General features: G+C 37.5%; 146 protein-coding genes, 1 pseudogene and 1 riboswitch. Of the genes and pseudogenes, 115 read left to right on the forward strand and 32 right to left on the reverse strand.

The window, feature by feature from the left end:
• Positions 1–1,160: ROK family protein (locus ACE025_RS02650; protein ID WP_485937202.1), on the reverse strand; the 1,160-nt coding region annotated here is incomplete at its 3' end.
• Positions 1,161–1,324: 164 nt separating this feature from the next.
• Between ACE025_RS02650 and xylA the strand changes: the two genes are divergently transcribed.
• From xylA to ACE025_RS02720, 14 genes are all read left to right on the forward strand, one after another.
• Complete coding sequence (xylA, locus tag ACE025_RS02655) at positions 1,325–2,635, forward strand: xylose isomerase (protein ID WP_485937204.1); 1,311 nt, start codon at positions 1,325–1,327, stop codon at positions 2,633–2,635.
• Between the two features lie 23 nt (positions 2,636–2,658).
• Positions 2,659–4,149 (forward strand): xylulokinase, encoded by a 1,491-nt coding sequence (gene xylB / locus ACE025_RS02660; protein WP_485937206.1) that lies wholly within the window; start codon positions 2,659–2,661, stop codon positions 4,147–4,149.
• A gap of 268 nt (positions 4,150–4,417) precedes the next feature.
• Positions 4,418–6,700, forward strand: a complete 2,283-nt coding sequence (locus ACE025_RS02665; RefSeq protein WP_485937208.1) for a glycosyl hydrolase family 95 catalytic domain-containing protein — start codon at positions 4,418–4,420, stop codon at positions 6,698–6,700.
• A complete protein-coding gene (locus tag ACE025_RS02670) occupies positions 6,678–8,477 on the forward strand; it encodes a sensor histidine kinase (RefSeq protein ID WP_485937210.1) in 1,800 nt (599 codons plus the stop codon). Before ACE025_RS02665 ends, ACE025_RS02670 begins: the two co-directional genes overlap by 23 nt.
• Positions 8,478–10,004 (forward strand): response regulator, encoded by a 1,527-nt coding sequence (locus ACE025_RS02675; RefSeq protein ID WP_485937213.1) that lies wholly within the window; start codon positions 8,478–8,480, stop codon positions 10,002–10,004.
• Positions 10,001–10,675: a YesL family protein gene (locus ACE025_RS02680; protein ID WP_485937215.1), complete on the forward strand. Its 675-nt coding sequence runs from the start codon at positions 10,001–10,003 to the stop codon at positions 10,673–10,675. Before ACE025_RS02675 ends, ACE025_RS02680 begins: the two co-directional genes overlap by 4 nt.
• 9 nt (positions 10,676–10,684) lie before the next feature.
• Entirely contained in the window at positions 10,685–12,040 is a 1,356-nt protein-coding gene (locus tag ACE025_RS02685; RefSeq protein WP_485937217.1) for a DUF4340 domain-containing protein, read from the forward strand.
• Between the two features lie 139 nt (positions 12,041–12,179).
• A complete protein-coding gene (locus ACE025_RS02690; RefSeq protein ID WP_485937219.1) occupies positions 12,180–13,154 on the forward strand; it encodes an ABC transporter permease in 975 nt (324 codons plus the stop codon).
• Between the two features lie 16 nt (positions 13,155–13,170).
• Positions 13,171–14,121 (forward strand): carbohydrate ABC transporter permease, encoded by a 951-nt coding sequence (locus tag ACE025_RS02695; protein WP_485937221.1) that lies wholly within the window; start codon positions 13,171–13,173, stop codon positions 14,119–14,121.
• Positions 14,122–14,173: 52 nt separating this feature from the next.
• Positions 14,174–15,841, forward strand: coding sequence for an ABC transporter substrate-binding protein (locus ACE025_RS02700; protein ID WP_485937223.1), 1,668 nt, complete (start codon positions 14,174–14,176; stop codon positions 15,839–15,841).
• Positions 15,842–15,999: 158 nt separating this feature from the next.
• Positions 16,000–16,890, forward strand: a complete 891-nt coding sequence (locus ACE025_RS02705; protein ID WP_485937225.1) for an ROK family protein — start codon at positions 16,000–16,002, stop codon at positions 16,888–16,890.
• A gap of 14 nt (positions 16,891–16,904) precedes the next feature.
• Entirely contained in the window at positions 16,905–18,401 is a 1,497-nt protein-coding gene (locus ACE025_RS02710; protein ID WP_485937227.1) for a glycoside hydrolase family 1 protein, read from the forward strand.
• Positions 18,398–20,710 (forward strand): alpha-xylosidase, encoded by a 2,313-nt coding sequence (yicI, locus tag ACE025_RS02715; RefSeq protein WP_485937229.1) that lies wholly within the window; start codon positions 18,398–18,400, stop codon positions 20,708–20,710. Before ACE025_RS02710 ends, yicI begins: the two co-directional genes overlap by 4 nt.
• 46 nt (positions 20,711–20,756) lie before the next feature.
• A complete protein-coding gene (locus ACE025_RS02720) occupies positions 20,757–22,757 on the forward strand; it encodes a beta-galactosidase (RefSeq protein ID WP_485937474.1) in 2,001 nt (666 codons plus the stop codon).
• Positions 22,758–22,812: 55 nt separating this feature from the next.
• Here ACE025_RS02720 and ACE025_RS02725 read toward each other — a convergent pair whose 3' ends face one another.
• The 3 genes from ACE025_RS02725 to ACE025_RS02735 form a co-directional block, all read right to left on the reverse strand.
• On the reverse strand, positions 22,813–24,141 hold the full coding sequence (locus tag ACE025_RS02725) for a PTS sugar transporter subunit IIC (protein ID WP_485937231.1): 1,329 nt from the start codon (positions 24,139–24,141) through the stop codon (positions 22,813–22,815).
• Positions 24,142–24,160: 19 nt separating this feature from the next.
• Positions 24,161–25,540, reverse strand: a complete 1,380-nt coding sequence (locus ACE025_RS02730) for a glycoside hydrolase family 1 protein (RefSeq protein WP_485937233.1) — start codon at positions 25,538–25,540, stop codon at positions 24,161–24,163.
• Between the two features lie 424 nt (positions 25,541–25,964).
• Positions 25,965–26,723, reverse strand: a complete 759-nt coding sequence (locus ACE025_RS02735) for a GNAT family N-acetyltransferase (protein ID WP_485937235.1) — start codon at positions 26,721–26,723, stop codon at positions 25,965–25,967.
• 311 nt (positions 26,724–27,034) lie between these two features.
• On the opposite strand from ACE025_RS02735, the gene ACE025_RS02740 reads away from it, so the two are divergent.
• The 3 genes from ACE025_RS02740 to ACE025_RS02750 all read left to right on the forward strand — a co-directional run bounded on the left by ACE025_RS02740 (position 27,035) and on the right by ACE025_RS02750 (position 30,951).
• Positions 27,035–28,684: an alpha-glucoside-specific PTS transporter subunit IIBC gene (locus tag ACE025_RS02740; protein ID WP_485937237.1), complete on the forward strand. Its 1,650-nt coding sequence runs from the start codon at positions 27,035–27,037 to the stop codon at positions 28,682–28,684.
• Positions 28,685–28,730: 46 nt separating this feature from the next.
• A complete protein-coding gene (locus tag ACE025_RS02745; RefSeq protein ID WP_485937239.1) occupies positions 28,731–30,074 on the forward strand; it encodes a 6-phospho-alpha-glucosidase in 1,344 nt (447 codons plus the stop codon).
• A gap of 103 nt (positions 30,075–30,177) precedes the next feature.
• Positions 30,178–30,951, forward strand: coding sequence for a MurR/RpiR family transcriptional regulator (locus ACE025_RS02750; protein WP_485937241.1), 774 nt, complete (start codon positions 30,178–30,180; stop codon positions 30,949–30,951).
• A 110-nt stretch (positions 30,952–31,061) separates the two neighbouring features.
• Here ACE025_RS02750 and ACE025_RS02755 read toward each other — a convergent pair whose 3' ends face one another.
• Both ACE025_RS02755 and ACE025_RS02760 read right to left on the reverse strand, forming a co-directional pair.
• Complete coding sequence (locus ACE025_RS02755; protein ID WP_485937243.1) at positions 31,062–31,382, reverse strand: hypothetical protein; 321 nt, start codon at positions 31,380–31,382, stop codon at positions 31,062–31,064.
• A gap of 92 nt (positions 31,383–31,474) precedes the next feature.
• Positions 31,475–31,723: a hypothetical protein gene (locus ACE025_RS02760; protein ID WP_485937245.1), complete on the reverse strand. Its 249-nt coding sequence runs from the start codon at positions 31,721–31,723 to the stop codon at positions 31,475–31,477.
• A gap of 173 nt (positions 31,724–31,896) precedes the next feature.
• Here ACE025_RS02760 and ACE025_RS02765 point away from each other — a divergent pair, with 173 nt between their 5' ends.
• Entirely contained in the window at positions 31,897–33,174 is a 1,278-nt protein-coding gene (locus ACE025_RS02765) for an alkaline phosphatase family protein (RefSeq protein WP_485937246.1), read from the forward strand.
• Between the two features lie 80 nt (positions 33,175–33,254).
• Here ACE025_RS02765 and spxA read toward each other — a convergent pair whose 3' ends face one another.
• Positions 33,255–33,662: a transcriptional regulator SpxA gene (gene spxA / locus ACE025_RS02770; protein WP_485937248.1), complete on the reverse strand. Its 408-nt coding sequence runs from the start codon at positions 33,660–33,662 to the stop codon at positions 33,255–33,257.
• 291 nt (positions 33,663–33,953) lie between these two features.
• On the opposite strand from spxA, the gene ACE025_RS02775 reads away from it, so the two are divergent.
• From ACE025_RS02775 to ACE025_RS02790, 4 genes are all read left to right on the forward strand, one after another.
• Positions 33,954–34,256 carry a phasin family protein gene (locus tag ACE025_RS02775; protein ID WP_485937250.1) on the forward strand — a complete coding sequence of 101 codons (303 nt, stop codon included), beginning with the start codon at positions 33,954–33,956 and terminating at the stop codon, positions 34,254–34,256.
• A gap of 10 nt (positions 34,257–34,266) precedes the next feature.
• On the forward strand, positions 34,267–35,862 hold the full coding sequence (locus tag ACE025_RS02780; protein ID WP_485937252.1) for an ABC1 kinase family protein: 1,596 nt from the start codon (positions 34,267–34,269) through the stop codon (positions 35,860–35,862).
• A gap of 117 nt (positions 35,863–35,979) precedes the next feature.
• The gene (locus tag ACE025_RS02785) at positions 35,980–36,891 is read left to right on the forward strand and encodes an RluA family pseudouridine synthase (RefSeq protein WP_485937254.1); all 912 of its coding nucleotides are present in this window, start codon (positions 35,980–35,982) and stop codon (positions 36,889–36,891) included.
• Positions 36,892–36,955: 64 nt separating this feature from the next.
• Positions 36,956–37,933: a DUF1002 domain-containing protein gene (locus tag ACE025_RS02790; RefSeq protein ID WP_485937256.1), complete on the forward strand. Its 978-nt coding sequence runs from the start codon at positions 36,956–36,958 to the stop codon at positions 37,931–37,933.
• A 288-nt stretch (positions 37,934–38,221) separates the two neighbouring features.
• On the opposite strand, the gene ACE025_RS02795 is transcribed toward ACE025_RS02790, so the two are convergent.
• Entirely contained in the window at positions 38,222–38,776 is a 555-nt protein-coding gene (locus tag ACE025_RS02795) for an NADPH-dependent FMN reductase (protein WP_485937258.1), read from the reverse strand.
• Positions 38,777–39,049: 273 nt separating this feature from the next.
• Here ACE025_RS02795 and ACE025_RS02800 point away from each other — a divergent pair, with 273 nt between their 5' ends.
• The 3 genes from ACE025_RS02800 (at position 39,050) to ACE025_RS02810 (ending at position 40,807) form a co-directional block, all read left to right on the forward strand.
• Positions 39,050–39,652, forward strand: a complete 603-nt coding sequence (locus ACE025_RS02800) for a cob(I)yrinic acid a,c-diamide adenosyltransferase (RefSeq protein WP_485937476.1) — start codon at positions 39,050–39,052, stop codon at positions 39,650–39,652.
• Positions 39,634–39,777: riboswitch (adenosylcobalamin (AdoCbl) riboswitch) on the forward strand. (Overlaps the previous gene by 19 nt.)
• A 90-nt stretch (positions 39,778–39,867) precedes the next feature.
• The gene (locus ACE025_RS02805; protein WP_485937260.1) at positions 39,868–40,278 is read left to right on the forward strand and encodes a DUF4430 domain-containing protein; all 411 of its coding nucleotides are present in this window, start codon (positions 39,868–39,870) and stop codon (positions 40,276–40,278) included.
• A complete protein-coding gene (locus tag ACE025_RS02810; protein ID WP_485937262.1) occupies positions 40,268–40,807 on the forward strand; it encodes an ECF transporter S component in 540 nt (179 codons plus the stop codon). The genes ACE025_RS02805 and ACE025_RS02810 overlap by 11 nt, the downstream gene beginning before the upstream one ends.
• 80 nt (positions 40,808–40,887) lie before the next feature.
• Here the strand turns inward: ACE025_RS02810 and ACE025_RS02815 are convergent, their stop codons facing one another.
• Genes ACE025_RS02815 through ACE025_RS02825 form a run of 3 tightly spaced genes read right to left on the reverse strand, consistent with a single transcriptional unit; the run spans position 40,888 to position 43,167 of the window.
• Positions 40,888–41,574 (reverse strand): hypothetical protein, encoded by a 687-nt coding sequence (locus tag ACE025_RS02815; protein ID WP_485937264.1) that lies wholly within the window; start codon positions 41,572–41,574, stop codon positions 40,888–40,890.
• The gene (gene floA / locus ACE025_RS02820) at positions 41,574–42,563 is read right to left on the reverse strand and encodes a flotillin-like protein FloA (protein WP_485937266.1); all 990 of its coding nucleotides are present in this window, start codon (positions 42,561–42,563) and stop codon (positions 41,574–41,576) included. Before floA ends, ACE025_RS02815 begins: the two co-directional genes overlap by 1 nt.
• The gene (locus ACE025_RS02825) at positions 42,556–43,167 is read right to left on the reverse strand and encodes an NfeD family protein (RefSeq protein WP_485937268.1); all 612 of its coding nucleotides are present in this window, start codon (positions 43,165–43,167) and stop codon (positions 42,556–42,558) included. The genes floA and ACE025_RS02825 overlap by 8 nt, the downstream gene beginning before the upstream one ends.
• A 331-nt stretch (positions 43,168–43,498) precedes the next feature.
• Here ACE025_RS02825 and glgB point away from each other — a divergent pair, with 331 nt between their 5' ends.
• From glgB to ACE025_RS02850, 5 genes are all read left to right on the forward strand, one after another.
• The gene (gene glgB / locus ACE025_RS02830) at positions 43,499–45,424 is read left to right on the forward strand and encodes a 1,4-alpha-glucan branching protein GlgB (RefSeq protein WP_485937270.1); all 1,926 of its coding nucleotides are present in this window, start codon (positions 43,499–43,501) and stop codon (positions 45,422–45,424) included.
• Positions 45,425–45,530: 106 nt separating this feature from the next.
• Positions 45,531–46,679: a glucose-1-phosphate adenylyltransferase gene (locus tag ACE025_RS02835; RefSeq protein ID WP_485937272.1), complete on the forward strand. Its 1,149-nt coding sequence runs from the start codon at positions 45,531–45,533 to the stop codon at positions 46,677–46,679.
• Positions 46,666–47,832 carry a glucose-1-phosphate adenylyltransferase subunit GlgD gene (gene glgD, locus ACE025_RS02840; RefSeq protein ID WP_485937274.1) on the forward strand — a complete coding sequence of 389 codons (1,167 nt, stop codon included), beginning with the start codon at positions 46,666–46,668 and terminating at the stop codon, positions 47,830–47,832. Before ACE025_RS02835 ends, glgD begins: the two co-directional genes overlap by 14 nt.
• Positions 47,833–47,834: 2 nt before the next feature.
• Positions 47,835–49,271: a glycogen synthase GlgA gene (gene glgA / locus ACE025_RS02845; RefSeq protein ID WP_485937276.1), complete on the forward strand. Its 1,437-nt coding sequence runs from the start codon at positions 47,835–47,837 to the stop codon at positions 49,269–49,271.
• A 132-nt stretch (positions 49,272–49,403) separates the two neighbouring features.
• Positions 49,404–51,815 (forward strand): glycogen/starch/alpha-glucan phosphorylase, encoded by a 2,412-nt coding sequence (locus ACE025_RS02850; RefSeq protein WP_485937278.1) that lies wholly within the window; start codon positions 49,404–49,406, stop codon positions 51,813–51,815.
• A 62-nt stretch (positions 51,816–51,877) separates the two neighbouring features.
• On the opposite strand, the gene ACE025_RS02855 is transcribed toward ACE025_RS02850, so the two are convergent.
• From ACE025_RS02855 to ACE025_RS02865, 3 genes are all read right to left on the reverse strand, one after another.
• On the reverse strand, positions 51,878–52,507 hold the full coding sequence (locus ACE025_RS02855) for a DsbA family oxidoreductase (RefSeq protein ID WP_485937280.1): 630 nt from the start codon (positions 52,505–52,507) through the stop codon (positions 51,878–51,880).
• Positions 52,508–52,672: 165 nt separating this feature from the next.
• On the reverse strand, positions 52,673–53,377 hold the full coding sequence (locus tag ACE025_RS02860) for a hydrolase (protein WP_485937282.1): 705 nt from the start codon (positions 53,375–53,377) through the stop codon (positions 52,673–52,675).
• An 81-nt stretch (positions 53,378–53,458) separates the two neighbouring features.
• Entirely contained in the window at positions 53,459–53,887 is a 429-nt protein-coding gene (locus ACE025_RS02865; protein WP_485937284.1) for a DUF4828 domain-containing protein, read from the reverse strand.
• Positions 53,888–54,080: 193 nt separating this feature from the next.
• Here ACE025_RS02865 and ACE025_RS02870 point away from each other — a divergent pair, with 193 nt between their 5' ends.
• Positions 54,081–55,430 (forward strand): aspartate kinase, encoded by a 1,350-nt coding sequence (locus ACE025_RS02870; protein WP_485937286.1) that lies wholly within the window; start codon positions 54,081–54,083, stop codon positions 55,428–55,430.
• A gap of 63 nt (positions 55,431–55,493) precedes the next feature.
• On the opposite strand, the gene ACE025_RS02875 is transcribed toward ACE025_RS02870, so the two are convergent.
• The gene (locus tag ACE025_RS02875) at positions 55,494–56,339 is read right to left on the reverse strand and encodes an undecaprenyl-diphosphate phosphatase (protein WP_485937288.1); all 846 of its coding nucleotides are present in this window, start codon (positions 56,337–56,339) and stop codon (positions 55,494–55,496) included.
• Between the two features lie 176 nt (positions 56,340–56,515).
• Here ACE025_RS02875 and ACE025_RS02880 point away from each other — a divergent pair, with 176 nt between their 5' ends.
• Together ACE025_RS02880 and ACE025_RS02885 are read left to right on the forward strand one after the other, a co-directional pair.
• Positions 56,516–57,067, forward strand: coding sequence for a hypothetical protein (locus ACE025_RS02880; protein WP_485937290.1), 552 nt, complete (start codon positions 56,516–56,518; stop codon positions 57,065–57,067).
• 21 nt (positions 57,068–57,088) lie between these two features.
• On the forward strand, positions 57,089–57,604 hold the full coding sequence (locus tag ACE025_RS02885; RefSeq protein WP_485937292.1) for a PTS sugar transporter subunit IIA: 516 nt from the start codon (positions 57,089–57,091) through the stop codon (positions 57,602–57,604).
• Positions 57,605–57,652: 48 nt separating this feature from the next.
• Here ACE025_RS02885 and ACE025_RS02890 read toward each other — a convergent pair whose 3' ends face one another.
• The 5 genes from ACE025_RS02890 to ACE025_RS02910 form a co-directional block, all read right to left on the reverse strand.
• Positions 57,653–58,276, reverse strand: coding sequence for a flavin reductase family protein (locus ACE025_RS02890; protein WP_485937294.1), 624 nt, complete (start codon positions 58,274–58,276; stop codon positions 57,653–57,655).
• 583 nt (positions 58,277–58,859) lie between these two features.
• A complete protein-coding gene (locus ACE025_RS02895; RefSeq protein ID WP_485937296.1) occupies positions 58,860–59,852 on the reverse strand; it encodes a ring-cleaving dioxygenase in 993 nt (330 codons plus the stop codon).
• Position 59,853: 1 nt separating this feature from the next.
• Positions 59,854–60,750, reverse strand: coding sequence for a VOC family protein (locus ACE025_RS02900; protein WP_485937298.1), 897 nt, complete (start codon positions 60,748–60,750; stop codon positions 59,854–59,856).
• Positions 60,751–60,930: 180 nt separating this feature from the next.
• Complete coding sequence (locus tag ACE025_RS02905) at positions 60,931–61,965, reverse strand: lactonase family protein (RefSeq protein WP_485937300.1); 1,035 nt, start codon at positions 61,963–61,965, stop codon at positions 60,931–60,933.
• Between the two features lie 180 nt (positions 61,966–62,145).
• Positions 62,146–64,248, reverse strand: coding sequence for a CDP-glycerol glycerophosphotransferase family protein (locus ACE025_RS02910; protein WP_485937302.1), 2,103 nt, complete (start codon positions 64,246–64,248; stop codon positions 62,146–62,148).
• 203 nt (positions 64,249–64,451) lie between these two features.
• On the opposite strand from ACE025_RS02910, the gene ACE025_RS02915 reads away from it, so the two are divergent.
• From ACE025_RS02915 to ACE025_RS02935, 5 genes are all read left to right on the forward strand, one after another.
• The gene (locus tag ACE025_RS02915; RefSeq protein ID WP_485937304.1) at positions 64,452–64,817 is read left to right on the forward strand and encodes a PTS glucitol/sorbitol transporter subunit IIA; all 366 of its coding nucleotides are present in this window, start codon (positions 64,452–64,454) and stop codon (positions 64,815–64,817) included.
• Between the two features lie 65 nt (positions 64,818–64,882).
• On the forward strand, positions 64,883–66,070 hold the full coding sequence (locus ACE025_RS02920; protein WP_485937478.1) for an AI-2E family transporter: 1,188 nt from the start codon (positions 64,883–64,885) through the stop codon (positions 66,068–66,070).
• Positions 66,071–66,225: 155 nt separating this feature from the next.
• Positions 66,226–66,870, forward strand: a complete 645-nt coding sequence (locus ACE025_RS02925; RefSeq protein ID WP_485937305.1) for a TetR/AcrR family transcriptional regulator — start codon at positions 66,226–66,228, stop codon at positions 66,868–66,870.
• A 1-nt stretch (position 66,871) separates the two neighbouring features.
• The gene (locus tag ACE025_RS02930) at positions 66,872–68,593 is read left to right on the forward strand and encodes an ABC transporter ATP-binding protein (RefSeq protein WP_485937308.1); all 1,722 of its coding nucleotides are present in this window, start codon (positions 66,872–66,874) and stop codon (positions 68,591–68,593) included.
• Entirely contained in the window at positions 68,593–70,449 is a 1,857-nt protein-coding gene (locus tag ACE025_RS02935; RefSeq protein WP_485937310.1) for an ABC transporter ATP-binding protein, read from the forward strand. The genes ACE025_RS02930 and ACE025_RS02935 overlap by 1 nt, the downstream gene beginning before the upstream one ends.
• Positions 70,450–70,541: 92 nt before the next feature.
• Here ACE025_RS02935 and ACE025_RS02940 read toward each other — a convergent pair whose 3' ends face one another.
• The gene (locus ACE025_RS02940; RefSeq protein ID WP_485937312.1) at positions 70,542–71,519 is read right to left on the reverse strand and encodes a tocopherol cyclase family protein; all 978 of its coding nucleotides are present in this window, start codon (positions 71,517–71,519) and stop codon (positions 70,542–70,544) included.
• Positions 71,520–71,788: 269 nt separating this feature from the next.
• Here ACE025_RS02940 and ACE025_RS02945 point away from each other — a divergent pair, with 269 nt between their 5' ends.
• The 25 genes from ACE025_RS02945 to ACE025_RS03065 all read left to right on the forward strand — a co-directional run bounded on the left by ACE025_RS02945 (position 71,789) and on the right by ACE025_RS03065 (position 94,795).
• Positions 71,789–72,982 carry a GNAT family N-acetyltransferase gene (locus tag ACE025_RS02945; protein ID WP_485937314.1) on the forward strand — a complete coding sequence of 398 codons (1,194 nt, stop codon included), beginning with the start codon at positions 71,789–71,791 and terminating at the stop codon, positions 72,980–72,982.
• A gap of 73 nt (positions 72,983–73,055) precedes the next feature.
• Positions 73,056–74,084, forward strand: a complete 1,029-nt coding sequence (locus ACE025_RS02950) for a serine hydrolase domain-containing protein (RefSeq protein ID WP_485937316.1) — start codon at positions 73,056–73,058, stop codon at positions 74,082–74,084.
• 93 nt (positions 74,085–74,177) lie between these two features.
• Entirely contained in the window at positions 74,178–75,137 is a 960-nt protein-coding gene (gene manA, locus ACE025_RS02955) for a mannose-6-phosphate isomerase, class I (RefSeq protein ID WP_485937318.1), read from the forward strand.
• A 197-nt stretch (positions 75,138–75,334) separates the two neighbouring features.
• Positions 75,335–75,925 carry a thymidine kinase gene (locus tag ACE025_RS02960; RefSeq protein WP_485937320.1) on the forward strand — a complete coding sequence of 197 codons (591 nt, stop codon included), beginning with the start codon at positions 75,335–75,337 and terminating at the stop codon, positions 75,923–75,925.
• Between the two features lie 15 nt (positions 75,926–75,940).
• Positions 75,941–77,020 carry a peptide chain release factor 1 gene (gene prfA / locus ACE025_RS02965; protein ID WP_485937322.1) on the forward strand — a complete coding sequence of 360 codons (1,080 nt, stop codon included), beginning with the start codon at positions 75,941–75,943 and terminating at the stop codon, positions 77,018–77,020.
• A complete protein-coding gene (prmC, locus tag ACE025_RS02970) occupies positions 77,010–77,855 on the forward strand; it encodes a peptide chain release factor N(5)-glutamine methyltransferase (protein WP_485937324.1) in 846 nt (281 codons plus the stop codon). Before prfA ends, prmC begins: the two co-directional genes overlap by 11 nt.
• A 68-nt stretch (positions 77,856–77,923) precedes the next feature.
• Positions 77,924–78,967 carry an L-threonylcarbamoyladenylate synthase gene (locus ACE025_RS02975; protein WP_485937480.1) on the forward strand — a complete coding sequence of 348 codons (1,044 nt, stop codon included), beginning with the start codon at positions 77,924–77,926 and terminating at the stop codon, positions 78,965–78,967.
• Between the two features lie 124 nt (positions 78,968–79,091).
• Positions 79,092–80,330 (forward strand): serine hydroxymethyltransferase, encoded by a 1,239-nt coding sequence (gene glyA, locus ACE025_RS02980; RefSeq protein ID WP_485937326.1) that lies wholly within the window; start codon positions 79,092–79,094, stop codon positions 80,328–80,330.
• A gap of 229 nt (positions 80,331–80,559) precedes the next feature.
• Positions 80,560–81,189: a uracil phosphoribosyltransferase gene (gene upp, locus ACE025_RS02985; protein ID WP_485937328.1), complete on the forward strand. Its 630-nt coding sequence runs from the start codon at positions 80,560–80,562 to the stop codon at positions 81,187–81,189.
• Between the two features lie 287 nt (positions 81,190–81,476).
• Positions 81,477–82,226, forward strand: coding sequence for a F0F1 ATP synthase subunit A (atpB, locus tag ACE025_RS02990; RefSeq protein WP_485937330.1), 750 nt, complete (start codon positions 81,477–81,479; stop codon positions 82,224–82,226).
• 51 nt (positions 82,227–82,277) lie between these two features.
• Positions 82,278–82,490 carry a F0F1 ATP synthase subunit C gene (atpE, locus tag ACE025_RS02995; protein ID WP_092479404.1) on the forward strand — a complete coding sequence of 71 codons (213 nt, stop codon included), beginning with the start codon at positions 82,278–82,280 and terminating at the stop codon, positions 82,488–82,490.
• Positions 82,491–82,563: 73 nt separating this feature from the next.
• Complete coding sequence (gene atpF, locus ACE025_RS03000) at positions 82,564–83,085, forward strand: F0F1 ATP synthase subunit B (RefSeq protein WP_485937332.1); 522 nt, start codon at positions 82,564–82,566, stop codon at positions 83,083–83,085.
• Between the two features lie 4 nt (positions 83,086–83,089).
• Positions 83,090–83,611, forward strand: a complete 522-nt coding sequence (gene atpH / locus ACE025_RS03005; RefSeq protein WP_485937334.1) for an ATP synthase F1 subunit delta — start codon at positions 83,090–83,092, stop codon at positions 83,609–83,611.
• A 30-nt stretch (positions 83,612–83,641) separates the two neighbouring features.
• Positions 83,642–85,165 carry a F0F1 ATP synthase subunit alpha gene (gene atpA / locus ACE025_RS03010; protein WP_485937336.1) on the forward strand — a complete coding sequence of 508 codons (1,524 nt, stop codon included), beginning with the start codon at positions 83,642–83,644 and terminating at the stop codon, positions 85,163–85,165.
• 32 nt (positions 85,166–85,197) lie between these two features.
• Positions 85,198–86,121, forward strand: a complete 924-nt coding sequence (locus ACE025_RS03015) for a F0F1 ATP synthase subunit gamma (protein ID WP_485937482.1) — start codon at positions 85,198–85,200, stop codon at positions 86,119–86,121.
• A gap of 36 nt (positions 86,122–86,157) precedes the next feature.
• Complete coding sequence (atpD, locus tag ACE025_RS03020; RefSeq protein WP_485937338.1) at positions 86,158–87,597, forward strand: F0F1 ATP synthase subunit beta; 1,440 nt, start codon at positions 86,158–86,160, stop codon at positions 87,595–87,597.
• A gap of 48 nt (positions 87,598–87,645) precedes the next feature.
• Positions 87,646–88,068, forward strand: coding sequence for a F0F1 ATP synthase subunit epsilon (locus tag ACE025_RS03025; protein WP_485937340.1), 423 nt, complete (start codon positions 87,646–87,648; stop codon positions 88,066–88,068).
• 235 nt (positions 88,069–88,303) lie between these two features.
• Entirely contained in the window at positions 88,304–88,540 is a 237-nt protein-coding gene (locus ACE025_RS03030; protein WP_485937342.1) for a DUF1146 family protein, read from the forward strand.
• 154 nt (positions 88,541–88,694) lie between these two features.
• Positions 88,695–90,005, forward strand: coding sequence for a UDP-N-acetylglucosamine 1-carboxyvinyltransferase (gene murA, locus ACE025_RS03035; protein WP_485937344.1), 1,311 nt, complete (start codon positions 88,695–88,697; stop codon positions 90,003–90,005).
• 298 nt (positions 90,006–90,303) lie between these two features.
• On the forward strand, positions 90,304–91,296 hold the full coding sequence (gene mreB / locus ACE025_RS03040) for a rod shape-determining protein (RefSeq protein ID WP_092479412.1): 993 nt from the start codon (positions 90,304–90,306) through the stop codon (positions 91,294–91,296).
• A 95-nt stretch (positions 91,297–91,391) separates the two neighbouring features.
• Positions 91,392–91,592, forward strand: coding sequence for a DNA-directed RNA polymerase subunit beta (locus ACE025_RS03045; protein ID WP_485937346.1), 201 nt, complete (start codon positions 91,392–91,394; stop codon positions 91,590–91,592).
• 132 nt (positions 91,593–91,724) lie between these two features.
• Entirely contained in the window at positions 91,725–92,105 is a 381-nt protein-coding gene (locus tag ACE025_RS03050; RefSeq protein WP_485937348.1) for a single-stranded DNA-binding protein, read from the forward strand.
• Between the two features lie 210 nt (positions 92,106–92,315).
• Positions 92,316–92,474 carry a hypothetical protein gene (locus ACE025_RS03055; RefSeq protein ID WP_485937350.1) on the forward strand — a complete coding sequence of 53 codons (159 nt, stop codon included), beginning with the start codon at positions 92,316–92,318 and terminating at the stop codon, positions 92,472–92,474.
• 141 nt (positions 92,475–92,615) lie between these two features.
• Positions 92,616–93,332 (forward strand): response regulator, encoded by a 717-nt coding sequence (locus tag ACE025_RS03060; protein WP_485937352.1) that lies wholly within the window; start codon positions 92,616–92,618, stop codon positions 93,330–93,332.
• A 50-nt stretch (positions 93,333–93,382) separates the two neighbouring features.
• Positions 93,383–94,795 carry an ATP-binding protein gene (locus ACE025_RS03065; protein ID WP_485937354.1) on the forward strand — a complete coding sequence of 471 codons (1,413 nt, stop codon included), beginning with the start codon at positions 93,383–93,385 and terminating at the stop codon, positions 94,793–94,795.
• Between the two features lie 92 nt (positions 94,796–94,887).
• Here the strand turns inward: ACE025_RS03065 and ACE025_RS03070 are convergent, their stop codons facing one another.
• Positions 94,888–97,047: an LTA synthase family protein gene (locus ACE025_RS03070; protein WP_485937356.1), complete on the reverse strand. Its 2,160-nt coding sequence runs from the start codon at positions 97,045–97,047 to the stop codon at positions 94,888–94,890.
• Between the two features lie 326 nt (positions 97,048–97,373).
• Here ACE025_RS03070 and ACE025_RS03075 point away from each other — a divergent pair, with 326 nt between their 5' ends.
• The 3 genes from ACE025_RS03075 to ybaK all read left to right on the forward strand — a co-directional run bounded on the left by ACE025_RS03075 (position 97,374) and on the right by ybaK (position 99,810).
• Positions 97,374–98,009, forward strand: coding sequence for a VanZ family protein (locus ACE025_RS03075; RefSeq protein WP_485937358.1), 636 nt, complete (start codon positions 97,374–97,376; stop codon positions 98,007–98,009).
• Between the two features lie 93 nt (positions 98,010–98,102).
• Entirely contained in the window at positions 98,103–99,281 is a 1,179-nt protein-coding gene (locus tag ACE025_RS03080; RefSeq protein WP_485937360.1) for a class I SAM-dependent rRNA methyltransferase, read from the forward strand.
• Between the two features lie 22 nt (positions 99,282–99,303).
• Positions 99,304–99,810: a Cys-tRNA(Pro) deacylase gene (gene ybaK / locus ACE025_RS03085; protein ID WP_485937362.1), complete on the forward strand. Its 507-nt coding sequence runs from the start codon at positions 99,304–99,306 to the stop codon at positions 99,808–99,810.
• 71 nt (positions 99,811–99,881) lie between these two features.
• Here ybaK and ACE025_RS03090 read toward each other — a convergent pair whose 3' ends face one another.
• The 3 genes from ACE025_RS03090 to ACE025_RS03100 all read right to left on the reverse strand — a co-directional run bounded on the left by ACE025_RS03090 (position 99,882) and on the right by ACE025_RS03100 (position 102,668).
• Positions 99,882–100,715, reverse strand: coding sequence for a metallophosphoesterase (locus tag ACE025_RS03090; RefSeq protein WP_485937364.1), 834 nt, complete (start codon positions 100,713–100,715; stop codon positions 99,882–99,884).
• A 65-nt stretch (positions 100,716–100,780) separates the two neighbouring features.
• On the reverse strand, positions 100,781–101,350 hold the full coding sequence (locus ACE025_RS03095) for a 5' nucleotidase, NT5C type (RefSeq protein WP_485937366.1): 570 nt from the start codon (positions 101,348–101,350) through the stop codon (positions 100,781–100,783).
• A gap of 49 nt (positions 101,351–101,399) precedes the next feature.
• Positions 101,400–102,668, reverse strand: coding sequence for a BaiN/RdsA family NAD(P)/FAD-dependent oxidoreductase (locus ACE025_RS03100; RefSeq protein ID WP_485937368.1), 1,269 nt, complete (start codon positions 102,666–102,668; stop codon positions 101,400–101,402).
• A gap of 239 nt (positions 102,669–102,907) precedes the next feature.
• Here ACE025_RS03100 and ACE025_RS03105 point away from each other — a divergent pair, with 239 nt between their 5' ends.
• The 10 genes from ACE025_RS03105 (at position 102,908) to ACE025_RS03150 (ending at position 115,475) form a co-directional block, all read left to right on the forward strand.
• A complete protein-coding gene (locus ACE025_RS03105; protein ID WP_485937369.1) occupies positions 102,908–104,293 on the forward strand; it encodes an APC family permease in 1,386 nt (461 codons plus the stop codon).
• 107 nt (positions 104,294–104,400) lie between these two features.
• The gene (locus ACE025_RS03110; protein WP_188204079.1) at positions 104,401–105,102 is read left to right on the forward strand and encodes an ABC transporter ATP-binding protein; all 702 of its coding nucleotides are present in this window, start codon (positions 104,401–104,403) and stop codon (positions 105,100–105,102) included.
• A gap of 10 nt (positions 105,103–105,112) precedes the next feature.
• The gene (locus tag ACE025_RS03115) at positions 105,113–108,697 is read left to right on the forward strand and encodes an ABC transporter permease (protein ID WP_485937371.1); all 3,585 of its coding nucleotides are present in this window, start codon (positions 105,113–105,115) and stop codon (positions 108,695–108,697) included.
• A gap of 190 nt (positions 108,698–108,887) precedes the next feature.
• A complete protein-coding gene (locus ACE025_RS03120; protein ID WP_485937373.1) occupies positions 108,888–109,856 on the forward strand; it encodes an aromatic acid exporter family protein in 969 nt (322 codons plus the stop codon).
• A 366-nt stretch (positions 109,857–110,222) separates the two neighbouring features.
• Positions 110,223–111,371 (forward strand): ABC transporter substrate-binding protein, encoded by a 1,149-nt coding sequence (locus tag ACE025_RS03125; protein ID WP_485937375.1) that lies wholly within the window; start codon positions 110,223–110,225, stop codon positions 111,369–111,371.
• A 99-nt stretch (positions 111,372–111,470) separates the two neighbouring features.
• On the forward strand, positions 111,471–112,349 hold the full coding sequence (locus ACE025_RS03130; RefSeq protein ID WP_485937377.1) for a branched-chain amino acid ABC transporter permease: 879 nt from the start codon (positions 111,471–111,473) through the stop codon (positions 112,347–112,349).
• A gap of 9 nt (positions 112,350–112,358) precedes the next feature.
• On the forward strand, positions 112,359–113,327 hold the full coding sequence (locus ACE025_RS03135) for a branched-chain amino acid ABC transporter permease (RefSeq protein WP_485937484.1): 969 nt from the start codon (positions 112,359–112,361) through the stop codon (positions 113,325–113,327).
• Positions 113,328–113,329: 2 nt separating this feature from the next.
• Positions 113,330–114,103: an ABC transporter ATP-binding protein gene (locus tag ACE025_RS03140; protein ID WP_485937379.1), complete on the forward strand. Its 774-nt coding sequence runs from the start codon at positions 113,330–113,332 to the stop codon at positions 114,101–114,103.
• Entirely contained in the window at positions 114,104–114,808 is a 705-nt protein-coding gene (locus ACE025_RS03145; RefSeq protein ID WP_485937381.1) for an ABC transporter ATP-binding protein, read from the forward strand. It begins immediately after the preceding gene.
• A 4-nt stretch (positions 114,809–114,812) separates the two neighbouring features.
• The gene (locus ACE025_RS03150) at positions 114,813–115,475 is read left to right on the forward strand and encodes a CBS domain-containing protein (protein WP_485937383.1); all 663 of its coding nucleotides are present in this window, start codon (positions 114,813–114,815) and stop codon (positions 115,473–115,475) included.
• 119 nt (positions 115,476–115,594) lie between these two features.
• On the opposite strand, the gene ACE025_RS03155 is transcribed toward ACE025_RS03150, so the two are convergent.
• The gene (locus ACE025_RS03155) at positions 115,595–116,563 is read right to left on the reverse strand and encodes a Gfo/Idh/MocA family protein (RefSeq protein WP_485937385.1); all 969 of its coding nucleotides are present in this window, start codon (positions 116,561–116,563) and stop codon (positions 115,595–115,597) included.
• A gap of 123 nt (positions 116,564–116,686) precedes the next feature.
• Positions 116,687–117,355 (reverse strand): hypothetical protein, encoded by a 669-nt coding sequence (locus ACE025_RS03160; protein WP_485937387.1) that lies wholly within the window; start codon positions 117,353–117,355, stop codon positions 116,687–116,689.
• A gap of 246 nt (positions 117,356–117,601) precedes the next feature.
• On the opposite strand from ACE025_RS03160, the gene ACE025_RS03165 reads away from it, so the two are divergent.
• The 20 genes from ACE025_RS03165 to ACE025_RS03260 all read left to right on the forward strand — a co-directional run bounded on the left by ACE025_RS03165 (position 117,602) and on the right by ACE025_RS03260 (position 142,486).
• Positions 117,602–118,129: a hypothetical protein gene (locus tag ACE025_RS03165; protein ID WP_485937389.1), complete on the forward strand. Its 528-nt coding sequence runs from the start codon at positions 117,602–117,604 to the stop codon at positions 118,127–118,129.
• Between the two features lie 202 nt (positions 118,130–118,331).
• The gene (locus tag ACE025_RS03170; protein WP_485937391.1) at positions 118,332–119,126 is read left to right on the forward strand and encodes a M15 family metallopeptidase; all 795 of its coding nucleotides are present in this window, start codon (positions 118,332–118,334) and stop codon (positions 119,124–119,126) included.
• A 133-nt stretch (positions 119,127–119,259) separates the two neighbouring features.
• A complete protein-coding gene (locus ACE025_RS03175; RefSeq protein ID WP_485937393.1) occupies positions 119,260–119,808 on the forward strand; it encodes a glycoside hydrolase family 73 protein in 549 nt (182 codons plus the stop codon).
• Between the two features lie 131 nt (positions 119,809–119,939).
• The gene (pbp4, locus tag ACE025_RS03180; protein WP_485937395.1) at positions 119,940–121,979 is read left to right on the forward strand and encodes a penicillin-binding protein PBP4(5); all 2,040 of its coding nucleotides are present in this window, start codon (positions 119,940–119,942) and stop codon (positions 121,977–121,979) included.
• A gap of 132 nt (positions 121,980–122,111) precedes the next feature.
• A complete protein-coding gene (locus ACE025_RS03185) occupies positions 122,112–123,464 on the forward strand; it encodes a hemolysin family protein (protein ID WP_485937397.1) in 1,353 nt (450 codons plus the stop codon).
• Between the two features lie 112 nt (positions 123,465–123,576).
• Complete coding sequence (locus ACE025_RS03190) at positions 123,577–124,158, forward strand: xanthine phosphoribosyltransferase (protein ID WP_485937399.1); 582 nt, start codon at positions 123,577–123,579, stop codon at positions 124,156–124,158.
• 81 nt (positions 124,159–124,239) lie between these two features.
• A complete protein-coding gene (locus tag ACE025_RS03195) occupies positions 124,240–124,818 on the forward strand; it encodes a DUF2179 domain-containing protein (protein WP_485937401.1) in 579 nt (192 codons plus the stop codon).
• A gap of 33 nt (positions 124,819–124,851) precedes the next feature.
• Entirely contained in the window at positions 124,852–125,961 is a 1,110-nt protein-coding gene (locus tag ACE025_RS03200; protein ID WP_485937486.1) for a 5-(carboxyamino)imidazole ribonucleotide synthase, read from the forward strand.
• Positions 125,962–126,128: 167 nt separating this feature from the next.
• The gene (gene purB, locus ACE025_RS03205; RefSeq protein ID WP_485937403.1) at positions 126,129–127,427 is read left to right on the forward strand and encodes an adenylosuccinate lyase; all 1,299 of its coding nucleotides are present in this window, start codon (positions 126,129–126,131) and stop codon (positions 127,425–127,427) included.
• A gap of 126 nt (positions 127,428–127,553) precedes the next feature.
• Positions 127,554–128,438: a DMT family transporter gene (locus ACE025_RS03210; RefSeq protein WP_485937405.1), complete on the forward strand. Its 885-nt coding sequence runs from the start codon at positions 127,554–127,556 to the stop codon at positions 128,436–128,438.
• Positions 128,439–128,793: 355 nt separating this feature from the next.
• A complete protein-coding gene (locus ACE025_RS03215) occupies positions 128,794–129,444 on the forward strand; it encodes a GntR family transcriptional regulator (protein ID WP_485937407.1) in 651 nt (216 codons plus the stop codon).
• Positions 129,445–129,669: 225 nt separating this feature from the next.
• Complete coding sequence (gene pcrA, locus ACE025_RS03220) at positions 129,670–131,904, forward strand: DNA helicase PcrA (RefSeq protein ID WP_485937409.1); 2,235 nt, start codon at positions 129,670–129,672, stop codon at positions 131,902–131,904.
• Positions 131,905–131,970: 66 nt separating this feature from the next.
• Positions 131,971–134,019: an NAD-dependent DNA ligase LigA gene (gene ligA, locus ACE025_RS03225; RefSeq protein WP_485937411.1), complete on the forward strand. Its 2,049-nt coding sequence runs from the start codon at positions 131,971–131,973 to the stop codon at positions 134,017–134,019.
• 4 nt (positions 134,020–134,023) lie between these two features.
• A complete protein-coding gene (locus ACE025_RS03230) occupies positions 134,024–135,214 on the forward strand; it encodes a CamS family sex pheromone protein (protein WP_485937413.1) in 1,191 nt (396 codons plus the stop codon).
• Positions 135,215–135,468: 254 nt separating this feature from the next.
• Positions 135,469–135,774 (forward strand): Asp-tRNA(Asn)/Glu-tRNA(Gln) amidotransferase subunit GatC, encoded by a 306-nt coding sequence (gene gatC, locus ACE025_RS03235; RefSeq protein ID WP_485937415.1) that lies wholly within the window; start codon positions 135,469–135,471, stop codon positions 135,772–135,774.
• 1 nt (position 135,775) lies between these two features.
• A complete protein-coding gene (gatA, locus tag ACE025_RS03240) occupies positions 135,776–137,230 on the forward strand; it encodes an Asp-tRNA(Asn)/Glu-tRNA(Gln) amidotransferase subunit GatA (RefSeq protein ID WP_485937417.1) in 1,455 nt (484 codons plus the stop codon).
• Between the two features lie 15 nt (positions 137,231–137,245).
• Positions 137,246–138,676 carry an Asp-tRNA(Asn)/Glu-tRNA(Gln) amidotransferase subunit GatB gene (gene gatB, locus ACE025_RS03245; protein WP_485937419.1) on the forward strand — a complete coding sequence of 477 codons (1,431 nt, stop codon included), beginning with the start codon at positions 137,246–137,248 and terminating at the stop codon, positions 138,674–138,676.
• Positions 138,677–138,698: 22 nt separating this feature from the next.
• Positions 138,699–139,766, forward strand: a complete 1,068-nt coding sequence (locus ACE025_RS03250; protein WP_485937421.1) for a diacylglycerol kinase — start codon at positions 138,699–138,701, stop codon at positions 139,764–139,766.
• A gap of 89 nt (positions 139,767–139,855) precedes the next feature.
• On the forward strand, positions 139,856–141,232 hold the full coding sequence (rlmD, locus tag ACE025_RS03255) for a 23S rRNA (uracil(1939)-C(5))-methyltransferase RlmD (protein ID WP_485937423.1): 1,377 nt from the start codon (positions 139,856–139,858) through the stop codon (positions 141,230–141,232).
• A 273-nt stretch (positions 141,233–141,505) separates the two neighbouring features.
• Positions 141,506–142,486: a tRNA dihydrouridine synthase gene (locus ACE025_RS03260; protein WP_485937425.1), complete on the forward strand. Its 981-nt coding sequence runs from the start codon at positions 141,506–141,508 to the stop codon at positions 142,484–142,486.
• A 53-nt stretch (positions 142,487–142,539) separates the two neighbouring features.
• Here the strand turns inward: ACE025_RS03260 and ACE025_RS03265 are convergent, their stop codons facing one another.
• A complete protein-coding gene (locus ACE025_RS03265) occupies positions 142,540–143,286 on the reverse strand; it encodes an alpha/beta fold hydrolase (RefSeq protein ID WP_485937427.1) in 747 nt (248 codons plus the stop codon).
• Between the two features lie 187 nt (positions 143,287–143,473).
• On the opposite strand from ACE025_RS03265, the gene ACE025_RS03270 reads away from it, so the two are divergent.
• Together ACE025_RS03270 and ACE025_RS03275 are read left to right on the forward strand one after the other, a co-directional pair.
• Positions 143,474–144,061 (forward strand): acetate uptake transporter, encoded by a 588-nt coding sequence (locus ACE025_RS03270; protein WP_485937429.1) that lies wholly within the window; start codon positions 143,474–143,476, stop codon positions 144,059–144,061.
• A gap of 194 nt (positions 144,062–144,255) precedes the next feature.
• Entirely contained in the window at positions 144,256–144,726 is a 471-nt protein-coding gene (locus tag ACE025_RS03275; protein WP_485937431.1) for a glutathione peroxidase, read from the forward strand.
• 93 nt (positions 144,727–144,819) lie between these two features.
• On the opposite strand, the gene ACE025_RS03280 is transcribed toward ACE025_RS03275, so the two are convergent.
• A complete protein-coding gene (locus ACE025_RS03280; RefSeq protein WP_485937433.1) occupies positions 144,820–145,461 on the reverse strand; it encodes a pentapeptide repeat-containing protein in 642 nt (213 codons plus the stop codon).
• Between the two features lie 250 nt (positions 145,462–145,711).
• Here ACE025_RS03280 and ACE025_RS03285 point away from each other — a divergent pair, with 250 nt between their 5' ends.
• From ACE025_RS03285 to recQ, 6 genes are all read left to right on the forward strand, one after another.
• Positions 145,712–146,659 (forward strand): ABC transporter substrate-binding protein, encoded by a 948-nt coding sequence (locus tag ACE025_RS03285; protein ID WP_485937435.1) that lies wholly within the window; start codon positions 145,712–145,714, stop codon positions 146,657–146,659.
• Positions 146,646–147,632 (forward strand): FecCD family ABC transporter permease, encoded by a 987-nt coding sequence (locus tag ACE025_RS03290; protein WP_485937437.1) that lies wholly within the window; start codon positions 146,646–146,648, stop codon positions 147,630–147,632. The genes ACE025_RS03285 and ACE025_RS03290 overlap by 14 nt, the downstream gene beginning before the upstream one ends.
• A 1-nt stretch (position 147,633) precedes the next feature.
• Positions 147,634–148,641 (forward strand): FecCD family ABC transporter permease, encoded by a 1,008-nt coding sequence (locus ACE025_RS03295; protein WP_485937439.1) that lies wholly within the window; start codon positions 147,634–147,636, stop codon positions 148,639–148,641.
• Positions 148,642–149,499, forward strand: coding sequence for an ABC transporter ATP-binding protein (locus tag ACE025_RS03300; protein WP_485937441.1), 858 nt, complete (start codon positions 148,642–148,644; stop codon positions 149,497–149,499).
• A 252-nt stretch (positions 149,500–149,751) separates the two neighbouring features.
• On the forward strand, positions 149,752–151,437 hold the full coding sequence (locus ACE025_RS03305; protein ID WP_485937443.1) for a methyl-accepting chemotaxis protein: 1,686 nt from the start codon (positions 149,752–149,754) through the stop codon (positions 151,435–151,437).
• Positions 151,438–151,561: 124 nt separating this feature from the next.
• The gene (gene recQ / locus ACE025_RS03310; RefSeq protein ID WP_485937445.1) at positions 151,562–153,730 is read left to right on the forward strand and encodes a DNA helicase RecQ; all 2,169 of its coding nucleotides are present in this window, start codon (positions 151,562–151,564) and stop codon (positions 153,728–153,730) included.
• A gap of 296 nt (positions 153,731–154,026) precedes the next feature.
• On the opposite strand, the gene ACE025_RS03315 is transcribed toward recQ, so the two are convergent.
• Complete coding sequence (locus tag ACE025_RS03315; RefSeq protein WP_485937447.1) at positions 154,027–154,701, reverse strand: hypothetical protein; 675 nt, start codon at positions 154,699–154,701, stop codon at positions 154,027–154,029.
• 182 nt (positions 154,702–154,883) lie between these two features.
• On the opposite strand from ACE025_RS03315, the gene ACE025_RS03320 reads away from it, so the two are divergent.
• The 6 genes from ACE025_RS03320 (at position 154,884) to ACE025_RS03345 (ending at position 162,512) form a co-directional block, all read left to right on the forward strand.
• On the forward strand, positions 154,884–155,564 hold the full coding sequence (locus tag ACE025_RS03320) for a response regulator (protein ID WP_485937449.1): 681 nt from the start codon (positions 154,884–154,886) through the stop codon (positions 155,562–155,564).
• A 1-nt stretch (position 155,565) separates the two neighbouring features.
• A complete protein-coding gene (locus ACE025_RS03325; protein WP_485937451.1) occupies positions 155,566–156,591 on the forward strand; it encodes a sensor histidine kinase in 1,026 nt (341 codons plus the stop codon).
• Positions 156,592–156,707: 116 nt separating this feature from the next.
• Positions 156,708–157,475: an ABC transporter ATP-binding protein gene (locus ACE025_RS03330; RefSeq protein ID WP_485937453.1), complete on the forward strand. Its 768-nt coding sequence runs from the start codon at positions 156,708–156,710 to the stop codon at positions 157,473–157,475.
• Positions 157,468–159,462 carry an ABC transporter permease gene (locus ACE025_RS03335; RefSeq protein ID WP_485937455.1) on the forward strand — a complete coding sequence of 665 codons (1,995 nt, stop codon included), beginning with the start codon at positions 157,468–157,470 and terminating at the stop codon, positions 159,460–159,462. The genes ACE025_RS03330 and ACE025_RS03335 overlap by 8 nt, the downstream gene beginning before the upstream one ends.
• 292 nt (positions 159,463–159,754) lie before the next feature.
• The gene (locus ACE025_RS03340) at positions 159,755–160,522 is read left to right on the forward strand and encodes an ABC transporter ATP-binding protein (RefSeq protein ID WP_485937457.1); all 768 of its coding nucleotides are present in this window, start codon (positions 159,755–159,757) and stop codon (positions 160,520–160,522) included.
• Entirely contained in the window at positions 160,515–162,512 is a 1,998-nt protein-coding gene (locus ACE025_RS03345; RefSeq protein WP_485937459.1) for an FtsX-like permease family protein, read from the forward strand. Before ACE025_RS03340 ends, ACE025_RS03345 begins: the two co-directional genes overlap by 8 nt.
• A 67-nt stretch (positions 162,513–162,579) precedes the next feature.
• On the opposite strand, the pseudogene ACE025_RS03350 reads toward ACE025_RS03345, so the two are convergent.
• Positions 162,580–164,486, reverse strand: a pseudogene (locus ACE025_RS03350) (ABC transporter permease/substrate binding protein).
• A gap of 1 nt (position 164,487) precedes the next feature.
• Positions 164,488–165,678, reverse strand: coding sequence for a quaternary amine ABC transporter ATP-binding protein (locus tag ACE025_RS03355; RefSeq protein WP_485937462.1), 1,191 nt, complete (start codon positions 165,676–165,678; stop codon positions 164,488–164,490).
• Between the two features lie 1,004 nt (positions 165,679–166,682).
• Here ACE025_RS03355 and ACE025_RS03360 point away from each other — a divergent pair.
• The 5 genes from ACE025_RS03360 to ACE025_RS03380 all read left to right on the forward strand — a co-directional run bounded on the left by ACE025_RS03360 (position 166,683) and on the right by ACE025_RS03380 (position 172,715).
• Positions 166,683–167,897, forward strand: a complete 1,215-nt coding sequence (locus ACE025_RS03360) for a PQQ-dependent sugar dehydrogenase (RefSeq protein WP_485937464.1) — start codon at positions 166,683–166,685, stop codon at positions 167,895–167,897.
• Between the two features lie 182 nt (positions 167,898–168,079).
• Positions 168,080–169,258 carry an MFS transporter gene (locus ACE025_RS03365; protein WP_485937466.1) on the forward strand — a complete coding sequence of 393 codons (1,179 nt, stop codon included), beginning with the start codon at positions 168,080–168,082 and terminating at the stop codon, positions 169,256–169,258.
• A 129-nt stretch (positions 169,259–169,387) separates the two neighbouring features.
• Positions 169,388–170,854, forward strand: a complete 1,467-nt coding sequence (locus ACE025_RS03370; protein ID WP_485937468.1) for a phosphate:AMP phosphotransferase — start codon at positions 169,388–169,390, stop codon at positions 170,852–170,854.
• Between the two features lie 41 nt (positions 170,855–170,895).
• The gene (locus ACE025_RS03375; RefSeq protein ID WP_485937470.1) at positions 170,896–172,413 is read left to right on the forward strand and encodes a pyruvate kinase; all 1,518 of its coding nucleotides are present in this window, start codon (positions 170,896–170,898) and stop codon (positions 172,411–172,413) included.
• Between the two features lie 11 nt (positions 172,414–172,424).
• Positions 172,425–172,715, forward strand: coding sequence for a DUF503 domain-containing protein (locus ACE025_RS03380; RefSeq protein WP_485937472.1), 291 nt, complete (start codon positions 172,425–172,427; stop codon positions 172,713–172,715).
• Positions 172,716–172,908 lie beyond the last annotated feature (193 nt).

Raw genomic sequence — 172,908 nt, forward strand, 5'->3', positions numbered from 1 at the left:
ATCATTTTGTTCGGTCCCAAATAGAGGGAAGTCAAATTGAAAAAGCCTTGAATGGCTGAAGCAGCTCCTCCCAATAAAACAGCACTCTCTTGTAAAGAAGAATTTTCTATGGGGACAGAAATACTGAAAGAACTGGCGATATGTTTTTGAATAATTGAAAGCAACTTAGGAATTTCATCTACTAAAGTAGAATGAAGATAAATTTTTTCTGGACCATAGCTGGCAATAACATTGTTGATCCCAATGCTTAAATATAAAGCAAAATTTTGTATCAATTCATTGGCTATGTTATCACCAATAGAATAAGCCGTGATCAAGTCATACAAAGTCAGTTGATCGTCTTTTTTAGCCTCTTGAAATGCAGACAGAAGAGCTTTTTGCGAACTGTATTGTTCCAAACACCCTTGGTTTCCACAAGGGCAATGTTTACCATGAGGATAAAGAATCGTATGCCCGATTTCTCCACTACGTCCATCTCGTCCATGGTACAGTTCATTGTTTATGATGATGCCAGCTCCGACTCCACTGTGAACACTGATGCTGACGAGGTTGGAGACAGTAGTAGAAAAGGTTTTTTCTGCTAAAGCGGAAAGATTTGCCTCATTCTCGATGTGAATGGGAACCGGGATGAGGTCGCTCAAAACACTGTAAAGATCGATCTCATCCAAGTCGTAATAAGGAGTAAAGACAATACGGTTATCAGATACGATTCCATGGACAGCAATAGAAAGACTGGTAATACCATAAGGACTTTCCGCTGCTACTGTACGTTGCTCTTGATAAATATTTTGGATCACTTCTATACAAGAGGATTTATCTACTTGTATAGAGAGAGTCTCTTTCTTCAACACTTCGCCGTTCAGATAAGTCACCAAATAAGACACGTAATCATACCCTAAATCAATCGTCAGAGTTAAAGCAGCAAGTTTGTTGAGTTGCAATAAAATCGGTTTTCTTCCTCCACTAGTGGTACTTTCTCCGCTGCCAACCTCATGGATGAATTGATTTTCGATAAGCTTATTAGCAATATCGGAAACCGAAGCTTTATTTAAGCCGGTCATTTTAGAAATCTGTGCTCTGGAAATAGATTTTTCTTCAATCAAAGTTGCTAATACCAGTTGTTCATTATTCTCGCGTAAAGTATAGCGGTCTGTAATCATTTCATCACCTCATTGTTCTTAAATTAGTATAACAAATAAATCAAATATATTTTTATGAAAGCGTTGACAAAATCGAGAAAGTGCCTTATTCTATGTGTATAGTTAGTTTATCTAACAAACAAACTAAAAACAACTAAAACATTTATCATACAGGAGGCTATATCATGTCATATTTTCCATCAATCGAAAAAATCCAATACGAAGGTCCAACATCAAAGAATCCGTTAGCGTTTCGTCATTACAATCCAGAAGAAGTGATCATGGGAAAAACAATGAAAGAACACATGCGTTTCTCAGTTGCTTACTGGCATACGTTTACACAAGATGGTTCAGATCCATTTGGTAAAGCCGTCAACCAACGCGATTGGCTGGCAGACGATGAAATGGAAACGGCTAAAAACCGTGTGGAAGCAGCTTTTGAGTTCTTCGAAAAACTAGGCGTGGATTACTTCTGTTTCCACGACATGGATGTGGCGCCTTATGGCGACTCCTTAGAAACGTTCTTTAAAAACTTAGATGAAATCGTCGACTTGATCAAAGAAAAAATGGACCAAACCGGCATCAAATTGTTATGGAACACAGCTGACCGTCATTCCAACCCTATTTATGTTCATGGGGCAGCTTCTAGTTCGAATGCCGATGTGTTCGCCGTTTCTGCAGCGCAAGTCAAAAAAGGTATCGATATCAGTAAAAAACTGAACGGAAAAAACTTTGTTTTCTGGGGCGGACGTGAAGGCTACGAAAACTTGATCAACACCGACATGAAATTGGAAGAAGAAAACATCGCGCGCTTATATCATATGGCGATCGATTACTCTAACGAGATCGGACACGAAGATTTGACTTTCTTATTGGAACCTAAACCAAAAGAACCGATGAAACACCAATACGATTTCGATGCAGCGACCAGCATGGCGTTCTTGCAAAAATACGACTTGACTGACCGCTTCAAATTAAACTTGGAGGCCAACCACGCTACATTGGCAGGACATACCTTTGAACATGAAATGAATGTCGCGCGTAACTATGATGCCTTAGGCTCATTAGATGCCAACCAAGGCGATCCTTTATTGGGCTGGGATACAGATGAATTCCCAACGGATTTATACAGTGTGACTTTAGCGATGTATGAAGTCTTAGAAAATGGAGGTATCGAGCCAGGCGGGATCAACTTTGACGCTAAAGTTCGCCGGACTTCATTTGAAATGGACGACTTGTTCATTGCTCATATCGCTGGAATGGATACCTTTGCTCGCGGATTGAAAGCAGCGGCTAGATTGAAAGAAGACGGCTTCTTCGACCAATTGAAAGAGGAACGTTACGCATCTTACAAAGAAGGCATTGGAGCTGAGATCGTGTCTGACAAAGTAGACTTGAAGTCCTTGACCGATTACGCTTTAGGCTTAGAAAAAATTGAGAACACATCTTCTCACATTGAATTCGTCAAAGCACAATTAAACGACTACATTTATTAAGAAACTTACTGGAGGCAAAACGAATGAGTTATGTACTGGGGTTAGATTTAGGAACAGGCTCTTTAAAAGGACTCTTGATGAATCGAGAAGGTTCAATCATTGCGACGAAGACCAGTGAATATGATTTGATCAGCACACAGCCAGGATACAGTGAACAACGGCCGTCAGACTGGATCAAAGCTGCTAAAATAGTCATCAAAGATATCATTACAGAGATTCCTGATGCTGCTGGACAAATCGAAGCGATCAGTTTTTCAGGTCAAATGCACAGTTTAGTACTTTTAGATCAAACAGGAGCTGTATTGAGGAATGCGATTCTGTGGAATGACGTTCGGACAACTGTTCAATGTGCAACCATTATGGATCAAATGGGAGCGCGTTTAATCGAGATCACTAAAAATAAAGCGTTAGAAGGATTTACCTTGCCTAAACTGCTATGGGTAAAAGAACATGAGCCCGAAATATGGGATCAAGTGGCTCGATTCTTATTGCCAAAAGATTATTTAGGCTATTGGCTGACTGGCAATCAGCAAATGGAATATTCAGATGCAGCTGGAACATTGTTATTGGATGTGACCAATAAGATTTGGAGCCCAGATATTTTAGAAGCATTTGATATCCCAGCAACAAGCTGTCCGCCACTGGTTCGTTCAATCGATTGCATCGGAACAGTCAAACAAGAAATAGCAGAAGAATTGGGACTTGAAAATGCTGTGAAAGTTATTGCAGGCGGGGCAGATAATGCTTGTGCTGCGATCGGAGCTGGAATCGTCCATGACAATACAGCTATGTCTAGTATTGGAACATCAGGAGTCTTTTTAGCCTATGAACCGAACGGCACAAAAAACTATGAAGGTCATTTGCATTACTTCAATCATGCAGAACCAGAAAAGTATTACTCAATGGGAGTAACGTTAGCAGCAGGACACAGCTTGAACTGGTTCAAAAAGACGTTTGCCAAAGAATCGTCATATGAGGAATTGTTATCTGGAATCGATGAAATTGCAGCTGGATCAGATGGATTATTTTTCACTCCTTATATAGCAGGAGAGAGAACTCCATATACCGATAGTCAAGTCAGAGGAAGCTTTATTGGAATGGACGTCCACCATACATTGAAGCATTTTGCTAAAGCTGTTTTGGAAGGTATTACTTTTTCTTTAAAAGACTCTCAATTATTGATGGAACAATATACAGGTAAACAATTTGAACAAGTTGTTTCTGTCGGCGGTGGGGCTAATAATAAAGACTGGCTGCAAATGCAAGCAGATATTTTTAATGCGAAAGTCGTCATTTTAGAAACGGAACAAGGACCTGCTCAAGGGGCAACCATGTTAGCTGCAGTTGGAGCTGGCTGGTACGATACGGTAGCCAATTGTGCTAACGATTGGGTGGATTTTAAAGAAACATATGAACCAAATCCCCAAACGGCTGAGCGTTACCGTTTGCTGCATAAGAAATACCAAGACATTTATCCAGCAACAAAATCATTATTCACTCCACTATCTAACTGATCAATATAAAAAACAACGGATGTAGACTATGTCCGTTGTTTTTTATATTGGGTCAAAAGCGTCTTTAGAAAAATATTGGTTTAGGAAGTCACTTTAAAAAAACTGTAACACCAAAAAAACTAGTAAAAAATCACACTTTGACTCTGTATTTTGAAAAAGTGCGAATAATTACCCTAAAAAAGCTAAAAATGACCTCATAACTTTTTGTTAAAACGCTTACACTAAGGTTGAGAGATTTCAAGTGTCTTATTCAAATTGGAGGTTGCTTATGACTAAAAAAAATCGTCCTGAAAGAGGGATATGGAGTAAAAATTATGGAAACATATGGGAAAATGCGTACGTCGCTGGTAATGGAATTGTTGGGGTTATGGTATATGGTGCTCCGTCAGAAACAAAACTGATCGGGAATCATCATGACTTTTTTCTCAAAGGCAATAATATGACAGACCTGCCTCATTTGGGCGAAGAATTTGAAACAGTACGCTCGATCATCAAAGAAAAAGGTTATCAAGAAGGTATTGAGTTTTATGAGCAAGAAGCAGAAAAAAGAGGCTATGAAGGTTTAACCATGAGCGATCCTTTTCATCCTGCTGTTCAAGTCGACATGACTCTGTTGTATGAAGACCAAGAGGTCAAAACAGGTTCCTTTAGCCGGATGATCGATTACGAAAAAGGAATCATTGATGAGGTGCACGAAACAACGACCCACAAACAAATTCAAAAAGAAGTATTTGTTTCTCGTAAGACAAGTATGATCCATGTGAGGTACACAGCCAGTAAACCAATTAGTCTGTTACTTGATGTAGTGGACTTTAAAGAAGAAAAATTGCAGCAAGAAACTCGGTGTATTGATGAACAGTTCGTTCAAACAAATCGTTATGTGGATGGATCAGGTTACCAGACAACGGTCGCTGTTGTAACTGATGGTGTACAGTACAACCAAGATTCTTCGGTAGTGATTGAAAAAATGACTGTTTTGGAAGTAGTGATCGGAATCAATCAATCTTTAGACATTCAGTCATTTGAAGAGCAATTACAGGAACACGTTCAACTACATGCAGAGCTGTTCAATAGAATAGCTTTTGATCTGGCAGCGCCAGAAGAAAGAAAGCGCAGTATAGAAAGCTTATTGGAAGAAATGGAATTGGAGAGCACTGTGCCGTCAGTATTATACGAAAAACTGTACGATGCCAGCCGTTACGTTCTATTATCTTCGACAGGTACTTCCATCCCTAACCTTCAAGGAATCTGGACAGGCAGCTTTACGCCTGCTTGGAGTTCAGATTATACCTTTGATACAAATGTACAACTAGCTATCTCTTCATTAGCAGGATTGGGGCTGTTTTCATCTCTTGAAGGTGTATTCAATAAATTAAAAACGTATTATAAAGACTTTGAAGCTAATGCAATGGCGTATTACGGTTGCAGTGGATATTTTGTACCGCCTCATGCTAGTACGACTGGCAAACATGTGCATTGGAACCACGAATGGCCTTTAGTATTTTGGACAGCTGGAGCTGGTTGGTTGGCACATTACTATCATGAGTATTATGAGTACACTCAAGATAAAATTTTCTTAGAACAAGAAGCTGTACCTTTTTTTGAACAGACGATTTTGTTTTATGAAGATTTTCTAGCAGAAGATTCACAGGGGAAATGGCTTTTCCAACCCTCTTATTCAGCAGAAAATGGTATGGGGAACAACGCTACGATGGATGTAGCTGTTTTGAAAGAAACACTGACAAATCTTATGAAAGCTTACGTTGTTTTAGAAAAAAAGATTCCTGGGAAATACAGCACTATGCTGAAAAAGCTGCCTGATTATCAATTGAATAAAGATGGCATTCTAAAAGAATGGATAGATTCATCGAAAGAAGAAAATTTCAATCATCGCCATTTTTCACAGTTTTATCCAGTATTTGAAAGTCGAGAGATTACTCAATCGAATGATCCAGAGTTGTGGCATGCTGCCCAAAAGACTTACGATAAAAAATTGGAGTCCTGGTTGCTGAATGAAGAACAAGAAAATAGTTCTTCACACGGCAGAATGCATGCAGCCATGATTGCTATCACACTTGAACGTCCAGACGATTTTTCAGCATCGCTGAATGAACTGATCGTAAATCATAGTTTTTATGATTCATTAGTAACATCGCATTATAACAAGCAAGAAGTCTTCAACATTGATTCAAATGGTGCCATTCCAAGGCTGATTCATGATTCGCTTATTTATTGGCAGCAAGATGAAGGTTTAGTACTGTTTAAAGCCGTACCTGAATGGTTGCAAAAAGGTGTATTAAAAGGGATCAAATTGCCGAAAGGAATTACTGTAGATCGATTTGAATGGGATCTGCATGAAGGTTGGGCAAAATTGGACATGACTTGTATCGAAAATACAAACATTGTCCTGAGTTTGGCTGAAACTCGAATGGAATTTAAAAAGAAAACTGTACACCATCCGAAACAAACGGTAAAATTAACAGCAGATACGATAACGCAAGTAACCATTCGGATTGAGGAAGATCAATATGAAAAGGAAACTATTTACTAAACGAAAATCGACAATACAGCTTAAATTACTGAGTATGTATGTTATCGTGCTGCTGATTCCAATCGTTTTAGTAGGGTATTACCTATCGATTGAATTAAGAGAGAATTTGATAGAAACAAAAACAAAAGAAATCGAACAAAATACCGAGAAAATTGAAAGCGATTTATTCGAAGCTATGTCGAATGTGATCTTGATCTCTGATTGGCTGTACCAAGATCAAGAGTTGCGCAGTATTTTAGAAACAGAATATACAAGCGACTATGATATATTCAGAGATTATCAGAACTACGAAATGTTCTCGGATTACTTAAAGTATTATGACGAATTGGCCAATATTCGATTCTTTGTCGAAAATGAAACATTGCGCAGCAGTTTAGGTTTATTTCCGACAACTGAAGAAATAGAGAAAGAAGAGTGGTATCAAATAGCGGTAGAAAAGAAAGGGCGATTTACGTGGGAGTTCATGAAAGATCCGATCACTCAGCAAACGCTTCTTTACTTGACACGTTCTGTCTATGACGGTAATCAGTTTCTTGGCGTTTTGACAGTTGCGATGTCGAAACAAAAAATCAGCAGTATTCTATCGAATTCCACCAGTCCGGTATTTATCACTTTGAACGATGAAACACCTATATTTAATTATCCAAAAACTGAGAATATCATGGTGAGCTATGAGCCATATGAAAGTATCGTTAAATTAAAAAAAGTATCAGATGAAAACAGTATAACGGCCCAAGAAGAAGTCAATAATGGACCCGTCAATTTAAATATTCGGAAAATCGAGATTCCTAAAATTCTTAATTCGCAAATGAAAGTTATTGGTCTGGTGCCGACGAACACGATCTTAGCAGAAGCAAATCAAGTTCTTAGTAACGCCTATCTAGTTGTAGCTATCGTATTTGCGATCACTTTGCTGCTGTTGTATACCTTTATCTGGCGTTTCAATGAACGTATTTTAAGATTGCAAGATGCTATGACAAAAGTGGCTCATGGGGATTTTTCCATTCCAAGTACGATCGAAGGAACAGACGAAATCACAGATGTGTATGAACAATTGTATTTGACAATGGAAAGCTTGCAACAGTTGATTGAAAATAACTATTCGCATCAATTGAGCAAACAAAACTGGGAGATCCAGAAAAAAGAATCAGAATTTAAGTTGCTGGCTAGTCAAATCAATCCCCATTTTTTATACAATACGTTAGAAATGATCCGTATGAAAGCTTTGCGCAACAGTGACAGAGAAGTAGCTGAAATTGTTAAGATCCTCAGCAAATTGATGCGGAAAGCTTTAGAAAGAAACCATGATGAACAAAGCTTGACGGATGAATTGAAGTTCATAGAAATGTATCTTCAAATTCAAAAACTGAGATTTGGCGAACGTATATCTTACACGATCACGAAAGAGTTCGATGAAGATTACTCGATTCTTCCGATGGTTCTGCAGCCGCTGGTGGAGAATTCGTTTGTGCACGGGATTGAGCCTAAAGCTGGAAAAGGAGAGATTCGCATTGCTGCCAGCAAGTCTGATGAAGATTTGATCTTATTGATTCAAGATAATGGAATAGGGATATCTGAAGAAAAGCTGAAGAATCTTCAAGAAATGCTCATAGAAGCAAAAGACAGTGACCGGATAGGACTAAGCAATGTTAATTTAAGAATCAAACAGTATTATGGACCAGATCATGGAGTCAGAATCGACAGTAAAGAAAATGAAGGAACAACCATTACCATCACACTGCCATTAAAAGAAATCAAGGAAAATAAAGGAGAATAAATGTCCATGTATAAAGTGTTGATTGTAGATGATGAACCCATTGTACGTGAAGGATTAGAGTGGATTATCGAATGGGAAAAGTATGGTTATCAAATTGTAGATACAGCAGAAAATGGAAAAGATGGGCTGGAAAAGATTCGTGCGCTGCAGCCGGATTTGGTCGTTACTGATATTCGGATGCCCGAGATCAATGGTATCGAAATGATTCGGCAAGCCAGAAAAGAAGGGTTCGACTGCGAATGTGTGATTCTTTCAGGACATTCGGATTTTACTTATGCCCAAGAAGCGATTGAATTAGGAATGTTATCGTATTTACTGAAACCGATCGATGAAGATGAGCTGATTCGATCTTTATCTAAGATCAGCGAAGAGATCAAAAAGAAAAAACAAATAGAAGAATATCAAGATTACTCGCTTTCTTCGCTGGTCAAAACCTATATCATAAGAGGACAATACAATGACAACTTGGAAGTATTTCTGTCGTATGATTTTTATCAACTTATCGGATGCTTCTTTCACACTTCAGAAATCGATCAAAATCAAATGATAGAAATTATGAAATATAATTTGCCGAAAAACACGTTTATCTTTAGTCATTCGAATGCTTTGTTCGCCTTGATCTGTGATGAGACCGTTATGACTGTTAACAGTTTAGTCTCTGCATTGGAAAAAGAAATAAACCAACGTCACTCAAAAACTGTGTTTGTTCTTAGCGAACGGGCTTCCTCGGTGAAAGATTTGAGGCGTCTATACAATGAAGTCAAGGAGCTGGAAAACAAACAATACTTGTTCCCACAATTGGCTATCTTGTCTTATCAAATACTTGCAGATGAAGCAGAGAAAAAAAACAGTACTTTTGTTTTGGATAAAACTGAATTGAGAGCAAACTTATTGCAAGCTACCATAGCGGGTCAAGCTGCTAAAATAACAACTTATTTAGAGCAGCTGTTTCATTATTATCAAAAAAATACGTGGAACGTCAATATGATAAAAGCTGACTTATCTAATCTGTGCAGTTATTATTTCGAAACGATAGAAGATGAGTTGGACAAGCCTTTAAAAGAAAGTGAAAAAAACAAAGTAGTCTCTGTTATTTGGTCTAATAAATCTTTGTACGACACATTTGATTTTCTCAAAGAAGTCTTTAAAGACATGGGCAGAATGTTTTACGCTAAAAACGAGAAAAAAGATGTGGTAGAGGATATCATCCAAATTACATACAAACAGTATGATGAGGATCTGACTTTACAATATTTAGGCAAAAAATTGAATTACAGTCATTCTTACTTAGGCAAAAAATTCAAAGCTCAAAAACAAAAAAGTTATCGAACTTTCTTAGATGAAGTGAGAATTGAAAAGGCTAAGAAGTTATTGCGGGAAGGTCAATACTTGATTTATGAGATCTCAGATCGTGTAGGCTATACCAATGCAGATTACTTCTACAAGAAGTTTAAAAAATTAGTCGGAATGAGTCCAAAAAGCTATCAAAAACAATACATTGATGTAAAAGAAGGCGATAAAACATGAAAGAAAAAAGTATTCTAGATTCACTTTTATATAAAATACTGAAATACGTATATTATTTTTTAATGACCAATCTGTTGTTTCTTTTATCAAACGCGCTGTTCTTAATGGTCTTATTTCTGTTTCCGCTTAGTCTGTCCAATATTTTAGTGTACAGCATATCGTTGATACCTATGGGGTTCAGCATCAGTGCTATGTGTTATGTGATGAAAAAGTTGTGGCAAGAAAAAGAGTTGCGGCCAGTTGGAGATTATATTTACGGTTATAAATTGAATCTAGGAATCACGTTAAAATTTTGGCTGCTTCAATTGGCTATCGGAACGGTTTTTTTAGTAGACGTCTTGTACTTTATAGAAAGAGGTCAAACGATCATTGCTGTTGCTTTTGGAATTGCTTTACTGATCAATTTAGCAGTCTCGTTAGCAGGATTTCCAATTTTGATTACATTTGAAGTGAAATTGAAAAGCTTGTACATTATTTCTTTTTACACTTGGGGGAAATTTTTCTTAGGACAATGTTTGAACTTGATGACGATTCTTTCGTTTGGGATCATTCTATATGCTTATCCTAGTGAAATGTTTCTTTTTGCTTTTTCAATAAGCTGCTATTTTGTGATGAAACAGAACGATTCGATTTTAAGCTACTTGAACCATCAATTTTCTACAGAAAGTTAGAGGGATGAAATGAAAATGAAAGTATCTTATAAGTATAAAATACGGTTTTTTTTACTGATTGGACTTTTTTTAGCAGGATGTACAGATGATTCTGTAATAGCACCAACAGAAGAATCCACCAGCGCTAGAGCGATCACTTTATTCCAAGAATACACCAATTTGACAGAAGCTGTATTAACAGGTGAAGAAGAAGTTGAATTAAACTACACTTCAAATGGATGGAAATCAAGCAGTGAAGAACCTGTTGATCAAAATGCAACCAATCAATTAATGACCGGGTTGGTGCAACTGACAGGAACAAAAGTCGATCAAACAGAAGCGCAAACACTATTAAAAGAAACGGCTTTTTTTACAGCAGCTTTAGTTAATGGAGACAATGAAGAGAAAACACTCCAGTTTGTAAAAACTGGAAATGAGAAAATTTTTGCGATTGATCAAGAAGATTCAGTTTACCAACTAACGAATTTTCCAATGGAATTAAAACAATTTTCTTCTATCATGGTGCAGGAGCCGATTGAACTAGTAGGAAAAGAGTTGACAGAAATTGGGTATAAAACTAAAGATACTTGGTTTGTATTGAATCAAGAGACCGCTCTTTCAGAAGTAGAGACCGCTCCATTTATCAGCGGCTGGTTTTTCCATTCTGATCTGCAAACAGAGTTTTCGGTGGAGTATAATCAAATGCAGCAGGTATTGGCTTCTTTGACAACATTAAAAGGGAAAAAAGTAGAGACGGTTGACACTGAGGCATTCTCTTCTCCTGTTCGAATCGATTTGACGGGAAAAGAAAAACAAGAAACGATTTTGATTGGAAGTAAGGTAGAATCAACGGAATATACTTATGTCAAAAAAGAAAGCGACCATTCTGTTTATCAAGTCCCAAATGTTTTGATCGAACAGTTGTCTCTGGAGCCAGCGAAATTAGTGGATAATTTTATTTCGTTACTGCCCTTGACTGCCATTGAGTCTGTAGAAATACAAGCTGAGGACGAAAAAACAGTGATTGAAGCTGAACATGAAGTCGTTGATGGGGAAGAGGACGAGTTAGAAATTGCATCAGATATCTTCGTGAACGGAAAACAAGTGAGTACAGATTCCTTTAGAAAAACCTATCAACACTTAGCGATGCTTTCTTACGAAGAGGAACTGCAAGACTATCGTGTTCCTGAGGAAGAAGTAGAGGGAGAAATCAGTATCCTCTATACTTTTAAAGACAATGGAAATGTTTTGACGAATCAGATTCGTTTTATTCCGTATCAAGATGGAGAATTTGCAGTCATTAAAAATGATACAGCTGAATTTACTACATCTGTCGCCCAGTTAGAAACTATGTTGCAGCAAGTAGCGCTTTTGACTGAAAAGTAAAGACAAATACCTGTAAAAATAGCCCCTATTAATTGAAAGCTAATTTTTACAGGTACGATGTCTTTTTTTTAGGGTATTTTTTGAAAGCGGTATCAACTATTATTAAGACATAGGAAATAGCACAATAGGAGGAGATAGAATGGAAAGTTTAAAGGCAGTTGAAGCTGCAAAGGAAGTGAAACAACCTGCATTCAAAAAGACTAAAACAAAAATCACTTGGAAAAAAATCAAAGAGCAAAAAGTATTGATTTTAATGTCCCTGCCGTTTGTAGCTTGGTTAGCAGTTTTTGCATATACGCCATTAGTTGGGTGGGTCATTGCTTTTCAGGATTACAAACCGCAAAATGGATTTTTTGGATCTGAATGGATAGGGTTTAAACATTTTATTGATTTATTCCAACAGCCTCTTTTCTACGCTGCATTAAAAAACACTCTCGGGATGGGAACTTTGGGACTGGTTTTTGGAACAATATCAGCGATTACATTCGCTTTGGCTTTGAACGAGATGCGTTTTACGCGTTTCAAAAAACTAACTCAAACCGTTTCTTATCTTCCTCACTTTGTTTCTTGGGTAGTTGTAGCGAATATCGTTACTCAAACTCTTTCTATCAGCGGAATTGCAAATGAACTTTTAATGAATTTAAATTTGATCGATGCGCCAATCAACTTCTTGGCTAATCCAAACAGCTTCTGGGGAATTATAACAGGAGCAGATGTTTGGAAAGAGACTGGATGGAACGCTATTATTTATCTTGCGGCTATGACAAGCGTAGACCAAGAGATGTACGAAGCAGCTGAAGTTGACGGAGCCAACAGGTGGGAAAAAATCGTCAACATCACCTTGCCGGCGATCAAACCGATTATTGTTGTGCTTATGATTCTGAATATCGGGAACTTGATCAATATTGGTTTTGAAAAGCAAATGTTGTTAGGAAACAATATTGTAGCAGATAAAGCATTAGTAATTGAAAAATATGCGTTAGATTATGGTATTGGAATGTTCCGTTATTCATTTGGTACAGCAATCGGTATATTCAAGTCTATCGTCAGTGTATTTTTAATCGTCACATTCAACAGTATCGCGAAGAAAACTGGTCAAGGTGGATTGATCTAGAAAGGAGAGGAACTTAGTGGAATTAAATGTAACGGAAGTAAAAGCAGAACCAAAATTAATAACGAAAAAAAAGAAGAGAAGAATCAAAAAAGCTACAAAAACAGACTACGTGCTGGCAGCCTTTATGCTGGTTGTTTTAGTGGTAACACTGTATCCGTTCTTAAACGTCTTGGCTATTTCGTTAAATGACGCAACAGATACAGCTAGAGGTGGTTTGTATATCTTTCCTCGAATCTTTACTTTAGCGAATTTCCAAGAAGTTTTTTCCTCTAATGGGAATTTGATCATGGCTTTTCAGAACTCAGTATTGAGAACAATTATCGGAACAATTCTAAGTACATTTTCATGTGCTGTATTGGCTTATGTCATCAGCAGAAAACAATTTGTCTTTAGAAAGCCAATCACTATAATGTTAACGCTCACAATGTACGTCAGCGGTGGTTTGATCCCTTCGTTTTTAGTTATTAAAGAACTAGGGTTGATCAACAACTTTGCTGTCTATATCATACCTAGTTTATTAAGTGCATTTAACGTCATTATCATCCGCTCTTTCATCGATGATCTGCCGGATGCTTTAGAAGAATCAGCGAAAATCGATGGTGCTAGTGATTTTACGATATTCTTAAAAATTATTATGCCGTTGTGTATGCCGGTTTTAGCTACTGTAGCACTGTTTGTTGCAGTTGGCCAATGGAACAGCTGGTTTGACACATATTTGTATGCAAGATCAAACGCAGATTTGACAACATTGCAATATGAGTTGATGAAGATTATGGATAATGCTAGTTCTATGACTTCTAACGATGTTAATGGAATCAACAGCCAACAAATGCTGTCTAGAAAAACGACACCGGAATCAATCAAAATGGCGGTAACAGTTATTGCGACCGTTCCAATCTTATTAGTGTATCCGTTCTTGCAAAAGTATTTCGTATCCGGATTGACACTTGGAGCAGTAAAAAGTTAATTTCCTTTGGTGATAAAAATAAAAAAAAAAAGAAAAATTGGGAGGTTTAGTAATGAAAATGAAGAAAATTGTTGCTTCATTAATGTTAACAGGAGGATTATTATTAGCGGCTTGCGGAAATGGTGAAAGCAATGCTACTGAAGGCGGAGGTGGAGCAGACGGAGAACCGTTAACACTGACGTTCTTTAGTGCAGATTTAACGCAAGATGATCCGTTTACAAACCCTGTAGCAGAAAAAATCACGGAAGAAACAGGTATCAAACTTGAAATCTCACATCCAGTTGGTGGAGATGAACAAGCGGTTCCTTTAATGATTGCTAGTGGTGATTATCCCGATATGATTTTTGCTAAAGGCGATATCAATAAAATGATTGACGCAGGCGCTCTGGTTCCTTTAGATGATATGATCGAAGAACGCGGAGACAATCTTAAAAAATTATATGGAGATCAAATGGATCGTCTAAGAAATAGTCTAGAAGATCCTCAAATCTATCATTTAGGAACCGGCGGAGTAACGAATACTTATAATGTTACAAGCGGAACGAACCAAATTGCTTTGAAAGTTCTTAAACAACAAGGTTATCCAGAAATCAAAACATTGGAAGATTATGAAAAAGCTTTAACTAATTATATAGCTGAAAATCCAACTACTGAAGATGGTAAAGAACATATCGGATTGAGTTTATTAGGAAGTGACTGGCGTTGGTTGATCACTGTAGGAGATCCTGCGATTCAAGCTGCTGGACTACAAAGTAATGGACAATGGGACGTTGATAATGAGACGGGAGAAACTGTATACAAATTCCAATTGCCTGAATTAAAAGAATACTTTAAATGGATGAACCATATGAATGATATCGGTTTATTGGACCCAGAATCTTTTACACAAACCTATGATACTTATATTGCAAAACTATCATCTGGGCAAGTACTGGGATTAGCTGATCAAGACTGGAATTACATGTCTGCTGTAGCTGCTTTAAAACAAGAAGGTAAAGATGAAAGTTTGTGGGCACCGCTTCCTACTACTTTAGGTGAAGAATATGTTTCTCAAAGTACTGCAGATTATGGATTTACAGGAACAACAGGTATTTCAATCACCTCTACTTCAGAACACCAAGAGGAAGCATTTGATTTCTTAGACTGGATGGCTTCAGAAGAAGCTCAAATCTTAGTGAACTGGGGAGTTGAAGGCGTCAACTATGAAATGGTAGATGGCAAACGCGTTCAAACGGAAGAAGATCGCGAAAACTCAAATACAAATGCGAATTACAACGTTGAGTCCGGTATTGGAGCATACATTTGGCCATTCCCATCTTGGGGAACAGGCGCAGTAGATTCTAATGGACAATCAATCACTCGTTCAACTCGTGAAGATGTCGTTGCCAACTATACTGATGCAGATAAAGAAGCTCTGGAAGCTTATGGGGTTGACCTATGGGTAGATACATTCCCTAGTCCAGAAGAATTAGAAACACCTAGACATGGTAAAGCATATGAGTATGTATTGCCTTCAAGCAGTGATGTAGCCATCATCCAAACTGAAGCAGACGACTACACAACTCAGAAAGTAACAGAAGCTATCTTGGCAAGTCCTGAAGACTTTGATGCGATTTGGGAAGAAATGCAACAAGGATTACTGGATATGGGTATTGAGAAAGCGAATGCTGAAATGACTGACTTAACTCATCAACGTCTAGAATTATGGGGCGAAGAATAAAAAAATCATTGAATGATTTAATGTTCAATTATGAATCATTCCTTGTAACCAAGATGTCCATACATTCCTAAGGTTGAGAGAAAACGAATGGAAAGTACTTGCATAGACATTTTATGCGGCTACTTTCCATTTTTAATATGAAATAAGGGGGAAGATGATTGAATTATATTTGTTTTGATATAGGCGGTACTTTTGTGAAACATGCAGTAGTTGAAGAAAATGGAAATATTCTTACACAAGACGTTTTGCCGACTGTGCATGAAAATAAAGAATTGTTCGTATCTTCTTTGCTGCAGATCATTACACGGTACGAGAAATTATATGAAGTAAACGGTATCGGAGTAAGCATGCCGGGGGTTGTTGATCCGACAGTTGGCGTATCGGTCACAGCAGGTGCCATTTACAGTTTATATGGAGAAAATATATTAGAAGCTTTAAGAGAGTCTGTTCCTTACCCAGTTACGATTGAAAATGATGCGAATTGTGCATTGCTTGCTGAAAAATTAAACGGGAAAGCGGTTGAAAATAAAGATGTTATCTTACTGACTATTGGAACAGGAATCGGTGGAGCCATCATGGTAAACGATCAATTGATTCATGGCAGCCAATTTAAATCAGGTGAATTTGGCATGATGCGGATAAATCACTCTGTAAACCCTAACCAAACGTTGCACGAATTGGCTTCTACGACAGCATTAGTTCAAAGTTATCAAGATCACTTTGGAAAAGACGAAACGATCAATGGAAAAGAAATCATGATGCAGATGCGTCAAGATGAAGCTGTTGAACGGGTCGTCAAAAAATGGACAGAAAATATTGCGGTAGCCATTTTCAATATCGCAACCTTTATGAACCCTGAAAAAATTTTAATTGGAGGAGGCATAAGCGCTGATCCTCTGCTGCTTCCAATGATCATGGATGCAGTACAGCAAAATATCCATTGGCAAGATTTTGGAGTTCCGATAGAGATTTGTGCACATAAAAACAATGCTGGTTTACTTGGAGCGTTGTATTGTCTCTTACAAGAACCAGAAACGATAAAAAACTAAGAAAGGGGTAAATTATGCATCACCAACAATTAGACGAATTTCCAAAGCAATTTTTATGGGGAGCAGCTTCAGCAGCTTACCAAATTGAAGGAGCATATGCTGAAGACGGAAAAGGACCTTCGATATGGGATGAATTTTCTAAGATCCCCAATAAAACCGTTCAAGGAACAAACGGAGACGTAGCTGTAGATCATTATCATCGTTATAAAGAAGATGTGCAATTGATGGCAGATATAGGAATGAAAGCTTACCGATTTTCTGTAGCTTGGTCCAGAATCATTCCAGATGGAGAAGGGGAAGTGAATGAAGCAGGGATACAGTTTTATGCAGATTTGATCGATGAGTTGATTCACCACAATATTGAGCCTGTATTGACCCTATACCATTGGGACTTACCTTTAGCGCTGCAAGAAAAATATGGCGGTTGGGAATCCAGAAAATTGGTCGGGTTCTTTAAAAAATACTGTGAAGTATTGTATGACCGATTTGGAGAAAAGGTTAAATATTGGGTGACATTCAACGAACAAAATGTCTTTACTGCGATGGGGTATCGTTGGGAGAGTCATCCGCCAAACACATCAGACGTGAAAAGAATGTTCGAAGCCAACCATGTTATTAATTTAGCTAATGCAGAAGCTATTCGGTCGTTTAAAGAACGGGTTCCAAATGGTCTGATCGGGCCAAGTTTTGGATATGGGCCGATGTATCCTTTAACAGCGAATCCAGCAGATGTTTTAGCTGCTGAAAATGGCGATGACTTCAACAACAGCTGGTGGTTGGACGTTTATTGTAAAGGCAAGTACCCAGTATTCACCTTTAAACAACTGGAAAAATTAGGTGTTGCTCCAACTGTTCTTCCTGAAGATGAAGCATTGTTGCAATCAGCTAAACCAGATTTCCTAGGCATCAACTATTACCATGGGGGAACAGCCAGAGAAAATATGATCGATAACAAAGAAAATGCAGCACATACTGAAAATAAATCTTTTTCTGCAACAGATCCTTACTTGATGCAGCCAAAAGAAGAACAGTCAAAAAGCCCTGAAATCCCAATGTTCCAGTCCGTCAGCAATCCTTATTTGAAAAAGACCGATTGGGGATGGGAAATTGATCCCGTCGGATTCAGAGTTGCTCTTCGTAAAGTCTACGCTCGCTATGACTTGCCGATATTTATTACAGAAAACGGCTTGGGTGCTATAGATGAGTTGACAGAAGAAAGAACGATCGAAGACGATTACCGGATCGATTACTTAAAGGAACACATCCTTGAAATGCAAAAAGCCATAACAGATGGAGTCCCGATAATCGGGTATTGTGCATGGTCCTTTACAGACTTATTAAGCTGGTTGAACGGCTACAAGAAACGGTATGGGTTTGTATATGTCGATCGAGACAATGAAGACGAAAAAGAATTGGAACGTATCCCGAAAAAGAGCTTTTACTGGTACAAAGATTTGATTCAAACAAATGGAAAAAATTTAACTGAAAACTACAGCGAGGTGCAGAAATGAAATTTTTAGATGGTGGATGGTTAGTAAAAGAAGGCTTTGAAGTAAATTATCCGGCTCATGTTTATACAACAAGAGCATCAGAAAACAAGTTAACCCTATACGCTCCATTCCGTTACATTGGAGACAAAGGGGCAACATTAGACGGCGGAATGTTGACGGTAGAATTATCTTCTCCAAGAGAAAACATTATTGGCGTGAAATTGTATCATCATAAAGGTCAAATAAATCACGGACCGAATTTTGAACTGTATCCGAACAACCCAGCAGTTTCGATTGAAAGTGCTGATGGGTCAAGCAGCTTGATCAGCGGGAATCTGGAAGCGATTGTTTCTCACGAAGATCCTTACAAAATCACTTTCAAAAAAGACGGTAAAGTATTGACGACAAGCGAGCCTAGAAGCCAAGCATATATCACGAATAAAGACGAAAACACAGCGTATATCAGTGAACAATTATCTTTAAACGTTGGAGAATTGATCTACGGTCTAGGTGAGCGTTTTACATCTTTTGTAAAAAATGGACAAACAGTTGACATGTGGAATGCTGATGGCGGAACGGGAACAGAACAAGCATATAAAAATATTCCGTTTTATATGAGCAACCGCGGCTATGGTGTATTTGTCAATTCACCGCAAAAAGTGAGTTATGAAGTGGCAAGTGAAAAAGTATCGCGTGTACAATTCAGTGTTCCAGGAGAAACAATGGAATATTTCATCATTGCTGGAGATACAATGAAAGATGTATTGACTAATTACACTGATTTAACTGGAAAACCGGCAATGCCTCCAGCATGGTCATTTGGATTATGGTTGAGCACTTCTTTCTTAACAGATTATGATGAAGAAACAGTAAACAGCTTTGTGGATGGAATGATTGAAAGAGACATCCCTCTAGAAGTTTTCCATTTTGACTGTTTATGGATGGAAGAATTTGAATGGGTCAACTTTACTTGGGATAAACGCATGTTCCCAGAACCTAAAAAAATGCTGCAGCGATTGAAAGAAAAAGGGTTGAAGATCTGTGTTTGGATCAATCCGTATGTTGCGCAAAAATCAGTGATGTTCGATGAAGGAATGGAACATGGCTACTTCTTAAAACGTCCAAACGGAGATGTATGGCAATGGGATAGATGGCAAGCCGGATTAGCGGTTATTGACTTCACAAATCCACAAGCTGTCGAATGGTACCGCGGAAAATTAACAGAACTGATTGACATGGGGGTCGATTCGTTCAAAACAGACTTTGGTGAACGTATCCCAACAGATGCTGTTTACTATGACGGTTCTGATCCAGAACGCATGCACAATTACTATGCTCAAGTATATAACCAAGTTGTGTTTGATTTATTGAAAGAAAAACGCGGTGAAAATGAAGCGGTAGTATTTGCCCGTTCTGCTACAGCCGGTGGTCAGAAATTCCCGGTACACTGGGGCGGAGATTGCACATCAGATTACCCGTCAATGGCAGAATCATTACGTGCAGGATTGTCTTTCGGGATGAGCGGATTTGGTTATTGGAGTCATGATATTGCAGGATTTGAAGAAGGTTCAAACCCTGATTTGTATAAACGCTGGACTCAGTTTGGACTATTGTCTTCACATAGCCGCTATCATGGAAGTAAAGAGTACAAGGTTCCTTGGTTGTATGGAGAAGAAGCTGTAGAAGTGACGCGCAAGTTTACTAAATTAAAATTAAGCTTGATGCCTTACTTATTATCTCAAGCCGTTAAAACGTCATCTGACGGTGTACCAATGATGCGGTCTATGGTTCTGGAATTCCCAGAAGACTTAGCTACTCATACATTAGATAGACAGTACATGCTAGGAGAAAACTTATTAGTTGCGCCAATCTTTAACGACCGCGGAGAAGTTGATTTTTATGTGCCGAACGGTCGCTGGACGAACTATTTGACTAACGAAGTATTGGAAGGCGGAAGATGGTACCATCAAGTTCATGATTACATGTCGCTTCCATTATTAGTAAGACCTAACAGTATCTTGATTGAAGGTTCTACAGACGATAAAGCAGAGTACGACTATGCTGAAAACGTTGCGATCCACGTGTTTGAAATCGAAGACGGAAAATCTGTTTTTGAAAATATTTGCGATACTCAAGGACAAGAAGTGGCCACCATCACAGTGACTAGAAACCAAGATACATTAGAAGTTCAAACAAGTGGACTAAATGAATACCGTATCGTCTTGCACAATGTAGCAAGTGTCTCTGAAGCATCAGGTGGAGAAATCAAAGAGACTACACAAGGAACGATTGTTTCAACCACTCAAAAAACGATCACAATCAAACGATAAACTTTTCTTAGGGGGATAATCAGTGGCAAAAAAATTATTCGACCGCATGTTGTACGGCGGAGATTACAATCCAGAACAATGGCCTAGAGAAATCTGGGATGAAGATATGCGTATCTTCAAAAAGGCATCAATCAATACTGCTACTATCAACGTTTTTTCATGGGCTAATTTGCAACCTTCTGAAAATGAATATGATTTTAGTGAATTAGATGAAATCATTGAGATGCTGACAACAGAAAATTACGATATCGTATTGGGTACATCCACAGCAGCTTTGCCTGCTTGGATGTGCAGAAAATACCCTGATGTGACTCGAGTAGATTTTGAAGGGCAAAAACATCATTTTGGACACCGTCACAATCATTGTCCGAATAGTCCGAACTTTAGACTATTTGCTCAAAAACTAGTCTCCAAGTTAGCTGAACGCTATGGAGATCATCCAAATGTCAAAGTATGGCATATCTCAAACGAATACAGCGGTGAATGTTATTGTGACAACTGCGCTAAAGCGTTTAGAGTATGGGTCAAAGACAAATACAAAACGATCGATACAGTTAATGAAGCTTGGAATATGACGTTCTGGGGACATCGTTTGTATGACTGGGAAGATATTATTCCACCAAATTATTTAGGAGATGGAATCAGCGATACAGCCGCAGCATTTGCCGGTCTATCGATTGATTACCGTCGCTTTAATTCCGATAGTCTATTGGCCAATTTTGTGATGGAAAGAGAAGAGATACGGCACTATGACGAGATAACTCCCGTCACTACGAACTTAATGGGAGCTTATAAACCACTAGATTATTTCAAATGGGCAAAAGAAATGGACATCGTTTCATGGGATAATTACCCAAGCCACAATACGCCATTAAGCCACACAGCTATGAACCATGATTTGATGAGGGGGTTGAAAAACGGACAGTCCTTCATGTTGATGGAACAAACGCCAAGCCAACAAAACTGGCAGCCGTATAACTCTTTAAAACGACCTGGTAAAATGCGTGCACAAAGCTACCAAACGATCGCTCATGGAGCTGATACGATTCAATTTTTCCAAATGCGCCGCTCTAAAGGAGCGACTGAAAAGTTCCATGGAGCTGTAATCGAACATGTTGGTCATGAAGCCACGCGTGTTTTCCGCGAAACAGCTGAGTTAGGAAAAGAACTGGCTCAATTAGGAGATACATTAATTGGTGCTGAAACGAAAGCTAGAGTAGGAATCTTATTTGATTGGGACAACTATTGGGCACTAGAATATACTAGTGGACCTACAGTCGATTTGTATTATGTGGATCAAATCCAACGTTATTATGAAACGCTGTACAAAAACAATGTGGCCGTTGATATGATTCCATTAGACGCAGACTTTGAAAAATATGACGTCGTCTTAGCACCAGTATTGTACATGGTCAAAGAAGGAGTCGCTGAAAAAATTGAGCAGTTCGTAGAAAATGGCGGAACATTCTTAACCACGTATATGAGCGGAATCGTCGATCAAAGCGACAATGTACATCTTGGCGGTTATCCAGGTCCTTTGAGAAAGTTATTAGGAATCTGGGTCGAAGAAGTGGATGCATTAGCACCCGAAAAGAGAAACACCATTGAATGTGTTAAAGGTGAATGGAACAAAAATTCCTACGAATGCCGAATGTTATGTGATTTACTGCATCTAGAAGGTGCAGAAGCAGTAGCGCATTTCTCTAGTGATTTCTATAAAGGGATGCCTGCTATCACGAAAAACAGCTTTGGAAAAGGGGAAGCTTGGTATGTAGCTACTCTTCCAGAACAAGAGATGCTTCAAGAGCTCATTGATCACTTATTAGAATCCAAAGGAATCACTGGATTTGGAGTTCAACCTGAAGGTGTTGAGATCACAAGCCGGATCAAAGAAGAGAAAGAGTACGTTTTCGTTATGAACCATACAGAAGAAGAAAAAACTGTTACTGTTCCATTTGAAGATTATCAAGAATTATTGACTTCTGATGAAGGCAGCGAAGAACTGGTGCTAGAACCTTTTGGAGTTCGAATCTATACTAAAAAGTAAAGCGAAAAGAATAACCCTCACTATCGAAACTTTGATAGTGAGGGTTATTCATTGATTATTTATTGGCTTCTTCCCGTTGTTTTTCGGCAGTGATACGAGCAACACGTTCACTGATTTTCATGAACGGTATATAAATGAAGACACCCATTACAATAATGAGGATTTGAACGATAACAGCTCTCCAATCTCCAGCCGTAGCGAGGTACGCACTGATCAATGGAGGAGTGGTCCATGGAGTGTAAACAACGGTACGATCCATAAATCCTAAGGTGGTAGCAAAGTAGGCAACGACAATGCTGACAGCAGGAACCAAAACAAATGGAATCATCATCGGCAGGTTAAAAACGATTGGATAACCAAAGATGATGGGTTCGTTGATGTTGAAGAGACCTGGAGCAGTAGCTAACTTAGCTAAGTCTCTGGATTGTTTTTGCTTGCTTAAAGCAAAGATGGCAATCAGCAAAGTAATCGTGCTACCAGTACCTCCAATTAAAGAAAAAGTTGACATAAACGAACTATTGATGATATGAGGAATTTCAGTTCCATTAGAATAAGCCAACATATTTTCATTCATATTGGTCAAGAGAAAAGGATCTAGTAATGCACCATTGATAACAGTTTGATGGATCCCTAAAGTGAAGAGGAAATTCCCTGTACTGTAGATCAAAATAGTACCTAATAAACTAGTGTTGACGGCTCTTAGCGGTTCTTGGATCAAGGTTGAAATCAATGTGATCAAATCTGTTTGAAAAAGTACCGTCAGTACAAGACCGATAATACCAAATAATGAAAGGACTAAAATAACAGGAATCATCGTGCTGAAAGATTTTCCAACTTGAGGAGGAACATTCTCCCCTAAATTTAATTGCAATCGTTTAAAGCCAGATAACGCGATAAATAATTCTGTAGCTATTAATCCAATGATAATTCCTGCAAACATGCCAGTTGTTCCTAAGTTTCCATAGGTCAAAATATTAGAAACTTCGATCATTTCCTCTGAACCATTTGGAGCAACAGATACAGAAGTAGGCATCATGATTACTAATGCCGAAATAGCTACAGCAGCAGAAGCGATAGGGTTAGGAAAATCTCTGTTTCTAGATAAATTATAAGCAATCATCGGAGCAATCAATAAACCTGCGATATTCAACGTCCCATTCGTTATCGTATTTCCCCAAGTTTGAGCAACAACAAGTATATCTCCTTCAAAAAACCATGGAAATACAACGTTGTTTACGAGTACGGCGACCCCAGCTAAAATGAACAGCGGCATCAATACAGCAAAAGCATCACGCAAAGAACGAAGATGAAGTTGATTTCCTAATTTAGCAGCAAACATTGCGAATCTATCTAAAAAAGACATTTTTTCAGATGAATCATTCATTGTAATAGCCTCCTAAAAATCAATCTAAGTTTTCACCATTGCTTTCAATAACTTTTTTGAACCAGGCAAAGCTTTTTTTAGGAATTCTGCGCATATCTTTTAAATCGTGGTTTTCACGATTAACGTAAACGACCCCGTAACGTTTTCGCATATCGCCTTGAGAACTTAAAATATCGATCAATCCCCAACCAAGGTAGCCGATACAATCAACACCATCCAAGAACATAGCATCTTTCATAGCTTGCAAGTGATCGCGGTGGTAGTCGATTCGATAATCATCTTGGATCAGTTCATCTTCCGGCAATTCTTCAATTACTCCGATACCATTTTCGATAGGGAAGACGGGTAATTTGTATCGATTGTACATGTCTCTAAGAATACTTCTGAATCCTATAGGATCGATTTGCCATCCCCATTCAGTAGCTTCCAGATTGGGATTCGGCTGACCGCCAATTTCTCGGTATTGATAAATCGGTGTATCTTTGGTGATCTTATCAGCGCTGATGGTAGAACTTGCATAATAGCTGAGTGACAGCCAATCGCTTTTCATTTCTGCTAATGTTTCTTCATCACCTTCTTCGAATTCAGGCATCAAATCATTTTTTGCTAAATAAGCTAACATGAAAGCAGGATACTTTCCGTTTGTAAAAACATCTAAATGGAATTGGTTGGTAAAGTCATCTACGAGTTGAGCAGCCAGGTTATCTTCTGGTTTGGAAGTTGCAGGGTAGACTTTATTGTAGGCCACCATACCGCCGATTTCGCAATTTGGTGCCGTTTTGTGGAGATAATTGGCGATCTCTGAATGAGCAATCAAGGTGTTGTGCTGAAGTTGATACAATTCCTTTTCAGTTCCGTCACCACCTAACAGCCCACCTATTTGAAAACCATGAGGCATAGCAAAAATGTTTTGTTCATTAAAAGTGATCCAATATTTTACTTTGTCTTTATAGCGATCTACAATGAGTTTTCCATAACGAACAAAAGCGTCTACTACATAACGAGATAAAAACCCCCGGTTTTCTTCAGCAAGATGCAAAGGCATATCAAAATGATATAAACAAATCATCGGTTCGATTCCGCGTTCTAATAAATCATCGATAAAGCGGTCGTAAAAGGCTAGACCTTCTTCATTAAGTTCACCATCCCCATTGGGAAATACACGTGACCAAGAAATTTGAAAACGATAGCAGTTCATACCTAATTCTTTCATATAATCAAAATCTTCTTTGTAACGATGATAGCTGTCTGTAGCGACTTTCCAATCAGAAGTATGTTCACTGGCTTCTCTGATATCGTAGACTGATTTTCCTTTCCCTCCTTCGTTCCATGCACCTTCTGTTTGCATGCTGGAAACAGAATTTCCCCATAAAAATCCTTGCGGTAACTGTGATGGCATAACTACAAAACTCCTTTCTATTTTTAAGATAATCGTAAACGTTTACAAATAAGTTGTCAATACAAATTCATCATAAAGCATTGTTCTATTTAAACGATGAATAGGTGTGTTATTCACACAGTTTTTGCTGCAAAATCCAAGAACGTAAAATAAAACTTGTGTAAAAGAAGGATTCGTGCTAATATAATCTACATGCGATGAGTTGACCGGCAATCAGATGATTTATCATTTCGCTTCGGCGACATAGTGATTGCCAAAAATTAGACAGGGCACATGTGCGTAAGCACACTGCAGGATGCAGGTGTTTGGATCCCTCTGTTTTGTGGAATTCATGGAACCTATTTAATGAAAATTGAATACTGTCGAAAAAGCTGCAAATGGTCCTTCTTAGGAAGGTATCATTTGCAGCTTTTTTTAGTTATTTTTATTTGATGGCAGTTAGTTCTTTCAATGCGCCAACTTGGTAACTTAGATAGGTATAATTTTGTTTAAGATACATATCTTTAGGAGTATCTTCTGCATCAGCGACCAGAATGACTGTTTTGGAACCAGCTGTTTCCATGACGAATAGTTGGATTTCTGTACCTACACCTTGTTTTTGGTATTCTTCAAGCACAAAAAAATTGTCGATTTCAATGGTATCTTCTTGTTCAAGCAAATCAACACTGCCCACAGGAATACCATCTAGATAAGCAATCACTTGTTGTATAGCAGGGTCATCAAAATCTTGGTCGTAAAGATTTTGCTTTTGATCTGCAAAAGTTTCACTGATATCAGTATCTTGTACTCGATTAATTTGCTTAAAACTCTTTAACGATTCTTCTGTAACGAATTCGACAGTAACAGCAGGATTTCTTTTGGTAGGAATGAAGTTTTTAGGATCAATAGCGTACAATTCTAAGATCTCAATTCCATAGCCATTTTTCGATAAGTACTCGATGATAGGTTCAGTAAACCCATAGTCTTCCGGCCAATAAAATTTAACATGATTCATGTCCATATCTTCATGAAACTCCAGTAATATTTTTTCAATCAATATAAACTCTTCTAAAGTGGGCTGGTATTTCAATCGCATAAAATTATAGTCGTACATAAACCGAGCCTCGTGATTGTGGTAGAGCTTATAAAATTCATTTTCTTCAATCAACTCTGTTTTTGAAGTGATAGTATCAAACGTAATCATAGTGACCCTCATTTTCATAGTATAGGTAAAACAACTCTCTGCATGGCAGATAAGGTATCTTGATTATACCAGTATAGATAAGGGAATGAAATATCGATATGTGTTGGGAAAATTCCCAGCAAATGAGAAAAATGTTTAAATTGAAAGCGTTTTCCCTAATTGGTATAGCGCTGTTGTGTATAAAAAAACTAAATGATATAGTTTACACAAGAAAGCGATTACATAAAAGGAGGGCATCAAGAAAATTAACAGCTTATAGCAAATCACTTTTAAAAAATCTTTTTAATAGAGAGTAAAGGAGATGTAAGCAAATGATGGAAAAACTGCAACGATTCGGTGGAGCCATGTTTACACCGGTATTACTATTCGCTTTTAACGGTATTATTTTAGCTCTTGCAATTGCAATGCAAAATGACTTGATCATGGGAGGGCTTGCTGCTGATGGCAGTCTTTGGTCAGAAGTCTGGTCCATTATTGAGACCGGCGGATGGACCATTTTCAATAATATGGAATTATTATTTGTGATCGGACTGCCGCTTGGTCTAGCTAAAAAAGCCAGTGGTCGAGCTTCTTTAGAAGCATTCTTGATTTATATGACATGGAACAATTTTATCGCTAAAATGCTTGAACTATGGGGCCCATCTTTTGGGGTCGACTATAGCCAAGAAGTAGGGGGAGTTAGTGGTCTTAAACTGATCGGCGGTGTGAAAACGTTGGATACTAACCTTATAGGAGCTATCGTTATTGCGGGTATCGTTGTTTTTATCCACAATAAATTCTTTGAAAAGAAAATTCCTGATTGGTTAGGCGTTTTTCAAGGGTCTTCACTAGTTGTCATCATCGGATTTATCTTAATGTTCCCGTTAGCGCTTTTGACATCTTGGGGATGGCCGGCAGTTCAAAATGTTATCGCTGCTATGCAAGGATTTTTACAGACTTCAGGAGCATTTGGAGTTTGGATCTATGTATTCTTGGAAAGAATATTGATCCCAACTGGATTGCATCATTTTATTTACCAACCATTTATCTATGGTCCAGCTGTTGTGGAAAATGGAATCACGGCTTTTTGGTTGAACAACTTAGATTACTTTGCAAGTACAGAAGGCTCTTTAAGAGAATTGTTCCCGCAAGGCGGTTTTGCATTACACAACGTGTCTAAATTGTTTGCTCCTCTTGGTATTGGGGCAGCATTAGTAGCAACTGCAAAACCAGAAAAGAGAAAACAAACAATTGCTTTAGTTGTACCTACTGCTATGACAGCTGTTTTAGCAGGGATCACAGAACCTTTTGAATTCACCTTTTTATTCTTAGCTCCGCAATTGTTTGCCGCTCATGCTGTTATCGCAGCGACATTAGGCACAACTGTTTACTTATTAGGAGTAGCAGGGGATGTAGGTAGTGGATTACTAGCGGTTATCTCTCAATTTATTGTACCGATGTCAGCAACTCACTTAGATGCTGTCTTGATTTTATTTGGTACTGGATTAGTCTTTAGCGGTATTTACTTCTTGGTTTTCCGATTTGCCATTTTAAAATGGGACATCAAAACACCTGGCCGTGAAGATGCAGAAGATGTAAAAATGTATCGCAAAGCGGATTATAAAGAGAAGAAAGCACAAGAAAAAAATGGGGCAACAGTTACCGCTTCTCAATCAGATGATCCTTACTCTTTAAGAGCAGCATCATTCCTTGAAGGTTTAGGCGGTTTTGAAAATATCAGCCGTATCAATAATTGTGCGACTCGTTTAAGAGTCAGCGTGCACGATGACTCTCTAGTCAAAGAAGATGGTTTCTTCAAACAAAATGGAGCACATGGTTTAGTGAGAAAGGGCAATGCTTTGCAAGTCATTGTAGGTTTGGATGTTCCTCAAGTCAGAGAAAAGTTTGAAGACATGGTTAACCAAGGCAACTCAGAAACAGATAATGATCTGAATGTTAATCAAGGTACAAACCTGACATAAAATTGTGGAATACAAAAAAATATAGTAAAAGAAGGAGATTTTATTTATGACTTTGAAAGAACAATCAATCGTTGTTGCAGGTGGCGGAAGTACGTTTACTCCAGGGATTATTATGATGTTATTAGAAAACTTAGATAAGTTTCCGATTCGTCAAATCAAATTCTATGACAATGATTTTAATCGTCAAAAACAAATCGCGGATGCTACGGAAATCATTCTGAAAGAAAGAGCACCTCAAATCAAATTCGTTGCTACGACTGATCCAGAGGAAGCTTTTACAGATATTGACTTTGTGATGGCTCACATTCGAGTAGGAAAATATGCGATGCGTGAAAAAGATGAGAAAATACCGTTGAAATACGGAGTCGTTGGTCAAGAAACGTGTGGTCCGGGAGGAATAGCATACGGAATGCGTTCTATCGGCGGAGTTCTGGAATTGGTGGATTATATGGAAAAATACTCCCCAGATGCTTGGATGCTGAATTATTCTAATCCAGCAGCTATCGTAGCCGAAGCAACACGCAAATTACGCCCGAACAGCAAAATTATTAACATATGTGATATGCCTGTAGGAATCGAAGCAAGAATGGCAGAGATTTTAGGGTTAGAGTCTCGTAAAGATATGACGATTCGCTACTATGGATTGAACCACTTTGGCTGGTGGACAGACATTCGGGATAAAGATGGAAATGACTTGATGCCGAAAATAAAAGAGCACGTAGCAGATCATGGATACGTTACACCCGGTGAACTAAACGGTCGTCCAGAAGAAGAAATAGAACCAAGTTGGATGCATACGTTTGGAAAAGCTAAAGAAGTTTATGCATTGGATCCAAAAGTATTGCCGAATACTTATTTGAAATACTATTTCTACCCACAAGACGAAGTAGAACACTCAAATCCTGAGCATACACGGGCTAATGAAGTCATGGAAAACCGCGAGAAAAAAGTCTTTTCTGAGTGCAACCGTATCGCAAACATAAAATCAGCTAAAGACGCAAAATTAGTGACAGATGACCATGCTTCTTATATCGTCGACTTAGCTCGTGCGATCGCCTACAACACAAGAGAAAGAATGTTGTTGATCGTTCCGAATAATGGATCTATCGTAAACTTCGACCCGACAGCTATGGTAGAGATTCCTTGTATTGTAGGGTCACAAGGACCAGAACCGTTGACGATGGGTGAGATTCCTCGTTTCCAAAAAGGTCTGATGGAACAACAAGTTGGAGTCGAAAAATTAGTCGTTGAAGCTTGGGCGGAAGGCTCATACCAAAAACTATGGCAAGCATTGACATTGTCAAGAATCGTGCCAAATGCTAGAATTGCGAAACAAATATTGGATGACTTGATTGAAGCCAATAAAGAATACTGGCCAGAATTAATTTAATTAATTTGACTGCAAGTTAACCCAACTCCTAATACCTCTGTGTTATACTAAGACTAGTTTAAGTGAACAAACAGTCTTAGTATTAACGGAGGTGTTTTTGTTATTGGAGTTAGAAGCCTTGATCAATGACCATTACCACGAACTAAATGAAAACGATTTACATATTTTATCTTTTATCGTGAATCATAAACAGGCAGTCCATCAAATGACGATCACAGAATTAGCCAAATTGACCTTGACCTCTAAGTCAACGATCTTGAGACTGACTAAAAAGTTGGGCTTCTCAGGTTATAGTGAATTCAAATACAGCTTGAGACATGAAAAAGCGAAAGAAGCTCAAGATTTGAATACGGTCAAATTTGTGGATCTGCAACAAAAAGATATTGAAACAACTAAAAAACTTTACAGCCAAACGGATATTAATCCTATTGTAGAAGCTTTGCATCAAGCTGACCGTATTTTTTGCTATGGAACGGGTTGGGGGCAAAGGGATGTGCTATCGAATTTTAGAAGAAGTATGGTTCCAGTCGGCAAGTTTCCGATAGTGTTGTCAGCATTGAAAGAATTAGAAATGGCCAGCACTACTTCTATGACCTCAAAGGACTTAGTGATTTTCGTCTCGCTCAGCGGGGATATTATAGAAGTAGATAAAATCATGAATCTATTGATTTTAAAAGAAATCCCTATATTGTCGATCACTAGTTTTCGCAATAATCAAATGGCATCAAGAGCAACATTCAATCTTTATTTTCAAACCACTCCAGTGCTGGTACAAAATGAAGAAATTTATTCGTTCCTGCCTTTATATGTAACAACCGATCTGCTTCAACGTTCATATATAGATCATGTGTTGTTTTCAAACAACAGAAATAACTAAAAAGAAGAAGCTGGAATTTTCCCAGCTTCTTCTTTTTAATTATTTAACGCATCGTCGATCATTTCTTGAGGTACAGTAATATTGTTCATTTCATTCATGTCTTGATAAGTTTAATGGACTTTCATGACGAGTTCATGACCGTCTTGGATACCAGAAAGCTCATTAAAGACCTCTTTGATGATAAGAGTCTCTTTGTCTATGGATATTTTAGTATTTTGGTTAACTTCATCAGGGGAAAGAAGACCAAAATTTAAAGAGCAGGGAGATTCGAAGGAAGCATATAAATCGGTATTTTTCCCTTGAAAAGTGTAGGTAAAGACTTCTTCATTTTCAGTCAGTTCCCCAATCTTACTGATCGATTCAACAATAGGAACAATATGAGGATAAGTCGTGCCCGTACTTTGGAAAAGTTCATCTTGTTGGCTCGACATATCGATCCTTCCTTGATCCTTGAGATTCATGTAAGCTTTGTCGTCAACTGAATAATATTGTTGTGTTAATGTTTCACCGGCTGCAGGCTCATTTATAGTGCCATAAGATTAAGATTCTGTTCGTTGATGACAATATCTGATTTGCTCGTGCTTTCTTGTATGACTTCACCTGATTCATGATTAGTTACAGAAATGGAAAGATCGATCAACGCGTGGTAGGTTTTGACCAAAGAACCGTTTTCTTTTACATCACTTATAACTGCTTCACTACTTAAAGATTTTTCACAACCAAATGAAAAGAGAAGAATTATTAAAGAAGTTTTAAGTACACTTTTCTTCATTTTTATCCCCAGCTCTGGGCCAGTTACCCATTCTCGATGCTTCGACTTAAAAGTAGTCAGGTTACATGTTTAATGCAATTTTATGTTAACGTCGTTGAAAAAGAACTTCTTTCTAATACCATAAGACTTATGGCATAATAAAAGCAATTGAACACTACAAAAGGAGAATTGAATTGGACAAACAACGCTTATATATGATCTCATTGGATGCATTCGGTTCGCAAGATTTGGCTTATGCCAAAACACTCCCGAATTTCAACTATTTATTGAATAGAAGTGCAGTAATAGAAAAAGTCGAGACCGTTTATCCTTCATTGACTTATATGGCTCATACATCTGTGGTGACTGGAATGTATCCAATTAACCATGGAATCCTGAACAATACATATCTTCAACCAAAAAGAGTTTCTCCTGACTGGCATTGGTACGCGAAAGATATCAAAGTTCCTTCACTATTTGATGCAGCCCATGAAAAAGGATACAAAACAGCTAGTTTTCTGTGGCCAGTAACTGGTCGGAGTCAGGCGATCGATTACAATTTTGCAGAAATCTTCCCTAATCGCCAGTGGCAAAACCAAGTTATGGTGTCGTTATACTCTTCTAGTCCCAAGTTTATTATGGATCTCAATCGAAAATATGGACATCTAAGAAAGGGAATCCAACAACCTGAACTGGATGAATTTTTGACAGCCGGTATACTGGATACGATAGAGACTAAAAACCCTGATTTATTGGCTATCCATTATGTGGAACTAGATAGTATGAGACACAAATATGGAGTCCATTCGCCACAAGCAAAAGAAGCTATTCGCAATATGGATCGCCACTTAGGTCAAATCATTGAAGCTATGAAACAAAAAGGGATTTTTGAAGAAACAGTGATTGCAGTTTTAGGAGACCACTATCAAATCGACACGCATACTGTGATTCATTTGAACAATTATTTTGAAACATTGGGGTGGTTGAAGAAGAACCAAAGAGGACAAGTGAAGAAATGGAAAGTTATTGCAAAAAGTGCAGACGGAGCAACTTATATTTATACTAAACCCAATATGAACTTGCAATTGGTAGCGGAAGAACTTGGGAAACTGGCTGAAGGAATCGAATTTATCTATACGCAGCAGCAAGCAATGGAATTAGGCGCCGACAGTACGTGCAGCTTTTTAGTTGAAGCCAAACGAGGATATTACTTTTCTGATAATGAAGGTCCTTTGTATGAGAAGACAGCAGGTACTGATTACCATAAAGCAACACATGGTTTTTCCCCAACGAAAGAAAATTATGACACAATGATGTTTATTTCAGGTCCTGGCATCAATCAACAAGCGCAGATTGCTTTTGCTCGATTAGTAGATGAAGCACCGACTTTATTATATGCAATGGGATATGAATTCATTCACGAAATAGATGGAGTTATTTTAAAAGACTTGTTTGTAACATCTGAGGAGTAAGAAGGTGTAAAAACTAGTTTTTTTAATAAAAATGAAAACAAAAAGAGCTGGGAATGGAGATCTCAGCTTATTTTTGCTATTCAGTTAGCTTCTAAAGCGAGTTCGTCTTGGATACGCTGGAATTCTAGCTTACGAACGTCTCTTGGTAAGAAGCAGCGAATTTCATCCGCATTGTAACCTACTTGGATTCTTCGTTCATCCGTAAGAATAGGTCTTCTAATGAGCTCAGGATTCTTATGTATCAAATCCAGCAACTTTTCCAGGGACAATTCTTCAATATCGACGGTGAGATTTTGATAAGCATGAGAACGGTAAGAAATAATTTCTTCAGTTCCTTCTTCTGTCAAACGAAGAATACTTTTCAGCTCATCAATAGATAGGGGGGTAGCAATAATGTTTTTTTCAACATACGGCAAGTGGTGTTCGTCTAACCATGCCTTTGCTTTTCTGCAGGATGTACAACTGGGGGTAATATAAAGATTAATCATATTTATCTCTCCTTTACTTATGTAGCAATTAGGGATAAAGCGATTTCAGTCATTATCATATCCCTTTTATTAAAAAAAAGCAAGAAATTTGACTTTTTATATTTGCTCATTCTCATAGTTCTAACATTTAGCTTGAAAAATTTATTAGAAAAACGTCCATTGAAACTAAAAAATAGTTTAAATAAAGTGTATTTTTTTTACTTAAGTACATTTCTCGTTATAATATACTCAACAAATCCTTATCCTGAATTTTCTAATGGCTACCTCAAAAATTAAAAGGAGGAAATAACAATGAATGACTTGAAAAAATTGATCTTAGCAAGTATCGGTGGAGTTTCAATGACGTATGATAAAGTCGAAGAGATGGTTGAAAAATTAGCTTCAAGAGGTCAAATTACTGTAGAACAAGGGAAAAAATTAAGCGAAGAATTGATGCGTAAGGGAAAACAAAAAGATGATAAGGTCGATAAGGATGAAGTACAAGCTATTTTGCTTCAAATGAACGTGGCCCAACGCAAAGATATTGAAGAATTAGAGTTGAAAATTGCAGCTTTAAACGCGCAAATCGATGAGATGGTAGAAAATAACGAGTAGGGGTGATTTTGTGCCTTCAAGTGGAGAAAGATTACGTGAAATCGTGAGAGTTTTGGCAAAATATGGATTTGGTCATATTTACAACACACGTGTCCGCTCACAAAAAAAAGAACAGGATCCTAAAAAATTGCGGCAAGCTTTTGAAGAATTAGGACCTGGATTCATCAAAATAGGGCAGATTCTTTCTACACGAAGAGATATCTTACCCATTGAATACATTACAGAATTATCTAAGCTGCAAGACGAAGCACCTTCTTTCCCATTTGAAGAAGCAAAATCGATTTTTGTAAAAGAATTTGGACAGAAAATAGAAGATGTTTTTGAAAAAATTGACGAAAAACCTTTGGCTAGTGCTTCTGTATCCCAAGTACATCGCGGTAAATTATTTACAGGAGAAGAGGTCATTCTTAAAGTACAACGTCCTAATATGGAAACTACTCTCTTACAAGATATCGATTTGTTTATTCGAATTGTAGATCGTGCACCGAATATTTTTAAAGATTTTTTAGTCAGTCCCAAAGAAGCCTTTGAAGAGATTCGCCAAACATCGAAAAGAGAATTAGACTTCCGAAATGAAGCCAATGCGATACTACGTTTTGGCGAATTAAACAAAGAGATAGCGTGTGTGGATGTGCCAAAAGTTTTCCTATCCTTCAATTCTAAACGAATCATTGTAGAAGAATACATTGAAGGGTATAAGATTTTAGATATTGAAGCACTGAATGAAGCCGGATATATCCGAGAAGATATTGGAGAAAAACTGATGCTGGCTTTTTTATCTCAGGTTTTTAAAGACGGGTTTTTCCATGGCGATCCTCATCCAGGGAATTTAATCATTAAAGAGGGGAAAATCTATTTTATTGATTTTGGTATTATGGGGCAATTATCCAGCGAGAATCGAGACCACTTGAACCAATTGTTAAAAGCAATCGTCATGCAAGATTTAAATCAGCTGATGAATACGTTGTTAAAAATTGGCGTGCAAAAGAAGCGAATTGATCGAGCACGTTTTTACGAAGATTTGAATTACTTGGTAGAAACCTATTTAACCGCAAATTTCAGTTCTATCCAATTTGGAACGTTGATTGCGGATGTTTTGGATGTCACTCGTAAACACAGCATTTCTATGCCAAGCGAATATACCGTTCTAGTTCGAGCGCTAACGATGCTAGAAGGTTTGATTACTGATCTGGCTCCTGATTTAAATGTTGTGCAAGTAGCAAAAGGCTATTTATCTGAGAGTGATAACTTTAAACTGTTCGAGCCTATCAGCAGTGAAAAATTGCTGCTGAATTCTGTTAAATTTGCAAAAGGTATGGTAGAGTTGCCTATGCAGGTCTCTAAACTCTTTGAAAATTTGAATAACGGGCGAACGAAAATCAAATTGGATCTAGTGAATATGGATGATAAATGGACTGGACTAAATAAAATGGTCAATCGTGTTGTTTTTGCTTTGATTGTTTCTGCATTGATACTGTCTTCGGCATTGATTATTTTTGCTGCAGAAAGAACAAGCACCTCATGGTTGGGTATTATATTTTTCCTTGGCGCCGGTTTTTTAGGACTATGGTTGATCATTTCTATTATCCGTTCAGAGAGGCTGTAATGGGCGGATGAACAAATAAATAAGAAAGGGAAAAGAGCTGAAACTCTTTTCTCTTTTTTGATGCCTCGTTATATGATGGAATAGTGTATAATAAATGATGAGAGCGAGGAATTTAAAATGAAAAAGCCTATTAAGAAGACAGCAAAGAAAAAAGAAAGTAATATACATTTGGTCGTAAAAGAAGAGACAGAATTATTAGATTTTCTGCTGAATCAAAAAGTGAAAAGTAGCCGAAACTCTATCAAATCAATATTGAGCAGAGGACAAATAACTGTAGACGGGAAAGTTGTAAAACAATTCAATTATACTTTGACTGCCGGTCAAGTAGTGAAAATAGAAGATAATAAAGCTGCCCAAAAGCAAAGTGAACTGATAGGAATCTCTATTCTGCATGAAGATGAAGACATTATTGTTGTAGATAAAGAGGCTGGTATTTTATCAATAGCTGCAGGTCATCAGAAAGAAATGACGGCTCATAGACAACTCAATATTTACGCAAAACAAGAAAATCCTAACAACCGTATTTTCGTGGTGCATCGTTTGGATAGAGATACTTCAGGTGTGATGCTGTTTGCCAAAAGTGATGCAGTTAAACAAAAAATGCAGCAAAATTGGAAAAATATAGTGAAAGAAAGAATTTACACTGCTTTAGTCGAAGGAGACGTCAAAGATGAGGCCGGAACAATAGAGTCATGGTTGACGGAGAATGCTAAATCTTTCAAAGTTCATTCAAGTCCCAGAGATAATGGAGGACAGCATGCTGTCAGTCATTATAAAAAATTACGTTCAAATGGAATTACCAGCTTGCTGGAAGTCCAATTAGAAACCGGTAGAAAAAATCAGATTCGTGTGCATATGGCAGACATCGGGCATCCAGTAGTAGGGGATAAAAAATACGGATCAACAGTCAATTACATGAAGCGTTTGGGCTTGCACGCTACTACGATCGCTTTTGAACACCCCACTACAGGCGAAGTGGTGCGCTTTACTTCTCCGGTTCCAAAGGTATTTTACACAAAAACGAAATAATCGGACTAAAGTTGGAAGAAAAAACATCCAGAGTTGAGTAAACTATGTTAAGGAGGTAAGACATATGACATACCGTTTTAGAAAATTTGGAATAAAAACACTATTGATCACAGGATTGGTGGGTGGCTTCATCACTAGTCCGCTTACTGCAAATGCAGCTGAAGATGGAATAGACACAACTGTCGTCAATGAAAAATGGGGTAAACCCACATTTGTTTATGGTGGCGGATTATCCGATTCAGAAGTAGATGAAACTGAGGAACTCATTGGGATCGAAAATCCCGATAATGTCGTCAGTGTAAATGTTACCGGGGACGAACTCGTAAAATACTTAGGAACCGGATCTGGAAATACATCCAGCTTGATTTCATCTGTATTAGTAGAAAAAGAAGATGATGGTCATGGAGTTGTCGTGGATATCAAAACGCCAGAAAACATCACGCAGATTACTCAAGAACAATACGCTAATGCTGCCATCACGGCTGGTGTTGCAGATGCTACGATTGAAGTAGCCAGCATCCGTCCAGCAACAGGTGAGAGTGCCTTGACAGGTATTTATAAAGCTTTTGACGTAAACGGGGAAGATTTGGATCAAGACCGAATGGAAGTAGCTCAAGACGAGCTGGAGACAACCAATGATATCGCTCAGGAAAATGCAGATAATGGGGAATTTGATCCTGCTAAATTAGACCAAGCCATTATTGAAATCAAACAATCTTTAGCTGAATTGAAAGAACAGCAAGGAGAGTTGGCAACTAAAGAAGATATTGAACGAATCATCAATGAAGCTTTAGCAAATAACAACTTAGAAAATGTTGTGACTCAAGAACAGATTGATCGTTTGATGAGTTTGTTTGAAAATTACCAACAAACAGCAGCTATCGATTCCGAAGCTGTAAAAGAGCAATTGAACAATTTATCCAAAGTTGTCCAATCGAAATTCGGCGACTTCATCGATAACGCAGAATCTAGCGGTTTCTTTGACAAAGTCGGTAATTTCTTCAAGCAAATCTGGGAAGCTATCACAGGATTATTCAACTAAATCTAATTGCAGAAAGAGACTGACAGTAACTTTTGTCAGTCTCATTTTTTAGTTTGTCGGCTATTAGTCAAGTGACATTAATCGGAATACTCAATTGACTAATAGAGGGTATCTATTAATCGATTGAAGATAGAATAGAACGTCAATTGATTAATAGAGTGCAGTTATTAATCAATTGGGATGAACAAAAATACTCACTTGATTAATAGGAGCAAATATACCTCATTAATAAACAAAAAAGGAAGGGGACAAGAAATGTCCCTTTCCTTTTTTTATATAAGTGAATGGTTATAAATTGATATCGATTTTGATGAAATTTTTGAAACGACCCACTATAGCGTCGATAAATTTAACCGTCAATTCATCTGTCAATGTACCATTTTCATCAAATTTCTCATGTACAGAACCAACAAATACATCATTACCACCAGCTGAAGGCATAACGTAAGCAGCAACACCTAGCGTATCTAAAATATCGCGTAGATGGATTTGGGCCTTAACTGTTCCTAAAGCACCCATTGAAGCGCCCATAATCAAAACTTTTTTGCCTTCCATTTCTCTGCCTGAGCGAGAAACCCAGTCTAAAGCATTTTTTAATACGGCTGGAATAGAAGCGTTGTATTCTGGAGTAGCGATAACTACTGCATCAGCATCTTTTACTAAAGCTTGGAAATCACGCACTTCTTGACCAGGATTTGCTTCGATTTCTTCATTAAAGAATGGCAAATTGCCGATTTCTGCAACTTCAATACCTAATTCTGGGTAAGTTGTTGCTAGATGGTTTACTAATTTTAAGTTGTATGAATCTTTTCTTAAACTACCTACTAAGGCTACTGTTTTCAATAAAACGACCTCTTTCATCAGTTAATGTTTTACAGAAATTATCATACCATTATAGGTTTCCATTTAACAAGGAAAATTACTATCTTAAAGGAAGAAATTTTATAAAAAGTAATTAAAAATCAAAATGCTTAAGCAAACCAGAGTCGCTTAATGAAATTAGAAAACAATAAATATTTTGTGATTTTTTTAACAAAATCTAATTTACAATTTTTTACGGATGCATTATAGTTGAAATAGCACCTCAGTAAAACTGAGAAGGGGATGGAAATCGACATGCAATTGTATACCAAAAGAGGCGATTTCGGGAACACGAATCTCATTGGCGGGCGAACGGTCTCAAAAGACTCGACAATAGTGGAAAGCTACGGAACCATTGATGAATTGAATTCAATAGTAGGCTATATTGTTAGTCAAGTCAGTGAGGAAGATGTAATGATCAAAAATGAACTCATCAAATTACAGCATGATTTATTTGACTGCGGGACTGATTTGTCTACACCTCAAGGGTTGAAGGAGTATAAAGTACAAAAAGACTTATTAGATTGGATCGAAGAGAGAATTGATCAATATGCAGAAGAAGCGCCTGCGATCGAAAAGTTTATTATTCCTGGTGGAGATTCTGTTGCTGGATTGTTACATATAGCTCGAACAGTGACGAGAAGGGCTGAGAGAGTGGTCGTCGCATTGAGCAAAGAAACAAAAGTGAATCCTGTAGTAGCTGTTTTTATCAATCGTTTATCAGATTATTTCTTTGCACTGGCTAGAGTTATTAACTACAGACACGGAGTAGAGGAACCTTTTTACGAACGTGGAGGAGTCGTTTTTCATACAGATTTGAAAAAAGAAGCCTTACCTAGAACTAAATATGACGATTGAAAAATGGAAGTTGGTGTAAATCCAGCACGGTCCCGCCACTGTAAGAAGCTTATCGCTTTAAGTCAGGTCTTTTTTTCAATAATTCCTATAAAGAAGAGGCTTCGAGGCAAAGTGCTCTTTTATTCTTTTGAGTTCTAATAGGCTGTTTTCATCGTGCTATCTTAGAGCTTTTTTATATGTAACAAATCAAAAATTTATTATCAGGAGGAATAGAAATGGTCCATTCAATCAAATTAATTCTTTTAGTGTCGTCAGCTCTTTTAGTAACGGCCTGCGGGAGCAGCAGCCAAGAAGCAGACTCAACATCTACTATCTCTACGGAGTCCAGCGCGATTGAGGCAATGATATCCGTTTCTTTTTCATTTGAAGAAGACGGACAGGGATTCACAGACTTAGCTAAAGACGTTGAAGTTCAAGAAGGACAATCAGTGTTGGAGGCGTTAAAAGAGAACTATGAGGTAGTGGAAGAGGGAGGTCTGGTCAGTTCCATCGAAGGACATGAACAAATTGAAAAAGAAAGTAAGTATTGGTTATACACAGTTAACGATGAACAGCCAACTGTTGGAGCAAACGACTATATTCTTGAAGAGGGTGATGAAGTGAAGTGGTCATTAAATGCCTACTAATCAGTCTTTTAGAATCCGGCGAGTCCATCATATAGCTTTACTGGGAATGCTCACAACATTGTGTTATGTCAGTCGGCTGGTATTTCAATTTTTACCGAATGTCCAACCTGTAACAGTTATTTTATTATTGGTCACGATGTTATTAGGAATGAAAGACGGTTTTATTGTTTCTTTATTAAGCGTAGTGATTTCCAATATCAATTTAGGGTTAGGAGTATGGACTCTTGCTCAAATAACTTCTTTTTCAATCATCATCATTCTGACAGGATTAATCAATCGTTACGTATCACTTGAGCGGTTGCCGTTTTTTTGGATGGTTGTCTATGCCGGTTTAACTGGCTACATTTATGGATTTATCATTTCTGCTGTACAAGCGCCTTTTTTCGGTATTCAAAATTTTTGGGCATATTATTTGTCGGGATTCCCTTTTGACACACTGCATGCACTTGGCAATAGCGGATTTTATCTAATATTAGCGCCTATATTGATTCCTTTGATGAAAAAGCTGATGAAACGTTATTATGCTTAAATCTATTAAATAAAACAAAAAAATCAGGTCCGGGATTCCGGACCTGATTTTTTGTTGGATACAATCTTACAAAACTGCTATTATCTAAAGGGACGTTTGCTTCTAGGTTGATCAAGTATTTCTTTATAAATCACAGCTTGAACAATGTTTCTTTGTAAATTGGTTTTTAAAGCCGGCTGTTTATCAGAGTATGCATCTCTAGAAGGTTTTTTTGATGCAACAGGAGTCTTTTTCATCGAATGACCTTGAGTATGGAACTCAGTGCCTTCATAACTTGCCGTTCCTTCTAAACTGCGAGAACCTTCATAGCCAATTCGGCCTTCGGTGCTTCCAACACCTTCGTAACCGAAACGACCTTCAGAACTGCTGCCGCCTTCGTAACTGCGTTGAGCAGTGTTTCTTTTGGAAGAGGCAGCATTTTTGGATGGAGCGTTTCGTTTTTGAGTGCCTTTTTGTTTAGTGTCAGTGTTTTCCAGCTCATTCATCGCGTCTTTAAATTCAGCCGCCAACTCTCTCCAGCTCTGAGTTTTACCAGAAGCTCTATTAGTGCTGGAAGCTGTTACAGATCTGCTCGTATTTCTTGGAGCAACGGTTCTTCGATCAGCTCGTTGCTGATTTCTATTGCTCGTATTCACTTTTGGAGAAGAGTAAGGATTTCTTTTTTGACCTGAACTCTTAGGCAAGAATGCACGAATGAAAAAGATAAAAATGAAAACACCGCTATATGCCAACAGACCCAGCATAATAATGAAAAATAAAGCGTCCATTATTCATCACTTTCTCTCTTAGAACTTTCTGAAATTGAACTTCTCATATCTGTATCTGCATTGATATTTTTCAGGTTGTAATAATCCATAGCACCAAGATTTCCAGATTTCAGTGCATCTGCTAGAGCTAGTGGAACTTGAGACTCTGCTTCTACAACGCGAGCACGCATTCGTTGAGTCTCAGCTTGCATTTCTTGTTCTTCTGCGATCGCCATTGAACGTCTTTCTTCTGCTTTAGCTTGGGCGATATTCTTGTCTGCTTGTGCTTGTTCAGTTTGTAATTGAGCACCAATGTTACGTCCAACATCAACATCCGCGATATCAATCGACAGAATCTCAAAAGCAGTACCAGAGTCCAAACCTTTATTTAAAATAACTTTAGAAATACCGTCTGGATTTTCTAATACGGCACTATGGTTTATTGAACTACCAACAGTGGTAACAATCCCTTCACCGACACGAGCAATAATAGTGTCTTCTCCCGCACCACCGACTAACCGTTCAATGTTTGCACGAACCGTTACCTTAGCTTTTACACGAACTTCGATCCCGTTTTTAGCAACAGCAGCGATAAAAGGAGTTTCAATAACTTTAGGGTTAACGCTCACTTGTACGGCTTCAAAAACGTTACGACCTGCTAAATCGATAGCAGCTGCTTGTTCAAATTTAAGAGGGATATTTGCTCTCTCAGCGGCAATTAATGCATCAATAACTTGATTGATGTCTCCACCTGCTAAGTAATGAGCTTCTAGATCATTGATATTGATAACCAAACCAGCTTTTGTTGCCTTGATCAAAGGACGTACGATATGAGAAGGAATAACTCTTCTCAAACGCATTCCAACTAGAGTTCCAATACCAATCTTCACTCCTGAGAAATATGCTGTGACCCATAAACCTACGGGTACAAATCTTAAAAATAGACTGATAATCACTAAAACGATAATAGCGATTATTGCTAAACCAATCCAACTACTTGTTTCATTCATCTTCTATCACTCTCCTAACGACTATTTTTGAACCTTCCACTCTAATAACTTCTATTAGTACGTTTTCTTCGATTCGTTCATTTTGACTCAACACATCTAATGAAACTTCATCAAATACCGCTTTTCCAGTGGGTCTTAAAGCAGTAAGTGTTTTGCCTGTTTTTCCAAGCAAGGTTGAATAATCAATATTGCTTGAATATCCTCTGGTAGTAGTTAAATTATTCGTCAATACTAATTTACTGAAATTATCAAAGGAATACCCTTTTTTAGCCAAGATGATCACTAAACCGATGGATAAAAGAAAAGCAATACTTAAATCGCGAACGGCTTGTACCAGATCTCCTACAGTTTGATATAAACCAAAGAGGATCAATAAAACACCAAAAATGCCAGCTATTCCAAAATCAGGGATAAACACTTCAAAAACCAATAAAGAAATACCTAAAATAAAAATGATGATCGTATACCATTCAGTATGCTCATTCAAGAAAAAATAAGCAGAAAAACTGGCTAACGAAACTGCTCCGCCAATTGTTGAACGAGGAGTTAAAGCCGCAATGACCAATCCTAAAAATCCAATCGATAGAAGTACAATATTTAACATGGAAATACCTCCTTTCATAAGAAAATCTTTCTTAATATGGATGGTTCCGATCGAACTATGAGAAAACAGGTTCTTACCTTTATTCTACCATTAAAGTATTCTAATAGACACTATTTAGACAAAAATCGCATACACTGGAACAGAAAAAATCAAAAGTAATCTTGTATTCATCTAAAAGTGTCTTTAAAAGCATTTTCAAAAAGGTAGTGGTATAGTTGAAGAGGCAACAGGATTAAAAAAAGTAGTCATATTATTAAAATAAGGATGTAAAAATAGTGTTTAAATGATAATATGATTAAAATGTAGATGTTATTAAGGAAGAGGTGTCAATATGGAAAATCATACAATAAATCAATTTGACCTTACACGTTTTAAGAAGGAAAGTTATTTATTCAATACGGGCAAGTATTATGATTGCTATTATTCATTAGGATGTCATAAAGAATTAAATGATGGACACGAAGGGTATCGGTTTACGGTCTGGGCACCTCATGCTAAGACAGTCTCCTTAGTGAGTGATTGTACAGATTGGAATATGGGAAAACCGCTGGAAAAAATAGATGACACAGAAATGTGGACTGTTTTTTGTGAAACAGCTAAAGAAGGACAACCTTATAAATATCGTATCGAGCAACAAGATGGTACAGTAAAACTAAAAATTGATCCCCAAGCATTTGAGTTCGAAGTTCGCCCAAAAGAGGCATCAGTTATAAGAGAGTTGCCGCAGAAAAAATGGCGTGATGGACTTTGGATGGCAAACAAGAAACGGTTTCCTGCGCACGAGCGTCCATTGAATATTTATGAAGTACATATGAGCTCTTGGAATAGGCATCCGGATGGAAGCTGGTTCAGCATTCCTGAATTGCAAGCCGAGCTGATTCCATATGTAAAAGAAAATGGCTATACACATATTGAGTTTTTACCTTTGATGGAACATCCGTTAGATGCTTCTTGGGGGTATCAAGCTACTGGATACTTCGCTTTTTCTTCCAAATTTGGGACAATAGAAGAGATGCAAGATTTTGTTGAAGCTGCTCATCTAGCCAATATCGGTGTTTTGATGGATTGGGTGCCTAGTCATTACAATAAAAATGATTATGGTATGGCGTATTTTGATGGTACGCCGCAGTATGAATACAAAGATTACAACAAAGCTCAAAACTACCGCTGGGGAACTTTAAACTTTGATTTGGGGAAACCTCAAGTACACAGTTTTTTAATATCCAATGCTCTCTTCTGGATAGAGCAATTTCATTTAGACGGTTTAAGAGTGGATGCTGTCTCAAATATGCTTTATCTGGATTACGATGAAGGGGAGTGGACGCCTAATGAAGATGGAAGCAACCACAATCGAGAAGGCGTAAGTTTTATACAAAAGTTAAATAAAATTATATTCGACCGTCATCCGGAAATGTTGATGATTGCAGAAGAAAGTACGGCTTGGGAAAAAGTAACAGGTTCTATTGAAGAAGGCGGATTGGGTTTCAATTACAAATGGAACATGGGCTGGATGAACGACACCTTAAGATTCTTCGAAATGGATCCAATACACCGCAAAAATCACTTCAACTTATTAACTTTTTCTTTTATGTATATGTTTAACGAAAATTACTTGCTTCCTTTTTCTCATGATGAAGTTGTCCATGGTAAGAAATCGTTGATGCATAAAATGTATGGGGACCGTTACAACCAATTTGCCGGGTTGCGTGTGTTGGAGGCTTATCGCATGACTCATCCTGGAAAAAAATTAGGCTTTATGGGGAATGAATTTGGACAATTTCTAGAATGGAAGTTTGACGACTCTCTTGAATGGGAAAGTTTATCCGATCCAATGAATCAAAAACACTTGAATTTTACACGTACATTAAATCAACTTTATAAAGATCATCGAGCTTTATGGGAACTGGATCATGATCCAAGAGGAATTCAAATTTTGGATGCTGATAATGCAGAAGAATCCATCATGACATTTATTCGTAAAGGAAAAAAACCAAGAGACTTTTTGATTGTCATATGCAATTTTGTTCCAATTGAAAAGCATAATTATCGAGTTGGAGTTCCATTTGAAGGTCAATATGAAGAAATATTAAACACGGAGATGGAATCATTAGGAGGCACTTGGACAAAAGGCCAAGGAGTTCTCAAAACAGAGAAGAAAACATGGAATCATCAAGAGTTTTCATTAAACCTAATTGTTCCGGCGATGAGTGTGCTGATTTTAAAGCCAAAAAGAGTATTTAAAGTGCCAAAAGAATAAATATTCAATTTTTACAGCAAATCATTTTGATTTGAAATACATTACAGTTACTATATTACCGAGGGAGGGTAGAGGAAGTTAATTGTAGTTTAACTTCCGTATACAGATGAAAAAAGAAATCGTTGCTATGATCTTAGCTGGGGGCCAAGGCTCACGTCTAGGTAAATTAACCAAAGAAATTGCTAAGCCTGCAGTACCGTTTGGTGGGAAATACCGAATCATCGATTTTGCATTAAGTAACTGTGCAAACTCAGGAATCAAAAGTGTTGGGGTTGTAACTCAATACCAACCCTTGGAGCTGAATGCTCATGTTGGAAATGGTGACTCTTGGGGACTAAACACACATGATGGAGGAGCCACTATCTTACAACCGTATACTAATGTGGACGGAGAAAAATGGTTCAAAGGAACAGCACACGCTATTTACCAAAACATTGGATTTATTGATAGATACGAACCAGAATACTTACTAGTACTTTCCGGAGATCACATCTATAAAATGGATTATCAAAAAATGCTGGATTTCCATAAAGAAAAGAAAGCTGCTCTAACAGTTGGAGTTATTCCAGTAGAATGGGAAGAAGCTTCTCGTTTTGGGTTAATGAATACAGATAAATCTGGAAGAATCATTGAATTTCAAGAAAAACCAGAAAATCCAAAAAGCAATTTAGCTTCAATGGGAATTTACATCTTTGATTGGCCACGCTTGAAGCAGTATTTAATGGACAATCAAGCTAAAAATCGCACTATGGAAGACTTCGGTATGCATGTTATCCCGGCTTACTTACGAAACAGCGAAGATATTTATGCTTATGCCTTTAGAGATTATTGGAAAGATGTAGGAACGATCGAAAGTTTATGGCAAGCAAACATGGAGTTTCTTGATCCAGATCACGCTTTGAATATTCGTGATGAGAACTGGCGGATTTATTCTAAAAATCCAGATTCTCCGCCACAATTCTTGACTCAGGATTCTAAAGTGACAAATTCTATGATCGTAGACGGTTGCTATGTAGCAGGTGAAATAAATCATTCCATTCTGTCTCATAATGTAAAAGTAGGAAAAGGATCTGTGGTCAAAGACAGCTTTATTATGTCTAATGTAACGATTGGGGAAAACGTAACGATCGAACGTGCTATTGTGGGCGAAAACGCGAAATTACATGACGGAGCTGAATTGATCGGTAAAGAGAAGGATATAGCTGTTTTAGGTTATTCTGAGGAGATAGGAGGACTTAAAGATGATGAGAAATAGTTTTTGTGCCATATTGAATTTAGTTGAAGACGGAAGCAAGCTGCATCCCTTAACAAAAAAGCGACCAATAGCTGCTTTACCTTTTGCGAGCAGATATAGATTGATTGATTTTCCGTTTACGGCTCTGCATAATGCGGAAGCGACTTCCGCATCTTTATTCATTTCAGGAAGTGGTCACTCATTGTATGATCACATTCGAAGTGGTTATGAATGGGGGCTTGACTCTACTATTGGAGGAGGAGTATTCACCCATTCACAGTTAGATTTAAAAGAAACTGCAGCACGTGAGGGAAATAATCTTACCTATTATGAAGATCAAAGAAATTATGTAAAGAAATCTTTAGCTGAATATGTAGTTATTGGCGGAAGCAAGATGTTATGCAACATCAACCTTCATTCTGTACTTCGATATCATCAAGAACATGATGCAGATATTACTGTAGTATATAAGAACATTCCATCGGAGGAAATACCTGTTGATTCAGACTTGAAATGCTACACAATTGAATCTGATACAGCGGTGATTACTGGGTTGTCTCCAGTAACGGAACAAATGGATAAAGGCGCTGAAAAATTAGCGATCCAAACCGGTATTACAATTTTAAGTTCAGAAAAGTTCTTGTACTATTTAGATTTGTTAGAAGAAAGACAAGAAAGACATGGACTGGGTCTAATGGTTGGTCTAGCTTTAGAAAAAGGGGATAAAGTAGTTGGGTTTGAGTATACTGGCTATTTAAAATATATTGATAGTGTTTTAAGTTATTATCAGGCCAATATGGATATGTTGGATGAAGATAATTACAATTCATTATTCTTCCGCAATTTGCCTGTTATTACGCGGGCAAGAAATGGAGCACCCACATTTTACGCGCCAGAAAGTAAAGTATCAAATGTCCAAATTGCTACAGATTGCTTTATTGCTGGAGAAGTTATAAACACGATTGTTTTCCGAAAAGTTAAAGTAGGTGAAAATGCTATAGTTAAGAATTCCATTGTCATGCAAGGTTGTAAAATTGGCGAAGGAGCTCAGTTGGAATATGTTATTTTAGACAAGAATGTTACTATAGCTCCGGGAGTAAGGTTAATAGGTACTCCTGAACAACCATTAGTAGTAGAAAAAGGCAGTGTACTGAATGAAATGAAAGGAGCATAAAAATGAAAGTTTTATTTGCTTCAGCAGAATGTGCTCCTTTTTATAAAACAGGCGGTTTAGGAGATGTAGCGGGCGCATTGCCAAAAGTATTGAAGAAACAAGGAGTAGATATTCGAGTTGTGCTGCCTTTTTATACTTCTTTACCGAAAAAGTACAAGGAACAGCTAGAAGATGTGTGTCAATTCGAAGTGAAAGTCGGCTGGCGAAATCAATTTTGCGGAATCAAAAAATTAGAAAGTGATGGTGTAGTTTACTATTTCATCGATAATCTCTATTATTTTGATCGACCCGGAATTTATGGTTTTGACGATGACGGCGAACGTTTTGCGTTCTTTTCTCAAGCGATTATTGAAATGCTGGAAAAAATCGACTTTATTCCTGATGTTTTGCATGTCAATGATTACCATACGGCAATGATTCCTGTATTATTAAAAGATAAATACGGCTGGATTGAAAAGTATCAATCGATAAAAACAATGTTGACGATTCATAATATGCAGTTTCAAGGTATCTTTGATCAATTGGTGTTATCTGACTGGTTTGATATAGGATACAATGCTTTTCATATGAATGGTCTTGAGTTTTATGGCAATGTCAATTTCTTAAAAGGCGGAATCTACTATTCAGATATCGTCACAACCGTCAGTCCAACCTATGCGAATGAAATCCAAACAGATGAATTCGGAATGGGCTTGGATGGCGTTTTAAGAGATAACAAGTATAAAATCAAGGGAATTTTAAACGGTATCGACTACGATGTGTTTGATCCTGAAGCAGATGAACATGTAGCAGAGCATTTTTCAATTGAGGATCCTAGCGGCAAACTGGTAAATAAAATGGTCTTGCAAGAAAAAGTTGGGTTGCCAGTGAACGAAAAAATTCCTGTCATGGCTATGGTCAGCAGGCTTACGGAACAAAAAGGAGTCCATTTGTTGATAGAAAAAATGGAAGAGTTAATGAACCGTGAGCTTCAGATCATTATATTGGGAACCGGAGAAAGCCATCTAGAAGACGCCTGTAAACATTACAACTGGGCATATCCAGAAAAATTCAAAGCCATCATTGATTTTGATGTCGAATTAGCTCAGCTCATCTATGCAGGAAGCGACATGTTTATCATGCCGTCTGCCTTTGAACCGTGCGGGTTATCTCAATTGAATTCGCTTCGCTACGGAACATTACCGATCGTGCATGAAACTGGGGGATTGAAAGATACTGTTGACCCTTACAACGCTTTTACTGGTGAGGGAACTGGATTTAGTTTTTCAGGCTATTCCAGCCAAATTATGTTGGAAACGATAGATCGCGCATTAAATACTTACTTTGAATATCCTGAACAGTGGAAAAAATTAGTACGACAAGCAATGCAAAAAGATTTCAGTTGGGAAAAGTCTAGCCAAATTTATTTAGACTGCTACCGCGAAATCAGTGAATCTTAAGTGACAGTTTAAAAGAAAGAATGAGATAACAGGCTGGACCAAATTTTGGTTTAGCCTATTGTCTTATCATTGACGATAAAAACGCAAACGACTGTAACACTAGTTTCTTGGGCCTTTTAAGGGGGATATTAAATGTCACTGCAAGTAGAAGAGTTTAAAAAAGAATATGAAAGAGTTGTAAAAGGGATGTACGGCTTAAACGTAGAAGAAGCTTCTCCATTCCAGTTGTATAATGCACTTGGAGCTTTTGTCAAAGGGTTTGCCGGTGAAAATTGGAGTCGAACTAAAACAGAATATGAAAAACAGCAAGTAAAGCAACTATACTACTTCTCAATGGAATTTTTGCCGGGACGAATGCTGAAAAGTAATTTACTTAATTTAGGGATTTTAGATGTTGTCAGAGAAGGGGTAGAAGATATTGGACTGGATTTTCAATCCATCGTTCAAGCAGAAGAAGACCCTGCCTTAGGTAATGGCGGTTTGGGGCGTTTAGCTTCCTGTTTTATGGACTCTATTGCCTCTTTAGGTATTCCAGGATCTGGAAGCGGGATTCGGTACAAGTATGGTCTTTTTCAACAACGGTTTATTGAAGGGCATCAAGTTGAAGTTCCTGATAATTGGCTGCGCAATGGAAATGTTTGGGAAGTACGCAAAGAAAATAAAGCCGTAAATGTTCGTTTTGGTGGACACGTTTATATGACAGAACAAGAAGGGAAACTCATCCCAGTCTATGAAAATACACGAACGATTTTAGCTGTCCCTTATGATACGGCCATGATTGGTTATCAAAATGAGCTGGTCAATAATTTACGTTTGTGGTCCGCTGAAATTCCGCCTGAAGACTATGTACATTACTCAAGTATTGCGGCTCAACAAGAAGTCAATCAGCTAACGGAAGTGTTGTACCCGGATGATTCCAATTATGAGGGTCGAATCTTGCGTTTGAGACAAGAATACTTCTTATGTTCTGCGGGGATCCAAAGTATTGTTCGCTACTATAAAAAGCTGCAGCTGCCAATGACGATGATTGCAGAAAAAGTAGCGATTCATATCAACGACACTCATCCTGTTTTATGTATCCCAGAATTTATTCGTATTCTGATTGATGAAGAACAATTGACGTGGGAACAAGCGTGGGAAAGTTGTAAAAAAGTCATGAGTTATACGAACCATACGATTATGCAAGAAGCAATGGAAAAATGGCCTATAGACATGCTAAAAGACGAAGTTCCACGTATTTATCAAATTATCGAAGAAATCAATCGAAGACATATTGAAAAGAAATTACCTCTCTATGGTGAAGAGTTGACTTATCAAACAGCTATAATCAGAGACGGTGTAGTCAATATGGCACATATGGCAATTATTGGAAGCCATAGTGTGAATGGTGTTGCTCAATTGCATACTACTATTTTAAAGAATGAAGTTTTAAAGCCTTTCTATGAAATGTATCCGACAAGGTTCAATAACAAAACCAACGGGATTACACAACGCCGTTGGCTGCAACTAGCTAATGAAGAGTTGACTCAGCTGATTGATGAAAAGATCGGAACCGCATGGAAGAAGAAACCTAGTGAATTAACTATATTAAAAGGATTTGTCAATGATGATGAGACATTGAAACAGCTGGAAGAGGTTAAGTTGAGAAATAAACAACGTTTTGCTCGATATGTTAAAGAGAAAATGAATATAACCATTGATCCAAACGCTATTTTTGATGTTCAAATCAAACGATTGCATGCTTATAAACGCCAGCTGCTCAATGCTTTGCATATCATTTCCAGGTATTTAGAGATCAAAGAAAACCCCAATGCAGCTATTCAACCACGTGTCTTTATTTTCGGAGCTAAAGCAGCTCCAAGTTATTTGTATGCTAAACAAATCATCAAGCTGATCAACGCGATTGCTGAATTAGTCAATAACGATCCAGATATCGGTGATAAGTTGAAAGTCGTTTTTGTAGAAAACTATGGAGTTACCTTAGCAGAATTGATCATCCCTGCAGCCGATGTCAGTGAGCAAATTTCCTTAGCCAGTAAAGAAGCATCAGGAACCAGTAATATGAAATTGATGGCAAACGGTGCTCTGACAGTAGCAACTTTAGACGGGGCTAATGTTGAAATTCGAAATTACGTTGGGGAGGAAAATATTTTCTTATTTGGACTAACTTCTCAAGAAGTATATGAATACTATGAAAATGGAACGTATTCTTCCCGCCAGATATTTGAATCCAATCCAAGACTGATTAAGGTGTTGAATACATTGATTGATGGAACAATACCAGACATCCAAGAAGAAGGAAGAGTTATTTTTGATTCTTTAGTTCAATATAATGATGAATACTTCGTCTTGAAAGATTTCGAAGAGTATATTTCTGTTCAAAGAGAAGTCGATGAGCTCTACCAGGATAAACAAGCTTGGTATCGAAAATCTTTATGGAATATTGCGAATTCCGGACCATTCTCAGCAGACTTTACCATTATGCGTTACGCGGATGAAATATGGAAAATAGATTCGCAAATGCCTGAAATTGAACTATCTTAACAACACATAAAACCCCGCATCAGCTCTCAATCAGAGGAATGGATGCGGGGTTTTTAGCAAAATTATTCGGCTTTGGTTTTGATCTCAGTCAGGATTTGTTTAAAGGATTCTACAGGTTGAGCCCCGCTGATTCCATATTTGCCGTCTATGACAAAGAAGGGAACGCCTTGTACGCCTATTTGTTGAGCAGCGGATATGTCTTCGGTCATGGCAGTTAAATAATCCGATGACTCAATGACTTCTTCAGCTTTTTTTCTATTTAAGCCCGCTTTTTCAGCAAGAGCCAACAGCGTATCGTTGCTGTTCAACCACTCTCCTTGGACAAAATAAGCTTCTTTAGCCACTTCCATAAACTCGTTTCCTTTATTTTGCGTTTTAGCATATTGGAATAGGCGATGCGGTTTTACAGTATTGCCGTGTTGAACTGTTTCATAATGGAAATCTAAGCCAGCAGTGTTTGCCATACTGGTGACTTGTTGAATCATGGATTCTGCTTGCTCAGTACTCATTCCTTTATTTTCTGCAAAATACTCTTTCATAGATCCATCGTATTTTTCAGGAGCAGTGGGATCTAGTTGAAAACTATGGTATTCAATAGTAATATCTCCCATTCCTTTAGTTGCTTCTTCAATATGTCTTTTACCAATATAACAGAATGGACAAACAAAATCTGACCAAATATCTATTTTCATATCTATTCTCCTTTTACTTACTTTTTACCAGTATGATTATCCTACAGGAATTAAGAACTTATTTCAACTCTTCTAAAGAAAATAAAAAAATAGCGAAGCCCCTTTGTAAAAGAGATACTTCGCTGACGAGTCATTTTTGTATATTGATGTTCCCAGACCAATAAACTACAGGTTTTCTTCTTCAATATAATTGTTTTCTTCTTGCTTACGGTATTTATCCATTTTTCGTTTGAACAATTCACCGTTGGAAGGAGGACTGTAGGTAATGGCATTGGCTCCTGCTTCGATCGTTTCTAAAATGCTCTCCTCAGTAGGACCACCTGTTGCTATGATGGGAATATTTGGATGTGTTTTACGAATACTTCTTACGATAGCAGCAGTTTTTAGACCACCACTTACATTAAGAATATCTACACCAGCATCTAATTTTTCTTGAATATCCGTATATTCAGAAACAATTGTGATCACAATCGGGATATCGATCACATCGTTGATTTGTTGAATGGTCTCTAATGGAGTTGGAGCATTCACTACAACACTGATGGCTCCTAGAGATTCAGCAAACAAACTAATATTTGCTGACCGGATTCCATGGGTTAGCCCACCGCCTACACCAGCTATCACAGGAATGGAAGCTACTGAAGAAATGGCTTGGATAATAGCAGGGTGAGGAGTAAAAGGATACACTGCAATAACAGCATCTGCATCAGTATTACAAATAATAGAAATATCCGTTGTAAAAATAAACGATTTTAATTTTCTCCCATTGATGTTGATGCCGCTGCATTTAGTAATAACCGATGGAACGTCTACCGTATCATGTCTTAAGTCTGTAATAACAGAAGGGATATTATTTTTATAACGGGCCATAGTGTGTTACCTCCTTTAATCTAATAAGCTCTTTTAAATTAAAACTGATTTTGAAGAAAAGAGCAATAAAAATTTGTTTTTTTATTGAAAAGAAGGTGGGTTATTAGACAATAATGTCAGAGTATATTTTTTATCATCTGCAGAATCGAATAAAGTCAATGTTTCATCATTCACTAAGCGAAACACTAATTCATATCCATAGTGGTCTATAAAGACGAGCTTTTGTTTATTTAAATGAGCTATAGAACCTTGAACTGGTTTTTTATTGATAAATAACTGACTTTGATCGTCAATTGTTAAAGTTTTATTTTGAGAAGATAGTGAGTCAGCAAAAGACCAGGTACCCACAAAATCTGTAATCAAAGAATCTTCAACAGACGCTGATTTCCGATTTTTTTTCCGTAGCGTTTCACGCGCAATTCCTGCAATAAAAGAAACACCTAATAAATAAGTAAATACTTTTCGCCGACTCATCAACACAATCCCCTTTATCTGTAATAAATAATTCATCCAATAGTAGAAAGGGTTTGTAGTTTCATGGTACTATGATAAACAAATCCATTTCTCTCATTCACCAGTTTATTATAGTCCTTTTTTTCTGGAATATATAGAGACTTTAGATGTATTTTTAGAGAATAACAAAATCGTAATAGTTTCTTAAACAGGGTGACATTTAAAAAATAGAAGAAGGTTGTGATGAAAAATGAATGTCGTTAAATTTGGCGGAAGTTCCTTGGCTTCAGCACAGCAATTAAGAAAAGTAGGACAGATAATCAAGGAAGATACTAAACGTAAAATCATTGTCGTATCAGCACCGGGAAAGAGACATCCGGGTGATGAAAAAGTGACTGATCTGCTGATTGCTCTTGCTGAAAAATCTTTGCATGATCAAGATTACTCATTAGAAATGAACAAGATTGTTCAAAGGTATCAAGAGATAGCTGATGAACTTTCTCTTAGTGAAGATGTGATGGATACGATCAAATCTTATGTGAACCAATTAATAGCTGGAGATAAAACCAATCCAGATTATTACTTAGACGCATTCAAAGCTAGCGGAGAGGACAACAATGCTAAGCTGGTGGCTGCTTATTTGAATCAAGAAGGTATACCTGCTAGTTACATAAGTCCAAAAGAAGCGGGTTTGTTGGTTACTAACGAGTCTCACAACGCGCGGATATTACCTGAGAGTTATGAAAAACTCATGAAATTACGCGAAAGAGAAGAGGTCATTGTTTTTCCAGGATTTTTTGGATATACCCTTGATGGCAGAATTTGTACTTTTTCAAGAGGAGGTTCAGATATTACTGGAGCTATTTTGGCAAGCGGTGTGAATGCTGATTTGTATGAAAATTTTACAGATGTAGATGCTATTTTCGCAGCTAATCCAGCGATAGTAGAAAACCCTATGCCAGTAGCTGAGCTGACATATCGTGAAATGCGTGAACTGTCTTATGCAGGTTTTTCTGTACTGCATGATGAAGCTTTAGAGCCTGCTTTTAAAAAAGGAATTCCTGTTGTAATCAAAAATACCAATAATCCTAGTGCCCCAGGAACCAGGATTACTAAAGAACATACTAAACAACATCCACCTATTATTGGAATAGCTAGTTCCAGCGGATTTATGAACATTTACATTGAAAAATATTTGATGAACCGAGAAATTGGTTTTGGACGTAAAGTACTGCAATTATTAGAGACTTACGGATTGAGTTATGAGCATACACCCTCTGGGATTGATAACATGACGTTAGTTTTGAGAGAAGAACAAGTATCTCCAAGGATTGAAGAAGCCTTGATTACAGCATTGAAAGAACAGCTCTACGTAGAAAATGTAAAAATCGAGCATGGTGTAGCGTTGATTATGTTAGTGGGTGAAGGCATGAGAGATCAGATTGGTACTATGGCGACTGCTGCTAAAGCTTTTAAAGATCAAAGTATCAATATCGATATGGTCAACCAAGGCGCTTCTGAAAATAGTGTGATGTTCGGAATTCAGCAAAAAGATGAAGATAAAGCAGTTAAAGCCCTTTATCATGCTTTTTTTAATTAAAAATGATGAGAAAAAACGGACTAAGAAGGAATCTTAGTCCGTTTTTGAGAAGCTTTGATTTAATTAGGAAAAAAAGATGAAATAAGTTAATACTAAAATCCCTAATACGATTCTATACCAGCCAAAAGCTTTAAAATCATTGTTTTTAATGTATTTCATTAAGAACTTGATAGCGATGATTGAAACGACAAAAGCAACGATCATCCCTGTCAATAAAATAGTGATCTCAGGTCCGGTAAAATTTAATCCGAAGTCTTTAAGTTTCAACAAACTCGCTCCAAACATGATCGGGATAGACATGAAAAACGAGAATTCCGCTGCTACAAAACGAGATGTCCCCAATAAGATCGCTCCTATAATAGTAGCTCCTGAACGAGAAGTACCAGGTACTAAAGAAAGAACTTGGAATATACCGATTAAGAATGCTGTTTTATAAGTTAGGTCAGCAAAAGTTTCAGTAGTAGCTTTACGGTTTTTATTGCGATTTTCAACAACGATAAACAAGACCCCGTAAACAATCAACATGATAGCGACCGTTTGGTAATTAAATAGATGTTTGTTTATCCAACCATCTAACAGCACCCCTGTGACACCAGCCGGGATAACTCCAATCACAACTTTATACCAAATAGACATCGTATCCTTTTTCTCTTGTGTTGACTTACTAGGAGCAAAAGGGTTCAACTTATTAAAATAAATAAGAACGACAGCTAAGATAGCCCCTAATTGAATAACTACTAAGAACATCTCCATAAATGCTGGAGATACATCCAGTTTAATAAATTCATCTACTAAGATCATATGGCCTGTGCTACTGATAGGCAGCCACTCTGTGATACCTTCGACAATGCCTAAGAATACAGCTTTTAAAATTTCAAAAATAATAGTGATCGACTCCTTTCCAGTCAAAAATTTGCATAACAAAAATAAGTATAACGAATTTTGATAAAGGAATCCATAAATTTAGAAAAATATCTCATTTTAAAAAAAGATAATCACAAATAGACGGTAGATAATGAAACTTTATCCAGTTGGATTGAATAGAATCTTGATAAGAAAACGTTTTTTTGGTATACTATTGGTTGTTGAAAGCACTTCAATGGACGATCGATGAAAGATTGGGTGTGTTTAGAATGTTCGAGACAAAAGAAATTGTTCCTGAAAAAAGGAAAAAACGGTTTTACAATATATTAATGGGTTATTGGATTGTAGTACCTATATTTTACTTTTTAATGTTTTTTCTCTTAAATGCCGGAGCAGAGAAAAGTTTCCAAGCGATACTTAGTGAAAATCTAGCAGCTACTATTAATATTCTGGTGCTGTCTATGAATCTGATAGGAGCATATATATTATATGGGACAGAGTTTTCAGAACGAAAAAAAGGCGGAATCTCAGACCTCGTACTAAAATTCTCCATTGCACAGCAATTGGTTCTAGGAAATTTTGTAGGAGCGATTTTCTCTTTTTTAGCGTTTAATGAATTGGTTGAGAATCCCTTGCTGACAGAAAAAGAGCAGTTGATAGAGAAACCGATAAAAGCAAAAAATAAAAAAGGCATAATTATTCTCCAGATTGCATTAATTGTGTTATCATTAGGTATAGCAATTGTTAATTGGCGCATTAGCAATGCAGCATAAAATAAGAAGGTAGGGATTTTAATGGGATTATTCGATTTCTTAAAAGGTAAAGATAAGAATTCATCACAAGAAACAAAAGAGGGGAAAGTTTACTCACCAGTTAATGGTAAATTAGTAGCTATCGACGAAGTAGCTGACCCAGTATTTTCGCAAAAAATGATGGGAGACGGATTTGCTGTAATTCCAACTGACGGAGATATTTATTCTCCAGTAGCAGGAAAAGTAATGAGTGTTTTTCCTACTAAACATGCTGTAGGAATCGCTATGGATAATGGAGTAGAAGTTTTAGTTCATATGGGGTTAGATACTGTGGAACTAGAAGGAAAACCATTTACAACAACAGTAACAGAAGGTCAAGAAGTGACTAAAGATACTAAAATCTCTACTGTAGATCTAGATGCTTTAGCTGCAGCAGAAAAAGATAACGCTATGGTAGTTGTCTTCACTAACATGGATAAAGTAGGATCGTTTGATATGATCGATTCTGGCTCAACTGTTACAGCTGCTGGCGATATTGGTTCTGTAACGGCAAAATAAAAAGTAAATTAAAAAAAAAGAGGTGAAGACTTTTGTCTTCGCCTCTTTTTATTCAGTTGGTCTTTCTAATTGAAATTCTTCGTTTAAAGTAGCATAGTTAGCTCCCGCTAAGCGAGCTACAGGATTTAGTTGTTCCGTTAAAATGTATTCCTTAGCAGTATCAAATACAGCATCATCAAAGAAGAAGTCGGTAATACGAAGAATGAACAAGTCTGATACGATTGTACCGTCATCATCTGTGACAGGCACATATTGATGCAACTTTCCTTCAAAGCGAATTTTAGCTTCCTGAATAGCAGGAACACTGATGGTTTTACTGTCTGTTAAAGTCAAATTCGTTCGGCCGATTTCACTTTCTCCAGGAGGTAAAGGAGCAGAAGTTTGGTTCATGTCTTCTACAACTGCCATATCAACGATATGAATCACGGCTTCTTTTCGATGTAAGATGTTTCTTGCGCTGTCTTTGATTTGACCAGACTTTCTCAAAATGGCTACTGTGATCAACGGCAATTCGTTGGAAGCTGCACTAAAAAAACTGAAAGGGGCTGCGTTGACTACAGAACCATCTTTTGACAGAGTAGTTACCCAAGCAATAGGCCGGGGAACAATACTCCCGCTGATCATTTTGTATTGTTGTTGCTTGGTTAAATCATTCGCACTATAATGAATCATTCAATCACTTCCTTATAAAATCAGTATATACGCTAAGCTCGTGAAAAGGAAATAAGTTTTTCTGTCAGAGCTAAGCGAGACACTACACATGCTTTTAGTTCAGTTGCGTGCCTCAACTCTTCGGATAAAATCATTTTCATTTTTGAGGATAAAGAGCATCCTCTAAAATGAAAATAGATTTTTCTGTCAGAGCTAAACGAGGCACTCCACATGCTTTTAGTTAAGTTGCGCTCCCCAGAAATCTCCGCCTAACGCTGTCCAATCCGCACAACCGCTACGCTGGGTTGTTTGCGTTTAGACTTCGTTAGTGCTCAATTTCTCCCGGGTCGCTCCACATGCTTTAGTTCAGTTGCGGTCGCTTGATTCTTGGTAAAATCATTCTATTTTTTGAGGACAAAGAACATCCTCTAAAAATAGAATCGATTTTCCTTTCGAGTCAGAGCAGCGACCTCCACAAGCTTTAGTTCAGTTGCGTGCCTCAGCTCTTCGGATAAAATCATTTTCATTTTTGAGGATAAAGAGCATCCTCTAAAATGAAAATAGATTTTTCTGTCAGAGCTAAACGAGGCACTCCACATGCTTTTTAGTTAAAGTATTCTTTTTCGTAGGTTTTTGTGCTTCTTACTGTGTTGATTGGGCGGACAAGTTTTTCGATTTCTTCTCTGTTGTTTCTGAATTTTGGAGGTAAGGCTAGTGTTTCGCCTAGGATTTCCAAAGATTCTTCATCGTCTACAAAACCAGGTTCGTCAGTAGCTAGTTCAAATAAGATACCTGGGTAAATATTTGTATAAGTCGACTCAAAATAGAAGCGGTCAACATAGCCGGAGTTTGGCAAATTAAAGCTTTGCATACGCTTAGTCCATTCGTCTAACATATCCCGGTCTTTGACACGGAAGGCTACATGATGGACACTGCCGTATCCTTGGACGGCACGTGGTAAAATAGTGCTGGGCTCTACAATGATTTGTGCTCCATTACCGCCGAGTTCACCTACTTCAAATAAGTGATACTGGCCTTCTTTGGCGATTTCTTTAAAGAACATCACTTTTTCCAGAACCTCTTTCATATAGTCGAAATTAGAGACTCTGAAGAAGATAGGTCCTAGACCAGTAATCCCGTATTCATTAGGAACAGGTCCTTTTCTCCAAGGAGTTCCTGAAGGCACACCATGATCATTCTCATCAGAGATCAATTGATATTGTTGACCGTCAAAATCTTCAAACCATAGCACGTTTACTCCAAACATTTCTTTGATTATTTCATGCTTGATTTCGTAGTGGTCAAATCGTTTTATCCAGTAGTCTAAAGCTTCATCACTGGGAACACGCAATGATGTACGAGAAATACTGTCTGTTCCTTTAGAGTCCTTTGGGATTCCAGGGAAATCAAAAAAAGTCATATCTGTTCCAGGGCTTCCTTTTTCATCAGCGAAAAATAAGTGATACGTCTGAATATCATCTTGATTCACTGTTTTTTTCACCAATCTCATTCCCAAGACATTCGTAAAGAACTCATAATTTTTTTCTGCACTGCTTGTAATAGCTGTAACGTGATGTATTCCATCAAATGATTTCATATTAAAATTCCTCCAATTGAGCTTCTATTTCAGCTCGTTTATTTTCTAAAAAAGATGGTAAAGCTAAGGCTTTTCCTAACTCTTCGAGTGATTCATCTATCGTGAAACCTGGCTCTCTTGTGGCTATTTCAATACGCAGGCCATTAGGTTCTAGTACATATAAACTCTTGAAATAATCTCTGTCGACATACATTTCTATAGGCACATCCATCTCTAAAGCCTTTTGATGTAAAGCCTCTAAACTTTCTGTTGAATCTACTGTATAAGCGATATGATCAATACCTCCACGACCTAAACGCGTTTTATGTGCGCTGTCGGATTGCTTGACTGTTGTCACAAATCGACCCAGTGAATCCGTTACTTGGTTTCCCAATTTTTGCAACCCCAAGAAAGTTGTGAAAAAAGTTAATGTTGCCTCTGGATTTTTGACAAACAATTCAATTTCACTTAAACGTAAAATTTGTTTATCTTGCGGTACCGAAGAGTGATTAGTGCGGCATTCTAAAGGTAGGGTATCATCTGCTTCTTTTAAAGCAAGCAAAAGAGCATCTGGATCCGTAAATAAAAGTTTACCTTCGTCAAAAACAGCTGTGACCTGAAAATCACTATTCTCTAACCGCTTTTTCCAGAACGTCAAACTGCCTTTTGGAACACTCATTGTGACAGTAGAGAAGTAATTGTCTCTTAAATAAGTCTGTCCAGCTTTTTTGAGTTCGAAGAAAGTCAGCTGTGTGCCAGGAGTGGCTTTATAGTCTCCGTAAAATAAGTGCCTTATGGAAGTCTTTTGTTGGTTGACCGTGTTTTTCACAAATCGCAATCCTAATACATCAGTATAGTAATGATGATTTATCTGAGCAGATTTAGTAAAAGCAGATATATGATGAATACCAGTGATCAAATCAAGTCTCCTTTCAAAAAAAAGATTTGTTTAATGAACTGAACTCTGAACCGAGTATAACATAACAATATTTAACTTACAATAAATAAGTTTAAATAGAGATAAATTAATTCGAAGTAAAATAATGCGTTTAAAAAAATACAAAAAGCTGATCCTCAAAGGACCAGCTTTTACTAATTATTATGCAAATGTCACGCCAACAACTTCAGGGGCATAAACATTTTTTTCAAGTAACGTTAATTTTCCAGTCTCGCTGTCTCTTTCAAATAACGTCAAGTTATCTGAATCTTGATGCCCAACAACTACAAACTGATTGGTTGGATCTAAGTCAAAATCGCGTGGAGTTTTGCCTTCTGTAGAAACGTATTCTACTACTTCAAGTGTTCCATCGGTAGGAGAGACTTTGAAAACAGCTAAAGAATCATGTCCGCGATTAGAAACATATAAAAATTTGCCATCTTTAGACATACGGATAGCTGCGCCCCATTTGAATTCTTCTCGATCTTCAGGAATGCTGGAAATAGTTTGAATATGTTCAAAAGAGCCGTTTGAACTGTCATAATTCAGTACAACAACTTCACTGCTCAATTCTCCAAGAACATAAGCTTTAGTACCTTCTTTAGAGAAGACCAGATGACGCGGACCTGTGCCTGGTTTTGTGCGATAGCGGCTGACTTCTGTTAAGGTGCCTTGGTCGCTGATTGAATAAGTGTAGACCTCATCTGTTCCTAAATCACACGCAACAGCATATTTTTTATCTGGTGTTAGATCGATAAAATGAGCATGAGGACCATCTTGGTTTTCGTGAATGCCAGAACCTTCGTGCTGAACTCTGTCTGCAAGAGATATAGAGCCGTCTTTGGACGTGTTGTAAACAGATAAAGTACCGTTGCCGTAATGTGCAGCGTAAACCAATGAACGTTCTGCATCATATGAAACATAACAAGGTGATGCAGTGTCGTCTGTGGCAGTTGCTACTCTTTCAAAAGTTCCTTCATCTGCAGTTTTAAACGCCCCGACCCCGTTTCCGCTATCTTCTCTCAAGATACCGTATAAATATGAACGGTCATCAGATAAAGTTAAATAAGTGGGATGACCTGCTTCAGCAACCAGCGTTAAGTCTTCCAAGGTTTTGTTTTCAGTATCTAAAGTGATTTTGTAAATTCCTTTGCTATCTCCCTTAGTATAAGTACCTAAATAAATCGTTTCTTTCATTGTTGATCCTCCTCATAAACTTACTATTTGCACACAAATTCAGTATAGCATAAAACGAAGAAAACGGAATCAAAAAGCTAATGTGGAGATAAGCTCACCCCTCAACTACAGTTAAGGAACAGAGAAAAACCGCCGAATAATTGTGTATTCAGCGGTTTTTATTGATGAGACTGAGAAAACTTATTGCAGAAATTCGGACACAGCTTCAAATACTCGTTCACAAGATTTTGTATCAGGGTAATGCATTAGAGCATCAGCTTTTTGACGGTTTTTTCGAGATTGATTAAATTGCTGATCAGCGATTTGCTGCATCAAATAAAGCAGACTGTTCTGTGAAGTTGCGATCTCACCAGGCAGTTCATTTAAATAAGTATTGCGTAAAGATACAGAAGCTGTATTTCTTTGGAAACGCAAGTCGGGTTGATAAAACAAGACCGGTACTTGCAAGAAGCTTGCATCAAAAGCAAGAGGATTGTGGTCCGTGATGAACACTTTGCATGTTCTTAATAACGGTAATGGATCAATTTGTTTTTGAGCTACTACCGTACATCCCAGTTCTTCGAATTTTTCCGCATAATCTTGCATAGAACGTGGCAAAGCAACAATCGTTGTTAAATAATGTTCGGTTACTACAGCTGTAAACTCAGGTTGCTTCACTAAAGAAAGAAAGGCTTCAGCCAGTTCATGAACAGCATCTTTTTGATAATACCATCCTTTGCTGGTGTCATAAGGATATATGACTAAGTTTGAAGCCACTTCCAAAGACTCAGGTTCTTTTAATAGCTCATCAAATCGAGGCAAACCAGTCAGACGAATCATTTTTTCAGGATAGCCTAGAGTTTGCTGCAAATAACGTTCTTCAGTTTTTGAACTGGCTAAAACTAAATCAGTTTGAAAGATTTTTGTCTTATAACCTAACGTATCGCTGACATTTTCTAGTCCTAAAACATTGTTTTGCAAAAAGATTTTCTTGGCACGAATAAAATCGATTTGCAGAGGACTTCTAGAAGGGTAGAGTTCGTAAGGTGTTTCCGTGAAAAACAACACTTTAGCAGCTAATAGGGTATCAATGTACTGTTTAGACTTAAATTTCAATAAGTGTTCTGGATCATAAGCATAGGCTTTGGCATAATCTGGAGAGTTGGTATCCAAAACATAATAAACGAGCTGTTCTGGATGCTGTTCTCTAAGGTAGCGGAAAAAAGCCCAACCATTATTACTGGCTTCCATCGGATTTTCACCGATCACCCAAATGTTTTTCCGTTGGTTAAGAGGCGAACGCAAAACAGACAAAGGAGCAGCTTCTTTGTAATAAGCATAAATGTCCTTTTGATATTTTGTAAACGCAAAAGAAATGGCTTGCTGTACTCCTCTTAGTTTTAAACCTAAAATAAAAGAAGATTTGCCATATGAAAGAACGATATCTTTGAAACTATTTCTTGGAAGGCTCAAACCATTCACAGTGACAGGAATACTGATAGGATTGTATAAGCCGTTCAAATATAATTCGAAATAAACGTCATAATCTTCGTCAGCTATATTCTCGATAAGCATATTACGAGCAAATCGCTGAATGTCCAATGTGAAAGTATAATCGTAATGGTTTAAATGAGACTCGTTTTCTTGAAAGTTCAATGTATGATTAGTTGAAAAAAAGTATTCTTTTCCAGAACGATTCGCAACAAGTGTAATTCCGATTTGATTTAAGGTAAATGCTTTTAGAGACAACTTACCTGTTAAAGAAAATTCGGTATTCGACAATTTGAATACGTTTAATGTATGATCTGAAAAATATTGACTGTTAGGAACAGGGACGTTTAGAGCAAGGCTGAAAATTTCTTCTTTTTCGGTAAAGTACGGGATGAAAATTTGCTTTTGGTAAATCGTCTGACTCAAACCAAAGGCGTCAAACTGGTCAAATAAAGACAAGGATAGAGGGTATTCTTTTTCTATCCACTCGTCGTTTTCTTTAATACGCAAAGTAAAATAAAAACTGAAGGTTTCTTTGGCAGTATAATCAGTGTTTTTATTGAAAAGGTCTTCTAAAGGAAGACGAAAATGATATGTATGTGGTTTGAGTTCAGTACCTTTGTAAACCGTTTTTTTCTCAGCAGTATTGTAAGAGATACTAAATTGAACAAATTCATAAGTTAATTCATCAGTGAAGGATACCGTAACCTCATAAGCATTTTTTCCTTTTTGAGCAGAAAAAAATGGATGTTTGATTTTTTGAGAAAGCGATGAATTTTGTAGTACAGCGTATTCTGTATTGTCTTGAACCATTGTTTTACCTCCAATTACTCGACTATTCTTCACTTTATCATACCAGTCTGAAGAAACAGTTACAAACAGATTTAGAAAGAATCAGCTAAATTTCTTCTTTTAGTTAGAACTATTGGTAGAAAGATAAGAAGATTTAGTAAAGCAGCCAGGAATGTGCTAAAATCAGATTATAAAAGTAGAAGGAAAGTGAAGGGGTAAAATACATGTTGATTACGAAAATAACTGCCATTGGCGATAATGCGATTAGTAAGAGAGATCCATTGATTATTTTATTTGGAGAACAAGCAACAGAGGAATTACGCAAGGTATCTGTTATTCAATCAAAAGTGTCAGAAGACAATCTGATTGATTTAAAACCAGGCGGTAACATTGCGTTTGGAGAGCAAGAATATGAAATTCTAGATGTTGGAAGTTTGGCAAATACGAATTTAAATTCGATTGGGCATGTGACATTGAATTTCGCCCAACCTCCTGAAGCGAAAGAAGACCGTATTGAAAATGGTGTTTATTTGGCTCCTTTTGAATTGCCTGAATTGAGTGTAGGATTAGAAATAGCGTATAAAGATTAAGAAGCTGATCTAAGGAGGGGAAAAGGATATTGAAAAATGAGCCGAGTGCAGAAAATAATAAAGCCATGGTCAATTGGTTTAAAAGGTGGTTTTTGAGTAATAAGCTAGTGGCCATTTTGCTAGTTCTTTTGTTGATCTTGATCAATATTTTTGTTTTTAGCAAAGTTTCTTATATTTTAAATCCTGTAAAAGATTTTTTAGAAATCATTGGTTTGCCGGTCATTTTCTCAGTTATTCTGTATTATTTGCTAAATCCGGTTATTGACTGGATGGAATCGAAAAAGATCCCTCGTATTTATGGTATCACTATCATATTTTTGATTATTGCGGGATTGCTGGTCTGGGGTGTCACTACGCTTATTCCTTTGATTCAAACTCAAATAGTCAGCTTGGTTATGAATTGGCCAACATATTGGAGTGATATCACCACCCAAATAGAAGGGTTGACTCGAAGCGATATTTTCTCTCAGATTCAACAACAATTTCAAGAGTTCAATCAAAATCTCATGAATACTGTTTCTGACCAGGCAAATGTTGTATTGGATTCTACTTTTTCAGGAATTGGAAGTGTTGTAGGAACAATCACAAGTATCGTTATCGCATTGATTACGATGCCGTTCATCTTGTTTTACTTACTAAGAGACGGTAAAAGACTGCCATTGTTTTTTCTGTCTTTTGTACCGACTAAAATACGTGCTAAGACTTATCGAGTGATGACTGAAATGAATGCTCAAATCAGTCAATATGTTCGTGGACAATTATTGGTTGCTTTATTCGTCAGCATTTTATTTTGGAGCGGATTCGGTATCATTGGGTTGGAGTTTGCAGCTACTTTAGGTATTTTAGCTGGATTTTTAAATATCATTCCTTATCTTGGATCGATATTGGCTACTATTCCTGCATTAGTAGTGGCATTAGTCGACTCGCCAAGCATGCTGATCAAAGTGATCATTGTGTTTTCAATCGAACAGATTATTGAAGGACGAGTGATTTCGCCTCAGATTCTTGGTTCTAACTTGAAGATGCATCCGATCACCATTATTTTCGTTCTATTGACCGGAGGAAAGCTTTTCGGAGTTGTGGGGATTTTATTTGGGATACCGGGTTATGCGATTTTTAAAATTATTGTTGTCCATATTTTCCGATGGTATCAGAGCTATTCCGGATTGTATGAAAATGAAGAAAGTTACCGACCCGAAGACATCATACGGAGAGAGAAACTGCAAATGCAAGAAACAGAATCTTCTGACTGAATCGATTTTATAAGCGGAAAATTATACAGAGTAAGGGCACGCAACTCTAAAGGGGTTGTGTGCCTTTTTGTTGCAACATGACAGGCTGTCATATATAATTGTTGGATGCTGTATCAGACTGTACGAACATTTTATGTTGAAAGGAGATGTTTCGTTTGCCTACACAAACTTTTTTTAATTTAAGCGAAGAAAAAAGAAATCGACTAATCTATGCTGCAATGGAAGAATTTTCAGAAAAATCGTTGAACCAAGCATCTATTAACATAATCATAAAAAAAGCCTGCGTATCTAGAGGAAGTTTTTATCAGTACTTTGAAAATAAGGAAGACTTATTTTTTTATATCATGAAGCTGGTTAAAACAGATTCAGAACGCTTGTTTATCGATGAAATAAAAAAAGCGGACGGAGATCTTTTCACAGGCGTGAGAAAATATTTTCCTAAATTGTTGTCATCAGTTATGGAAACACCGAATGCGGATTTTTTTAAGCAATTATTTTTACATTTGGATTACCGGACCAGCAAAGAAGTGACTCCAGAGCAATTGAGAGAGAACGAAGAAGGAAATGCAACACGAAAAGCTGTTTTTTCTCACGTAGACCGCGATCGAGTGAAAGCCGGTACGGATGAAGAGTTGTTGTATTTAGTGAGTTTCATTGTCTCTATGATGATGCAGGAAATCGTAGAAGGATATGCAAAAGAACGTTCTCGAAAAGAGATTCATTTTTATTTTTGTCAAAAATTAAACTGGCTGGAACACGGGGCCAGAAAAGAAGTCAAAGCAGAAGCGGGGGAAAAATAGCGTGTGGAAATTAACAAAAAGAATGAATAAATGGGCTATATTTTTAGCCGTAGTATTCATGATCATACAAGTTACTGGAGATTTAGTATTGCCAACATTAACAGCGGATATCATTGATAATGGTATAGCAAATGGAGACGTCGATTATATTTTAGACATCGGATTGAAGATGATGATCGTTGCACTTATAGCAATAGCAGGAGCGATTGCGAATGTCTTTATTGCTGCAAGAGAGTCTCAAGGATTAGGAAAACGCTTGAGAAACAAAATTTTCCGCAAAGTAACTCATTTTTCAAATGATGAACTTGATGAGGTTGGGACGGCTTCTTTGATTACGAGAACAACGAATGACGTTGTCCAAGTTCAATTAGTTGTTTTGATGATGTTGCGTATGATGATCATGGCACCAATTATGATGGTTGGAGCTGGAATTTTGGCATTTACCAGAGAACCTCAATTGGCACGAGCCTTTTTGATCTCTATTCCGTTACTAGCTATTATGATCGCCATTATCATGCGATTTGCCGTGCCTTATTTCAAATCGATGCAGCGAAAAACAGATCGATTGAATTTGATTTTTCGTGAGGGCTTGACTGGTGTCCGTGTAGTGAGAGCTTTTAGAAAAGACAAACATGAGGAAAAACGCTTTGATACGGCGAATAAAGACTTTGCAAACACAGCGATTCAGGCTTTTACTTACATGGCGTTCCTGATGCCTGCCATGACTGTAGTTATCAGTATCACGAATATCTTGATAATTTGGTTGGGAGGAAGCTTGATCAGTACCGGAGAAATGGAAGTTGGAAACTTAGTAACTTTCTTAACATATGCTATGCAAATTTTGATCAGTGTTATGCAAGTAGCTTTTATATTTATGTTTATCCCGCGTGGACAAGTTTCAGCTGCTCGTATCAATGAAGTGTTGGATTTAAGAAGCAGAATTTTAGATCCGAAAGTAAAAAAACAACTCACAGCTGAAAAAGATGTTTCTTTTGAATTTGATCATGTCGATTTTCGGTATACAGGCGCTGAGAAACTAGCTCTGGAAGACATTGATTTCAAAGTCGAAAAAGGCGAAACCGTCGCTATCATTGGAGGAACCGGGTCTGGGAAATCTACTTTGGCAAATTTGATCCCTCGGTTTTATGACGTAGATTCCGGAAGTATAAAAATCAATGGAACGGATATTAGAGATTATACGCAGCACGATCTAAGAACACTTATGGGATATGCTCCTCAAAAAGCTGTTTTATTTACAGGAACGATCCGTGAAAACATGCGATATGGAAAAGCAGATGCCACAGATGAACAAATATGGCATGCTCTCGAAATAGCTCAAGCTAAAGATTTTGTTGAAAAAATGCCTAATGGTCTGGATGCGCATGTTGAACAAGGCGGTGGAAATTTTTCCGGCGGGCAACGCCAACGATTGAGTATTGCGCGCGCCCTTGTGTCGCAAGCGGATATTTTGTTGTTCGATGATTCGTTTTCTGCATTAGATTTTAAAACAGATGCAGTACTAAGGGCTGCATTGAAAAAAGAGACGACTGAATCCATCGTTATCATCATTGCCCAACGTATCAGCAGTGTAGTGGATGCTGACCTGATCATTGTATTAGATGAAGGGAAAATGGTTGGTAAAGGAACTCATGAAGAGCTGAAAGAGACAAGTGAAACGTACCGTGAAATCATGGAATCTCAAATGAAAGGAGACGAGATCTGATGAAAAACAGTTCGCAGAATAAAGGCGGTCTAAGCCCAAGAAAAGCGAAAAACTTCTGGGGCACTCTAAGACGATTGATGACATACATGGCAAATCGTATCTGGGGAGTCTTACTAGTGCTCGTATTAACGATTGCCGCAACTATTTTTACCACATTGACCCCTAAGATGCTAGGTAGAGCAACGACAGAAATTTTTAGAGGGTATCAAGAAGGAATGGCTTTGAGGAAAGCTGGACAGACAGTAGACGTGCTGCCAATCAACTTTGAGTTGATTGGAGAAATTTTAGTAATGGTATTTATCCTTTATATATCAGCTGGTCTATTCAGTTATTTTCAACAGTTTACTATGGCTCGTATTGGACAACGAACAGTCTATGATCTGAGGAAAGACTTAAAAGCGAAAATGAGTCGTATGCCGATCAGTTATTACGATACTCATTCTAATGGAGATATTATGTCTCGTGCTGTGAATGATATGGACCAAATCGCTAATACATTGCAGCAGTCATTGACTCAATTCGTTCAAAGCGTCGTTCAATTTGTAGCTGTATTGTCGGTGATGTTGACCATTAGTTTGCAACTGACTGTAGTATCAATGGTCATTGTTGTTTTGAGCGGGATTTTTGTAGGAGTTATTGCTCCAAGAGCTCAAAAAATGTTTGCGAAACAACAAAAAGAATTAGGGATCTTGAACGATCAAGTAGAAGAAATCTATTCAGGTCATGCAGTTGTAAAAATCTACAATCATGAAGAAATGGAAATTGAAAAATTTGAAAAGCAAAATGAATCATATTATGAAGCATCTTGGAGAGCGCAATTTTTGACGGGACTTATGATGCCGTTGATCTCATTTGCGCGTAACGTCGGGTATTTGGCAGTAGCAGTATTGGGTGGAATCAATGTAGCAAATGGGGCTATGACATTAGGGAACGTTCAGGCATTTTTACAATATGTAAACCAATTTTCTCAACCAATGAGAGATATTGCCAACTTATCAAATACGATTCAAGCTACAGTAGCATCAGCGGAACGTGTTTTTGAAGTACTTGATGAACCGGAAATGAGTTTAGAGCAATCAAACATCCAACCGTTGCAAAACTCGCCATATAAGATCCAATTTGAACATGTGCAATTTGGTTATGGCGGATCTGATGAACCATTGTTGATGAAAGATTTCAACCTAGATGTTAAAGAAGGCGAAATGATTGCTGTTGTTGGACCTACTGGTGCAGGGAAATCGACGTTGATCAACTTATTGCAGCGTTTCTATGATGTGAAAGGCGGAAGCATCAAGCTGAACGGCGTAGATATTCGAGATATTACGAGAAAAGAATTGCGTTCTCATTTTGCTATGGTATTACAAGATACATGGTTATTTAATGGTACGATTTTGGAAAATATTCAATACGGCAATGAGGAAGCAAATGAGTCAAAAGAAAAAGTTTTTGAAGCAGCAGCAGCTGCTCATGTCGATGACTTTGTTCGTAAACTGCCCCATGGATACGATACTATTCTTAATGAGGAAGCTAGTAATATCTCTCAAGGGCAGCGTCAATTGCTGACGATCGCACGAGCATTTTATGCAGATCCAGAGATTCTCATCCTGGATGAAGCTACTTCCAGTGTTGACACACGTACTGAAGTGTTGATACAAAAAGCGATGGCTAAGTTGCTGAAAGGCAGAACCAGCTTCGTCGTCGCCCACCGATTATCGACCATTCGCGATGCGGATAAAATCATTGTGATGGATCAAGGGGATGTTATTGAAACAGGAAATCATGATGAATTGATGGCAAAGAATGGCTTTTACGCTAATCTTTATAATGCTCAATTTGCCCAATCAGAAATAGCTTAATAAAAAAATAAGACTGATCAGCCATCACCTTAGGCTGATCGGTCTTATTTTATGAACTGGTAGCACTCTCCGATAGAAAAAAATTTGTGGAATCAAGTTTTCATTTGATACCCAACAATTTCTATTCCAGCCATTTTCCCGTCATCCTCATAGACAAATGGCGCTTGAAAATCCTCTAAAGTAATGTGCAAGCGTTCTGAAAAACCTTCTTTGATTTGTTTACCCATTACACCGTCTTGTGGAGCAGTTAATTCACCAAATTTATTAGGGTGAGTGACGAGTGTGAGACGGGATTTTTTGTTTTCCAGTACGATTTTGATTTCGGTAGAAGATAACTGTTGGATCGTCAACTTGCTTCTATTATAAGTTGCAAAACGATATTCTTTGCCTTGCATCACCAAGTTACAAATAAATCCGTTAAGGACTGTTTTCATAAAAGGAACATCTGCTATAGAAAAGAATAAGCTCGTCGTAGGATCTTTAAAGTTGTTACTTTGAAGCCAGACATATTGTTTTGGAAAAGAAGTTCCCCAGTCTTTTTCCAAGTACCCTTTTCCGCCTGTAAAGTCAATCACTCGGTTATTGATTTTTACGTAACCGTTAATAGAATGTCTCATACTAATTACCGCATGGTTACACTCCATATTAGGGAAATAACTGAGAGGTCCCATAATGGTAGGGTTTAGCCAAGACTTCTGGATAGGGTGCATATTGTGTAAAGAAAATGAGCCTTTAATTTTAGAACCTTCTTTACTTAAATGTATCAATACTTTATTTTCAGAAAAAACGTTTTGACCAATCTGTATTTGAAAAGGTTCATCTCGAGAAATAAATTGATCAATAGGATAGCGAAAATAATCTGTTTTAACTACGGGGAGGTGGTTATAATCTTTTGTCACTGAAATGTATTGAACAAAGCAATGTCTGTCCGTTTCATTTAAACTAATGCCCGGAATAAAACTGATCATCTCACTTTCATCTCTAGTGACTTGTTTATAATACCAACCTTCAAAATAAATTTTATTTTCAATATCTCCTTGAAATAAAATAGGATGAAATTTTTTTGGCACGATACTCACCTCCAGAATCATTGTTTTCTATATCTTCAGATTTATATAGTATTAGTATAGTCTTTTGGTAGATGAGAAGTCGATTTGTAAGCTCACAAAATGGATAAGATAAATAAATGAAATCAGCTAAATAAGGAATAAAAGACGTTTTTTTTCATAATTTTTTTAAAAAAACACAATAAAATAAGGCCTTCTAATTAACTCAGAAGAAAGAAAATGTGCTACCATGAAAAAAAAGAATATGGAAGTAAGAAAGAGGCGAAGTTTAAATGAGTAAAGTAAGAAAGGTTCCACAAGAACATTTTGAAGATGCTTATGCTTTGGCTATTTATGCTTTTAACGTACCTGAAACAGATGAAAGGAAAGAAAATTTTCGTACGGTTTTTAATCATTCGGATACCTTTGGGATCTATCAGCAAAACGAACTGAAGAGTCAAATGCTGGTGTTGCCTTTAACCGTTTTGATTCATGGAGAAATGATGCCTATGGGTGGAATCTCATATGTATCTAGTTACCCGGAAACTAGGGGAATGGGCAATATTAAAAAATTATTTACGGCTTCTTTGGACCATATGAACAGAGATGGAATGGTAATTTCTTATTTAGATCCTTTTTCATATCCTTTTTACCGTAAATTCGGCTATGAAGTAGCTTTTAATACAGCTTCATACACCATTGACACAAGTTATATGCCCAAAACAAAAAAATATCCCGGTCAGGTTATCCGAGTAAAATGGGAACAAGAAAAAGACATTATAACGAGTATTTATCTTGAAAAGTATGCTAAAGCAGTTGGACCTTTAAAGAGACCTGAGTGGATGTGGCAGCAAAAATTCATGAATCTAAGCAAACAAAAACTGGCTATTTATAAGGACAGCAACAATGAAGCGAAAGGGTATATTTCTTATCATTTTGGAGAAAAAAATTCTGCTGAGTTCATTATAGATGAAATGATTTATCTAACGGCAGATGCTTACACCGCTTTATGGCAATTTACGGCTTCTCATCAAAGTACCTTTAAAATTGTTCGATATAAGACTGCAGAGAATGAATACATTATGGATCTGTTTCCTAGACAGACTATAAGAAAAGAAGTGAATCCCTTCATGATGGCTAGGATCGTTAACATCGAATCCTTTTTAATGCGCTATCCTTTCAAAGAGAAAGCGCAAACGACTTTGTATTTACAAGTCAAAGATCACTTGGCTGATTGGAATAACGGAATATGGAAGGTAGAATTGAGAAATACAGGTCGCAAAGTAAGCAAATTAGCTGACGAGACAGAAATAAAAGAGGCCGCTTTTTTATCCGCTTCTATTCAAACATGGACACAGCTGTTTTTGGGTTATCGAACTATAGAAGAGTTGAGGTTCCATGAAAGATTGATCAGCTCAACTGCATGTGCGGCGGAACTAGATGAAAGGATACCACAAGGAGATCCTCAGTTGTATGACTATTTTTAAAAAATAGAATCTAGAAAATGATTCAACAAGTAACGAAAAGAAGTAGCGATTTGGTAAAAGAGAAGGTGAACAAGTGTACCCAGAAACTAGAAAATTTATTCAAGCGTTGATTCAAGAATCTATTATTCCGGGAGCGAGTTATGCTTTCGTAAGCGGGAGTAAAGTAGAATGCCATTTCGACGGTTCAGCAGCAATTTTTCCTGAAGAAGAAAAAATCAAAAGTGGTTTATTATACGACGTAGCGTCTTTAACAAAAGTTATGATGACCAGCACTGTCGTTTTGCAGTTGATCGAAGAAAAAAAGATTGCTGTTGATGACCCAATCCAACAATATCTGTCTGGATTTTCTTCTTCTATCGTAACGATTCGTCATTTGCTGACTCATACTTCAGCTATCAATGGATATATTCCGAATCGAGATGCTTTATCTGCTGGAGAATTAAGGAGAGCAATGCTGAAGTTGCCGATTGGGAAAAGTGTCGGCAAAGAAGTCGTTTATACGGATACGGGAATGATTTTATTGGGGTTTATGATTGAAGAAATTGAACAAATGTCTTTAGAACAAGTCTTTAAAAGAAGAGTCCTTCAACCTCTGAAATTGGAGGATTCAACATTTGAACCAAAAGATGTCAGTCAATGTGCGCCTACCGAACTTCATCCCAAAAGAGGACTGATTCGTGGAGAAGTGCACGATCCGAAAGCTTTTGTACTAAAGGAACACTGTGGAAGCGCTGGACTTTTTTCTTCTCTAAAAGACTGCTTGACTTTCGCTCAAATGATGTTAAATAAGGGAACGAACAATGGGGTTAGGGTACTGGAAGAAAAAACTGTCGAAGGGCTGTTGGCAGATTGGACACCTACTGGAGAACTATGGCGCTCATTAGGGTGGAATCTAAAAGGGAATAGGAATCATCCAATCTTGTTTCATACGGGTTTTACAGGAACATTCATGCTGATCGATGTCCTTCAACAAAAAGCTTTTGTCTTTTTATCCAATAGAGTTCATCCTAAAAGTCATACACCTACCTACTTAAAGAAAAGAGACATTTTGGTTCATACCTACTTGAAAGAAAAAAGAAAAAAAGAATTTAAGAGATTATAATGGGATTTTATTTTGAAACGTTTACAAATATGATAAACTAAAGGAGTTAAGACAAAGCAGTATTATTATAGAGCAGAAGTAGGAGGAAATGCAGTGATAGAACCATTAATCTTAGAACCCGTTATGCAAGAAAAAATTTGGGGCGGAACTAAATTAAAAGAAGAGTTTGGCTATGATATCCCCAGTGATAAAGTGGGAGAATGCTGGGCCATTAGTGCACACAAAAATGGACCAAGCAAAGTGATCAATGGACCACATAAAGGACTGACTTTAAATGAAGTTTGGGATCAGCACCGTGATGTTTTTGGTCATGCAAAAGGCGACGTGTTTCCATTGTTGATTAAAATTTTAGATGCTACACAAGACCTATCTGTTCAAGTTCATCCTGATGATACCTACGGATTGAAGCATGAAGGAGAGCTTGGTAAAACGGAATGCTGGTATGTAATCGATGCTGAAAAAGGTTCTGAAATCGTTTATGGTCATCATGCTAAAACAAAAGAAGAACTGGCTGAAATGATTCAAAATGGTCAATGGGATAAATTGCTGCAGCGCATTCCGGTAAAAAAAGGCGACTTTTTCTTTGTGCCAAGCGGAACCATTCATGCTATTGGCGGAGGAATCATGATACTGGAAACACAACAATCCAGTGATACGACTTACCGTGTATATGATTATGACCGTAAAGATGACAGCGGACTAGGAAGAGAATTACATTTGCAACAATCGATTGATGTAACCACTGTTCCCAGCCGAAATCCTGACTCATCAGTAAAAACAGAAACTTCTAATAATATTCAATTGACAACATTTGTTGAAAATGAGTTTTTCAATGTATATGAATGGAAAATCAACGGTGTGGCAACCTTTGCCCAAACTGCACCTTATACACTAGTGAGCGTACTCGATGGAGAAGGCGAATTAGTCATAGACGATACAAAATCTTATGAGTTGAAAAAAGGCATGCATTTTATCTTGCCGAATGATTTAAAAGCTTGGTCTATTGAAGGAACTTTGCAATTGATTGCTTCAACTCCAGGAAAAAATCTGTAATAGACGAATAAATAAGAAAGCAGAGGACTTTTCCTCTGTTTTTTTTGATTGAAATCGAATGACTGAACGAATTTATCAACAACAAGCAGAGTTGTCATTTTTTTACGTAGGAAGGTCTTGGAATAGTATCTTGTACTTTAAGTTGATTTACAGTATAATTTTAAAGGATTCTTAGGAGAGAAATGAGGATATATCGAATGGCTCAATTATTTTTTAAGTACGGCGCGATGAACAGTGGTAAAACGATTGAAATTTTAAAAGTCGCACATAATTATGAAGAACAAAATAAACCTGTTATTATTATGACAAGTGGTATCGATGATCGAGACGCTATTGGTGTAGTATCCAGCCGAATTGGATTACGCCGGAACGGTATAGCCATTTTTGAAGAAACGAATATTTTAGAAGTTGTCAATGAGCTGGATTACGAACCTGCTTGTGTGTTGCTGGATGAAGCACAATTCTTAACGAAAGATCACATCATTCAATTAACTAAAATAGTGGATGAATTGAACATCCCTGTTATGGCATTCGGGTTGAAAAACGACTTCCAAAATGAATTGTTTGAAGGCTCTAAATACTTATTGCTTTATGCAGACAAAATTGAAGAAATGAAAACTATTTGTTGGTATTGTCACAAAAAAGCTACTATGAATATGCGTGTCGTAGATGGTAAACCAGTCTATACTGGAGAGCAGATCCAGATCGGTGGAAATGAAGCATACTATCCGGTATGCCGAAAACATTACCATCATCCATTGATTACTAAAGATAATTCGAGAAATTAGAAAAGAGGAATTTACATGTTTGATCAGTTAGAAAGTGTGGTCGGACGCTATGAAGAAGTAAATGAAATGTTAAGTGACCCGGAAGTTATTTCCGACACAAAACGTTTTATGAAACTCTCTAAAGAAGAGGGGAATCTTCGTGAGACCGTTACGACTTATTTGAAATACAAAGAGATTCAACAAGGTATAGAAGAAACTGAAGAGATGCTGAGAGAAAAATTGGATGCTGACATGGCTGACATGGCTAAAGAAGAATTGTCTAGTTTGAAAGCTGAGCGAGAAGAGTATGAAGAAAAAATCAAAATCTTGATGTTGCCTAAAGACGAAAATGATGACAAAAACATCATTATGGAAATTCGCGGAGCAGCTGGTGGAGATGAAGCTCAGTTATTTGCTGGAGATTTGTTTAATATGTATCAACGTTACGCTGAATCTCAAGGGTGGAAGACAGAAGTATTAAATGCCAACATCACAGGTATTGGCGGATATAAAGAAATCACGCTTATGATCACAGGACAAAACGTTTATTCAAAATTAAAATTTGAAAATGGAGCGCACCGTGTTCAACGTGTTCCGCAAACAGAGTCCCAAGGACGTATCCATACTTCTACGGCAACTGTTGTCGTTATGCCTGAAGCGGAAGAAGTAGAATTGGATATTGCAGATAATGATATCCGTACAGATATTTACCATGCAAGTGGTGCAGGTGGACAACATGTCAACAAAACAGCTTCTGCTGTACGATTGACACACATTCCGACAGGTATTGCAGTTGCGATGCAAGATGAACGTTCTCAAATAAAAAACAGAGAAAAAGCAATGAAAGTTTTGCGTGCTCGTGTGTATGATCAATTAAAAAGTGAAGCTCAAGGCGAATACGATGCAGAACGTAAATTAGCTGTTGGAACTGGAGACCGTTCAGAACGTATCAGAACGTATAACTTCCCTCAAAACCGGATCACTGATCATAGAATTGGATTAACCATTCAAAAGCTAGATCAAGTATTATCTGGAAAACTAGATGAAGTGGTTGATGCATTAGTGCTTTACGACCAAACTTCAAAAATGGAGCAATTACAGAATAATGAACACTAATTCAACCTATAGAGAAGTCCTTAAGTGGGCTTCTTCTTTTTTAGAAGCCAGTGGAAAAGAAGGTATTGCAGCTGAACGATTATTGATGGAGCGGCAACAATGGAACCGGACAGAGTTTGTGATGCATTTGAATGAAGAAATGCCGTCCCAAATCAAACGTCAATTGATCGCAGATGTAGCGGAACACGGCGGAGGCAGACCCATTCAGCATATATTGGGATACGAGTGGTTTTATGATTTGAAGTTCAAAGTGACTCACGACACGCTGATTCCTCGACCTGAAACAGAAGAAATTGTAGATAGATTTCTACAGGATACAAAACAAGAAAATCATTTAAAAGTATTGGATATCGGAACAGGAACGGGAGCTATTGCGATCGTAGTGAAAAAACAACGACCGGCTTATGATGTAACTGCAACAGATCTTTCACCTAAAGCTTTAGCTGTTGCAAAAGAGAATGCCTTAGAAAACGAAGCAACGGTCAGTTTTCTTGAAGGCGATCTGACAGCCCCTGTAAAAGAAGAAAAATTTGATGTGGTTTTATCCAATCCGCCATATATCGCAGAACATGAAAAAAATGTGATGGATCAAAGTGTCTTGGATTATGAACCTCCTATGGCTTTATTTGCCGAAAATGACGGTTTATTTATTTACCAACGTTTGGCAAAAGAGTTACCTGGATTACTGATGCCAAAAGGCAGGATATATTTAGAAATCGGCTACCAGCAAGGTGAAGCAGTCGAGCGATTATTCCAAAAGGCTTTTCCAAACGCTTTAGTCCAAATCAAAAAAGATATGAGCGGTTTAGATCGATTGATCTATGTCCAGACTTGAAGCATTTCAACTCGATAAACTAAGGATGATCTGAGTTAGGTATGGAAGAAAAGAAAGAAGGCAAATGTGTGGAAACAAAAGTTTTTCAACAATCAGAAATCAAAGAAGCTGCTGCATTGATCAAAAAAGGTGAACTGGTATCTTTCCCTACCGAGACTGTTTATGGATTGGGAGCCGATGCGATGAACGATCAAGCTGTGAAGAATGTCTATCAAGCAAAGGGACGTCCTAGTGACAATCCTCTGATCGTTCATGTAGCGTCGAAAGAAGAAGTTTATGCTTACGTGAAAAGTGTTCCTGAAGTAGCCGAGACGTTGATGGAGCATTTTTGGCCTGGACCGTTAACGTTGATTTTTGCAGCGAAAGAAGGAGTTTTTGCAGACACTGTCACTGCTGGCTTAAACAGCGTGGCTATACGCATGCCCAAAAATCAAGCAACGCTTGAATTAATCAAAGAAGCTGGAGTTCCTTTAGTAGGACCAAGCGCCAATACATCTGGTAAACCTAGTCCCACAACAGCCGTGCATGTATACCATGATTTAAAAGGTAAGATTGCTGGTATATTAGATGATGGAGAAACAGGAGTCGGTTTAGAATCTACAGTATTAGATGTCACAGACCCTCAAAATCCGACCATTCTTCGTCCGGGTGGGATTTCTAAAGATGAGTTGGAAGCAATCATCGAATACGTATCAGTGGACAAGCATTTAGTTTCTAGCGAAGAAACGCCAAAAGCTCCTGGAATGAAATACAAACATTACTCCCCCAACGAACCAGTGATAGTGGTAAATGGAAATAAAGAACTTTTTCAAAAAGCCATCACTCACTATCAGTCGAATGGTGAAAAAGTGGGGTTATTAGCTGATGATGAAGTCATAGGAGCGTTTGGAAATCAAGCTGCTGCTGTTTTTTCTCTTGGCGAAAAAGAAGATGTTCAATCAGCATCGCGCAGGCTGTACGCGGGATTAAGATACTTCGAGACAACAGACGCTAGTGTGATTTTAGCGCAAGCTTATTCTGAGGAAGGCATCGGAACTGCTTACATGAATCGTTTAATGAAAGCAGCAGGAAACCATTACTATAATGAAAAAGAAGAAAAGAAAAATACGTAGGGGTCATTTCCCTATGTATTTTTCTTTTCTTTTTTTATATAATGGAAAGTTAAGAATAGAAAAAAATGATGAGTCTTCATCATGCATAGAAATTAAGGAATGAATTAAAGGGATGTGGCTGATAATGATGGATAAAGTATGGGATAAAGAAGTGTTTCAAGCAATTGAGCAAGAAAAACAACGCCAAGAACAAAATATTGAATTGATTGCCTCAGAAAATTTTGTTTCAGAAGCTGTGCTGGCTGCCCAAGGAAGCATATTAACCAATAAATACGCTGAAGGGTATCCTGGGAAAAGGTACTATGGAGGTTGTGAATACGTTGACGTAATTGAAAATTTGGCAATTGATCGAGCAAAAAAATTGTTTGGCGCTGAATATGTCAACGTTCAACCACATTCCGGTTCAAGCGCAAATATGGCGGCTTACAATGCATTGTTAGAGCACGGAGATGTAGTTTTGGGAATGGATTTGACGCATGGTGGACATCTAACACATGGTTCTCCAGTGAATTTTAGTGGAAAAACTTACCAATTTATCCCTTATGGAGTAGACAAAGACACTGAACAAATTAATTATCAAGAAGTTCGTCGTTTAGCTGTAGAGCATAAGCCAAAATTGATTATTGCCGGTGCAAGTGCTTATCCGAGGGCTATTGATTTTAAAGCATTTCGTGAAATTGCTGATGAAATCAATGCTTATTTCATGGTCGATATGGCACATATTGCAGGTTTAGTAGCTACAGGGGATCATCAAAGTCCTATACCCTATGCGGATGTTGTAACGACAACGACCCATAAAACTTTACGCGGACCGCGTGGGGGAATGATCTTAGCTAAAGAAACATTTGCTAAGAAATTGAACAGTGCTATTTTCCCCGGTATACAAGGAGGTCCTTTGGAACATGTGATCGCTGGAAAAGCAGTTGCTTTAAAAGAAGCGATGGAACCTGAGTTTAGTGTTTATGGGGAAAGAGTCATCAAAAATGCTCAAGCTATGGCCAAAGTATTTCTTTCGTCTAAAGCACGATTGATTAGCGGTGGAACGGACAATCATTTACTGTTGCTGGATGTCAGAAATTTTGAATTGAATGGGATGCAAGCTGAAAAGTTATTAGATGAAGTTGGAATTACTGTTAATAAAAATACGATTCCATTTGAAGAGCTGAGTCCGTTTAAAACAAGTGGGATTAGAATCGGAACACCAGCAATCACTACTCGTCATTTTAACGAAGAAGATGCAAGAAAAGTGGCAGAATTGATTATCGAAACACTGGAGGCAAAAGACCATCTTGAAAAATTGGAATCTATCCGGCAAGAAGTTCGCCAGTTAACGACGAAAAGACCATTATATATCGAAAAATAAAACGATTACTTAAAAACTTTTGAGTAAGATTATATTAGTGAGATAGAGTCATCTAACAGCAGTTCATTCTTATTAATTGAGTGAGCTGCTGTTTTATTGTAAAGTAGTTCTGTAAAAGCAACTTTCACGTTTAAAATACTTGGTAATAAATCAATTATTTCTTTGTAAAGTGATAGAAGTTCATGTATAATTGGCATGTTTGAACATATTAACCAAGGGGGCAAATAAAATGGCAAAACTTGAAGTAATGGATCATCCTTTAATCCAACATAAGTTAACTATTATCAGAGACAAAAATACAGGGACTAAGGTTTTTCGAGAAGTGGTTAATGAAATCGCCCGCTTAATGGCATATGAAGTATCTAGAGACATGCCGTTACAAGATGTTGAAATTGAAACACCTCTAGTTAAAAGTATTCAAAAAGAGATTGCTGGTAAAAAAGTAGCCATTATTCCTATTTTACGAGCTGGTCTAGGGATGGTAGACGGGATGCTTGACTTGATCCCCGCAGCAAAAGTAGGTCATGTAGGAATGTATCGTGATCATGAAACATTTGAACCGGTAGAATATTTTGTTAAACTGCCGTCAGACATCACTGAACGTCAATTATTAGTTGTAGACCCTATGTTAGCAACGGGTGGTTCAGCAATCGCTGCAATTGACTCATTGAAAAAACGAGGAGCTTCTATTATTAAATTTGTTTGTTTAGTAGCTGCCCCAGAAGGTATCAAAGCTTTACAAGAAGCTCATCCTGATGTAGACATTTATACAGCGTCTTTAGATGAAAGATTGAATGAAAATGGATATATCTTGCCTGGTCTAGGTGACGCAGGCGATCGTTTATTTGGAACGCTTTAATCAGAAAGTAAAACCAGAAATCAGTTGTAATGATTTCTGGTTTTTTGATCATGTTAAGGAAAACGCTTTAAAAGTTTGTGAAAAGCAAGTGAGTAATTGCTTAAGAATCCTTTTGTACAAGTAATTTAATAGAAATAAAACATATTCACATAATTTCTTTGAAATTAAAATCACTTGGTGGTATGATGACAATTGTCTGGGAGAAGAGACCATTATTTAAGATTTTTCTTTTCTGCTGGAATTTTTTTGATTATAAAGATGGATACTTGAGAAAGAAGGTGAAAGTATTGGAACGCGAAACTCTGACTAGGGAATTTATAGGTCTGACATTTGATCTCACCACTGTACTAGTAACAGTCGTGTCTTGTATAATTGTGTTTTTAGTTGTTTTTATTTGTACGCGTAATTTGCAACTAAAGCCGACAGGTAAACAGAATTTTATTGAGTGGGTTATCGATTTTGTAAACAATATTGTATCAACGTCAATTCCTGGAAAACGCGGAGACCGATTTAAACTCCTTGGTTTTACGTTGTTCTTATTCGTATTTGTCTCTAACATGGTAGGTTTGCCGTTAGTGTTAGTGATAGATGAGATTCAATGGTGGAAGAGTCCTACTGCTGATCCGATCGTAACTTTATCGTTGGCGATGATGGTTATTTTATTGTCGCATTTCTTCGGAGTTCAAGAACAAGGATTCAAAAACTATTTTTTGAATAGTTATATTCGTCCTGTACCGTTCTTACTGCCCATAAAATTATTCGAAGAATTTACAAATACGTTGACGCTCGCTTTACGTTTATACGGAAATATATTTGCTGGAGAAATTTTAATTGGTTTGATTGCCAGTTTGGCGAATAGTTTTGGTGCGGCAACTTGGCTCGTGGGAGTGCCACTTCAAATTGCATGGCAAGGTTTTTCTTTATTTATAGGAAGTATCCAAGCGTTTGTTTTTACCACTTTAAGTATGGTCTACATTTCTCATAAAATCGGTCATGAAGAAACAGTGGAACACAAAGAATATGTTGAAGCAAGTTAAATAGTTTTCAAATAAAATAAAAAAGCATTGAAGAATGAGGAGGAAATTTAAATGAATTTAATCGGAGCAGCAATCGCAGTTGCAGGAGCAGCTATTGGAGCAGCATTAGGATCAAGTCGTGTTATTTCAAAAGCTCTTGAGTCTATTGCACGTCAACCAGAAATGAAAGGTGAATTACAAACATTGATGTATATCGGTGTTGGTTTAGTAGAGGCCATTCCTATTATGGGTGTAGTTATTGCGTTCATCCTCGTATTCCAATAAATCAATATTAAAGGTCAATAACAAGAACCAACTTTAAGAATTTGGTATATAAGGAAATGGGAGGAGGCAATAAATGATGTTCGACCAGCTCGTTATAGGATCTGCTACTAGTGCCGGTAACACATTAGTAGTACTTGTTTCTTTTCTAATATTACTTTTATTATTAAAGAAATTTGCGTGGAAACCAGTTACTGAAATGATGGAGAAACGTTCTGAAACAATAGCTAATGATTTGGATGGAGCAAAACAAGCCCAGAAAAAAGCTAATGAACTAGTAGCTGAACAACAAAATAAATTAGCTGCTCTGCAGCAAGAGTCGGTAAAAATTATTGAGCAAGCGCAAGTTAATGCAACTAGAATGGAAAAAGAAATGATTCAAGATGCTAAAGACTCGATAGCTCAAATGAAGAAACAAGCAAAAATGGATATAGCTTTTGAAAGACAACGAGCATTAGATGATGCTAAAAATGAAATTAGCATTTTGTCTCTTCAAATTGCTGAAAAATTGATTGGAAAAGAACTAGACAGTGCAACACATGCTAAGCTAGTCGATGAATTTATTGAAAGGTTAGCTGATTCGAATGAAACTAAATAGAAGAATGGATCATGGGCAAATGGCGAAAGCTTTTTACGATCATGCTCTTGAAAAAGAGCAGTTAGATGTAGTGTTCAATGATTTAATGGATGTTCGTCAAATCATGCAAAGTAACCCGGATTTAGGTATCTTTTTTAACAATAGAGCTATTGAAAAAGCTAATAAAGAACAAGTATTAAATGATTTTACGAAAGAATTTTCTGAACTGACAAAAAGTTTTATTCATACAATTTACGAATATCGATTAATGGAAGAGTTAAATAACATTGTAAATGAGTTTGAGAAAATCTATGATCGGCATAATCGAACAGTGGTTGCTAAAGTAGTTACTGCTGTACCTTTAACAAAAGATCAAAGAGATCGATTGTCGGCTGTTTTTGCAGAAAAAATGAAAGCGAAAAAAGTTATTTTCAATGAATTTGTTGAGCCGGAAGTTTTAGGCGGCGTAATCATCGAAACAGAAGACCAAGTTTTTGATGGAAGTTTACGTTTCAATCTTGAAAAATTGAAAAAACAGATTATATAGTCAGAATGAAGTTAAAGAGGTGAGAAGTAAATGGGCAAAAAAGCAGATGAAATTAGTACGCTTATAAAAAGTCAAATTGAAGGTTACCGTAATGAGTTGGCTATTGATGAAGTCGGGACTGTTAGTTACGTCGGAGATGGTATAGCTCGAGCTTTTGGTTTGAAAAACGTCATGTCGGGAGAATTAGTTGAATTTTCAAATGGTGTCTATGGTATGGCTCAGAACTTGGAAATAGACGATGTCGGGATCATTATTTTAGGGGCGTTTGATGGAATCCGTGAAGGCGATAGAGTAAGACGTACTGGACGTATCATGGAAGTTCCAGTCGGCGAAGAACTTATCGGACGTGTTGTCAATCCTCTAGGTCAACCAGTTGACGGGCTTGGGGAAATTCATACTTCTCGAACACGGGAAATTGAAACAGAAGCACCTGGAGTAATGGAACGTCAATCTGTAAAAGAACCTTTACAAACGGGTATCAAAGCAATCGATGCGCTTGTTCCTATTGGAAGAGGGCAACGAGAATTGATTATCGGCGACCGAAAAACGGGTAAAACCAGCTTGGCGATCGATACGATCTTAAACCAAAAAGGCAAAGATACAATTTGTATTTATGTAGCGATTGGGCAAAAAGAATCGACTGTGCGCTCGCAAGTAGAAACACTGAGACGTTTCAATGCCTTGGAATATACAATCGTGGTAACTGCAAGTGCATCACAACCTGCGCCTTTATTGTATATTGCTCCTTATTCAGGACTAGCAATGGGCGAAGAGTTTATGTATAACGGTAAACATGTCTTGATCATTTTTGATGATTTAAGTAAACAAGCGGCTGCTTATCGTGAACTTTCTTTACTATTACGTCGTCCTCCAGGTCGTGAAGCTTATCCAGGGGATGTATTTTACTTGCATTCACGTTTATTAGAAAGAGCAGCTAAGTTAAGCGATGATCTTGGCGGTGGTTCTATGACGGCTATACCATTTGTTGAAACACAAGCGGGAGATATTTCTGCTTATATTCCAACGAATGTCATTTCCATCACAGATGGACAAATATTCTTGGAGAATGATTTGTTCTATTCTGGGGTCAGACCTGCGATAGCTGCCGGACTTTCTGTATCTCGTGTTGGTGGATCTGCTCAGATCAAAGCAATGAAGAAAGTATCTGGAACGTTACGTTTGGATTTGGCCAGTTATAGAGAATTGGAATCATTTACCCAATTTGGTTCTGATTTAGATGCGGCTACTCAAGCAAAATTAAATCGAGGGCAAAGAACCGTTGAAATATTAAAACAAGACTTGCACAGCCCAATAGCTGTAGAAAAACAAGTCATGATTTTTTATGCTTTGACACATGGATTCCTTGACTCTATACCAGTAAATTCTTTGAAAGAATATGAGAAACAATTGTATGTATTCTTAGACAATCAATACAGCGAAGTATTAACAGAGATCAAAGAAACTAAAAACTTACCTGCTGAAGAAAAATTAGATGCAGTACTAGCTGAATTTAATAAGACGTTTAGTGCAATGCGTACTGATGTCAGTCGCTAAAAGAGGCTAACAATTGAAGGCGGTGAATGAAGTTGACAGACTCTTTACAAGATATCCAAAAACGGATCCAATCGACAAGAAAAACAAGCAATATAACAAAAGCCATGCAGATGGTTTCTGCAGCTAAACTGGGAAAACAAGAGCAGCTGAACAAAGGTTTTCAAGTCTATTCGGCCAAGGTAAGAGAGATGGTTGTCCATCTAGCTCAGACACAATTAGCATTATTAGAAGATTCAAATATGATAGGAACGAACTCACCTTCAAACATTGATTTTCATGACATGTTGATTGAACGTCCCGTAAGAAAAACAGGCTATATTATTATTAGCTCCGATACTGGATTAGCGGGTGCCTACAATAGCTCTGTCATCAAAACTACGATCGATATGATCCAAAGAGACCATCAGTCTCCAGATGAATATATTTTTATGGCTATTGGACGCACAGCTGCTGACTTCTTTAAAAACAGAGGAATGAATATCGCTTATGAATTGGACAATTTAAGTGACCAGCCAGCTTTTGATGAGGTGCGCGGGATTGCTCGTCAGATTGTTGAGATGTATAAAAACGAAGTGTTTGATGAAGTTTATCTTTGCTACAATCATCATGTAAACACAATTACGTTCCAATATCGAGCTGAAAAAGTCCTTCCGTTAACCGATTTAGATATTTCTGAGGCAGAGAAATTAGATTTTGATACAGATTATATTTATGAACCTTCAAAAGAAGAGATACTAGATATATTATTACCTCAGTATGCAGAAAGTTTGCTTTATGGGGCTATTCTTGATGCAAAAACAGCTGAGCATGCTGCTCGTATGACAGCTATGCAAGGTGCAACGGATAACGCAAAACAAATCATTGATGATTTGTCGATAAAGTATAACCGAGCTAGACAAGCCGCGATAACAGAAGAAATTACAGAAATTATAGGCGGGTCAGAAGGGTTAAAATAAACAAGAACTTTAAGTAAGTGAATGGGAGGAAGATGAATGAGTACTGGTCATATTGTGCAAGTAATTGGTCCGGTTGTCGATGTAGAATTCCCGTTAAACGGACTTCTTCCTGAAATCAACCATGCTTTGATTGTTGAGAAAGCAGCCGATGGGTATTCAACAAGCAATTCGGACTCATCTCAAAGTGCAGAGACAGTAGTATTAGAAGTTTCCTTGCAGTTGGGAAACGGAGTAGTTAGAACGATCGCTATGGAATCTACAGATGGTTTACAAAGAGGTATGCGAGTGGAAAATACAGAACATCCTATTTCTGTACCAGTAGGGGAAGAAACGTTAGGACGCATGTTTAACGTTTTAGGAGAAGCGATTGACCAACAAGGCGATTTCAATGAAGAGGTTAGACGCGATCCAATTCATCGTGAAGCGCCTTCTTTCAATGAGCTGGCTGCAAGCACTTCTATATTAGAGACTGGAATAAAAGTAATTGATTTACTTGCTCCTTATTTAAAAGGTGGGAAAATCGGTTTATTCGGCGGAGCCGGAGTTGGGAAAACCGTATTGATTCAAGAATTGATTCATAATATTTCAGAAGAACATGGTGGTATTTCTGTTTTTGCGGGTGTAGGAGAAAGAACTCGTGAAGGAAATGATCTTTATTTTGAAATGATCGATTCTGGAGTTATTAAGCGTACAGCAATGGTGTTTGGTCAAATGAATGAGCCGCCTGGTGCGCGTATGCGCGTGGCTTTGACGGGTCTGACAATGGCAGAATATTTTAGAGATGAAGCTGGACAAGATGTATTGCTCTTTATCGATAATATTTATCGGTTTACCCAAGCTGGTTCAGAAGTTTCTGCATTACTGGGACGTATGCCGTCTGCTGTTGGGTATCAACCCACATTAGCTACGGAAATGGGTCAATTGCAAGAACGTATCACTTCTACAAATAGAGGTTCGATCACTTCTATTCAAGCGATTTATGTACCCGCAGATGACTATACGGATCCTGCTCCCGCAACGACATTTGCCCATCTGGACGCAACAACAAACTTAGAGCGTCGTCTGACTGAACAAGGAATTTATCCAGCCGTTGACCCATTAGCTTCTTCGTCTAGTGCATTGTCTCCTGAAATTGTTGGAGAAGAGCATTATGAAGTGGCTACTGAAGTACAGCATATGCTGCAACGTTATCAAGAATTACAAGATATTATTGCTATTCTAGGTATGGATGAACTTTCAGATCATGAAAAAATTATCGTAGCGAGAGCACGTAGAATCCAACTCTTTTTATCGCAGAACTTTCATGTAGCAGAAGCCTTCACCGGGATTCCTGGTTCATATGTACCTGTTTCAGAAACAGTCAGAGGATTTAAAGAAATTCTGAATGGTCGCTATGATGATTTGCCAGAAGATGCTTTTAGAAATGTTGGAAGAATAGAAGAAGCTGTAGAAAAAGCTGGTCAAATAAAGTATTGATCAATTAGGAAGAATAAGCTGAACTTTTTCCATTAGGAGGAATGACGAATGGCGGAGCTGCGTGTACAAATAGTTGCACCTTCAGGAGTTATCTATGATCATAGAGCTTCTATGGTAAGTGCCAGAGCAATCGATGGAGATATTAGTATTTTGCCAAATCATACTCCAATCATTTTGCCGTTAACGATCCATGCTGTCCGGATCAAGCGCATCTCAATAGATGCTGAAGATTGGGTAGCAGTAAATGGCGGAGTATTAGAAGTACGGAACAATGTTTGTTCCATTGTGGCAGATAGTGCAGAGAGAGCTCGTGATATTGATATTGAGAGAGCGTTTGAAGAAAAACATCGTGCAGAAGAAAGTATGAAACGCTTATCAGGTATCAAGTCTAACCTTGAATACAAACGGGCTTCCATTTCTCTTCATAAAGCGCTCAATCGAATCAATGTATCGAAAAACAAAAAAGTCTAAAAAAATCTTTTTTAAAATGTTGAAACAGGAGAATGTGGACCTGTCTCAACATTTTTTTGTAAATTATAGATAAAGTGAATTGAATCTTTTAAAGATCAAAAAAAACAGTTGTCTTTATTTGAAAATAATAGAAAAATGATAATTCCTTAATATGATAACGTTCTCAGAAGCAAATTTTGTGTTTTTACATTACGTTTGTGTTACTATCTATTAGGAAGAGAAAGGTAGATGTTAAGTGAACTTTATTGGTATTCAAGCAGCAGGGACATTAATATCGCATATTATTTTCATTTTATTAACTTTTTGGGCGCTGCAAGCTGTCCGAGTAGAAAAAGTTATACGGAAGCAACATGTGAATCAAGCTAAAGTTTTATATCTATTTGTGTCAATTGCTATTGGCTATTTAGTAAGTTCTTTTTTCATGGATTTCATCCTTTCTTCTCAAAATTTGATTTTTCTTTTTGAACGATAAATTCATGATAACTTTATGACAAATGCTTATTTCAATTGTTTCACAATCATTGCTCATGCTATAATGCAAAAAGTTGTTCGGATTGAATACGTTAGAATATACGGCATTTACAGAAATCCGGGAGTCAACTTACATTCGGAGGGATACGAAAAAAATGGAAAAAATTATTGTTCGAGGAGGCAAACGCCTCGAAGGTTCAGTTAAAGTAGAGGGCGCTAAAAACGCTGTATTGCCTATATTAGCTGCTACTATTTTAGTGAGTGAAGGTCAAACTAAATTAACCAATGTTCCTATCTTATCAGACATTTTCACACTAAACCAAGTATTGAAACACTTAAACTTAGATATTGAATTCAACCAAGATAAAAAAGAGATTTTATTAGATGCTACAAATCCTCTAAATTTTGAAGCACCTTTTGAGTACATGAGTAAAATGCGTGCATCTATTGTCGTAATGGGTCCATTATTGGCTCGTTTAGGACATGCAAAAGTGGCTTTGCCAGGTGGCTGCGCAATTGGAACTCGTCCAATCGACTTACACTTAAAGGGTTTTGAAGCAATGGGGGCTAAGATCAATATCGAAAGTGGATATATTGAAGCTTTCGCAGACCAATTACACGGAGCTCATATTTACTTAGACTTTCCTAGTGTTGGTGCTACTCAAAATATCATGATGGCAGCTACTTTGGCAGAAGGGGAAACGACTATTGAAAACGTAGCTCGTGAACCTGAAATCGTTGATTTAGCAATATTCCTAAATCGTATGGGAGCTAAAGTTCATGGTGCAGGTACGGAAACTATTCGAATAGAAGGAACCAAAAAACTTAGTGCTACTTCACACAGTATTATTCCTGATCGTATTGAAGCAGGGACGTTTATGGTAGCTTCAGCATTGACCAATGGGGATGTATTCATTGAAGATGCGATTCCCGAACACAATAAACCGTTAATCTCAAAATTGAGAGAAATGGGTGTGGATTTTGAATTGCATTCAAATGGAATGCGAGTTTTAGGACCAGCTGAATTAAAAGCTACAGACGTCAAAACGATGCCTCACCCTGGATTCCCAACAGATATGCAAGCTCAAATGACAGTAGCACAAGTTCATGCACAAGGCACCAGCATTATGAAAGAGACCGTTTTTGAAAACCGGTTTATGCATATGGAAGAATTGCGTCGTATGAACGCAGAATTCAAAGTTGATGGACAAACAGTGATTATTCATGGTCCTTCTTCATTGCAAGGAGCAGAAGTATCTGCTACAGATTTAAGAGCAGCTGCAGCCTTGATATTAGCTGGGCTAGTATCAAAAGGTCATACAACAGTAACTCATTTAGAACATTTAGATCGCGGTTACTATGAATTCCATAAAAAACTTCAACAGCTTAATGCTGACGTTATTCGAGTGAATGATGATATTTCAAGTGAAGTTATTGAAGAGGAATTTTCTAGTTTGATTTCCTAAACATTGTCTGCCTTTATTTTATAATACAATAGTTATCTATTGGAGAACGAGATAAGCTGACGAAATTTTAACGAATGTTATTTTAATGATGATTAGAAGCGGAAATCCCGTTATAAGAGAGTTTTCTTATAACGGGATTTTTGTTTTGCGCATACAACGAACAATATTTATTACATTTTCAATAAATTTTAAAACGTCTTTTCCTATTGAATTGTTTTGTGCTATAATTTGTAAGATGGTTATGATTTTATGATTTTTTTGGCATAGCTGATAATAGCCTGAGAGGAGAACGAAACAAATGGCTAAAGATATTGGAATAGATTTAGGTACGGCCAACGTGTTGATTCACGTAAAAGGAAAAGGGATCGTTTTAAATGAACCTTCTGTTGTTGCTATTGATGTAGCAACTAAAAAAGTATTAGCAGTTGGGGAAGAAGCATACTTAATGGTGGGACGTACTCCGGGTAACATCCGAGCAATTCGCCCATTAGAAGGTGGAGTCATAGCTGATTTTGACACAACTGAAGCGATGTTGACTCATTTTATTGATAAGTTGAACGTTAAAGGCTTCTTATCTAAACCGAATATTTTGATTTGCTGTCCAACAAATATCACTGCTATCGAGCAGAAAGCAATCATTGAAGCAGCTGAAAAAAGCGGCGGAAAAAATGTCTACTTAGAGGAAGAACCTAAAGTAGCTGCTATTGGTGCTGGAATGGATATCTTCCAACCTAGTGGGAATATGGTCATTGATATTGGTGGCGGAACAAGCGATATAGCTGTTTTATCTATGGGCGGAATTGTAACAAGCCGTTCATTAAAAGTAGCTGGTGACACATTAGATAATGAAATCATTCAATACGTAAAGAAAACACATAAATTATTGATCGGTGAACGTACTGCTGAAACGATCAAAAAAGATATCGGTACTGTATTTAAAGGTCGTCGTGAAGACTCGATGGAAGTTCGTGGACGTGATATGGTAACTGGTTTGCCAAGAACGATTACTATTACTTCAAATGAAGTCCAAGTGGCTACTGCAGATTCAATGATGCAAATCGTTGAAATTGCAAAAGTTGTATTAGAACAAACTCCTCCAGAATTGTCTGCAGATATCATTGACCGCGGAATCATTTTAACAGGTGGTGGAGCATTATTAGATGGGATAGAGCAATTATTTACAGAACAATTAAAAGTTCCTGTATTTACTGCTGAGCACCCGCTAGATTCTGTTGCATTAGGAACTGGAATTTTATTAGAAAATATTACTAAAAAGAAACGTAGAATATAGGTCTTTCTTTAACTGCTGATTATTTTCTGTATCCCGCTCTGATGTTGAATAGAATGATCTGGCTTCAGATATTATTTTCATAAAGAGGTGTAGCAATGACCAAGAAAAAAATTTTAATGGATATGTTATGGTTTATTTTAAAAATTATGCTTGTCATTGTTTTAGTTGTTATTGCCTTTATTATAGGTGCAATGGTGGGGTACGGAGTATTGGGAGATGGAGAGCCTGCTGGTATCTTTGATCCAGCAATTTGGGAAAATATTTTCAGCTACTTTAAAACTCCAGTAATTAAATAAACAAGCTGATTAAAAAGACTTTTTGTCTACTTCATTTGAAGAGATAAAAAGTTTTTTTTCGTTTAGAAAATAAATGAAGTAGCAGTTTTTTACATATATTATACTGTCACCAAAATTATGGGAGGGATAGAAATGAATCAAGTTAATTTAATAGGGCGGTTGGTAAGAGATGTAGAAGTAAGAGATTTAGGAGAAGGAAGACAAGTGGTCAATAATACAGTAGCTGTTTCTACGAATTTTAAAAAGGAGGGTGGACAAGACACAGATTTTATACCTATCGTAGCATGGAATAAAACAGCAGGATTAGTGCACCAATATTGTAGAAAAGGAAGTTTGATTGGACTATCCGGCAGAATGCAATCAAGATCGTATTTGAACAAGGAAAATGAAACGGTATATGTTGTAGAGATGGTCGTTAACACTGTAAACTTCTTATCCAGTAAACCGAAAGAAGAAATGATTCCTTCTACTCCTAATTTATCACCTGCGCTTGATACAATGCCTGTCCAATGAATAGATTATCAATGAAAACGGCGACTGGGAAAATTCCTAGTCGCTTTTTTTTAAAACGAAAAAAGTTCTAGTGGTGGTCTACAAGATATTAGAAGAAACCCATCATACGTCTGAAAAAAATTAAATAAAATAGATGTTTGTTCAATAGTTTTGGGGACTTAGTAATGAAATTTCTGAAGGAACAGTGGATTGCTTGTAGCCTTGTAAACGATGAAATGCGAATTAAGAGGCGTTGGAGCTTTAGCATCTACGCTTCCTTTGAGGCTTGAAAGTCTGGAGACTGCATGCTCCAGAAAATCCCATGGCTCTTCACAAGCAAACATGTCCATTCCTGAAGAAATTTCCCCATTGCCAATCGTCACTAGTTGATATAAATCATTAAAAATATTTGTTACTTATTATAAAGAATCCTACATGCATTTTTCGTAGACTGGAACGGTTGCTTCTTTAGAAGTAAGATAAAATAGAGTATAATAGAGAAAAAGAAATCGAAAGGGGAGAGTAGGTACTTTGAAAATTTTGATGATTGAAGACAATCCGTCTGTTGGAGAAATGATGGATATGTTTTTTCAAAAAGAGAATTGGGAAGCAGTCTTTATACAAGACGGAAAAGAAGGTCTCGAAAGTTTTTTAAAAGAACAAGACCAATGGGACTTAGTCATTCTTGACTTGAACTTGCCTGGTATGGATGGGATGCAGATTTGCCGAGAAATCCGTAAAGTTTCTGCTTCGGTTCCTATTATCATGTTGACAGCTAAAGATACTGAGAGCGATCAGGTAATTGGACTGGAGATGGGTGCAGACGATTATGTAACGAAACCGTTCAGTCCTTTGACAATGATCGCACGCATCAAAGCTTTGCATAGACGAGCTGATTTGAGCACAGAGGATACTGGAAGAAGTACGGACTCTTCGTTTGATATTGAAACGACGTACTTAAAAATCAATAAAAAAACTCGTGAAGCTTTTTTATACGGACAACCGATTGAAGGCCTTACTCCGAAAGAATTTGAGCTGTTGTATACGATGGCGAAAAGTCCTAAGCAAGTCTTTTCAAGAGAACAATTGTTGTCGCTTGTATGGGATTATGAGTATTTTGGAGATGAACGTACCGTAGATGCTCATATCAAAAAGCTGCGTCAAAAAATTGATAGAAACGGCCCGCAAGTCATTCAAACAGTCTGGGGAGTAGGATACAAATTTGATGATTCAGAAGTTGATTTGTAAGATAAATAAGATTAAAAAAACAGAATCCGTTTAGGAGGTCAGTTTGATTCATGAGAATGAAATATTTTTACCAACAAATGCTGGCCTTTTTTGCTGTAATGACCACTTTGTTGATCATTATGACAATCGTATTTTTAGAATTCACACGCAATTCTACTTATCGGGATACGGAAGAGATGTTGTTTGGTTATGCCGAAGCGTTGATAGACGGGGATCTAGATGAAGAACAATTGGAAAATACCCAATTCATACTGCACAATCAAGGCGTAGTGATCACAGTTTTTGACAATAAAAATGAAATGGTTTATCCAGATACTTCTATACCATATTCAAGTGGAATCTCGAATAAGAATTTTGAGCAGTTGAAAAATGGCGAAAAGATCACTCTAAGTTTTCAAGATAAAGACTTTTTCGGCAATCAAGTGGAGATTGCTTTAGTATATATGCCTTTTTTTTCCAAGAATGATGGATCGTTTTCCGGCTTTATCGGAATCAGTTCTCCTATCAGCGGTATTGAAGAAAACTTAAAAGAAATGCGCAGCAACTTGTTCACCGCGTTTTTAGTCTCTGCTTTGGGTGCGATTTTGATGGGGTTGTTTTTTGCTCGCTATCAAGTTGGGCGAATCAATCGTTTGAGAAGTGCCACTCATCGGGTAGCTAAAGGGGACTTTGATATTCATTTGGACAGTGATGATAGAGATGAGATTGATGACTTGGCTAATGACTTCAACAGTATGACTCAGTCGCTAAGAGCCTCTCAAGAGGAAATAGAGCGTCAAGAAGAGCGCAGAAGGCAATTCATGGCTGATGCTGCTCACGAGATGAGAACTCCCTTAACCACCATAAATGGCTTGTTAGAAGGATTGGAACATGATATGATTCCTGAGAATCAGAAAAAAAGAAGCGTACAGTTGATGAGAGATGAAACCAGACGTCTAATTCGTTTGGTGAATGAAAATCTAGATTATGAAAAAATACGGTCTAACCAAATTCGTTTGTATAAAAGAACGTTCAATGCGTACGATGCAGTTCAGTCTCTCATTGAGCAGTTAAAAGGAAAAGCAGAGGCTTCAAATAACCGAATCCAATTTACATGTCCAGACGACTTAGTAGTGTATGCTGACTATGATCGATTTATCCAAATTCTTTACAACCTTGTTCAAAACGCGATTCAATTTACAAATAATGGTGTTATTACGATTACAGCGGAACAAAATGATGAAGGAAGCAAATTTATTGTTTCGGATACAGGAATAGGAATGACACAGGAGCAAGCTAGAAACATTTGGGAACGATACTATAAAGCAGATATTTCAAGAATGAGTACTAAATATGGAGAGTCTGGTTTAGGATTAGCCATCGTTCAACAATTGGTTCAATTACATGGAGGAACAATTGCCGTTGAAAGCACGTTAAATGAGGGAAGTACTTTCACGATTTTTTTCCCCGGAGAAAAGAAGTAAGAAAGTAAATAGAGTTGATAAAAAAGCACCGATCAATGTATAGGAACTTCCATTCCACTACTGATCAGTGCTTTTTTGCATATTAATTGTTTCTATTCTTCAACTGTTTCTTCTGCATTAGACGGGACTACAGGTTCTTCTGACAGACCATCTGATGTTTCAGGTGCGAGTTCGGGAGCGTTTGTTTTGTACAATGGAATAGTCGATTCATTACCGTTTAAATGATACAGACTAGTGGAACCTTCGCCTAATTGTTCATTTAATTTTTGAAGACGTTCCATTTGATCCATATAATTGTAATCAGCCACATCGTCTTCCAGTAACCCTTCAGGTGTATAGAAACGCAGCAAGTCGCTTTGTAGAATACTGTCTGAAGTACTTAGTTGCATTGAGATTTTTTCTTTTAGCGTTTCTACTTCAGATAAAACCTCTTGCGAAGGTTCAGTGATGGCCTCACCTGTTTCAGTATCATAAATAACAGATCCATCTAACGTATACTTAGGAGTAACGATATCTCCATTTCTGAATGCAACAGTTTGGTCATGTTCTGGAGAGAACATATCAGTTCCCATCAACACATAATCTTTGCTGTCAATACCTAGGAGATGCAACAAAGTCGGCAGCATATCGATTTGTCCACTGTACGTCTCTGATATTTGTCCTTTCCCTGTACCAGGAATGTGGTAAATAGCAGGAACACGCTGCATCATGGAGTCATCATAGCCGGTCCATTCTTCTGGATTTTCACCTAATAAAGGAGCTAATGATTTGTTTCGTGCATTTGAAATACCATAGTGGTCACCATATAAGACAATAATAGAATCATCATACAATCCTGATTCTTTTAAATAGTTGAAGAATTCTTCAACGGCTTCATCCAAATAGTGAGCAGTTACGAAATAATTGTCGATCGTGTTGTCTCCCGTTGTAGCTGCTGGGAAATCAACATTCGGTTCGTCTAAAGGATAAGGGAAGTGATTAGAAACAGTAATAAATTTACTGTAGAAAGGTTGCGGCAATTGTTCTAAATATTGAATAGACTCTTGGAAAAAGACTTTATCTTTCATTCCATATTCTAATCGGTTTTCTTCTGTAAAAGTATAGTATTCATCATCAAAGAAATAATCGATTCCCATTGATTTATACGTATCATCTCTGTTCCAGAACGATCCCACATTTCCGTGGAACATAGCTGAAGTGTAATCTGCTTCTGATCGCAGGATTTGAGAAGCGGATTGGAAAGAGTTAGTAGATCCGTACTGAGTAAATGCTCCACCTTGTGGAGAACCATACAATGAATTTTCTAAGATCATTTCGGAGTCGGCTGTTTTACCTTGTCCTACTTGATGGAAGAAATTTTCGAAACTGTAGCTGTCTTCATTATCGAATAGGCTGTTGATAAACGGTGTGACTTCATGCAGTTCGCCATTCTCATCTTCTAATTGATAGTCGATCAAAAATTGTTGGAAACTTTCTAAATGGATATAAATCACATTTCTTCCTTCAGCAATCCCAAACATTTCATTGTCGGGTTCACCATAGTGCTCATTGACATAATTTAAAACAGTATCCATATCAGATTCATCTGCACTTGCTTTGATTTGATTGGATTGAGCTGTTTGGTATCCGTCAAATGCAGTGAAAAAGTTAATTCCTAAATATTTAACAATATAGTTTCGGTCAAATGTCCGCAGCAACAATTGTGGTCGGTCACTTTCCGCTAGAGCTAAATTTCCAGCAAAAAGCGTTACACCAAGAGTTGTCATAGCTATAGCATATCTTTTCAGCATAGGTCGCTTATCTAACGTAATCCCGTTTTTCTTGCTGAAAGCGAGATAAAGCAATCCTATGAAGTCAGCCCAGTAAAGAAGATCCTGAGGACGTAAAAGAGCAAATGCGCTGGCGCCTATACCATTGGAGACTTTTCCTGCTCCCAACATGGTAGTGATTGTTAAGAAGTCGCTGAATTCCCGGTAATATAAGACATTCGCATACAGCAGCAGACTTGTCAGTAGATAAACTACAAACAATGCTCCGTAAGCTTTTTTCGGCTTTGTAAAATAAAGCGCGAAAGAAAATAAAAGGACTGTAGTTGCAATTGGATTAATCAATAAGATGAACTCCTGCATCAGTCCTGCTACACCTAATTCAAATTCGATTTGATAGACTAGATAGGTTTTTAACCAAAATAAAATAACAGCAAAAGAAAAAAAGCCTAGTCGTTTAGACAGTAATGGTTTTAATTTTGACACGATGTTGCCTCCTCTATGAAAATGCAGGCGATTAAAATAAACATTTTCAGTAAAAATTGTTCCTTTAACATTTTAATCTTCTTAATAAGTTTATCTTCCTGTATCAACAAACATTTTACAATTAATACATATCATAGTCAATTAAAAGTAGAAAAGTTGAGACTTTAGTAGTATGATAAACCTTTTAGGGTGGAGGATCAAAAGCGAATGTTAAGAATTCGTAAAAGTCTTGTTATGAAGTTGTTATCAATGAGACTAGAATAGACTTAATATCGTTTAGGGTATAAGTTATAATGACCTGTAAAGTAAAGGAGGCTTCTGGCGAAGTGATTTTTTTAGAAGAAATATTTAAGGTAACAGAAGCCTTGTTGGGTGATTGGCTCAATCACTTCTTCTTGATTGAACTGATTTTTTTTAGTCTGGATCGTTCCTTATTATACTTTGTTATCTGGTTGATTTGTCGATGGATCTATTTGAGGATACGTAAAAATAGGTGGCCTGTTAAAACTAAGCGGCGCGAATGGATATTAAACATTTTTGTGTTTTATATTCTGCTGTTAGTACATTTAACGGTATTCAGAGGAGGAACATCTCTTTCAGCCATTTCGCTGCATATCCAGCCGCTGAGTGTGATCAATTGGGTGCCTCTGGTGGAAACCATCAAGTTAACAAATGGAATCTCTATGTTTTCTTACTACTATAATATGTATGGAAACATTTTGTGGTTTGTTCCTATGGGGTTCGGATCAGCTTATTTATTGAAAGAGAATCATTCCTTTATGCGCACATTGTCAATCGGTTTTTTAGTGTCTTTATCCATTGAAGTATTGCAGTATCTGCTGGATACCGGGATTCCGGACATTGATGATTTGATTTTCAATACTTTAGGAACGATAACAGGGATCTTTCTCTTTCACTTCATTCATTGGATCAAATCAATGAGAAACAAAAAACAAAAATAGGATCAACAAAATTAAAATAAAAATGAACAAATTTAGAAGAATAGTGAGTTATACTTAAATAGTGAAGCATATTAATCGGAATGAGGTTTAGAATTGAAAAAAATACCATTAAAACAAAAGGCAACTCAACGAGTACTAAATGGCTATCCATTATTAGTCAATGAAGATTTTGTTAAGCCTTTGAATGAAAAAGAAGGTTCTTTAGTTGAACTGACAGATGAACAAAATCGTTTTGTAGGAAAAGCTTACCTAGCTGTGCAGAATAAAGGTGCTGGCTGGGTTTTGAGTCTAAACCCTAATGAAGTGATCACGGAGTCCTTTTATGAGCGCTTATTCACGCAAGCAGCAGATATTAGAGAAAATTTGAAAGCTGATGAAACAACTACAGCTTATCGTTTTTTTAATGGAGAAGGAGATGGACTTGGCGGATTGACTATTGATGTGTATGAAGATTATTATGTGTTTTCTTGGTACAGTCAAGGAATCTACGAGCACCAAAAGAGTATTCTTAAAGCGTTTGAAAATACGGTAAAGGATGCAAAAGGGATCTATCAAAAATTCCGCTACAAACGCCCAGATGATATCGTTTCTGAATTTGTTTCAGGAACACCTGCACCAGAACCGTTGATTATTCAAGAAAATGGTGTGAAATATGCTGTTTATCTAGATGATGGTTTGATGACAGGAATATTTTTAGACCAGCGTCATGTACGCAGAAGCCTCATGGAGAATCATTCAGCCGGCAGAAGCGTATTGAATACATTCAGTTATACAGGTGCTTTTTCTGTGGCTGCTGCTTTAGGCGGAGCAGTTGAAACGGTAAGTGTAGACCTGGCGAAACGCAGCTTGCCAAAAACGGAAGAACAATTTGCAGTAAACGGACTATCTACAGATCAGCACAAAATTCGTGTTATGGATGTCTTTGATTATTTCAAATATGCCGTTCGAAAGAATTTATTGTTTGATACGGTAGTTGTTGACCCGCCCAGTTTTGCCCGTTCAAAGAAAAGAACGTTCAGCGTATCGAAAAATTATACTGCTCTTTTAGAAGACGTGATCGAGATTACGAATAGTGGAGGGACAATCATCGCCTCTACTAATTCGGCTGCTGTTTCTACAACTCGTTTTGAAACGTTTATACGAGAAGCATTTGAAAATAAAGGGATTCGTTATAGAATTATGGAAACGCACAGTCTGCCGGAAGATTTTCATGTAAATTCGCATTTTAAAGAAGGAAATTACTTGAAAGTGTATATTATTCAAAAAGGCTAAACGAAGAGAAAGAAGTTTTTAAATGGCTAAAAAAACAAAAGTACAAAAAACAAATGCAATCAGGTTGTTGGAAAAACACCAGATTTCTTTTACGGTTCACACGTTTCCATGGAGTGAAGACCATCTAGGGGCAGCAGAAGCAATAGAAAAGTTGACTGTCCCGAAAGAACGCATTTTTAAGACTTTGGTTACTACAGGAGACAAAACTGGGATAGTTATTGCGGTTATCCCAGGAGAAGGTGAACTGGATTTAAAAGCTTTGGCAAAAGTCAGCGGAAACAAGCATGTAGAACTTCTGCCGATAAAAGAGCTGTTTGCTGCTACTGGTTATATTCGAGGCGGTTGTTCTCCTATTGGGATGAAAAAAGAGTATCCGACTTATTTTTCGAGTGTTGCCCAAGAGTTGAACAGTATCATCGTATCAGCGGGTAAGAGAGGGATGCAGGTGGAATTATCTCCAATAGACCTAAAAACAGTTACGAATGGTGAGTTCGCAGTAATCGAGTCAAACAGAAAAAGTCATGGGTAAACTAAAAGGCGTCGCTGGATCAAAGTCCAGCAACGCCTTTTAATTTTTTACAGGTATAACAGCAACTTCATTTACTGGTTAGTTAGAGTAATGACAATAAAATGTGGTTTATTGTTGATGCGTAAAGGGAAAAGACTGTTTCCGATTCCGCGGCTGACGACTAGTTTTTGGTCAGCATTCACAGAGCTGGAGTAAACGCCAGAAGTGTATTTAGGTAAAAATCCTTGCCCTGGAGCAAATAAACCGCCAATAATCGGTAAGCGTATTTGTCCGCCATGAGCATGTCCGCTAAAGGTCACATCTGGCTGGATATCAGGGTTATCTGTGATGTAAGACGAGAAAAATTCTGGACGATGGGCCAATAAAAGAATCGGTAAGCCTTTGATGTCTTCTGAAAAAGGAATGTCAGAAGTTTGGTTCCCGTCTTTTAATCCCATAATAGCGACTTTTTCTCCTAATAGAGTAGTGATGTGTGTTTCATTTTCCAATAATGTAGCCCCGTTTTGCGTCATGATCTTGTTCCATTCGTCTAACTGATTGCTGGACGTTTCATGATTTCCAGAAACTGAATACGTAGGAGCAATTTGTACTAAATCATGGATCACTTCAGCTAGAGGAACATCTTCTATAGAGGCAGAACGATCAATCAAATCACCCGTAAGAAAAATCACGTCTGGATCAGCTTTTTGAGTTTCTTTAATGAGCTGTTCAGGATTGATTCGATTCTTAGGAAAGTGTATGTCTGATATATGAACGATTTTTACTTGATCTAAGTTATCTGGAAAATCAGGCAACCGAATAGATAATTCGTCTACATCTAATGAACGGTTTTCATTATACCCATGAATCAAAATAATCAAAAAAGCAATACATACAAAGATAAGACCTGACAAAATCTTTTTCACTTTTGACACCTCCTGCACGACTAAATTAAAAAATCTGATGAAAAGAACAGCTGAACTAAGATTGTTCAGGAATGCTCAGTATCAAAATTGGCAGCCAGTCTATCGGCATCCATGAAATAATTTCGCACATCTATCCAATGATAGACTCGCTCATAGGAACAATGTTCTTGGTTCAGCGAGTTGGTGTACAACAAACCCGAACCCGTGAAGCGATTTAACTGACGAATAGAATCATCAATAAGGTAGTCTGCATGAATGACGCTTTTTTCACCGCAAAAAACAAAATGTTGAGGATCTAAAAAGTCAAAATGTTCCAAAAGCCATTCGTACTTTGCTTGGAAGGTATTAGGAACGTCCATAGCAGCTGTTGCAATGTATAAATCATAATGATCGTTCAATTCCCGCAGTACTCGTTGTGCATCCTTCATCACAGGAATGTTTCGGAAAAATTCATACGTGTTGATCAGAGGATATAGTTCCTTTATGACCGTTACGATATCAAAATCAGGGTTAGTAGCTAAATAATCTTCCATAGAATCAAATTCGACTTGGTACTCTTTTTTATATAATTCGATAAAACTGACTTCCATATCAGCAAGTACCTGGTCCATATCGATGGCAATGCGTTTTCTCATAAAAAGTCCTTCCTTTCAGAGTACTTGCTGCAGCGAGATCGCTGTCAGTTTACTGTGATAGTGCAGCTAATGCAGCATGCTGACCTGCAATTCGTCCCGTAATAAAAGCACCGGTGATATTATAGCCGCCAGTATAGCCGTTGTAATCCAAAAATTCTCCACTGAAGTACAAACCTTTAGTTAATTTGCTTTCCATTGTTTTAGGATTTACTTCTTTAGTACTAACACCGCCGCCCGTAACAAAAGCTTTTTCAATGGGAAGAGTGCCGTTTGCTTCTAAACGGAAATCTTTCAAATACAGACAAATATCTTTGAGCTGCTGAGCTGTCAATTGCTTCATAGGAGTACTTTCTTCGATATTTAAGCGACTTAGTCCGAATAATAAATAGCGTTCAGGAACTAGACCTTTTAACGCATTTTTTACGGCTTTACCGCCATCATTTTTTTGCAATACCTGCAACTGTTGCGTTAAGTCATGCGCTGTCAATTGAGGTAAAGAGTCAATTGAGACCGAAACAGAGTCTGTTTTATCACGTTTCATCGTTTGATGGACAAACATCGAGCAGCGAAGAACAGCTGGACCTGATATCCCAAAGTGAGTAAAAATCATATCCATTTGGTGAGAAATCACCTTTTTACCTTTTTTGTTTAAGACACTTAAGTTGATATCGCGTAAAGAAAGACCTTGCAAAGTACGATCTTGGATAAACTTTTCATCTGAAGTAATCGGAGATTCAGTAGGGTATAGTTCTTTGATCGTATGCCCTGCTTTTTTTGCCCATTTGTACCCGTCACCTGTGGAACCTGTACGAGGCATAGCTTTTCCTCCGACAGATAAGACGACACATGGTGCAGTCAATGTACGGCCATCTTTTAACAAGACACCTCTAACCTCACCGTTCTCATATAATACAGTCTCCACAGGAGCATCTGTATACACTTTTATCTCTAAACGATCCATAATCGTGATCAACGTTTCTAAAATGGTTCTGGATTTATCTGTTGTAGGGAACATTCTTCCATGGTCTTCTTCTTTTAAAGCTACGCCATTTGAACGGAAAAAATCCATGATGTCGTAGTTGTCATATTGAGCAAAGGCACTATACAAAAAGCGTCCGTTTCCTGGGATATGAGCAATGATTTCTTCTTTATCACGGTTGTTGGTCACGTTGCAGCGTCCATTCCCGGTTACCAATAATTTTCTTCCAAGGGTTTTATTTTTTTCGACTAAAATGACATCAGCGCCATTTTCAGCAGCAGAAATAGCCGCCATCATACCGCTGGTTCCTCCGCCGACTACAATTACTTTAGCATCCATTTGTTTTGTTAACTCCTTAATTTCGTGGTTTATCAGTGTTTTTTAGTAGTATCACTTTACCACATTTTACTCAATATAAACTAGACTATTCAATAAACCGGCTGAATCTGTGAAAATAAAGGTAAAAACTTAAAGAAAATATGAGAAAACAGTAGGAAAGATTTTATTTTTGTGTTCTTATTGTTAATATGTAATGTATTACTTTGATAAAGAAATTAAGATAGAGTGGGCGGATGAAAATGAGTTATTTTAGAAAACTACCGGTAACGATCGGGGAAGAAAGAAAGTCAGGTTTAGCAAAAGATTTAAAGACGATGGATTTGATTTTATTAGGATTAGGAGCTATTGTCGGAACCGGTATTTTTGTGATCACAGGTACAGCCAGTGCAACAACAGCAGGACCAGCATTGATTTTATCATTCATTATTGCGGCTTTTTCTTGTGCATTGAGTGCATTGTGTTTTGCCGAATTTGCTTCAAGAATGCCAGTATCAGGAGGAGCTTATTCTTATGGATATGCGATCTTCGGGGAAGTAATCGGCTGGATCGTCGGTTGGCTGATGCTGTGTCAGTATTTATTGGCCTGTGCGTCTGTAGCTTCAGGATGGTCTGGTTATTTAAACGGCTTTTTAGATGGTCTGGGAATAGGATTGCCTCAAGCCTTTCGTGCTTCTTATGATTTGGCTAACCGGACGTATGTTGACCTGATCGCTGTTGTCATTACTTTATTGGTTTCCTATTTAGTCATGCAAGGAGCTAAAAAGGCTTTGCGTTTAAACAGCATCATGGTATATGTGAAATTTGGTTTGATTGCATTATTCTTGATCGTTGGTGTTTTTTACGTAAAACCTGCCAACTGGACACCGTTTGCGCCGTTTGGAATGAGCGGAATCATTGAAGGAGCAGCTATTGTGTTTTTTGCTTTTCTTGGTTTCGATGCAGTGAGTACAGCTGCCGAAGAAACGAAAGATCCACAAAAAAGTATGCCGAGAGCAATCATTGGTTCACTAGGGATTGCTACGGTGTTGTATATACTAGTGACATTAGTATTAACAGGGGTAGTACCAGTAGCTAACTTAGATGTGCGAGATCCAGTTTCTTTTGCTATGCGTTTTATTGGTCAAGATTTTGTAGCAGGAATTATTTCCATCGGAGCAATCTTAACGTTGCTGACGGTATTGATTTCTATGATGTATGGATTAGGCCGCTTGATTTTCGCGATCAGCAGAGACGGATTACTGCCTAAGTCATTAAGTAAAGTAGATAAAAAAAGCCATACGCCTAAAAATGCTACTTTTGTAGCAGGAATTGTCACGGCCACTTTATCGGGTGTTATTCCGTTGGGTAAATTAGCTGAGTTGACAAATATTGTGACATTAATGGTTTTTGTTATCCTGGCTGCAGGTATCATCAAATTGAGAAAAGATCATGGAGAACCTAAAGAAGGCGAATTCCGTGTACCATTTGTTCCTGTATTACCGATAATATCTATATTGGTATGTGTTTACTTGATGATTCAATTGTCAGGAATGATTTGGTTGTTATTTATTATCTGGACGGCCATTGGTCTAGGGATCTACGTGGTATATGGTCATTCTCACAGCAAAATGAATGAGGAAAAATAATTCCTTTCAAAAGATAAGCAAACATAGTGCTCGAATACGACTTTTTTTGCTAAACTGATAAGCATGTATTGTGTACAAAAAATTATGATGTAGAAAGAGTGGAGAAAATGGCATTTGTTAAAATAAAAGATGAATACAAACGCTATAAAATGGGGGAAACGATTGTTGCTGCGAACGATGGAGTTTCTTTCGAAATTGAAGAAGGCGACTTTGCAGTCATTGTAGGACCAAGTGGTGCAGGAAAGACGACAGTTTTAAATATTTTAGGCGGAATGGATACGGCTGATGAAGGTTTGGTGGAAATCGACGGTATCGATATCTCTGATTTCAATAGCAAACAGTTGATTCGTTACCGTAGAGAATCAATTGGGTTTGTTTTCCAGTCCTATAATTTAGTTCCTAACTTAACAGCAAAAGAAAACGTTGAATTAGCTTCAGAAATCTCAGTCAATGCTTTAGACCCTGAAAAAGTCCTTCAAGAAGTGGGTTTAGGTCACAGAATGAATAACTTTCCTGCTCAATTGTCTGGTGGAGAACAACAACGGGTAGCTATCGCAAGAGCATTAGCCAAACAACCTAAATTGCTGCTTTGTGATGAGCCGACTGGGGCACTAGACTATGAGACGGGAAAACAAGTATTAAAGCTTTTGAAAGATACTTGCGAAAACTATGGAACGACCGTCATAGTGATTACTCACAATCAGGCTATTACGCCGATTGCTGACCGCACGATTGAGATCAATAATGCAAAAGTACGAAAAGTCACCCTTAACCCTAATCCTAAATCTGTATCAGAAATAGAATGGTAGAGGTGAGACTTTGAAGAAGAGAGCATTGTGGAAAGATATATTTCGAGAAATTTCTAAATCAAAGATGAGATTTTTATCCATCTTTTTAATTATTTTACTTGGTGTAGCATTTTATTCAGGAATCAAAGCTACTAGTCCTGATATGATCGATACGGCAGATACTTACTATAAAAATCAAAACTTGATGGATGTAAAAGTTATGTCTACGTATGGTTTGACAGAAGACGATATTCAGTTGTTGGAACAAATGGATGGAAGCTCTGTTAAAGCTGCTTACACACAAGATGTCATTTTGGAAGAAACGGATCTGACCACAAAAGTAGTCAGTATACCAAATGATCAAAAAAACTACCTCAACAAGCCGTTTATTGTTGAAGGAAGACTTCCTGAAAAGTCTGGAGAGATCGCTTTAGATGCAAAAAGCGCTTATGCAGAAGAGTATGAGATCGGAGACATTGTCACTTTTAAGACAGATGATGATTCTATTGATTTAGAAGAGTCTTTTACAGGATTATCTTATGAAGTTGTAGGATTCGTAAACTCGCCTCAATTTATCGAGAACAATGCTAGAGGAAATACTTCTATCGGAGCGGGTACATTAGAGGGGTTTGCATTCATACCAGAAAAAGACTTCACGTTAGACGTTTATACAGAAGCCTACTTGACTTTTGCTAATGCCAAAGAGGCTCAATCGTATTCAGATGACTATGAATCTCAAATCGAGGACAATCAAAAAGCCGTAGAAGAATTACTGAAAGCTCGTCCCGAAGAGCGCAGAGATGAAATTACCCAACGAATCCAAAAGGAAATCGATAAAGGACAAGCCGAAATCGATGATGGCTTAAAAGAAATAGAAGAAGGAAAACAAGCTTTGGAGGATGCGGAGACAGAATTAGCGAATGCCCGAGCTGAAATAGATGAAGGTTGGCAAGAGTATCAAAATGGTGTAGAAACATTCGAAACAGAAATTGCCAATGGGCAAGCCACCATTGACCAGAAAAAACAAGAACTTGAAAATGCACGCATAGAGATCATCAACGGAAAAGCAGAACTTGAAGTTGCCCAAGAGGAACTGGATGAATCTAGAGCTATGTTGGAGCAAGAAAGAGCGAATGCTGAAATACAAGTAGCCAACAGTACTGCAGCTATCCAAAGCGCTCAAGAAACGATAGTCCTTCCGATGAACTCGATTCCTGCGCAACAGCAAAATGCTCTACTCAGCGGTGCACAAGCTATCAGCCCTGAAATGACTGGTTTGATCAGAGGATACTTTGACGGAACCGTTCCTGCACAGACTGTTTTAGATGCTGTTAATGAAGTAGAAGCTGGTTCAGCTGCAAATGAATCGTCAGAAAATGCAGAGAGTTTAGAAGAATGGATAGCACTTGCACGTTCGGTTGTCCAAATACCTGGTATGAGTGTGTCGTTGAATACACAGGTCCAAGTAGTCGAACAACTTAGAACAATGGATGTTCAATTAGGGGATTTGGTGAGTCAGTATTACGATGGGGCAGTACCTCCGAATAATACGATTGAGGCTTTAAGTTCAGCTGAATCTCGTGTAAACGCAATCGAACAGCAGCTGAATGATTACGAAGCTGAGTTGAATGCCGGACAAAATCAAATCGATCAACAAAGAGCTGAACTAGAAGCCGCAGAAACCGAAATCGCCAATGGTCAAGTCACTCTTGAAGAGGCACAAAATCAACTGTACCAAGAAACAGAAAACGGGCAAGCAGAATTAGAAGAAGCTCGTTTAGAACTAGAGCAAGGTGAAGAAGAATACGAAGACGGTCTGGAAGAATTTGAAGCTGAAAAATCAGATGCAGAAACCGAAATTGCAGACGCAGAGGCGGAAATTACTAAAGGACAAAGAGAATTGGATAAAGCAAAAAAAGAGCTGGAAGATATCACTCTACCAGAATACTATGTTCTGGATCGAACAACCAATCCGGGATACGCGGAATTCAAGGATAATGCTGAACGTATTGCCTCTATTGCTCAAGTGTTTCCAGTGTTTTTCTTCTTGATTGCAGCACTGGTTTCTCTGACCACATTGACAAGAATGGTAGATGAACAACGTACACAGATCGGAACATTAAAAGCTTTGGGGTACACGAACTGGGATATTTCTAAAAAGTTCTTAGTTTATGCTACATTGGCCAGTATATCAGGAGCTATTATAGGATTGATTATTGGATTCCATTTGTTCCCAACGATTATTATCAATGCTTATGGATCGCTATATAACCTTTCAGATGTCCAAATCGGGTATTACCCGCAAGACATGGTTATATCTTTACTCATCGCTTTCTTGTGTACTAGTGTGACAGCGTTCGTAGCTGTTCGAGTATCCTTACAAAGTAATGCAGCAGAATTGATGCGGCCAAAAGCACCAAAAGTTGGGAAACGAATCTTATTAGAGCGGGTTCCTTTCATTTGGAATAGATTTACGTTTACACAAAAAATCACTGCACGAAATCTTTTCCGTTATAAACGAAGAATGTTTATGACAGTTGCCGGTATCGCAGGATGTACAGCTTTGCTGTTGACTGGATTCGGACTGTCTGATTCCATTTCAGGTGTAGGTGGTCTGCAGTATGGAGAAATCAATCAATACGAAGGCATCATCGCCTTAGACGCAGATGCTGAAGAGATTGAAAAAGAAGAATATGCTCAATTGATTGCCGAGACCTCAGAAATAACTTCGACATTAAATGTTTATCAGGAAATTTACCAAGCGGAAGAATCGGGTGTGAATCCACAAGATGTCACTCTATTTGTTCCTGAATCTACTGATCAGTTAGCTGATTTTGTGCAATTGAAAGATCGTTCTTCTGGACAACAATATGAATTGAGTAATGATGGTGCGATCGTTAGTGAGAAATTAGCAGATTTGTTTGATCTTCAAATGGGAGATACACTTTCACTAGAAGATGCAGACAACAAAAAAATAGAAGTCACCGTTGATCAAATTACAGAAAATTACTTGCAGCATTTTGTTTATATGACTCCTGAATATTACGAATCAGTAGTTGGAGAATTGCCAGAAGCTACAACACAGTTAGTGAACTTTAATGAATCTGAGAGTTGGGAGAACGAGTTTGGTCAAGAATTGACTCAATTGGATGCAGTTTTAGGAGTGACGTTTACGAGCGTGATCAGCGAATCTTTTAAAGATACATTAGAAAGTTTAGTGATCGTAACACTCGTATTAGTCATTTCAGCAGCTTTACTAGCGTTTGTCGTATTGTACAACCTGACCAATATCAATGTTTCTGAACGTATCAGAGAGTTGTCTACCATCAAAGTACTTGGTTTCTATGACAAAGAAGTCACGATGTATGTTTATCGCGAAAACTTCCTGTTGACCTTGATGGGAATCGCGGCTGGGCTTGTCTTGGGATTGATTTTGCATGGGTTTGTGTTAAATACTGCAGAACTGGATATTATGATGTTCAGCCCTGTTATTGCAGTCTCTAGTTACATTTATTCCGCTTTGTTGACGATACTCTTTTCCACACTTGTCATGCTATTTATGCATGTCAAATTAAAAAATGTCGACATGTTGGAAGCTTTAAAAACTATTGAATAAAAAAGAAGTTGAGAAAGTTTCTTAACAAAATGAAAAAGTGTTGGCCGTAAAATTTGGGCAACACTTTTTTTATTTTTATAATAGACTCTTCTGACTAGCAGATAATTTATTTGTTATAATAAAAGCGTTCTAATAAGTAAGAAAAAGCTGCTGAAAAGATTGAAGAAGTACATAGGAAGGAAGGGATAGTTTGTCGCTTAGGTTACGGACCCTAAAAATAGCACTTTCAACAGTGGCAGCTATTTTTATTGCGGATTTTTTCCACTTAGAATCAAGTGTTTCAGCAGGAATCATTGCGATTTTGAGTGTTTTGGATACTCGTAAAACTTCGTTGGAAATAGCCGTTCAACGTGTGATTTCAACTTTACTGGCCTTAGGAATAGCCGCTTTTTTATTTAATGTATTCGGTTTTTCTACAGCGGTATTCGGTTTATATTTACTATTTTATGTTCCTAGTGCCTATAAATTGAACGTTCAATCTGGTATCGCGCCGTGTTCAGTATTGGTCACCCATTTACTGCTGGCAGAAAGTACAGCGCCTGGATTGTTGTTCAATGAATTGAGCCTGATGCTGATTGGAGCAGGCATGGCTTTAGTGTTAAATTTATACATGCCTTCTCAAGAGAAAAAAATCACAGATATCAGGATTCAAGTTGAAGAACAAATGAAGCTGATTTTATACGAATTTGATCATTTTTTACAAAACGGCATCGAAGAAGAAATCTCAAACAAAGAATTAGTCAAACTAAATCAATTGTTGGAACAAGGGATTCAGTTATCTCGCGCTGAAGCTGAAAATCGATTTATTGATCATTCTTATTACCATTTTCGTTATTTTGAAATGAGAAAAAGCCAAGCGAGAATTTTAGAACAAATGCAATGGAATTTAAAGCAAATTTCAATTCCGCTGCAACAAAGCAGAATTTTAGCTGGAATGTACTATTTAACAGCTGAAACTCTCCATGAATACAATTCAGGAATCAATTTATTAGAAGAAATTGATCAATTGACAGATTCGTTTAGAGAAAGCGATCTGCCTGAAACAAGAGAAGAATTTGAAAAAAGGGCTGTACTTTTTCAATTATTGAATGATTTTGAGCGCTTCATAGAAATCAAGAAAGATTTTTACGATGACTATCGAAAAGAATGGTTTGTTTAAAATAAACTGTTGAAAAGACAGTTTATCAACATCTTTAAAAACTGAAACTAACGAAATACGTTTTTGACTATTAAGCAACAAATAGTCGAAAACGTTTTTTTATTATTCTTATATAATCCATCCTTAATCTAATCTGTCAACTAGTTGGAATGATGTAATCTATAATCATTTTTGTAAGATTCAACTAATAAAATGAGGTTTGAGAAAAACCTTTTTTCATAAGAAAAAAATGTATTGATTAAATATTCTGAATATTCTATACTAAGAAACATCACTACTTTTCTTATTTGATTTTAATTTTATGCTTCACGATAAAATTGCGGAATAAGAAGTTAGAAATAAAAGGGATAATGGGGGAATGAATAAATGAAAAAGAAATTACTATTAGGGGTAGCAGCTTTATCTTTATTTGCAGCAGGATGTGGTGCAGGAAGTGGAGCTGGAGATGAAGATACGATCCAGCTTGGCGCAATGTTTGAAAAAACGGGTCCTGTATCAGCTTATGGAACGGCTGAATCAAATGGCGTTAAGCTAGCCATTAAAGAAATCAATGAAGCAGGGGGTATCTTAGACAAGCAAATTGAATTAACTGAATACGATACTAAATCAGATAACGTTGAAGCAACCAGTATTGCAACGCGATTGGCCACTGAAGATAATGTTGTAGCTATCATTGGACCAGCCACTTCTGGAGCTGTTCAAGCAGCAACACAACCGATTACTCGAGCAGAGGTGCCGTTGATTACACCATCTGGTACAGCTGACAACTTGACACTTACAGAGTCGGGTGATGTGCAGCCATTTGTATTTAGAACTTCTTTCCAAGATTCTTTTCAAGGAGTAGCATTAGCTAACTTTGCAATGGACAGTTTAGGGGCGAAAAAAGCGGTTATTATTGGTGACAGCTCAAGTGATTACGCTGTAGGGTTAACAAATGCTTTTAAAGATACTTATGAAGGCGAAATCGTTGCAGAAGAGTACTTTACTCAAGACGACACAGATTTCAGCGCTATTTTGACAAAAATCCAAAATCAAGATTTTGATTTTATCTATCTTCCTGCTTATTATGAGCAAGCAGGTTTAATTTTGAAACAAGCTCGTGAAATGGGGCTGGATCAACCGGTACTAGGCGGGGACGGATTTAGCAACCAAGCTTTATTGGATTTAGCAGGAACAGAAAATGTATCAGATGTTTACTACTCTGCTCATTTCTCACTAGAAAATGAAGACGAACAAGTACAAACGTTTATTGACAACTATACAGCAGAATATGATACAGCACCTGATGCTTTTTCAGCTTTAGCGTATGATGCAGTATACTTGGTTGCTCAAGCTATTGAAGACGGTGGAGAAGCAACACCTGAAGCTATTGCAGCTGCACTTGAAAGCCTTACAGATTTTGACGGGGTAACTGGAACATTCTCTATCGATGAAAATCACAATCCTGTAAAATCTACGTTGATCATTGAGCTGCAAGAAGGAAAAGAAACAAGTACACAAGAAATCCAACCTTAAGAAAAGATAAATAAAAGGTGCAAAGCAGTTGCTAACTTTGCACTTTTTATTTTCTATAAAATAAGGTAAAAAAAATAGAAGTAAAAAGAGAGGTATCCTATGGAAACATTTTTTCAACAAATGATAAATGGACTATCATTAGGTAGTATTTATGCTTTGATCGCTCTAGGTTATACAATGGTTTATGGAATTATAAAATTGATTAATTTTGCTCACGGGGATATTTATATGGTTGGAGCGTTTATCGGATACACCATGATTCATTCTTTTGGAATGGGATTTTTCCCTGCTCTTCTTACGGCAATGGCATTAAGTGCTCTCTTAGGTGTTTTGATTGAGCGCATTGCTTACAAACCTTTACGTCATGCTACTCGAATAGCTGTTTTGATTACAGCCATCGGAGTCTCTTATTTATTGCAAAATGGAATGCTTTACTTTTATGGTGCCGAAGTTCGCTCTTTCCCGCAAGTCGTAGACAACACATTATTTAAAGTCGGAGGATTACAAGTGAGTCGGATTCAATTACTGATTTTTGCTACAACACTTGTTTTGATGGTTTTACTGCAGTTCATCGTTCAAAAGACCAAAATGGGTAAAGCTATGAGAGCGGTAAGTACAGATTCATCAGCAGCCCAATTGATGGGAATCAATGTTGACAACGTCATCTCTTTTACCTTTTTCTTAGGCTCAGCTTTAGCAGGAGCAGCAGGAGTATTAGTAGGCTTGTATTACAATACGATTGATCCGATGATGGGGGTGGCTCCTGGCCTTAAAGCTTTTGTAGCCGCAGTTTTAGGAGGAATAGGATTCATTCCAGGTGCGGTACTAGGCGGTTTTACTATAGGGATAGTAGAAACATTGGTCAGTGCTTACGGAAATTCCATGGTTCGGGATGCAGTTGTATACGGTATCTTGATCATCATTTTGATTATTCGTCCTGCAGGCATCCTAGGAAAACATGCTAAAGAGAAAGTGTAGGTGACAAAAATGAAATTATTGAACAAAACAACGATTGGATGGTTAGTGGTCGCTATTGCAGTTTTTTTACTGCTGCAATTAGCTGTGACTACTGGAATCATCAGTGCGTATTATGAAATCACTTTGGTAACTATTCTGATCAACATTATTCTAGCTGTCGGATTAAATCTGATCATCGGTTTCTCTGGACAGTTTTCACTTGGACATGCTGGCTTTATGGCAATCGGAGCCTATACAGCGGGTGTCATTACTAAATATTTCCCAACTTACACTGGACTATTCTTGGGTATTTTAGCAGGTGTGGTCCTGACCAGTATAGTGGCATTGATTGTAGGAATTCCAACTTTGCGACTAAAAGGAGATTACTTGGCGATTGCTACATTAGGAGTCGCGGAGATCATTCGTATTGTTATCGTGAATATGCAATCTGTCACTAATGGAGCTGCGGGGTTGAGTGGTATTCCCTATTTGTCTAAATGGCCCTTGATTTATGTGTTCACTGTGCTGACGATTTTACTCGTTGCCAATTACACACAAAGCAGCCCGGGTCGAGCAACAATCGCTATTCGAGAAGATGAGATTGCTGCTGAATCAATGGGGGTCAATACGACTAAATACAAAACGATCGCTTTCATCTTAGGTGCAGCGACCGCAGCTATAGGTGGAGCTTTACATGCTTCGTACTTCAGCGTTATTCGTCCTGGAGATTTTACCTTCAATAAATCAGTAGATGTTTTGATCATTGTGGTTTTCGGTGGTATAGGGAGCATAACAGGATCTATTGTGGCAGCGATTTTGCTTGGTGTCTTGAACGTGTTTCTACAACCTTTTGGTGCTCTAAGAATGATCATCTATGCAATAGCATTAATCGGAATCATGATTTTTAAACCGTCCGGGTTGCTGGGCAACAAAGAGTTCACAGTTTCAGGACTGTTGCGCCTCTTTAACCGCAAATCAACTACACAAAAGGAGGGATAACGATGAGTTTGCTGGAAGTAAAAAAATTGACTAAAAACTTTGGCGGACTTTCTGCCATTTCGAATGTTCATTTAGAATTGAAAGAAAATGAATTAGTTGGATTGATCGGGCCGAATGGAGCAGGAAAAACCACGTTGTTCAACTTGCTGACAGGGGTTTACCAACCAACTGAAGGTTCGATCGAAATTGAAACGAATGGGCAAAGAGAATCTATTATCGGGAAAAAAACTTACACGATAACTGATATGGGATTCGGCAGAACGTTTCAAAATATCCGCTTATTCAAAAATTTAACCGTTCTGGACAATGTATTGATCGCGATGCATTCCAAAAGCAAAGTCGGAACGCTAAAAAGTGTTCTTCGTTTACCAAGTTATTATGCTTCTGAAGCAAAAATGAAAAAAGAAGCGGTTGAGTTGTTGGAAATATTCAGTCTGGAAAATAAACTAGAAGAACTGGCAAAAAATTTACCTTATGGAGAACAACGAAGATTAGAAATCGTTCGAGCGTTAGCTACTAAGCCTAAAGTGTTGTTCTTAGACGAGCCTGCTGCGGGAATGAATCCTCAAGAAACAGCTGATTTGACCGCTCTGATCCGTAAAATCCAAAAAGATTTTAAGATCACGATTTTGCTGATCGAACATGACATGTCATTAGTCATGAATGTCTGCGAACGAATCTACGTATTGGAGTACGGTCGTATGATCGCCCATGGAACGCCCGATGAAATAAAAGGCAATAAACAGGTTATCAAAGCATATTTAGGCGGTGAGTAAATGTTAACTGTAAAAAATCTAGCAGTACACTATGGGGTTATTGAAGCTATTCGAGAGGTTTCTTTTGAAGTAAAAGAAGGAGAAATCGTTTCATTGATTGGAGCGAATGGTGCCGGGAAATCGACTATTTTAAAAGCTGTTTCCGGATTGATCCGTCCGAGCCGAGGGGAAATCGTGTATGAAGGGACGCCAATCACAACAGCTACTCCGAAACAAATCGTAGAAAAAGGGATTTCTCAAGTTCCAGAAGGCAGACATATTTTCAGCGGAATGACAGTTTTAGAAAACCTTGAGATGGGTGCCTTTTTAAGGAAAGATAAAGCAGAAATTGAAAAAGATTTGAACTTGGTCTTTGAACGTTTCCCTATTTTAAATGAACGAAAAAACCAAGATGCAGCAACACTTTCTGGTGGGGAACAACAAATGGTAGCCATGGGGAGAGCTCTTATGAGCCGCCCAAGATTATTGCTTCTAGATGAGCCCTCAATGGGTTTGGCGCCTATTTTGATCAAAGAGATTTTTCATATTATTGAAGAAATCAACCGAACAGGTACGACTGTACTCTTGATCGAGCAAAATGCTAAAATGGCTTTAAAGATAGCGAACAGGGGATACGTATTAGAGACAGGAAATGTCATTCAGACTGGTACAGGGAAAGAACTGTTAGAAAGCGATATTATTCAAAAAGCTTATTTGGGAGGTTAAGTGTATGTTGGTCAAAGATTACATGACAGCTGATGTCGTGACGGTAAATGAAGAAACGAAGGTACTGGAAGCATTAGATTTGATGAAAGAATATGACTTCCACCGCTTGCCAGTCGTAAGAAATGAACGAATGGTTGGATTGGTCACAGAAGAAGTCATCAGTGATAATTCTCCTTCAACGGCTACATCGTTAAGTATCCATGAGTTGAACTATTTGTTGACCAAAACAACTGTGGGAGATATTATGAGCAAAGAAGTTCCTACTATTGGTCCAAATGATTTACTTGAAGAAGCAGCTACTCGCATGAGAGATTTTAAAGTCACCGTACTGCTAGTTGTAGAAAATAAAAATCAAGTGGTTGGCATCATTACCGATAAAGACATCTTTCGAGCCTTTATCGATTTATTGGGTTACAACAATAAAGGGAGTCGTATCGTAATCGATATTCCAGAAGACCATCCTGGTATTTTAGAAGATGTCACCAATATTCTGGCAGAAGCCAATGTAAGCATCAACCAGATTGCTGTTTACAGAAAAGAGTCATTTACACAAATAGTGATTCAAATGGATAGCGATAAAACCACTGACATCAAGGAAATATTAACTACAAGCGGATATACTGTCAGTTCTGCCATTTATAAAGAAGGCTACTTAAAAGGGCAATAAAGGCTAACAACTGCAACTTTACTTCTGATTTATACAATAAAAAAACCATTAGAGGTGCTGACCTCTAATGGTTTTTTGTGTTAAGTCTATGGACTTGTTTTAGGCTAGGAACTCAAAGGTTATTCAAAATCGTAACGCAAACCCCATTGTTCCCGCAAGTTATCCATGATAGACATCACGTCATGAGTCAATTGAATTTGTGTGTTAGGTGTTTGTTGTAAAATGTTGCTCGTCATCAATTCAATTTCATAATTTAGAGCTTCATTAGAGTCTCCAGCTGTTACGGTTTCAAAAGAACCGTCCGGATAAGTAATCGTTGCAGTATTAGCTCTTGGATAATCTTCAATAGTGATAAACCCATTTTCGAAAGCAACGATACCCACTTTAGGCATCTTAGCCCGGAAAGTTAAACTAACAACAGCCATTTCATTATCCGGATTTTTCAAAATGACAGCTGATTGTTCATCGACACCCGTTTCATAAGAATTCATTGTTGTCAGAATTTCAGTAGGCTGGCCGGATAAGAAGAAGCGAGTAAAAGCCAAGGCATATACACCGATATCCAATAAAGCTCCCCCAGCAATTTCTTTATTAAAGAAGCGGTTGGTCGGATCCGCTTCTTTCAAACTTCCAAAAGAAGCTTGAATCATTTTCAATTTACCTAATTTTCCAGTTGAGATGATATCTTTTAATTTATGGTAAAGAGGCATATGGTAAATCGTCATGGCTTCAGCAACGATCAGATTTTTTTCTTCAGCTAAAGCCAATACTTCATCCAGTTCTTTGTTGTTCATTGTGATCGCTTTTTCACACAAAACGTGTTTGCCAGCTTGCAAGCTTTTTAATATATACTTTGCATGATGGCTGTGCGGAGTAGCGATATACACGACATCAATATCCGGATCAAACAACATTTCTTCATAATTCCCATAAGCTTTTTCAATCCCGTACTTTTTCGCAAATGCATTTGCTTTGTCCAAATTACGTGAAGCCACTGCCAGCAAAGTAGCTTCTTGGACATTAAAATCTTTAGCGAAACTTGACGCGATATCTCCTAAACCGATGATTCCCCAATTAACATTTGTCATATAGTATTTTAGAAACTCTGTGTTATTACTCAAAATGCTAGAGCTTCTAATCCTCCTCTCAATAAAAAAGTTCCGCTTTCATTATTGCGTATTTGTAAAAAGAAGTACAGTGAAAGTTTATTTTCATTGTTTTGAAGCATAAGTATCTTGAAATCTTTTAGTGAAAAACAACGAAACGATTAAGATCAATTCGAAAGCATTTGTTACAGCAGCACTTGGCAATGAAATCGGAAAGGCATTTCCAAGGAACATGATCAATGTACCCACAAAAAACCAAACCCAGCGTTGTTTTCTCCATACTATAATAGAAGCAAAAATTAAGATAAGGGAAACGAACAATACCATCAAAGGTATTCCAGAAGTTGGTTCAGCATTACTGTAACTTAGTACACCAAATTTCCAGTTGGCTTCCAGATTCAAGCCAAGTACCTCACTGAAAAGTTCATAAACGATCAGACTCAGCGTTAATAGATAAAAAACAGCCTGAAACCACTTTTTAAAAGTCCACTCAAAATCAGCTTTCTTCATGGTGCTTAAGGAAAACAATACCAGTAAGGGAGTGAAAAAAGCGTGCATATAAAACCGAGGGTAACTTAACATTTCCAGCAGGCTGCCTTCTCCAATGAATTTTCCCAAGGACAATACACCATTATCGTAAACCAGTCCGATAATAACAAGCAACAGTACATTAGAAAGGTCGTTCCATCCGTATCGTGCAGCTAGCTTAATTCCCCAAATCATTAAAACCAGATACACAGTGAAGTAACCAAAAAATAAAATGGTATCTAACATAAAATATTTCCTCCTTTCATAAGGACAATTAAACCTATAGAGTACTCATAGTTAACATATAATTTTCCCGGACTGGGGTCAAATAGTTGCAACAGAAATGAGTAAATAACTGGTAAATTAACCTATTAAGTGTATTATAAGTGTATAAGAGGAAAGTTATTTTTGCTGACAGCCATTATTCTCGTCAATGTATAATTTGATTTAATGAAAGATATTCATCATTTCAAGGATAAGGAGAGATTAAGTATGCATGAAGCTTTAGTAGCCATTGTATTGGGAGCGGTAAAAGAACAATATGCAACAGAAAAGGCTTTTTACTCTGAACAGTTGGGGATTTCACCACAAAGCTGGGATCGTTGGAAAAAAGGGCAACAAGGTTTGAAAACTGAAAACATGAATAAGATCGCTCAGTTATTTACGGATTATGAATGGATGCTTGTCCAAAAAGTTTGTCGTAATGCTCTCTTGATTTCAGAGGTAGCAGAAAACCCGGTAGCAGAGTACATGAACATGAAATATCATGTAGCGAAAAAATGGTTGAGAAGCAACATGGCAACAATAGAGATCAATCATCAACCAGAAGAAAGTGTAGAAACTAATCATCGCAAGATCAATCAAACTATTGTGCGGATAGAGATCAGTTACGACTTCTGGAGTTACAAAGATCGTATTGAATTGCATTTGCCAGGAATCGTACAGCAACAACTGGAAATCGAAAAACAAGGGTTATTGGAATGGTTCAATAAGAACGTAGAACAGCCTTTTCGTATCTAAAAGAGTCTTTAAAAATTGAATATTGAATCTATATGATCATCAGCGAGAAGTTTTTCTTCTCGCTGATTTGTTTCTGTCTTGAAAGAAAAAATAAAATAGAGTGAAGAATCGAAATTCAGTCTAAGGTAGGTTGAAAAGAAGAAATTTTTCTATAAAATAGAGTAAGTGCAACTAACGATATGAAATGAACGGAGTCTTGAAATTGAAAACGAAATTATGGGCAACAATGCTAACGGCATTTTTATTGGCTGGCTGCCAAAATGAATCTGCTGATATAGCAAATGAATCTACATCATTAAAAAGCGAAGAAGTCAGTAATGAATTTGCGGAATCGGCTGCTCTGACGCCGGAAGAAGAAAAAGAACAGGAAATGATTGCCGCTTTACCGGATGTTTCGACAAAAGATTGGAATTTGATTTTGGTCAATAATTGGCATCCTATTGACGAAACGCTCGAGATTCCATTGGAAACAGTGGCTGATCAAAAAGAAGTCGATGCTCGTATAGTGGAGCCTTATACTAACTGGATGAACGCTGCCAAAGAAGCAGGCTACACGATTTTCTTGGCTTCTTCTTATCGTTCTGTTGAAAGGCAGCAAGCTAATTATGATGCCAGCATCCAAAGTTATATCAATGAAGGTTATTCCAAAGAAGAAGCTGTTGAAAAGACTGAAGATTATATAGCTATTCCTGGAGGCAGTGAACACCACACTGGTTTAGCACTGGATATGGTGGATAATGAATGGCTCAGTACGGGAAAAGGGTTAGTGCCTGAATACGACACGCAAGAATCCCAACAATGGCTGGTAAATACTGCAGCAGATTATGGATTTATTTTGCGTTTTCCTAAAGACAAAGAGACGGAGACTGGTATTCAATATGAGTCTTGGCATTTTCGTTATGTAGGAGTAGAAAATGCTCAGTTTATCAAGCAGCATGGATTGGCTTTGGAAGAATACATTGAGCTTCTTGAAAAAGCTGGCAAAACGGGAGAATAAAAGATGGAAAATCTAATTTTTATCCTATGTTGTGAAAGGAGCAGTTAAGGTGGCGCAGTCGAAGAAAAGAAAGAAAACAACGCATAGAAAAAAAAGTTCCAAACAAAGACGTTTTTTGCCTAGTCGAATTCTGATGATTTTATTTATTTTGTTTTTTGTTTTTTTTGGAGCATTAGCTCTGCTAGGGAAATCGATTATTGAACCACTGAATTCGAGCCGAGAGAAGGAAGAATTTATTGTTCAGATTTCAGGTCATGCGAAGACATTGCAAGAACAATATGACTTGCTGCCTAGTATCAGTATTGCCCAAGCGATCTTGGAATCAGATTGGGGGACAAGTGAGTTGGCAACAGAAAACAAAAATCTGTATGGTATAAAAGGCAGCAGCTCAGAAAATACGGTCATGATGGAAACAAAAGAATTTGAAAATGGAGAGTGGATCCAGATAAAAGCTCCTTTTCGAAAATACGAAACGTGGCAAGAATCAATGGACGACCATGCGTTGTTATTTGTAAATGGAACCAATTGGAATGCAGAACAGTATACGACAGTTCTGACGGCTGAAAATTATCAAGAAGCTGCTCAAGCATTACAAGATAACGGTTATGCCACCGATCCAACTTATGCGGAAAAGCTGACTCGTTTGATTGAACAATATCAGCTTCATCAGTATGATGATTAACCAGTCAGGAACTTTTATCTCAGCACAGATTGTATATAGAGAATATACTAGGAATAAAAAATGGTTTGAAGTAAAATAACTATAAGTGCAGTAAAGTGTAAAAGGAAAGAAACTTAAAGGAGGAGTGGTAAATGTCGGCAAATCAACCACAAAAAAAGTGGGGACTGAGTAAACTAATGTGGATAGCTGTTGTTGTCCTTTTAGTAGCTGTCATTAGCGGTATAGGTTGGATGGCTTGGTCTTATTTTAATGGGAAAAACTCAGATTCAGCTGCAGCGGAAGAAAAATCTCAAGAATTTATCGCTTACTTAGAAGAACAAGATTTTTCCGGGCTGCCTGCTGTATTAAGCGAATCTTCGCTGGTAGATGCTGGATTTACAAAAGAGCAAGTAGAAGAATTATATCAAAGCTCTTTTAATGAAATGCAAGTTAATGATGTAGAAGTATCCGACGTAGTATTTAATGAAAACGAATCGGATGACGTGATGGAATTCTCCTATATCCTAAATCTTGTGACTCCGATTGGAACGATTGAAGACTTAGCTTATTCGGCTTCTCTAACAAAGGGTGCTGAAGATGAGTTTTTTGTAGATTGGCAACCAAATCTCGTACTGCCAGATATGGAGCCTGGTGATGTGATCGAAGCTCAATTTGAAAAAGGCGGACGCGGTAAAATAGTGGATCGAGACGGAGATCCATTGGCAACAGCTGGTGTTTGGATGAGAGCTGGTCTTTACCCTGGAGCATTAGGTGAAGAAGATGCACGAACAGATAATCTCGCAAAAATCAGTGAAACATTTGAAGTTTCAGTAGATTACCTTGAAGGATTGTTGGAACAGAGCTGGGTTACGGAAGATACTTTTGTGCCGTTTAAAACGATAGCTTCTGATGAGACTGAGGAATTGACAGGTGTAATGTATCAAGAAGTCAGCATGCGGACTTATCCTTTGAATGAAGCTACAGCTCATTTGATCGGCTATGTTGGCGAGGTGAATGCTGAGGAGATTGAAAAGAATCCAACGTTGACTGCTGGAGAAATCGTCGGAAAATCTGGATTGGAAGCTGCTTATAATGAACGGTTACGCGGTAAATCCGGTGGTTCGATCATATTAAAAGATGCTGAAGGAACGACCAAAACTGTCTTAAAAGAACAAGAAGTTCAAAATGGGGAAGATATTCAGTTAACGATCGATGCAGATGTTCAACAAAAAGCTTATGAAGCGCTTGAAGGGGAAAATGGATCTGTAGTAGCGATGGATCCTGAAGACGGAAGTTTGTTAGCACTAGTCAGCACACCTTCATATGATGCTGGTTTGATGACTAGAGGAATCACCAATGAGGATTATCAAGCTTATCTTGACGATGAGAACACACCATTCCTTGCTAGATATACAGCTCGACTTGCTCCAGGTTCAACATTTAAATTGATCACAGCAGGAATCGGCCTTGATTCAGGGAAGACGACTCCTGAAGAAGTACATGAAATCTATGGAGATACTTGGCAGGCGAATGAATCATGGGGGAATTATGCCGTACATCGAGTGACTGAAGTGGATAAAGTTTCTTTAAGAGAAGCATTAGTTTATTCAGACAACATTTTCTTTGCTCAAGAAGCTTTGGAAATGGGACAAGAAACGGTTGAAAAAGGGATGAGCAATTCTGTTTTTGGAGAAGAATTTGATTTGCCGATTGCGATGCAACCAGCTCAACTATCCAATTCAGGTAAGCTGGATTCTGAGATCTTATTAGCAGATACTGCATATGGTCAAGGAGAACTATTGATGAGCCCTATTCAGCAAATCGTATCGTATAGTGCCTTTTTGAATGATGGAACGTTGGTTTATCCGAAACTGACCAGTGATCAAGAAACAGCGGAACCCAAACAAGTAGTGTCTAAAGAATCTGCTGATTTGATTCGTTCGTATTTGCTTGAAGTGGTTACGGATGAAAACGGGACAGCTCATCAATTGGCTGACCTGCCTTACTCGATTGGTGCAAAAACGGCAACAGCTGAATTCCAAAATGTAGACAAGAATAATGGATTCGTTTTGACATTTGATGCAGAAAATAATTCTTATATGATGTTGGGGATGTTGGAAGAAAGCGCAAGTGGAGAAGTCATCGAGCTGCTGAAACCCGTCATAGAAGAAATGCCGAATTTATTACAGTAGCTGTTTTTTTTAGTAACAGGCAAACTGATTAAAAACCTATGAGAATCATATGTTGAAATAAACTGTAAATAATGGTACATTAGTAATGTTTTATAAATAAATTTTTATAACTATTGAAGGAGAAGATGATAAATGACCCCAGACCCCGGAAGTGATTCTTCGCTGAGTGTCCAGATAATCTTAATTGTAGGCTTAACAGCAATTAATGCATTGTTTGCCGCAGCAGAGATGGCGTTTGTTTCCTTAGACAAAGGCAAAATAAATGAGAAAGCCATAAATGGTGATAAGAAAGCGAAAAACGTACTGAAGTTATTAGGCAATTCAGACAACTTTCTATCTACTATTCAAGTAGCTATTACGTTGGCAGGTTTCTTAAACAGTGCTTCAGCAGCTACATCATTAGCAGATCGTTTCATGCCGTTGTTGGGAAATATTCCCGGTGCTTCAACTATAGCAGTTGTTATCGTGACAATAATTATTTCGTATATCACATTGGTATTTGGAGAGCTGTTTCCAAAAACAGTAGCTTTACAGCGTTCAGAAAGTGTTGCACTTGGAACTGCAGGGATTATACTGGCAGTTCAAAAAGTAATGATGCCTTTCGTAAAATTTCTTTCTTTATCAACAAATCTGTTGAAGAAAATTACACCAATTGAATTTTCAGAAGAAGAAGAAAAAATGACGCGTGATGAGTTTCGTTCTTACTTAGAACAAAGTCAAAAAGACGAAGCTATTGATATAAGCGAATTTTCAATGTTGAAAGGTGTCTTATCTTTGGATACTAAAATGGCTAAAGAGGTCATGGTTCCAAGAACAGATACATTCATGATTGATTACGATGATGGGAATGAGGAAAACATCCCTAAACTTTTAGACATCCCATATTCCCGTGTACCAGTCTATTTTGAAGACAAGGATAATATTATTGGGATCATCCACGTTAAAAACTTATTGAGAGAAAGTCGAAATCGCAATATTGACGATATCGATCTAAAAGAAATATTAAATGAACCATTATTTGTCCCAGAAACGATTTATATTGATGATTTGATCTATGAACTGAGAAAAACACGTAACCAGATGGCTGTATTGAATGATGAATACGGCGGTGTAGTAGGAGTTGTTACACTGGAAGACGTTGTGGAAGAAATTGTAGGAGATATCGATGACGAGTACGATGAAGTATATGCATTGATCGAGAAAATCAATGATACTCGTTATTTAGTAGACGGATCTACACAATTGTCTAAATTCAATGAGTTCTTTGGTACGAGTATTGAATCCTCGGATGTTGATACGATTGCCGGATTCTTCATTATAGAATATGGAAATATTCCTAGAGATGGTGATGACGCATTTGTTGAATACGAAAATTTCTTGTTGAAAGCAAATGAAATAGAATCTTCGCGTATCAGCAATTTAATCGTTGAAAGACTAGATGAACCAAAAGATTCTACAGGAATAAATCTTATGGATGAAGACTAATAATTAACATAAGGGTTAAGCCAGTAAAATGGTTTAACCTTTTGTTCTATCTAAATCTATTGAACTAATAAGATACAATCAAAGCTGATAACCTACTAATGGGAGGAAGAGAATGAAATTACTTGAGGAAAGAATTGTAAAAGACGGACGTGTGTTAAGTGAAGGTGTATTAAAAGTAGATCAATTTTTGAATCATCAAATAGATCCTGTGCTGATGAAAGCAATGGGGGAAGATTTTGCGAAATACTTTGAACAAAAAGGAATCACAAAAGTTGTGACGATTGAAGCTTCAGGTATAGCTCCTGCCGTTTTTACAGGACTGTCTTTAGGTGTTCCTGTGGTTGTGGTAAAGAAAAACATCAGTATTACCATGACAGATGAATTGGTTGCAGCTGATGTTTATTCTTTTACCAAACAACAAAACTATACAATATCCGTTTCCAACTCTGTTCTGTCTGAAAATGATACAGTTTTGATCATTGACGATTTTTTAGCCAATGGTCAAGCTGCTTTAGGATTGATGAGTATTTGTCACCAAGTAGGGGCAACAGTAGCAGGAATCGGTATCGTTATTGAAAAATCTTTTCAAACTGGTCGTTCTTTATTAGAAGAAAAAGGGACAGACGTTTATTCACTTGCACGCATCAGCTCATTAGAAAATGGCAAGGTTGTATTTGTAGATGAAAACCAGTAACAAAAATCAAAGCCTATAGTTTAGAAGTACAACCGTAAGTAACAAGTGATATGTTTAATCAGATAAGGAGAGCACAGCTAAATGGAAATAGATTTGGGATTATTAGCTACAATATTTATAATCAACGTAGGTTATGTCACTTTGATGACGATTCGGATGATGTTAACGATGAAAGGGTACCGTCTGGCCGCACCGTTAGTAGCGATGGCAGAAACGACTATTTACATCGTGGGATTAGGCCTTGTACTGGATCGATTAGATAATTTTTGGAATATCTTAGTATATGCCTTAGGGTACGGCACCGGAATTTTAGCCGGGATTAAAATTGAAGAATACTTGGCATTAGGGTATATTATGGTTACAGCAATCATTCCTTCTATTGAGAATGACATTCCCTCCAGCTTGCGTGAATTAGGGTATGGTGTAACAACGAGTTATGCTTTAGGTAAAGAAGGCGACCGGATGGTTTTAGAGATTCTGACGCCCCGGAAAACAGAACGGAAATTGTATCAGCAAATAGAAGAACTCGCACCTAAAGCGTTTGTCATCTCTTATGAACCGAAATATATCAGCGGTGGATTCTGGACAAAACGTGTGAAAAATCGTAGAAAAGAAATCAAATTAGAACAAAAACAACAAAAAGAAGATGAAAAAAACTGAATATTTAGAAGGTAGGGATAAATCTTGGCAAATGTGATAACTCCTAGCAAAGTGATTGGTATTATTGGCGGAGGAAACTTAGGGAGAATGCTGACTTTGTCTGCTAAAAAAAGGGGATATCAAGTAGGAATTCTTGATCCTGTATTAAACTGTCCAGCCGCTCAACTAGCTGATTGGCAGTTAGTAGGGGATATCAATGACCCTCAGCTTCTAACAGAATTAGCTTTTAAGTGTGATGTCGTAACAATCGAAGCAGAAAATGTCTTTTCAGAATCAGCTCAAAGAATTTCGAGAACAGTCTCTTTCCCACAAGGAATTGAATTATTAGATGTCGCTCAAGATAGAATATTGGAAAAAGCGTATTTAGAAGCCGCAAATTACAATATTGCTCCTTATGCAACAATCGTTTCTCCAGAAGATATTGAAACCGCCAGCAGAGAATTGGGTTTTCCATGTGTATTAAAAACTTTGCATCGAGACAAGAGACAAAAACAAAAAGTTACTTTATACAGTGAAGAAGATTTTGAGAAGAGTGCAGCGTTGCTTGTTCATGGGACTTGTATCTTAGAAGCACTGATTCCTTTTGAAAGACAACTTTCAGTTTCAGTGGTCAGCAATCCTCAAGGAGAAATACGTACCTTTCCAGTCTCTGAAAACTTGTATCGAGATGATGTTTTGTACCAAAGTTTGTTTCCAGCACATATTGATGATGAAGTAGCGGAAGAAGTGAATCGAATAGCGTTGGACATTGCTCAAAGAAGCCATTTAATAGGTACGATGACAGTAGAATTACTCTTAACGTCTAGTGGGGCCTTATATGTGGATGATATTACGCCAACGATTCACGATAGCGGCTTAAGCACGATGGATGCTTGCTCTATATCACTTTTCGATGCACATATCCGTGCTATTTGCGGATGGCCGTTACCCGAGATTAAATTACAATCTAAAGCCGTAATGGTAAAAACTTTTGAAAGTAACCGTTCCGAAGTTGAAAATCAGCTTCAATTGAAACCCGATTGGCATTTTTATTATTATGGAGTCGAAAGAGACTATGGTGAAGGTATAGGGCATATAACAGTTTTGACAGAAGACATTGATATGACGATAGAATTGTTGCAAGATACGGGTATATTGAACTGATATTTTAAAGAAGATCAACAGGTTTTGGTTGATCTTTTTTTATACCCTGAATACAATACAAAAAAATAGAGATAAGTCATGACAGATGAGAGACATAATGCTAAAGTAATAAAGGGAATTTTAAAAAAATCCAACTAGAAAATTTTTGATTAAGGGAGACTACAAAAATGATTGAACGATATACCAGACCGGAAATGGGAACCATTTGGACAGATGAGAATCGATACAATGCTTGGTTGGAAATTGAAATATTAGCAGATGAAGCCTGGGCTGAACTAGGAGAGATTCCAAAAGAAGATGTTCAAAAAATTCGGGAAAATGCTTCTTTCGATATTCAACGTATTCTTGAAATCGAAAAAGAGACTCGTCATGATGTGGTAGCTTTCACGCGTGCTGTCTCAGAGTCTTTAGGTGAAGAACGAAAGTGGGTACACTATGGACTGACAAGTACTGATGTTGTAGATACAGCGTATGGATACTTATTCAAACAAGCCAACGATTTATTGCGTCAAGACCTGCAAAACATCTTAACTGTGATTGGTGAAAAAGCAAAAGAACACAAGTATACCGTTATGATGGGCAGAACACATGGAGTCCACGCCGAACCAACGACTTTTGGGATGAAGTTAGGGACTTGGTATTCCGAAATGAAGCGGAACATCGAACGTTTTGAACACGCTGCTAAGGGTGTAGAAGCGGGTAAAATCAGCGGAGCTGTCGGAACATTTGCTAACATCCCATTAGAAGTTGAAGAATACGTCTGTGATCATTTAGGTATCAGAGCTCAGGAAATCTCTACACAAGTCTTGCCTCGTGATCTGCATGCGGAGTATATTTCTTCTATAGCGCTGATTGCAACAAGTATTGAGCGTTTTGCCACAGAAATCAGAGGTCTTCAAAAATCAGAAACACGCGAAGTAGAAGAGTACTTTGCAAAAGGACAAAAAGGCTCCTCTGCTATGCCGCATAAAAGGAATCCGATCGGGTCAGAAAACATGAGCGGCTTAGCTCGTGTCCTAAGAGGTCATATGATTACGGCTTATGAAAACGTAACATTATGGCATGAACGTGATATCTCCCATTCTTCTGCTGAAAGAATCATCATTCCAGATTCGACGATTTTATTGGATTATATGTTGAATCGATTCAGCAACTTGGTTAAAAACTTGACCGTTTTTCCAGAAAATATGCTGCGCAATATGGATTCTACTTATGGATTGATCTATAGTCAACGAGTGTTGCTTAAATTGGTTGATAAAGGGCTGAGCCGAGAAGAAGCCTATGATCTGGTTCAACCGAAAACTGCTCAGGCGTGGGATGAACAAATGCAGTTTAGAGAATTGTTAGAAGAAGACGAGCAAATCAGTAAACTCCTTTCCAAAGAAGAGCTAGATGATGCATTCGACTATCATCATCATTTGAAAAATGTGGATAAAGTGTTTAAGCGATTGGGTCTTGATCAATAACGAGTTAGTTTATCTTGCACATAAAGGATTAAAATAAGATAAACAAGAAAACAACACACAGAAATAGAGGTATGTTACTCTACTTTTTGTGTGTTTCACTATACAGAAGAAAAGAAGGTGCAAAAAATGAAAAAAGCAAAATTGAGTGTTGTCTTTTCTATGCTCACGTTTGGAACCATTGGTATTTTTGTAAAAAACATTGCCCTTTCTTCCAGCGAAATTGCTCTCTACCGAGGGATATTTGGGAGTTTATTTTTACTAGGAGTTTTAGTGTTGAAAAAAGAAATGATTCCTTTAGCTGTCTTTAAGAAGAATGCAAAGGTACTGCTTTTTTCTGGGGCGGCAATTGGTATTAATTGGATTTTATTGTTTGAATCGTATAGGTACACTACGATTTCAAATGCCACTCTAAGCTACTATATTGCACCCGTTATCGTTGTAATTTTTTCAGCAAGTTTATTTAAAGAGAAGTTGACGCTTAAAAAAATACTTTGCACAGCAGCCGCTATGATAGGTATGTTTTTGATCGTTAATAGTGGAGCAGCAGGAATAATTAGTGCTGACCATATAAAGGGTGTCGGGTTAGCCTTAAGTGCTGCTGTTCTTTATGCGAGTGTCATTCTCGTGAATCGATTTGTTAAAGAGTTGTCAGGTTTACAAAGTACCTTTATTCAATTATTTGTCGCTTCAATAGTCTTGCTGCCATATGTATTAGCAACTCAAGGTTTTCATTTGACGACAGTGGATAGAAATTCTTTTATCTACTTATTGGTTTTAGGTGTTGTGCATACTGGGATAGCCTATGCGTTATTTTTTTCTGCCATTCCATATTTGAAGAGTCAGACAACAGCCATGCTGAGTTATGTTGATCCTGCATCTGCAGTCTTCTTCTCTGCGGTATTTATTAAAGAAGAACTTACTCTGATTCAACTTATTGGAGGAGTACTCGTATTGGGAGCTTCGTTTATCAGCGAAACAAAAACAGTATCTGCTTCTGAAATGTCTGCCTAAAAGGAGTAGGCGAAAAAAAAAACTGCTTGTGGGCTCAAGCAGTTTTTTCGGGGCAAAACCATACAAATGTATGGCAAAACAGTGATCCATTACACTGATTAAAAGATACCATATCGATATAAAAAACCTGTTAGGAAAAGGTTTTCTTTTTGTAAATTTTTATGTAGAAGCTAAATGCGGCTAATATTTGAAATAGCACTCTTTTCTAAGTACAGTTTCCCATAAACGGGTTGAATATCCGTACATTTATCTCTATAATCAAATATAATGTCGTAAACACAAAATTGTTTTTATAGAAAATGGTATAGTAGTTGTGAGATAAAAATATAGGAAATATAAGAAGGGGAATAAAGAATTGGTAAAAGTAAAAAATTTAGAGACTCAGGCATATCAGTACATAAAAAATAAAATCGACAGCAGACAATGGCTGCCTCAAACACATATTACAGAGCTTGATTTGTCTAAAGAGTTGGGGATTAGTCGAACCCCTATACGAAGAGCTTTCATTCGTCTTCAGGAAGAAAAAATCTTGAAGATCATTCCTCATAAGGGGGCCATAATTCAAGAACCTATTATCGATAATAAAGGTTTCCAAGACCGCCTTGGTTTTATGGAATTAATGTTGAATGATTATTTGCATCAAATGCAAATCCGAGAGGTCACATTTACAAAAAATGAATTATTGGACTATGTGAAATCTATGACTGCTCTAACTGGCAGAGATCAAGGGGATGACTTTTATGAAGCGGAGATTCGTTACTGGCAGGAATTTGTCAGACATGCAAAGAATGCTTATAATGTCTCTGTCCTTATGGATACTTTTCGCTCATTGAACCAGCAAGACAATGAAGAGATTCAAGCTGTTTTACTGGAATGCAGAAAAATAAAAATCCGTCACCTTAGCCGATTAGCAGAGTACGTAGCTGATTCTCAATATGCCTATGCTAGAAAAGAAATTCGGATTTTGATGAATCAATTATCTTTAGCTTTGCTGCAAGGAATTTAAGTAGTTTAATGTTTTATTTATACTGTTAATACAAAACAAAATCCTTCATTCAATGATATGAAGGTTTTTGTATTTTTTTTTGTGATTTTACTTTGAAGTTTTGCATCTCATACTCTAAGAAGAATCAAACTATGGTAAAATGGACAAGGAAATAATGGCAGAAGTCAGGATACAGGTATAACAAAAGCAAAGTGTACCTTTAGGAATTAGAGAGGATGTAAATAAGTGGTATTACGAGAAGAATTATTAAATGGAATGAATCCGCGTCAAAAAGAGGCTGTTATCCATACTGATGGACCTCTTTTGATTATGGCAGGTGCTGGGAGTGGGAAAACCAGAGTGTTGACCCATCGCATAGCTTACTTGATTCAAGAAAAAAACGTCAACCCATGGAATATATTGGCTATCACGTTTACCAATAAAGCAGCAAAAGAGATGAAAGAACGTGTCAGTCGCTTGATTCGAGATGGTGGAAGTGAGGTATGGGTTTCAACTTTTCACTCGATGTGTGTACGAATCTTGCGCCGTGATATCGATCGGATTGGGTATACACGTTCTTTTACGATCAGTGATCCAGGCGAACAGCAAACTCTGATGAAGCGCATTATGAAAGAGCGTGACATTGATCCGAAAAAATTTAATCCAAGAGCGATTCTTGCTGAAATCAGCAATGCAAAAAATGAACTGCTGACAGCAGAACAATATAGAGAAACAGCAGCGTCTTATTTTCAAAGGATAGTAGCAGACTGCTATGATGATTATCAAAGAGAACTGCGTCGCAATCAAGCAGTAGATTTTGATGATTTGATTATGTTGACAGCTCGCTTGTTTAAAGAAAGTCCTGAAACGCTGCAGTATTATCAAGCAAAATTCCAATACATCCACGTAGATGAATATCAAGATACCAACCATGCTCAATATACATTAGTTCAATTATTGGCAGATCGATTCCGAAACATTTGTGTCGTAGGGGATGCTGACCAAAGTATTTATGGATGGCGCGGAGCTGATATGGAAAATATTTTAAACTTTGAAAAAGACTATTCAGATGCAAAAGTGGTATTATTGGAACAAAACTATCGTTCTACTAAATACATTCTTCAAGCAGCAAACGACGTTATCGGCAACAATGCCAATCGAAAAGAGAAAAAATTATGGACAGATAACCACGATGGAGAAAAAATCTCTTATTATCGTGCCCAAAGTGAAGGTGACGAATCTCGGTATGTCGTTTCAAAAATCCAAGAAGAAATGAAAGAAAACAATCTGAATTATGGGCAGTTTGCTGTACTTTACAGAACAAATGCTCAATCACGTAAGATTGAAGAAAGTTTGCTGCAATCGAACATTCCTTACAAAATGGTCGGAGGACATAAATTCTACGATCGTAAAGAAATAAAAGATGTCTTAGCTTATTTGCGTCTTATGGCAAATCCGTCTGATAATATGAGTTTTGAACGCGTGGTAAATGTACCTAAACGTGGAATCGGTCCAGGAACGGTAGAAAAGTTGAGAGCTTTTGCAAACCAATATGATTGGTCGTTGCTTGAAGCAGCTCAAAATGTAGCTTTAACAAGTATTACAGGAAAAGCATCTAAAGCATTAGAAGGCTTCGGCCTAATGATGAAAGACTTGCAGAAAATGCAAGAATATTTACCGGTAACGGAATTGGTAGAAGAATTATTAAAACGCAGCGGGTACAAAGAATCGTTAGAACTTGAAAAAAGTTTAGAATCAGAATCTCGCCTAGAAAATATTCAAGAGTTCTTGTCTGTTACACAACAGTTTGAAAAAGACAATGCAGGAGGAGAAACAGACTTATTGACGTTCTTAACAGATCTGTCTCTTGTATCGGATTTAGACAACTTAGAAGCAGAAAATGGTGAAGTGACTTTAATGACACTTCATGCAGCTAAAGGATTGGAATTCCCTGTCGTCTTCTTGATTGGAATGGAAGAAGGCATCTTTCCTCTTTCTCGTGCTATGATGGAAGAAAACGAACTGGAAGAAGAACGTCGTCTAGCTTATGTAGGAATCACTAGAGCTGAACGGAAGTTGTATTTGACAAATGCTTATTCTCGAGTATTGTACGGGCGTACGCAAGCTAATACTCCTTCACGATTTATCCAAGAAATCAGTGATGATGTAATGGATTTGATGCACAAAGAAACGACATCTGTTCCATTCAGAAGCAATGCACCATTTATCAATAAAGAAAGACGTGCGAACAGCACACCTTATCCGACTCAGGCTCCAGTTTCCAGCAAAGTCAGCAGCGGAGCGGATAAAGTTGAGTGGAATGTTGGCGATAAGGCTATGCACAAAAAATGGGGTGTTGGTACAGTGGTCAAACTTACTGGAAATGCCGATAATTTACAATTAGATATCGCTTTTCCAGCTCCTACAGGTATCAAACGTCTATTGGCTGCTTTTGCTCCAATAGAAAAAGTCCAATCATAAAAAATGTACTGAATTTAATCCATAAATATGAAAGTCTACAAACTAATAAAGAAAGAAGGGATTTATGTGACTGACAACACAGGAAACTACTCTCCGACGAATTTATCCTTTGAAGAGGCTACAAAAAGAGTAGAGGAATTAAGAGACGTCTTAGACCGATACAGCCACGAATATTATGTATTGGATAAACCTACAGTAACAGATGCGGAATATGATCAGTTATATAGGGAGCTTGTCAGTCTAGAAACAGCTTATCCTGAATTGATCAGCGGAGATTCGCCTACACAACGAGTTGGCGGAACGGTTCTTCCGGGATTTGAAAAAGTGACTCATGACATTCCGATGCTGAGCCTCGGAAATGCTTTTGGTGAACAGGACTTATTAGATTTTGACCGTCGAGTAAGAAAATTGACAGATAAAAAAGTGGAGTACATTTGTGAATTGAAAATCGATGGACTAGCTCTTTCTTTAAAATATGAAGAAGGAAAGCTGGTGCGGGCTGCTACTCGAGGAGATGGAGTAGTGGGAGAGAATGTGACCCAAAATGTTCGTACTGTAAAGTCAGTTCCTTTAAAACTAAAAAAACCTTATTCTATTGAAGTACGCGGCGAGTGTTATATGCCGAAAGAGTCTTTTGTAAAATTGAATATGGAACGTGAGGAAAATGGAGAAGACATTTTTGCCAACCCTAGAAACGCAGCAGCTGGCGGATTGAGAAACTTGAATCCAAAAGAAACAGCCAAACGTAATTTAAATACGTTCATGTATACTGTTGCTGATTTTGGAGAAATCGATGCAGTCAGCCAGTCTGATGCTTTAGATCAATTAGATACTGTTGGTATCCGAACAAATCATGAACGCCGTGTTTATAAAACGATTGAAGAAGTGTGGTCATATGTACAAGAATTCCAAGAACACCGAAGTGGTCTGCCTTATGATATTGATGGTATCGTCATTAAAGTAAATGATTTTGAAGCTCAAAAGGATATCGGCTATACGATAAAAGCTCCACGTTGGGCGATAGCGTATAAGTTTCCAGCTGAAGAAGCCCATACAGTCGTCCGAACGATCGAATGGACCGTTGGAAGAACAGGAGTAGTGACACCTACAGCTATCATGGATCCAGTGCAATTAGCTGGAACTACTGTACAAAGAGCTAGCTTGCACAATGTAGATTTGATCAAAGAGCGTGATATTCGCTTGTTTGATACTGTGGTGGTCCATAAAGCTGGGGATATCATCCCTGAAGTGACAAGGGTGGTAGAAGATTTGCGTCCAAAAGACAGCGTTCCTTACGAATTCCCGACACATTGTCCCGCTTGCGACAGCGAGTTGGTGCATTTAGATGAAGAAGTTGCTTTGCGCTGCATCAATCCGAAATGTCCTGCACAGATTATTGAAGGGTTGACTCATTTCGTATCTCGTAATGCAATGAACATTGATGGATTAGGAAATAAAGTCATTATCCAAATGTATGAAAAAGAATTAGTAAAAGATGTGGCGGATTTGTACAGTTTAACGTATGATCAACTAGTCACTTTAGATAAAATCAAAGACAAGTCTGCAAATAATTTGCTGAATGCTATTGATGCTAGTCGAGGCAACTCATTAGAACGTCTGATTTTCGGATTGGGTATTCGCAATGTGGGGGTAAATGCAGCGAAACTACTAGCGGAAGAGTTTGAAACGGTCGAGAAGCTGCAACAAGCAAAAGCTGATGATATAATAGCTATTGAGGGCATTGGTACGATTATTGCAGAGAGTGTAGTAGCATTTTTCGAGCTTCCGGAAGTGGCTGAGCTGATCAATGAGCTCAGAGTAAAAGGTGTTAACTTGAAGTATCTTGGAAAGAAAAAAGAAGTAGTAGAAGAAAGTGATTCATATTTCAATGGAAAAACAATTGTCTTGACCGGGAAATTAACTCACTTTACGCGTGAAGAAGCTAAAGAACGAATTGAGAATCTGGGCGGAAAAGTAACTGGAAGTGTATCTAAAAAGACTGACTTTTTAGTCGCTGGAGAAGATGCAGGAAGCAAATTGACAAAAGCGCAAAGTTTAGAGATTCCCGTTTGGAACGAGGATCAATTGTTGGAAACATTAGAAGGAGAGGAATAAGAGTTTGAAAAGCAAACTACTCATGTTACTTGCAGGAAGTGTATTGTTCTTTACTGCATGTGCAGCTCCTGGGGAAGAAAACACAGGGGAAACAACAACGGACAGTTCAGAAACTGAACTGGCAGCAGAAGAGGCTACAAGTACTTCGCGTCAATTATCTGATGAATACTATCGCTCACTGATCACCGATGGCCAATATCAAACTAGTGCAAACAGAGGGGCCACATTAGGAACAAATTCGAACTACAATCTAAAAGCATTTGAAACGGGATTATTGGAAATCTCTCAAGAGCATTTTTCAACGGATAATCACTTGATACAAGAAGGTCAATATCTAGACAGCAGTACAGTAAACAAATGGCTTGAACGTTACCGACCAGAGGGAAAAGGGTTTAATCAGTATGGAGATCCTATTACAGTGGATGAAAAAAGCCAAAACCTTGAAGGATTGAATCCTCAACACAATGGGAGCAAAGAGCCGGACGAACGGACACCCATTTTTCTAGAGTCTATTTTGGAACAAAATTACGTTACTGAAACAGAAAATGGCTATAAACTTTCTGGGATCAGCATAGGGTTGGCAATGAATACAGTCGATTATTATCAAAAGAAACAATTCGATGCAACTTTTGAAACAAAAATCAGCGAAGAAGAACTGATACAACAAGGGAAAGAAATGGCGGATAAAATCATTGAGCGTATGCGCCAAATCGAAGGATTGGAAGAAATTCCAATCGTTGTAGGGATCTTTAAACAAACTCCGCAAGACAGCTTGGCTGGAGGTTCATATGTAGCGGAAGGTGTCAGCGAAAACGGCAGCAATTCAGTCGGCGGATGGACTAATCTGTCAGTTAAAAAGCTGGTCTTTCCATTGCAAGGAGGCGAAAGTACGGAGTTGAATAGTTTCCAAAACTTCAAATCTGAAGTAGAAAGTTTCTTCCCGAACTTAAGCGGGGTTACTGCAGAAGCAACGTATATTGACGATACATTGGTCAAAATGAAAGTTGATATAGTGACTCAATTTTATGGAGAAACAGAAGTGATCGCATTTACGCAACACGTTTACGATCAAGCAGTGAAATTTTTACCGCCAAATATCCCGATCGAGATCACTGTCTCTTCTATGAAAGGCATTGAAGCTTTCCTAGCAAGAGAGACGGGAGAAAACCAATTTTACAGTCATGTATTTGATTAAAGCATTTAACGTTAAATCAAGATGAATGATTCGTTTAAAGTGAGAACAAAGACCAAGTATCATAGGGTTCACTGTTCTCACTTTTTTATTTTGTGATTAAAAAGAAAAAATTCTATAATGTATTCTTTAAATGTGCGCTTTTAAAGAATTCTCCTTGTCAAATCAAAGAATTCATAGAGTCTGTACGCGGTTTGTGATATTATAGGAAGGAAGTTTTAAATCTGTGAACTTTTAGAAAGTGAGTGAAATAGCAAATGGTTGTAACTGAAGAAGATATCAAACACGTTGCAAAATTAGCAAAGTTGGAGATTCCAGAAGATGAGATTGTAAAATTTACTGAACAAATGGATAAAATTATCGCTATGGTCGAGCAGTTAAGTGAGTTGGATACAGAAGATGTACCTGTTACAACACATGGTATGGCAACTTCCAGTGTCATGCGTGAGGACAAAGCAGTGCCAGGAACTGACCGTGATAAATTGTTTGAAAATGTAAAACGCCATGAGAATGGATTAGTGAAAGTACCCGCAATGATAGATAATTCGGAAGGAGATGCATAAGATGAGGTTGTTGGATCATACATTAGAAGAACTGCATACCATGCTGGTAAATAAAGAAACAACAGCAGAAAAAATTATGACTGCAGTTTTTGCCCGCATCGCCGAGACGGAAGATCAAGTGGGTTCATTTATCACGTTAACTGAGGAAGAAGCTTTAGTTAAAGCTCGTGAAATGGATGAAGCTGGAATTGATCCGGAAAACATCCTAGCAGGATTGCCTATCGGGATCAAAGACAACATTGTTACAGAAGGAACGCTGACAACTGCTGCAAGCCGCATGTTGGAAGATTTTATCCCAATCTACGATGCTACAGTTACAGAAAAAGTTAAAGAGTCTGGTATGATTTCAGTTGGGAAACTGAACATGGATGAATTTGCGATGGGTGGAAGTACAGAAAACTCTTACTTCAAGCTAACACGCAATCCTTGGAATCTGGATAAAGTACCTGGTGGATCTTCAGGTGGTTCAGCAGCAGCTGTTGCAGCAGGACAAGTTCCAGTTTCTTTAGGAACAGATACAGGGGGTTCCATTCGTGAACCTGCAGCTTTTACAGGTGTAGTGGGAATGAAACCGACTTATGGACGTGTGTCTCGTTTTGGTTTGATTGCTTTTGGTTCAAGTTTAGATCAAATCGGACCTTTTACACGTAATGTAAAAGACAATGCGATTGCATTGAATGCTATCAGCGGTCACGACCCTAAAGATGCTATGTCTTATACTGAAGAAGTGCCTGATTTTACTAAGGGCATTACAGACGGTGTTAAAGGAATGAAAATCGGTGTGCCGAAAGAGTACATGCAAGAAGGCGGGCTTCAAGTCGGCGTGAGAGAAGCTGTTTTAGAAGCTATTGAAACATATAAGAAATTAGGAGCAATCGTTGAAACGGTTAGTTTGCCGCATTCTAAATACGGAATTCCTGCTTACTACATCATTTCTTCTTCGGAAGCTTCTTCCAACTTGCAACGTTTTGACGGAGTACGCTATGGTTACCGAGCTAAAGATGTAGAATCTTTGGAGGAATTGTATGTTAAAACACGTACAGAAGGTTTCGGACCAGAAGTTAAACGTCGTATCATGTTAGGTACGTTTTCATTAAGTTCTGGATTCTATGATGCTCATTTCAAACAAGCTTCTAAAGCTCGTACGTTGATCCGCAGAGACTTTGAAAATGTGTTCGAAGAGTACGACTTGATTTTAGGACCTACTACAACGACAACTGCTTATGGTATCGGTGAACAAATCGATGATCCAATCGCAATGTATTTATCAGATATCCTAACAGTACCGGTAAACTTAGCTGGAGTTCCTGCAATTTCTATTCCTTGTGGTTTTTCAGACGGCATGCCTGTTGGATTGCAGTTGATCGGAAAACATTTCGATGAAAAAACAATCTACCAAGCAGCATATGCATTTGAGCAAGCAACAGAATTCCACAAGGCAAGACCAAATTTGTAGGAGGAGAGACGAAACATGAATTTTGAAACAGTAATCGGACTAGAAGTCCACGTAGAATTAAAAACCGACTCTAAAATGTTCTCACCATCTCCAGCACATTTTGGAGCTGAACCGAATACCAACACAAACGTTATCGACTGGGGATACCCAGGTGTTTTACCAACGATCAATAAAGGCGCTGTAGATTACGGTATCCGTGCTGCATTAGCTTTAAATTGTGAAATCTCACAAGATACAAAATTTGACCGTAAAAACTACTTCTATCCAGACAATCCAAAAGCTTACCAAATTTCTCAATTTGATAAGCCGGTTGGGCACGATGGATGGATCGAGATCGAAGTCGAAGGCAAAAAGAAAAAAATCCGTATTGAACGCGTTCATTTAGAAGAAGATGCTGGGAAAAACACTCATGGTACAGACGGCTATTCTTATGTTGACTTAAACCGTCAAGGAACGCCTTTGATCGAGATTGTTTCTGAAGCAGATATGCGTTCGCCGGAAGAAGCTTATGCTTATCTTGAAGCGTTGAAACAAATCGTTCAATATACAGGCGTAAGTGATGTTAAAATGGAAGAGGGATCAATGCGTTGCGACGCAAACATCTCTATTCGTCCATTTGGACAGGATGAGTTTGGAACAAAAACGGAATTAAAAAACTTGAACTCTTTCAACTTTGTACGCAGAGGTTTAGCATTTGAAGAAAAACGCCAAGAAAAAGTATTGCTTGCTGGCGGCGTTATTCAACAAGAAACTAGACGCTATGATGAAGCAACAGGTGAAACGATCTTGATGCGTGTGAAAGAGGGTTCTAGTGACTACCGTTATTTCCCAGAACCAGATCTTCCAAACTTATACATTGAAGACGAGTGGATCGAAACGGTAAGAGAAACGATTCCTGAAATGCCTAAAGAGCGTCGTTTGCGTTATGTAAAAGACTTTGGCTTATCTGATTATGATGCTGGGCAATTAACAGCGACTAAAGAAATGTCCGATTTCTTTGAAGGAACGATTGCTAATCAAGCGGATGCGAAACAAGCAGCCAACTGGTTGATGGGTGAGGTATCAGCTTATTTAAATAGTGAAAAACTAGAATTGCACGATACGAAATTGACTCCTGAGAACTTAGCAGGAATGATTAATTTGATTGCAGATGGAACGATCAGTTCAAAAATCGCGAAAAAAGTTTTCCGTGAGTTGATCCAAAATGGCGGAGATGCAAATGAAGTCGTAGAAGCAAATGGCTGGGTACAGTTAAGTGATCCATCTAAATTATTGCCGATCATCAATGATATTTTAGACAACAATGCGCAATCCATTGAAGATTTTAAAAATGGAAAAGACCGTGCGATAGGATTCCTCGTTGGTCAAATAATGAAAGCTACTAAAGGACAAGCAAATCCTGGTGTAGTGAATAAATTGTTGAATGAAGAACTGAGCAAACGGTAATTTTGGAAAGAAGGTAAAACAGATGCGTGCGAGAATTATTTATAATCCAACATCTGGGCGCGAATTGCTGAAGAAAAATTTAGTAGATATCTTGAGTGTGTATGAAAGTGCTGGTTATGAAACCAGTGCTTTTGCTACAACGCCTGAGCCCTTTTCAGCTCGGAATGAAGCGGAAAGAGCAGCAAAAGCAGGTTTTGATTTAATCGTGGCTGCTGGCGGGGACGGAACAATCAATGAGGTTGTGAATGGATTAGCCGGTCTAGAAAAAAGACCTAAAATGGCGATCATTCCTGCAGGGACTACAAATGATTATGCTAGAGCGTTGCATATCCCGAGAAATGATCTGATCGCTGCAGCAAAAATCATCGAGAAAAATCAGACTATCCATATGGATATTGGACAATCAATCACACAGAAACAAATGTCTTACTTTATCAATATTGGTGCAGCGGGCTATTTGACTGAACTGACGTATGAAGTTCCATCGCAATTAAAATCCGTTTTTGGCTACTTAGCTTATTTTGTTAAGGGTGCTGAAATGCTGCCTCGTGTTAAAGCTGTTCCTATGCGAATCGAATATGATGAAGGTGTTTTTGAAGAAAGTGCTTCGATGTTTTTCGTCGCCTTGACCAATTCAGTCGGTGGTTTTGAACAGCTGGCTCCAGACGCTCGATTAGACGATGGCAAGTTCACCCTAATCATTGTTAAAACGGCCAATTTATTAGAAATCTTCCGTTTGATTGCTAAGCTCTTAAACGGAGCTAGACACATATCGAGTCCAAATGTCGTCTATGTAAAAACCAATAAAATCAAAGCACAAACAACGGATTCTACTCCATTAATGATCAATTTAGATGGAGAGTACGGCGGGGATTCGCCTGTTGAATTTATCAACTTGAAACAACACATCGAAATGTATGCAGATGTTGATTTGATTCCTTATGATGTAGAGGAAAAAGATGAGTTCGCAGATGATGTGGAAGAAGCCTTCTTGAAACAAGTAGAAGAATTAACAGGAGAATTACCAGAAAACGAGCAAGAAAACAACGAATTGAAGAATTCTTATACAAATGATTCAGACGAATTGTAGAAAACAGGAAATCAACCGGCCGTTGCACATAAAAGAATAATCGCCCCAAAAATGTCTAGCATGTTTTTGAGTGGAAGGAGAATAAGGAATTGAAAAAAGATCAAACTATTCCAGTAAATAAAAATGAACAGCATACGGTTACTATTGAAGATTTAACATTTGAGGGTATGGGTGTTGCTAAAATAAATGGTTATCCATTATTTATAGAAGACGCTCTACCAGGTGAAAAAGTAGAGGTCAAAATTCACAAAACAGGTAAGAGTTACGGTTACGCAAAAGTGATGAACCGTTTAAATTCAAGTAAAGATCGTGTTCCTTTGAAAAATAGAAGCTATACTCGTGCAGGGATTGCACCATTGCAACATATGTCTTATGCTGCTCAATTAGCTTTCAAAAAACAACAAGTAGAGAATGTGATGCAACGTATCGCAAGAATGCCTGAAGTTCCAGTATTGAATACAATTGGAATGGAAGAGCCTTGGGGGTACCGCAACAAAGCACAAGTTCCAGTACGTAAAGTTGAAGGACTATTGACAACTGGATTTTTCCGTAAAAATAGTCATGACTTGATTCCTATGGAAGATTTTTATATTCAAGATCCAAAAATCGACGAAGCGATCATTGTAGTTCGAGACATAATGCGTGAATACGGAGTAAAACCATATAACGAGAAAGATGGCACTGGTAACTTGCGTCATATCGTTGTACGCAGAGGATATCATACTGGGGAAATGATGATCGTATTGGTTACACGTACAGCTAAATTGTTCCCGACAAGTAAAATCATTCCTGCTATCCAAGAAGCTTTACCAGAAGTTGTCAGCATTGTTCAAAATGTCAATCCAAGAGGAACTAACGTTATCTTAGGGGAAGACGCAATCGTATTGTACGGAGAAGATAAATATAGAGATGAATTGATGGGAAATACATTTGAGATTTCACATCGTTCATTCTATCAAGTCAATCCATTGCAAACGGAAAAACTGTATCAAACAGTATTGGATTTTGCTGCAATGACAGGTGAAGAAACAGTTATCGATGCTTACTGCGGTATCGGAACGATCACTCTTGCTTTGGCGAAAAAAGCTAAAGAAGTTTACGGAATCGAAATCGTTGAAATGGCAGTTGAAGATGCTAAAAGAAATGCTGCATTAAATGGTGTTGAAAACGTCACTTACCAACTTGGAGCAGCTGAAGAAGTTATGCTTAAGTGGGCGGAAGAAGAACGTACAGCTGACTTATTAGTTGTTGATCCGCCTCGTAAAGGGCTGGAAGGACAATTTATCGATGCTGTATTAGAAATGAAACCAAGTAAAATGGTTTATGTCAGCTGTAACCCAGCTACGTTAGCTCGTGACTTGGCATTATTAGCAGAGGGCGGATACAATGTGGAGAAAATCCAACCAGTAGACTTGTTCCCGCAAACAAACCATGTTGAGTCAGTAACGTTGTTGACAAGAAACTAAGCTTAAAGAAAAGCAAATCAAAATGATTAAGGCCGCGATACCGTGGCCTTAATCATTTTCTATTGTAAAAAACAATAATCAGTTGAAGACTACGAGAACGAACTGATGAATATTGGATTTGCTAAAACATAAAAAATCCGCTATAATTTTTAAGGTTAACAATAATTCTAATATGTACTGAAGAAAAAATAACAATAATAAAATATTTGCTAATAAAGATAATTTAATTTAAGGTGAAATAGTTGCCTCTTATGAAAGGATTACGTATAGAAAATGAAAGAGAATTTTTGGCAAGAATTGCCACGACCGTTTTTTGTGTTGGCACCGATGGAAGATGTGACAGATGTTGTTTTTCGTCATGTAGTCAGTGAAGCAGGCAGACCAGATGTGTTTTTTACTGAGTTTACGAATTCTGTGAGCTACTGCCATCCAGAAGGACGCAACAGCGTGCGTGGCCGTTTGACATTTACAGAAGATGAACAACCAATGGTAGCCCATATATGGGGCGACGAGCCAGAACACTTTAGAGAAATGAGTATTGGGATGGCTAAAGAAGGATTCAGTGGAATTGACATCAATATGGGATGTCCTGTTCCTAACGTAGCCGGCAACGGAAGAGGCAGCGGATTGATCAATCGTCCAGAAGTCGCAGCTGAATTGATCGAAGCAGCGAAAGCAGGCGGACTGCCTGTAAGTGTCAAAACTCGATTAGGTTATTTAAAAGTTGATGAATGGAAAGAATGGTTGACGCATTTGTTGAAACAAGATATCGCTAATTTATCAATCCATTTGCGCACCAAAAAAGAAATGAGTAAAGTAGATGCGCATTGGGAATTGATACCAGAAATCATGGAATTGCGCAACGAGATAGCTCCTCAAACCTTGATCACGATCAACGGAGACATCCCGGATCGTAAAACTGGTTTAGAATTGGCTGAAAAATATGGTGTAGACGGAGTCATGATCGGACGTGGTATTTTCCACAATCCTTACGCATTTGAAAAAGAACCGAGAGAACATCCTAGCAAAGAATTGTTGGAACTTTTTAGAATCCATTTGGATTTGTTTGATAAGTATACTGTTGATGAGCCTCGTGCTTTTAAACCGCTTCGTCGATTCTTCAAGATATACGTCAAAGGCATCCGAGGAGCTAGCGATTTAAGAGCTCAACTGATGGAAACTGAAACAACAAATGATGTACGAGCTTTATTGGATGAATTTGAAGAAAAAAATAAAGATGTACTAGGTGAATAAAAATAGTTTAAAAAAGCTGTTCTCCTGATTATTTTAGGAAAACAGCTTTTTCTTTAGTTTGCCAACAATTCTTTCACAAAAAAAGTTGTAACCTCGCGCATAGTACTCGTTTTGACTAGATGCTCTTCGTCTTCATCAGTAAAATAAATATTTGGGAGTTCTTTTTGCTCATCAGCAAAATCAGCCACATCTTCATAAGGAACAATCAGATCTTGTTTTCCATGCCAAATAAATAAAGGACGGCCATTTAAAGCCTCAGGATGAAGAGACAAATCATACTGTGGAATCCAGCTCAGCAATTCATTGTAGTCTTGAGGTAAGTAACGGTTGGACCTCTTAGCGTGTTCGAATATTCTTTCGCGGTAGACTGACAACTTTGGTGACCCCATTAAACAAGCAGCTGCTTTGATTTCAGGATGATGTGTCAATAATGCACAAGTGGTTATTCCACCCATCGAAGTACCGCCTACTCCAATAATATCATCTACAAAACCGATAGTACGAAAATGCTCTATGATAAAGCCGAATTCAAGCAAATTTGTCTGGATACTTTGCCAAAACGTCAAAGAAGGAATTTTGGAAACAGGTTGCTTTCTTTCCCCGTGATTCATGGCGTCCGGTAAAATAACTCTAATACCTTGGCGTGCCAAATAGCGGGCTTGAGTTAAATTTAGTTCTTTTACTGACTGCCAACCGTGGTAGTAAACGATCAAAGGCAGCAATTCATTGCGTTTTTTTGTTGGAACGACTTCCAATATGGGAATAGTCCCTAAAGTTCTTTTTCGAATCGTTAATTTCAATTTATCCACCTCATGAGTATCATATCAAATGAGTATAGAGAAGAAAATAAATACAGTTAAAAGTTTTTGAAAAACAGGTGAAAAGTTTGTTAAAATGGACAAAAAATCATATTTGCTTTGCATTTATATAAACAGTGATGTATAGTTATAAATTGTGTGTTCATTATATGATTAGGAGTGTTTTAAGTTGGAGAAAGAAAAAATCGTTTCAGTAAAAGAAGTAACAGCAAATCCGGCACCATTAGGATTGATGGGATTTGGTATGACAACTATCTTGTTAAATATACATAATGCAGGTTTTTTTGAATTAGATGCAATGATTTTAGCAGTGGGTGTTTTTTATGGTGGTATTGCACAAGTTATCGCAGGTATCATGGAATTTAAGAAAAACAATACATTTGGAACGACAGCCTTTACTTCATATGGATTCTTTTGGCTATCATTAGTTGCTTTGAATATTTTACCATTGATGGGATACGGTAAAGCAGCTGGATCTTTATCTATGGCAGCGTACTTATTTATGTGGGGAGTATTTACATTATTCATGTTTATCGGAACATTGCGTATTAACCGGGCATTGCAAGTAGTCTTTGGCTCTCTGACGATTTTATTCTTTTTATTAGCAATTGGAAACTTTAGGGGTTCTAGCTTGATGTTAACGATTGCCGGCTATGAAGGGATCTTATGTGGTTTTTCTGCTATTTATGCAGCTATGGCACAAGTACTGAATGAATTATATGGCAAAGATATTATGCCTATTGGAGAAGTAAAATAAAGTTAATGGAGAGACTTCGGTGATTATCAGCGAAGTCTTTTTATTTATACATATCGGTTTGAGTTCCGAAATAAATAGTATCATAGTGATTTGTCAACTTTCTGCTGTTTTGAAATAAAATCTGTATGAATTTTATGTGATAAGTGATATAAGTAGGATAGTACAAAAAGTTAGCGAAAATGGGGGCTTATCAGATGAATATTTACGATATTGAAGTGACTCTTGAAAATGGAGAAACTTATAAAATGGATAGATACAAAGGCAAAACATTACTCATCGTTAATACCGCTACTAAATGTGGTTTGGCTCCGCAGTTTGATGAGCTGCAAGAGTTATATGAGAAATATAAAGAGAATGATTTTATGGTACTAGGATTTCCTACCAATCAATTCAAACAAGAAATTGATTCAGCCAGTGATGCTGCAGAATCCTGCCGCACGACTTATGGGGTAACTTTCCCAATGCATGAGATGATAAAAGTAAATGGATCAGATGCTCATCCATTGTTTAAATTACTGACTGAAGAAACGAAAGGCCTCACAGGAAAATCGGTAAAATGGAATTTTACAAAATTTTTGGTGGATAAAGAAGGCAATATCATCAAACGTTTTGCACCTACAACTACACCGCTCTCATTTGAAACAGAATTGGCTCAATATCAGTAAAATGAAAAGCAGCATCCAATCACGCATGTCATTTGTGATCAAATGCTGTTTTTTTTAAGCTCTTAATTAGTACTTTGAAGTAGGATCTATTTGTCAAGCATCTGTGATATTCAACCCCATAAGAGTAGATAGATAAACAGCTTGCTCGCGAGAAACGGTACACCCGTTTAAATCGTTTGGAGATACCCTAAGTGAGTGGAAAGTTGATAAGCTGAAGTCTATACCTTTTAAAGGAGTTTGTTCAAATGCAGCTTCATTCAGATTGCAGTTGTCAAAAACAATATTCTTTAACGTACAGCCATAAAAGTCATTGTTTTCTAGAGAAGAATTTTGAAAAATGATTTTTTCAAGTTTAGATGAACTGAAGGTGGCAAAATTTAGAATCGAATTGTTGAATAAAACATTCCCTAAACTGGATTCAGGGAGATTGATACCCAATAATTTACAATTTTCAAATTCAACGCGATGAATAGAAGCTTTACTCAGATCAGCATTTGAAAAATCGCAATTGATGAACCGAACATCTACAATATCGATGTTGCTGAAATCGGTATGAGTAAAGGTGCTGTTTTTGATGACAGCGTGGTGCAAATGTGCTCTATCTAAAACTTCATTTGAAAAATCAGATTGAGAGATCACGCAATCTCCCAACATATAATCTTCATCGTCTAAAATAGTTCGAAAATCCTTTGTAGTTAATACGGTTTCTAAAATGACAGGTTTTTTAAGTTTCATATATTCCCTTCTTTCGCTAAACAGTATAGCATACAAGAACAGTGGTTTAGATCAACTGGAAAATGATTAGACTTTTTTATAAGACTACTTTTAGTAGATTATAATCAAAATATCGAGACAGATAAATAAGGAGTAAGATTACGGCAAAAAAAGCTTAACATTTTGTAGAAATTGAGTATAATATAAGAGAATAAGATTATTTGTGAAATATTGAACTTTGAGTTGGGAGAAAATAAGAGGAGTTTAAGATATGAAGATAAAAAAAAACGTTAAAATAAGTTTGTTGATTTTTGTGGCTGTGTTGTTTTTTACAGGTTGTGCTGGACAAGCGAGTGAATCTCAAGAAAAAGTGGAAACTACGATCGTAACGGATGTTAAAGGGGAAGTTGAGATTCCCAAAGATCCTAAAAGAATCGTTGATTTGAGTGGAAATAGCGATAGTTTATCTATTTTAGGTTACGAGGTTGTTGGAACAGCTAACAGTGACGCGTATGATTATACCAAGTTTCCTTCATACCTAGAAAACATTTTAAAAGGGGCGACTATTCTAGGGTATAGTATGCAAGACACTGTCGATGTAGAAGCAGTGATGAATTTGAAACCTGATTTGATTATATTGTCAACTGTACAAGAAAAAGTGTATGAGCAATTGAAAAGTATTGCTCCAACAGTCATGATCCAATTAGAAGCGTTGGATTGGAAAGAAGACGTAAAAACTTTAGGAAGCGTTTTTCATCAAGAGGATCATGCAGAAAAATGGTTGAAAGATTATGAAGAAAAAGCTGCAGCGATTGGGAATACGATTAAAGAAAAGAATGGAGAAGACACAACGTATTTGTCTTTTCTAGCAAGTGGTGGTCAATTTTTCGTTTTTGACGGAGCGGGTTTTGGCGAAGTTCTTTACGAAGATATAGGATTAAAGAAACCAGCAGGAATGCCGGAACAAACCGATATCAGTTTACCAGTAGTGACGTATGAAGGGTTGGCTGCGATTGAGGCAGATCATATTTTTGTGATCGCTACTGATGAAGACTTAGAGATATTGCAAGCAAATGAAATCTGGAATAATTTATCTGCAGTAAAAGCAGGTAAAGTGACTTCACTCGATGCTTCTCCTTATTTTAATCAAGGTTATAGTCCAATAGGTCGAGAATTACTGCTAGATGAAATAGCGGTGATGTTAGATGAAACGGATTAAAAATCACTTTTTCGTCATCGCATGTTTTCTTTTTTTGATTGTTGGAATATATTTAGCAATCAGTCTAGGAACAGAATCTATTAATATAACAGATTTATGGAATAGTTTAAGGCATCCAAACAATTCATTGGATCAACTACTGATCAGAGATGTTCGAATCCCTCGAGTATTGTCTGCTTTGTTTACAGGAGGTATTTTAGGGGCATGTGGTGCACTTATACAAGGTGTCACACGTAATCCTATAGCAGAACCTTCTTTGCTAGGGGTAAGCCAAGGAGCTACTCTGGTGATCGCACTGTTTTATGCGGCGAATATTACGATCAGTACAGAAAGCAGCATGCTGGCTTCTTTGATCGGAACATCCTTTAGTGCAGCTTTAGTCCTCTTTTTTCTTTACAATACAAAGAAAAGCGACTCCATCAGCAAATTATTGCTTGCTGGAATCTCTATGAGTACATTTTTTATTTCATTAACAACGACTATTGGGATTTTATCCAATAAATCTCAATTTATTGCTTTTTGGATTTCCGGCAGTTTTAGAAATGCTACTTGGTCTGATTTCAGGTTGGTTGCTGTAGTGGGATCAATTGGCATGCTGCTCAGCATGTTATTAGCTAAAAAAATCAATGTCCTCAGTTTGGGAGATGAAGCAGCAGCTGGTTTAGGAGTAAATTCTTCAAAAACAAGATTGATTGCTTTTCTGATCTTGATTCCGATGTGTGCAGCCGCTGTAGCAGTAGGTAAAAATATTGGTTTTGTAGGAGTGATCATCCCGCAAATCAATCGAAGGCTTGTAGGAGAAAATTATGTTAAAAATATTCCGTTATCCTTTTTATTGGGAGCGATTTTAGTGCTTTACTCGGATATGGCAGCACGATTGATTTACGCACCATATGAGATGCCTGTAGGAATCTTTACAGCATTGATCGGCGTCCCTTTTTTCATAGCAGCTGCTCGTAAGGAGGCTGCTTAAAGTGAAAGAATATAAGATAAAACAGTTGATGATAGGATTGCTAGGGTTAGTTATTGTTTCAGCAGTGGTTTACTTGAGTTGGGGAAGTTATCAAATGACGGTATCGGATCTGCTTTTGACTTTTATCGGCAGAGGCAGTGAATTTCAGCAAACAGCCCTATTTAATTTGCGTTTACCTCGATTGTTAGTAGCGATTTGTGTCGGAGTGGCACTGGCTACTTCTGGAGGAATCGTTCAAACAATTACTAAAAATGAATTAGCTGATCCTGGGATGATAGGGATAAGTGCGGGAGCAGCTGTGGGGGCTATTTTAGTAGTCACGTTTCAAACGACTCATTATTACAGTCAACTTGGGTCTTTCTCTATTTACTTGCTGCCTATTATGGCTATTATCGGTGCGGGAATCACAGCATTTGTTATTTACCTTCTTTCCAACCAGCAAGGTATCAAACCTAAAAGAATGGTGTTGATAGGTTTAGGAATAAATGCAGGTCTGAGCGCCTTTATGACGTTTTTTATTTTTAGAGGAGGAGTAGGAGAGTACAACAAAGTTTTGATTTGGACGTCAGGCAGCTTATGGGGAACAGGATGGGATTATGCAAGTATCCTTTTACCGTTAGTCAGTGTGGTTTTTTGTTTGGTTTTGATGAATCATAAAAAATTGGATGTTTTGCAATTGTCAGATGAGCATATCTTATCGTTGGGATTAAACCGAAATCGAGAACGGAAAAAAATGTTGATTTATGCCGTTATTTTAGCAGGAGGAGCTACAGCTTTTGCTGGAAATATTGGTTTTATTGGATTGATATCCCCAAACATCGCCAAAAAATTAGTCGGTTCTTCTCATAAACATCTGTTGATTGTTTCAGCGTTGATCAGCGTCATTATTATGTTGTGTGCAGATGCTGTTTCTAGAAATTTATTTTCACCGATAGAAATACCTGTGGGTATTATTGTTTCAATGTTGGGGGTCCCTTATTTCATGTATTTGATCATAAAGGAGAATTAGATGGAAGCTATAGCCGTAAAAGAATTATCAGCAGGATACGAAGAACAAACTGTGATCGAAAAACTGGATTTGTCCATTCTAAAAGGCAAAATCAATATCATTGTAGGGGCAAATGGATGCGGAAAATCAACTCTTTTAAAAAGTATTGCCGGAGTCATCAAGCCTCAAGAAGGTCAAATTTCTATAAATGGAAAAGATATTTCTAAACAAAAAGAAAAGGTCTTAGCTACTCAAATCGCATTCTTGCCCCAAGAACCAATTTGTCCGAATGGATTGACAGTCAAAGAACTAATCGCTTATGGACGATTTCCTTATCAAAAAAGTTTTGGAGGTTTATCTAAACACGATAAACAAATGATTGATTGGGCAATTCAAGAAACCGAACTGGAAGACTTTGAGGATCGAAAAGTAGAAACTTTATCTCAAGGTCAACGGCAAAGAGTGTGGATCGCCATGACTATAGCCCAAGAGACAGATATTATCTTGTTGGATGAACCTACAACTTATTTGGACTTATCTTATCAGCAAGAAATTTTACAACTATTGCATAAATTAAATCGACAAGACGGTTTTACGATCGTGATGGTGCTGCATGAGCTGAATAATGCCTGCAGATATGCCGATAATATTATCGGTTTAAAAAAGGGGAAATTGATCTGCCAAGGAACTCCTTGCGAAGCCATCACTAGAGAAACACTAAGTGAGCTATACGGCATAGAAGCTAAATTACAGCTTAGTGAAGATAACAGATACCCGATCTGCTTAGAGTATGAAGTGACAAAAAAAGAGACTTTTATATTAGGTTGTACAAAAAAATGTGATTTAAATTGCAAACATAAAAAAAATTCTGCTCTGTAATCAGAAAAATAACAAAGTCGACACAAGTAAAGCTATATTTTACTTGTGTCGGCTTTGTCGCATAAAAATGCATTAAAAACTAAAAGTTAATGATTTTCGTAACAAACTATTCACTTTTAATGAAAAATATTTGTATTTTTATGAAAAGAAATTACATTTCTTTTCAGATTAACCGATTAACAAAATAGGGGAAAAGAGTTTGAAGTTTTAAAAGGTAGACGGTTAATACATAAAAAGGAAGGTAGTAGATTCATGAAGTTGAAACAAAAATTATTAACAGGTTTTTTTAGTATTATTGCACTATTGATCATTATCAGTGGTATTGCCTATTTCGAATTAAATGCTGTAAATGATGAATACACATCTACCATAAAGGAAGGTACCAACAAGATTCATTTGACGTCGAATGCTATATCTGAAAGCTATCGGCAACAAATAGAATTACAAACTTACTTAGCTACAGGCAATCCTGAAAGCCTAGAAGCCTTTGATGAGAGTGGAAAAGAGTTCCAAAAACATATGGCCAACCTGACATCACATACGAAACACGAAGAAGGTTTAACACTCATAGATCAAATCAGTTCAGCCCAGTCAGAATGGATAGAAATAGCTGAAGAAGCTATTACTTATAAAGAAGCTGAAGATACTCAAGCGTATACTGCGCTGATGGATGGCAGAGGCAGTGAAATAACGAATCAAATACATACTATTGGCGAAGAATTGATTTCTTATCATGAGGATTCCTTTACAATAATCAGTGCAGACTTAACCAAACAGACAAAAAGGTCAACGGATACTATATTGATCATCAGTTTATTAGCGATCGTAACAGGTATTTTGACAGCTCTTGGGATAAGCAGTAAAATAGCAAAAAGAGCAAAAATCGTTACAGAAGTGGCTGAGGAAATAGCAAACGGCAATTTAACCGTAGAGGAAATAGAGGTAAAAAGTAAAGATGAAATCAGCCACTTGGCCTTGGCAGTCAACAAAATGTTGAACAACTTGCACGACATGATCGAAAAAGTCAGCCAAACTTCAGAACAAGTAGCCTCTTCTTCACAAGAACTACTGGCTATAGCGGAAGAAACAACTGCTGCGACTAATCAAGTAGCGGATTCGATTAGTAACGTAGCAGAAAGTATTGAAGTTCAAAGCAGAAATACAAATGAAAGTGCCCATGGAGCAAATGAAATTGCAACAGGTATTTTGCAAATTACCGGGAACACTTCCACAGTAGCTCAAACAACGATAGAAACGATAAAACAAGCAGCTAAAGGAAATCAAAATGTTCGAGAAGTTATTCGTCAAATGAACACGATTTCTCAAGCAAATGAAGAAACGAATCAAGTTATTCAAGCTTTGGAAAAAAGATCGATCGAGATTGGAAAAATCATAAGCGTCATAACAGATATCTCTGATCAAACGAATTTGTTGGCGCTGAATGCGGCAATAGAATCTGCTAGAGCCGGAGAGCATGGCAAGGGCTTCGCCGTAGTAGCAGATGAAGTACGAAAATTGGCGGAACAATCCAGAGAGTCAGCTAATCAAATTGCAAAATTGATCCAGCACATTCAAACCGATACATCAAAAGCCGTTGAAATGATGCATCATGGAAGCGATGAGATTGTTCAAGGGATGACAATAGCAGCAGAAACTGGCAAGTCATTTGAACGAATCGTTCAATCTATTGAAAGTACAACTATTCAAACACAAGAATTATCGGCTGCTTCAGAGCAAATTTCAGCGAGTATCCAACAAGTGAATGCTTCGATTGAAGAAGTAGCTGCAGCGGCAAAAACTTCTTCTGCAACAACTGGCGAAATCGCTGCTGCAACAGAGGAACAACTGGCTTCAACCGAAGAAGTTTCCTCATCAGCTACTTTCTTAGCTCAGTTGGCAGAAGAATTGACTGGTTTCGTCAGAAAATTCAGCGTTTAAGATGTTCCTATTAAAGATGGAAAAATGTTCTTACATTTTTTCGTCTTTTTTTATTTTCCCCACAGAAAAATATGATAGGCTAGTAAGGAGCAGAATTGCAGATGAAAGATTTATGGAGGTCCTTATGAAATCAATTCTAGAAACATTAAAACACTATTATGGATACGAGTCGTTTCGGCCTGGACAAGAACAACTGATTGAAGCTGTTTTAAGAGGAGAAGATGCTTTAGGGGTTATGCCTACTGGAGGAGGTAAATCGATTTGTTATCAAATTCCGGCTATTTGTATGGAAGGGGTAACGATTGTCGTTTCCCCTTTGATCTCATTGATGAAAGATCAAGTAGATGCCTTGCAGACTATGGGCGTCAAAGCAGCTTATATCAATAGCCAACTGTCTTTTTACGAGCAAGAAAGTATTTTATACAGTGCCGTTCATGGAGAATTGGATTTGATGTATGTTTCCCCAGAACGCTTAGAAAATGAAACCTTTATATCTTACGTTCAACAAATGAATGTCAATTTAGTAGCCGTAGATGAGGCGCATTGCGTTTCTCAGTGGGGACATGATTTCAGACCAAGTTACCAAAACATCCCACGATTAATGGATGTCTTGAACAATCGTCCACCATTTGCCGGATTTACGGCGACTGCGACTACACCAGTTCGAGCCGATATGATCAAGCAATTAAGACTAGAACACCCTTATCAATATATTTCCAGTTTTGATCGCCCGAATCTGTATTTTTCAGTGGTCAAACCGAAAAAGAAAGCTGATGAATTGCTGCGTATTTTGGACAACAAAGAATCCAGCATTATTTACTGCAATACGAGAAAAAATGTGGATACAGTTTATGATACGTTAGTCAAAAAAGGTTATCCGGTAACGATGTATCATGCAGGGATAAGTCCTCAAGAAAGGACGCGAAATCAAGATGACTTCTTGTACGACCGGAAACCCATTATGGTAGCTACGAATGCATTTGGGATGGGGATCGACAAATCAAATGTCAGACGAGTCATTCATTACAACATGCCTTTGGATATGGAGAGTTATTATCAAGAAGCCGGTCGTGCTGGACGAGATGGAGCTCCATCTGAAGCAATCCTCTTTTATTCTGGACAAGATATCATTACCAACACCTTTTTGATTGAACAAGGAAATAATCCTCATGCTAAATCGAATTTGAATACGATGATTACCTATTGTAAAACGGGAAGCTGTTTGAGAAAAACCATTTTGAATTATTTTGATGAAACACCAGAGTGGACGGAGTGTGATCATTGTTCAAATTGTGATGGAGAAATGGTCAAAACAGATATTACTGTAGAATGCCAAAAAATCCTCTCATGTATTTACCGTATGAATCAAGCCTATGGGACTGGATTAATAGTCGATGTGTTACGCGGAAAATCAACCAGTCGTATCAAGCAGCAAGGTTTTGAAGCGTTGTCTACTTATGGATTGATGAAAGAATACACAGACGGCGATATAAAAGATATGATTTCTATCATGATCAGCAAAAATTACTTGCACTTAGGCGGGGATCAATACCCGATTTTGCAATTCACAACAAAGACTAATGACTTATTGCAAGCTAAAGTACGTTTGTCGATGACCAAATCGTTGAAAGAAGAACAGACAACGACGAAAAAATCAGTCGAAAATATTGAAAATTATGATTCAGGATTATTTGAACGATTGCGCGAATTGCGTAAAGAGATCGCTCAAGGATTGGGAAAACCGCCATTTGTTGTTTTTTCAGATCGCAGCTTGATCGATATGGCAGCTAAATTTCCAGCTTCAGATGCTGAATTTTTAACCACTCATGGAGTAGGAGAAGCTAAACTGGCTGATTATGGGGAACAATTCTTAGCACTTATTAGAGAGTATGTCAGCAGCAATGATTTGAATGTTGAACAACTGCGAACAGAAAATTTATCTACCAAAGAAATCTTAAAAGCAGCACCTTCAGCAACAGGGCAGCGTAAGAAAGGCAAAACGCATGAAGAGACATTGAGCTTTTTCCAAGAGGGCAAGACCATTGAAGAAATTGCATCTATTCGTGATTTGTCACCGACAACAATAGTGAATCATTTGTGTACTTTGATCCAAGAAAGAGCAGAACTAGATTATTCCAGATTAGTTACTTCAGAAGCTGAATCTGAGATAAGAAAAGCTGTGGCAGAAGTGGGAACGGCCTCACTGAAATCCATCAAAGAAGCTGTAACTGAATCGATTTCTTACGATGAAATCAAGTTTGTCTTAGCGAAAGTAAAAGCAGAAGCGAAGTAGTCTTTTTGTATCCTTGAAAATAGCTTAGGTTTGGTGATGAGGTGTTGTCTATTAGTCAAATGAAACATCTGATCATGTTCATTTGACTAATAGACCGACTCTATTGATCAAGTAGAACTCCAAAGCAACCACACTTGATTAATAGACCTATTCTATTAATCAAGTGTGCGAAGAAGAAGGGTTCGTTTGATTAATAGAACAGGTTAGCCATCGAATAAAAAAATAACCACCAATAAAAAGCCCTATTCTACTTAATATAACTTAAGTAGAATAGGGCTTTTTATGTAGTCACTCATTTATTCAGAAAAATCATTCTCGATGTCTGCGCTTGAGTCTGACTCTGCGGGAGGGGTAGAAGATTCAGGTTCCTCAGGTGTTTCATCTGAACTTCCTTCTTCAGCTGGTGGAGTAGTAGGTGTATCAGGTTTCTTATCAACAGGGTTTTCATTTGAACTCTCTTCGTCTTTTTGAGGTTTCTCTTCTTTTGAAGACTCAGATTCTGACGATTCAGTTTCAGTTTTTGGTTTAGCTTTAGGTTTAGTTGTTTTCTTAGTTGTTGTACCGGTAGTACTTTTCGGTTTTGACCATTTTTTTGAATTGTTTTGAGAGCTGGATTCTGAATTGTATTCCGTTTCCTCATAAAATTCGCTTTCTTCTGATTCTAAGTCGATTTCTTCACTTTCAACAACTTCTTCTATCTCTTCTGTTTCTTCTTCAACGACCCATAAATTACTAGAAATACTATTTCCGATGTCGCCAGTCAATTGTTGTCCTCTAGCGGCTACTCTTTGAATTGCGGTCAATCCATCAGCTGAAAGAGGTTCTTTTGCGCGAGATTCTGCAGCAACTTCTTTTTCAATACTTTTTGTTTGAACAGCTTCTTTACTGAATGTTTTGGTTTGGTTCAATCCAATATAAACAATAGCGAAAAATAAAAGCAATAATACGATAATTGGACCATACTTCTTCATGAAAGACTCCTTTCAATGCATTTTATAAACCCATCATATAACAACCGCTATTCAAAAACCAGCCTTTTTAGGTATGTTTGAAAAGTCGTCACTAATGGAAGATTTAAATTTATTTTAAGGATAGACGCGTTTCCGCTATAATAGAAAAATAGAAGGATACATATTTATAATGAGGTGAACATATGCAAAAAATTATGATCATAGAAGATGATCTTACGATTGCTGAAAGCTTACAAGAAGAGTTAACGAAATGGGATTATCAAGCGTTTTATACAACAAACTTCAATCAGGTTATGGAGCTGTTTACAGAACAAGCACCACAATTAGTATTGATTGATATCAAATTGCCTTATTTTAATGGATACTACTGGTGTACAGAAATCAGAAAAGTGTCTCAGGTACCGATTATATTTATTTCTTCGCAAAACGAGCGAATGGATATTGTTATGGCGATCCAAATGGGAGCAGATGATTTTATCAGTAAGCCCTTCGATTTGACGATTGCGATTGCCAAAATACAAGCTTTGCTAAGACGGACTTACGACTTTAACGAAAACGATTCTTTTTTGAACCATCAAGGTGTCTATTTGAAAGTAAATGAATTGACGTTGCAGTTTGAAGAAGAAGAAATGGCTTTAACTAAAACAGAAATGAAAATACTGGAGCAATTATTTTTGCACAAAAGCGAATTTGTTTCTCGCGAAGCCATCATGGTCAGTTTATGGGAAAATGAAGCGTTTATAGATGATAATACATTAGCTGTTAATATTGCACGGTTGAGAAAGAAGTTAGCTGGAATGGGATTAGAAAATTTCATCTTGACTAAAAAAGGTTATGGGTATGGATTGACGAAAGGGGAATAAAATGACGTATTTAAAAGAGCAAAGCGCAGTATTTAGAGGTTTTTTATCCGTTAAACGTTATGAGATAGCCATTTATTTGAGCATGGTCATCATTTACGGCGTTCTATTCATTTTAGGACGTTTGCCTCTGGAATTTTATTTTTACGGCATACTGTTGACAGGATTTTTATTTTTAAGCTTCTTGGTTGTACAATTTGTCCAGTACAATAACCGATATAAAACATTGAAGTATATCGAAACTCAGCCTCTGACTGTTTTGAAAGACCTCGCACCGTCCATTGATCCTTCAGAAGAATATCTGATTGAAGAGATTTATCATTTAATGGAAGATATAGAAGAATTTCGTTACAGCCAACAAGAAAAGAATACTGAACAGATGGATTATTTCACCTTATGGCTCCATCAAATCAAAACGCCTATTGCAGCAATGAGTTTATTGATGCAGCAAAATAGTGGAAATACAGACCTAACTAAAAAGGTTCGCCAGGAATTGATTCGCATAGAAAATTACACGCATATGGCTTTGAATTATTTGAAATTAGAGCAAGCAGAAAAAGAACTTGATTTAGATGAAGTAAAATTGGACCATGTGATCAAAAAAGTACTTAAAAAGTTCTCAATATTATTTATTTACAACCGCATCACATTGGACTACCAACCGCTTGAAAAAAAAGTCCTGTCAGATGAAAACTGGCTGCTTATTTTAATAGAGCAAATTTTGTCGAACAGTTTAAAATACACTCCTGAAAATGGAAAGATAAAAATTTATATGGATCCGAAACAAGAGAATCATTTGATTATAGAAGATACTGGAATAGGTATTCGCTCAGAAGACCTTCCAAAGATATTTGAAAAAGGGTATTCTGGATGGAACGGAAAAGTCCAAGAAAAATCTACTGGGTTAGGGCTCTTTTTGAGCAAGAAAATCTGTCGCCGCTTAGGTCACAAATTAGCGATTCAATCAGAAGTGGGCGAAGGTACTCGAGTCAGCATTGATTTGAACCGCGAAACAGTAGAAATTTTTTAACCAAAGACAATCTTACAAAAGTGTAAGATTGTCTATCATTTTGTAAGGATAGATAAAGGCACCATTTGTTCTAACGGCATACAATAGGTTTAGTTAGAACAAGAGGAGGAAATAAAATGACGTTATTAGAAGTAAATCATTTAAAGAAAACATATGCAACTCGTTTCTCAAATCAACAAGTAGAAGCGCTGAAAGATGTCAATTTTACCGTTGAAAAAGGAGAATTCATTTCAGTAATGGGGGAATCGGGTTCAGGGAAAACGACTTTATTGAATATTTTATCTACATTGGATAAAGCAAGCTCTGGAGAAGTAATGTTGGAAGGAAAAAATTTAGCAGACATCAAAGACAGTAAAGTATCGGATTTCAGAAGAAAAGACTTAGGATTCGTTTTCCAGGATTTTAATTTATTGGACAACTTTTCGATCAAAGACAATATTCTGTTACCGTTAGTCTTGTCAAATACACCCGTAAAAGAAATGGAAGACCGTTTATTGCCGATCGTAAAAAAATTAGGGATAGCTGAATTGATCGGTCATTACCCATATGAAGTTTCAGGCGGTCAAAAACAACGGGCAGCTGTTGCCAGAGCCTTGATTACTCAGCCAAAACTGATTTTAGCTGATGAGCCGACAGGTGCGTTGGATTCTAAAGCTTCTCAGAGCTTATTAGAAACGTTTGAAGACATCAATGAAACCGGGCAGACTATTATGATGGTAACGCATAGTACGCGTGCTGCAGCACACTCTAACCGTGTTTTGTTCATTCAAGATGGTATGGTATTCAATGAAATTTATCGTGGTGGACAAACAGTCGATCAATTTATGGAGAAAATCACTCAAACTCTGATGGTATTGATCAATCGAGGTGAGCAAAATGAATAAGCAATTATTTGTGAAGTTGGCAGTAAAAAATATACGGTCCAATAAACAAATCTATGTCCCTTATATCATTTCATCAATTGCTACAGTGGCGATGTTTTACTTGATGACGTCGTTAGTACAAAATGAGTACCTTATAGAGCGCGCCACTACTATCGTTGTATTGTTTACACTTGGGTCAGTTATTATCGGTATTTTTTCCTTGATTTTTATTTTGTATACAAATAGTTTTTTGATCAAAAGACGAAAGAAAGAAATCGGACTTTATGCTATTTTGGGGATGAAGAAAAAGCACGTAGCTTTTGTACTTTTTATTGAATCATTAATCACAAGCTTAGGGAGCATTCTTATAGGGGTCATCAGCGGTCAAATTATCGGTCGTTTTGTCTTTTTAGGATTAAATTATATGTTGAAATTTCCAGTCAGTATGGACTATCCCTTCTCTATCGGAGTAGCTTTACTTACTGCAGTTGTGTTTGCGATTATTTTTCTTACAGCTCTCTTATACAATATCAGTCAAGTGACCTTCTCAAACCCGATTCAATTGGTAAGAGGCAAACAGACAGGTGAGAAAGAGCCTAGAAGTTCGATTTTACTATTTATTATTTCTTTGATTGCATTAGGATCTGGCTACTGGATCTCTCTTACTACAGATGACGTATTGAGCGCTATAGGTTCTTTCTTTATCGCTGTTTTGCTAGTGATTATTGGTACTTATTTGCTGTTTGTCTCGGGGTCTATTTTCATTCTAAAAGCCATGAAAAAGAACAAGAAATTGTACTACCGTCCGAACGCTTTCATTTCTATTTCAGGAATGTTGTACCGAATGAAGCAAAATGCAGTTGGATTAGCGAACATTTCTATACTGGCTACAATGGTCATAGTAGCAGTTTCAACAACAGCAGCGGTGTTTGTAGATTCGGAAGCATCATTAAAAGTGCAATTCCCATATGAAAACGAAGTCAGTCTGCATGAAGCGGACTATGAAGATATGTCAAATTTTCAAGAGTTGGTTATGACTGAAACAGAGGAAAAAGAATTAGCATTACAAGAAATAGTCGCTTATCGATACAACTCTTTAAATGGAATTTTAAAAGATGATGAGTTTGTTTTTTCATCAGGCTTACAAGGAGAATCTGTAGATACTCAAGTAGTATTCATCCCAAAAGATGATATTGAAAATATAACAGACACTGCAATAGAACTGGATGGTAATGAAGTAGTCGTTTTAAATTCTGAGACTGATTATAACCAGCCAACGATAAAATTAGGAAAACAAGATTATCCAGTTCGTCAAATCAACGACTCAGATGCAAGCAACAAAATCAACGATCAATTAGAAAATATGTTAAGAACAACTGTTGTAGGAACGACAGTAGTGCTGACAAATGGAGCAGAAGAGATGCAGGGAATTGTGGAGGATTATAAGGAACTTTATCCTGATAATTACTTTGATGGTTTCGCTTCAGTTCAGTGGGACACTAGCGGTACATCAGAAGAAAAAATAACGTATGCAGAAGAACTGATAGATATCGTGTATGATCTTGAAGATTATTCGTTAAGTTATAGAGCTAGAGAACTGGAACAAGAAGAATGGTACCAAATGAATGGCGGATTGTTGTTCATAGGAATATTTTTAGGAGGATTGTTTACATTCGGCGCTGCTTTGATCACATACTTCAAACAAGTTTCAGAGGGATATGATGACAGAGAAAGATTCCAAATCATGCAAAAAGTGGGACTAGATGAAAAGACTATTCAAAAATCTACGCGTTCACAAATTGTATGGATGTTCTTCCTGCCCTTGCTGTTAGCTGTTGTGCATACTGCGTTTGCTTTCCCGATTATTAGTAAATTACTGCTGGTGTTCGGATTGGCAAATCAAGGACTGATCGTTTTATCTATTATTGGTGTAGTGCTAATCTTCAGTCTTTTGTACTGGACCATCTACCGTGTAACTTCAAGAGCTTATTTCTCAATTGTAAAGTAGATGACTGCGAAAGTGAGCAAACAGATCAGCTTTTGACTTAAAATATACGCAATTAAAAACAAGATCCGCTCTTAGGCGTTAAGCCGTAAAGCGGATCTTGTTTTATGTTAATTATTACTCAGTTGTTATACCTGTTGTTCATACAGGGAACCATTCAGAGCAGTATAAGTTTTCAAATTAAGCAACCTTACAAAATTGTAAGGTTATTTGTCTTTTTGTAAGAATAGATAAAGGCACTGATTTTTCTAATAGAATACAATAGGTTTAGTTAGAACACGAGGAGGAAAATAAAATGACTTTATTAGAAATCAACCACTTAAAAAAAACATACGCAACTCAATTTTCGCAACAAAAGGTAGAAGCATTGAAAGATGTGAACTTTTCGATGGAAAAAGGAGAATTCGTTTCTGTGATGGGTGAGTCCGGATCAGGAAAAACAACTTTATTGAATATTTTATCTACGTTAGATAAAGCAACTTCAGGTGAAGTTTTATTGGAAGGGAAAAATTTAGCAGATATCAAAGATAGCAAGGTATCAGATTTCAGAAGAAAAGACTTAGGATTTGTTTTCCAAGATTTTAATTTATTGGATAATTTTTCGATCAAAGACAATATTCTTTTGCCGCTTGTATTATCCAATACGCCAATCAAAGAAATGGAAGCTCGTTTGTTGCCAATTGTAGAAAAATTAGGCATTGCCAACTTGATTGGACATTATCCCTATGAAGTATCTGGTGGACAAAAACAACGTGCTGCAGTAGCAAGAGCGTTAATTACTCAGCCCAAATTGATTTTAGCTGATGAGCCCACTGGAGCATTAGATTCAAAGTCATCTCAAAGCTTATTGGAGACGTTTGAAGCGATTAATGAAGCTGGACAGACCATCATGATGGTCACACATAGTACACGTGCAGCAGCACACTCAAATCGTGTTTTATTTATCCAAGATGGAGTAGTCTTCAATGAAATTTATCGAGGAAATCAAACTGTTGATCAATTTATGGAAAAAATCAGTCAGTCACTCATGGTTCTGATTAACCGAGGTGAACAACATGACTAAGCAATTATTTGCGAAGTTGGCGGTAAAAAACATTCGGGCAAATAAACAAATCTATGTGCCTTACATTATAGCATCTATTGCAACTGTAGCTATGTTCTATCTAATGACGTCATTGGTCTACAATGATTTTCTTGTAGAACGTTCATCCACTCTGCCAATGATGTTTATGCTGGGATCAATAGTAATCGGTGTATTCTCATTTATTTTTATTATGTACACGAATAGTTTTTTGATCAAACGTCGTAAAAAAGAAATCGGGTTATACGCTATATTAGGAATGAAGAAAAAACATGTAGCATTTGTTTTATTGTTAGAGTCCTTGATTACTAGTTTAGGAAGTATTCTGATCGGAATCATCAGCGGACAAATTATTGGAAGATTCGTATTCCTAGCATTGAATTATCTCTTGAAGTTTCCAGTGAGCATGGATTATCCTTTTTCTTTTGAAGTGGCTTTGATTACATTTGCTGGTTTTACGTTCATTTTCCTTGTAGCTTTACTGTATAACATCAGTCAAGTAACGTTTAGCAATCCTATTGAATTGGTAAAAGGAAAGCAAAGCGGAGAGAAGGAGCCGAAAAGTTCGATTATCCTATTTTTACTTTCCATGATTTTCTTAGGAAGTGGATATGGGATATCACTTTCTATTGAAGATCCAGTTAGTGCCATACTGTATTTCTTTATAGCAGTTTTGTTGGTCATTGCCGGAACTTACTTGTTATTTATTTCAGGATCTATTTTCATCTTAAAAGCTATGAAGAAGAACAAAAAGCTTTACTATCGACCAAATGCTTTTATTTCGATTTCGGGGATGTTGTACCGAATGAAACAAAATGCTGCAGGATTAGCAAATATCTGTATTTTAGCCACGATGATCATTATAGCTGTTTCAACGACTGTAGCTATTTATTTAGGAACTGAAGGAACACTAGAGTCGCGTTTCCCTTATGACCACAATGCGACAGTTTTTGAACTCAAGGCTGCAGAAGATATGGAAGAGTTTGAAAATATTGTACGTACAGAAACAGAAAATGCAGGATTAGCTATAACAGATTATTCTAGTTATCGCTACGAAACCCTAAGTGGCAGCTTAGAAAATGATACATTCCTTTTAGCAGATTCTACTAGCAGAAATTTTGTTCCTGCTGAAATGATGCTGATTCCTCAAGAAGATATAGAAAGAATGATTGATGCACCTTTACAAATCGAAGAAGGAGAAGTGGCGATCTACCATTCAAAAGGACCTTATTCGGGTTCTACAATAGAATTAGCAGGTCGGGTTCATCCAGTTCACCAATTTACAGATTCTTCCATAAAAAATAAAGTAGAGAAACAGTTAAAACTTATTGAAGGTAATAATCTTGTAGAGACTATTATATTGGTGACATCTAGCGTAGACGAGACAGATTCGATCATAGCGTCATATATTGAAGAAAATCCAGATATTTTTGTGTTTGGTACTCGGGCTATTATCGGCTGGGATACTACTGGAACAGAAGACGATGAAATTGCATATAGTCATACGATGGAAAAAACAATCAAAGAAGCAGGTTTCTCATCTTTTCTTGACTCCAGAGATGCTAATAGACAAGAATGGTACAACACTAACGGTGGATTTTTATTTGTTGGGATTTTTTTAGGATTATTATTTACCTTTGGAGCGATTCTGATTACGTATTTCAAACAAGTTTCAGAAGGTTATGATGATCGAGATAAATTCCAGATTATGCAAAAAGTTGGGTTGGACAAGCAGATGATTGAAAAGTCAACACGTTCTCAAATTATCTGGATGTTCTTCTTACCATTACTGGTTGCAGTCATGCATGTCGCCTTTGCTTTTCCGATCATCCAAAAGATGTTGTTATTCTTCAGTGTAACTGATACTACGTTAGTCATCTTGTGTATTGCAGGAGTAGTCTTATTCTTTAGTTTAGTGTATTGGATCATTTACCGAATCACATCAAAAGTTTACTTCTCAATTGTAAAATAAAAAAGTATTAAAAAAAGCAGCTTAGCACCCACATGATGGGTGCTAAGCTGCTTTTTAACAATCAATATTATTCAGCTGTTACGCCTTCAGTCCATTCAGCAACTTTTTCTTGATTTGCTTCAATCCATGCTTCAGCTGCATCTTCTGGATCAGTTCCTTCTTGGATGTCTAACATGATGCTTTCCATGTCTTCAACTGACCATTCAAATTGATCCAATACTTGGTAAGCTTCTGGCATTTCTTCTTCTAAGCCTTCACGTACCATTGTGTTGATCGTTTCTGCTTCTCCAAAAGTACCGTTAGGATCTTCTAGATATTTAAGGTCATATGTCTCGAATTTCCAATGTGGAGACCAACCGGTAACGACGATTTCTTCTTCTTTTTCATAAGCTTGACCTAATGTAGTCGTCATTGCTCCAGAAGAAGAAGTTTGTACGTTCCAACCTTCTAAGTTAGGGTATTCTTCAACAGTACGTTCAGAAGCTGCTACAACACCAGCACCAGGTTCGATACCTGTGATCGTTTGGCCGGCTTCATCTGTTAAGTCCTCTATTGAATTAACATCTTCCATATAAGTTGGAACAACTAAACCAATTTTTGCGCCTTCTAAGTTAGGGCCTAAGTCAACCATTTGGTCGCCATATCTTTTAAACTGTGCTCCGTGAGTTCCTGGTAACCATGCAGCTACCATTCCATCAGCTTCGCCATTTGCTACTGCTTCCCACATGATGGCATTATCTAATTGAGTCAGTTCAACATCATAACCTAAATCTTCTAGTACTTTACCTATAACGTTTGTTGAAGCAATTTCAGTATCCCATGCAACATAAGACAACTCGATTTCTTCACCTTTTCCTACAGTATCTTCTTTAGAAGCGTCGTCTGATGAACAAGCTGCTAAAATAAGAGTTGTAGCTAATGCAGCTGTTAAACCTGCTTTTTTCCAATTGAATTTTGACAAATCAATCTCTCCTTTTTGTGTTTTATCCGCTGTGCTGGTTTGTCCTATTATTTAAAACGCGTTGCGTAGAGCAGGCTTCCTATGATTTCGTTTTTAGATTTTTATTGGGAAAAACGGCCAATTAAAATCTAAAATCGAACTCTACGGAATCCTAAATGCTCTACTCCACGCTCTTACTTAGTGAATTTTTGTGTTAGGCGGTCGATGATGATGGCTAGGATAACTAGGGCTAGTCCTGATACAAAGCCTGTTCCTACTTGTGCTCTTTGTAGTGAAGATAGTACTTCTGAACCAAGCCCTGGAGCGCCGATCATTGAAGCAATAACGACCATTGATAAAGCTAACATAACGGTTTGGTTGATACCGGCCATAATCGTTGATTTGGCTAAAGGTAGTTCAACTTTAAATAATTTTTGTGACCCTGTACTACCAAATGAGTCAGCAGCTTCCACTAATTCTTCAGAAACTTGACGAATTCCTAGGTTTGTAAAGCGCACAGTAGGTGGAAGTGCGAAGATGACTGAAGCGAAAACTCCGGGCACCATACCAATTCCAAAGAATGCTACTGCGGGAATCAAGTATACAAAGGCCGGCATTGTTTGCATAAAGTCAAGAATAGGGGTAACGATTGTGTTTGCCCACTTGCTTTTAGCCATCAGAATTCCTAGTGGCACACCGATAATCACGGAAACCAAACTAGATACAATGACTAAGGTGATCGTACTCATCAAATCATCCCATAGACCTTGGTTCTGAACATAGAATAATCCTACAATTGAAAAGGCAGCTAATCCGAATTTTTTACCGGATGCAAAGAAACAAATTGCAGCTATTAGTACAATGAATAATAGGGCAGGAATGAGTAAGAGTAAATCTGTCAGACCTTCCATTATGATTTCGCTAAAAGACTGAACAAAATCAAATATCGGTTCTAGAGTATCTGTGACCCAATCCATAAAGTTTTCAATATTTTCTGCTATTGGTAATTTTGGTATATTATCTAAAAAGTCCATATTATAAAGACACCTCGCTATCTTTGGCAAGTGCACCAAGAACTAAACTACGAACAATGATGCCGACTAATTTTCCGTCTTCGACAACGGCTACTGGTGTGGAAGCGTCGTGAATAACTTCGAAAATGTCATTGATCAAAGTATCTCTTTGTACAGTTGGAATATCAGTACGTAAGATATTGTCAAAGTTTTTCTCATGATTCTTAACCGCACGAGCAGTATCACTATCTGTAACATATCCATATAACTTACGACTGTCATCTATAACGAGCATATTAGACAAGCCTTCTTGTTCCATACGTCTTAAAGCTACGTTCGGGCCATCTTTACCTATTTTTAGAGTAGTAGGACGGTCCATAATATTTTCTGCTGTCAATACTCTAGAACGATCAACATCTTCAACGAACTTCTCAACGTAATCGTTAGCTGGGTTGGTTAAAATTTCTTCCCCAGTACCGATTTGCATGATTTCGCCATCTTTCATCAAAGCGATATGATTTCCAATACGCAATGCCTCATTTAAATCATGTGTGATAAAAATGATCGTTTTGTTCACTTTTTCTTGCATGTCCAATAATTCATCCTGCATTTCGCGACGAATCAATGGGTCCAAAGCTGAGAATGCTTCATCCATTAAAAGAATTTCAGGATCGTTGGCTAAAGCACGAGCCAATCCAACACGTTGTTGCATCCCACCTGAAAGTTGATTTGGATGTTGGTCTTTATAGGCAAGCAGACCAGCATTTTCTAAGGCTTTTTCTGCACGTTCACGACGTTCAGCTTTCGCCATGCCTTGGATCTCTAAACCATACTCTGTATTTTCCAAAATTGTTTTTTGCGGGAACAAACCGAAATTCTGGAAGACCATACTCATTTCTTTTCTTCGTACATTACGCAAATCTTCTTTTCCCATTTGAGAAACATTTTTTCCATCGATAAAGATATTTCCTTGAGATGGCTCAATTAATCGGTTTAATAAGCGAACCAAAGTAGATTTCCCACTTCCAGAAAGTCCCATGATGACAAAAATTTCTCCCTGTTCAACAGAAAAACTAGCATTGTTGACACCAACAGTTGCACCAGTTCTTTCAAGTATCTCAGATTTTTTCTTACCTTCATTAGCTAGCTTTAAAGCTTGTTCTTCTTTTTTTCCAAATACTTTTGACAAATTTTCAACAGTTACCTTAGGCAAAAGCTTCAACTCCTTTGTTTTTTTAATCGTCAGAACACTTTTCATATAAAAGTAGTGAAAAGATTGATTCCATCGAGTTTCGAACGAATGTTTAAATTTTCTTTCCGCCTTGAACACAAGTATTACCGTAACACACTTAAAACAGACCTGTAAAACGGAGTTGCCGTGAAAACAAGTTTGTTAACGCTTACTGTGACCATGGGGTCAGGATTCTAAGAATTTGATTAAAAATTGAAATTGGTCAAAATAGGTTAATGAATTTATTTTAGAAAAATGGTTCCATTTTTACAGATAATTTGAAAAAAATTCTCTAATAAAAAAGTTGAAAAAGTAAAATTAGCGAAGATTATTAGCGTCAAAATTTTTTGTTTAAAGAACTAAAGGAATAAAAAGGTGGTTTTTATAATTATTAATTTCTGATTAGAAATGATTTTTTGTAGAATAAATCGTTGACAAGGTAACGCTTACATGTTATATTCTAACTGTAAAGAGGGACATGCTAGAAACATTAGATAAAAAAGAAGAGCATGCCGCTCTTTAGAAGAACCCCTTGAAAAAGGGTTCTTAGGTTAATAGTTTAAGTAGAGCTATTGACCCAAAGTATCTTAGTTGGTGTTCAGCAAGTTGTAGTTGGTTAAAACGTAACACCAATCTAAGATCTACTATCATAGCAACACGGAGTATCTCACATCTAGATTGTATATCCAAAGCTTCTATGTATTGACGATTCAGATAAACACAGTTTAACAGAGTCTCAACAGAACACTTTGAAAAAGGTAAACAAGAATATCTAGTTCAAATAAGACCATTTACGTGAAAAGATGGCATCGAAAAGATAAAAATGTGAGTACACGTGTTGCACATATGAGAAGGGAGGAGCCGTAAAAGGTTCCTTCCTTTTTTTATGTTTTTTTCTCTTATAGTGTTAATATAAATGAAAAATAGGATTATATTATCTTGTACTCTCTCTTTTTGTTTTGACCGTTGCAGGAAGGAGTCTTTTAATGAGAAAACATAGTTTAGCTGCTTTTTGTTTCTTGTTTATACTTGCTTCATGTTCAGTACCAGGTGAAGACAGTGAATCAACTTCAAATATCGAGTCATCTGAATCCTCTATAGAAACTCAGCCCACTGATCCTTTAACGTATGAATATGAAGTAGTAGAAGCATATGAAAATGTCATCTTTGATCAGCCGTTGCACTTCACTTCAGCCTATGACGATTCTAATAAAGTTTTTGTAGTCGAAAGAACAGGTACCATCTATGTGATGGATAATCAATCTGAAGTCTCTAAAAAAGAAGTATTTATTGATTTAAGTAATCAAATCAGCACAAAAGGCAATGAAATGGGCTTACTAGGATTGGCCTTCCATCCTAATTTCAAAGAAAATGGTTACTTCTATGTCAATTACACTACTCAAGAAGGCACAGTTATCTCACGTTTTAAAGCTGATCCTAATAATTACAAAACTGATATGAACAGCGAAACGGCATTTATGGAATTCCCTCAACCTTATACTAATCACAATGGAGGGCAACTGGCATTTGGTTTTGATGGTTACTTATATATTGGAACAGGTGACGGTGGAGGAAGTGGTGATCCGCAGAACAACGCTCAAGATTTAACGGAAATTTATGGGAAACTTTTGCGGATTGATGTAAATAAAAAGACTAAGGAGTCAGAATATAGTATTCCAGAAGATAATCCATTTGCAGGAAACAGTGAAGGCTATCGTGAAGAGATATTTGCTTACGGCTTTCGCAACCCTTGGAAATTTAGTTTTGATGCACAAGAAGAGGAACTTTGGTTAGCGGATGTAGGACAAAGTGCCTTAGAAGAGATAAACTTGGTTAAGTCTGGTAAGAATTACGGTTGGCGATTGATGGAAGGAACGAAAGAATATATTTCGGATGATTCAATAGAACATCAAACTTTAGAAGAGCCTATATGGGCATACGACCACTCTCAAGGACAGTCCATTACAGGAGGATATGTCTACAACGGATCAGAAAATCCAAGTTTAAAAGGGACTTATATTTATGGAGATTTTATATCTGGAAAAGTATGGGCGCTAAAAAAATCAGAAGATGGGCAAATAATAAATAAAGAACTGACAGATACGAATCAGATGATTTCTTCTTTTGGATTAGATGAGAATGGAGAACTGATCATTGTAGATTTTAACGGAAAATTGTACAAACTAACAGAAAAAAAGTAAACGAACAGCTTTTGATTCACCAAAATAAAATAATTGATAAACCCCCTTTTAAACAAGATGCTGTTTGAAAGGGGGTTTATTGCATGACTTTTTTTGATTTTCTTACTCATTTTCGTATACTAATTTGAGCAAAACCAGTACACTTATTAAGAGTAAAAGCTAACAGGAAAGGATTCAATTAAATGACATTGATTTTAATAATTGTGTATTTATCTTTTATCAGTTTAGGATTGCCCGATTCTTTACTAGGATCAGCTTGGCCTGCTATGTATGGAGGGTTAGGAGTATCCATCTCTTCTATAAGCTGGATTTCAGTGATCACCACTGGCGGGACAGTCATATCTAGTTTACTGAGCGGAACAATGATCAAGCGGTTTGGTACAGCAAAAGTAACGCTAGTCAGCATCCTTTTGACCGCTATAGCTTTGCTAGGGTTTGCTTTTTCAGGCAGTTTTTTAGGGTTATGTATTCTAGCCATTCCGTTAGGTTTAGGAGCAGGATCCGTGGATGCAGCTTTGAATAATTTTGTGGCGTTGTATTTTAAAGCAAGCCATATGAGCTGGTTGCATAGCTTTTGGGGACTGGGAGCTACAATGGGTCCGTTGATCTTATCCTTTTTTATTGCACGCGGGAGTTGGGAGAACGGATACTTAGCGATTGGGATCTTGCAATTGATTTTAGTCGTTTTTATCACAACTTCGCTTCCTAAATGGAATCAAGTAGAAAATAAAGATTCCAATGATGCATCAGAAGCTGAAGTTGCATTCCAATCTAAGAAGTCTGTATTGAAAAAAAGCGGTGTTAAATTGTCAGTACTAGCTTTCTTTTTATATAGTGCAATCGAAACAACGACCGGTTTATGGAGCAGTACATATTTAGTAGAATATAAGTCGTTAGCTCCAGAGGTTGCTGCGCGTTGGACTTCGTTATTTTTTCTTGGCATAACGATTGGGAGATTGGTTTCCGGATTCTTGACGTATAAAATGAGTAACAAATCATTGATTCGGGTTGGCCAAGCAATCTGTGCGTTCGGTGGCATTCTTTTGCTGATGCCTTTTTCCGATGGGTTTTCAATGGCAGGATTGCTGTTCATTGGGTTAGGATGTGCACCCATTTATCCAAGTATGATTCATGATACACCAAGTCGATTTGGAAGAGGGGCTTCACAGTCAGTAATGGGTCTGCAAGTAGCATTTGCCTATATCGGCAGCTCTATCATGCCGTTGATTTTTAGTGGATTAGTTTCTTTCAGCACAATTGGGCTATTCCCTGTTTATATATTGCTTAGTGTTGCGGTAATGACTCTTTGTTCTGAAAAAATGAACACTTCTATTAAAAATGAACTACAGACAAATAAATAAAATCTTTATCGAAAAGCTGCAAGTTATCTTGCAGCTTTTTTTGTATCGTTCAACAGAATCAAACCGTTTTCTTAGTAAAAGATTCTATAAGAAATTATAATAAAGATGATTCTATTTGGAGGTGACAACATGCTCAAAAACTTTGATTTCAAAGAAACGAAAAATCGCTATGCAGGATTTAAACGGAAAGAACTAGGAGAACGCTTAGCTAGAGCACAACGACTAATCAAAAATTTGAATATTCCGGTCCTGATCATTGTAGATGGTTGGGAGTCTTCAGGGAAAGGTTACGTCATCAAAGATCTTGTTCGAGAATTGAACCCTAAATCGTATAAAGTCAGTGTGTTTGAAACACCTACAACTGAAGAAGAAGCCAGACCTTTTTTGTGGCGCTTTTGGGAAAAAATCCCTTCAAAAGGCAATATGGCTATTTTTGACCGTAGTTTTTATTTTAATCTACTGAATGATTTATCTGTTGAAAATAGTGAGTTGAAACAAGGGATTGAAGACATCAGTATTATCGAAAAACAATTATTGGACGATAATGTGATTATTATCAAATTCTTTCTTCATCAAAAAGAAAAAACACAGCAAGAAAGAATCGATGCATTAAAAAACGATGCTGACAAAGCCTTCATGATTGGTGAGCGAGATGAAGATCAATACAAGCAGTACGAGAAATACTTGCATCATTTTGATGAAATTTTAGAAAAGTCAGATTTTCCTTTCAGCAAATGGCACATCATTTCAACGGAAGAAAAAAAGGGAGCATCAGAAAAAGTTTTAGGTATGTCGATTGATTTGATTTATGAAGGAATCGATCGAATCTTGGGACAAAAAAATGGTGGTATCCGTTATACAAGAAATTATGCTGCTTCTCAAAAACCATTGGAGAAAATCGATCTAAACGTAGCTTTGTCTGAAGAAGAGTATGATAAACGAAAAGACGCTCTTCAATTAGAAGCTGAACGTATTGCTTTTCAGCTTTACACTAAAGGGATCCCAACTGTTTTAGTATTTGAAGGAGTAGATGCTGCCGGAAAAGGCGGAGCCATTGAACGCCTGACAAGGGAGATGGATCCAAGGGGGTATGAAGTGATCACTATATCTGCACCAAATGAATTAGAGCACCAGTACCATTATTTGTGGAGATTCTATAGAGACTTTCCTAAAAAAGGCGACATCAAGATTTTTGATCGAAGCTGGTATGGCAGGGTTCTGGTCGAAAGAGTAGAAGGATTCGCGACGGAAAAAGAGTGGGACAGAGCTTATGAAGAAATCAATCAGATGGAAGCTCAGTTAACGAAATTTGGTACATTGGTCGTAAAGTTCTTTCTTTATATTGATAAAGAAGAACAGTTGAAACGATTCAAAGATCGTGAGAATGAGCCGGATAAAGTATACAAATTAACAGATGAAGACTGGCGCAATCGAGAAAAATGGGATGAGTATATTGATGCAATGAATGAAATGTTAGACCGGACATCTACTCCACAAGCGCCCTGGAACATTGTATCAGGAATGGATAAGAAATATGCCCGTATTAAAGTTCTCGAGACTTTTATTGAACAAGCTGCTAAAAATTTAGATGAATAAATTATGAATCTGGAGACGGAATTTTGTAAGGAGGATTATCAGTGGTAAAAAACAGTTATTTGAATAACCCGGAAAAATTGTATGAGAAACTGATTTCTTTAAGGGCAGAAGTCACTAAAGAAGGGGACAAATTGTACCAAAAGTGGCAGCCATTATTAAAGAAAGAAAAACAAGAATCCGGTGTTAAAAATTTAGCCTATTATTTGGCATTGCGAAACCACGATATCCGAAAAATCCAAGAAGCACTTACTCCTTGGGGGTTGTCTTCACTAGGAAGGTTGGAATCACGGGTTTTAGATAACTTGAACGCGGTTATCCTGAGTTTGGGAACCATATTAGGGAAAGAAATTAAAGCTGTCGAATATCCGTCCATGGAGGCTTACTTGGCCAGCAGTAAAGAACTTGAAAAGAACACTGCAACGATTTTTGGTAAAAAGCCTGAAGAGCGCTTTACTCGTATCATGGTCACTATACCTGGACAAGCAGCTAAAGACAGCAAATTAATTGAAGACTTGATGAAAGCGGGAATGAACGTAGCACGGTTGAATTGTGCCCATGATGATCCTGAAATATGGCAAGGTATTATCAAGAACATTCGCAAATGTGAGAAAAAACTGGATAAAAAATGCCAAGTATTGATGGATATTGCAGGACCAAAAGCTAGAATCAGCTGGATCTTCACTAGTTTGAAAAAGCCGAGAGTAAAAAGCGAACATCGGTTTTTGTTGACCGGATCTGACACACCTCCAAAAATGAGCGGTATCGAGTTGATGATTGGGTGTAACATTCCTGATATCGTCTCTCACTTAAAACAAGGAGATCCAATCAAAATCGATGATGGAATAGTAGAAGGTGTGATCAAAGAAGTCACAGAAGAAGGTGCAATCGTCGAGACTACAAAAGTCGATTCTAAAAAAGGAGTACGCTTAAAAGCTGAAATGGGATTGAATTTCCCGGCATCAGAAGTGACAATGGAATTTATTACTGATAAAGATAAAAGCAACTTAGATTTCGTGTGTGACCATGCAGATATCATAGGCTTCTCTTTTGTTAAAAATGCAGAAGATGTTCAAGAAATTCAACAAGAGTTGCTGAAACGTATGCCGAAGAAAAAAGCCCAAACAATTCCTTTAATGGCGAAAATCGAAACTGTTGAAGCGGTGAGAAAATTGCCGGAGATCATTGTATCAGCATCCGGAAAAAATCCATTTTCTGTCATGATCGCTCGGGGAGATTTAGCTGTTGAAGCTGGTTTTTTAAGATTAGCAGAACTGCAGCAAGAAATCTTGTGGATCTGTGAAGCGGCTGATGTTCCTGTAGTATGGGGAACACAAGTCTTGGAAAATATGGTAGCTACAGGAATTCCAACTCGAGCAGAAGTAACGGATGCGGCTCAAGGCAGTCGTTCAGAATGCATCATGCTGAATAAAGGAGAATATTTGAGAGAAAGTGTATCTTTCTTAGATGATATCATCAAGCAAATGCATGAACATGAATACAAGAAAACACCGAAACTAAGAGCCTTAAACATCGCAAAAAGAGAAATTGAAAAAGAATAAGAAAAAACGAGGTGATTCTCATAGCTGTTGTCGGAATGAGATTAAGCTTTCGAATCGATGAAGCTTATTCTTTAAAGGATAAGAGGAGTGTAGTAAAAAGCATTATTCACAAGATGCACCGTAAATTCAATATCAGTATCGCAGAATTGGACAAGCAAGACATGCTGAACCAAGGAGTAATCGGTATCAGTGTTGTGGGAAATGAATACCAGCAATGCCATATGGTGCTTGATAAGGTCTTAAACGAAATAGAAGAGACTTACGCTATTGAAATCTATGATATTGATCGGATGGAAATATAGAATAATCGAGAGATAGTGGTTTTCAGCCATCAAGAGTCAAACAAGAACTGCCATGGCCCATCTTCATGTCGTAGCCTGCCATTAAGGAATAAAAATTAAAAGCGATGGCCGTTGAGAAATCAGTTTCGGTCATGAGCGGACCAACAGGACAGCTCATGGGACAAAATAGGTTCTTATATACTATAAAGAAGCT

The sequence above is a fragment of the Desemzia sp. AGC72 genome (assembly GCF_057334175.1).

Excerpts from the sequence above, each read along its gene's own strand:
- xylA (WP_485937204.1), top strand. The coding sequence starts at position 1,325 with ATGTCATATTTTCCATCAATCGAAAAAATCCAATACGAAGGTCCAACA.
- xylB (WP_485937206.1), top strand. The coding sequence starts at position 2,659 with ATGAGTTATGTACTGGGGTTAGATTTAGGAACAGGCTCTTTAAAAGGA.
- ACE025_RS02665 (WP_485937208.1), top strand. The coding sequence starts at position 4,418 with ATGACTAAAAAAAATCGTCCTGAAAGAGGGATATGGAGTAAAAATTAT.
- ACE025_RS02670 (WP_485937210.1), top strand. The coding sequence starts at position 6,678 with ATGAAAAGGAAACTATTTACTAAACGAAAATCGACAATACAGCTTAAA.
- ACE025_RS02675 (WP_485937213.1), top strand. The coding sequence starts at position 8,478 with ATGTCCATGTATAAAGTGTTGATTGTAGATGATGAACCCATTGTACGT.
- ACE025_RS02680 (WP_485937215.1), top strand. The coding sequence starts at position 10,001 with ATGAAAGAAAAAAGTATTCTAGATTCACTTTTATATAAAATACTGAAA.
- ACE025_RS02685 (WP_485937217.1), top strand. The coding sequence starts at position 10,685 with ATGAAAATGAAAGTATCTTATAAGTATAAAATACGGTTTTTTTTACTG.
- ACE025_RS02690 (WP_485937219.1), top strand. The coding sequence starts at position 12,180 with ATGGAAAGTTTAAAGGCAGTTGAAGCTGCAAAGGAAGTGAAACAACCT.
- ACE025_RS02700 (WP_485937223.1), top strand. The coding sequence starts at position 14,174 with ATGAAAATGAAGAAAATTGTTGCTTCATTAATGTTAACAGGAGGATTA.
- ACE025_RS02710 (WP_485937227.1), top strand. The coding sequence starts at position 16,905 with ATGCATCACCAACAATTAGACGAATTTCCAAAGCAATTTTTATGGGGA.
- yicI (WP_485937229.1), top strand. The coding sequence starts at position 18,398 with ATGAAATTTTTAGATGGTGGATGGTTAGTAAAAGAAGGCTTTGAAGTA.
- ACE025_RS02720 (WP_485937474.1), top strand. The coding sequence starts at position 20,757 with ATGTTGTACGGCGGAGATTACAATCCAGAACAATGGCCTAGAGAAATC.
- ACE025_RS02725 (WP_485937231.1), bottom strand. The coding sequence starts at position 24,141 with ATGAATGATTCATCTGAAAAAATGTCTTTTTTAGATAGATTCGCAATG.
- ACE025_RS02730 (WP_485937233.1), bottom strand. The coding sequence starts at position 25,540 with ATGCCATCACAGTTACCGCAAGGATTTTTATGGGGAAATTCTGTTTCC.
- ACE025_RS02735 (WP_485937235.1), bottom strand. The coding sequence starts at position 26,723 with ATGATTACGTTTGATACTATCACTTCAAAAACAGAGTTGATTGAAGAA.
- ACE025_RS02740 (WP_485937237.1), top strand. The coding sequence starts at position 27,035 with ATGATGGAAAAACTGCAACGATTCGGTGGAGCCATGTTTACACCGGTA.
- ACE025_RS02745 (WP_485937239.1), top strand. The coding sequence starts at position 28,731 with ATGACTTTGAAAGAACAATCAATCGTTGTTGCAGGTGGCGGAAGTACG.
- ACE025_RS02755 (WP_485937243.1), bottom strand. The coding sequence starts at position 31,382 with ATGTCGAGCCAACAAGATGAACTTTTCCAAAGTACGGGCACGACTTAT.
- ACE025_RS02760 (WP_485937245.1), bottom strand. The coding sequence starts at position 31,723 with ATGAAGAAAAGTGTACTTAAAACTTCTTTAATAATTCTTCTCTTTTCA.
- spxA (WP_485937248.1), bottom strand. The coding sequence starts at position 33,662 with ATGATTAATCTTTATATTACCCCCAGTTGTACATCCTGCAGAAAAGCA.
- ACE025_RS02775 (WP_485937250.1), top strand. The coding sequence starts at position 33,954 with ATGAATGACTTGAAAAAATTGATCTTAGCAAGTATCGGTGGAGTTTCA.
- ACE025_RS02785 (WP_485937254.1), top strand. The coding sequence starts at position 35,980 with ATGAAAAAGCCTATTAAGAAGACAGCAAAGAAAAAAGAAAGTAATATA.
- ACE025_RS02790 (WP_485937256.1), top strand. The coding sequence starts at position 36,956 with ATGACATACCGTTTTAGAAAATTTGGAATAAAAACACTATTGATCACA.
- ACE025_RS02800 (WP_485937476.1), top strand. The coding sequence starts at position 39,050 with ATGCAATTGTATACCAAAAGAGGCGATTTCGGGAACACGAATCTCATT.
- ACE025_RS02805 (WP_485937260.1), top strand. The coding sequence starts at position 39,868 with ATGGTCCATTCAATCAAATTAATTCTTTTAGTGTCGTCAGCTCTTTTA.
- ACE025_RS02810 (WP_485937262.1), top strand. The coding sequence starts at position 40,268 with ATGCCTACTAATCAGTCTTTTAGAATCCGGCGAGTCCATCATATAGCT.
- ACE025_RS02815 (WP_485937264.1), bottom strand. The coding sequence starts at position 41,574 with ATGGACGCTTTATTTTTCATTATTATGCTGGGTCTGTTGGCATATAGC.
- floA (WP_485937266.1), bottom strand. The coding sequence starts at position 42,563 with ATGAATGAAACAAGTAGTTGGATTGGTTTAGCAATAATCGCTATTATC.
- ACE025_RS02825 (WP_485937268.1), bottom strand. The coding sequence starts at position 43,167 with ATGTTAAATATTGTACTTCTATCGATTGGATTTTTAGGATTGGTCATT.
- glgB (WP_485937270.1), top strand. The coding sequence starts at position 43,499 with ATGGAAAATCATACAATAAATCAATTTGACCTTACACGTTTTAAGAAG.
- ACE025_RS02835 (WP_485937272.1), top strand. The coding sequence starts at position 45,531 with ATGAAAAAAGAAATCGTTGCTATGATCTTAGCTGGGGGCCAAGGCTCA.
- glgD (WP_485937274.1), top strand. The coding sequence starts at position 46,666 with ATGATGAGAAATAGTTTTTGTGCCATATTGAATTTAGTTGAAGACGGA.
- glgA (WP_485937276.1), top strand. The coding sequence starts at position 47,835 with ATGAAAGTTTTATTTGCTTCAGCAGAATGTGCTCCTTTTTATAAAACA.
- ACE025_RS02850 (WP_485937278.1), top strand. The coding sequence starts at position 49,404 with ATGTCACTGCAAGTAGAAGAGTTTAAAAAAGAATATGAAAGAGTTGTA.
- ACE025_RS02855 (WP_485937280.1), bottom strand. The coding sequence starts at position 52,507 with ATGAAAATAGATATTTGGTCAGATTTTGTTTGTCCATTCTGTTATATT.
- ACE025_RS02860 (WP_485937282.1), bottom strand. The coding sequence starts at position 53,377 with ATGGCCCGTTATAAAAATAATATCCCTTCTGTTATTACAGACTTAAGA.
- ACE025_RS02865 (WP_485937284.1), bottom strand. The coding sequence starts at position 53,887 with ATGAATTATTTATTACAGATAAAGGGGATTGTGTTGATGAGTCGGCGA.
- ACE025_RS02870 (WP_485937286.1), top strand. The coding sequence starts at position 54,081 with ATGAATGTCGTTAAATTTGGCGGAAGTTCCTTGGCTTCAGCACAGCAA.
- ACE025_RS02885 (WP_485937292.1), top strand. The coding sequence starts at position 57,089 with ATGGGATTATTCGATTTCTTAAAAGGTAAAGATAAGAATTCATCACAA.
- ACE025_RS02890 (WP_485937294.1), bottom strand. The coding sequence starts at position 58,276 with ATGATTCATTATAGTGCGAATGATTTAACCAAGCAACAACAATACAAA.
- ACE025_RS02895 (WP_485937296.1), bottom strand. The coding sequence starts at position 59,852 with ATGAAATCATTTGATGGAATACATCACGTTACAGCTATTACAAGCAGT.
- ACE025_RS02905 (WP_485937300.1), bottom strand. The coding sequence starts at position 61,965 with ATGAAAGAAACGATTTATTTAGGTACTTATACTAAGGGAGATAGCAAA.
- ACE025_RS02910 (WP_485937302.1), bottom strand. The coding sequence starts at position 64,248 with ATGGTTCAAGACAATACAGAATACGCTGTACTACAAAATTCATCGCTT.
- ACE025_RS02915 (WP_485937304.1), top strand. The coding sequence starts at position 64,452 with ATGTTGATTACGAAAATAACTGCCATTGGCGATAATGCGATTAGTAAG.
- ACE025_RS02920 (WP_485937478.1), top strand. The coding sequence starts at position 64,883 with ATGGTCAATTGGTTTAAAAGGTGGTTTTTGAGTAATAAGCTAGTGGCC.
- ACE025_RS02935 (WP_485937310.1), top strand. The coding sequence starts at position 68,593 with ATGAAAAACAGTTCGCAGAATAAAGGCGGTCTAAGCCCAAGAAAAGCG.
- ACE025_RS02945 (WP_485937314.1), top strand. The coding sequence starts at position 71,789 with ATGAGTAAAGTAAGAAAGGTTCCACAAGAACATTTTGAAGATGCTTAT.
- ACE025_RS02960 (WP_485937320.1), top strand. The coding sequence starts at position 75,335 with ATGGCTCAATTATTTTTTAAGTACGGCGCGATGAACAGTGGTAAAACG.
- prfA (WP_485937322.1), top strand. The coding sequence starts at position 75,941 with ATGTTTGATCAGTTAGAAAGTGTGGTCGGACGCTATGAAGAAGTAAAT.
- prmC (WP_485937324.1), top strand. The coding sequence starts at position 77,010 with ATGAACACTAATTCAACCTATAGAGAAGTCCTTAAGTGGGCTTCTTCT.
- glyA (WP_485937326.1), top strand. The coding sequence starts at position 79,092 with ATGATGGATAAAGTATGGGATAAAGAAGTGTTTCAAGCAATTGAGCAA.
- upp (WP_485937328.1), top strand. The coding sequence starts at position 80,560 with ATGGCAAAACTTGAAGTAATGGATCATCCTTTAATCCAACATAAGTTA.
- atpE (WP_092479404.1), top strand. The coding sequence starts at position 82,278 with ATGAATTTAATCGGAGCAGCAATCGCAGTTGCAGGAGCAGCTATTGGA.
- atpF (WP_485937332.1), top strand. The coding sequence starts at position 82,564 with ATGATGTTCGACCAGCTCGTTATAGGATCTGCTACTAGTGCCGGTAAC.
- atpH (WP_485937334.1), top strand. The coding sequence starts at position 83,090 with ATGGATCATGGGCAAATGGCGAAAGCTTTTTACGATCATGCTCTTGAA.
- atpA (WP_485937336.1), top strand. The coding sequence starts at position 83,642 with ATGGGCAAAAAAGCAGATGAAATTAGTACGCTTATAAAAAGTCAAATT.
- atpD (WP_485937338.1), top strand. The coding sequence starts at position 86,158 with ATGAGTACTGGTCATATTGTGCAAGTAATTGGTCCGGTTGTCGATGTA.
- ACE025_RS03025 (WP_485937340.1), top strand. The coding sequence starts at position 87,646 with ATGGCGGAGCTGCGTGTACAAATAGTTGCACCTTCAGGAGTTATCTAT.
- murA (WP_485937344.1), top strand. The coding sequence starts at position 88,695 with ATGGAAAAAATTATTGTTCGAGGAGGCAAACGCCTCGAAGGTTCAGTT.
- mreB (WP_092479412.1), top strand. The coding sequence starts at position 90,304 with ATGGCTAAAGATATTGGAATAGATTTAGGTACGGCCAACGTGTTGATT.
- ACE025_RS03045 (WP_485937346.1), top strand. The coding sequence starts at position 91,392 with ATGACCAAGAAAAAAATTTTAATGGATATGTTATGGTTTATTTTAAAA.
- ACE025_RS03050 (WP_485937348.1), top strand. The coding sequence starts at position 91,725 with ATGAATCAAGTTAATTTAATAGGGCGGTTGGTAAGAGATGTAGAAGTA.
- ACE025_RS03055 (WP_485937350.1), top strand. The coding sequence starts at position 92,316 with ATGAAATGCGAATTAAGAGGCGTTGGAGCTTTAGCATCTACGCTTCCT.
- ACE025_RS03065 (WP_485937354.1), top strand. The coding sequence starts at position 93,383 with ATGAGAATGAAATATTTTTACCAACAAATGCTGGCCTTTTTTGCTGTA.
- ybaK (WP_485937362.1), top strand. The coding sequence starts at position 99,304 with ATGGCTAAAAAAACAAAAGTACAAAAAACAAATGCAATCAGGTTGTTG.
- ACE025_RS03095 (WP_485937366.1), bottom strand. The coding sequence starts at position 101,350 with ATGAGAAAACGCATTGCCATCGATATGGACCAGGTACTTGCTGATATG.
- ACE025_RS03100 (WP_485937368.1), bottom strand. The coding sequence starts at position 102,668 with ATGGATGCTAAAGTAATTGTAGTCGGCGGAGGAACCAGCGGTATGATG.
- ACE025_RS03105 (WP_485937369.1), top strand. The coding sequence starts at position 102,908 with ATGAGTTATTTTAGAAAACTACCGGTAACGATCGGGGAAGAAAGAAAG.
- ACE025_RS03110 (WP_188204079.1), top strand. The coding sequence starts at position 104,401 with ATGGCATTTGTTAAAATAAAAGATGAATACAAACGCTATAAAATGGGG.
- ACE025_RS03125 (WP_485937375.1), top strand. The coding sequence starts at position 110,223 with ATGAAAAAGAAATTACTATTAGGGGTAGCAGCTTTATCTTTATTTGCA.
- ACE025_RS03130 (WP_485937377.1), top strand. The coding sequence starts at position 111,471 with ATGGAAACATTTTTTCAACAAATGATAAATGGACTATCATTAGGTAGT.
- ACE025_RS03135 (WP_485937484.1), top strand. The coding sequence starts at position 112,359 with ATGAAATTATTGAACAAAACAACGATTGGATGGTTAGTGGTCGCTATT.
- ACE025_RS03140 (WP_485937379.1), top strand. The coding sequence starts at position 113,330 with ATGAGTTTGCTGGAAGTAAAAAAATTGACTAAAAACTTTGGCGGACTT.
- ACE025_RS03145 (WP_485937381.1), top strand. The coding sequence starts at position 114,104 with ATGTTAACTGTAAAAAATCTAGCAGTACACTATGGGGTTATTGAAGCT.
- ACE025_RS03150 (WP_485937383.1), top strand. The coding sequence starts at position 114,813 with ATGTTGGTCAAAGATTACATGACAGCTGATGTCGTGACGGTAAATGAA.
- ACE025_RS03155 (WP_485937385.1), bottom strand. The coding sequence starts at position 116,563 with ATGACAAATGTTAATTGGGGAATCATCGGTTTAGGAGATATCGCGTCA.
- ACE025_RS03160 (WP_485937387.1), bottom strand. The coding sequence starts at position 117,355 with ATGTTAGATACCATTTTATTTTTTGGTTACTTCACTGTGTATCTGGTT.
- ACE025_RS03165 (WP_485937389.1), top strand. The coding sequence starts at position 117,602 with ATGCATGAAGCTTTAGTAGCCATTGTATTGGGAGCGGTAAAAGAACAA.
- ACE025_RS03175 (WP_485937393.1), top strand. The coding sequence starts at position 119,260 with ATGATTTTATTTATTTTGTTTTTTGTTTTTTTTGGAGCATTAGCTCTG.
- pbp4 (WP_485937395.1), top strand. The coding sequence starts at position 119,940 with ATGTCGGCAAATCAACCACAAAAAAAGTGGGGACTGAGTAAACTAATG.
- ACE025_RS03185 (WP_485937397.1), top strand. The coding sequence starts at position 122,112 with ATGACCCCAGACCCCGGAAGTGATTCTTCGCTGAGTGTCCAGATAATC.
- ACE025_RS03190 (WP_485937399.1), top strand. The coding sequence starts at position 123,577 with ATGAAATTACTTGAGGAAAGAATTGTAAAAGACGGACGTGTGTTAAGT.
- ACE025_RS03195 (WP_485937401.1), top strand. The coding sequence starts at position 124,240 with ATGGAAATAGATTTGGGATTATTAGCTACAATATTTATAATCAACGTA.
- purB (WP_485937403.1), top strand. The coding sequence starts at position 126,129 with ATGATTGAACGATATACCAGACCGGAAATGGGAACCATTTGGACAGAT.
- ACE025_RS03210 (WP_485937405.1), top strand. The coding sequence starts at position 127,554 with ATGAAAAAAGCAAAATTGAGTGTTGTCTTTTCTATGCTCACGTTTGGA.
- gatC (WP_485937415.1), top strand. The coding sequence starts at position 135,469 with ATGGTTGTAACTGAAGAAGATATCAAACACGTTGCAAAATTAGCAAAG.
- gatA (WP_485937417.1), top strand. The coding sequence starts at position 135,776 with ATGAGGTTGTTGGATCATACATTAGAAGAACTGCATACCATGCTGGTA.
- gatB (WP_485937419.1), top strand. The coding sequence starts at position 137,246 with ATGAATTTTGAAACAGTAATCGGACTAGAAGTCCACGTAGAATTAAAA.
- ACE025_RS03250 (WP_485937421.1), top strand. The coding sequence starts at position 138,699 with ATGCGTGCGAGAATTATTTATAATCCAACATCTGGGCGCGAATTGCTG.
- ACE025_RS03260 (WP_485937425.1), top strand. The coding sequence starts at position 141,506 with ATGAAAGAGAATTTTTGGCAAGAATTGCCACGACCGTTTTTTGTGTTG.
- ACE025_RS03275 (WP_485937431.1), top strand. The coding sequence starts at position 144,256 with ATGAATATTTACGATATTGAAGTGACTCTTGAAAATGGAGAAACTTAT.
- ACE025_RS03280 (WP_485937433.1), bottom strand. The coding sequence starts at position 145,461 with ATGAAACTTAAAAAACCTGTCATTTTAGAAACCGTATTAACTACAAAG.
- ACE025_RS03285 (WP_485937435.1), top strand. The coding sequence starts at position 145,712 with ATGAAGATAAAAAAAAACGTTAAAATAAGTTTGTTGATTTTTGTGGCT.
- ACE025_RS03290 (WP_485937437.1), top strand. The coding sequence starts at position 146,646 with ATGAAACGGATTAAAAATCACTTTTTCGTCATCGCATGTTTTCTTTTT.
- ACE025_RS03300 (WP_485937441.1), top strand. The coding sequence starts at position 148,642 with ATGGAAGCTATAGCCGTAAAAGAATTATCAGCAGGATACGAAGAACAA.
- ACE025_RS03305 (WP_485937443.1), top strand. The coding sequence starts at position 149,752 with ATGAAGTTGAAACAAAAATTATTAACAGGTTTTTTTAGTATTATTGCA.
- recQ (WP_485937445.1), top strand. The coding sequence starts at position 151,562 with ATGAAATCAATTCTAGAAACATTAAAACACTATTATGGATACGAGTCG.
- ACE025_RS03315 (WP_485937447.1), bottom strand. The coding sequence starts at position 154,701 with ATGAAGAAGTATGGTCCAATTATCGTATTATTGCTTTTATTTTTCGCT.
- ACE025_RS03320 (WP_485937449.1), top strand. The coding sequence starts at position 154,884 with ATGCAAAAAATTATGATCATAGAAGATGATCTTACGATTGCTGAAAGC.
- ACE025_RS03325 (WP_485937451.1), top strand. The coding sequence starts at position 155,566 with ATGACGTATTTAAAAGAGCAAAGCGCAGTATTTAGAGGTTTTTTATCC.
- ACE025_RS03330 (WP_485937453.1), top strand. The coding sequence starts at position 156,708 with ATGACGTTATTAGAAGTAAATCATTTAAAGAAAACATATGCAACTCGT.
- ACE025_RS03335 (WP_485937455.1), top strand. The coding sequence starts at position 157,468 with ATGAATAAGCAATTATTTGTGAAGTTGGCAGTAAAAAATATACGGTCC.
- ACE025_RS03340 (WP_485937457.1), top strand. The coding sequence starts at position 159,755 with ATGACTTTATTAGAAATCAACCACTTAAAAAAAACATACGCAACTCAA.
- ACE025_RS03345 (WP_485937459.1), top strand. The coding sequence starts at position 160,515 with ATGACTAAGCAATTATTTGCGAAGTTGGCGGTAAAAAACATTCGGGCA.
- ACE025_RS03360 (WP_485937464.1), top strand. The coding sequence starts at position 166,683 with ATGAGAAAACATAGTTTAGCTGCTTTTTGTTTCTTGTTTATACTTGCT.
- ACE025_RS03365 (WP_485937466.1), top strand. The coding sequence starts at position 168,080 with ATGACATTGATTTTAATAATTGTGTATTTATCTTTTATCAGTTTAGGA.
- ACE025_RS03370 (WP_485937468.1), top strand. The coding sequence starts at position 169,388 with ATGCTCAAAAACTTTGATTTCAAAGAAACGAAAAATCGCTATGCAGGA.